Origin of the sequence: Kitasatospora sp. NPDC101447 (assembly GCF_044767225.1) — a bacterium.
Lineage (GTDB): Bacteria > Actinomycetota > Actinomycetes > Streptomycetales > Streptomycetaceae > Kitasatospora.
Map to the genome: position 1 here is coordinate 58,340 of NZ_JBIWNL010000007.1, position 227,698 is coordinate 286,037.

The 227,698-nt window shown below is 73.7% G+C and carries 201 protein-coding genes, 1 other RNA gene and 4 riboswitches (1 of these 206 only partly in view); of the genes, 106 read left to right on the plus strand and 96 right to left on the minus strand.

The window, feature by feature from the left end:
• Window positions 1-148 precede the first annotated feature (148 nt).
• Window positions 149-1,360, minus strand: coding sequence for a peptidoglycan-binding protein (locus ACIRST_RS12750; RefSeq protein ID WP_402802233.1), 1,212 nt, complete (start codon window positions 1,358-1,360; stop codon window positions 149-151).
• Between the two features lie 393 nt (window positions 1,361-1,753).
• On the opposite strand from ACIRST_RS12750, the gene ACIRST_RS12755 reads away from it, so the two are divergent.
• Window positions 1,754-3,826 (plus strand): MFS transporter, encoded by a 2,073-nt coding sequence (locus ACIRST_RS12755; RefSeq protein WP_402802235.1) that lies wholly within the window; start codon window positions 1,754-1,756, stop codon window positions 3,824-3,826.
• Between the two features lie 78 nt (window positions 3,827-3,904).
• Here the strand turns inward: ACIRST_RS12755 and ACIRST_RS12760 are convergent, their stop codons facing one another.
• Entirely contained in the window at window positions 3,905-4,381 is a 477-nt protein-coding gene (locus ACIRST_RS12760) for a MarR family winged helix-turn-helix transcriptional regulator (protein WP_402802237.1), read from the minus strand.
• Window positions 4,382-4,443: 62 nt separating this feature from the next.
• Between ACIRST_RS12760 and ACIRST_RS12765 the strand changes: the two genes are divergently transcribed.
• The gene (locus ACIRST_RS12765) at window positions 4,444-4,854 is read left to right on the plus strand and encodes a cupin domain-containing protein (RefSeq protein ID WP_402802239.1); all 411 of its coding nucleotides are present in this window, start codon (window positions 4,444-4,446) and stop codon (window positions 4,852-4,854) included.
• A 102-nt stretch (window positions 4,855-4,956) separates the two neighbouring features.
• Complete coding sequence (locus ACIRST_RS12770; RefSeq protein WP_350523238.1) at window positions 4,957-5,283, plus strand: antibiotic biosynthesis monooxygenase; 327 nt, start codon at window positions 4,957-4,959, stop codon at window positions 5,281-5,283.
• A 170-nt stretch (window positions 5,284-5,453) separates the two neighbouring features.
• Here the strand turns inward: ACIRST_RS12770 and ACIRST_RS12775 are convergent, their stop codons facing one another.
• Entirely contained in the window at window positions 5,454-5,966 is a 513-nt protein-coding gene (locus tag ACIRST_RS12775) for a PadR family transcriptional regulator (protein ID WP_350523239.1), read from the minus strand.
• 92 nt (window positions 5,967-6,058) lie between these two features.
• Between ACIRST_RS12775 and ACIRST_RS12780 the strand changes: the two genes are divergently transcribed.
• Both ACIRST_RS12780 and ACIRST_RS12785 read left to right on the plus strand, forming a co-directional pair.
• Window positions 6,059-6,613 carry a hypothetical protein gene (locus ACIRST_RS12780; protein WP_402802242.1) on the plus strand — a complete coding sequence of 185 codons (555 nt, stop codon included), beginning with the start codon at window positions 6,059-6,061 and terminating at the stop codon, window positions 6,611-6,613.
• Complete coding sequence (locus ACIRST_RS12785; RefSeq protein ID WP_402802244.1) at window positions 6,610-7,971, plus strand: carotenoid oxygenase family protein; 1,362 nt, start codon at window positions 6,610-6,612, stop codon at window positions 7,969-7,971. The genes ACIRST_RS12780 and ACIRST_RS12785 overlap by 4 nt, the downstream gene beginning before the upstream one ends.
• Window positions 7,972-8,134: 163 nt before the next feature.
• Here ACIRST_RS12785 and ACIRST_RS12790 read toward each other — a convergent pair whose 3' ends face one another.
• Window positions 8,135-9,013, minus strand: a complete 879-nt coding sequence (locus tag ACIRST_RS12790) for a LysR family transcriptional regulator (RefSeq protein ID WP_396550927.1) — start codon at window positions 9,011-9,013, stop codon at window positions 8,135-8,137.
• A gap of 214 nt (window positions 9,014-9,227) precedes the next feature.
• Here ACIRST_RS12790 and ACIRST_RS12795 point away from each other — a divergent pair, with 214 nt between their 5' ends.
• Window positions 9,228-10,661, plus strand: a complete 1,434-nt coding sequence (locus ACIRST_RS12795; RefSeq protein ID WP_402802246.1) for an MFS transporter — start codon at window positions 9,228-9,230, stop codon at window positions 10,659-10,661.
• Between the two features lie 49 nt (window positions 10,662-10,710).
• On the opposite strand, the gene ACIRST_RS12800 is transcribed toward ACIRST_RS12795, so the two are convergent.
• Complete coding sequence (locus tag ACIRST_RS12800) at window positions 10,711-11,613, minus strand: RNA polymerase sigma-70 factor (RefSeq protein ID WP_402802248.1); 903 nt, start codon at window positions 11,611-11,613, stop codon at window positions 10,711-10,713.
• A 183-nt stretch (window positions 11,614-11,796) separates the two neighbouring features.
• Here ACIRST_RS12800 and ACIRST_RS12805 point away from each other — a divergent pair, with 183 nt between their 5' ends.
• Window positions 11,797-12,876: an NAD(P)/FAD-dependent oxidoreductase gene (locus ACIRST_RS12805; RefSeq protein ID WP_402802250.1), complete on the plus strand. Its 1,080-nt coding sequence runs from the start codon at window positions 11,797-11,799 to the stop codon at window positions 12,874-12,876.
• Window positions 12,877-12,893: 17 nt separating this feature from the next.
• Here the strand turns inward: ACIRST_RS12805 and ACIRST_RS12810 are convergent, their stop codons facing one another.
• Window positions 12,894-13,289, minus strand: coding sequence for a VOC family protein (locus ACIRST_RS12810; protein ID WP_402802252.1), 396 nt, complete (start codon window positions 13,287-13,289; stop codon window positions 12,894-12,896).
• Between the two features lie 119 nt (window positions 13,290-13,408).
• Window positions 13,409-14,059, minus strand: coding sequence for a M15 family metallopeptidase (locus ACIRST_RS12815; protein ID WP_402802253.1), 651 nt, complete (start codon window positions 14,057-14,059; stop codon window positions 13,409-13,411).
• 103 nt (window positions 14,060-14,162) lie between these two features.
• Between ACIRST_RS12815 and ACIRST_RS12820 the strand changes: the two genes are divergently transcribed.
• Both ACIRST_RS12820 and ACIRST_RS12825 read left to right on the plus strand, forming a co-directional pair.
• Entirely contained in the window at window positions 14,163-14,468 is a 306-nt protein-coding gene (locus ACIRST_RS12820; protein ID WP_402802254.1) for a putative quinol monooxygenase, read from the plus strand.
• A gap of 1,061 nt (window positions 14,469-15,529) precedes the next feature.
• Complete coding sequence (locus tag ACIRST_RS12825; protein WP_402802255.1) at window positions 15,530-16,462, plus strand: helix-turn-helix domain-containing protein; 933 nt, start codon at window positions 15,530-15,532, stop codon at window positions 16,460-16,462.
• On the opposite strand, the gene ACIRST_RS12830 is transcribed toward ACIRST_RS12825, so the two are convergent.
• From ACIRST_RS12830 to ACIRST_RS12865, 8 genes are all read right to left on the minus strand, one after another.
• Complete coding sequence (locus ACIRST_RS12830; RefSeq protein WP_350523250.1) at window positions 16,403-17,017, minus strand: hypothetical protein; 615 nt, start codon at window positions 17,015-17,017, stop codon at window positions 16,403-16,405. The genes ACIRST_RS12825 and ACIRST_RS12830 overlap by 60 nt on opposite strands.
• 57 nt (window positions 17,018-17,074) lie before the next feature.
• Window positions 17,075-18,061, minus strand: coding sequence for an RICIN domain-containing protein (locus tag ACIRST_RS12835; RefSeq protein WP_350523251.1), 987 nt, complete (start codon window positions 18,059-18,061; stop codon window positions 17,075-17,077).
• Window positions 18,062-18,125: 64 nt separating this feature from the next.
• Window positions 18,126-18,959: an ECF transporter S component gene (locus ACIRST_RS12840; protein ID WP_402802258.1), complete on the minus strand. Its 834-nt coding sequence runs from the start codon at window positions 18,957-18,959 to the stop codon at window positions 18,126-18,128.
• The gene (locus tag ACIRST_RS12845) at window positions 18,956-20,611 is read right to left on the minus strand and encodes an ABC transporter ATP-binding protein (RefSeq protein ID WP_402802260.1); all 1,656 of its coding nucleotides are present in this window, start codon (window positions 20,609-20,611) and stop codon (window positions 18,956-18,958) included. Before ACIRST_RS12845 ends, ACIRST_RS12840 begins: the two co-directional genes overlap by 4 nt.
• Window positions 20,608-21,714 carry a CbiQ family ECF transporter T component gene (locus tag ACIRST_RS12850; RefSeq protein ID WP_402802262.1) on the minus strand — a complete coding sequence of 369 codons (1,107 nt, stop codon included), beginning with the start codon at window positions 21,712-21,714 and terminating at the stop codon, window positions 20,608-20,610. Before ACIRST_RS12850 ends, ACIRST_RS12845 begins: the two co-directional genes overlap by 4 nt.
• 37 nt (window positions 21,715-21,751) lie before the next feature.
• Entirely contained in the window at window positions 21,752-22,486 is a 735-nt protein-coding gene (locus tag ACIRST_RS12855; RefSeq protein WP_402802264.1) for an SCO2322 family protein, read from the minus strand.
• On the minus strand, window positions 22,486-23,742 hold the full coding sequence (locus ACIRST_RS12860; protein WP_350523256.1) for a prenyltransferase/squalene oxidase repeat-containing protein: 1,257 nt from the start codon (window positions 23,740-23,742) through the stop codon (window positions 22,486-22,488). Before ACIRST_RS12860 ends, ACIRST_RS12855 begins: the two co-directional genes overlap by 1 nt.
• 105 nt (window positions 23,743-23,847) lie before the next feature.
• Window positions 23,848-23,927, minus strand: a riboswitch (cobalamin riboswitch).
• Between the two features lie 143 nt (window positions 23,928-24,070).
• Window positions 24,071-24,697, minus strand: a complete 627-nt coding sequence (locus ACIRST_RS12865; RefSeq protein ID WP_350523257.1) for a TetR family transcriptional regulator — start codon at window positions 24,695-24,697, stop codon at window positions 24,071-24,073.
• 218 nt (window positions 24,698-24,915) lie between these two features.
• Between ACIRST_RS12865 and ACIRST_RS12870 the strand changes: the two genes are divergently transcribed.
• The 3 genes from ACIRST_RS12870 (at window position 24,916) to ACIRST_RS12880 (ending at window position 28,157) form a co-directional block, all read left to right on the plus strand.
• Window positions 24,916-26,226 carry a glycosyltransferase family 4 protein gene (locus ACIRST_RS12870; protein WP_350523258.1) on the plus strand — a complete coding sequence of 437 codons (1,311 nt, stop codon included), beginning with the start codon at window positions 24,916-24,918 and terminating at the stop codon, window positions 26,224-26,226.
• 129 nt (window positions 26,227-26,355) lie between these two features.
• Window positions 26,356-27,099 (plus strand): methyltransferase domain-containing protein, encoded by a 744-nt coding sequence (locus ACIRST_RS12875; protein ID WP_350523259.1) that lies wholly within the window; start codon window positions 26,356-26,358, stop codon window positions 27,097-27,099.
• Window positions 27,096-28,157 carry a prenyltransferase gene (locus ACIRST_RS12880; protein WP_402802267.1) on the plus strand — a complete coding sequence of 354 codons (1,062 nt, stop codon included), beginning with the start codon at window positions 27,096-27,098 and terminating at the stop codon, window positions 28,155-28,157. The genes ACIRST_RS12875 and ACIRST_RS12880 overlap by 4 nt, the downstream gene beginning before the upstream one ends.
• Before the next feature lie 166 nt (window positions 28,158-28,323).
• Here ACIRST_RS12880 and ACIRST_RS12885 read toward each other — a convergent pair whose 3' ends face one another.
• From ACIRST_RS12885 to ACIRST_RS12905, 5 genes are all read right to left on the minus strand, one after another.
• Complete coding sequence (locus ACIRST_RS12885; RefSeq protein WP_396550898.1) at window positions 28,324-29,226, minus strand: hypothetical protein; 903 nt, start codon at window positions 29,224-29,226, stop codon at window positions 28,324-28,326.
• Between the two features lie 216 nt (window positions 29,227-29,442).
• Entirely contained in the window at window positions 29,443-30,477 is a 1,035-nt protein-coding gene (locus tag ACIRST_RS12890; protein WP_402802269.1) for an N-acetylmuramoyl-L-alanine amidase, read from the minus strand.
• 7 nt (window positions 30,478-30,484) lie between these two features.
• A complete protein-coding gene (locus ACIRST_RS12895) occupies window positions 30,485-31,720 on the minus strand; it encodes a hypothetical protein (RefSeq protein WP_402802271.1) in 1,236 nt (411 codons plus the stop codon).
• 193 nt (window positions 31,721-31,913) lie between these two features.
• Entirely contained in the window at window positions 31,914-32,567 is a 654-nt protein-coding gene (locus ACIRST_RS12900; protein WP_396550894.1) for a class I SAM-dependent methyltransferase, read from the minus strand.
• A 138-nt stretch (window positions 32,568-32,705) separates the two neighbouring features.
• Window positions 32,706-34,166: a M48 family metalloprotease gene (locus ACIRST_RS12905; RefSeq protein WP_402802274.1), complete on the minus strand. Its 1,461-nt coding sequence runs from the start codon at window positions 34,164-34,166 to the stop codon at window positions 32,706-32,708.
• 153 nt (window positions 34,167-34,319) lie between these two features.
• Between ACIRST_RS12905 and ACIRST_RS12910 the strand changes: the two genes are divergently transcribed.
• Window positions 34,320-35,402: an alcohol dehydrogenase catalytic domain-containing protein gene (locus ACIRST_RS12910; protein WP_350523265.1), complete on the plus strand. Its 1,083-nt coding sequence runs from the start codon at window positions 34,320-34,322 to the stop codon at window positions 35,400-35,402.
• A gap of 130 nt (window positions 35,403-35,532) precedes the next feature.
• Here the strand turns inward: ACIRST_RS12910 and ACIRST_RS12915 are convergent, their stop codons facing one another.
• From ACIRST_RS12915 to lanL, 6 genes are all read right to left on the minus strand, one after another.
• Complete coding sequence (locus tag ACIRST_RS12915) at window positions 35,533-35,706, minus strand: hypothetical protein (protein WP_350523266.1); 174 nt, start codon at window positions 35,704-35,706, stop codon at window positions 35,533-35,535.
• Window positions 35,707-35,873: 167 nt separating this feature from the next.
• The gene (locus ACIRST_RS12920; RefSeq protein ID WP_402802276.1) at window positions 35,874-37,760 is read right to left on the minus strand and encodes an ATP-binding cassette domain-containing protein; all 1,887 of its coding nucleotides are present in this window, start codon (window positions 37,758-37,760) and stop codon (window positions 35,874-35,876) included.
• A gap of 370 nt (window positions 37,761-38,130) precedes the next feature.
• On the minus strand, window positions 38,131-39,789 hold the full coding sequence (locus ACIRST_RS12925) for an ATP-binding cassette domain-containing protein (RefSeq protein WP_402802278.1): 1,659 nt from the start codon (window positions 39,787-39,789) through the stop codon (window positions 38,131-38,133).
• Between the two features lie 206 nt (window positions 39,790-39,995).
• The gene (locus ACIRST_RS12930) at window positions 39,996-40,139 is read right to left on the minus strand and encodes a VenA family class IV lanthipeptide (RefSeq protein ID WP_158835523.1); all 144 of its coding nucleotides are present in this window, start codon (window positions 40,137-40,139) and stop codon (window positions 39,996-39,998) included.
• Window positions 40,140-40,296: 157 nt separating this feature from the next.
• Entirely contained in the window at window positions 40,297-42,291 is a 1,995-nt protein-coding gene (locus ACIRST_RS12935) for an alpha/beta hydrolase family protein (protein WP_402802281.1), read from the minus strand.
• Window positions 42,288-45,419 (minus strand): class IV lanthionine synthetase LanL, encoded by a 3,132-nt coding sequence (gene lanL / locus ACIRST_RS12940; protein ID WP_402802284.1) that lies wholly within the window; start codon window positions 45,417-45,419, stop codon window positions 42,288-42,290. Before lanL ends, ACIRST_RS12935 begins: the two co-directional genes overlap by 4 nt.
• Before the next feature lie 567 nt (window positions 45,420-45,986).
• Here lanL and ACIRST_RS12945 point away from each other — a divergent pair.
• From ACIRST_RS12945 to ACIRST_RS12955, 3 genes are read left to right on the plus strand one after another with little or no spacing between them, the layout of a single operon-like run.
• Window positions 45,987-46,823, plus strand: coding sequence for a Nif3-like dinuclear metal center hexameric protein (locus tag ACIRST_RS12945; RefSeq protein ID WP_402802286.1), 837 nt, complete (start codon window positions 45,987-45,989; stop codon window positions 46,821-46,823).
• A 23-nt stretch (window positions 46,824-46,846) separates the two neighbouring features.
• Window positions 46,847-47,590 (plus strand): C4-type zinc ribbon domain-containing protein, encoded by a 744-nt coding sequence (locus tag ACIRST_RS12950; protein ID WP_350523272.1) that lies wholly within the window; start codon window positions 46,847-46,849, stop codon window positions 47,588-47,590.
• A gap of 4 nt (window positions 47,591-47,594) precedes the next feature.
• Entirely contained in the window at window positions 47,595-48,740 is a 1,146-nt protein-coding gene (locus tag ACIRST_RS12955; protein ID WP_402802288.1) for a bifunctional RNase H/acid phosphatase, read from the plus strand.
• Window positions 48,741-48,810: 70 nt separating this feature from the next.
• Here the strand turns inward: ACIRST_RS12955 and yaaA are convergent, their stop codons facing one another.
• Complete coding sequence (gene yaaA, locus ACIRST_RS12960; protein WP_350523274.1) at window positions 48,811-49,596, minus strand: peroxide stress protein YaaA; 786 nt, start codon at window positions 49,594-49,596, stop codon at window positions 48,811-48,813.
• Window positions 49,597-49,910: 314 nt separating this feature from the next.
• Between yaaA and ACIRST_RS12965 the strand changes: the two genes are divergently transcribed.
• The 5 genes from ACIRST_RS12965 (at window position 49,911) to rnpB (ending at window position 54,260) form a co-directional block, all read left to right on the plus strand.
• A complete protein-coding gene (locus ACIRST_RS12965) occupies window positions 49,911-50,249 on the plus strand; it encodes a hypothetical protein (protein WP_350523275.1) in 339 nt (112 codons plus the stop codon).
• Window positions 50,246-50,626 carry a type II toxin-antitoxin system death-on-curing family toxin gene (locus ACIRST_RS12970; RefSeq protein ID WP_396550875.1) on the plus strand — a complete coding sequence of 127 codons (381 nt, stop codon included), beginning with the start codon at window positions 50,246-50,248 and terminating at the stop codon, window positions 50,624-50,626. The genes ACIRST_RS12965 and ACIRST_RS12970 overlap by 4 nt, the downstream gene beginning before the upstream one ends.
• A gap of 41 nt (window positions 50,627-50,667) precedes the next feature.
• Window positions 50,668-52,155 carry an RNB domain-containing ribonuclease gene (locus ACIRST_RS12975; protein WP_402802292.1) on the plus strand — a complete coding sequence of 496 codons (1,488 nt, stop codon included), beginning with the start codon at window positions 50,668-50,670 and terminating at the stop codon, window positions 52,153-52,155.
• A gap of 179 nt (window positions 52,156-52,334) precedes the next feature.
• A complete protein-coding gene (locus tag ACIRST_RS12980; RefSeq protein ID WP_402802293.1) occupies window positions 52,335-53,849 on the plus strand; it encodes an MFS transporter in 1,515 nt (504 codons plus the stop codon).
• Window positions 53,850-53,862: 13 nt separating this feature from the next.
• Window positions 53,863-54,260: RNase P RNA component class A (rnpB, locus tag ACIRST_RS12985), an RNA gene on the plus strand.
• Window positions 54,261-54,340: 80 nt separating this feature from the next.
• Here the strand turns inward: rnpB and ACIRST_RS12990 are convergent.
• Together ACIRST_RS12990 and ACIRST_RS12995 are read right to left on the minus strand one after the other, a co-directional pair.
• A complete protein-coding gene (locus tag ACIRST_RS12990; RefSeq protein ID WP_030056921.1) occupies window positions 54,341-54,598 on the minus strand; it encodes a hypothetical protein in 258 nt (85 codons plus the stop codon).
• Between the two features lie 109 nt (window positions 54,599-54,707).
• Window positions 54,708-55,118, minus strand: a complete 411-nt coding sequence (locus ACIRST_RS12995; protein WP_350523277.1) for an ACT domain-containing protein — start codon at window positions 55,116-55,118, stop codon at window positions 54,708-54,710.
• Between the two features lie 213 nt (window positions 55,119-55,331).
• Between ACIRST_RS12995 and ACIRST_RS13000 the strand changes: the two genes are divergently transcribed.
• Complete coding sequence (locus ACIRST_RS13000; protein WP_402802294.1) at window positions 55,332-56,009, plus strand: PadR family transcriptional regulator; 678 nt, start codon at window positions 55,332-55,334, stop codon at window positions 56,007-56,009.
• A gap of 45 nt (window positions 56,010-56,054) precedes the next feature.
• On the opposite strand, the gene ACIRST_RS13005 is transcribed toward ACIRST_RS13000, so the two are convergent.
• Both ACIRST_RS13005 and ACIRST_RS13010 read right to left on the minus strand, forming a co-directional pair.
• Complete coding sequence (locus tag ACIRST_RS13005) at window positions 56,055-56,252, minus strand: hypothetical protein (RefSeq protein WP_350523279.1); 198 nt, start codon at window positions 56,250-56,252, stop codon at window positions 56,055-56,057.
• Between the two features lie 57 nt (window positions 56,253-56,309).
• A complete protein-coding gene (locus ACIRST_RS13010; protein WP_350523280.1) occupies window positions 56,310-56,540 on the minus strand; it encodes a hypothetical protein in 231 nt (76 codons plus the stop codon).
• A 473-nt stretch (window positions 56,541-57,013) separates the two neighbouring features.
• Between ACIRST_RS13010 and ACIRST_RS13015 the strand changes: the two genes are divergently transcribed.
• Entirely contained in the window at window positions 57,014-57,715 is a 702-nt protein-coding gene (locus ACIRST_RS13015) for a bifunctional DNA primase/polymerase (RefSeq protein WP_350523281.1), read from the plus strand.
• 35 nt (window positions 57,716-57,750) lie between these two features.
• Here the strand turns inward: ACIRST_RS13015 and map are convergent, their stop codons facing one another.
• A complete protein-coding gene (gene map / locus ACIRST_RS13020) occupies window positions 57,751-58,596 on the minus strand; it encodes a type I methionyl aminopeptidase (RefSeq protein ID WP_402802295.1) in 846 nt (281 codons plus the stop codon).
• A 105-nt stretch (window positions 58,597-58,701) separates the two neighbouring features.
• On the opposite strand from map, the gene ACIRST_RS13025 reads away from it, so the two are divergent.
• Window positions 58,702-58,932 carry a hypothetical protein gene (locus tag ACIRST_RS13025; RefSeq protein WP_350523283.1) on the plus strand — a complete coding sequence of 77 codons (231 nt, stop codon included), beginning with the start codon at window positions 58,702-58,704 and terminating at the stop codon, window positions 58,930-58,932.
• Between the two features lie 70 nt (window positions 58,933-59,002).
• Here ACIRST_RS13025 and ACIRST_RS13030 read toward each other — a convergent pair whose 3' ends face one another.
• Together ACIRST_RS13030 and ACIRST_RS13035 are read right to left on the minus strand one after the other, a co-directional pair.
• A complete protein-coding gene (locus ACIRST_RS13030; protein WP_402802297.1) occupies window positions 59,003-59,770 on the minus strand; it encodes a hypothetical protein in 768 nt (255 codons plus the stop codon).
• Between the two features lie 13 nt (window positions 59,771-59,783).
• Window positions 59,784-61,172: an MFS transporter gene (locus ACIRST_RS13035; protein WP_402802299.1), complete on the minus strand. Its 1,389-nt coding sequence runs from the start codon at window positions 61,170-61,172 to the stop codon at window positions 59,784-59,786.
• A 96-nt stretch (window positions 61,173-61,268) separates the two neighbouring features.
• Between ACIRST_RS13035 and ACIRST_RS13040 the strand changes: the two genes are divergently transcribed.
• Both ACIRST_RS13040 and ACIRST_RS13045 read left to right on the plus strand, forming a co-directional pair.
• Window positions 61,269-61,538, plus strand: coding sequence for a type II toxin-antitoxin system Phd/YefM family antitoxin (locus tag ACIRST_RS13040; protein WP_350523286.1), 270 nt, complete (start codon window positions 61,269-61,271; stop codon window positions 61,536-61,538).
• Window positions 61,531-61,794 carry a type II toxin-antitoxin system RelE/ParE family toxin gene (locus ACIRST_RS13045; protein ID WP_350523287.1) on the plus strand — a complete coding sequence of 88 codons (264 nt, stop codon included), beginning with the start codon at window positions 61,531-61,533 and terminating at the stop codon, window positions 61,792-61,794. The genes ACIRST_RS13040 and ACIRST_RS13045 overlap by 8 nt, the downstream gene beginning before the upstream one ends.
• A 49-nt stretch (window positions 61,795-61,843) precedes the next feature.
• On the opposite strand, the gene ACIRST_RS13050 is transcribed toward ACIRST_RS13045, so the two are convergent.
• Entirely contained in the window at window positions 61,844-62,449 is a 606-nt protein-coding gene (locus tag ACIRST_RS13050; protein WP_402802302.1) for a hypothetical protein, read from the minus strand.
• 47 nt (window positions 62,450-62,496) lie between these two features.
• Here ACIRST_RS13050 and npdG point away from each other — a divergent pair, with 47 nt between their 5' ends.
• Window positions 62,497-63,189: an NADPH-dependent F420 reductase gene (gene npdG / locus ACIRST_RS13055; protein ID WP_402802304.1), complete on the plus strand. Its 693-nt coding sequence runs from the start codon at window positions 62,497-62,499 to the stop codon at window positions 63,187-63,189.
• 112 nt (window positions 63,190-63,301) lie between these two features.
• Window positions 63,302-63,496 carry a hypothetical protein gene (locus ACIRST_RS13060; RefSeq protein ID WP_350523290.1) on the plus strand — a complete coding sequence of 65 codons (195 nt, stop codon included), beginning with the start codon at window positions 63,302-63,304 and terminating at the stop codon, window positions 63,494-63,496.
• Window positions 63,497-63,563: 67 nt separating this feature from the next.
• Here ACIRST_RS13060 and ACIRST_RS13065 read toward each other — a convergent pair whose 3' ends face one another.
• Complete coding sequence (locus ACIRST_RS13065) at window positions 63,564-64,379, minus strand: site-2 protease family protein (RefSeq protein ID WP_396550854.1); 816 nt, start codon at window positions 64,377-64,379, stop codon at window positions 63,564-63,566.
• Window positions 64,380-64,590: 211 nt separating this feature from the next.
• Between ACIRST_RS13065 and ACIRST_RS13070 the strand changes: the two genes are divergently transcribed.
• Complete coding sequence (locus tag ACIRST_RS13070; RefSeq protein ID WP_402802306.1) at window positions 64,591-67,953, plus strand: AfsR/SARP family transcriptional regulator; 3,363 nt, start codon at window positions 64,591-64,593, stop codon at window positions 67,951-67,953.
• A 148-nt stretch (window positions 67,954-68,101) separates the two neighbouring features.
• On the opposite strand, the gene ACIRST_RS13075 is transcribed toward ACIRST_RS13070, so the two are convergent.
• The 3 genes from ACIRST_RS13075 to panB form a co-directional block, all read right to left on the minus strand.
• A complete protein-coding gene (locus ACIRST_RS13075; RefSeq protein WP_350523293.1) occupies window positions 68,102-68,914 on the minus strand; it encodes an ABC transporter permease in 813 nt (270 codons plus the stop codon).
• A complete protein-coding gene (locus tag ACIRST_RS13080; RefSeq protein WP_350523294.1) occupies window positions 68,911-69,933 on the minus strand; it encodes an ATP-binding cassette domain-containing protein in 1,023 nt (340 codons plus the stop codon). Before ACIRST_RS13080 ends, ACIRST_RS13075 begins: the two co-directional genes overlap by 4 nt.
• A 161-nt stretch (window positions 69,934-70,094) precedes the next feature.
• On the minus strand, window positions 70,095-70,964 hold the full coding sequence (gene panB, locus ACIRST_RS13085; RefSeq protein ID WP_350523295.1) for a 3-methyl-2-oxobutanoate hydroxymethyltransferase: 870 nt from the start codon (window positions 70,962-70,964) through the stop codon (window positions 70,095-70,097).
• Between the two features lie 311 nt (window positions 70,965-71,275).
• Here panB and ACIRST_RS13090 point away from each other — a divergent pair, with 311 nt between their 5' ends.
• From ACIRST_RS13090 to ACIRST_RS13100, 3 genes are all read left to right on the plus strand, one after another.
• Window positions 71,276-72,886, plus strand: a complete 1,611-nt coding sequence (locus tag ACIRST_RS13090; protein WP_402802310.1) for an MFS transporter — start codon at window positions 71,276-71,278, stop codon at window positions 72,884-72,886.
• Between the two features lie 183 nt (window positions 72,887-73,069).
• The gene (locus ACIRST_RS13095; protein ID WP_350523297.1) at window positions 73,070-73,723 is read left to right on the plus strand and encodes a TetR/AcrR family transcriptional regulator; all 654 of its coding nucleotides are present in this window, start codon (window positions 73,070-73,072) and stop codon (window positions 73,721-73,723) included.
• 297 nt (window positions 73,724-74,020) lie between these two features.
• Complete coding sequence (locus ACIRST_RS13100; RefSeq protein WP_350523298.1) at window positions 74,021-75,067, plus strand: endonuclease/exonuclease/phosphatase family protein; 1,047 nt, start codon at window positions 74,021-74,023, stop codon at window positions 75,065-75,067.
• Window positions 75,068-75,073: 6 nt separating this feature from the next.
• On the opposite strand, the gene ACIRST_RS13105 is transcribed toward ACIRST_RS13100, so the two are convergent.
• Window positions 75,074-76,828 carry an NAD+ synthase gene (locus ACIRST_RS13105; RefSeq protein ID WP_402802313.1) on the minus strand — a complete coding sequence of 585 codons (1,755 nt, stop codon included), beginning with the start codon at window positions 76,826-76,828 and terminating at the stop codon, window positions 75,074-75,076.
• A gap of 263 nt (window positions 76,829-77,091) precedes the next feature.
• On the opposite strand from ACIRST_RS13105, the gene glnA (ACIRST_RS13110) reads away from it, so the two are divergent.
• Both glnA (ACIRST_RS13110) and ACIRST_RS13115 read left to right on the plus strand, forming a co-directional pair.
• Complete coding sequence (glnA, locus tag ACIRST_RS13110; RefSeq protein ID WP_097238167.1) at window positions 77,092-78,453, plus strand: type I glutamate--ammonia ligase; 1,362 nt, start codon at window positions 77,092-77,094, stop codon at window positions 78,451-78,453.
• A 182-nt stretch (window positions 78,454-78,635) separates the two neighbouring features.
• Window positions 78,636-79,838 carry a hypothetical protein gene (locus ACIRST_RS13115; RefSeq protein ID WP_402802316.1) on the plus strand — a complete coding sequence of 401 codons (1,203 nt, stop codon included), beginning with the start codon at window positions 78,636-78,638 and terminating at the stop codon, window positions 79,836-79,838.
• A gap of 99 nt (window positions 79,839-79,937) precedes the next feature.
• Here ACIRST_RS13115 and ACIRST_RS13120 read toward each other — a convergent pair whose 3' ends face one another.
• Window positions 79,938-80,690, minus strand: coding sequence for a class E sortase (locus ACIRST_RS13120; RefSeq protein WP_350523301.1), 753 nt, complete (start codon window positions 80,688-80,690; stop codon window positions 79,938-79,940).
• A 224-nt stretch (window positions 80,691-80,914) separates the two neighbouring features.
• Here ACIRST_RS13120 and ACIRST_RS13125 point away from each other — a divergent pair, with 224 nt between their 5' ends.
• Complete coding sequence (locus ACIRST_RS13125; RefSeq protein WP_402802319.1) at window positions 80,915-83,953, plus strand: bifunctional [glutamine synthetase] adenylyltransferase/[glutamine synthetase]-adenylyl-L-tyrosine phosphorylase; 3,039 nt, start codon at window positions 80,915-80,917, stop codon at window positions 83,951-83,953.
• Between the two features lie 142 nt (window positions 83,954-84,095).
• Here ACIRST_RS13125 and ACIRST_RS13130 read toward each other — a convergent pair whose 3' ends face one another.
• On the minus strand, window positions 84,096-85,064 hold the full coding sequence (locus tag ACIRST_RS13130) for a phosphatase PAP2 family protein (RefSeq protein ID WP_402802320.1): 969 nt from the start codon (window positions 85,062-85,064) through the stop codon (window positions 84,096-84,098).
• 317 nt (window positions 85,065-85,381) lie between these two features.
• On the opposite strand from ACIRST_RS13130, the gene pulA reads away from it, so the two are divergent.
• The 3 genes from pulA to ACIRST_RS13145 all read left to right on the plus strand — a co-directional run bounded on the left by pulA (window position 85,382) and on the right by ACIRST_RS13145 (window position 95,760).
• Window positions 85,382-90,886 (plus strand): pullulanase-type alpha-1,6-glucosidase, encoded by a 5,505-nt coding sequence (pulA, locus tag ACIRST_RS13135; RefSeq protein WP_402802321.1) that lies wholly within the window; start codon window positions 85,382-85,384, stop codon window positions 90,884-90,886.
• A 554-nt stretch (window positions 90,887-91,440) separates the two neighbouring features.
• A complete protein-coding gene (locus ACIRST_RS13140; RefSeq protein ID WP_402802323.1) occupies window positions 91,441-93,774 on the plus strand; it encodes a M4 family metallopeptidase in 2,334 nt (777 codons plus the stop codon).
• Between the two features lie 249 nt (window positions 93,775-94,023).
• Complete coding sequence (locus tag ACIRST_RS13145) at window positions 94,024-95,760, plus strand: carbohydrate-binding module family 20 domain-containing protein (RefSeq protein WP_402802325.1); 1,737 nt, start codon at window positions 94,024-94,026, stop codon at window positions 95,758-95,760.
• Window positions 95,761-95,879: 119 nt separating this feature from the next.
• Here the strand turns inward: ACIRST_RS13145 and ACIRST_RS13150 are convergent, their stop codons facing one another.
• Entirely contained in the window at window positions 95,880-96,623 is a 744-nt protein-coding gene (locus ACIRST_RS13150) for an SDR family oxidoreductase (protein WP_350526831.1), read from the minus strand.
• A 411-nt stretch (window positions 96,624-97,034) separates the two neighbouring features.
• Here ACIRST_RS13150 and ACIRST_RS13155 point away from each other — a divergent pair, with 411 nt between their 5' ends.
• A complete protein-coding gene (locus ACIRST_RS13155) occupies window positions 97,035-98,087 on the plus strand; it encodes an alpha/beta hydrolase (RefSeq protein ID WP_402802327.1) in 1,053 nt (350 codons plus the stop codon).
• 66 nt (window positions 98,088-98,153) lie between these two features.
• Here ACIRST_RS13155 and ACIRST_RS13160 read toward each other — a convergent pair whose 3' ends face one another.
• A complete protein-coding gene (locus tag ACIRST_RS13160) occupies window positions 98,154-99,155 on the minus strand; it encodes a hypothetical protein (protein ID WP_402802329.1) in 1,002 nt (333 codons plus the stop codon).
• 129 nt (window positions 99,156-99,284) lie between these two features.
• Window positions 99,285-99,803 (minus strand): SigE family RNA polymerase sigma factor, encoded by a 519-nt coding sequence (locus ACIRST_RS13165; RefSeq protein WP_396547744.1) that lies wholly within the window; start codon window positions 99,801-99,803, stop codon window positions 99,285-99,287.
• 222 nt (window positions 99,804-100,025) lie between these two features.
• Between ACIRST_RS13165 and ACIRST_RS13170 the strand changes: the two genes are divergently transcribed.
• The 3 genes from ACIRST_RS13170 (at window position 100,026) to ACIRST_RS13180 (ending at window position 102,553) form a co-directional block, all read left to right on the plus strand.
• Entirely contained in the window at window positions 100,026-100,817 is a 792-nt protein-coding gene (locus ACIRST_RS13170) for a hemerythrin domain-containing protein (protein ID WP_350522597.1), read from the plus strand.
• 227 nt (window positions 100,818-101,044) lie between these two features.
• Complete coding sequence (locus tag ACIRST_RS13175) at window positions 101,045-101,446, plus strand: hypothetical protein (protein ID WP_350522596.1); 402 nt, start codon at window positions 101,045-101,047, stop codon at window positions 101,444-101,446.
• A 144-nt stretch (window positions 101,447-101,590) separates the two neighbouring features.
• A complete protein-coding gene (locus ACIRST_RS13180) occupies window positions 101,591-102,553 on the plus strand; it encodes a DUF1152 domain-containing protein (RefSeq protein ID WP_402802332.1) in 963 nt (320 codons plus the stop codon).
• Window positions 102,554-102,591: 38 nt separating this feature from the next.
• Here ACIRST_RS13180 and ACIRST_RS13185 read toward each other — a convergent pair whose 3' ends face one another.
• Window positions 102,592-103,137: an FHA domain-containing protein gene (locus ACIRST_RS13185; RefSeq protein WP_402802334.1), complete on the minus strand. Its 546-nt coding sequence runs from the start codon at window positions 103,135-103,137 to the stop codon at window positions 102,592-102,594.
• Window positions 103,138-103,273: 136 nt separating this feature from the next.
• On the minus strand, window positions 103,274-103,834 hold the full coding sequence (locus ACIRST_RS13190; protein ID WP_402802336.1) for a DUF1697 domain-containing protein: 561 nt from the start codon (window positions 103,832-103,834) through the stop codon (window positions 103,274-103,276).
• Window positions 103,835-103,993: 159 nt separating this feature from the next.
• On the opposite strand from ACIRST_RS13190, the gene ACIRST_RS13195 reads away from it, so the two are divergent.
• Window positions 103,994-104,464 (plus strand): pyridoxamine 5'-phosphate oxidase family protein, encoded by a 471-nt coding sequence (locus tag ACIRST_RS13195; RefSeq protein ID WP_350522592.1) that lies wholly within the window; start codon window positions 103,994-103,996, stop codon window positions 104,462-104,464.
• Between the two features lie 45 nt (window positions 104,465-104,509).
• Here ACIRST_RS13195 and ACIRST_RS13200 read toward each other — a convergent pair whose 3' ends face one another.
• Window positions 104,510-104,866, minus strand: coding sequence for an arsenate reductase family protein (locus ACIRST_RS13200; protein WP_350522591.1), 357 nt, complete (start codon window positions 104,864-104,866; stop codon window positions 104,510-104,512).
• A gap of 185 nt (window positions 104,867-105,051) precedes the next feature.
• Here ACIRST_RS13200 and ACIRST_RS13205 point away from each other — a divergent pair, with 185 nt between their 5' ends.
• From ACIRST_RS13205 to ACIRST_RS13230, 6 genes are all read left to right on the plus strand, one after another.
• The gene (locus ACIRST_RS13205) at window positions 105,052-106,269 is read left to right on the plus strand and encodes a cytochrome P450 (RefSeq protein WP_402802339.1); all 1,218 of its coding nucleotides are present in this window, start codon (window positions 105,052-105,054) and stop codon (window positions 106,267-106,269) included.
• Between the two features lie 182 nt (window positions 106,270-106,451).
• Window positions 106,452-107,549: a PP2C family protein-serine/threonine phosphatase gene (locus tag ACIRST_RS13210; protein WP_402802342.1), complete on the plus strand. Its 1,098-nt coding sequence runs from the start codon at window positions 106,452-106,454 to the stop codon at window positions 107,547-107,549.
• Between the two features lie 85 nt (window positions 107,550-107,634).
• Window positions 107,635-108,045 carry a hypothetical protein gene (locus ACIRST_RS13215; RefSeq protein ID WP_350522588.1) on the plus strand — a complete coding sequence of 137 codons (411 nt, stop codon included), beginning with the start codon at window positions 107,635-107,637 and terminating at the stop codon, window positions 108,043-108,045.
• A 179-nt stretch (window positions 108,046-108,224) separates the two neighbouring features.
• Window positions 108,225-109,145 (plus strand): lysostaphin resistance A-like protein, encoded by a 921-nt coding sequence (locus tag ACIRST_RS13220; RefSeq protein WP_402802344.1) that lies wholly within the window; start codon window positions 108,225-108,227, stop codon window positions 109,143-109,145.
• A gap of 56 nt (window positions 109,146-109,201) precedes the next feature.
• Window positions 109,202-110,401, plus strand: coding sequence for a sensor histidine kinase (locus tag ACIRST_RS13225; RefSeq protein ID WP_402802346.1), 1,200 nt, complete (start codon window positions 109,202-109,204; stop codon window positions 110,399-110,401).
• A 4-nt stretch (window positions 110,402-110,405) separates the two neighbouring features.
• Window positions 110,406-111,092: a response regulator gene (locus ACIRST_RS13230; RefSeq protein ID WP_402802347.1), complete on the plus strand. Its 687-nt coding sequence runs from the start codon at window positions 110,406-110,408 to the stop codon at window positions 111,090-111,092.
• A 97-nt stretch (window positions 111,093-111,189) separates the two neighbouring features.
• On the opposite strand, the gene glnA (ACIRST_RS13235) is transcribed toward ACIRST_RS13230, so the two are convergent.
• Entirely contained in the window at window positions 111,190-112,602 is a 1,413-nt protein-coding gene (gene glnA, locus ACIRST_RS13235; RefSeq protein ID WP_350522584.1) for a type I glutamate--ammonia ligase, read from the minus strand.
• A gap of 287 nt (window positions 112,603-112,889) precedes the next feature.
• On the opposite strand from glnA (ACIRST_RS13235), the gene ACIRST_RS13240 reads away from it, so the two are divergent.
• Window positions 112,890-113,357, plus strand: coding sequence for an RDD family protein (locus ACIRST_RS13240; protein ID WP_350522583.1), 468 nt, complete (start codon window positions 112,890-112,892; stop codon window positions 113,355-113,357).
• A gap of 167 nt (window positions 113,358-113,524) precedes the next feature.
• On the opposite strand, the gene ACIRST_RS13245 is transcribed toward ACIRST_RS13240, so the two are convergent.
• From ACIRST_RS13245 to ACIRST_RS13275, 7 genes are all read right to left on the minus strand, one after another.
• Window positions 113,525-114,223 (minus strand): DUF4191 domain-containing protein, encoded by a 699-nt coding sequence (locus ACIRST_RS13245; protein ID WP_396547717.1) that lies wholly within the window; start codon window positions 114,221-114,223, stop codon window positions 113,525-113,527.
• A 208-nt stretch (window positions 114,224-114,431) separates the two neighbouring features.
• Complete coding sequence (locus ACIRST_RS13250; protein WP_350522581.1) at window positions 114,432-114,620, minus strand: hypothetical protein; 189 nt, start codon at window positions 114,618-114,620, stop codon at window positions 114,432-114,434.
• A gap of 176 nt (window positions 114,621-114,796) precedes the next feature.
• Window positions 114,797-115,750 (minus strand): lipoyl synthase, encoded by a 954-nt coding sequence (lipA, locus tag ACIRST_RS13255; protein ID WP_350522580.1) that lies wholly within the window; start codon window positions 115,748-115,750, stop codon window positions 114,797-114,799.
• A gap of 177 nt (window positions 115,751-115,927) precedes the next feature.
• Window positions 115,928-116,698, minus strand: a complete 771-nt coding sequence (lipB, locus tag ACIRST_RS13260; protein WP_402802441.1) for a lipoyl(octanoyl) transferase LipB — start codon at window positions 116,696-116,698, stop codon at window positions 115,928-115,930.
• Window positions 116,699-116,943: 245 nt separating this feature from the next.
• On the minus strand, window positions 116,944-118,854 hold the full coding sequence (locus ACIRST_RS13265) for a GAF domain-containing protein (RefSeq protein WP_350522578.1): 1,911 nt from the start codon (window positions 118,852-118,854) through the stop codon (window positions 116,944-116,946).
• Between the two features lie 66 nt (window positions 118,855-118,920).
• Window positions 118,921-120,288: an MFS transporter gene (locus ACIRST_RS13270; protein ID WP_402802349.1), complete on the minus strand. Its 1,368-nt coding sequence runs from the start codon at window positions 120,286-120,288 to the stop codon at window positions 118,921-118,923.
• Between the two features lie 121 nt (window positions 120,289-120,409).
• Window positions 120,410-121,171: a 3-hydroxybutyrate dehydrogenase gene (locus ACIRST_RS13275; protein WP_350522576.1), complete on the minus strand. Its 762-nt coding sequence runs from the start codon at window positions 121,169-121,171 to the stop codon at window positions 120,410-120,412.
• Window positions 121,172-121,480: 309 nt separating this feature from the next.
• On the opposite strand from ACIRST_RS13275, the gene ACIRST_RS13280 reads away from it, so the two are divergent.
• Window positions 121,481-123,349 carry a regulator gene (locus tag ACIRST_RS13280; protein WP_402802351.1) on the plus strand — a complete coding sequence of 623 codons (1,869 nt, stop codon included), beginning with the start codon at window positions 121,481-121,483 and terminating at the stop codon, window positions 123,347-123,349.
• Between the two features lie 211 nt (window positions 123,350-123,560).
• Here ACIRST_RS13280 and ACIRST_RS13285 read toward each other — a convergent pair whose 3' ends face one another.
• Window positions 123,561-124,892, minus strand: coding sequence for an NAD(P)/FAD-dependent oxidoreductase (locus tag ACIRST_RS13285; RefSeq protein WP_402802353.1), 1,332 nt, complete (start codon window positions 124,890-124,892; stop codon window positions 123,561-123,563).
• 357 nt (window positions 124,893-125,249) lie between these two features.
• The gene (locus ACIRST_RS13290) at window positions 125,250-126,155 is read right to left on the minus strand and encodes a TIGR01777 family oxidoreductase (protein WP_350522573.1); all 906 of its coding nucleotides are present in this window, start codon (window positions 126,153-126,155) and stop codon (window positions 125,250-125,252) included.
• A gap of 145 nt (window positions 126,156-126,300) precedes the next feature.
• Here ACIRST_RS13290 and ACIRST_RS13295 point away from each other — a divergent pair, with 145 nt between their 5' ends.
• Both ACIRST_RS13295 and ACIRST_RS13300 read left to right on the plus strand, forming a co-directional pair.
• On the plus strand, window positions 126,301-126,798 hold the full coding sequence (locus ACIRST_RS13295) for a GNAT family N-acetyltransferase (protein ID WP_350522572.1): 498 nt from the start codon (window positions 126,301-126,303) through the stop codon (window positions 126,796-126,798).
• 131 nt (window positions 126,799-126,929) lie between these two features.
• Window positions 126,930-128,042 carry a DUF2510 domain-containing protein gene (locus ACIRST_RS13300; protein ID WP_350522571.1) on the plus strand — a complete coding sequence of 371 codons (1,113 nt, stop codon included), beginning with the start codon at window positions 126,930-126,932 and terminating at the stop codon, window positions 128,040-128,042.
• 88 nt (window positions 128,043-128,130) lie between these two features.
• On the opposite strand, the gene ACIRST_RS13305 is transcribed toward ACIRST_RS13300, so the two are convergent.
• The 7 genes from ACIRST_RS13305 to cobU all read right to left on the minus strand — a co-directional run bounded on the left by ACIRST_RS13305 (window position 128,131) and on the right by cobU (window position 136,881).
• Window positions 128,131-128,646 carry a DUF4240 domain-containing protein gene (locus ACIRST_RS13305; RefSeq protein ID WP_396547762.1) on the minus strand — a complete coding sequence of 172 codons (516 nt, stop codon included), beginning with the start codon at window positions 128,644-128,646 and terminating at the stop codon, window positions 128,131-128,133.
• Window positions 128,647-128,801: 155 nt separating this feature from the next.
• A complete protein-coding gene (gene sucB, locus ACIRST_RS13310; protein WP_402802355.1) occupies window positions 128,802-130,589 on the minus strand; it encodes a 2-oxoglutarate dehydrogenase, E2 component, dihydrolipoamide succinyltransferase in 1,788 nt (595 codons plus the stop codon).
• A gap of 78 nt (window positions 130,590-130,667) precedes the next feature.
• The gene (lpdA, locus tag ACIRST_RS13315; RefSeq protein ID WP_402802357.1) at window positions 130,668-132,056 is read right to left on the minus strand and encodes a dihydrolipoyl dehydrogenase; all 1,389 of its coding nucleotides are present in this window, start codon (window positions 132,054-132,056) and stop codon (window positions 130,668-130,670) included.
• 406 nt (window positions 132,057-132,462) lie between these two features.
• The gene (locus tag ACIRST_RS13320) at window positions 132,463-133,965 is read right to left on the minus strand and encodes a leucyl aminopeptidase (RefSeq protein WP_350522569.1); all 1,503 of its coding nucleotides are present in this window, start codon (window positions 133,963-133,965) and stop codon (window positions 132,463-132,465) included.
• A gap of 258 nt (window positions 133,966-134,223) precedes the next feature.
• Window positions 134,224-135,015 carry an adenosylcobinamide-GDP ribazoletransferase gene (locus ACIRST_RS13325; protein WP_402802359.1) on the minus strand — a complete coding sequence of 264 codons (792 nt, stop codon included), beginning with the start codon at window positions 135,013-135,015 and terminating at the stop codon, window positions 134,224-134,226.
• 140 nt (window positions 135,016-135,155) lie between these two features.
• The gene (locus ACIRST_RS13330; RefSeq protein WP_402802361.1) at window positions 135,156-136,280 is read right to left on the minus strand and encodes a nicotinate-nucleotide--dimethylbenzimidazole phosphoribosyltransferase; all 1,125 of its coding nucleotides are present in this window, start codon (window positions 136,278-136,280) and stop codon (window positions 135,156-135,158) included.
• Window positions 136,281-136,308: 28 nt separating this feature from the next.
• A complete protein-coding gene (gene cobU / locus ACIRST_RS13335; protein WP_402802363.1) occupies window positions 136,309-136,881 on the minus strand; it encodes a bifunctional adenosylcobinamide kinase/adenosylcobinamide-phosphate guanylyltransferase in 573 nt (190 codons plus the stop codon).
• Window positions 136,882-136,990: 109 nt separating this feature from the next.
• Between cobU and ACIRST_RS13340 the strand changes: the two genes are divergently transcribed.
• Window positions 136,991-137,191: a hypothetical protein gene (locus ACIRST_RS13340; RefSeq protein ID WP_350522566.1), complete on the plus strand. Its 201-nt coding sequence runs from the start codon at window positions 136,991-136,993 to the stop codon at window positions 137,189-137,191.
• 13 nt (window positions 137,192-137,204) lie between these two features.
• Here the strand turns inward: ACIRST_RS13340 and ACIRST_RS13345 are convergent, their stop codons facing one another.
• Together ACIRST_RS13345 and ACIRST_RS13350 are read right to left on the minus strand one after the other, a co-directional pair.
• A complete protein-coding gene (locus ACIRST_RS13345) occupies window positions 137,205-137,915 on the minus strand; it encodes a methyltransferase domain-containing protein (RefSeq protein WP_350522565.1) in 711 nt (236 codons plus the stop codon).
• Window positions 137,916-138,103: 188 nt separating this feature from the next.
• On the minus strand, window positions 138,104-138,703 hold the full coding sequence (locus tag ACIRST_RS13350; RefSeq protein ID WP_350522564.1) for a DUF3043 domain-containing protein: 600 nt from the start codon (window positions 138,701-138,703) through the stop codon (window positions 138,104-138,106).
• Window positions 138,704-139,004: 301 nt separating this feature from the next.
• Here ACIRST_RS13350 and ACIRST_RS13355 point away from each other — a divergent pair, with 301 nt between their 5' ends.
• Window positions 139,005-139,808: a PspA/IM30 family protein gene (locus ACIRST_RS13355; protein ID WP_350522563.1), complete on the plus strand. Its 804-nt coding sequence runs from the start codon at window positions 139,005-139,007 to the stop codon at window positions 139,806-139,808.
• 37 nt (window positions 139,809-139,845) lie between these two features.
• Window positions 139,846-140,139, plus strand: a complete 294-nt coding sequence (locus ACIRST_RS13360) for a hypothetical protein (protein WP_350522562.1) — start codon at window positions 139,846-139,848, stop codon at window positions 140,137-140,139.
• A 107-nt stretch (window positions 140,140-140,246) separates the two neighbouring features.
• Here ACIRST_RS13360 and nadA read toward each other — a convergent pair whose 3' ends face one another.
• Window positions 140,247-141,431: a quinolinate synthase NadA gene (gene nadA / locus ACIRST_RS13365; protein ID WP_402802365.1), complete on the minus strand. Its 1,185-nt coding sequence runs from the start codon at window positions 141,429-141,431 to the stop codon at window positions 140,247-140,249.
• A gap of 220 nt (window positions 141,432-141,651) precedes the next feature.
• Here nadA and ACIRST_RS13370 point away from each other — a divergent pair, with 220 nt between their 5' ends.
• From ACIRST_RS13370 to ACIRST_RS13380, 3 genes are all read left to right on the plus strand, one after another.
• On the plus strand, window positions 141,652-142,575 hold the full coding sequence (locus ACIRST_RS13370; protein WP_402802366.1) for an NADP-dependent oxidoreductase: 924 nt from the start codon (window positions 141,652-141,654) through the stop codon (window positions 142,573-142,575).
• A gap of 140 nt (window positions 142,576-142,715) precedes the next feature.
• A complete protein-coding gene (locus ACIRST_RS13375; protein WP_350522559.1) occupies window positions 142,716-143,180 on the plus strand; it encodes an Lrp/AsnC family transcriptional regulator in 465 nt (154 codons plus the stop codon).
• 197 nt (window positions 143,181-143,377) lie between these two features.
• Window positions 143,378-144,745, plus strand: a complete 1,368-nt coding sequence (locus ACIRST_RS13380; RefSeq protein WP_350522558.1) for a pyridoxal-dependent decarboxylase — start codon at window positions 143,378-143,380, stop codon at window positions 144,743-144,745.
• Between the two features lie 71 nt (window positions 144,746-144,816).
• On the opposite strand, the gene ACIRST_RS13385 is transcribed toward ACIRST_RS13380, so the two are convergent.
• Window positions 144,817-145,665, minus strand: coding sequence for a GNAT family N-acetyltransferase (locus ACIRST_RS13385; RefSeq protein WP_402802369.1), 849 nt, complete (start codon window positions 145,663-145,665; stop codon window positions 144,817-144,819).
• Between the two features lie 243 nt (window positions 145,666-145,908).
• On the opposite strand from ACIRST_RS13385, the gene erpA reads away from it, so the two are divergent.
• Window positions 145,909-146,262 (plus strand): iron-sulfur cluster insertion protein ErpA, encoded by a 354-nt coding sequence (gene erpA / locus ACIRST_RS13390; RefSeq protein WP_316520866.1) that lies wholly within the window; start codon window positions 145,909-145,911, stop codon window positions 146,260-146,262.
• A gap of 163 nt (window positions 146,263-146,425) precedes the next feature.
• Here the strand turns inward: erpA and ACIRST_RS13395 are convergent, their stop codons facing one another.
• Both ACIRST_RS13395 and ACIRST_RS13400 read right to left on the minus strand, forming a co-directional pair.
• Window positions 146,426-147,109 (minus strand): hypothetical protein, encoded by a 684-nt coding sequence (locus tag ACIRST_RS13395; protein WP_350522556.1) that lies wholly within the window; start codon window positions 147,107-147,109, stop codon window positions 146,426-146,428.
• A gap of 103 nt (window positions 147,110-147,212) precedes the next feature.
• Window positions 147,213-147,419: a hypothetical protein gene (locus ACIRST_RS13400; protein WP_350522555.1), complete on the minus strand. Its 207-nt coding sequence runs from the start codon at window positions 147,417-147,419 to the stop codon at window positions 147,213-147,215.
• Window positions 147,420-147,699: 280 nt separating this feature from the next.
• Here ACIRST_RS13400 and ACIRST_RS13405 point away from each other — a divergent pair, with 280 nt between their 5' ends.
• Window positions 147,700-148,677 carry a carbohydrate kinase family protein gene (locus tag ACIRST_RS13405; RefSeq protein WP_402802371.1) on the plus strand — a complete coding sequence of 326 codons (978 nt, stop codon included), beginning with the start codon at window positions 147,700-147,702 and terminating at the stop codon, window positions 148,675-148,677.
• On the opposite strand, the gene ACIRST_RS13410 is transcribed toward ACIRST_RS13405, so the two are convergent.
• Window positions 148,670-150,076, minus strand: a complete 1,407-nt coding sequence (locus ACIRST_RS13410; RefSeq protein WP_402802372.1) for a cysteine desulfurase/sulfurtransferase TusA family protein — start codon at window positions 150,074-150,076, stop codon at window positions 148,670-148,672. The genes ACIRST_RS13405 and ACIRST_RS13410 overlap by 8 nt on opposite strands.
• A gap of 369 nt (window positions 150,077-150,445) precedes the next feature.
• On the opposite strand from ACIRST_RS13410, the gene coxB reads away from it, so the two are divergent.
• The 4 genes from coxB to ACIRST_RS13430 all read left to right on the plus strand — a co-directional run bounded on the left by coxB (window position 150,446) and on the right by ACIRST_RS13430 (window position 154,918).
• The gene (coxB, locus tag ACIRST_RS13415) at window positions 150,446-151,300 is read left to right on the plus strand and encodes a cytochrome c oxidase subunit II (RefSeq protein ID WP_402802374.1); all 855 of its coding nucleotides are present in this window, start codon (window positions 150,446-150,448) and stop codon (window positions 151,298-151,300) included.
• Window positions 151,297-153,072 (plus strand): cytochrome c oxidase subunit I, encoded by a 1,776-nt coding sequence (gene ctaD / locus ACIRST_RS13420; protein ID WP_350522551.1) that lies wholly within the window; start codon window positions 151,297-151,299, stop codon window positions 153,070-153,072. Before coxB ends, ctaD begins: the two co-directional genes overlap by 4 nt.
• A complete protein-coding gene (locus ACIRST_RS13425) occupies window positions 153,072-153,491 on the plus strand; it encodes a cytochrome c oxidase subunit 4 (RefSeq protein WP_350522550.1) in 420 nt (139 codons plus the stop codon). Before ctaD ends, ACIRST_RS13425 begins: the two co-directional genes overlap by 1 nt.
• 170 nt (window positions 153,492-153,661) lie before the next feature.
• Window positions 153,662-154,918 (plus strand): Ig-like domain-containing protein, encoded by a 1,257-nt coding sequence (locus ACIRST_RS13430; protein ID WP_402802376.1) that lies wholly within the window; start codon window positions 153,662-153,664, stop codon window positions 154,916-154,918.
• Window positions 154,919-154,978: 60 nt separating this feature from the next.
• Here ACIRST_RS13430 and ACIRST_RS13435 read toward each other — a convergent pair whose 3' ends face one another.
• From ACIRST_RS13435 to ACIRST_RS13455, 5 genes are all read right to left on the minus strand, one after another.
• A complete protein-coding gene (locus tag ACIRST_RS13435; RefSeq protein WP_350522548.1) occupies window positions 154,979-155,350 on the minus strand; it encodes a GntR family transcriptional regulator in 372 nt (123 codons plus the stop codon).
• Window positions 155,351-155,461: 111 nt separating this feature from the next.
• The gene (locus tag ACIRST_RS13440) at window positions 155,462-157,120 is read right to left on the minus strand and encodes a cytochrome bc complex cytochrome b subunit (RefSeq protein ID WP_402802378.1); all 1,659 of its coding nucleotides are present in this window, start codon (window positions 157,118-157,120) and stop codon (window positions 155,462-155,464) included.
• On the minus strand, window positions 157,117-158,166 hold the full coding sequence (locus ACIRST_RS13445) for a Rieske 2Fe-2S domain-containing protein (protein ID WP_350522546.1): 1,050 nt from the start codon (window positions 158,164-158,166) through the stop codon (window positions 157,117-157,119). The genes ACIRST_RS13440 and ACIRST_RS13445 overlap by 4 nt, the downstream gene beginning before the upstream one ends.
• A gap of 8 nt (window positions 158,167-158,174) precedes the next feature.
• A complete protein-coding gene (locus tag ACIRST_RS13450; protein ID WP_350522545.1) occupies window positions 158,175-158,984 on the minus strand; it encodes a c-type cytochrome in 810 nt (269 codons plus the stop codon).
• 187 nt (window positions 158,985-159,171) lie between these two features.
• Window positions 159,172-159,792, minus strand: coding sequence for a heme-copper oxidase subunit III (locus tag ACIRST_RS13455; protein WP_350522544.1), 621 nt, complete (start codon window positions 159,790-159,792; stop codon window positions 159,172-159,174).
• Window positions 159,793-160,188: 396 nt separating this feature from the next.
• Between ACIRST_RS13455 and ACIRST_RS13460 the strand changes: the two genes are divergently transcribed.
• From ACIRST_RS13460 to ACIRST_RS13470, 3 genes are all read left to right on the plus strand, one after another.
• The gene (locus ACIRST_RS13460) at window positions 160,189-160,614 is read left to right on the plus strand and encodes a hypothetical protein (protein ID WP_402802381.1); all 426 of its coding nucleotides are present in this window, start codon (window positions 160,189-160,191) and stop codon (window positions 160,612-160,614) included.
• Window positions 160,615-160,733: 119 nt separating this feature from the next.
• Window positions 160,734-161,810 (plus strand): anthranilate phosphoribosyltransferase, encoded by a 1,077-nt coding sequence (gene trpD, locus ACIRST_RS13465; protein ID WP_402802382.1) that lies wholly within the window; start codon window positions 160,734-160,736, stop codon window positions 161,808-161,810.
• Between the two features lie 109 nt (window positions 161,811-161,919).
• A riboswitch (SAM riboswitch) is annotated at window positions 161,920-162,038 on the plus strand.
• Window positions 162,039-162,089: 51 nt separating this feature from the next.
• Complete coding sequence (locus ACIRST_RS13470; protein ID WP_402802384.1) at window positions 162,090-163,460, plus strand: aminotransferase class V-fold PLP-dependent enzyme; 1,371 nt, start codon at window positions 162,090-162,092, stop codon at window positions 163,458-163,460.
• Window positions 163,461-163,498: 38 nt separating this feature from the next.
• On the opposite strand, the gene ACIRST_RS13475 is transcribed toward ACIRST_RS13470, so the two are convergent.
• A complete protein-coding gene (locus ACIRST_RS13475) occupies window positions 163,499-163,780 on the minus strand; it encodes an Lrp/AsnC family transcriptional regulator (RefSeq protein WP_189915153.1) in 282 nt (93 codons plus the stop codon).
• A gap of 41 nt (window positions 163,781-163,821) precedes the next feature.
• On the minus strand, window positions 163,822-164,604 hold the full coding sequence (locus ACIRST_RS13480) for a rhomboid family intramembrane serine protease (protein WP_396547667.1): 783 nt from the start codon (window positions 164,602-164,604) through the stop codon (window positions 163,822-163,824).
• A 200-nt stretch (window positions 164,605-164,804) separates the two neighbouring features.
• Here ACIRST_RS13480 and ACIRST_RS13485 point away from each other — a divergent pair, with 200 nt between their 5' ends.
• From ACIRST_RS13485 to ACIRST_RS13510, 6 genes are all read left to right on the plus strand, one after another.
• Window positions 164,805-165,068, plus strand: a complete 264-nt coding sequence (locus ACIRST_RS13485; RefSeq protein ID WP_350522539.1) for a hypothetical protein — start codon at window positions 164,805-164,807, stop codon at window positions 165,066-165,068.
• A 393-nt stretch (window positions 165,069-165,461) separates the two neighbouring features.
• Window positions 165,462-166,763: an NYN domain-containing protein gene (locus ACIRST_RS13490; RefSeq protein ID WP_350522607.1), complete on the plus strand. Its 1,302-nt coding sequence runs from the start codon at window positions 165,462-165,464 to the stop codon at window positions 166,761-166,763.
• A 200-nt stretch (window positions 166,764-166,963) separates the two neighbouring features.
• The gene (locus ACIRST_RS13495) at window positions 166,964-168,001 is read left to right on the plus strand and encodes an NlpC/P60 family protein (protein WP_402802386.1); all 1,038 of its coding nucleotides are present in this window, start codon (window positions 166,964-166,966) and stop codon (window positions 167,999-168,001) included.
• Between the two features lie 337 nt (window positions 168,002-168,338).
• Window positions 168,339-168,492, plus strand: a riboswitch (cyclic di-AMP (ydaO/yuaA leader).
• 10 nt (window positions 168,493-168,502) lie between these two features.
• Complete coding sequence (locus ACIRST_RS13500; protein WP_350522537.1) at window positions 168,503-169,624, plus strand: NlpC/P60 family protein; 1,122 nt, start codon at window positions 168,503-168,505, stop codon at window positions 169,622-169,624.
• Window positions 169,625-169,846: 222 nt separating this feature from the next.
• On the plus strand, window positions 169,847-170,893 hold the full coding sequence (locus ACIRST_RS13505) for an NlpC/P60 family protein (protein ID WP_350522536.1): 1,047 nt from the start codon (window positions 169,847-169,849) through the stop codon (window positions 170,891-170,893).
• A 179-nt stretch (window positions 170,894-171,072) separates the two neighbouring features.
• On the plus strand, window positions 171,073-172,095 hold the full coding sequence (locus ACIRST_RS13510; protein ID WP_402802387.1) for a hypothetical protein: 1,023 nt from the start codon (window positions 171,073-171,075) through the stop codon (window positions 172,093-172,095).
• Between the two features lie 21 nt (window positions 172,096-172,116).
• Here the strand turns inward: ACIRST_RS13510 and ACIRST_RS13515 are convergent, their stop codons facing one another.
• Window positions 172,117-173,487, minus strand: a complete 1,371-nt coding sequence (locus ACIRST_RS13515) for a glycosyltransferase 87 family protein (RefSeq protein WP_402802388.1) — start codon at window positions 173,485-173,487, stop codon at window positions 172,117-172,119.
• Window positions 173,488-173,701: 214 nt separating this feature from the next.
• On the opposite strand from ACIRST_RS13515, the gene ACIRST_RS13520 reads away from it, so the two are divergent.
• Window positions 173,702-174,838, plus strand: coding sequence for a glycosyltransferase family 4 protein (locus ACIRST_RS13520; protein WP_350522533.1), 1,137 nt, complete (start codon window positions 173,702-173,704; stop codon window positions 174,836-174,838).
• A 55-nt stretch (window positions 174,839-174,893) separates the two neighbouring features.
• On the opposite strand, the gene ACIRST_RS13525 is transcribed toward ACIRST_RS13520, so the two are convergent.
• Window positions 174,894-176,687, minus strand: coding sequence for an AMP-dependent synthetase/ligase (locus tag ACIRST_RS13525; protein WP_350522532.1), 1,794 nt, complete (start codon window positions 176,685-176,687; stop codon window positions 174,894-174,896).
• A gap of 314 nt (window positions 176,688-177,001) precedes the next feature.
• Here ACIRST_RS13525 and ACIRST_RS13530 point away from each other — a divergent pair, with 314 nt between their 5' ends.
• The 5 genes from ACIRST_RS13530 (at window position 177,002) to ACIRST_RS13550 (ending at window position 181,364) form a co-directional block, all read left to right on the plus strand.
• Window positions 177,002-177,463, plus strand: coding sequence for an SRPBCC family protein (locus ACIRST_RS13530; RefSeq protein ID WP_350522531.1), 462 nt, complete (start codon window positions 177,002-177,004; stop codon window positions 177,461-177,463).
• 24 nt (window positions 177,464-177,487) lie between these two features.
• Window positions 177,488-178,660, plus strand: a complete 1,173-nt coding sequence (locus ACIRST_RS13535) for an ArsA-related P-loop ATPase (RefSeq protein WP_350522530.1) — start codon at window positions 177,488-177,490, stop codon at window positions 178,658-178,660.
• Window positions 178,661-178,753: 93 nt separating this feature from the next.
• A complete protein-coding gene (locus ACIRST_RS13540; RefSeq protein ID WP_402802389.1) occupies window positions 178,754-179,242 on the plus strand; it encodes a DUF5304 family protein in 489 nt (162 codons plus the stop codon).
• Between the two features lie 192 nt (window positions 179,243-179,434).
• Window positions 179,435-180,382 carry an ROK family glucokinase gene (locus tag ACIRST_RS13545; protein WP_350522528.1) on the plus strand — a complete coding sequence of 316 codons (948 nt, stop codon included), beginning with the start codon at window positions 179,435-179,437 and terminating at the stop codon, window positions 180,380-180,382.
• Between the two features lie 178 nt (window positions 180,383-180,560).
• Window positions 180,561-181,364, plus strand: a complete 804-nt coding sequence (locus ACIRST_RS13550) for an endonuclease/exonuclease/phosphatase family protein (RefSeq protein ID WP_402802390.1) — start codon at window positions 180,561-180,563, stop codon at window positions 181,362-181,364.
• Between the two features lie 78 nt (window positions 181,365-181,442).
• Here ACIRST_RS13550 and ACIRST_RS13555 read toward each other — a convergent pair whose 3' ends face one another.
• Window positions 181,443-182,252, minus strand: a complete 810-nt coding sequence (locus tag ACIRST_RS13555) for a hypothetical protein (protein ID WP_402802391.1) — start codon at window positions 182,250-182,252, stop codon at window positions 181,443-181,445.
• Complete coding sequence (locus tag ACIRST_RS13560; protein ID WP_402802392.1) at window positions 182,245-183,039, minus strand: alpha/beta hydrolase; 795 nt, start codon at window positions 183,037-183,039, stop codon at window positions 182,245-182,247. Before ACIRST_RS13560 ends, ACIRST_RS13555 begins: the two co-directional genes overlap by 8 nt.
• Window positions 183,040-183,237: 198 nt before the next feature.
• Here ACIRST_RS13560 and ACIRST_RS13565 point away from each other — a divergent pair, with 198 nt between their 5' ends.
• The 3 genes from ACIRST_RS13565 to ACIRST_RS13575 are packed head-to-tail and all read left to right on the plus strand — an operon-like array spanning window position 183,238 to window position 186,001.
• Window positions 183,238-184,059, plus strand: a complete 822-nt coding sequence (locus ACIRST_RS13565) for a lysophospholipid acyltransferase family protein (RefSeq protein ID WP_350522524.1) — start codon at window positions 183,238-183,240, stop codon at window positions 184,057-184,059.
• A 29-nt stretch (window positions 184,060-184,088) separates the two neighbouring features.
• The gene (macS, locus tag ACIRST_RS13570; protein WP_350522523.1) at window positions 184,089-185,309 is read left to right on the plus strand and encodes a MacS family sensor histidine kinase; all 1,221 of its coding nucleotides are present in this window, start codon (window positions 184,089-184,091) and stop codon (window positions 185,307-185,309) included.
• Window positions 185,306-186,001: a response regulator gene (locus ACIRST_RS13575; RefSeq protein WP_402802395.1), complete on the plus strand. Its 696-nt coding sequence runs from the start codon at window positions 185,306-185,308 to the stop codon at window positions 185,999-186,001. The genes macS and ACIRST_RS13575 overlap by 4 nt, the downstream gene beginning before the upstream one ends.
• A 42-nt stretch (window positions 186,002-186,043) precedes the next feature.
• Here the strand turns inward: ACIRST_RS13575 and ACIRST_RS13580 are convergent, their stop codons facing one another.
• Window positions 186,044-187,981 carry an anthranilate synthase family protein gene (locus ACIRST_RS13580; protein WP_402802396.1) on the minus strand — a complete coding sequence of 646 codons (1,938 nt, stop codon included), beginning with the start codon at window positions 187,979-187,981 and terminating at the stop codon, window positions 186,044-186,046.
• A 299-nt stretch (window positions 187,982-188,280) separates the two neighbouring features.
• Between ACIRST_RS13580 and ACIRST_RS13585 the strand changes: the two genes are divergently transcribed.
• On the plus strand, window positions 188,281-189,630 hold the full coding sequence (locus ACIRST_RS13585) for a class II 3-deoxy-7-phosphoheptulonate synthase (protein ID WP_350522520.1): 1,350 nt from the start codon (window positions 188,281-188,283) through the stop codon (window positions 189,628-189,630).
• Between the two features lie 174 nt (window positions 189,631-189,804).
• Window positions 189,805-190,104, plus strand: a complete 300-nt coding sequence (locus ACIRST_RS13590) for a bacterioferritin-associated ferredoxin (RefSeq protein ID WP_402802397.1) — start codon at window positions 189,805-189,807, stop codon at window positions 190,102-190,104.
• Between the two features lie 4 nt (window positions 190,105-190,108).
• Here ACIRST_RS13590 and bfr read toward each other — a convergent pair whose 3' ends face one another.
• Complete coding sequence (gene bfr / locus ACIRST_RS13595; protein WP_097238253.1) at window positions 190,109-190,588, minus strand: bacterioferritin; 480 nt, start codon at window positions 190,586-190,588, stop codon at window positions 190,109-190,111.
• 244 nt (window positions 190,589-190,832) lie between these two features.
• Between bfr and ACIRST_RS13600 the strand changes: the two genes are divergently transcribed.
• On the plus strand, window positions 190,833-191,462 hold the full coding sequence (locus ACIRST_RS13600) for a sulfite oxidase-like oxidoreductase (protein ID WP_350522518.1): 630 nt from the start codon (window positions 190,833-190,835) through the stop codon (window positions 191,460-191,462).
• Window positions 191,463-191,538: 76 nt separating this feature from the next.
• On the opposite strand, the gene pknB is transcribed toward ACIRST_RS13600, so the two are convergent.
• The 4 genes from pknB to thiO form a co-directional block, all read right to left on the minus strand.
• Window positions 191,539-193,317 carry a Stk1 family PASTA domain-containing Ser/Thr kinase gene (gene pknB / locus ACIRST_RS13605; RefSeq protein WP_350522606.1) on the minus strand — a complete coding sequence of 593 codons (1,779 nt, stop codon included), beginning with the start codon at window positions 193,315-193,317 and terminating at the stop codon, window positions 191,539-191,541.
• Window positions 193,318-193,428: 111 nt separating this feature from the next.
• Window positions 193,429-194,226 (minus strand): thiazole synthase, encoded by a 798-nt coding sequence (locus ACIRST_RS13610; protein WP_350522517.1) that lies wholly within the window; start codon window positions 194,224-194,226, stop codon window positions 193,429-193,431.
• Window position 194,227: 1 nt separating this feature from the next.
• Entirely contained in the window at window positions 194,228-194,554 is a 327-nt protein-coding gene (gene thiS, locus ACIRST_RS13615; protein ID WP_350522516.1) for a sulfur carrier protein ThiS, read from the minus strand.
• Window positions 194,551-195,723, minus strand: coding sequence for a glycine oxidase ThiO (gene thiO / locus ACIRST_RS13620; RefSeq protein ID WP_350522515.1), 1,173 nt, complete (start codon window positions 195,721-195,723; stop codon window positions 194,551-194,553). The genes thiS and thiO overlap by 4 nt, the downstream gene beginning before the upstream one ends.
• Before the next feature lie 3 nt (window positions 195,724-195,726).
• Window positions 195,727-195,839, minus strand: a riboswitch (TPP riboswitch).
• 85 nt (window positions 195,840-195,924) lie between these two features.
• Between thiO and ACIRST_RS13625 the strand changes: the two genes are divergently transcribed.
• The 3 genes from ACIRST_RS13625 to thiE are packed head-to-tail and all read left to right on the plus strand — an operon-like array spanning window position 195,925 to window position 198,191.
• The gene (locus tag ACIRST_RS13625) at window positions 195,925-197,133 is read left to right on the plus strand and encodes an FAD-dependent oxidoreductase (RefSeq protein ID WP_350522514.1); all 1,209 of its coding nucleotides are present in this window, start codon (window positions 195,925-195,927) and stop codon (window positions 197,131-197,133) included.
• 42 nt (window positions 197,134-197,175) lie between these two features.
• Entirely contained in the window at window positions 197,176-197,541 is a 366-nt protein-coding gene (locus ACIRST_RS13630; RefSeq protein WP_350522513.1) for an Rv2175c family DNA-binding protein, read from the plus strand.
• A complete protein-coding gene (thiE, locus tag ACIRST_RS13635) occupies window positions 197,541-198,191 on the plus strand; it encodes a thiamine phosphate synthase (protein WP_402802398.1) in 651 nt (216 codons plus the stop codon). The genes ACIRST_RS13630 and thiE overlap by 1 nt, the downstream gene beginning before the upstream one ends.
• A gap of 19 nt (window positions 198,192-198,210) precedes the next feature.
• On the opposite strand, the gene ACIRST_RS13640 is transcribed toward thiE, so the two are convergent.
• Entirely contained in the window at window positions 198,211-199,326 is a 1,116-nt protein-coding gene (locus ACIRST_RS13640) for a polyprenyl synthetase family protein (RefSeq protein ID WP_402802399.1), read from the minus strand.
• 219 nt (window positions 199,327-199,545) lie between these two features.
• Here ACIRST_RS13640 and metF point away from each other — a divergent pair, with 219 nt between their 5' ends.
• Complete coding sequence (gene metF / locus ACIRST_RS13645) at window positions 199,546-200,460, plus strand: methylenetetrahydrofolate reductase [NAD(P)H] (RefSeq protein WP_350522510.1); 915 nt, start codon at window positions 199,546-199,548, stop codon at window positions 200,458-200,460.
• A 237-nt stretch (window positions 200,461-200,697) separates the two neighbouring features.
• On the plus strand, window positions 200,698-201,579 hold the full coding sequence (locus ACIRST_RS13650; protein ID WP_350522509.1) for a hypothetical protein: 882 nt from the start codon (window positions 200,698-200,700) through the stop codon (window positions 201,577-201,579).
• Window positions 201,580-201,604: 25 nt separating this feature from the next.
• Here ACIRST_RS13650 and ACIRST_RS13655 read toward each other — a convergent pair whose 3' ends face one another.
• Together ACIRST_RS13655 and ACIRST_RS13660 are read right to left on the minus strand one after the other, a co-directional pair.
• Entirely contained in the window at window positions 201,605-203,098 is a 1,494-nt protein-coding gene (locus ACIRST_RS13655) for a phytoene desaturase family protein (protein WP_402802402.1), read from the minus strand.
• A gap of 33 nt (window positions 203,099-203,131) precedes the next feature.
• On the minus strand, window positions 203,132-203,770 hold the full coding sequence (locus tag ACIRST_RS13660) for a DUF4126 domain-containing protein (RefSeq protein WP_402802403.1): 639 nt from the start codon (window positions 203,768-203,770) through the stop codon (window positions 203,132-203,134).
• A gap of 552 nt (window positions 203,771-204,322) precedes the next feature.
• Between ACIRST_RS13660 and ACIRST_RS13665 the strand changes: the two genes are divergently transcribed.
• From ACIRST_RS13665 to ACIRST_RS13675, 3 genes are all read left to right on the plus strand, one after another.
• On the plus strand, window positions 204,323-204,913 hold the full coding sequence (locus tag ACIRST_RS13665) for an SAV_6107 family HEPN domain-containing protein (RefSeq protein ID WP_350522506.1): 591 nt from the start codon (window positions 204,323-204,325) through the stop codon (window positions 204,911-204,913).
• Window positions 204,914-204,942: 29 nt separating this feature from the next.
• Entirely contained in the window at window positions 204,943-205,695 is a 753-nt protein-coding gene (locus ACIRST_RS13670) for a methyltransferase domain-containing protein (protein ID WP_350522505.1), read from the plus strand.
• A 458-nt stretch (window positions 205,696-206,153) separates the two neighbouring features.
• Complete coding sequence (locus ACIRST_RS13675; protein ID WP_350522504.1) at window positions 206,154-206,543, plus strand: DUF3040 domain-containing protein; 390 nt, start codon at window positions 206,154-206,156, stop codon at window positions 206,541-206,543.
• An 89-nt stretch (window positions 206,544-206,632) separates the two neighbouring features.
• Here the strand turns inward: ACIRST_RS13675 and ACIRST_RS13680 are convergent, their stop codons facing one another.
• The 4 genes from ACIRST_RS13680 to ACIRST_RS13695 all read right to left on the minus strand — a co-directional run bounded on the left by ACIRST_RS13680 (window position 206,633) and on the right by ACIRST_RS13695 (window position 212,256).
• On the minus strand, window positions 206,633-209,089 hold the full coding sequence (locus ACIRST_RS13680) for a transglutaminaseTgpA domain-containing protein (RefSeq protein WP_402802404.1): 2,457 nt from the start codon (window positions 209,087-209,089) through the stop codon (window positions 206,633-206,635).
• Entirely contained in the window at window positions 209,086-210,408 is a 1,323-nt protein-coding gene (locus tag ACIRST_RS13685; protein WP_402802405.1) for a DUF58 domain-containing protein, read from the minus strand. The genes ACIRST_RS13680 and ACIRST_RS13685 overlap by 4 nt, the downstream gene beginning before the upstream one ends.
• A 1-nt stretch (window position 210,409) precedes the next feature.
• Window positions 210,410-211,456, minus strand: coding sequence for an AAA family ATPase (locus tag ACIRST_RS13690; protein ID WP_402802406.1), 1,047 nt, complete (start codon window positions 211,454-211,456; stop codon window positions 210,410-210,412).
• Window positions 211,457-211,713: 257 nt separating this feature from the next.
• Window positions 211,714-212,256: a carbonic anhydrase gene (locus tag ACIRST_RS13695; RefSeq protein ID WP_350522501.1), complete on the minus strand. Its 543-nt coding sequence runs from the start codon at window positions 212,254-212,256 to the stop codon at window positions 211,714-211,716.
• Window positions 212,257-212,795: 539 nt separating this feature from the next.
• On the opposite strand from ACIRST_RS13695, the gene rsmH reads away from it, so the two are divergent.
• From rsmH to pgeF, 12 genes are all read left to right on the plus strand, one after another.
• Window positions 212,796-213,770, plus strand: a complete 975-nt coding sequence (gene rsmH, locus ACIRST_RS13700) for a 16S rRNA (cytosine(1402)-N(4))-methyltransferase RsmH (RefSeq protein ID WP_350522500.1) — start codon at window positions 212,796-212,798, stop codon at window positions 213,768-213,770.
• Window positions 213,771-213,928: 158 nt separating this feature from the next.
• Entirely contained in the window at window positions 213,929-214,438 is a 510-nt protein-coding gene (locus tag ACIRST_RS13705) for a hypothetical protein (protein ID WP_402802407.1), read from the plus strand.
• Window positions 214,435-216,651 (plus strand): penicillin-binding transpeptidase domain-containing protein, encoded by a 2,217-nt coding sequence (locus ACIRST_RS13710; RefSeq protein ID WP_402802408.1) that lies wholly within the window; start codon window positions 214,435-214,437, stop codon window positions 216,649-216,651. The genes ACIRST_RS13705 and ACIRST_RS13710 overlap by 4 nt, the downstream gene beginning before the upstream one ends.
• A 93-nt stretch (window positions 216,652-216,744) precedes the next feature.
• Window positions 216,745-218,310: a UDP-N-acetylmuramoyl-L-alanyl-D-glutamate--2,6-diaminopimelate ligase gene (locus ACIRST_RS13715; protein WP_402802409.1), complete on the plus strand. Its 1,566-nt coding sequence runs from the start codon at window positions 216,745-216,747 to the stop codon at window positions 218,308-218,310.
• On the plus strand, window positions 218,307-219,710 hold the full coding sequence (gene murF / locus ACIRST_RS13720; protein ID WP_402802410.1) for a UDP-N-acetylmuramoyl-tripeptide--D-alanyl-D-alanine ligase: 1,404 nt from the start codon (window positions 218,307-218,309) through the stop codon (window positions 219,708-219,710). Before ACIRST_RS13715 ends, murF begins: the two co-directional genes overlap by 4 nt.
• The gene (gene mraY / locus ACIRST_RS13725) at window positions 219,710-220,771 is read left to right on the plus strand and encodes a phospho-N-acetylmuramoyl-pentapeptide-transferase (protein WP_402802443.1); all 1,062 of its coding nucleotides are present in this window, start codon (window positions 219,710-219,712) and stop codon (window positions 220,769-220,771) included. Before murF ends, mraY begins: the two co-directional genes overlap by 1 nt.
• Entirely contained in the window at window positions 220,768-222,207 is a 1,440-nt protein-coding gene (murD, locus tag ACIRST_RS13730; RefSeq protein WP_402802411.1) for a UDP-N-acetylmuramoyl-L-alanine--D-glutamate ligase, read from the plus strand. Before mraY ends, murD begins: the two co-directional genes overlap by 4 nt.
• Window positions 222,208-222,285: 78 nt before the next feature.
• A complete protein-coding gene (ftsW, locus tag ACIRST_RS13735; RefSeq protein ID WP_402802412.1) occupies window positions 222,286-223,626 on the plus strand; it encodes a putative lipid II flippase FtsW in 1,341 nt (446 codons plus the stop codon).
• A gap of 6 nt (window positions 223,627-223,632) precedes the next feature.
• A complete protein-coding gene (murG, locus tag ACIRST_RS13740; protein ID WP_350522495.1) occupies window positions 223,633-224,739 on the plus strand; it encodes an undecaprenyldiphospho-muramoylpentapeptide beta-N-acetylglucosaminyltransferase in 1,107 nt (368 codons plus the stop codon).
• The gene (locus tag ACIRST_RS13745; protein WP_350522494.1) at window positions 224,732-225,508 is read left to right on the plus strand and encodes an FtsQ-type POTRA domain-containing protein; all 777 of its coding nucleotides are present in this window, start codon (window positions 224,732-224,734) and stop codon (window positions 225,506-225,508) included. The genes murG and ACIRST_RS13745 overlap by 8 nt, the downstream gene beginning before the upstream one ends.
• A gap of 365 nt (window positions 225,509-225,873) precedes the next feature.
• Window positions 225,874-227,112 (plus strand): cell division protein FtsZ, encoded by a 1,239-nt coding sequence (gene ftsZ / locus ACIRST_RS13750; protein WP_350522493.1) that lies wholly within the window; start codon window positions 225,874-225,876, stop codon window positions 227,110-227,112.
• On the plus strand, window positions 227,109-227,698 hold the 5' portion of the coding sequence (gene pgeF / locus ACIRST_RS13755) for a peptidoglycan editing factor PgeF (protein WP_350522492.1). 142 nt of this gene lie beyond the right edge of the window; only the first 590 of its 732 coding nucleotides appear in the window; the start codon lies at window positions 227,109-227,111; the stop codon falls past the right edge of the window. Before ftsZ ends, pgeF begins: the two co-directional genes overlap by 4 nt.

Here is a 227,698-nt window from a genome sequence, read left to right on the forward strand (position 1 = left end):
GACGGTGACCTGCGGGGTGGGTGCGGTGATCTGGCGGGTGGGGGGGGCCGTAGGCTTCGTGGGGGCGAGCCCGGGCTGCGGTCCGGGTCGGGGCCCCGGGGGGCCCCCCGCCGTGGGGGGGGCCCCGCCCGTTTCGGGGGTCCGGGGGTCAGCAGCCAGGGTCGGCGGAGAGGACGGCCTGGGTCTTGGGACCGTAGAAGCCGTTCTCGCCCTTGATCCGGTTCTCGCGCTGGTAGCTGCTGAGCACCGATTTGGTCCAGTCGTCGAAGGTGCCGGAGATGATCGACTTGTCGACGAATCCGCATTCGGCGGCGTAGAGGCGCTGCTGCATGTCCCGGACGTCGGGCCCGACCATCCCGACCTGCAGCACCCGCGGGGTGGGCGTCGGGGTCGGGGTGGGCGTCGGCGTCGGGGTGGGGGTCGGCGTGGGAGTCGGGGTGGGCGTCGGCGTCGGAGTGGGGGTCGGCGTCGGAGTGGCCGTCTTCGTCGGCGTCGGCTTGCGGCTGGGCGTCGCCGACGGGCTCGGCGCCTCACTGGTCGGCGCCGGCGTGGTCGCGGTGGGGACCGCCGAGGGGGCCGGGTCCACCGGCGCGGGCGCCAGGGTGGTGGTCGGCAGCGGCTTCGCCTGCTTGGCGTCCGGCTCGGAGGAGGGCGTCACGGCGTACGCGACGCCGATGGTGAGCGCCACCAGCGCGGCGCCGACGCCGACGAGCAGCCCCTTGCGCTCGGTCAGCGGGTTCCTGGCGGCCTGGTCGGCCGCCCGGCGCGCGGCCCGTCCGCCGGTGTCCGGCGCGTCGGGCCCGGCGGGGGCGTTGTCGAAGGGGAACAGGCCGATCTCGTGTCCGGCCCCGTACTCGGCCTCGTGTCCGGCCCCGTACCCGTTGCCGCCGTACCCGTTTTCGTACCCGTTGCCGTGCCCGCCGGCGTGCTGTCCGGGGGCCTGCGGCGGCCCGGCCGCGTACGCGCCCGGCCCGGGGGCCGGCACCGGGGGCAGCACCGTGGTCGCATAGGCGTCGGCGTCCGGGCGGAGCGGGGGCTGCCCGGCGTGGACCGGCGGCAGCACCGTGGTCGCGTAGGCGTCCGCGTCCGGCCCGAGCGGCGCGGTGACCGGCTTGCCCGGAGCGAACGGCTGCCCCGGTGCGGTGGGCGGCAGCACGGTGGTCGCGAACGGGTCCACGGTCGGGGCGTGCGCCGGGGCCTCCTCGGCCACCTGGTCGGCGGTCTGCGGGACGTACGGGCGGACCAGCGGCGGGCCCTCGATGTGGGGGAGGACGGCGGTCTCGGTGAGGCTCGGGTCCGGGACACAGCCGCACCCGGCTGAGCGTGCGGTGCCGCACGTCGGGCAGTGCTGGTCCGGCATCGGCCGGTCCTCCTCGGTTTCGGGTCGTACTCGTGTGCGGTTCCGGTGGCGTCCGGGCGGGGCCCGGGCGCACGATCGCGCCTGATTATGCAGGACTGCCCGGAGGGTGGACAGGGGCGTCCGACCCGCCGCGGGGGTGTTGTGCCGGTTGGTGCCGGTTGGCCCCTCCGAGAACGTCCCGAGACCGCTCCGACACCGCCCCGAGACCGCCCCGGAGATCGCCTCCGGGGAACGCCCCGGGCGCCGTGGACGTCCCCGGTGCTTACGTTCGGCTCAATCCGGAGGAACAAAACGGGGCGAATCTGCCAGCATGGTGAGCTGGGAGTGATCATCCGCACGGGCAGCCAGCCGGGGCCCGCGACCCCACGGAGACGCCATGCCCACGGAGACGCCATGACGGATCCGCCCGCCGCGTCCGACCGGAGCCCGGCGGGCGAGCCCGGCCCGCCGACGGCCGCCGTCCCCAACCTCTGGGTGCCGATCGGCGCGCTGCTGCTGGCGATGCTCCTCGCCGCCCTCGACCAGACCATCGTCTCCACGGCGCTGCCCACCATCGTCAGCGACCTCGGCGGACTCGACCACCTCTCCTGGGTGGTCACCGCCTACATGCTGGCCGCCACCGCCGCGACCCCGCTCTGGGGCAAGCTCGGCGACATGTACGGCCGGAAGCGCTTCTTCCAGGCCTCCATCGTGATCTTCCTGCTCGGTTCGGTCCTGTGCGGGATCGCGCAGGACATGGGCGAGCTGATCGCCTTCCGGGCGCTGCAGGGGCTGGGCGGCGGCGGGCTGATGGTGCTCTCCCAGGCGATCGTCGGCGACCTCGTCCCACCCCGGGACCGCGGCCGCTACCAGGGCCTGTTCGGTGCCGTGTTCGGCGTCACCAGTGTGCTCGGGCCGCTGCTCGGCGGACTGTTCGTGGACCACCTCAGCTGGCGCTGGGTCTTCTACGTCAACCTGCCGATCGGCGTCGTCGCCCTGGTGGTGATCGCCGCGGTGCTGCACGGGCGGGAGGTGCGGCGCGAGCACCGCATCGACTACCTCGGCACCGCCCTGATCGCCGCCGTCGCCACCTGCCTGGTGCTGATGACCTCGCTCGGCGGCACCACCTGGGCCTGGAGCTCCTGGCAGATCGTCGGCCTCGGCGTGCTCGGGCTGGTGCTGCTGGTCGCCTTCGTCGAGGTCGAGCGGACGGCGGTGGAGCCGGTCCTGCCGCTGCGGCTGTTCCGCTCGCGGACCTTCAGCCTGGTCGCGGTGATCTCCTTCGTGGTCGGCTTCGCGATGTTCGGCGCGCTCACCTACCTGCCGACCTACCTGCAGGTGGTCATGCAGGTCTCGCCCACCATGTCCGGCATCCACATGCTGCCGATGGTCCTGGGCATGCTGGTCACCTCGATCGGCTCCGGCCAGGTCGTCGCCCGCACCGGCCACTACCGGGCGTTCCCGATCGCCGGAACGGCCGTCACGACCGTCGGGCTGCTGCTGCTCTCCCGGCTCGACGAGCACAGCAGCACCGCCGAGACGAGCTTCTACTTCCTCGTCTTCGGCCTCGGGCTGGGCCTGGTGATGCAGGTCCTGGTGCTGATCGTGCAGAACTCGGTCGGCTACGAGGACCTCGGCGTGGCCACCGCGGGCGCGACCTTCTTCCGCTCCATCGGGGCCTCCTTCGGCGTCTCCATCTTCGGGACGGTCTTCGCCAGCGGGCTGCGGGACCGCCTCGCCGACGCCCTGGCGGGGGTGCCGCTGCCACCCGGCCTCCAGCCCGAGGCGGTCACCACCGACCCCAGGGTCATCCCCCGGCTGCCCGCCGACGCCCAGGCGGCGGTCTACCACGCGTACGCCGAGTCGATCACCCGCGTCTTCCTGTACGCGGTGCCCGTCGCGGCGGTCGCCTTCGTACTGTCGCTCTTCCTGCGCGAGCAGAAGCTGCGGTCCACCGTCACCGCACCGGACCTGAGCGAGTCCATCGGGCTGAACCCGGTGGAGCGCAGCTCCCTCGACGAGATCGCCCGCGCGCTGTCCGTGCTGAGCACCCGTGAGGCCCGGCGCGACCTCTTCCGGCGGATCACCGCCACCGCCGGGCTGGACCTGCTGCCCGCCTCCAGTTGGCTGCTCCTGCAGATGCACCAGCACGGCTCGGTCGAGCCGGCCGAACTGGCCGAGCGGCGGATCGTGCCGATCGCCGTCGTCGAGGCGGCCGTCCGGGAGGTGGAGGGCCGGGGGCTGGCCGCGCGGTCCGGCGGGCTGCCGCTGCGGCTCACCGAGTCGGGGGAGGAGGTCGCGCTGCGGCTGGTCGCCGCCCGGCGCACCCAACTCGCCGACCTGCTGGAGGACTGGGACGAGCAGCAGTACGCCGACCTCGCCGAGCTGCTGACCAGGCTCAGCTCCGCCCTCTGTGCCGACCTGCGGGACCGGCCCGATCCGGTCGGGCCGCAGCCGCCGTACCAGGGTGAGGGGCGGTCGTTCTGACCGCGGCCGGGTGGGGCCGCGTCCCGGGCCCGCTGTCCAGGTGGACGGTGCGCATCCGGATCCGGCGCTTCCGCAGGCTCACGGCGAGCCGAACCAGCGCGGGGTGTCGAGGCGGAACGGGTCGCCGGGCGCGAGTCGGCGCAGGCCGTCCTCCAGGCGCCGGAGCTCCTCCTCGCCGAGGGTGGCGGACCACTCGGCGCGCAGCTCGTCGAAGATCCGGGCCGAGCGGGCGAGGCAGTCCACACCCCGGTCGGTGAGCCGGACCACCTTGCGGCGGGCGTCGGCCGGGTCGCTGCCGCGCTCGACGTAGCCGAGCTGTTCCAGATTCTCGACGGTCTTGCCCGCCGCCTGCTTGGAGACGCCGAGGCGGCGGCCGAGTTCGACGGCGGTGGTGCCGTGCGGGCCGATCGCCTGGAAGACGAAGCCGTGCATCGGGCGGAGGTCCGGATGTCCCTCGCGGGCGATCCGCTCGTGCAGCTCGTCGATGATCGTCCGGAAGGCGAGGAGCAGGCGCAGCGGCAGCTCGAAGCCGGGCGGGGCGGGTTCACTTGACACGATAGACAACCTCATTGACCATATAGACAACTTCATTGTCCATATTAGGGGGTTCCTTCGTCATGCCCGTCATCCGCCTCTCCGACGCCCGCCGCTCCGAGACCCCGAACGCCGTCATGACCACCTTCGCCTCGCCCACCCAGGGCTCGACGTCGCTGGCGCTGTGGCGGGTCGAGATGCGACCCGGCACCCAGGGCCCGCTGCACGCCATGGACGCCGAGCAGATCTGGACCTTCCTCTCCGGGGCCGCCACGGTGGAACTCGCGGGCGAAACCGGCGTGTTGGCCGCCGGCGACACCCTCGTCCTCCCCGCCGGCGAGGCCCGCCGGATCACCACCGACGAGGGCTTCACCGCCGTCGTCGCCTCCACCTCGCCCTCCCGTGCCTACAACCCCGACGCCGTCACCCCCGACGGCGCCTGCGCCATGGCCCCGCGCGACGCCGAGCGCGTCCTCCCGGCATGGATCGCCTGAGTGGCGGGAGGCGGGCCCGCCCGGTGTGAGGTGTAGGAGACTGCTGGCAGTGACCGAGCCGGCGGCCGCATGCGGGGCCCCGGCGGACCAGTAAGGAGCGGCATGTCCGTCGTCAAGATCAACGTGCTGACGGTGCCGGCCGAGCAGCGCGAGGTGCTGGAGCAGCGCTTCGCCTCGCGGGCCGGCGCGGTGGAGAACTCGGACGGCTTCGAGTGGTTCGAGCTGCTCCGCCCGGTCGAGGGCACCGAGCAGTACCTGGTCTACACCCGCTGGCGCAGCGAGGAGGACTTCAAGGCGTGGATGGAGGGCCCGATGAAGTCGGCCCACCAGGGCGGCGGTGAGGGCGAGGCCCCGAAGCGGCCGGCCGCCTCCGGCTCCACGCTGTGGTCCTTCGAGGTCGTCCAGTCGGCCGGGCCCAAGGGGGCCTGAGTCGGTACCTGCCGGCGGTGGTCGGTAGTCGGTAGTTCGTCCTTCGGGCCCTTCCCCTGGTGGGGGAGGGCCCGAAGTGCTTTCCGACTGCCCGCGGTGGTGGCGGGGTGGGCGGTTGCCGGCTGCCGGGGCCCCGATTCGCCGTAGTGCGGGAAGGGTTGGGGCTGGGGTCACTTGATCTGGGTGGCGGCCCATTCGGCCCAGTCGCGGCGCATGGCGTTGAAGCGCAGGCCGTACTCCAGGGCGATCCGGCCGTGGACGGAGAGGCCGTCCTCGCCCCAGTCGATGGTGTCGGCCAGGGCGGCGAGGTCGGCGTGTTCGCGGGCGGAGAGGTCGGCCAGGCCGGTGAGGTAGTCGCGGGCCTGGCCGGGGGTGAGGACGCCGAGGAAGAAGACCCTGAGCAGGATGTCGCTGCGGGTGTTGCGCTGGGGCGTGGTCTCGGTGAGCCAGTGCCGCAGTTCGGCGAGGCCCTCCGGGGCGAGCGTGTACTCCTTTCGGCCGCGCGGGCCCTCCGCCGCGACGCTGATGAGTCCGGCGTCGGCGAGCTTGGACAGCTCCGTGTAGATCTGGCTCTGGGTGGCGGGCCAGACGGTTGCCAGGGACGTGTCGAAGGTCTTGAGCAGGTCGTATCCACTGGCCTGGCGGTCGGACAGCAGGCCGAGGAGGGCGTGTCGGAGGCTCATGTCGACCATCCTACATTCCACTGTTGACATGTCAGGCATGGAACTTCTACTTTTGACATGTCGAAACTGGAATGTCGAGGGGGACCTCCGCAATGTCGTACGTACGCTCGTTCCTTCCGTGGATCGTGTTCGCCGTCCTGCCGTCCGCGCAGTGGCAGTGGGCCGCACTGGCCGGCCTGGCGGTGGCGGTTGCGCTCATCGCCCAGCAACGCAAGAGCGGGGCGGGGTTCGACGCGCTGATCATCGAACTCGGCTCGGCCGCCTACTTCGCCGCCCTGGCGGCGGTCGCCTTCGCGGACCACGACTCAGCCGTCCACGACTACTCCGCGGCGCTCTCCTCGGGCACCCTGGCGCTGATCGCCGCCGTCTCGCTGCTCATCGGCAAGCCCTTCACCCTGGGCATCGCCAAGCGGACCACGCCCCGTGAGGTGTGGGGCCTCAAGCCCTTCGTCCGCACCAACACCGTGATCACCGCCGTGTGGGCCGCGGCCTTCGTGGCCACCGCCGCCGTCCTCGCGGTCATGGCCCACGCCGGCCAGGGCCACTCGACGGCCGCCACGGTCGTCCAGGCCGCCGGGTTCGCCCTCCCGATGGTGTTCACCACCCGCTACGTCGCCGCGGTGCAGGCCAAGGCCGGTGCCCGGTGAGCACCGCGAGCCTCCCCGGGGCCACGAGCACCCCGCGCCACCTCGCGGGCAACTACGCGCCGGTCACCGAGGAACTGACGGCGTACGACGTGGACGTCACCGGGAGCGTCCCGCCCGAGCTGTCCGGCTGGTACCTGCGCAACGGCCCCAACCCGGCCGACGCCGCCTCCGGTCACTGGTTCTTCGGAGACGGCATGGTCCACGGCGTCCGCCTGGAGGACGGGCGGGCCGTCTCGTACCGCAACCGCTGGGTCCGCACCACCAGCCTCACCGACGGCGCCCGCCCCTACGACGAGTCCGGCCACCGCGACCTCACCGCCGGACCGGCCAACACCCACGTCGTCCGGCACGCCGGCCGCACCCTCGCCCTCGTCGAAACGGCCCTGCCCTACGAACTGACCGGGGGCCTGGACACCGTCGGCCCGTACGACTTCGGCGGACGGCTGCGCACCGCGATGACCGCCCACCCCAAGGCCTGCCCCGACACCGGCGAGCTGCACTTCTTCGGCTGCGCCGCCGTCGAGGAGCCCTACCTCACCTACCACCGGGCCGACGCCGACGGCGAGTTGGTGATCAGCCGGCCGATCGAGGTGCCCGGGCCGACGATGATGCACGACTTCGCCCTCACCACCGGGCACGTCGTCCTGCTGGACCTGCCGGTGGTCCTCGACCTCGGCCTGGTCGGCCGCACCATGCCCTACCGCTGGGACGACGGCTACGGCGCCCGGCTCGGCCTGCTGCGCCGGGACGACCCGTACGGGCCGGTGCGCTGGTTCGACCTCGACCCCTGCTACGTGTTCCACGTCCTCAACGCCCACGACGCGCCCGACGGGACGGTGGTGGTGCACGCCATGCGCTACCCCGAGCTGTGGCGGCGGACCGCGGACGGCGCGGTGGACGGCGCCCGGCAGGCCGTCCTGTGGAAGTGGACGGTCGACCCGCGCACCGGCACGGTCACCGAGGAGCAGTGCGACGACCGGCCGGGGGAGTTCCCCCGGATCGACGACCGGCTCGTCGGCCACCGCGCCGACTTCGGCCACGTGACCTGCGGCGACGCACTGGTCCGCTACGACCTGCGCACCGGCGCCTCGACCGCGCACGAGTTCGGCCCCGGCCGCACCCCGGGCGAGGCCGTGTTCGTCCCGGTGGGGACGGGAACGCCGGTCGGCCCGGGCGCCGGTTCAGCCGGTTCACCCGGATGGCTCATGACGTACGTTCATGACGCCCGCACCGACCGCAGTGACCTCGTCGTCCTGGACGCCGACGACCTCGCCGTCCCGCCGGTCGCCACCGTGCACCTCCCGGCCCGGGTGCCGTTCGGCTTCCACGGCAACTGGCTCGCCGACGCCCCGGCCTGAGGGGGCGGGGACGGGTCAGGCTGAGGTCGCGCTCAGGGCGGGCAGGCTCATGACGCGGGCTCATGCCGCTGCGGGCCCATGAGGCAGGCTCATGGCGACGCGGGCCCATGACACAGGCTCATGGCGTTGCGCGCCCATGAGGCGGGCTCATGGCGCCGGGGGCTCATGCCGAGACTGCGTACAGGACCTCGCGCAGGCCGGGTACGGTCTCGCGGTCGGCCCGCCAGACGAGGCGCAGGTGCAGCGGCGGGGGATCGAGCGGGAGGCGCACCAGGGTGCCGGCGGCGAGCTGGTCGTGGACGGCGAACTCGGGCAGCAGCGCGATGCCGAGGCCCTGTTCGGCGCAGGCGCGGGTGACGGCGACGCCGCCGGTGCGGACGCGGTCGAGGTCGTGGCCGAGCAGTCGCTCGCCGGCCAGGTGGAAGGAGCAGGCGGGGGTGTTGACCAGGAGGCGCCGACCGCGCAGGCTCTCGCGGGTGAGGGCGGTGGCGTCGGCGAGCGGGTCGGTGGGGGCGGCGACCAGGGCCAGCGGGACGTCCTGCAGGTCGACGTGGTCGAGCGGGGCCGGCGGCAGGTAGAAGCCGAGTTCGCCGAGCGGCCCGGCGGTGTCCAGGATCAGTGCCGCCTCCAGCGCCCCGGCCGCGACCCCGCCGAGCAGGCCGTCCCGGGCGGTGTCGGTGTGCAGGGATATCTCCAGGTCGGGCCGGCGCTCGGCGAGCCGGGCCAGGACGGCGGGCACGTGGGTGGCCGCGATGGTCTCCAGCGCGCCGAGCCGCAGCCGGGCGCGGGCGGCGACCACCTCCCGCCGCGCCTGTTCGGCCTGGTCCAGCAGCCTCCGGGACCACGGCAGCAGCCGCTCCCCGGCCGACGTGAGGGTCATGCCGCGCGGTGCCCGTTCGAACAACTCGGTGTCCAGACTCCGCTCCAGCGTGCGGATCTGCTCCGAGACGGAGGACGGGGCGAGCCCGAGCGCCACGGCCGCGCCGGTGACGGTGCGGTGGGCGACGACGGCCTCGAAGACGCGCAACTGACGTAGTTCCACTGGTTTCCCCTGGACTCCCCGGCTTCCGGACGCCTTGCTCCCGGTGCTGCGGGACAGCGTACGGGTGGGTGTGCGGAGTTGTACCGCGGCGTGCGCGGAGTCGCACCGGGGCGTTCGGAAAATCCGAACGCCGCATGCGGTTCCGGCGGTCGAGCGGACGGGGGTGGCGCGGCCAGGGTGGGGGCGCTTCCGCTCGTCGATCAGGAGAACCCCGATGACCTCCCCCGTCCCTCCCGTCGCCCCTGCGACGCCGGCCGCGCGTGCGACGCCGGCCGTGCCCGCGACGCCGGCCGTGCCCGCGACGCCGGCCACGGCGGCCCGCTCGCGCGCCCTGCTCGGCATCGCCCTCGGCTACTTCATGGTGCTGCTCGACACCACCGTGCTCTCCGTCGCAGAACCCGATCTGGCTGCCTCGCTGGGCAGTTCGACCGCCGGACTGCAGTGGGCCGTCACCGGCTACAGCGTCGCCTTCGGGGCACTGCTGCTGTCGGCCGGGGCGGCCGCCGACCGCTACGGCGCCCACCGGGCCTTCCGCTTCGGCATCGCCGCCTTCGGTGCGGGCTCGCTGCTCAGCGCGTGCGCGCCGGACATCCCGACGTTGGTGCTGCTGCGCGCCCTGCTGGGCGTCGCGGCGGCGGCCTGCGTCCCGGCGAGCATGGCGCTGATCACCCGTCTCCACCCGGAGCCGGCGGAGCGGGCGCGCGCCGTCGCCGTGTGGGCGGCGGTCAGCGGCTGCGCGATGGCCTTCGGGCCGATGGTCGGCGGTGCGCTGGTCGACCTCGCCGGGTGGCGGGCGGTGTTCCTGGTGAACGTCCCGCTGGCGGTGCTGGTGCTGGCCCTGGTGGCCGGACGGGCCGTGCACTGCCCGCGCGGCGAACGGCGCATCGACTGGCCGGCCCAGCTGGCCGCCTGCGCGACGCTCGCGCTGTTCACGGACGCGCTGATCGCGCTCGGCGACTCCGGGTGGTCGCACGCGGCGTGGTCCGGGGCGGCTGCGGCAGTGGCCCTGGTGGCCTTCGTACGGCGCGAGCGGCGCAGCCCGGCGCCCGTCCTCCCGACGGACGTGCTGCGGGCCCAAGGCACGGGGGCGGTGCTGCTGGCGGGCGGCGTGGTCAACTTCGCCCTGCTGGGCGTGCTGTTCGTACTGCCGCTGCTGCTGCAGCAGGAGCTGCGGCTGTCCCCGACGCTGGCCGGGGTGGCGTTCCTGCCGATGACGCTGCCCCCGGGCTTCAACCCGCTGCTCACCGGGCGGATCGTCGCCAGGGTCGGCCCGTGGCGGCCGGTGCTGGGCGGGCTGGCACTGCTGACGGCGGGCTGCGCGGTCCTCGCGTTGGCGGTGTCGCTCGGCACGCCGTACCCGCTGCTGGCCGTGGGGCTGCTGCTGGCGGGCTTCGGGGTCTCCTTCGCGCTGCCCGCGCTGGTCACCGCCGTCGTCACGACCGCGCCGGAGGGCCGTGCGGGTGCGGCGGGCGGCCTGCTCAACGCCGTCCGGCAGGTCGGTGCGACGCTGGGCGTGGCGGTGACGGGCGCGTTCGTCGGCGGGGGCGCCGCCGTCGGCGGGGGCGGCGCGGTCGCGGTGGCGATGCTGCTTCCGGCGCTGGCGTGCGGGGCGGCGGCGCTCGCGGTGCTGCGCAGCCGCGCCCGGTGAGTCGGTGGCCCGGGGGCCCGCAGGGCCGGAGTCCCCGAGCCCCCGAGAATCAGAGGCTCACCGCCGTTTCCCGTTCCATGTGCGTCAGCTTCTCCGGGTTCCGCACCGCGTAGATGCCGGTGATCCGCCCCTCGTCGAGCCGCATGGCCACCACCAGGTCGATCTCCCCGTCGACCCGCAGGATCAGCGCCGGGTGCCCGTTGACCTGGGTCGACTCGGCCGTCGCCACCGGGCCCCACAGCGCCACGCCCCTGGCGAGCAGCCGGGCCACCTGCTCGGCCCCGACGGTGGGCCGCGGCATGGCCGTCTTGATGCCGCCGCCGTCGCTCATGTGGACGACGTCCGGTGCGAGGAGGTCGAGGAGGTTCTGGAGGTCGCCCGTCTCGACCGCCCGCTGGAAGGCCGCGATCGCGGCCCGTGCCTGGTCCGCCGAGACGTTGCCGCGCGGACGGCGTGCCGCCACGTGCGCCCGCGCCCGGTGGGCGATCTGGCGGACCGTGGCCGGCGTCTTGCCGACGGCCTCCGCGATCTCGTCGTAGCCGAGGGCGAACACCTCGCGCAGCACGAACACCGCCCGCTCGGTCGGTGTCAGCGTCTCCAGGACCATCATCATCGCCATCGAGATGCTGTCGGCCAGTTCGACCTGGTCGGCCACGTCGGGCGAGGTGAGCAGCGGCTCGGGCAGCCACGGGCCGACGTACGACTCCTTGCGCCGGCCGAGCGTGCGCAGCCGTCCGAGCGCCTGCCGGGTGGTGATCCGGACCAGGTACGCGCGGTGGTCGCGGACGGTGTCGAGGTCGACGCCCGCCCAGCGCAGCCAGGTCTCCTGCAAGACGTCCTCCGCGTCCACCGCCGAGCCGAGCATCTCGTAGGCGACGGTGAACAGCAGGTTGCGGTGGGCGACGAACGCCTCGGTGGCCGGATCGGGACGGCGGCCGTCCTCGCTGTTCATGGTCTCTCCCTCTGGTGCCTCGGTGCCGCTGGTGCTTCTGGTTCGGCTGCGCCTCCCACAGGACGCCGGACCCCGCCGGTCCGTGACACGGCACGCCGTGTGACCTGCGCCACGCCGGCCAGGTGTCACGGCTCCCGGCCCGTCGGCATCTCCATGCCGACGAGCACACGGCAGGAGGCCGAGATGAGGACGATTCCCGAGATGAAGGTCGTCGTGGTGGGCGCCGGGTACGCGGGGATGCTCGCGGCCAACCGGGTCGCCAGGAAGGTGAAAGAAGCCGCCGAGGTGACGGTGGTCAACCCCCGCCCCGACTTCGTGGAACGCGTACGGCTGCACCAGCAGGTCGCCGGGACGGCCGTCGCCGCGACGCCCATCGCGTCGATGCTGCGCAACGGGGCCGTGCTGAAGGTCGGCGCCGTCGACCGGATCGGCGACGGCTGCGTCGTCCTCGACGGCGGCACGCGCCTCGACTTCGACTGGGCGTTCCTCGCCGTCGGCAGCACGGTGCGGCCGCTGCCGGGCACCGTCCCGGTGGGTACCTGGGAGGGCGCGGAGTGGGCCCGTGTCGCGCTCGCCGCGCTGGCGGCCGGCCGCACGGTGACGGTGGTCGGCGGTGGTGCCACGGGGATCGAGACGGCCGCCGAGGTGGCCTGGGCGAGGCCGGACCTGAAGGTGCGGATCGTCGGGCCGGCGGTCGGCGACACCTTCACCGACCGGGCGAACGAGAAGGTCCGGGCCGGGCTGGAGCGGCTGCGGGTCGAGATCGTGGACGACAGTGCGACGGAGGTCGGCGACGGTGCCGTGCACCTGCGGTCGGGCCTGTCGCTGCTCTCCGACCTCACCCTGTGGGCGATCGTGTCCGGCGTCCCCGACCTCGCGACCCGCAGCGGCCTCACCGTCGACGGGGACGGGCGCGCGGTCGTGGAGGCGTCGCTGCGCAGTGTCGACGACGAACGGATCTTCGCCGTCGGCGACTGCGCCGCCGTCCCCGGCGCCCGCTTCGCCTGCGCCCTCGCCGGCCCGCAGGCCGCCCACGCCGTCGACAACGTGGCGCGCCTGATCACCGGCCGTGCCCCCGTGTCGTACACCCCGCGCTACGTCGCCCGGGCCGTCACCCTCGGCCGCGACAACGCCGTCGGCCAGTTCACCCGTCGCGACGACACCCTCCGGCGGGTGCACGTCAGCGGCCGCACCGGGGTCGTGATCAAGGAGCTCGCCTCCCGCGGCGGCAAGTACGGCGCCCGCACGGGGACGGGTGGCTGACTCCTTGCCCTGCCGGCTCAGGCCGACGGCGTGAGGAGGATCCACACGTGCCCGAACGGGTCGCGGAGCATCGACTGCCGGGCGCCGTACGGCATGTCGGCCGGCGGGGAGAGGAGTTCGGCGCCCGCGGCCGCCGCCTGCTCCGTCAGCGCGTCCACGTCGGGGACGTACACGTGCAGGATGACGGACGGCACGCCGGTGCCGGGCGGCGCGAACGGCGCCTCGGCGTCCCCGAGCATGAGCGTCGCGCCGTGCACCTGGATCTCGGCGTGCACGATCCGGCCGCCCTCGCCGTCGAGCCGGAACAGCTCGGAGGCGTCGAACGCGGCACCGTAGAAGTCGATGGCGGCGGCGGCGCCGTCGACGACGATGTGCGGGATGACGGCCTGCCTGTGGTGCTCGGGAATCTCCATGCCGAGCACGGTAGGCCGGTGACGGTCGGTCGGGCATCGGGCGCAGGGCCCTCCGGTCCTACGCTTCGAGGCGGAGGACCGGAGGACCGCAGGGCCTGAGACCTGAAGGCCTGCAAGTTCTACAGGCGTCGGGAGCCGTACAGGGCGGACGGCGCTCCGGTGGCCAGCGCCCAGTAGCGGTCCCCGTACGACCAGTGCCACCACTCGGTGGGGTAGTTGACCAGCCCGGCGCCGGTCAGGACCGCGCTGAGCAGCCGCCGGTTGGCCCGCGCCTCGGCGCCGATGCCGTCGGCGTCGGTGTAGCAGGCCCCGGCGCTCTCCTCCGGACTGGCGTTGACCCTGGTGCCGAGGTCGAGTTCGTGGCCGTCGGCGTCGACGAGGGTGAGGTCGACGGCGGCGCCCGCGCTGTGCGGCGCTATCTCCGGCGGCGACACGTAGCGGCTGGCAGCCGACCTGACCCGGTCGTCCGGCCAGCCGGGGTTCGCGGCCCGCAACTCGTTGGCGTACTCGTCGAAGTAGCGGCTCTGGAGTTCCGGCGGCCGGTAGCCCTCCACGAACAGCAGCCGCAGTCCGTCCGGCAACCGCGACTGGGCGTCGAGCAGCCGGTCGAGGACGGCGGCCCGCAGGTGCGTGAACGCGCCGGTGCCGTCCTGCTTGCGCTCGTCGACGAGCAGGCCGCTGCCGCCCCGCACGTCCAGGAGTCGTTCACCGCACTCCCGGACCGCGACGGCGGACACCTTCGGGTCGGACATGAGGACGATCTCGCTCAACTGTGCCTCCCTGACTGACGATCGGGGTGCTTCCCGCCGTTCGGCCGGACCTCCCGTGGATCACTACCAATAACATGATCATTCGACACCATTGGAGATTCACATGCCCGTTGTCATCGCCACGATCAGGACCAAGCCCGGCCGGCGCGACGAAGTCCTCGCCGCGTTCGAGAAGCACATCCCCGCCGTCCACGCCGAGGACGGCTGCGAGCTCTACGCCGTCCACGCCGGCCCCGACCGCGTCACCGTGGTCGAGAAGTGGGCCGACCAGGCCGCCCTGGACGCCCACAGCGCGGGCGACACCCTGGTCGCTATCGCCGCCGCCATCACCGACGCGCTCGCCGAGCCCCTCGACGTCGCGGTCATGGACCCCTACCCCGCCGGCGACGAGGCCAAGGGCCTGCTCTGACCCTCGCAACGTCCTGTGACCGGTCGATGATGGCCTTCGCGCAGTGGACCGCGTGGTCGGCTGACGGGGTACTCCGGGAGCGCGCCCCGGGCTCGCAGGCCCGGGGCGCGCTGAAGGGCGTGCTCTTGTGCCACCCGAATCGGTGACTTCGGACATTCGGAAACGCGGCATTCAGTGGGTTATGAAGGAGTCGTTCCGCAGACGTAATACGGTGCGGCACTCGGGTACCACGCCGAGGCGCCCGCAGCGTTGTACGCGCGAACCCGGAAGCACTTGTACGTAGCCGGAGTCACGTGCCAGTTGTCCGCTGTCGCGTTTGCGCCGGCAAGGCGGAACGAGATTCCGTCGGTGATCTCGAATCCGGTTTCGTTATTCGAATTGTCCTGCCATGTGAGGAGAAACGTGTTGTTTGCCGTCGGAGTAACCCTGAGGTTCGACGGCGCCGCCGGGACTGACTGTGCCGATGCCGATCCGGCGGAGATCGTGGCAGTCGCAATCGTCACTGCTGCTGCCAGCATGAGATAGATTCTTCCACTGTTCTTCGGACGCATGGCCCTAATCCCTCAGGTGTCTGCCCATGCTGTCGGCTCCATCACGCACAGTGCGTAACGCTCGCCCGGTTCAAGGATTCTGACTCCATGGAGTCACCATGGCTGTGCGTCGGAACTGTTTTGTGTCGAGCCAGGATCTCGGATCTTCCAGAGCCATATTCGACTACTTTCAGGACACCACAGAATTGCGGTTTTGGGCAGGGCCTTGCCCGGACGCCCCGCCGACTCTGAGGCGGCAGCCGCTCGGATGCCCCTTCAGGGCGCCCGGAGTCCTTCGGGGCCTCTCTGGAGCGAAGATGCCGTTCGGCGTGCTGCATGACGCCCCGCTGCCCGTCGAGGCTTCCGGAACTCAGTGTGCCGCAGCCACCTGGGCGTCGTGTTCGGAGGGTGAGCGGGGTGGTGCGCGCGGGGTGGGGTGAGCGTGCGCCCCCCGAACGGGTGATGGGAGTCAAGGTTTGACGTCGCGTCAGGCCGCTAGGGTGAACACTGCGCAATGAGAGAGCCCCGGCGGTGCTGGAACACCCCGGGGAATGGCACCAGGAGCCAGGAGCCTCCCTAATGCAGATTCATCGTATCCCCCGGCATGCCCCCGGGTACACGATCCTCGACAACGGCCACGTCATCCGCAAGCACTCGCTGAGTTGGGCGGCGCGCGGCCTCCTGGGCTACCTGCTCAGCCTGCCGGACGGCGCCCGCGAAGACGTCCGCACCCTCGCGGCGAAGAGTGTGGAGGGTCGGACGACGGTGGCGCGGGCGCTGCGCGAGTTGGAGGCGGCGGGGCACTACGTGCGGCGGACGCACCGCGATCCGGTGACGGGGCAGGTCCGGACGGTGGTGTCCGTTCATGAGGAGCCACTGGTGGGGAAGGCGGTTCACACGATTCCGCCGCCGCTTCCCGCACCTCCGGCCGCCGGGGTGCCCGGAACCGGGGCGGTGGGCGGCGGGAAGGCGGGAAGCCCGTCCAAGGAACCCAAGGTCAAGGAAGCGGAACGACCTTCCGTCCGTCCCCCCGAGAAGGTGACGGCCGGGATGTCGCTGCTGCTCGACCTCGGGCGCCGGGAGCCCCGGATGGCGCTGGCGGGGAAGCCGCTGTCCGATCAGGCCGCGCGGGTGGAGGGGTTGCTCGCGGGTGGCTGGACGCACGAGGCGTTGACCGGGATCCTGTCCGCCCCTTTGCCGGAACGGGTCACCCGCAGCGTGGGGGCGATCCTCGCGGCACGGATCGCGGCGGTGCCGACCGTTCCGGCAGCACGTGTCGCGGCGATGCCGACCGTTCCGGCGCCACGCGTGGCAGCCGACGGGCCGCGCCGGCACGAGTGCCCCGGGCGGGACGGGATGTGCGGGCGGCCGGTCGGGTTCGCCGGGCAGCGGTGCGGCCGGTGCTCACCAGGTGAGGAAGTCGGGCAACTCGTCGGTGGGTGGCAGCGGCGCGTCTGCGGGTAGCGGGCGGATCTGGACGTAGGCGTGCTCGAACTGCGAGTACGAGAAGCCGTCGAGCCCCGGCGCGACGACCAGGACGTTGCCTCCCCGGCGCCAGATCCGGTACCGCCAGCGGTGCCCCTCGTGCGTGACGTCGTGGTCGGGCGGGCCGAGCAGTTCCGTGAAGTGGCCGGCCACGGCGTCCAGTCGGGCGTCGAAGGCCCCGGCCGGCGGGTCGACGACGCTCCGCCAGCCGGGCTGCTCCGCCCAGAAGTCCTCCGTCCACGCCCCGTCGGGGTGGATCCAGTACTCGTACGCGAACGGCATGGCGAGGCGGTCGTCCCCGTACACCAGGTGCCCGGCGGGCGTGTACGCCTTCTCGTTGAGGTCGCCGAGGTAGTCGCCGGTGGAGCGCCAGCCGGCGTCCACCATGGCCTTCTCGGTGATCTCCGGGTCCTCCCAGTCGAGCTCCGCCATCCCGGCGATCCGGGCGGCCAGTTCGGGCGTGACCGGGCACGCCGCGACGATCCAGGGCGACTCGTCCTCGTGCTCGCCCTCGTCCTCGTGCTCGTCGGACACTCGGGGACTCCGTTCTGCTGCGGTGTACGGGGACGTTCACCCTACAAACGGACGGCCTCAGAGCGTGTCGCGGACCTCGATGAAGCCGCGGTCCACCACGAACCGCTGGTTGGGGTTGGTGGCGCCGCAGCCGTAGAGGAACACGGTGTCGCCGTTGGTGCGGTACGAGCCGACGTCCACGCACATCTCCTCGCCGCTGCCGGCGGTCCGCTGCAGGACGAGCGCGCCGCGGCGCAGCAGCCAGGTCTGGTTGGCGCGTGCGGCCTGGGAGTTCTCGCAGGCCCAGATGCGGACGACGTCGCCGTTGGTGCCGGTGTAGTCGGCGTCGAGGCACATCTCCTGCGCCGTGCCGACGGTGTCGGCGACCTTCACCCTCCCGTCGTCCAGGACGAAGCGCTGGTTGGTGTTCTCCAGGCAGTCCCAGACCCGGACGTTGTCGGCGTTGAAGCGGGTGCCGCCGACGTCCAGGCACTTGGCGGTCGACGTCCGGGGCGGGGTGGCGACGTTGAGGGTGCCGTCCGTGATGGTGTACTCGGTGCTGCTCCCCGGGTTGGTGTAGCGGAACGAGCCGTTGCCGCGCGGGAGGGTGGTGCCGGCCGGGGCGTACGGGTCGACGGTGACCTGCGGGGAGAAGCGGAAGTAGCCGTTGGCCGGCCAGCCGCTGTTGCCGCCGTTGCGGCCGTAGCCCTCGCAGGTGAGGGTCCGGTTGCCGTTGCCGAGGGCGCATCCCCGCAGGCCGACGTTGTTGGGGCCCCAGGTCGTGCCGTCGCTGCTGTACTCGGTCGGGACGGTGGACTGCGCGGGGAAGGTGGTGTTGCCCGGGGCGGTGAAGACGGCGGTCATGCCGGAGGGCGGGAGCAGGCCGGCGCCGCCGGTGTTCTGGTACGTCCACGGGACGGCGCCCGTGCGGCCGGGCGCGATGGTGGCGGTGGTGGGGACGTCGCGGCCGATGAAGGTGACGGCGGCGGCGGGGGAGGCGAGGGCCGTGGCGAGGGTGAGGGAGAGTGCGGCCACGGTCGCCGTGCGGGTGAGGGTTCGGATCACGGTGGTGATGATCGTGGACGAACCGGTGCGGCGGAGGTGTACGGCGCGCGCGGGGAAAGGCGGTTCACCCTTCCGGCGGCCGGAAGGCGACGGGTGCGTCGAAGGCGGCCCGGCGGGTGGCGCGGCGCAGGGCGCGCAGCACGGGCGTGCCGAGGGTGAGGCACAGGACGACGGTCAGCGCGGCCCGCGGGAGGTCCCAACCCAGCGACGTGGTCAGGCAGTAGGCGGCGAAGCGGACCAGGTTGGCGCTCACCGGGTCGCCCGGGACGAAGGAGATGGAGCCCGCCAGCCCGCCGACGTACGGCCAGCCCTGCAGGTTCATGACGGTGCCGTACGCCACGGCCGACACCGCGCCGTACCCCGCCAGCAGCAGGAGTTCGCGGCGCCCGCGCAACCGGGAGGCCCCCGGCAGCAGCCCGGCGCCGAGGCAGACCCAGCCCATCGCCAGCATCTGGAACGGCAGCCAGGGGCCGACCCCGCCGGTGAGCAGGGCGGAGGCGAACATCGACAACGAGCCGAGGACGAAGCCGAATCCGGGCCCGAGCACCCGTCCGGACAGCACCATCAGGAAGAACATCGGTTCCAGGCCCGCCGTGCCCGCGCCGAGCGGGCGCAGCGCCGCGCCCGTCGCGGCGAGGACGCCCAGCAGTGCCACGGACTTGGCGTCCAGCCCGGGGGCGCCGCCGCCCGCCGACCGGCCTTCGGAGATCTGTGCGACGACGACGGCGAGCAGGAGCGGGAGGAGGAGGGCGAACAGCCAGGGCGCGTCGGTGGAGTGGCCGACCAGCGCGGACTTGGTGGAGGCGAGCAGCGGCCAGCCGAAGGCGGCGACGCCGACCAGCGAGGTCAGGGCGAGGACCGCGACCGACCGGCGACCGAGGGGGACGGGACGGTTCATGCGCCGAGCGCCTCCGCGACCTGCCGCACGGTGAGCCACGGCCCCGGCGCGAGCACCTTGGCGACCTGCGGGGCGAAGGCGGGGGAGGAGACCACGACCTCCGCCGTCGGCCCGTCCGCGACGATCTCGCCCTCGGCGAGGATCACCGTGCGGTGCGCGAGTTCGGCGGCCAGCTCGACGTCGTGCGTGGCCAGCAGCACGGCGTGCCCCTCGGTGGCGAGGTCGCGCAGGATCTCCACCAGCCGGGCCTTGGCGGCGTAGTCCAGGCCGCGGGTCGGCTCGTCGAGCAGCAGCAGCGGGGGCCGGGCGGTGAGCACGACGGCGAGTGCGAGGGTGAGCCGCTGGCCTTCGGAGAGGTCGCGCGGGTGGGCGGTGTCGGCGATGCCGGGCAGGAGGCGCTCCACCAGGGCGCGGCAGGTGCCCGTGGCGGCGCCGGCGTCGGTGTCCGCCGCCGCGCACTCGGCGGCGACCGACTCGCCGTACAGCAGGTCGCGCGGGTCCTGCGGGACGAGGCCGACCTTGCGGATCAGTTCGGCGGGGCGGGTGCGGTGCGGGGCGCGGCCGCCGACCTCGACCTTGCCGGAGGCGGGGGCGTGCAGGCCGACCAGGCTGCCCAGCAGGGTGGACTTGCCGGCGCCGTTGCGGCCCATCAGGGCGGTGATCTCGCCGGGCCGCAGGGCCAGGTCGACTCCGCGCAGCGCCTGGACGGGGCCGCGCCGGACGGCGAGGCGGTCGGCGACGGCGACGGGCCCGGCGACGGCGACGGGCTCACCGGCGGGGGTGGGCAGGCCGACGGCGACGGGCTCGCCGGCGGGGCCCGGCACGTCGGCGGGTGCGCGGCCGTCCAGCTCGGCGCGCAGCGCCGCCGTCTTGCGCCGCGCGTCGCGCACCGACAGCGGCAGCGGCCGCCAGCCCGCGAGCCGGCCGAGGCCGACGACGGGCGGGTGCACCGGCGAGTGCGCCATCACCTCGGCCGGTTCGCCCAGCACCGGGGGCGCGCCCGGGGTCAGCAGCAGCACCTGGTCGGCGTACTGGACGACCCGCTCCAGCCGGTGCTCGGCCATCAGCACGGTGGTGCCGAGGTCGTGCACCAGCCGCTGCAGGACGGCCAGCACCTCCTCGGCCGCGCCGGGGTCGAGCGCCGAGGTCGGCTCGTCCAGGACCAGCACCCGGGGGTGCACGGTGAGCACCGAGCCGATCGCGACGCGCTGCTGCTGGCCGCCGGAGAGGGAGCCGAGCGCGCGGTCGCGCAGGTCGGCGAGGCCGAGCAGGTCGAGGGTCTCCTCGACCCGGCGGCGCATCACGTCGGCGGGCAGGCCCAGCGACTCCATGCCGTAGGCGAGTTCGTCCTCCACGGTGTCGGCGACGAAGTGCGCGGCCGGGTCCTGCCCCACCGTGCCGACGAGGTCGGCGAGTTCGCGCGGCCGGTGCTCGCGGGTGTCCCGGCCGCCGACGGTGACCCGGCCGTGCAGCACACCGCCGGTGAAGTGCGGGACCAGGCCGCTGACCGTCCCCAGCAGGGTCGACTTGCCGGAGCCCGACGGGCCCACCAGCAGGCAGAGTTCGCCCTCGGGGACGGTGAGGTCGACGCCTTCCAGGACGGGGGCGGCGGACTCCTCGTACCGGACGGAGACCTGCTCGAAGGTGATCACGATGCCCTCCGGGGCGGGGTCGGGGCGGCGAACGCCGGTACCAGGCCGAGCAGCACGGTCAGGACGGCGGCCAGCGGCAGCGCGGGGACGGTCGGCGGGACGACGGTGGGGGCGAAGGCGGCCGGGTCCCGGGTGGCCAGGTAGGCGGTGAGGGCCGCGACGGCGGCGCCGGAGCCGGCGGTCAGCCACTCGGGCAGCACCCAGGGGTCGGGCCGGTAGCGGGTCCTGACGGACCGTCGGCTGCCGAGCAGCAGTCCGGCGAAGGCGGCGGCGGTGCCGAGCGCCAGCACGGGCAGCGCCCAGCCGGCGCCGCCGGCGGTCAGCAGCCCGTACGCGGCCAGGCAGACGCCGAGCAGTCCGGTCAGGGTGAGCGCCGCCGTCGCCCGGGCGAGCCGGCGCGGGACGTCGGCGGTACGGCCGAAGCCCCGGGTGTCCATCGCGGCGGCCAGGGCGACGGACCGCTCCAACGCGCCCTCCAGCACCGGCAGTCCGACGCTGAGCACGGCGGCGACGCCCTTGTCCGTACGGCCGCGCAGCCGTCGTGCGGCGCGCAGCCGGCGGACGTCCGCGACCAGGTTCGGCGCGAAGGTCATCGCCACCACCACCGCCACGCCCGCCTCGTACAGCGCGCCGGGCAGGGTGCGCAGCAGCCGGGCCGGGCTGGCCAGGGAGTTGGCGGCGCCCACGCAGACCAGCAGGGTGGCCAGGCGCAGCCCGTCGTACAGCGCGGCGAGCAGGCCCTCGACGGTCACCCGGCCGCCGATCCGCACGCCCTGCGCCCAGACGGGCAGCGGCACTTCGGGCAGCGTGAACAGCACGTGGGTGCCGGGGATCGGCGAGCCCAGGAAGACGGCGAACACCAGCCGGATGCCGAGCACCAGCAGGCCCAGCCGCAGGAACGCCCCGTACGACCGTGACCAGGGCGCGTCGCCGCGCCGGGCCGCCACCACGTACCCGGCGACGGCGCAGAGCAGCAGCAGGATCGCCGGGTTGGTGGTGCGGGTGGCCGCCGCGCCCAGCCCGAGTGCCCACAACCACCAGGCGCCGGGGTGCAGTTGGCGGGGGCCGGTGGGCGGCCGGGTGCTGCGGGCGGTGCTGCTCACGGAGACGTTCCTGGATCGGGTGCGGCCTGGGCGGGGTTCACGGGTTGCGGCGGCGGCGGGCCTGCAGGACGGCGCCGCCGGCGAGGACGGCGACCAGTGCGCCACCGGCGATCAGCCCGATGTCCGGGCCGCCGCCGTGGGCGGGGGAGGTGCCGCCGGCGGCCGGTGCGGCCGCGCCCGCGGCGCCGACCTGGTCGGCGCAGCCCGCCGTCGGGTACCCGGCGATGGCGCACAGCAGCCCGTTGGTGTCGTACCGCAGCGGTGGCGCGACGGCGGCCAGCACCTCGGCCGAGGTGGCGCGCGGGGCGACGACGGCGCACGCCGTCCGCGGCTCGGGCACCGCCCCGGCGGCCGGTCCGGCGTCGTCGGCGGTCCCGAAGTCCAGGACGACGGCCACCCGCTTGCGGCCGTCCTGCGCGGGGGTCTGCGCACAGATGTCCGCGAAGCTCCCGGCCGTCCGCGGCCTGGCGGCGTCCTGCCCGCCGTCCGGACTCACCGCGAACCGCCACCCGTCCACGGCCCCGTCGGGCGGCACCGCGATCGCCGGGCCCTGCTGCTGGTAGGCCCACCCGCCGTCGGCGCCGCGCCAGAACGACCAGTACCGGTACCCGGCCGCCTCGGCGGGCGCCGCGCCGGCGAGCACCAGGAGCGCCCCGAGCAGCGGCAGGAGCAGCACGGCGAGGCGCCCGCGCGCCCGCCCGCGACGCGGGGTGGCGCCGCCGGTGGCGGCCGCTCCGGGCCGGGCGGGCCGGGGGTGGCGGGTCGGGAGCATCAGAGGTTCGGGTTGCGCTTGCGCTGGAGGCTGAGCAGGAGGCCGCCGCCGATGCCGACGAGGAGGCCGATGCCGATGAGCCAGTACTGGCCGATGCCGTCGTTCTCCTTCTTCGCCGGGGTGGCCTCGTCCGTGGCGGGGGCGGTGGCCTTGGGGGCGGGGCCGAGCGCGGTCAGCTTGCCGGTGAGGTCGGCGGTGGGGCGGTGGTCGGCCTGGGCGACCAGCAGGAGGGTGGCGGTGGCGGCGGCGTCGGTGCCGTTCTTGGTCCAGGTGGCCTCCTGCGCGTCGAGCCAGTCGGCGGCGTCGGTGGCCTGGTCGGGGTGGCCGCTCTGGATGAGGGAGAGGGTGGCCCAGGCGGTGGCGGTGTAGTCGGGGCTCGGGGCGGCGCCCGGGGTGGTGAGGGTGAGGTGGTTGCCGCCGCTCGTGAGCTGGGCGGCGAGGTAGGCGCCGACGGCCTCGCCCGCTTCGGCGTGCGGGACGGTGGTGGGTGCGGAGCCGTCGGCGCAGGCGAGGGGCTTCGGCTCGGCGTCGGCGCGGACCGAGTTGGCGACCGGCAGGTGTCCGCCTGCGGCGGCGAGCGCGGCCTGGCCGCCGGCCAGGGCGTTGGGGGCGAGGGCGCCGGTGGCGGGGTCCGGCTGGTAGGCGAAGGCCCCGCGCTGGTCGGCGGGGGCGGAGCAGCCGAGCTGGAAGCGGGCGAGGCCGTCGAAGGCGTTCTTGCCGGCACCGCCGGGCCCGGCCTTGGCGACGCTCGCCGGGTCGGTCCGGGCGGCGAACAGCGCGTTGACGGCGAGCCCGGTGGAGTTGGCGTCGCCCGGGCTGCCCGGGTTGTAGGCCCAGCTGCCGTCGGCGTTCTGGTTGGCCTTGAGCCAGGCGACGCCCTTGTCGACGGCCGGCTGGTGCCCGCCGAGGGCGACCAGGGCCTGGATGGCGACGGCGGTGGCGTTGCTGTCCTCGGTCTTGGGGTCGCAGGCCGTGCCGGCCGCCCGGTAGGAGGGCCAGCCGCCGTCCTCGCACTGCTGGCCGGTGAGCCAGCCGACCGCCGAGTCGGCGGGGGTGACCTTGGCCGCGGAGAGCGCGGTGAGCGCCAGCGACTGCCGCCACACGCCGTCGTACGTCGGGTCGCTCTTCCCGTACAGGCCGTCGGGGGCGGCGGCCGGGGTCGGCGAGGGGCTGTCGGCCAGGGCCGGTCCGGCGGCGACGCCGGCGAGCAGCGCGGCGGACAGGGCGGCGGCGCCCAGGCGGGCGGCGGTCAGCATGGTGCGGTGGTGCCTTTCGGTGAGCGGTGGTGGCCCGGGCGGGCCGTTCCGTAGTCCTCGACGGTTCCGGGCGCGTGCGTCCGGACCGGCCGCTCGCCCCGCCCCGGGTGCTCCGACTCGTCCGGCGACCAGAAGGGCCGGGCTCACGGTTGCGGGGTCAGTGCCGGATTCCCACCGGCTTCCCCCGGGGGAGGAGCGGGATGGAGTTGTGGTGCCCGTCGACTCTAACCGCCGGAGCGGGCGGACCACCGCGCCGCAGCAGGAACAGGTTCCAGTGGGAGGGCTCTCCGGCGTCGCCGGGGCGACGGTCCGCGGTGCCCCGCCGCGGTCACGGCAGGGTGAGCAGCCGCGCCGCCGTGCGCAGGTCGGCCCGGACCTCGGCGATCGAGGCGCGCCCGGAGAGCCAGGCGACGAGCGCCGAGTGCCAGGTGTGCTCGATCACCCGCACCGCGGCGCGCTGGCTCTCGCTGGGCGGGCCGGACTGGCCGATCGCGTCCAGGATGAGCTGCCCGGTGGCCACGCTGACCTGGTCCACCTCGGCGCCGACCGAGCGGTCCGCGAAGGACAGCGCCCGGACCATCGCCTCGGCCAGCAGCGGCTCGCGCTGCAGCGCGTGGAAGGCCCGGGTGAGGGTGTCGGCGACCCGCAGGGCCGGTTCCGCGTCGGTCGGCGGGTGGCGCCGGATGTGTTCGTGCAGGCCCTGCAGCTGTTCCAGCATCACCGCGACCAGCAGGTGGACCTTGGACGGGAAGTACCGGTACAGCGTGCCGAGCGCGACCTGGGCGCTCTCCGCGACCTCCCGCATCTGCACCGCCTCGTACCCGCCCCGGGCGGCCAGCGCGGTGGCGGCCCGCAGGATCCGACGCCGGCGCTCGGCCTGCCGCGTGGTCAGCGGCGGCTCGCCGGGCCGGGGCGTGACGGGGGTCGGGGTCAGGGGCTCGGTCGACGGCGGCAAAGGTGCTCCCGGGCAGGCGAGAGTGGCGGTGTGCTCACATGGTCGGCAGGGTCGGCGTGGCGGGAATCACCAGCCCTGACACCTGAGGAAAAGCTACGGGCCGGTATCTTCGAGGTCTCTCATTGTTCACGTGGTCGATGACGAGTTCCACATCCACTGAAACCTGATCTACTTTAGCGACCGGCAGCACAGATAGCAGCTAGAGATGAGGGCCCAGGATGACCGCGCAGCCGCTGCGGATTGCCCTGCTGTCGTACCGCGGGGACCCCTTCTGCGGCGGTCAGGGCGTGTACGTACGGCACCTCTCCCGTGAGCTGGCCAGGCTCGGCCACCACGTGGACGTGATCGGCGCCCAGCCCTACCCGGTGCTGGACGAGGTCGAGGGCCCCGGTTCGGTGCGCCTGGTCGAGCTGCCCAGCCTGGACCTCTACCGGGCCGACGACCCCTTCCGCACCCCGGCCCGCGGCGAGTTCCGCGGCCCGGTGGACGCGCTGGAGTTCGCCACCATGCGCACCGGCGGCTTCCCCGAGCCGCTGACCTTCTCGCTGCGCGCCCGCCGCCACCTGGCCGCCCACAAGGGCCGCTACGACGTGGTGCACGACAACCAGACCCTCGGCTACGGCCTGCTGGGCCTGGCCCGGCACGGCTTCCCGCTGGTCACCACGATCCACCACCCGATCACCGTGGACCGGCAGTTGGAGCTGGACGCGGCCACCACCCGGCTCAAGCGCCTCTCGCTGCGCCGCTGGTACGCCTTCACCCGGATGCAGCGCCGGGTCGCCGCCCGCCTGGACCACGTGATCACCGTCTCCGGCACCTCGCAGCGCGAGATCGCCGAGCACCTGGGCGCCGCGCCCGGCGCGATCTCGGTGGTGCCGATCGGCGCCGACACCCGGCTCTGGTCGCCCTCGGACGCGGTCGAGCGGGTGCCCGGACGGATCGTCACCACCTCCAGCGCCGACGTCCCGCTGAAGGGCCTGGTCTTCCTGGTCGAGGCGCTGGCCAAGGTCCGTACCGAGCGGGACGCCCACCTGGTGGTGGTCGGCAAGCCGCAGAAGGAGGACGGGCCGGTGGCCGAGGCGGTGCGCCGCTTCGGGCTGGCCGGGCACATCGAGTTCCGCAGCGGCCTGACCGACCAGGAGCTGGTCGACCTGTACCGCTCGGCCGAGGTGGCCTGCGTCCCGTCGCTGTACGAGGGCTTCTCGCTGCCGGCCGCCGAGGCGATGGCCACCGGCACCCCGCTGGTCGCCACCACCGGCGGGGCGATCCCCGAGGTCGCCGGACCGGACGGGGAGACCTGCCTGGCGGTGCCGCCGGGCGAGGCGGACGCGCTGGCCGCGGCGCTCGGCCGGCTGCTGGACGACCCGCAGCTGCGCGCCGCGCTCGGCGCGGCGGGCCGGGAGCGGGTGCTGGCCCGGTTCACCTGGGAGCGGGCCGCCGAGCTGACCGCCGAGGCCTACCGCGCGGCGATCGCCACCGGCGTCGGCGCCCGGGCCCGTTCCGGGCCGGGCTGGCGGTACGTGGCCTAGCCGCCGGGGTCGGGTCGGCAGCCCGGCCGGGTGTGCCGACGCGGAGCGCCGCCCCGGGGCGCGCGCCGCCCGACGAAGCGTGACGAAGCGTCAAGGACGCTTGGTAGCAATAGGAATGGGAGTCCTGCAGTGCTGACCGTCGATTTCTCGCGCTTCCCGCTCGCCCCCGGCGACCGGGTGCTCGACCTGGGCTGCGGCGGGGGCCGGCACGCGTTCGAGTGCTACCGCCGCGGCGCCAACGTGATCGCCCTCGACCAGAACACCGAGGAGATCGCCGAGGTCAAGAAGTGGTTCGCGGCGATGGAGCAGGCCGGTGAGGCCCCCGAGGGCGCGTCGGCGGTCGCGATGGAGGGCAACGCGCTGGCCCTGCCGTTCGAGGACGAGTACTTCGACAAGATCATCATCTCCGAGGTGATGGAGCACATCCCCGACGACAAGGGCGTGCTCAACGAGATGTTCCGCGTCCTCAAGCCGGGCGGCCTGCTCGCCGTCACCGTGCCGCGCTGGCTGCCCGAGAAGATCTGCTGGGCGCTGTCCGACGAGTACCACGAGGTCGAGGGCGGCCACATCCGGATCTACCGGGGCGACGAGCTGCTCGACAAGCTCAAGGACGCCGGCCTGGAACCGTACGGCACCCACCACGCGCACGCGCTGCACTCGCCGTACTGGTGGATCAAGTGCGCGGTCGGCGTGAACAACGACAAGGCGCTGCCGGTCAAGGCCTACCACCAGCTGCTGGTCTGGGACATCGTCGGCACCCCGGTGATCAGCACCCTCACCAAGGCCGCCGAGCGGGCGCTCAACCCGGTCATCGGCAAGAGCTTCGTCGCGTACGCCTCCAAGCCGAACCGCGCCCCGGGCGGCGCGGCGTGACCGCCGCCGTCCCCGAGGTGCTGCTCCTCGACGGCGTGCTCGACGCCGAGCAGGCCGCCGACACCGTGCGCAGCATCCTCGCCGAGCAGCGCCCCGACGGCGCCATACCCTGGTTCGCCGGCCACCACCTGGACCCCTGGGACCACACCGAGGCCGCGATGGCCCTCGACACGGCCGGCGAGCACGCCGCCGCCGAGGCCGCCTACCGCTGGCTCGCGGCCAACCAGAACCCGGACGGCTCCTGGTACGCCGCCTACACCGACGGCGTCGTCACCGACCGGGCCAAGGAGAGCAACTTCTGCGCCTACGTGGCGGTCGGGGTCTGGCACCACCACCTCAGCACCGGCGACGACGCCTTCCTGGAGTGGATCTGGCCCGTCGTCCGGCGCGCCCTGGACTTCATCGTCTCGCTGCGGCTGCCCGGCGGCCCGATCGCCTGGCGGGTCGCCGAGGACGGCGCCGCCACCGAGGAGGCGCTGCTCACCGGCTCGTCCAGCATCCTGCACGCGCTGCGCTGCGGCCTGGCCGTCGCCGACTACCTGGAGGAGCCGCAGCCCGACTGGGAGCTCGCGGCCGGCCGGCTGCGGCACGCCATCGCCCACCACCCCGAGCGGTTCCTGGACAAGGACCGCTACTCGATGGACTGGTACTACCCGGTGCTCGGCACCGGCCTGCGCGGCGACGCGGCGGTGGCCCGGATCGAGCGGGACTGGGAACGCTTCGTCGTCCCCGGCCTCGGCGTGCGCTGCGTCAGCGACCGCCCGTGGGTGACCGGCGGCGAGAGCGCCGAGCTGGCCCTGGCGCTCTGGGCGATCGGGCAGTCCGACCGCGCGGTGGACGTCCTGCGCTGGATCCAGAAGCACCTGCGGCACGAGGACGGCTCGTACTGGACCGGGTACGTGTTCGAGGACGACGCGATCTGGCCCGAGGAGCGCACCACCTGGACGGCCGGAGCGCTGCTGCTCGCGGTCGCCGCCCTCGGCGGGGACCCGGCGACGGTCGCGGTCTTCGGCGGGGACCAGCTGCCCGCCGGGCTGGTGGTCCAGGACTGCTGCTGAGCGCCCGCCCGTCCGGATGGGCGCCCGCCCGTCCGGAACGGGTGCGGCCCGGGCGCGGGAACCGGGAAGCGCGGGTACGGCGAAGCGCGGATACGAGGAAGCGCGGATACGAGGAAGGGGCGGGACCGGAGAACCGGTCCCGCCCCTTCGCCGTGTGTCCGGGACGTCAGCCGCGCTGGATGCCCGTGGTGTCGGTCAGCACGCCCTGGGTGCCGTCCGCCAGCTGCGCGACCAGCGCGGTGCCGCGCTGCTCGACGGCCAGGTACCAGGTGCCGGGCACGACCTCGCCGATCGGGGCGCCGGCCGGGTTGTCCTTCGGGGCCAGCTGGCGCGGGGCCGGGACGGCGAACCAGTACGGCTGGAAGTCCGCAGCAGCCGGGGCGGCCTGCTGCGCGACCGGGGACGGCTGCGGGGCCGGGACGCCGGCGTCCTGCGGCTGGCCGGGCTGCGGCTGGCCGGCGGCCGGGAAGCCGTAGCCGCCCTGGGTGCCGAACGCCGGGTCGTGGCCCTGGGCCGGGTAGCCGTACTGCTGGCCGGGCTGGCCGGGCGCACCCGGGTGGCCGGGCTGACCGGGGACCGGGTAGCCGCCCTGGTAGGGGACGGCCGGGCGGTCGGAGGTCAGCGGGGCCTTCAGCGCGGGCACCAGCGGGCCGGCCGCGGCCGCACCGGCGAGCACGATCAGCGAGATGAAGCCGAGCCAGGCGCCGAAGCCGTGGCTGACGCCGTTGCCCGACACGCCGCCGCCCAGCGCCCAGATCGAGGTCCACAGCGCGGCGACGGAGAAGGCGATGCCCCACTGGTCCAGGCGCAGACCGAGCACCTGGCGGTTGGCCGCGTTCTGACCCTGGAACCGCTGCGCCAGGATCAGCGCCGCGGCGGCGATGCCCAGCAGGTAGATCGAGGGCAGGATGGGGAACAGCTGGGTGCTCCACGCGTTCTGCGAGGCGTCGGGCGGGCAGTACCGGCCGCTGCAGTCCAGGGTCCAGTAGGGCAGGAAGGAGGCGATGAAGAGCAGGACGGCCGCGCCCGCGACGGCGGCGTCTCCCCTGGTGAGAGCGCGCAGATTCACTAACGTTCCCCTCGTTGACGTGTCGTGGACGGTGCTTCGTGCGGTCGGGCTGACCGGCCGAAACTCCCGAACGGACCAGAAGCCTAGGCCCAACCGTCCTGTCGGCGCACGGCGGGACCGGGAATGGGGCGAAGTCGTTGCAAACCGCGCGGGCCGAACGGAACCCCGTCCACCGCGCTGCGCGGCTCAACTTCCGCCACTGGGCCTTCGGATCTTCTATTGAGTCGTCAGGAACGCGGTGAGCGCGTCGGCGATCCCCTGGGCCGCCTGCTGGCGCCACTGAGGGTCCGTCATCCGCTTCGCGTCCGTCGAGTTGCGCATGTTACCGCACTCGATGAACACCTTGGGGACACCGGACAGGTTGAGCCCGCCCAGGTCGGACCGGGTGTCCAGGCCCTGGTTCGCGATGTAGTCCGCGTACGGCTCGCCGGTCGCGGCGTGGAAGTGGTCGCGCAGCAGCAGGCCGAGCCGGTGCGAGGGTTCGACGATCGCGGAGTTGTCCGCCTTCCCGGCCACCACCTTCGCGGGCATGATCACGTGGAACCCGCTGCCGCTCGCCGGGCCGCCGTCCCCGTGCACCGAGACCGCGACGTCGGCGTGCGCGTCGGCGCCGGCCCGGGCGCGCTCGTCGATGCACGGGCCCCAGGGGCGGTCGCCGTCCTGCACCAGCACCACCGTGGCGCCCCGGGCGGCCAGGAGGGCGCGGGCCCGGCGGGAGACGTCCAGGGTGTACTCGGCCTCGGTGTAACCGGCGTTGGTCTCGGTCCCGGTGGTGTCGCACTCCTTGCGGGCGTTGCCGATGTCCACCTGACGGTTGATCTCGGCGGAGTGCGCGCCGTTGCCGGGGTTGTGACCGGGGTCGAGGAGGACCGTCCTCCCGGCGAGGCTGCCGGCCGCAGCGGCGGCGCTCTGCGCCGGAGCGGCCGGGGCCGGTACGGCCGGGGTCGGCAGCTGGCTCGGGGCCGCGGTGGGCGCCTCGGCCGCCGGGGCAGCGGAGGTCGGCGCCGGTGCGACGGGCGGGGTGAGCGGCGCCGTGCCGTCGGCGGCGTCCGACGGCGTGCCTGCGGCCTGCGCCGTGTCCGGGGCGGCGGCGGGAGCGGACGCGGCGGACGTGGCGCCCGCCGGGCCGGAGTGGTCGAGGGCCTGCCAGCCGAACCACCCCGCCGTGCAGAGCGGAACGGCCGCGGCCACCACCGTGGTGACGCGCAGCAGGGCGGAACGGCGGGGCGGTCGGGGGGCTGTGCCGGTCACGGGTGGGTCAGATCCTGTCCTGGGTGAGCGGGGTCAGGCCGTAGCTCTTCGCGATCGGGTTCCACTTGTTCATGAAATCCGACTTCGCCTGCGTGGCCTGCGGGTTGAGCTCGTCCGCGTGCTTCTTGTCCTGGGTCGTCGGGGCCCGGCCGGAGCAGCCCTGGGCGGCGACGGTGCGCGCCCAGGCCGCGTACGCCTTGTCTATCTCGGCGGACAACTGCCACGCCGACTTCAGCGAGTTCAGCGCGTCCGCCCCGCCCGGCACGTCCGTGAGGCTCAGGTTGGCGAGCTTGGCCAGCAGCGCGGTGCGCTGGGCGGCGCCGTTGTCGAAGGTCTGGGCGGCGCTCGCGATGTCGGCCTTCGACGGGCAGCTGCTCACCTTGGCGACGGCGCTGCCGATCGGGGCCTTCGCGTTCTCGCCCTCGCTGAGCACGCCGTCCAGCGCCTGCGCCTGGGACTGGGCGTTGGGCCCGGCGCCGGTCGCGGTCGGGGACGGCGCGGCGGTGGGCGAGGCCGGGGCGCTCGCGCCGCCGCTCGGCGCGGCGTCCGTGCCGGCGGGCGCGGGGACGGGCTGCGGAGTGCCGCCACCGGTCGCGGGGGCGGAGGCCGGGGCCGGCGACGCCTGGCCGGTCTTGTCGTCGCCCCTGGCGGCGAACAGCAGGCCGCCGCCGATCGCCAGCACCAGGAGCAGCGCGAAGCCGATCAGCAGCGGGGCCTTGCGGTTGGTCGGGCGGTCCCCCTGCTCGTCCTCGTACGAGTAGGCGGTCGGATAGTCGGGCGGAGGGCCGGCCGGGTGGCCGGGCTGGGCGCCGTACGGGGGCTGCGGCGGGGCGGCCGGGGGTCCGGGGTAGCCGTAGCCCGGCGGCGGCTGGTGCTGCGCGGTCGCGTGGGCGGGGAAGGGCGAGGCAGCCGGGGGAGCGGCGGGCGGCTGCGGGGCGGCGGCGCGGGGGATCGGGGCGGTCGGCGGGTCGAAGCCGGGCGCGGTCGCCAGGTACGGGCGGGCGCCCAGCGGCGGGCCGTGGTCCTCGTCCGAGCCGGGCCCGGCGGGCGGGACGACCCGGTCGAGGCGCGGGTCGACGGGGGCCTGCGGGGCGGCCGGGGACTGCGGGCCGACGGGGGCCTGCGGGGCTCCGGGAGCGGGTTCGGCACCGGCCGGGAGCTGCGGGCCGCGCACCCAGCCGCCGGCGCCGCCGCGCGCGGTCGGGTCCCAGACCGCCGGAGCGGTGTTCTGCTGGTCCGTCATGTCGCTGCTGGCCCCCACCGTCCGCCGATGCTCTGCCTGGTGCTGCGCGGCCACCGTACCGTTCGAACCCCCGCCCGACAGCCCCGGCACGACGTTAGAGCATCGGCGCGGGGCCGTGGGGCGGCTCGGGGGATCTGCGGCGGCGGGGCCCGGCGGGGCGGCGGGGGAGGGCCCGCGGGAGGGGCCCGTGAGGTCAGCGGGCGGAGCGGCGCAGGACGCGCAGCGAACCGGTCACCGAGACCTCCTCGAAGCCCTCGGCGAGCGCCCGCAGGTACACCCGGTACGGGGCCTGGCCGCCGTCCGCGGGGTCCGGGAAGACGTCGTGCACCACCAGCAGGCCCTCCGGCGCCAGGTGCGGCACCCAGCCCTCGTAGTCGCCGGTCGCGTGCTCGTCGGTGTGCCCGCCGTCGATGAACACCAGGCCCAGCGGGCGCCCCCAGAGCGCCGCGATCCGCGGCGAGCGGCCGACCAGCGCCACCACGTGCTCCTCCAGCCCGGCGGCGTGCAGGGTGCGGCGGAACCGGGGCAGGGTGTCCATCAGGCCGACCTCCGGGTCGACCAGGGTCGGGTCGTGGTACTCCCAGCCGGGCTGCTGCTCCTCCGAGCCGCGGTGGTGGTCCACGGTCAGCGCGAGCGTCCCGGTCTCGCGGGCCGCGGCCGCCAGCAGGATCGCCGAGCGTCCGCAGTAGGTGCCGATCTCCAGCACGGGCAGGCCGGTGTCGCGGGCCGCGGCCACCGCCGCCGCGTACAGCGCGAGCCCCTCGTCCACCGGCATGAACCCGGTGGCCGCCTCGAACGCCGCCAGCACCTCGGGCGCCGGGCGGGCGCTCTGCAGCAGGTCGGACATGCGGTGCTCCTCGGGTCGGATCAGGGGACGGGCGTGCTGGGACCTTACTCGACGGTAGCGCCGGTGGCGTCGGCGGGCCGTCCGCTCCGGGGCCGGTCCGGGGGCGACGGCCCGGCCCCGGCCCAGCCCCGGACCGGCTCAGCCCGCGAGCAGCTCGGCCGCGATCCGCGCGCGGTGCGGGGCGAGCTCGGCGGCGATCGCCGCGCCCTCGGCGGCGGAGACGCTGACGGCGGCGGGCCGGGCGCCGGCCTGCCGGATCACGGCGATCCGCAGGTGGGTGGGCGGGTGGGAGGAGTCCACCGCGGCGCGGTCGCGCGCGCTCAGCCGGAGCAGACGCTCGTGCTCCGTCGCGGGGACGGAGGCGAGGTGCTCGCGCATCCGCTCCCAGAGCGCCTCGGGACCGCGGGGCGGCTCCGGGACGGCCGGGCTCCGCTGCCCGGGCTGCTCCGAGGCCCGTGCGGACTGCCCGGGCTGCTCCGGGGGTTGCCCGGGCCGTTCGGCGGTCCCGCCCCGGCCGCGGCGGACCGTCCGGGGCCGCCTGCGCTCCTCGGCGCGGATCCGGCTCACCGCGGTGCCCGCCGAACGGCTGAGCAGGAGCGCCGTCAGCATGCCGTGCGCCGCCTCGCTGCCGCCGACCCGGGCGGCGAGGGCGTCCGCGCCGTACTCGGCCTGCTGGCCGGCCCGGGAGGTGAGCCGGTCGAACAGCAACAGGCCCTGGTACATCAGCCAGGCGACGGCCCGCAGCACGGCCGCGCCGAGGATCGCCCCGAGCTTGACCAGCAGCGGAGTGCCGTCGTAGCGCGGCCCGTCCGACTCGCCGACCTCGACCGCGGACCCCCAGCCGCCGTTCCGGCCGCCCCGTGCCAGGTCGTACCAGACCGCGAGCGTCGAGACGGCGCTGTGCAGCCAGAGCGAGCGCCGGTGGTCGCCGTTGACGCGGTGGCCGAACTCGTGCCCGAGCAGGGCGATCCGCTGCCGGTCGTCCAGCGTCTCCCACAGCGGCAGGCCGACGGTGAGGACGGCCCTGCGCCGGAGCCCGACCAGGCCGTACGAGGCGTTGAAGTCGTCGTCGACCACGATGACGTCCGCCGGGGCGGCGCCGACCTCGGCGGCCACCCGGTCCGCCAGCCCGAACAGCGCGGGCGCCCGCGTGCGGTCGAGGACGTCCTCGCCGCGCGGCACCCGGCCCAGCCGCGGCCGCAGGGCGAGGACGATCACCAGGACGACCGCACCCGCGCAGCGCTGCAGGGTGGTGCCGGCGACGACCAGCAAGACCCCCAGGCAGCACAGGGCGAGGGTGACGAGGTGGATCAGACCGGCCGCGACGGAGGCCAGCAGCCAGTCGCGCCGCGCGGTGGGGGACGGCCTGCCTTCGAGCTGGTCCTCGAACAGCCGGTCGGAGCGGGCGGCGGCGGCCCGCTCGCGCCGAGTGGGTTCCGGGGCGGCGTCCTCACCGGGGACCAGGTTCCAGTCACAGCCCGGGCACCAGGCGGTGAAGCGCGGGTCGGAGGTCAGCTCGGCATCGCACCGGGGGCACGGTGCGCCGTGGCCGGTTCGGTCGGACGGTATTCGGGTGGGATTCGGCACGTCGGTGATCATGACGTGCTCCCGTGGTGGACGGGCAGCGAATTTCCACAGTTCTGCCGCACCGTTGTTGTGGAACCCGTCCTCCTGATGTTGCGGAGGTCATGCCACAATCGCCCCGTCCGAGGATCCACTCCGTGTCATCCGATGCATACAGGGAGCAGCACCATGCGCGCAGCCGTCCTGCACAAGACCGGCCAGGACACCCTCGACGTCCGCGAGGACGTGACCGCGGTCGGCTTCAGAAGAGGCAGTGTCCGGGTCCGGATGCGCGCCGCCAGCCTCTGCCACTCCGACCTCTCCGCGATGAGCGGGGTCCTGCCGCAGCCCGCGCCGTTCGTCCCCGGGCACGAGGGTGCGGGTGACGTCGTCGAGGTCGGCGAGGGCGTGACCGGGCTGCGCGTCGGCGACCGCGTGGTGCTCTGCTGGATGGCCCCCTGCGGCAGCTGCGACCACTGCGTGCGGGACCGCGGCCACCTCTGCGTCGCCAGCCTGCGCCGGCTCGGCGCCCCGGGCTTCCGCATCGAGGAGGGCGGCGTCATCGCCTCCGGCTTCTACGGCACGGGCGCCTTCGCCGACGAGGTCGTGGTCTCCGCCAACGCCCTCGTCAAGGTGCCCGCCGACCTCCCGTACGAGGCCGCCGCGCTGATCGGCTGCGGGGTGACCACGGGCATAGGCGCGGCGGTGAACACCGCCGAGGTCGAGCCCGGGGCGTCCGTCGCGGTCATCGGGGCGGGCGGCGTCGGCGTCGCCACCGTGCAGGGCGCCCGGGTCTGCGGCGCCGGCCGGATCACCGTCGTCGACCCGGTCGCCTCCCGCCGTGAGCGCGCCCTCGCCTTCGGCGCGACCGAGGCGATCGCCCCCGAGGACCTGAAGGCGGTGGCGAAGAAGCTGCCCGGCGGCGGCTTCGACTACGTCTTCGAGGCGGTCGGCCGCGCGGCCACCGTCCGGGCCGGCTACGACGCCGCCCGGCGCGGCGGCGCGGTGGTCGTCATCGGCGCGGGCGCCCAGGACGACCTGGCGCAGTTCACCATGGGCGAGCTGTTCTTCAACGAGAAGCGCCTGCTGCCCTCGCTGTACGGCGGCGCGACCGTCGGGCGCACCATCGCGCTGGTCGTGGACCTCTGGCGGGCCGGGCGGATCGACCTCGACGGCATGATCACCCACCGGGTCGGCCTGGCGGACGTCAACGACGCGATCGCGCAGATGCGCAGCGGCGAGGCCCTGCGGACCGTCGTGACGATGGACTGACGTCCCCGCGTTCCGATGTCCTGATGCGTCATGATGCGCTGAGGGGCCGGCGCTCCGGCGCCCGCACGGACGAGGGCCCGCCAGGGGAGCGCTGCTCCCCTGGCGGGCCCTGTCGCGTGGTGCGGGTGGATCAGCCCTGTGCCGCCGCCGCGCGGTGGCGGCCGTGCGGGTCGGACTCCGGGGTGTCGTCTGCGGCGGAACGGCCGCGGTGGCGGCCGTGCGCGGCGGTGTCCTCGGCCGTCTTCTCGTCGGCGTCGGTCCCGTTGGCCGCGGGTCCGGTGGTGTCGGTGAGGGTGTCGGACATGAGAAATCGTCTTTTCCGTGCGGAGGGTGCAGGTCATCGGCGCCCGGCCGGCGCCGCTGGCGCACGGTCGGGGCCCCGATCGGGCGCTCGGTACGCGCCCGTAGCCGGTGATCGCGGCCCGTGCCCCGGCCACCATAACGGCCGGAACGGACGAGATCCTATCGAGATCATGACGCGAGCCCCGGGCTGGTCCGGGGCGCCGAACCGAGCCAGTGACCGACCAGCTCGCGGTAGAGCCGGGACAGCACCTGCAGATCGCCGTGCCGGGCCAGCAGGCCGCGCCCGCCGTCCAGCAGCAGCACCCGGTCCGCGCGCAACGCGGAACTGATGCGGTGTGCGACGACCACCAGCGTCCCCGGGCGGGCGGCGAAGGCCCGCTCGACCCGCTCCTCCGCGACCGGGTCCAGGTGGCAGGTCGCCTCGTCCAGCACGACGACCGGGGCGGGCGACAGGTACGCCCGCACCAGCGCCAGCAACTGGCGCTCACCTGCGGAGAGTTCACTCGGATCGAGTAGCGCGGCGCCCGGCCCGCCGAGGCGCGCCACCAGCCCCTCCGCGCCCAGCAGCGCCACGGCCGCGGCCAGCCGGTCGTCGGTGACGTCCGGAGCGAGCCAGGCCAGGTTCTCCCGCACCGAGCCCGGGAACACGTACGCCTCCTGCGGGACCAGCGCCACCGGCCCGCCCGGCTCCGGCCGCACCCCGCCGACCGCCACCCACCCGGCCGTCGGCACCACCACCCCGGCCAGCAGCGCCGCCAGCGTCGACTTGCCCGCCCCGCTGGGCCCGACCACCGCCACGTGCTCGCCGGCCCGGACGGCGACGTCGATCCCGTCCAGCACCGGCACCGCGCCCTCGCCGTGCCCGAAGCGGACGCCGGCCAGCCGGATGTCGGGGGCACTGCCCGCGGGCCCGGGCCGGTGGGGACGCCCCGGGGTGGTGGCGTCATGCTCGGGCGCGGGCCTGCCCGGTGGTGGTTCGGGAGTCCGGGCCGCGGCTGGCCGGCTCGGCCCGGCTGCGTCCGCGGCTGCCGTGCGGCGGTGCGCTGCGGGTGCCGCGCCGCTCGGGGCCCGGTCGGAGGTGGCGGCGGTGCACCGGACGCCGGTGTACCGGACGTCGGTGTCATCCCGGGGGTTGGGCGAAAGGGGCTGCGCGGTGGCGCGGGCGGCGTCGTGGGGCCGGTCGGCGGTCGTCGTCGTGGCCAGGCGGTCGAGGACCACGGCCAGGTCGAGCAGCCAGCCGCCGACCGTACCGGCGAGGGTCCGGACGGCCGGGTCGAGTTGCTGGACCACGTAGGTGGCGACGCCGAGCAGTTCGCCCGGGGTGAGGGCCCGGTGCGCGAGCAGCCAGGGGGCCGCCGCGAGGACGGCGAGGACCGGCAGCCGCCCGCCGACCGCCACGACGAGCGCGCGCAGTGCCGATGCCCGGCCGAGTGCCCGGGAGGCGGCGGCGCTCGCGTCGGCCGCTCCGAGCAGTGCCCGGGCGACCTCGTTGCCGGTGCCGGTGGCCTGGACGTCGCGCAGCCCGTGCAGCGCGCGTCCGGCCTCGGCGGCGAGCCGTTCCTCGGCCAGCACCACCGCCCGCCTCCGCGCCACCATCGGGCGCAGCAGCCGGACGAAGAGCAGTCCGGAGACGGCCAGCGGCAGCAGGACCAGCGGCAGTACGGCGGGCGCGAGCAGCGTCAGGCCGATCAGTGCGGCGACCAGGGTGACCCCGACGCCGCGCAGGGTGCGGAGCAGGGTGGCGGTCAACTGCCGCGCGGATTCGACCTGTTCGGTGAGCCGGGCGATGTCGGCCGGATCCGCGGTCGGGCGCGCGAGCGCCCGGCGGACCACCCGCTCGACCAGGGCGTCCCGCAGCGGCTCCACCACGGCGGCGAGGTGCGGGAACCCGGCCCGCGTCGCGAACGCCCGGACGGCCATGGCGGCGCCGAACCCGCCCGACCAGGCGAGCCCGACGCCGGGGCGTCCGGCCAGGAACCCCTGGTCGACGGCGGCCGAGACGAACAGTCCGGACACCAGTGGCGGCAGGGCCTCCACCCCGGACCACGCGAGCATCCGCACCAGCGGCCCGCGGGTGGCCGCCAGTTGCCGGAACAGCAGCCCCCAACCGGGCGGGGCGTCGGGCGTGGAACGTCGGCCCCGCCGACTTCCGGCGCGGGCGCGGGCGGGCGCCTTCGGCGCCGGGCTGTCCGTGCGTCCGGACGGACGGCGGTGCGCACGGCGGTGCCGGTGCGGCGCGGTGGCGGGGCCCCGCGGCGTGGAAAGTCGATGTCGCCGACTTCCTGTGGAGGGGAGCGAGGTGGGCTGCATGGCTGGTCGGCTGAACCGGCTTTCTGTGAGAGGGACGGCCCGGCGGGCGCGAACGCGGAGCGGGAACGGCGATCCGACGTGGGAAGTCGGACCCGCCGACTTCCCACGCGGGCCGTCACCCGGCGGCAGCGGCCCGCAGGGCGGTGTCGGCGAGGGTGGCGCGGTAGTCGGGGTGGGTGAGCAGGGTGGTGTGCGGGGCCAGGGCGCGGAGGCGGCCGGCGTCGAGCCAGGCGACGAGGTCGGCACGGGCGGCGACGGCGGCCCGGTGGGCGACCACCAGCCGGGTGCGGCCGCGGGTGGCGCGGTCGAGGGCTTCGGTGACCTCGTACTCGGTGGCGAGGTCGAGGCCCGAGGTCGCGTCGTCCAGGACGATCACCCGGGCGGGCCGGGCCAGCAGCCGGGCGAGCCCGAGGCGCTGCAACTCGCCTCCGGAGAGCCGGAGTTCGTCGAGCGGGGTGTCCCAGCCGGACGGCAGCCGCCGCAGGAAGCCGTCCGCCCGGGCGGCCCCCGCCTCGGTCGGGCCGGCGCCGGCCAGCGCGTCGCGCACGGTGCGGCCGACCAGCGCGGGCCGGGCGAAGGCGTAGCCGACCGCGTGCCGCAGTTCGGTCGGCGCGAGGGTGCCGACCGGGACGCCGTCGATCAGGACGGTGCCCTCGTCGGGGTCGCGCAGTCGTCCGGGGAGCGCGGCCAGCAGCGACTTGCCGGAGCCGGAGCGACCGACCAGGGCAACCGTGCGGCCGCCGGGGACGGTGAGGTCGAGCGGCCCGAGCAGCACCCGGTCGCCGTCGCGCACCACCACGCCCCGCAGTTCGACCTGCCCGGGGCCGCCCGCCGGGAGCGCGCCCGCACCGCAGGGGGCGGGCGCGAGTGCCAGCAACTCGTCGACCCGGGCCTGCCCGGCGCGCGCGTGGGCGACCCCGACCAGCGCCTCGACCTGCTCGAACAGTCCCGCGCCGAGTGCCGCCCAGCCGGCCGCCGCGGCGAGCGCGCCGGGGGCGAGGGCGCCGTCGGCGAGCAGGGCGCCGGCGGTGGTGAGCACCGAGACCTCGACCAGGGCGATCAGCAGGGTCGCCTGCCAGGCGGTGCGTCGCTGGGCCGCCCAGAGCGCGTGCCCGGCCGCCGAGAGCTCCGGAAGCGGCGCCAACACCCGTGTGGCCTCGCGCTGTTGGGCTCCGGCGGCGTGGATGCTGCGCAACCCGCCGAGGGCGTCGCTCAGTCGGGCGGCGAGGACGGCCTGGGCCTCCTGGTAGCGGGCGAACGCCGGCCCGGCCTGCCGCAGGAAGAGCCGGATCAGCACCACGCCGGGCACCACGCCCGCGAAGAAGGCGAGCGCCAGCCACGGTGACAGCACCCCGAGTCCGACGATCGCGCCGACCGAGGTGAGCAGCGCGGTGGCGGCGCCGAGGACGGCGGGCAGGCGTCCGCCCGCGGCGCCGGCCGAGCCCAGCAGGCGGGCGGCGAGGTCGCCGGGCGGTGGTCCGCCGTGCAGCCGGCCGCCGGGCCCGAGGGCGAGCAGGTGGCGGACGAGGCGGCCGCGCAGGGCGGCGGTGACCTCGGCGGAGCAGGCCGGTCCGGCCGCCGCGGCGGTCGCGTCGGCGGCGGCGGCCGTGCCCAGGACGAGGGCGAGCAGCAGGAGGGCACCGGGTCCGGAGCGGCGGCCGAGGGCGGCGTCGACGGCGCCGGCGAGTGCGGCGGGGAGCGCGAGCGTGCCGGCGGCCCCGGTCGGCAGGGCGAGGCCGAGGGCGAGGGTCCAACCGGTGGGGCGGCGGGGCAACCGGGGGCTCCCGTCGGAGAGTCGGAGAGTCGGAGACGGCGTGTCGGAAACGGAACGGCGGAGACGGCGTGTCGGAACGGCGGCAAGCCCGCCGCAGGCAGGCGCGAGGCCGGCCGGAAGAGGGCGGGTGCCGCCCCCGCCTGTCCGGACAGGCAGGAGCGGCACCCGGTGACTACCGCCCGATCAGGGTCGGCCGAGCCGCCGGGTCAGCTGACCGTGAACAGCAGGCAGGTCAGGATGAGACAGGTGTACTGGCAGCCGTTGCCGTGGCCGGTCAGCTCGACGGACTCGGTCTCCGGCAGGTCCTGCAGAGCCGCGAGGTCGGTCTCGAAGTCCACCGTGTTCTCCATGTTCGTTTCCTCCCCTTGAGGTCACGCCCGCCGCGATCTGCACGCGGGCGTCGGGTATCGCCCCCGGACGGCCTCCATCCACCGTGCCGGGGGTGTGCCCCGGGCCTCGACGGGCCCGGGAGTCTGTGGGGTGCGGGGGTGCGAGGTGCGGGGCGGCTCAGCCCGGCCGGCCGGTCCGCAGGAACGCGGCCAGCAGCTCGTGCAGCACGGCGGCGCCCTCCTCGGCGAGCACCTCGTGCCCGGAGCCGGCCGCCTCGACGTACCGGAAGTCCTCGCCCTCGATCCGGCCGATCCGCAGCAACTCGTGCCGCAGCGAACGGGATTGACTGACCGGGACGACCTCGTCCCGGTTGCCGTGCACCACCAGCAGCGGTGCGCTCAGCCGGTGTGCGAGCTGCAGCACGTCGCGCGGGCCGCGGGCGTCGGCGATCGGTTCGCCGCCGCCCAGCCGGGTGGTCAACGCCCGTACGGGGGGCGCCGCTTCGGCCAGCAGTCGGGCGCCGGACAGGAACGGGGCGACCACCGCGCAGCGGGCGACCTGGTCCGCGGGTGCGTGCGCGGCCGCCAGCAGTGCCAGGAACGCGCCGTAGCTGACCCCGAACAGGGCGGGCGGCTCCAGGCCGAGTGCGGCCCGCTGGCCGGCGATGCCGTCCAGCAGGTACAGCACGTCGTCCAGGTCGGGCCCGCCCCAGGCGCCCCGGATGGCCAGCGCGTGCGCCACGCCGTAGCCCGTGGAGCCGCGCTGGTTGGGGGCGACCACCGCCAGGCCCTCGGCGGCCATCCGCTGCAGCGCCGGGTCGAACTCCAGCCGCCAGGCGTCGGCCGGGCCGCCGTGCAGCGCCAGCACCAGGTGCGGGCTGCTCAGCCAGGCGTCGCCGCCGTACACCACGGCCTCCAACGGGCCGGCCGGGCCCGCCAGTTCGAGGCTCTGCGCGGGCTGCCAGCGGCCGCCCTCGCCGGGCGGGGTGCTGCCGTCCAGTCGCCAGCCGGGCGGCGGGGTCCGGACGGTGCGCACCTCGCCGGGCTGCCAGGGCAGTGCGGTGTCCCGCCACGGACCGGGCAATCCCGAGGCCAGCGGCGCGAGTTGCAGCGGCAGCGGCATCGGGCCGGTGCCGTTCGGCACCGGGCCGTGCGCCAGCAGCGCGTCCACGTCCAGGGTGGCCAGAGCCGTCGGGTGGTCGGGCGAGGAGTACGGCAGCCGCAACCCCGCCGCGTCCCAGTGCCCGACCGCGCCGAGCCGCCCGGGCGGCACCGGCACCGGGTCCAGCCGCCCCGTGGCCGGCCGCCACAGGGCGAGCGCGGACCCGGCGCCGTGGTCGATCTGCACCGCGACCCGGGGGCCGTCCGCCGCCTGGTGAAGGGCGACCGGCCGCAGGAACATGCCGGCGACGTGCAGGCACTCGGGGAACCGCAGCGGCTCGCCGCCGCCGAGGACGCCCCAGCCGAGCCGGTCGGTGCCTGGGGCGTCGCTGCGCACCATCGCGAACCGGCTGTCCGGGTCGAACAGCACCAGGCGGTCGTTGCTGCGCTCGCCGATCTCCAGCAGCGGGGTGGTGGTGCCGCTGCGCAGGTCGAGGACCACGCTGCGGACCAGGCCCGCGTTCACCCGGTCCAGGGCGAGCAGTGCGCCGGTGCGGTCCAGCCAGGTGCCGCCGCCGTGCAACCCCGGGATCTGGGCCACCGGTTCGGGCGCGCTGCCGTCCGCCCGCACCAGCCAGGCGGTGGTCGCCGGGCGGGTGTCGGTGCCGAGGGCGACCGCCACCGGGGTCCGGGGGCCGAGGCCCTCGGGGGGCACCGGGAGTGGCAGCAGGCGCAGCCCGGCCATCCGGAGGGAGGCCAACGGCTGTTCCACGGTGGTGGTTTCGCCGTAGTGGAGGCGGACCAGGTCGTGTCGGTCGCCGTCGTGTCGGCAGACCAGCACCGAGCCGTCCGGCAGGGCGACCAGCTGGGAGCGCAGGCTCTCCGAGCGGTTGCCGGACAGCGGCAGCGGTAGCGGCGCGGCCGGGGTGCCGTCCTGTGGCAGCCGCCAGCTCTCCACGTACCAACCGCTGTCGGCGGACGCGGCCAGGCAGGCGGCGTGGCTGCCGTCGGCGGCGAAGGCGTAGCTCAGCCGGCGCAGGGCCTGGGTCACGGTCCGGGTGGCCACGTTCATGCTCCGCTCACCCCGCTTCCACCGGGCGGGAGTCCGGGTGGGAGTCCCGGCGGGGCCGGGTCCAGCCAGAGCCGGGGGCCGCCGTGCCGCAGTCGCAGCAGGAAGGCCAACGGGCCTGCCGTGCCGGTTCCGTAGGCGGGGGCGCAGCCGGTGCCGGTCTCGTCCGGGAGGACCAGGAGGCCGTCGCGCAGGGCTGCCCGGGTGGCCAGGAGGGTGGCCACCTGCTCGGCACCGGTGCGGAACTCGGGATCTCCGGTGGCCTCGGCGAGGTCCAGCAGGTACTCGCCGTCGCCGGCCAGGCCGTGGCAGGCGCTCGCCCCGCCGTGCCAGCGGGCAGCCAGTACGGCGCGGCCGGCGGCGCGGGCCAGGTCGAGCGCCTCGGTGTCGCCGGTGGCGCGCCAGAGCCGCAGCAGGAAGCTGCCCGCGCCGGAGGAGCCGCTGCACCAGTGGGCGAGCCGGATGTGCGCCGGGTCGCCGGCGCTCTGCGGCCACCAGGCGGTCCCGCGGTCGGCAGCAGCCCGTCCGCCGCTCCGCCCGTCCTCGCCGTCCGGGCCCGCTCCCCAGCGGACGGTGGCGGCGAGCGTGCGCCCGGCCTCGGCGGCGCCGGCGAGCAGGGCGTCGTCGCCGGTGGCCCCGGCGGTGGCCAGCAGGAAGGCGCCCACGCCCGCCACGCCGTGGGCGAAGCCGAGGTGGGTGATCCCGGCGAGCGCCGAGTCGAAGTCCGCCGGTACCGGCCAGACCGTTCCGTACGGTTCGCGGCGGGCGGCGGCGAGCAGTGCGTGGGCGCCGCGGGCGGCCCGGTCGAGGAAGCCGGCGGCGTCCGGGCCGGGGGCGTGGGCGCCGGGCGCATCGACGGCGGCAGCGCCGAAGTCGTCCGCGGCGAAGCGCAGTCGGGTGAATCCGGCGCCGGCCGCACCGTGGCAGACGTCGGGGTTGGGCCATTCGACCGCGATCCGGTGGGCGAGCCCGGCGGCGCGGTCGGCCAGTGCGGCGTCGCCCAGCACCCGGGCGGCGTCCAGCAGCGCCCAGGCCGTCCCGGAGCGCCCGAAGTGCAGCCCGGGCAGCACCACCGGCTCGGCGGCGACGCGCCGTTCGATCCAGTCGGCCGCGGTCCGGGCCGTCCGTGCGGCGTCCGTCCGGACGTCCTCCGGCAGCCCGTCGGCCGCGACCGCCCGTGCCAGGACGGCCAGCACTCCGGCGGCGCCGTGCTGGACGTTGCACGGATCGGTCCGCTCGCCGGCGGGCACCACCGGCCAGAGTCGGTCCCGTCGCTCCGGGGTGGCGGTCGCGGCGATGTGCCGCAGGCCGTCGCCGAGGAGGCGGTCACCCAGGAGGCGGTCACCCAGGAGGCGGTCACCCGGCGGACCGTCGCCCAGGAGGTGGTCGCGGCGGGCGGCGTCGCCGCGTGCCGGGCCGGTGCCCGGCCGGGCGGGCGCGTGCCACAGGGGCGTGACCAGGGCGGGCCGGGCGGCGCGGCCGGCGTCGGAGTCCTGCGGCGCCGCGCCCTCGCGCAGCGCCTCCCGCACCCGGGCGATTGCCCACCGCTGCTCCGGATCGTCGGCCCGCAGCCCGAGGACGGCCGGTGCCAGGCGGCGCGCGGTGGTTCCCGTCCGCGCGGCGAGGACGAGCCAGCGGCCGAGGCGTTCGGCGACCGGGCGGGCCTGCGGGAGGTCCTCCGGCAGGAGCGGGTCGTGGCCGGTGGCCAGCAGGAAGAGCAGACCGCCGAGGGCGTACAGGTCGACGGCCGGGTCGGCGACGCAGCTGCCGGCGGGGGCCAGGCGGCCGGGTCCGTGTTCGGGGGCGCGGTAGCCGGGGGTGCCGGCCGATCCGGCGGTCCGGCCGGCCTCGGCGGCGAGTTCGAGGTCGACCAGGCGCAGGGTGCCGTCCGGGCGGACCATGACGTTGCCGGGGGAGAGGTCGCGCAGCACCAGGCCCTGGGCGTGCACCCGCTCGACCAGGTCGAGGAGGGCGTGCGCGACCGGTCCGGCCTCGGCCCAGTCGACGTCGGGGCTGCCGTCGCGGCGCAGCCGGGCGGCGACCCAGCTGCTCAGCGGCTCTCCGGCGATTCGTTCCTGCACCAGGAAGACGGAGTCGTCCTGTTCGATCAGTTCGACGGCGCGCGGCGCCAGGCCCTGCCCGGTCAGGCGGTCGAGCAGCGCGGCCTCGTGCCGCAGCGCGTCGCGGGCGTCGGTGCCCGCGCGGTCGACCTCGATGTGCGCCCGGGCCTGCTTGACCACGACCTCGGCGCCGCTGGACGCCTCCCGCCCGAGGAACACCCCGCCCTTGGCGCCGTGCCGCACGGCGGCGGTCACCGCGTACCGCCCGGCCAGCAGCACGCCGCTCCTCCGCTTCCCGCGCCCGGCGGCTTCGGAGTGCGGCGCCGGCTCGGGCCGCGGAGTCGCTTGGGACTGCGCCGAAGCTTCTGACCGCGCCGCGGCTTGGGACTGCGCCGCCGCTTCGGACCGCGTCGCCGCCTCGCTGCGCAGTGGGTCCCGCACCCAGCCCGGCGCCCGGTACGACCCGCCGCGCACGTCCTCGGCCCGCTCCCCACCGGGCCCGCGCAGCACCGACCGGTACTCCCCGTCGTTGCCGAGCTCCGCCGGCAGCGCGAACGCGCCGTACCGGTAGTGCACCCGGCTCCCGGGCCGGTACGGCCGGTCGGAGAGCACCACCGGCCCCGGCAGCCCGGCGGTGGCCCGGTCGAGCTCGGCCGCCAGCCGCTGGAACTGCGCGTCGTCCGCCGGGTAGACGGTGATGAACTTGCCCGCCGAACCGCGGTCGCTGTTGCGGGAGTTGAGTTCGCTCAGCCGCTCCTGCGCGGCGGCGAACTTGAAGCTGCACGGGTCCGCGGCGAGTATCCGGACGACCGCCGAGAGCACCTCCTCGCCGGCCATCGACGCCGCGCTGACATGGAGCTTCCACCCCTGCTCGGGCGGGGGAGAGGACGCGGACGGCCTGGCCGTGCACCAGAAGCCGCCGACGGTGACGTCCCAGTCGCCGTCGCCTCCCCGGCCTCCGGCGCCGGCCAGCGCCGCCCGCGTCGTCTCGGGCCACGAACCGCCCGCATGCGGTTCGCGGCGCGCCGGTCCCCGGCCCCCAGCAGCACGCAGCGATGTGCCCGCGCTCATTCGCCACCACATCCCTTCGTCGGTTGCTGCCCCTCCAGGGGCGGTGAGGACGACGCCTCGGCGGGGCCAGGGGGCCCGCGCCGGCGGGGTGCCCGCCCCGCAGGCCCGCCGGGGCGACTGGGGCAACTCCCGTTCGCAGGACTGAAGTTAGTTTCGAGAAAACCGGCGGCTCAACGCACAGCCGGTCACTTCACTCGTAAGGGTGATCCAGGGGCGGTTTCGAATTCGTACGAGAGCCCTGGTGTGTGCAGCGGGCGCCGGGCGTGCGGGTGCGCACGGCCCGCGCGGGGCTGTCCGGGCGCCCCCCGTCGCAGGTTGACGCGCATCCGTGCGCCGACGGCACCCGCGTCCGAAGCCCTCCGCGAGCCGTTCGAACACCGCGCCGATCCGACGCCGACACCCGCGCGGCCTCGCCACCGCGCCCGGCCGAGCCCCGCCGGCACCTGCACCGACGCCTGCACCGACACCCGCGTCCGCCGCCGGGGCACCCCGCGACCGCCCTGTTGCCGCCCCGGCACCCGAACGGCCGAGGCCCGATCGCCCCCGCGCGCACGGTAGTCTCGACAGGTGCCGAAACTGTCCGACGTCATCACCGCGCTCGAAGAGGTCTACCCGCCGCAGTGGGCGGAGTCCTGGGACGCCGTCGGCCTGGTCTGCGGAGACCCTCAGGCCGAGGTCAACCGCGTGCTGTTCGCCGTCGACCCCGTCCAGGCGGTCGTCGACGAGGCCGTGGAGTGGGCCGCCGACCTCGTGGTCACCCACCACCCCCTCTACCTGCGCGGCACCACCAGCGTCGCCGCCACCACCTTCAAGGGCCGGGTGGTGCACACGCTGATCACCAACGGCATCGCCCTGCACGTCGCGCACACCAACGCCGACCACGCGGACCCCGGCGTCTCGGACGCGCTCGCCGAGGCGGTGGGCCTGCGGGTGACCGGTCCGCTGGTGCCGGACCCGACCGACCCGCTGGGCCGCCGGGGCTCCGGCCGGATCGGCCTGCTGGAGCCGCCGCTGCCGCTGTCCGCGTTCGCCGCGCGGGTCGCCGAGGGCCTGCCCGCCACCGCCGCCGGCGTCCGCGTCGCGGGCGACCCGAACCGGCTGATCAGCCGGGTCGCGGTGTGCGGCGGCTCGGGCGACGGCTTCCTCGCCGAGGTGCGGGCGGCCGGCGTCGACGCCTACGTGACCGCCGACCTGCGCCACCACCCGGCCTCCGAGGCCGCCGAGGCGGCGCCCGTCGCGCTGGTCGACGCCGCCCACTGGGCCACCGAGTGGCCCTGGCTCGGCCTGGCCGAGCGCGCCCTGCAGTCCGCCGCCGACAAGCACGGCTGGACCGTGGAGACCAAGGTCTCCCACCGGGTCACCGACCCGTGGACCGCGCACGCCCCCATGTCCTTCACCGCCTGACCCGATTCACAGGAGCTCCCCGCTTGAACGCCGCGCCCGCCGACCAGATCCGCCTGCTCGACCTCCAGGCCATCGACTCGAAGCTCGACCAGCTGGCCCACCGGCGCCGGACGCTGCCCGAGCACGCCGAGATCGACAAGGCGACCGCCGACCACACCGCCCTCAAGGACCTCGTCGTCGCCGCCGAGGCCCAGAAGGGCGACACCGCCCGCGAGCTGACCAAGGCCGAGCAGGACGTCGAGCAGGTCCGCGCCCGTGCCGCCCGCAACCAGCAGCGCCTGGACTCCGGCGCGATCACCTCGCCGAGGGACCTGGAGAACCTCCAGCACGAGATCGGCTCGCTCGCCAAGCGCCAGGGCGACCTGGAGGACGTCGTGCTGGAGATCATGGAGCGCCAGGAGAGCGCCAAGAGCCGGGTCGAGGAGCTGTCCGCCCGCCTGGAGCACTCCACCGTCGTCCTCAACGAGGCCGAGGGCCGCCGCGACGCCGCCTTCGCCGAGATCGACGGCGAGGCCGACAAGGTCAAGCGGGACCGCGAGACGGTCGCCGCGGTCATCCCGGCCGACCTGCTGAAGGTCTACACCAAGCTGCGCGAGACCCAGGGCGGCGTCGGCGCGGCCCGGCTCTACCAGCGCCGCTGCGAGGGCTGCCGCACCGAGTTCTCGATCACCGAGGTGAACGCCATCAAGGCCGAGCCGGCCGACAAGGTGGTCCGCTGCGAGAACTGCTCGCGGATCCTGGTCCGCACCGCGGACTCGGGCGTCTGAGCCGGTGGCGGCGCGCTTCATCGTCGAGGCGGACGGCGGGTCCCGGGGCAACCCGGGGCCGGCCGGCTACGGCGCGGTGGTCCGGGACGGGGACACCGGGCAGATCGTCGCGGAGGCCGCCGAGTTCATCGGCCACGCCACCAACAACGTGGCCGAGTACCGGGGTCTGATCGCCGGCCTCAAGGCGGCCCGCGAGCTCGACCCGGACGCCTCGGTGGACGTCCGGATGGACTCCAAGCTCGTCGTCGAGCAGATGTCCGGGCGCTGGAAGATCAAGCACCCCGACATGCAGCCGCTCGCCGCCGAGGCCCGGACGGTCTTCCCGCGCGGCCGCGTCGCGTACACCTGGATCCCGCGCGAGCGGAACAAGGACGCCGACCGGCTGGCCAACGAGGCGATGGACGCGGGCAAGGCCGGGCGCCAGTGGGAGCCCAGGCCGAAGGCCCCGGCCGTCGCCGCGGCCGCCGACGAGCCGCCGCTGGAGACCGCCGCCCCGAAGGCCGGCTGGGCCGCCCCCGCCGACCTCGGCACCCCGACCACCTTCGTCCTGCTGCGCCACGGCGAGACCCCGCTCACCCCGGAGAAGCGGTTCTCGGGCAGCGGCGGCAGTGACCCGGAGCTCTCCGACAAGGGCCGCTGGCAGGCCGAGCGGGCCGCCGAGGCCCTCGCCGCGCGCGGCAGCGTCCAGGCGGTGGTGGCCTCCCCGATGCGCCGCACCCGGCAGACCGCCGAGACCGTCGCCGCCCGGCTGGGCCTGGAGGTCCGGTACGAGGACGGGCTGCGCGAGGTCGACTTCGGCGACTGGGAGGGCCTGACGTTCGCCGAGGTGCAGCAGCGCCACCCGGAGGACCTGTCGGCCTGGCTGGGCTCCGCCAAGGCCAAGCCGACCGGCAGCGCCGAGAGCTTCACCACCCTCACCCACCGGGCCGGCGTCGCCCGGGACAAGATCATCGCCCGGTACGCGGGGAAGACCGTGCTGGTGGTCTCGCACGTCAGCCCGATCAAGACGCTGGTCCGGCTGGCACTCGGCGCCCCGCCGGACTCGATGTACCGGATGGAGCTGAGCGCCGCCTCGATCTGCGCCGTCCAGTACTACTCGGACGGCAACGCCTCGCTGCGGCTGCTCAACGACACCTCGCACCTGCGCTGACCCGCCTCCCGGGACGGTCCCGCCTCCCGGGACGGTCCCGCCTCCCGGGGCGGTCCCGCGCCCCGGGGCGTCAGTGCACCTCGGTGACGACCACGTCCAGCTGCCACGGCTTGCGGGCGGTGCCCTCGGCCGCGAGCTCCACCCGGTGGCCCAGGTCCAGCAGCGCGTCCATCAGCTCGCCGGGCGTCTTCGGCTCGGCCCCGGCGACCAGGAGGTCCCGGACGAGCCGGCCCTTGGTGGCCTTGTTGAAGTGGCTGACCACGGTGCGCTTGCCGCCGCGCTCCTGCAGCACCCGGACGGTCGCGGTCCGGGCGGCCACCTCGCCGGCCGGCTTCCAGGCCGCCGCGTACGCGGAACTGCGCAGGTCCAGCACCAGCCCGTCCGCGACCTCCGGGAGGACGGCGGCCGTCGCGCCCCGCCAGTACGCCCCGAGCGCCCCCGGGCCGGGGAGCTTCACGCCCATCGAGCAGCGGTAGGACGGGATCCGGTCGGAGATCCGCACGGCGCCCCAGAGGCCGGAGAAGACCAGCAGCGAACGCTCGGCCCGGTCGTACGCGGCGGGGTCCAGGGTGGCCAGGCCGAGGTTGTCGAACAGCACCCCGGTGTAGACCTCGCCCGCCGGGCGGGCGCCGGCGGTCGGCAGCCCGGCGTTCTTGGCGATCTCGCCGCGCAGGCCGGGGGACAGGCCCAGCACCTCGGCGGCGGTGTCCTCGTCACCCCGGCAGAGGCCGACCAGCGCGTCCAGCACCGTCGCGCGCGCCGCCGTCAGTCCGGGCAGCGACAGCCGGTCCAGCGCCACCGGCCCGCCGTCCCCGGACCCGGCCTTGCCCTCCGAGGGCGGCAACAGCACCAGCACAGCGGACTCCTCAACAGTTTGTGGCGACGGACCCCGCCACCCTACTGCGACCGCTCCGGCTCCCGACGCCACGCGGAGGGGCGGGAGGTTACGGCGCTCCGGCCGCCGTCCGCACCCCTGCCCGCCGCAAACCGCACCGCGCTGCTCCCGCTTCGCACCGCTCCTCTCCCGCTTCGCACCGCGCTGCTCCCGCTTCGCACCGCGCTGCTCCCGCTCCGCCACCGCTCCGCGCCGGCGGCCCGGGGCGGTGGCGAGAATCCGGTGGGAACATCCCCCACCCGCCGCTACCGTGAGCAGCGAGGAGAGTGATCGAGATGACCCTGCGACCCCTGGACCTGGTGCCCGACGACGGTGACGCCGTGGAGGAGTCCCTGTCCGTGCGACTGCCCGCCGGTCTGCCGGAGGAGACCCGGCAGGCGCTGGAGTTCGCGCTGCGGGCGACGGCGCAGGCGGTGATGGCCGGGCGGGTGCGGGTGACGGAGGCGCCCGGCGGGGCGGACACCGCCGAGCTGGCCTTCGAGGTCCGGCAGTCCGAGGTGCCCGAGGCGCTCACCGAGCAGGCCCGGCCGGACAGGGCCGAGCGCCGGGCGGCCATGGTGGCCCGGATCCGCGCCGCCAACGCGGAGACGCTGGAGAGGCTGAAGGACCTGTGACGACCCTCACCGAGTACCTGGACCTGGAGGACGTCACCTACCTCGCCGGCGGCCCGGAGAACATCCGCGACCTCGGTGGGCTGCTCTCGGCGATCGCCCGCCCGCAGGCGAGCGTGTTCGGCGACGACGCCTACCCGGACCTCTGGTCCAAGGCGGCCGCACTCGGGCAGAGCCTGGCCCGCAACCACCCCCTGGTCGACCGCAACAAGCGCACCGCCTTCGAGGCGATGCTGCTGTTCCTGGACTACAACGGCGAGCCGTACACCGACCCGCACCCGGACGACGCCGTGGCGTTCATGCTGCGGCTGGCCACCGGCGGGTACGACGACGCGGTCGCGCTCGCGGCGAAGGACCTGAAGTCCCTGCTGGGACGCTGAGCCTTCGTCCGGAATCACCTGATTCGCCCTACGCTGCCTCCATGCCTCGCCGAAAACTGCGCGTCAAGGCCGCCGACTCCGCCCGGATCAACACCGAGCTGACCGAACTCCGCTCCCGCCTGGAGATCCACACCGAGTGGCCGGAGCCGGTGCTCGCCGAGGCGGAGGAGGCGGCCGAGCGCCCCCGCCTGCCCGAGGACGACGCCACCGAGCTGCCGCTGTTCACCGTCGACCCGCCCGGCTCCCGCGACCTCGACCAGGCCATGCACCTCACCCACCGCGCCGGCGGCGGCTACCGGGTGTACTACGCGATCGCGGACGTGGCCGCCTTCGTCCGCCCGGGCGGCGCGATCGACGCCGAGGCCCGCCGCCGGGTCGAGACCCTCTACTTCCCGGACCACCGCGTCCCGCTGCACCCCACCCGGATCTCCGAGGACGCCGCCAGCCTGCTGCCGGGCGAGCCCCGGCCCGCCCTGCTCTGGCAGCTGGACCTGGACGCCGACGGCGCCGTCGTCCTCGCCGACCTGCGCCGCGCGCTGGTCCGCTCGCACCGCCGGCTGGACTACGCCGCCGTCGAACGCGCCGTGGAGCTCGGCGGCGCCGACGAACAGCTCGCCCTGCTCGCCACCGTCGGACGGCTGCGCGAGGAGCAGGAGCGCGCCCGGGGCGGGATCAGCCTGCCGGTGCCCGAGCAGGAGGTCGAGGAGACCCTGCACGGCTACGTCCTCGGCTACCGTGCGCCCGGACCGGCCGACGGCTGGAACGCCCAGATCTCGCTGCTCACCGGCATGGCCGCGGCCGAGCTGATGCTGGACGCGGGCGTCGGCCTGCTGCGCACCCTGCCCGCCGCGCCCGCCGCCGCGTACGAGCGGCTGCGCCGGATCGCCGCCGCACTGGACGTGGACTGGCCGCAGGCGCTCCCGTACCCGGAGCTGATCCGCTCGCTGGACCCGGACGTGCCGCTGAACGCCGCCTTCCTGAACGCCTGTACGGGCCTGCTGCGCGGCGCCGGCTACCACGCCTTCGACGAGTCCTGCGGCCTGCCCGCGCCCGCCGAGCCGGGCCACGCCGCGCTCGCCGCCCCGTACGCGCACTGCACCGCGCCGCTGCGCCGGCTCGGCGACCGCTTCGCACTGGAGGTCTGCGCGGCGGTGGCGGCGGGGGAGGACGTGCCGGACTGGGCGCGGGAGGCGCTGCCGTCCGTGCCGGAGCTGATGGCCGGCGGGGACCGCCGCGCGGCCGAGGTCGAACGCCTCTGCGTGGACCTGGTGGAGGCGGAGCTGCTGGCCGGCCGGGAGGGCGAGGACTTCTCCGCGGTGGTCGTCGACGTGGACGAGAAGCGGCCCGGCTCGGGCACCGTGCAGCTGCGCGATCCGGCCGTCCGGGCGCGCTGCGAGTCGCCGGGCGCCGGTGCGGCGGCGGGCGCGACCGGGGGTGCAGCCGGTCCGCTGCCGCTCGGTCGGGTGATCGACGTCCGGCTGACGAAGGCCGACCCGGCCACCCGGACCGTCCGCTTCGCGGCGGTGTGACCGGGGCCCGCCCCCCAGCCTGCTCCGCCCGCCGCCGCGCCCGCCTGCCCCGCGCCGCCGCGCCCCCCGCCGCCGCGCCCGCCCCTGGTGCCCCGCCCGCCACCCGCACGCCGGCCGCCCGCCACCCGGACGGTCCGTCCCGCCGCCCCGCCCCCGGCCCGCGATGGGAGGATCGGTCCGTGCTCGATGCCCAGCCCCCCGCCGTCGCCCCCGCGTCCGCCCCCGATCCCGGCCCCGGTCGGCGCCGCCGCCTGCTCGTCCTGGCGATCTGCTGCCTGAGCCTGTTCATCGTCGGCCTGGACAACACCGTGGTGAACATCGCGCTGCCCGCGATCCAGCGGGACCTGCGCGCCCCGGCCTCCGGGCTGCAGTGGATCATCGACGCCTACACCCTGGTGCTGGCCTCGCTGCTGATGCTGTTCGGCTCGGTGGCCGACCGGTTCGGCCGCCGCCGGGTGTTCCAGACCGGGCTGGTGTGTTTCGCGCTCGGCTCGCTGCTGTGCAGCCTGGCGCCGAGCCTGGGCTGGCTGGTGGCCTTCCGGGCGCTGCAGGCGGTGGGCGGCTCGATGCTCAACCCGGTGGCGATGTCGATCATCACCAACACCTTCACCGATCCCAGGGAGCGGGCCCGGGCGATCGGCGTCTGGGGCGGGGTGGTCGGCATCTCGATGGCGCTCGGCCCGCTGCTCGGCGGCTTCCTGGTGGACGGCGCGGGCTGGCCGTCGATTTTCCTGATCAACGTCCCGGTCGCGCTGCTCGCCATCGCGCTGACGGCCCGCTACGTCCCGGAGTCCCGCTCGCCCCGGCCGCGCCGACTGGACCCGGTGGGGCAGCTGCTGATGATCGTGCTGCTCGGCTGCGGCACCGCCGCGATCATCGAGGGCCCGGGCAACGGCTGGACCTCCCCGCTGATCCTGGCGCTCGGCGCGGCCGCGCTGGCCGCGCTGGTGGCGTTCCCGCTGTGGGAGCGGCGGGTGGCCGAGCCGCTGGTGGACCCCCGGTTCTTCGCCAGCGCGCCGTTCACCGGGGCGACCGTCACCGCGGTCTGCGCCTTCGCCGCACTCGGCGGCTTCCTCTTCCTCAACACCCTCTACCTCCAGGTCGTCCGGCACTACGACCCGGTCGAGGCCGGGCTGTGGACGCTGCCGATGGCCGGGATGATGCTGGTCTGCGCGCCGCTGTCCGGACGGATCGTGGGCAGTCGGGGCCCGCGCCTGCCGCTGGTCGCGGCCGGGCTCGGCCTCGCGGCGAGCGGCCTGCTGCTCACCCGGCTCGCCGCCGACTCCCCGCCGGCGCTGCTGCTGGTCGCGTACGCGCTGTTCGGCTTCGGCTTCGGCATGGTGAACGCGCCGATCACCAACGCCGCCGTCTCCGGCATGCCGCGCGCCCAGGCGGGCGTGGCGGCGGCGGTCGCCTCGACCAGCCGTCAGATCGGCCAGTCGCTGGGCGTCGCGGTGATCGGTACGGTCGTCACCTCGGCGGTGGTCGGCCCGGTCGTGAGCGGTTTCGCCCCGGCCAGCCGCACCGGCTGGTGGATCCTGGTGGGCCTCGGCGGCGCGATCCTCGTCCTGGGCCTGGTCACCACCGGCGCCTGGGCGAGCGGGACGGCCGCCCGGGTCGCCGCCCGCCTCGGCAGCGAGCCGCCGGCGGTGCGGTCCGGTGTACGGGAGGCGCCGCCCGAGCGGCTACGATGACCACTACGGCGGAAGAGCCGGCCGGGCGGTCGCGACGGGTCCCAGACCCGCCGAGGAACGTCCGGGCTCCACAGAGCAGGGTGGTGGGTAACGCCCACCCGGGGTGACCCGCGGGACAGTGCCACAGAAAACAGACCGCCCACCGCTTCCGGCGGTGGGTAAGGGTGAAACGGTGGTGTAAGAGACCACCAGCGACCGGGGTGACCCGGCCGGCTAGGTAAACCCCACCTGGAGCAAGGTCAAGATCGGTGCCCTCGGGCACCGTGCGCGGACGATTGAAGGCTGCTCGCCCGAGTCCGCGGGTGGACCGCACGAGGCTGTCGGCAACGGCAGCCCTAGATGGATGGCCGCCTCCCCGGGCCGCGCGAGCAACCCGGGAGACAGAACCCGGCGTACAGGCCGACTCTTCCGCCCCCTTCCCCGCCCCCGGGCGGGCGCGCGCCGCAGCCACGCGGGATGCGCCCCCCCCGCGACGACGCTGTTCCCCGCGACTACGCGGGATGCGCGCCGACGGCGTCGCGGATCTGCTCGCCGAGCCCGCCGTTGACCCGGGCGCAGTTGGCGCAGCAGAAGAACATCCCGGCCACTTCGACGCCGTGACCCACGATGCGGACGTTGCACTGCTCGCAGCGGGGCGCGAGCTTCTCCATTGCGCACTCGAAGCTGTCGAACGTGTAGGTGTCGCCGGTGACCGTCTTGATCTCGAAGGCCAGCCAGTAGTCGTTGCCGCAGGTGACGCAGATGGCCATGGCGGCCGTCTCCTTCCGGTGGGGCCGCTCCCGGCGGGGCGGCTGTTCCCAGTGTCGAAGGCCCGGTCGGCGGCGGCCACCCGGCGGGACTGTCGGGGCGGACCCGGGCTCAGTCCGAGGACGGGCCCTGGCGTTCGGAGAGCTCCTCCAGGGCACGGACGGCGCGTTCGGCGTCGTCGGCGGCGACGAACAGGTGGTCGTGGTGGAAGCCGGCCACCACGTTGCAGCTGATCCCGTCCTCGGCGAGTCGCGTGGCGACGGCCGCGGTCAGGCCGACGGCCTCCAGCGCCGAGTGGATCTGCAGGGTGATCCAGGCCGCCACGTAGTCGTAGCGCAGCCCGAGGGCGTCCGCCTCCTCCTGGGCGACCACCACCGTGACCCCCTCGGGCTCGGCGACGGTCACCACCGGCCGCATGCCGGCGGGCACCTTCGCGGGGAGCGTGCAGTAGACGTACCGCCCCGGGTTGAGCAGCGGGCGCATTCCGCGCAGCAGCGTCGCAAGATCTCGTTCTCCGGCCATGCCCGCCACCGTAGCGGCTGGGTGGTGGCGGAGTCCGGGCCTGGCGGCCGTGTCGGGCGCGGCCGGGCGGGCCGCCGGGGGAACCATCGGTACGACTGCTGGACGACTGTCGGCGACATATCGGTGAACCGTTGACGAGCGACAGTCACCGATATATCGTCGAACTATCGAGACAGTGACTCGACTGTCTCGGAGAACCAGGAGGTGGGCGCCATGCGCTCAGGAATGCGATTTCGTGGAGAGGGTCCGCGCGGCGGTGGTCGCCGGCGCGGGCCGGGGCCGGACCTCCGGGGAATGCCCGGGGAGGCCTTCGAGGGCCGGGAGGCGTTCGGCGGGTTCGGTCCGCCGTTCGGCGGCGGTGGCCCCGGGCGGCCGATGGGCGGCCCGTTCGGGCACGGCTTCGGTGGCCACGGCGGTCGGCGGGGCGGCCCGCACGGGCGGCGCGGCGGCCGGGCCCGGCGCGGTGACGTGCGGGCCTCGCTGCTGGCGCTGCTCAAGGAGCGGCCGATGCACGGCTACGAGATGATCGCCGAGATCACCGAACGGACCGGCGGGGCCTGGCGGCCCAGCCCGGGTTCGATCTACCCCAACCTCCAGCTGCTGGAGGAGGAGGGCCTGATCACCGCGGAGGAGGTCGGCGGCAAGCGGCTGGTCTCGCTCACCGAGGCGGGCCGGGCCGAGGCCGAGGCCGGACCGGCGGAGCCGTGGGCGGAGGCCGGCCGTGAGGTCGATTGGGAGGCCGTCCAGGAGGTCGGCCAGGCGCTCGCCGCGGTCGACCAGGCGATCCGGCAGGTCATGGCGACCGGGACGGAGACGCAGCGCGCCAAGGGCCTGGCCGTGCTGACCGAGGCCCGCAAGAAGCTGTACCTCATCCTCGCCGAGGATGACTGACCGGCGCGGGGGGAGACGCACCGGCGCGACGGGCGGTGCCGCTGCTCAGGGGTGGACCAGGAACAGGGCCACGCAGACCAGCAGCAGCACCGCCCAGCCGAACCAGAGCCAGCCGTTGGGCCCGATCGTCACCGTGTAGAGGCTCACCGCCAGCAGCAGCACCCCGGTGACCCCGGCGACCTGCCGGTTGTGGTGCGCGACCGCGCGCGAGCTGCTTCGCGGGTGCCGTACCGACCTGGCCATGCCGACCTCCCGGGGAAGGCGATGGGGGAGCGGGCGGCCCGCCGGCCGGAGGCTCCGTCAGCCGGAGGCCTTGGCGGAGGCCGCCTCGTCGTACTCGTAGCGCCAGAACCAGCTCAGGCCCCGAACCTGCTTCGCCCGGACGTACACCAGTGTGCGCGCGGGGACGTCTCCGTGCGCGGGGACCGGGACGGTGTACTTCTTGGGCACGCCCAGCATCGGCCCCAGCGGGATCGGGAGGACCTTCCCGTCCAGGGGGCCGCCTACGAACGCGGTGTCCGTGCTCTTCATCCCTCCAGGGTCTCACCTCCGCGGAGATGCCCGGCCGGCCCCGTCGGGTGACCGGGGGCGCCCTGGTGGGAGGGTGGGCGGGAGGCTTCGTGAGGGCGGAGTGCCGGGAGTGTGCCCGGGGTGCGCGCGGGAGTGTGACCGGAGAGGCACCGCCCCCGGTCATCCGGAGGGTCCGAGCACCCCTATCCTTGCCTGTACGCCCTCGGGGTTCACCCGGGTCAGCGGGCCCCGTACGGGCCGGGCTCGGCGCGGATCCGCGCGCTCTCCGGTCGATCCGGCGCGGACAGCGTGCTGCCGCGACTGCGTACCGTGACCCGGGCGTCGGCCGTCCGGTGACCCCGGGCCGCGGTCGACAGGGCGCGGACGGCAGGGCCGAGCACCCCGGGAAGCATGCGGGGGCATCGTGCGTTGCGTCGGAGTGTACGTCGAACGCTGTGTCGCACCAGGCACGGCAGTTGCGCGGAAGGGGCCCGATGGAAGCCGGCGGCAGGTGGACGACCTGGTGGCAGAAGCGTGATCGTCAGCGGGCCAGGGCAGGGGGCGCGGACGGCCCGGCCGCCGGGCTGGATCAGCTGCTCGGCGCGGTGCGCGCCGGTTTCCCGCTCGCGCCCGCCGCCCATCCGACCGGCTACCGCTGTTCCTGCGACCGGGTGGCCTGTCCGGCCCCGGCCCAGCACCCGGTCTCCTTCGCCTGGCAGACCCAGGCCACCACCGACCCCGAGCAGCTGTCCCGCTGGCTCGCCCGCGACCCGAACGCCAACTTCATCACCGCCACCGGCCGGGTGCACGACGTGCTGGACGTCCCGGCGGAGGCCGGACGGCTGGCGCTGGAGCGGCTGACCGCCCTGGGCGTCGAGGGCCCGGTCGCCGCGGTCGGCGAGGACCGCTACCTCTTCTTCACCGCCACCCGCGGCACCCCGCAGGACGAGGACGAGTGGTGGCCCAGCGCGCTCGACTCCACCCCGGACACCATGTCCGAGCACCCCGGCCTGCGCTGGCACTGCCGCGGCTCGTACACCCTGCTCCCACCGGCCGCGCTGCCGGACGGCTCCCGGGTGCAGTGGCTACGCGGGCCCGAGCAGCCGCTGCCGGACCCGCTGCGCGTGCTGGACGTGCTGACCGACGCCTGCACCGAGGTGGGCGCCGTCGCCGAGGAGCAGTGGCTCATCGGCTAGGCGCCGGCACCCGCTAGGGAAGCGCTACGGAAGCGCTACGGAAGGGTGAGGATCTCCGCGCCGTCCGCGGTGACCACCAGGGTGTGCTCGAACTGGGCCGTGCGCTTGAGGTCCTTGGTGACGACCGTCCAGCCGTCCGGCCAGATCTCGTAGTCGTAGGTGCCCAGGGTCAGCATCGGCTCGATGGTGAAGGTCATGCCCGGCTTGATCACCTCGGTGGCCCGGTCGCTGTCGTAGTGCGGGACGATCAGGCCGGAGTGGAACGACGTGTTGATGCCGTGTCCGGTGAAGTCCCGTACCACGCCGTAGTCGAAGCGCTTGGCGTAGGACTCGATGACCCGTCCGATGACGTTGATCTGACGGCCCGGCTTGACCGCCTTGATCGCCCGGTTGAGGGATTCCCGGGTGCGCTCGACCAGCAGCCGGGACTCCTCGTCCACGTCGCCGACCAGGTAGGTGGCGTTGAGGTCGCCGTGCACCCCGTGGATGTACGCGGTGGCGTCGATGTTGACGATGTCGCCGTCCTGCAGCACGGTCGAGTCCGGGATGCCGTGGCAGATCACCTCGTTGATCGAGGTGCAGACCGACTTGGGGAAGCCCCGGTAACCCAGGTCGGACGGGTAGGCGCCGTGGTCGCACATGTACTCGTGGGCGACGACGTCCAGCTCGTCGGTGGTGACACCGGGGGCGATCAGCTTGGCCGCCTCCTCCATCGCCCGGGCGGCGATCCCGCCCGCGATCCGCATCTTCTCGATCGTCTCGGCGGTCTGCACCTCGGGCCCGGTGTACGGCGTCGGGGCGGGCCGCCCGACGTACTCGGGACGCGCGATGTGCGCCGGGACCTTGCGGGTGGGGGACTGGATGCCGGGTACGAGAGCCATGGCCGCGAGTCTAGTCGCCGGGCCCGGCCGGGACGGGCGGTGTGCGGACCCACCCGGGCCGGGGAATGATCGGTACCGACCCATCCGCCTGAACGGGAGTACGCCATGCCCTTCGGATTCAACCGCAAGCCGACCGGGAAGCCCGGCGAGTGGTTCTACTGCATCAAGCACGGAAAGGTCGAGGAGGGCCCGGAGTGCCCGGCCAAGGACCGCCTGGGGCCGTACGACAGCCCCGAGGAGGCCGCCCACGCGCTGCAGATCGCGGACGAGCGCAACCGGGAGTGGCGCAACGACCCGCGGTGGAGCGACAAGCCCGAGGACGGGACGGCCGAGTAGACGGCGTCGGCGTCGGGCCGCAGCCGGCAGGGCGCGCAGCCGGGAGGGCGTGCGGCGCGCAGTGGGGAGGTCAGTGCGGGTCGGGGGCGGTGAAGTACTCCTCGTCCACGCTCAGCACGACGAGGCGCCGCCCGCCCGCGAGGGCCTGGGCGGCGGCCTGGTCCACGGGCGGCGCGGGCCGGGACTCCCGGTCCGCCCAGGCCTTCGTGGTGGCGTTCGGCGCCGCGAGCTTCCAGGGGAAGCCCGCGCCCGGGGTCGGGGCGCCGCTCGGGTCCTTCCGCTCGTCGAAGGCCAGGCTCACCCCGAGCAGGTCGTGGTCCCCGTCGGTGCGGGGGAAGCCGTACCAGAGCGCCTCGCCGGGCCGGGGCGAGGCGTTGGAGTCGGTGCCCTGGGCGCCCTGGGCGGCCATCGCCTGGTCCCAGCGCGACCGGGCCTGCTGTGGATCGCCGCTCACCGCCAGGTACCTGACCACCTGTCGGCGGCACTTCGGGGCCGGCCAGTGCACCCCGGAGCCGTCGGACCGGCCGGGATCGACGCCGCAGCCGTCCTGCACGCCCTCGCCGATCGGCTGGGCGCCGGAGAGCGCCGGGAGCAGCACGGCCAGCCGCCGGTCGATCTCGGCGGCCAGGGACCGGTCGGCGGCGGCGACCTCGGGGGAGGCGGCCAGGGCGGCGACGTCCGGCGGCTGCGGGGCGAGCGTGCCGCCGACCGCGCGGGGGGCCGGGGCCCGGTCCGCGGCCCGGTCGCCCGGTGACAGCGCCCAGTTGAGCGTGCCGGCCACGGCGGCGGCCACGACGATCCCCACGGCCGCCCACGGCTTCCAGCCCCCGGTTCTCATGCCGGGCAGTCTGTCACAGCGTGGCAGCCGCCCCGGTGGACTTCTCCGGCTCCCGTCCGGCTGCCCGTTCCTGCAGCGTCGTTTCCCGCTCGGCCCGTTCGTGTTCGGCGCGGACGGCGGCGGCGTGCGGGTCGGTGCGGTCGTCGTAGGCGAGCAGCCTCGGCAGCGCGGCGGCGACCGCGAGGACGGCGACGACGCAGGCGACACCGCCGGTCCAGACGGCGGCGCGCACGCCGATCAGCCCGGCCACGGTGCCCGCCCGGACCTGGCCGAGCTGCGGTCCGACCGAGTAACTGAGCAGCTCGACACCGGCCATCCGGCCGCGGACCGCGTCCGGGATGGACTGGTTCCACATGGTCGAGCGGGCCAGCCCGCTGATCTCGTCGGCGCCGCCGGCCAGGGCCAGCCCGAGCAGCACCAGCCAGACGTTCCCGGACAGCCCGGCCAGCGCCATCGCCGCGCCCCAGCCGACGGCGGCGGCCAGCAGCAGCCGCCCGTGCCGGTGCACCCGGGACGTCCAGCCGCTGGTCGCCCCGACCAGCAGGGCGCCGGCGGCGGAGGCCGCGTACATCGGGCCGAGCGCCCAGTCCGCGCCCAACTCCGAGGCCAGGAAGGGGAAGACGGCCACCGGGTAGGCGAACAGCATGGCGCACACGTCGATCGCGTAGGTGCCCAGCAGGTCCTTGCGGCTCCACGCGTACCGGACGCCGGTCAACACCGCCTGCACCGAAGGCCGTTCGGCGCCGGTGGCGGGCGGCACCGCCTTGATCCGGACGAGCAGCAGCAGCGAGGCGCCGAAGGTGAGCACGTCCAGCGCGTACGCCGTCTGCACCCCGGCGAGCGCCACCACGACACCGGCCAGCGCCGGCCCGGCCACCGAAGCGGCGTTGTGGTACAGGGACTTGAGGGCGAACGCGGCGGTCAGGTGCTGGTGCGGGACGATCCGCGGGGTGAGCGAGTCGAGGGCCGGGCGCTGCACGCCGTCGGCGGCCGCGACCAGCGCGGCGACCAGGTAGATCGGCCAGAGCAGCGGGTGCGGCAGCAGGGCGTTGAGCAGCAGCAGCCCGGCCAGTACGCCGAGCGCGGCCTCGGCGCGCAGCACCAGCTTGCGGCGGTCCAGGGCGTCGGCGAGGGCTCCGCCCCACAGGCCGAAGACGATCAGCGGGACGAGTTCGACGGCGCCGATCAGGCCGACCGCGAAGGAGGAGCCGGTGAGCTCCTTGATCTGCATCGGCACGGCGACGAGCGTGAGGAAGCTGCCGAAGCTGGTGACGCAGCCGGACGTCCAGAGGTAGCGGAAGTCGCGCGACGCACGCCACGGCGACAGGTCGGGCGTCAGCGAGCGCAGGGCCGACCGGATCCGCCCGGGCGCGGAGGTATGCGGGGGTTCGTCGACGTTCACGAACCATCATCCTGAGCCGGGCCCCACCCCTCCCGCAAAGGGTTTTCGAGCCGCCCGCCGTTGTGTACACCTGGTACAGAACGTACGCTTGGGCGCATGACGCAGCCGCTGCCCATAGAGTCGATCCGCGATGTCCGCGCGCACTTGGCCGAGGTCGTCGAGCGGGCGGACCGGGACGACGTCCCCACCGTGATCACGCGCAGGGGCAAGCAGGTCGCCGCCGTCGTGTCGATCGAGGTCCTCCGGAAGTACCAGGAGTGGGAAGAGCGCGAGATCAACCGGATCATCGACGCGCGCATGGCCGACCCTTCGCAGGGCGTCCCGATCGAGGACGTCATGAGGGAGACGCTGGCCCGCAGTGAGTGAGTACCGCACCGTCTTCCGGCCGGAGGCCCGGGACGAACTCCGGAAGATCCCCCGCGACACCGCGCTCCGCATCCTGGCCAAGCTGACCGAGCTGGAAAGCGATCCGTTCGGCTTCAACACCACCGCGCTCGTGTCGCAGCCCGACCGCAGACGCCTGCGCGTGGGTGACTACCGGATCATCTACACGATCGACAACGGACAGTTGGTGGTGTGGGTCGTCCACATCGGCCACCGTTCCACGGTCCACCGCACGTGATGCCGCGGCGTTGGTGACCGGGCGTTCGTGACCCGGGCGTTCGGGCGGGCTACCAGCGGCTGAGCCCGGGGGCCGAGGTCAGCCGGCCGGCGAGGTCGGCCAGGCGGTCGAGGGTGGAGCGGCGGCCGGTCGGCCGGCCGGCGGCGGCGCTGACCAGGTGCTGGGCCAGGTCGAAGGGTTCCTCGGCGGCGGTGCCGACGGCCAGCCGTTCGTGCGCCAGCCCGCCGAGGTCGCCCGGCGCGGTGGGGTCGGCGCCGTCCAGCGCGAGCACGGTGGCGCCGTGCCGCCGGGCGTCGTGCACCCGCTCCAGCAGCGGGGCGCCTGCCGCCTCCGGGGCGACCACCAGGACGGTGGCGCCGCGCCCGGCCCCGGTGAGCCGCCGCAGGTCGTGCGCCAGGTGGGCCGGCGCGCCGGCCGGCGGACGGTGCCGCAGCAGGGTGGGCGCCAGCCGGGGGACGGCCGACCACGCGGCCTCGTCCGCCAGGTGGGCGGCCAGGTGCCACGGCTCGTACGCCTCGGTGCCGACCAGCAGCAGGGCGTCCGCCCCGCGCCGCTGCACCGAGCGCCGCAGCGCCCCGGCGAAGCCGCCGACCGCCTCCGGCCAGCCCGTGCCCGCCAGCCGTTCCCGGAGTGCCGAAACTCTCACCGCGTCCATGCGGGCCAGGATGTCGCGCGGGGCCTGGGGTTTGGCAGGATCGGCCCATGACTTCCCTCGATTCAGCGACAAACCCGGCCCACGAGCTGCCGGACGTCTCGCAGCTGGTGGTCGGCGTCCTCGGCGGCACCGGCGACCAGGGGCGGGGCCTGGCCCTGCGGCTGGCCAAGGCGGGCCAGCAGGTGATCATCGGTTCCCGTGACGCGGCCCGGGCCGAGGCCTCGGCCGCCGAGCTGGGCCTCGGCGTGCGCGGCGCCGACAACGCCACCGTCGCCCGGGAGAGCGACGTGGTCATCATCGCGGTCCCGTGGGACGGCCACGCCGCCACGCTGACCGCACTGCGCGAGGACCTGTCCGGCAAGATCGTCGTCGACTGCGTCAACCCGCTCGGCTTCGACAAGCAGGGCGCGTACGCGCTGAAGCCGGAGGAGGGCAGCGCCGCCGAGCAGGCCGCCGTGCTGCTGCCGGACTCCCGGGTCACCGCCGCCTTCCACCACCTCTCGGCGGTGCTGCTGCAGGACGAGTCGGTGGAGGCGATCGACACCGACGTCATGGTGCTCGGCGACGACCGCGCCGCCACCGACGTCGTGCGCGGCCTGGCCGCCCGGATCCCCGGCATGCGCGGCATCTACGCGGGCCGGCTGCGCAACGCCCACCAGGTCGAGGCGCTGGTGGCCAACCTGATCTCGGTCAACCGCCGCTACAAGGCCCACGCGGGCCTGCGGATCACCGACGTCTGACCGGTGGGTGCCGTGTCGACCTCACCCCTGGACCCGTTCCGGAGGTGAGGTCGGCGACAATGGGACGCGGCCGCGCCCCGGTCGGCCGTACCCGTTCTAGGAGCCCTCCACCATGCCCCGCACGTCCGTGCTCGCCCTGACCGTCGTCGTCCTCGCGCTGGCGGCCGCCGTCTTCTCGCTGACCCAGGGCCTGTGGCTGGGCCTGATCTGGCTGCCGCTGGCCGGCGTGGCCAGCAACGTGGTGTGGCTGAACCGCCGCCGGGCGAAGATCGCCGAGGCCACCGCCGCGGCAGCCGAGCAGGGCTGACCGAAGAGGGCCGACCGGGCAGGGCCGGCCGAAGAGGGCCGACCGGCCAGGGCCGGCCGCCCTCGGATCAGTTGTCCCAGAAGCGGAACATCGCGTAGCCGAGGTCGGAGACCCGGCCGTCCACCCCGAACAGCCCCATCAGCCCGTGCACCGCCTCGAAGAAGAGGTGGTTGACCTGGGGCTGCCACAGCAGCGCGAACACCGCCAGCATCCCGTACGGCGCGAACGGCTCGACCGCGCGCCGGGTCTTGGCCGACAGCCACGGCTCGACGATCCCGTAGCCGTCGAGGCCGGGCACCGGGAGCAGGTTCAGCAGTGCGGCGCTCAGCTGGAGCAGGCCGAGGAAGGCCATCGCGCACTCGATCGGCTTGTACGGGTCCACGCCGAAGGCCCAGACGTACACCCCGCCGTCGCCGTGCAGCCACCCCGCGCCGACCGGGATGAGCAGCACCGCCGCGAACAGCACGTTGACCAGCGGCCCGGCCGCCGAGACCAGGCTGTGCTTGAGCCGGCCGTGGATCCGGTGCCGCTCGATCCACACCGAGCCGCCGGGCAGGCCGATGCCGCCGAGGATCACGAAGACGATCGGGAGCACGAAGCTCAACAGCACGTTGGTGTACTTCAGCGGGTTGAGCGTGAGGTAGCCCTTGGCGCCGACGGTGATGTCGCCGCCGTGCAGCGCGGTGCGCGCGTGGGCGTACTCGTGCAGGCAGAGGGAGACCATCCAGCCGGCGACGACGAACAGGAACACGCCGAAGGAGCTGTTCCCGTAGTCGGCGTACACCGCCCAGGCGGAGGTGGCGAGGACGGCGAGGAGCACCCAGAACACCGGGCTGATCCGGCGGTCCTCGCTGCGGGAGCGCGGCGTGGCGGCGAAGGTCATGGTGTGGATGCTCCGTGGGCAGGGGGAGGTCGGGATGCGGGCCGGGGTCGATCATGCCGGGCGGGCCGGTGACCGGACAAGCCGCTCCGGGTGAACGTCCGAACGCCCGGCCGCGTTCCGTCGCGGGTGCGAGCGCTGGCGCTGGCGCGGGTGCGGGGAGTTCCAGCACAATTGTGCGGCCGTACCCGCGACGATCGACCAGAATGGTCCGGTGCACTACGGCATCCTCGGGACGACCACGGCCCACCACGACGACGGAACCCCGGTGCCCCTGGGCGGCGCCCGGCTGAGGGCGCTGCTCACCGCGCTGGCCCTGCGGCAGGGCCGTCCCGTCCCGGCCGACCTGCTGGTGGACGAGGTGTGGGACACCGACCCGCCGCAGGACGCCTCCGCCGCGCTGCAGACCCTGGTCGGCCGGCTGCGCCGCACCATCGGCCGGGACGAGGTCGGCTCCGGCCCGGCCGGCTACTGGCTGACCGGCCCCGGCACCGACCTCGCCGACTTCCAGCGGCTGAGCGCCGAGGGCCGCCGCGCCCTGGACACCGGCGACGACGCGCTCGCCGCCGAGCGGCTGCGCGCCGCCCTGGCGCTGTGGCGCGGCCCCGCCCTCGCCGACCTGCCGGACCGCACCGGCCCGGCCGCCCGGCTGGAGGTCCAGCGCGAGGAGGCCCGCCGCCACCGGATCACCGCGGATCTCGGGCTCGGCCGCGCCGCGGAGCTGGTCGCCGAACTCGCCGAGCTGTGCGAGCGGCAGCCGTTGGACGAACCGCTGCAGCTGCTGATGATCCGGGCGCTGCAGGCGAGCGGCCGCACGGCGGAGGCGCTGCGCCACTACGAGCGGACCAGGCGGGCGCTGGCCGACGAGCTGGGCGTCGACCCGGGCCGCCAACTGCAGTCCCTCTACGCCGAGTTGCTCGCCCCCGTGGCGGAGGTGGAACCGGACCCGGGCCCACTGCCGACGCCGGCCGGGGACGCGCCGGCGCCCCGGCTCCCGCGCGCCGGCGGCAACCTGCGCGGCCGGCTGACCAGCTTCGTCGGCCGCGAGGCCGATCTCACCGCGCTGCGCGGAATGTTGACGGACCGTCGGCTGGTGACCCTCACCGGCCCCGGCGGCTCCGGCAAGACCAGCCTCTCGGTCGAGGCCGGCCGGGCCGAACAGGGCGCGGGCGCCTGGCCGGACGGCGTCTGGGTGGCCGAACTCGCCCCGCTGGAGAGCTCGGAGGCGGTGCCCGCCGCCGTGGTCTCCGCACTGGGCCTGCGCGAGATCGTGCTGCACAGCACCAACATGGTCGCCGAAGTGATCGAGAAGCGCGCCGAGGACCCGCTGCGCCGGCTCGTCGAGCACTGCGGCCACCGCCGGATGCTGCTCGTCCTGGACAACTGCGAGCACCTGATCCAGGCCGCCGCCGACCTCGCCGACGTGCTGCTCGCCGAGTGCCCGGGGCTGACCGTGCTCGCCACCAGCCGCGAGCCGCTCGGCGTGCCCGGTGAGACGGTGCTGCCGGTCGAGCCGCTGCCCGACCCGGTCGCGCTGCGGCTGTTCGCCGAGCGCGCCGCCACCGCCCGTCACGGCTTCGACCCGCAGGGCGACCCGGAGGCCTGCGCCGAGATCTGCCGCCGGCTGGACGGGCTGCCGCTGGCCATCGAACTGGCCGCCGCCCGGCTGCGGGTGATGACGGCCCGCCAGATAGCCGACCGGCTGGACGGCCGGTTCGCGCTGCTCACCGCCGGCAGCCGCACCCTGCTGCCGCGCCAGCAGACCCTGCGCGCGGTGGTCGACTGGAGCTGGGACCTGCTGGGCAAGCGGGAGCGGGCGGTGCTGCGCAGGCTCTCGGTGTTCGTGGGCGGCTGGCAGCTGGAGGACGCCGAGGCGGTCTGCGCCGACGGCCTCGACGTGGCCCCCGGGGAGGTCGCCGACCTGCTGCTGTCGCTGGTCGACAAGTCCCTGCTGGTCGCCGACCTGGACGGCGCCAGCCTGCCGCGCTACCGGATGCTGGAGACCATCCACGAGTACGCCACCGAGCGCCTCGCCGCGTCCGCCGCCGAGCGCGTCGCCGCCGAGGCCCGTCACCTGGCGCACTTCCGCGCGCTGGTCGCCGAGGCCGAGCAGCAGATCCACGGACCCCGGCAGCTGCACTGGCTGGCGGTGCTGGAGCGCGAGCAGGACAACATCCGGGCCGTGCTGCGCCGCGCGATCGACCTCCGGGACGAGGAACAGGCGCTGGTCCTCTGCCTCGGCATGAGCTGGTACTGGTCGCTGCGCGCCTACAGCATGGAGGCCCGCGGCTGGTACGACGCGGTCGCCGCCCTGGGGCCGGACCCGCTCGGTCCCGACGTCCCGCCGCCGCTGCCGCTGGAGCGCGACGTGCTCGCGTACGGCGTGCCGATGCCCGAGGGCGTGCTGGAGGAGTCCCGCCGGCTGCTCGCGATGTACCGGCTGATCGGCCTGTTCGAGGGGAACCTGGACGTGCTCGGCGACCCGGAGGCGGTCGAGGTCTCCCGGCAGCTGCTGGACGCCTACGGCCCGGAACTGCCGCAGTCCTACCGGTTCCCGGCGCTGATGCGGGTGTTCGGCGCCTTCCTGGCCGGCCGGCTGGAGCTGATGAAGGACCTGCTGGACGACGCCGTCCTCGGCTGCGAGCAGTACGGCGGGCCGGGCGACCTGGCCTTCATCCTGCAGGTCCGGGCACGGATGATGAACGACTGGCCGAGCGGCGCCGAGCAGAGCCTGCGCGACGGCGAGCGCTCGCTGGAGCTGTACGAACGGGCCGGCGACCTCTGGGGGGTCTCCCAGGCGCTGGCCGCGCACGGGGAGAGCCTGGCGGGCCAGGGCGAGTCGCAGGCCGCCGCCGCCGCGTACGCGCGGGCGATCGAGCTGGCCGAGGAACTGGGCGCGCCGCAGGAGGTCCCGATCCTGCGGGTGCACCTGGGCACCGCCATGCTGGAGCACGACATGGAGCGCGGCGAGCGGATCGTCCGGGAGGCGCTGGCCTCCGTCGACGCCCCGGGCACCAACCAGTCCACCACCGGCGCCCTGATGTTCGGCCACCTGACGCTGTGCGGCATCCACGCCGTGCGCGACGAGCACGAGGCGGCCCTGGCCGAGCTGGACACCCTCGACGTGGTCAGGGTGGGCGGCTTCGCGCCGGGCATCGTGGACGGGATGCTGCTGAGCGCCCGGGGCTGGATCGTCGCCCGGGCCGGGGACCCGGACCAGGGCTTCGCCCTGCTGCAGGAGGGCCGGCGGCTGCTGCGCGCCACGTCGGCCACCAGCGGGTTCGCCGAGCACGTGGCGGTCATGGTGGTGCCCGCGGTGGCCGCGGTGCTGGTGAGCTTCGCCCAGCGGGACGGGGACCTGGAGCGGGCCGAGGCCGCCGCCGTGCTGCTGGGTGCGCACACCGGACTGCACGGCCCGAAGGGCGGCTACCTGGACCGGGTCGAGCGGGAGCGCTCCGCCGGCGCCCTGCGGGAGCTGCTCGGCGACGCCGCCTTCGAAGCGGCCCGCACCCGTGGCACCGGGATGACCCAGGCCCAGACCCACGCGCTGATGGACGAGTTGATCGGCGAGGGCTGAGGGCCGAGGGCCCGGCGGGTCGGTGCCCGTCCCCTGGTCACCGGCCCGCCGGGCCCTCGCGACGGCCGGTGCCTGTCCCGGGCGGCCGGCCGTCCCGTCCGGCGGCCCTCCCTCACGGGGGGCCGCCGGTGGCTCTTCTCCGTGGAGGTCAGGTCCGCTTGCGGAAGCGGGCGACCGCCAGCGGGGCGAAGACCGCGGTCACGGCGGCGGACCAGACCAGCACGATCATCACCGGGTGGGCCACCGCGCCCTCGCCGTTGAGCAGCGCACGGGAGGCGTCGGCCAGCGCGGACAGCGGGTTGATCTTGGTGAAGGACTGCAGCCAGCCCGGCATGGTGTTGGTCGGGGCGAAGATCGAGCTGCCGAACTGCATCGGCATCAGGACCAGCATGGCCACGCCCTGGACGGCCTGGGCGCTGCGCAGCGCCATGCCCAGCAGCATCGAGATCCAGACGATCGACATGCCGAACACCAGGCCCAGGCCGACCGTGGCCAGCACCTCCAGCGGGCCGGTCTTCACCTCGAAGCCGATGCACATCGCGAAGCCGATCAGGATCGCGAAGGAGAGCAGCCCGCGCAGGGTCTCGGCGGCGATCTTGGAGAGCAGTACGGAGGCCCGGCCGATCGGCAGGGTCCGGAAGCGGTCCATCACACCGGTCTGGAAGTCGCTGTTGAGGCCGGTGCCGACGGCCATCGCGAGGGTGAGGCCGGTCTGCCCGAGCAGGCCGGGGACCAGGTACTGCTTGTAGGTGTCCTGGTCGCCGGCCATCGCACCGCCGAAGACGTAGACGAACAGCACGGTGAAGATGATCGGCATCAGCACGGCGTCGAACATCGACTCCGGGTCGGCCTTGATCCGCATCAGGTTGCGCCGGGTCAGCGCGCCGACGTGGCGCAGCGTCCCGGACAGGCCGATCCGGGAGTCCTCCACCCGGGCGGGGGCGAGTGCGGCGGTGGTCATGCGACGGGCTCCTTGGCGAGGCTGGGGGCGGGCTCCGCGTCGGCGGCGGGCTTGCCGGTGATGGCGAGGAAGACCTCGTCGAGGCTGGGCACCTTGGTGTCGATGCCGGCGATCGCGAAGCCGCGGCCGCCGAGCACGCCGATCACCGCGGTCAGCTGCTCCTCGTCGGTGATCGGCACCGCGAGCAGGCCGGTGTCGGCGGAGAAGGTGGCGCTGGTGATGCCGCTCTCGCGCAGGCAGCGGGCCATCTCGGGCAGGTCGGCCGGGCGGACCGGTCGGACCTGCAGGGTCTGGCCGCCGACCTTGGCCTTGAGATCGGCCACCAGGCCGTTGGCGATGACCTTGCCGCGGTCGATGACGGTCAGCTCGTTCGCGAGCTGCTCCGCCTCCTCCATGTACTGGGTGGTCAGCAGCACGGTGGTGCCCTCGGAGACCATCCGCTGCACCTCGTCCCAGACCTCGTTGCGGGTGCGCGGGTCCAGGCCGGTGGTGGGCTCGTCCAGGTAGAGCACCCGGGGCCGGCCGATCATGCTGGCGGCCAGGTCGAGGCGGCGGCGCATGCCGCCGGAGTAGGTCTTGGCGGTTCGCTTGGCGGCCTCGGTGAGCGAGAAGCGCTCCAGCAGCTCGGTCGCGCGGGCCTTGGCCTCGCGACGGGGCAGGTCGAGCAGTCGGCCGATCAGGTAGAGGTTCTCGTACCCGGACAGGAGTTCGTCGACGGAGGCGTACTGGCCGGTGAGGCCGATCGTGCGGCGCAGCTGCTTGGGCTGGCGCAGGACGTCGTAGCCGCCGACGACGGCGGTGCCGGCGTCCGGCTTGATCAGCGTGGAGAGGACCCGCACCAGGGTGGTCTTGCCCGCGCCGTTGGGGCCGAGCACGCCGAGGACGGTGCCCTCCTTCACGGTGAGGTCGACCCCGTCGAGGGCCTTGGTGGTGCCGTAGTGCTTGACGATGCCGCGGACCTCGACGGCGTTGCCGACGGCGGCTCCCCGGTCGTTCGGGGCGGTGGCGATTCGTGTCATGCCACCAGGTTGTCCGCCCCGGCTGTCAGCCCCCTGTCAGCCGGGCGGCGGCCGTGGCACCCCGCTGCCAGGCGGCTGTCACGCCGCTGTCATCCGCCGGCCGGGCACGGCAGCGCCCCCGCTCCGACGGGCGGAGCGGGGGCGCGGGGTCGTACGGCCCGTCAGTGGAAGGTGTGCTCCTCCGCCGGGAAGGCGCCACCGCGGACGTCCTCGGCGAAGGCCCGGGCGGCGTCGCCCAGGACGGCCCGCAGGTTGGCGTACTGCTTGACGAACTTCGGCACCCGGCCGGCCGTCATGCCGGCCATGTCGGTCCAGACCAGCACCTGGGCGTCGGTGTCGGGGCCGCCGCCGATGCCGACGGTCGGGATCGCGAGCTGCTCGGTGACCTGGGCGGCCAGCTCGGCCGGCACCGCCTCCAGCACCACCGCGAAGGCGCCCGCCTGCTGGACGGCCTTGGCGTCGCGCAGCAGCTGGTGCGCCGCCTCGTCGCCGCGGCCCTGGACCGGGTAGCCGCCGAGGGCGTGCACGGACTGCGGGGTGAGGCCGATGTGGGCCATCACCGGGATGCCGGCCTCGACCAGCAGCTCGATCGAGCGGGCGCTGCGCTCCCCGCCCTCCAGCTTCACCGCGCCGACGCCGGCCTCCTTCATCAGCCGGGCCGCGTTGTGCATGGCCTGCGCGGGGGACTCCTGGTAGGAGCCGAACGGCAGGTCGGCGACGATCATCGACCGCTTGGTGCCGCGGACGACGGCGGCGGAGAGCATCACCATCTGATCCATGGTCACCGGGACGGTGGTCTCGTAGCCGAGGTGGCAGTTGCCCGCCGAGTCGCCGACCAGCAGCACCGGGATGCCGGCCTCGTCGAACACGCCCGCGGTCAGGGCGTCGTAGGCGGTGAGCATCGACCACTTCTCGCCGCGCTGCTTGGCGGAGGCCAGGTCGCGGACGGTGATGCGGCGGTTGGTGACCCCGCCGTAGAGGGTGGCGGTCGACGCCTGGTTCTGGGCAGGCGAAGGCGAAGAAGCGTTCATCGAACGGACTCCTGAAGGGTTGTCGTCTCGTGGCGCCGTGCGGCGTCCCCGGATCCCCTCCATGCTTGCACGCCCCGGCGTGCGCGCAAAGAGGGGTGCGTTCGTCCCGGTGCGATCCGTGACACACCGGGTCCGGTCGTGGTGGCACACCGGGCCCGGTCGTGGTGGGCGGAGGCGGCGGGCTTTGCCTCGTTTTTGCGAAACGGGGTCGTCTCGTATCGTATTCCCGGCTACTCTGGTGCGGGGGGTTACGAGACGTATCCGGCTCGGAATTGCCCGCCAGTGCCACACCACCACGGACGGGAAGACCAATGACCACCGCAGCCGCGCCACCCCGCGTGCCGGAAGCCATCCACCGTCGGCGCTGGGCGATCCTCTGCACCCTGGTGCTCGCCCTGCTCGTCGTCGTACTCGACAACTCGATCCTCAACGTCGCGATGAAGACCATCGCGACCCCCGCTCCGGTCGGCCTCGGCGCCACCCAGAGCGACCTGGAGTGGTCGATCAACTCCTACACCCTGGTGTTCGCCGGGCTGCTCTTCACCTCGGGCCTGCTCGGCGACCGCTTCGGCCGCAAGCTCGCGCTGCTGGCCGGCATGGTGGTCTTCGGCATCGCCTCGCTGCTGTCCTCGATGGCCGCCTCGCCCGGTGAACTCATCGGCTTCCGCGCCCTGATGGGCGTCGGCGCCGCGCTCGCGATGCCCGCCACGCTGGCGATCATCATGAACGTCTTCGAGCGCTCCGAGCAGCCCAAGGCCATCGGCATCTGGGCGGGCGCGGTCGGTCTGGCCATCGCCATCGGCCCGATCACCGGCGGCGTGCTGATCGAGCACTTCTGGTGGGGCTCGGTCTTCCTGATCAACGTCCCGATCGTGATCGTCGCGGTGATCGCGATGGCGGTCCTGGTGCCCGAGTCCAAGGACCCCAACCCGGGCAAGCTCGACCCGGTCGGCGTGCTGCTGTCGATCATCGGCCTGGTCGCGCTGATCTACGGCATCATCAAGGGCGGCGAGCTGGCCGACTTCACGGCCGTCGAGGCCTGGGCGCCGACCCTGATCGGCGTGGTCGCGCTGGTCGCCTTCGTCTGGTTCGAACGCCGCACCGCGTTCCCCGCGCTGGACGTCAGCTGGTTCCGCAACAAGGTGTTCAGCGCCTCCGTGGTCGTCGTCGGCGTGATCTTCTTCGCGCTGATGGGCGTCTCCTTCTTCGGCGTCTTCTACATCCAGAGCGTGCGCGGCTACAGCGCACTGCAGGCCGGCCTGCTGATGCTGCCGCTGGCCGTCGCCCAGCTGCTGTTCGCGCCGCGGGCCCGGCTGGTGGTCGACCGCATCGGCGTCGCCGCCACCGCCGCCGGCGGCATGCTGCTGGTCGCGCTCGGCTTCGTCGGCTACACCGTGCTGACCGCCACCAGCCCGATCTGGGTGCTGATCGTGCTCGGCCTGGTGATGGGCGCCGGCATGGCGCACGTCATGCCGCCGGTCACCGTCGCGATCATGGGCTCGCTGCCCCGCGAGAAGGCCGGCGCGGGCTCGGCCGTCAACAACACCTTCCGCCAGGTCGGCGGCTCGCTGGGCGTCGCCGTGCTCGGCGCGGTGCTCTCCACCGTCTACCGCGACGGGATGTCCGACACGCTGAACCAGCTGCCCGAGAACCTGCGGGACAAGGCCGGCGAGTCGCTGGAGGCCACCCTGGCCATCGCCGACCGGATCCCGGGCGGCAAGGCCCTGATCGGCCCGGCGAACGACTCCTTCATCCACGCCATGCACATCGTGGCCTCCCTCTCGGTGGGCATCTCGGTGCTCGGCGCGCTGGTCGCCTGGTTCCTGCTGCCGCGCCGCTCGGCCGCCCCCGGTGCGCCGGCCGGTCCGGCCCCCGAGCAGCGGGACGAGCCCCTCGTCGAGACCGCGGCCGCGGACGCCTGACCTGCGGTCCGACCGGACGGCGGTGAGGCCTCGAACACGACTGGGTGACAATGGCCCTGTCCCCCCGGGTGCGCCCGAGGGGGCAGGGCCTCGGTCCGACGGCGGGCTCCCGCCCGCCGCACGGACCGTCAACGACACGGACGGCGCCCGCGCGCCCGCGGACAGCGAGGGAGTACAGCGGGGATGAAGACGGACACCCCGACCGCCGACACCGATCAGGACTGCGCCGCCGACAGCGGCCAGGCCTGTGCCGCGGCACGCCGCGGCCGGCCCCGCAGCGAGGCCGCCGAGCAGGCCATCTTCGGCGCGGTGGTGGACCTGATGTCGGGCGGCACCACGATGTCCGAACTCACCATCGAGGGCATCGCCACCGCGGCGGGCGTCGGCAAGGCCACCATCTACCGGCGCTGGCCCAACAAGGAGGCCCTGCTGGTCGACGTGGTCGGCAAGCTGGAGGTCCCGATGCCGGAGCCGACCGGCCGCGGCGCGCGGGCCGACCTGATCGAGATGATCGACTACATGCGCCGGCGCGGCCTCGCCAAGCGCACCCGCTGGGTGCTGAAGGCCGCCCTGGGCCAGATGCACAGCCTTCCCGAGCTGCACAACGCCTACCGCGAACGGGTGGTCAAGCCGCGCCGCGAAGCCGGGCTGAAGCTGATCCGCCGCGCCGTGGACGAGGGCGTGCTCCGCTCCGACCTCGACCTGGACCTGCTCGGCGACCTGCTGATGGGCCCGATCCTCTACCGCAGCATCCTGTGGGACGACTCCGACCTGGAGGACCCGGACCTCGCCCGCAAGATGGTCGATTCGCTGATCGGAGGCCTCGGGCCGCGCTGACCCCGGCACCGGCCCGCCGTGCGGGTCCGCGGCGACCCCGGCACCGGCCCGCCGTCCGGGGCCGCCCGGGCGCCGCACAGGCCTGCTGTTCGGGCCTGCTGTCCGGGCGCCGCACCGGCCGGACGTGGCCTAACTCACCAATCCGGGCCACGCCGGAACCCGCTCCGGGGGCCTGACGTCTGTCCCGGCATAGGCTGAGCCGGGTATCCGATCGAACCGGCACCGGTCCGGTGCTGTGCCCGTCCCGCGGGCCGGACCCCGGACCGGCGGCCGGCACGAGCGAACGGGAGCCACGGCATGACGCAGGCGGACAGGACCGAGCGGATCGCGGCCCCCGGAGGTGCCGACGAGTCGGCCCCGGCGGCGCGGTCCGGCGGCTTCCTCGGCCTGCGGAACTGGGGCCGGGACGCCCGCGGCGCCACCACCTGGCGGCGCGGCCTGGTGATCGCCGCCCTGGCCGGGCTCACCGCCGCGCTGCTCGCCTTCCACGCCGAGGTGCCCAACGGCGCCGGCAACCTCGGCAGCCTGCTGGAGACCTTCCTGCCCTGGCTGGGCCTGGCCGTCCCGGTGCTGCTGGTGCCCGCCCTGCTGCGCCGCTCCGCCACCGCGCTGCTCGCCCTGCTGCTGCCCGTGGTGCTCTGGGCCAACCTGTTCGGCGGCCTGCTGATCGACCGGAGCGGCGGCAAGGGCGAGTGGAAGGTGGTCAGCCACAACGTCGCCGCCGCCAACACCGACGTGCCGGGCACCATCCGCGGGCTGGTCGCCTCCGGCGCCCAGATCGTCGCCCTGCAGGAGCTGGCGGGCCGGGCGCTGCACTCGTACGAGACCGGGCTCGCCGAGGCCTACCCGTACCACACCGTGGAGGGCACGGTCGGGCTCTGGTCGAAGTACCCGATCAGCGGGGTCGCGCCGGTGGACCTCAAGATGGGCTGGACCAGGGCGTTCCGCGCCCAGGTCGGCACCCCGCAGGGTCCGGTCGCGGTGTACGTCGCGCACCTGCCCTCGGTGCGGCTGAAGGCCGAGGGCGGCTTCACGGTCAACCAGCGGGACGCCAGCGCGCAGGCGCTCGGCGACGCGATCGAGGCCGAGCCGATCAAGAAGGTGCTGCTCCTCGGCGACCTCAACGGCACCATGAACGACCGCAGTCTGGCGCCCGTCACCTCGCAGATGCGCTCGGCCCAGGGCGCCGCCGGGGACGGCTTCGGCTTCAGCTGGCCGACGTCCTTCCCGATGGCCCGGATCGACCAGATCATGAGCAAGGGCGGGCTCGAACCGGTCGACTCCCGCACCCTGCCCCGGGACGGCAGCGACCACCTCGCGGTGGTCGCCACCTACCGGTACTGAAGGCTCCTAGCCGCGCCGCCAGCGGTTGGTGATCGGCAGTCGGCGGTCCCGGCCGAAGTTCTTCACCGAGATCTTGGGGCCCGGCGGGTACTGGCGCCGCTTGTACTCGGCGGTGTCGACCAGCCGCACCACCCGGTCCACCACGGCCGGGTCGAAGCCCGCCGCCACGATCGCGTCCCGGCCCTCGTCGCCCTCGATGTAGCGCGCCAGCACGCTGTCCAGCAGGTCGTAGTCCGGGAGCGAGTCGGTGTCCTTCTGGTCCGGCCGCAACTCGGCGGACGGCGGCTTGACGATGGTGTTCTCCGGGATCGGAGCCACCTCGCCGCGCCGCTCGGCCTCCTCGTTGCGCCACCGGGCCAGCCGGAAGATCAGCGACTTGTAGACGTCCTTGATCGGCCCGAACGCGCCCACCGAGTCGCCGTACAGGGTCGAGTAGCCGACCGCCAGCTCGCTCTTGTTGCCGGGCGCGAGCACGATGTGCCCCTCCTGGTTGGAGATCGCCATCAGCAGGGTGCCGCGCAGCCGGGACTGCAGGTTCTCCTCGGCCAGGCCGGTCAGCTCGGTGGCGGCCAGGTAGGCGTCGAACATCGGGGCGATGGAGACGGTCCGGAAGTGCAGCCCGGTGCGGCGGGCCAGCTCGGCCGCGTCGCCCTTGGAGTGCTCGGAGGAGTAGCGGCTGGGCATCGACACGCAGTACACGTTCTCGGCGCCGATCGCGTCCACCGCGATCGAGGCCACCAGCGCGGAGTCGATGCCGCCGGAGAGGCCGATCAGCACCGACCCGAAGCCGTTCTTGGCGACGTACGCCCGGGTGCCGGAGACCAGCGCGGCCCAGATCTCGGCCTCGTCGGACAGCCGCGGCGCGACCCCGGCGTCCCCCCGGTCGGCGGGCGCGGGCACCGGCTCGCCGCCCAGCTCGGTACGGACCAGGTGCAGCCCGTCGCTCAGCAGCAGGCCGTCCGTGTGGTCGCTGCTGGCGGCCGGCAGGTCGAGGTCGAGCAGCAGCAGGTGCTCCTCGAACTGCGGGGAGCGGGCGAGGACTTCGCCGTCCGCGCCGACCACGATCGAGTCGCCGTCGAAGACCAGCTCGTCCTGGCCGCCGACCATGTTGACGTACGCCAGGGTGCAGCCCGCCTCGGCCGCCCGGCGCCGGACCAGCTCCAGCCGCTGGTCGTCCTTGTTCCGCTCGTACGGCGAACCGTTGATCACCAGCAGCAGCCCGGCCTCGGCCTCGCGGGCCGCGGTGACCCGGCCGCCGTCCTGCCAGATGTCCTCGCAGATCGCCAGCGCGACGTCGACCCCGTGCACCCGGACCACCGGCAGCTGGTCGCCCGGGACGAACCAGCGGAACTCGTCGAACACGCCGTAGTTGGGCAGGTGGTGCTTGGCGAAGCGGGTCACCACCTCACCCCGGTGCAGCACGGCGGCGCAGTTCTGCGGGGACCCGGCCGGGCGGTTGAAGCGCGGTGACGCGTGGTCGGAGCGCCCGAGGTAGCCGACCACCACCGGGACCTCGCCCAGCCCGTCGGCCGCCAGCCGGCCGGCCAGCTCGACCAGCGCACCGCGGGAGGCCTCGACGAAGGAGTGCCGCAGGGCGAGGTCCTCGACCGGGTACCCGGTGAGGGCCATCTCGGGGAAGGCGACCAGCTGGGCGCCGGCCTCGACGGCCTGCTTGGTCCAGCGCACCACCTCATCGCTGTTGCGGGCGAGGTCACCGACCCAGGGGTCGATCTGGCTCAGGGCGAGACGGAGATTGGGCATGTCCCCGAGTGTAATCGTCTATCTGACGCAATGTCCCGCGAGGGGGGTCGCTCCGGGGTCCTCCCGGGGTCCTCCCGGGCTCGTCCAGGGGTCCTTCCTTGGTCCTCCCTTGGTCCTCCGGGGAGGTTCCGGAGGTCTTCCCGGGGGTCGGCACTGCCGTGCCGCCCGGTGATCGGCCATGATGGGGGCATTCGCCGGCAGGGGTCTTCCGGTGGCCTCCCGGGCGTAACACGAGCGTAAAGAGCAGAGGTGAGACTGTCCCCATGGGCAAGCAGCAGCAGTTCGTGCTTCGGACGCTCGAAGAGCGTGACATCCGGTTCGTCCGGCTGTGGTTCACCGACGTGCTCGGGTTCCTCAAGTCGGTCGCGGTGGCCCCGGCCGAGCTGGAGCAGGCCTTCGAGGAGGGCATCGGGTTCGACGGCTCCGCGATCGAGGGCTTCGCCCGGGTGTACGAGTCCGACATGATCGCCAAGCCGGATCCGACCACCTTCCAGATCCTGCCGTGGCGCTCGGAGACCCCGGGCACCGCCCGGATGTTCTGCGACATCCTGATGCCGGACGGCTCGCCGTCCTACGCCGATCCCCGGTTCGTGCTCAAGCGCACCCTGGAGAAGGCCTCCGACCTGGGCTTCACCTTCTACACCCACCCGGAGATCGAGTTCTTCCTGCTGAAGAACCTGCCCGGCGACGGCACCGCGCCCATCCCGGCCGACCAGTCCGGCTACTTCGACCACACCCCGCGCGGTGTCGGCCACGACTTCCGCCGCCAGGCGATCACCATGCTGGAGTCGATGGGTATCTCGGTTGAGTTCTCGCACCACGAGGGCGCCCCCGGCCAGCAGGAGATCGACCTGCGCTACGCCGACGCGCTCTCCACCGCCGACAACATCATGACCTTCCGCCTGGTCATGAAGGAGGTCGCGCTGGAGCAGGGCGTGCACGCGAGCTTCATGCCCAAGCCCTTCTCCGAGCACCCCGGCAGCGGCATGCACACCCACGTCTCGCTGTTCGAGGGCGACCGCAACGCGTTCCACGAGTCCGGTGCCGAGTACCAGCTCTCCAAGGTCGGCAGGTCGTTCATCGCCGGCCTGCTGAAGCACGCCGCCGAGACCGCCGCCGTGACCAACCAGTGGGTGAACTCCTACAAGCGGATCTGGGGCGGCTCCCAGCGCACCGCCGGCGCCGGCGGCGAGGCCCCGTCCTACATCTGCTGGGGCCACAACAACCGCTCGGCGCTGATCCGGGTGCCGATGTACAAGCCTGGCAAGCAGGGCTCCACCCGGATCGAGGTCCGCTCCCTCGACACCGGCTGCAACCCCTACCTCGCCTACGCCGTCACCCTCGCGGCCGGCCTGAAGGGCATCGAGGAGGGCTACGAGCTCCCGCCCGGCGCCGACGACGACGTGTGGGCGCTCTCCGACTCCGAGCGCCGCGCCCTCGGCATCCAGCCGATGCCGCAGAACCTCGGCGAGGCCATCGACCTGATGCAGCGCAGCGAACTCGTCGCCGAGACGCTGGGCGAGCACGTCTTCGACTTCTTCCTGCGCAACAAGCGCCAGGAGTGGGAGGAGTACCGCTCCGAGGTCACCCCCTTCGAGCTGCGCAAGAACCTCCAGGTTCTCTGACAGTCCGTCAATCACCAGGCGGGCCCGCTCCGGTCCGAGCGGGCCCGCCTGTTTCGTGCGGCATCCTCCGCGCACGCTAATCCGTTGGGCCAATCCGACGACTCTGCAGCGGTGCGAACCGCGGGCGAGTGACCCAGGGGCGTATTCAGAAGATCCGTTTTACGGATCATCCTGGAGTGTCCATGCGTACTCGAATCACCACCCTGGTCCTGTCCGGACTGGCCTCGGCCACGCTCGTGCTGGGTGCCGGTCACACGGCCTACGCCTCGTCCTCCGTCGACCACGGCACCGCCTCCGAGTCGGCAGGGGCCCAGGGCGAATGGGTCGACAGCCTTCTGCGCCTGGCCGGGGACGGCACCGGCTTCTCCGGCAACACCTGGACCGTCACCAGCCGGAGCATCATGCGGTCGGACACGCCGGAGCCGGCCGACCCGGAGTCGAACGAGGCCACCGAGCCGGGCGCCGCCGCCGAGCCGGGTGACGCCGCAGAGCCGGGCGACTCGGTCCAGGTGGGCGAGGACGGCGCCGAGCGTGGCCGGCCGATGGGCGAGCCGGCGGCGCCCGGGCTCCCCGAAGGAGCCGCGGCCGGCGGCGCGTCCTGCGGGGAGGAGGGCAGCCCCGGCCACCACGAGCTCCCCGAGTGCGTCTGCCCGCCCGGTGAGCACGGCGAGCACGGTGGTCACGAGGGCCATGGCGAGCACGGCGAGCACGGCGGTCACGAGGGTCAGGAAGGCCACGGTGGCCACGAGGGCCATGGTGAGCACGGTGAGCACGGTGAGCACGGCGGCCACGAGGGCCACGGCGGCCACGAGGGCCACGGTGGTCACGAGGGCCACGGCGAGCACGGCGGTCAGGACCAGGGGCAGGGCCAGAACGGCGAGCAGAACCAGGCCCAGGGCCAGGAGCAGGCGCAGGGTCAGGAGCAGGCCCAGGGCCAGGCCCAGAACGCCGAGCAGAAGCAGGACGGTCGGCAGGACCAGAAGGTCGACCTCACCGTCGTCGTCCAGAACGTCGTCACCAACAACCTCGACAACAGCGCGAACAACAGCGCCGCGAGCACGTCGAACAACAGCTCCACCGCCAACTCCAACAACTCCGCGCACCAGTCGGCCGCGCAGAGCAACAACCTGTCCAACCACCAGAGCCAGAGCAATCACCAGGCCGCGCAGAACGTGAACAAGGCCAAGTTCGCCGCGCAGGAGGGGTCGCACAAGCCGGCCCCGCAGGGCGGGCACCACGGCGGGGGCGAGCAGCACGCGGCCGGGCACCACCACCACGGCGAGCTGGCCCACACCGGGAGCCAGACGCCGCTGCTGGCGGCTCTCTCGGCGGCGTTCCTCGTGGCCGGCGCGGCAGCCATGCGGATCAGCCGACGGCGTGCATGACGCGGCAGCGGGTGACCGACGGGCGGTGCGCGGAGAGCGCACCGCCCGTCGGTCTTCCGTCCCGGTTTCCGTTCGCGCTCCCTCCCGGGCCCCGGCCCGTCAGCGCAGCTCGGGGGGCGGCGTACGGCCCGGATCCATCGGCCGTTCGTCGACCAGGCTGCCCCAGACGGCCATCCGGTAGAGCGAGGTGTAGACGGGGGTGCAGGTCGTCAGGGTGATGTAGCGGCCCGGCCCGGTGTACGGGGAGCCGGTGGGCACCGGGGCGATGACACCGGTGTCGTCCGCGGAGGTCTCCGGCAGCGTGGCGTCGACCCGGTAGACGTACCAGCGGTCGCGGGTCTCCACGACCAGCGGGTCGCCCGGCTTCAGCCGGTCCAGGTCGTGGAACTTCGCGCCGTGCCCGTCGCGGTGGGCGGCGAGGGCGAAGTTGCCCTGCGCGTCCCAGGGCATGGCCGAGCGGTACGGCGCCGTGTAGGCGCCGGCGACCCCGTCCGCGAGGGTGTCCTCGTCGGTACCGATCCTGATCAGCACCTCGTAGCCCGCGCCCAGGGCCGGCACGTGGAGGAACCCGATGCCTCCGCCCGCGTCGAACGGGGGCGGCGCGGCGGCCGCGGCGCCGGAGGCCGCGGGTGTCGGGACGGTCGGGGCCGCCGTCGACCAGGACCGGCGGAGCTGTTCTGCCGCGACCCCGGAGTGCCGGTCGGCCGTGAGGTTCGTCCACCACAGCGAGTAGGCGAGCAACAGGGCGAGCAGGACGCCGATCGTGAACAGCACGTCGCCGAGCGCGCCGAACGCGACCCGCAGGGGGTGCCGGCGAGGTGCTCGTCCCTCGGCCGGGTGCTCGATTGCCATGGTTCGTCCCTTCGGCCGCCGCGCCGGCCGCCGCCGGGGGCGTCCGGGCTGGTCATGCGCGTACTCCACCGCGCCCGCGAGCCGGCGGGCAAGCCGACACGCCACGCCGCCGCCCGGGTCCGTGCACCGGGCCGGCCGGTGACCGGGCGGGCCCGGCCCGTGGGCCGTCCGGCGGCGGGCCGCCCGGGCGCGTAACCTGCTGGGGCGGACGGATGGAGGGGCCGATGGCGGTGGACGAGCAGCGGGCCGGGAGCCGGGTCAGCAGGCCGGAGAACCGGCTGGTCCGGCGCGGGTTCGGCGACCCGGCGCGGGCGGTGCGGCTGCTGGAGGGCCCCGGCCTGGAGGGCCTGGCCGACGACCCGGTGCTGCTGGACGCGCTCGGCGCGACCGCCGACCCCGACCTCGCGCTGCTCGGCCTGGCCCGGCTGATGGAGGCCGCCGACGAGGCCGACCGGCACACCCTGCGCGACACGCTCACCACCTCCAAGCCGCTGCGCGACCGGCTGCTCGGCGTGCTCGGCGTCTCGACCGCGCTCGGCGACCACCTGGCCCGGCACCCGCACGACTGGCACGTGCTGGTGACCTTCGAGCTGCGCGACATGCACCCCGGCCCGGAGGACTTCAGCCGCGCGCTGACCGACGGCGTCCGGGACGCGGACGTCCGCGGCGGCGACCGCAGCCCGGCGGACGCGCTGCGGATCGCCTACCGCCGCTGCCTGCTCGCCATCGCCGCCCGCGACCTGACCGGCACCACCGACCTCGCCCGGACCGCCGCCGAACTCGCCGACCTGGCCGGCGCCACCCTGCAGACCGCCCTGGACCTCGCCGCCGAGCAGGACCCGGAGGCCGCCGCGGCCTGCCGGCTCGCGGTGATCGGCATGGGCAAGTGCGGCGGCCGGGAGCTCAACTACGTCTCGGACGTGGACGTCATCTTCGTCGCCGAGCCGCGCGAGGGCGTGCCGGAGCCCGAGGCGGTCAGGGCCGCCACCCGGCTCGCCGCCGCCCTCACCCGGCTCTGCGCGGACACCACCGGCGAGGGCACCATCTGGCCGGTGGACGCCAACCTGCGCCCCGAGGGCCGCAACGGGCCGCTGGTCCGCACCCTGGCCAGCCACCTCGCCTACTACCAGCGCTGGGCCAAGACCTGGGAGTTCCAGGCGCTGCTCAAGGCCCGGCCGGTCGCCGGGGACGCCGACCTCGGCGCCGCGTACGTCGAGGCGCTCGCCCCGCTGGTCTGGCAGGCCGCCGCCCGGGACAACTTCGTCACCGACGTGCAGCAGATGCGCCGCCGGGTGATCGACTCCATCCCGGTCACCGAACTGGACCGCCAGCTCAAGCTGGGCCCGGGCGGCCTGCGCGACGTCGAGTTCTCCGTCCAGCTGCTCCAGCTGGTGCACGGCCGCACCGACCCGGCGCTGCGCAGCGGCAACACCCTGGAGGCGCTGGCCGCGCTCTCCCGGGGCGGGTACGTCGGCCGGGCGGACGCCGCCTCGCTGGACACCGCGTACCGCTTCCTGCGCTCGCTGGAGCACCGGATCCAGCTGTACCGGCTGCGCCGCACCCACCTGATGCCCACCGGGGCCGAGGACCAGCGCCGACTGGCCCGCTCGCTGGCCCCGCTGATCAACGACGACACCCGCGCCGACCCGGTGGCCGCGCTGCACCGGGAGTGGAAGCGGCACGCGGTGGAGGTGCGGCGGCTGCACGAGAAGCTGTTCTACCGGCCGCTGCTCGACGCCGTGGCCGAGCTGCCGCCGGGCGCCGCCGGGCTGACCCCGGACGCCGCGCGGGCCCGGCTGGAGGCGCTCGGCTACGCGGACCCGGCGGCCGCGCTGCGGCACATCAGTGCGCTGGCCTCCGGGGTGAGCCGCAAGGCGGCGATCCAGCGCACCCTGCTGCCGGTGCTGCTCGGCTGGTTCGCCGACTCGGCCGACCCGGACGCCGGGCTGCTCAACTTCCGCCAGGTCTCCGACGCGCTCGGCCGCACCCCCTGGTACCTGCGGCTGCTGCGGGACGAGAGCGCGGCCGCCGAACAGCTGGCCCGGGTGCTGTCGGCCGGCCGGCTCGCCCCCGACCTGCTGCTGCGCGCCCCCGAGGCGGTGGCCATGCTGGGCGATCCGCAAGGCCTGGAACCGCGCGGGCGGGCGGCGCTGCAGTCGGAGATACTGGCCGCCGTCGGCCGGGCCGGGTCCACCACGGCCGCCGTGGCCTCCGCCCGCTCGGTGCGCCGCCGGGAGCTGTTCCGCACGGCCGCCGCGGACGTCCTCGGCCGGCTCGGGGAGGACCCCGCCGAGGCGCTGGACGTCGCGGGGGAGGCGCTCACCGCGCTCAACGCCGCCACCCTGCAGGGTGCGCTGCGGGCCTGCGTCGCCGGCTGGGAGGCCGAGCACGGGGACCTGCCGACCCGGATCTCGGTGGTCGCGATGGGCCGCTTCGGCGGCCACGAGCTGGGCTACGGCTCGGACGCGGACGTGCTCTTCGTCCACGAGCCGCTGCTCGGCTCGCTGGAGGAGGAGGCCGCCCGGGCCGCCCAGGCGGTCTGCCACGAGCTGCGCACCCAGCTGGGCGCGCCGTCCACCGAGCCGCCGCTGCTGGTCGACGCCGACCTGCGGCCGGAGGGGCGCAGCGGTCCGCTGGTGCGCTCCCTCGCCTCGTACGCGGCGTACTACCGGCGGTGGTCGCACGCCTGGGAGAGCCAGGCGCTGCTGCGGGCCGAGCCGGTGGCCGGGGACGAGGAGCTGGGCACGCGGTTCCGGCAGCTGATCGACCCGCTGCGCTACCCGGGCAACGGGGTGCCGGAGCGGGACCTGATGGAGATCCGCCGGATCAAGGCCCGGATCGAGGCCGAGCGGCTGCCGCGCGGGGCCGACCCGACCACCCACACCAAGATCGGGCGGGGCGGGCTGGCGGACGTGGAGTGGACGGTGCAGCTGCTCCAGCTGCAGCACGGGCACGAGCTGCCGGCCCTGCGCACCACCCGGACCAGGGCGGCCCTGGCGGCCGCGGTCGCGGGCGGGCTGGTGGAGCCGGCGGACGCCGAGGTGCTGGAAGCGGCCTGGGTGCTGGCGTCCCGGGTGCGGGCGGCGGTGATGCTGGTGCGGGGCCGTCCCGGGGACAGCTTCCCGGGGGAGGCCAGGGAGCTGGCCGGGGTGGCCCGCTACCTCGGGTACGGTGCCGGGCACAGTGGGGAGCTGCTGGACGACTACCGGCGGACCACCCGGCGGGCCCGGGCGGTGGTGGACCGGCTGTTCTACGGGCTCTGAGCGCCCCCGGGCACGCGGAAGCGTTCCCTGGGCGTGCGGAAGCCATCCCCGGGGCACGCGGAAGCGCCACTCCGGGCCTGCGGAAGAGCCCCCGGGCACGCGAAAGGGGCCCCGTGCGGGGCCCCTTCGTCGTTCGTCGTCGCTACCGGCGGGCGGTGCTGACCGCGGGCTCGCTCCACTGCTCGGGGACGGTGACCGGCTGGTCCTGCGCCGACTCCCGGGCGGGCACCTGCGGCAGCTTGTAGACCCACTCGTGGTAGAGCCAGCGGGCTGCGAGGAAGCCGACGGCCAGGCAGATCTCGCCGCCGACGGCGTCCATCCAGAAGTGGTTGGCGGTCGAGACGATGACCACCAGGGTGGCGGCCGGGTACATCAGGCCGAGTGCCCTGACCCACTTCCGGCGGGCCAGGAAGAAGATCGCCAGGCCGCACCACATCGACCAGCCGATGTGCATCGAGGGCATCGCGGCGTACATGTTGGAGACGTGCGCGGCGGGCCCGGAGGCGAAGGAGCCCCAGGTGCCGTGGGTCTTCACGGTGTCGATGAAGCCGCCGTCGGTCATCAGCCGGGGCGGGGCCAGCGGGAAGGAGTAGAAGCCGACCAGGGCGATCAGGGTGGTGACGAACAGCACCGTGCGGGCGGCGACGTACCGGCCGGGGTGGCTGCGGTAGAGCCAGACCAGGACGCCGATCGTGATGATGAAGTGCAGCGTCGCGTAGTAGTAGTTCATCCCGGTGATGAGCCACCCGACGCCGTCCATCGCGTGGTTGACCGAGCGCTCGACGGCGATGCCGAGGTGCTGCTCCAGCTCCCAGATCCAGCGTGCGTGCTTCTGGGCTATCGCTTCCTGTTCCGGGACGGCGTTGCGGACGATCGAGTAGATCCAGTAGCTGATCCCGATCAGGGCCAGCTCGAACCAGATCCGCGGCCGGGCCGGCGAACGGCGCTGCTCGCGGAAACGATTGCGCAGGGCTGCGGAACGGGACTGGACGGTACGGGTGGCTCCGTCGGGCACGTGACCGGGGACGGTCGTCGCCTCTTCGGAACCGCCACCGTCGGCCGTGTCGGCGCGCCCGGCGTCGCCTCGCTGGATCTCGGTCGGTTCCCCCATGGACGAGAAGTCTGCCAGACCGCTCGTAGCCGTCTGCTCATCCTCTGGAAGTGGATTCTTCACCGGCTGTCCCCCTTGAGGGCTAGGGGCCGGCTCCCACCGGGGTCGGGGGTGCGCGGGGTTCTGGTGCTAACCGGTGGGACGGACATACGTCCCATTGTCACGCCCGTCGCTCCGGGGGAGTAATCGGGGTGGCCGGAGGCGGCCGTGGAGCTGGATTTTCCCGGGACGAAACGGTTTCTGCATCTTGCTGAAACATATTGCAGGCCGCTAGCTTCCTGGAAACTCGATCGCCCCTTCCCCTAAGGGAGCCCTCAGTGGCCGATGCCCCGCTCCGCCCCCGACGGAGCAGATCACCCCGCAGGACGGGCCGCACGGCCGTCCTGCTGGCCGTCGCGCTGACCGCCGCCACCCTCGGCAGCGCCCCCGCGGCCCTCGGTGCCGCCCCGCCCGCCCCGCCCTCGGACGCCGCGCTCGCCGCGACCGCCGGGCGGCACGACCTCACCCGCGAGCAGTTCTACTTCGTCCTGCCCGACCGCTTCGCCGACGGCGACCCGGCGAACGACACCGGCGGCATCACCGGCGGGCGGCTGGACAACGGCTTCGACCCCGCCGACAAGGGCTTCTACCACGGCGGCGACCTGGCCGGCCTGATCCGGAAGCTCGACTACATCCAGGACCTCGGCACCACCGCGATCTGGATGGCGCCGATCTTCAAGAACAAGCCGGTGCAGGGCAGCGGGGCCGAAGCCTCGGCCGGCTACCACGGCTACTGGATCACCGACTTCACCCAGGTCGACCCGCACTTCGGCACCAACGACCAGCTCAAGGAGCTGATAGCCAAGGCGCACGCCCGCGGCATCAAGGTCTTCTTCGACGTCATCACCAACCACACCGCCGACGTCATCGACGACGCCGAGCAGCAGCACGGCTACCGCTCGGCGGGCGCCTACCCGACGCTCGACGCGGACGGGAACCCGGTGGACGAGACCGCCGTCGCCGACGCCGGCACCCCCTGGCCCCGGATCACCAAGGACTCGTTCCCCTACACCCCGGTCTTCCGCAACCCCGCCGACGCGAACGCCAAGACCCCGTCCTGGCTCAACGACCCCTCGCTCTACCACAACCGCGGCGACTCGACCTTCGTCGGCGAGTCCGCCACCGAGGGCGACTTCAGCGGCCTGGACGACCTCGACACCCAGAACCCCCGGGTGGTGAAGGGCTTCGAGAAGGTCTACCAGCAGTGGGTCAAGGACGCCGGCGTGGACGGCTTCCGGATCGACACCGTCAAGCACGTCGACATGGCGTTCTGGCGGCAGTGGGCGCCCGCGCTGAAGGACTTCGCCGCCAAGCAGGGCAACAAGAAGTTCTTCATGTTCGGCGAGGTCTACTCGGGCGACCCGGCGATCACCTCGCCGTACGTCACCCAGGGCAAGCTGCAGGCCACCCTGGACTTCCCGTTCCAGGGCGCGGCCCGCTCGTACGTCTCCCAGGGCGGCTCGGCGAAGGCCCTCGCCGACGTCTACGGCCAGGACTACCGGTACACCGGCGCCGACACCGACGCCTACGAGCTGCCGACCTTCCTCGGCAACCACGACATGGGCCGCTTCGGCTCCTTCCTGCTCGCCGACAACCCGGGCGCCGACGAGGCGACCCTGCTGAAGAAGGACCGGCTCGGCACCGAGCTGCAGTTCCTCACCCGCGGCCAGCCCGTCGTCTACTACGGTGACGAGCAGGGCTTCACCGGCGCGGGCGGCGACAAGGACGCCCGGCAGGACCTGTTCGCCTCGAAGACGCCCTCCTACAACAGCGACCGCGTGCTCGGCGGCGCCTCCGGCCCGGCCGACCGGTACGGGCAGGACGGCGCGCTCTACCAGGGCATCGCGGGCCTGGCGAAGCTGCGCCGCGACAACCCGGCGCTGGCCGACGGCGCCCAGATCGAGCGGTACGCCGCCGACGGCGCGGGCGTCTACGCCTTCTCCCGGATCGACGCCGGGCAGCAGGTCGAGTACCTGGTGGCGGTCAACAACGCCGCCGAGGCGAAGACCGTCACGCTGGACACCTTCTCGGCGGGAACGGGCTTCGACCGGATCTACCCGGCGGCGGGGGAGAAGCTGACCTCCGGCGCCGACCGCAAGGTGACGGTGACCGTACCGGCGCTGTCCTCCGTGGTGTTCAAGGCGGCCGGCAGGCTCGCCGCCGTGAACGCCGCGCCGCAGATCTCGCTGCAGCCGCCCGCGGACGGCGCCACCGGCCTCGTCACGGTCGGCGCGAAGGTCGACGGCGGCGGCTTCGACCGGGTGAGCTTCGCCGCCCAGATCGGCAACGGACCCTGGCAGACCCTGGGCACCGCCGACACCGGGAAGTACGCCGTCACCCAGGACCTGGGCGCCGTCGCCCCCGGCACGGTCGTGCGCTACAAGGCCGTCGTCCAGGACTCCGGCGGCCACCTGCGCTCCGCCACCGCGAGCTTCACCACCGGCGCCCCCGCACCCCAGCCGGTGCCCACCGCGGGCGCCCGCCCGTACGCCGTCGTCCACTACAACCGGCCGGACGGCGACTACGACGGCTGGAACCTCTACGCCTGGGGTGACCTCGCCGACGGCGAGGGCACCCAGTGGCCCGCCGGGCACGCCTTCACCGGCCGGGACGCGTACGGCGCCTTCGCGTACGTGCGGCTGAAGCCGGGCGCCTCGGACGTCGGGTTCATCGTGGAGAAGAACGGCGTCAAGGACGTGGACGCCGACCGCCACATCGACGTCGGCAGCACCGGCGAGGTGTGGCTGAAGCAGGGCGACCCGGCGGTGCGCACCGCGAACCCGGGCCCGACGAGCACGCCGCCGGCGAACACCGCCGTCATCCACTACAACCGGGCCGACGGCGACTACGACGGCTGGGGCCTGCACGACTGGACCGGCGCCGCCACCCCCACCGACTGGGGCAAGCCGCTGACGCCGGCGCGCCGCGACGCCTTCGGCGCCGTCTTCGAGGTGCCGCTGGCCCCCGGCGCGACCAGCCTCAGCTACATCCTGCACCGGGGCAACGACAAGGACCTGCCCGCCGACCAGTCGCTGGACTTCGCGGTCGACGGCAGGGAGGTCTGGATCATCGGCGGCCGCGAGGGCCACCTGCTGCCGCAGAACCCGGCCGCCTCCTCGCAGGTCGACCTCACCGGCGCCAAGGCGCAGTGGATCGACGCGAGGACCGTCGTCGTCCCGGCGAACTACGGCGCGGGCGACGACGCCCTGGCCGGCGGCACCAGCGCCCAGCTGGTCTACGACCCGGCGGGCGGCATCAAGGCCGACAAGGGCGTGCTGACCAAGCCCGGCCAGTGGCTGCGGCTCACCCCGGTCAAGGGCGGGCTGACCGACGCGCAGAAGGCGAAGTACCCGCACCTGGCGGGCTACCGGGCCTTCACCGTGGACGCCCGGGACACCGCCCGCGTCCCGGCCGCGCTGCGCAGCCAGCTGCTGTTCACCGAACACCTGCCCAGCGGCGCCGTGCTGGCCGGAACCGGGGTGCAGACCCCGGGCGTGCTGGACGACCTCTACGCCGGGCGGACCGCCAAGGTCGACTTCGGCCCGGCGTACTACAACGGCAAGGTGGCGCTGTCCCTGTGGGCGCCGACCGCGCAGGAGGTCTCCGTCCAGGTCTTCGACAGCGCCGCCGGGGGCACCCCGAAGACGCTGCCGCTGAAGCTCGACGACGAGACCGGGGTCTGGGAAGTCGTCCGCGACAAGGGCGAGCTGGACGGCAAGTACTACCTGTACCAGGTGAAGGTCTGGGCGCCCTCGGTGCAGCAGGTGGTCACCAACACCGTCACCGACCCGTACTCGGTGGCGCTGTCGACCGACTCCGAGCGGAGCCTGGTCGCCGACCTCGACGCCAAGGAGCTCAAGCCCGCGGGCTGGGACGACCACGCCCGGCCGCAGGCCGTGCCGCCCGCGCAGCAGCAGATCCAGGAACTGCACGTCCGGGACTTCTCGGTGGACGACCCCACCGTCCCGGCCGCCGAGCGCGGCACCTACCTGGCGTTCACCGAGTCGCAGTCGGCCGGCATGCAGCACCTGCGGGACCTGGCCAAGGCCGGGGTGACCACGATCCACCTGCTGCCGACCTTCGACATCGCCACCATCCGGGAGAACCGGGCCGATCAGAAGCTGCCCGCCTGCGACCTCAAGTCCCTCCCGGCGGACGGCCCGAAGCAGCAGGAGTGCGTGGCGGCGGTCGCCGCCGACGACGCCTACAACTGGGGCTACGACCCGCTGCACTACAACGTGCCGGAGGGCTCGTACGCGACCGACCCGGCGGGCACGGCCCGTACCGTGCAGTTCCGGCAGATGGTGCAGGCGATGCACGCGGCCGGGCTGCGGGTGGTGCTCGACGTGGTCTACAACCACACCGCCGCCGCCGGACAGGCCGAGCACTCGGTGCTGGACCGGGTCGTCCCCGGCTACTACCAGCGGCTGGACGCCGACGGCAAGGTGACGACGGACAGTTGCTGCGCCGACACCGCGCCCGAGCACGCCATGATGAACCGGCTGGTGGTCGACTCGGTGACCCTGTGGGCCCGCGAGTACAAGGTCGACGGCTTCCGCTTCGACCTGATGGGCCTGGACCCGAAGTCCACCATGCTGGACGTGCAGGCCGCGCTGCGGAAGATGACGCCGGACTCGGACGGCGTGGACGGGAAGAACGTCTTCCTGTACGGCGAGGGCTGGAACTTCGGCGCCGTCGCGAACAACGCCCGGTTCGAGCAGGCCACCCAGGCCAACATGGCCGGCACCGGCATCGCCACCTTCGACGACCGGATCCGCGACGCCGCGCGGGGCGGCAACTTCATGCTCGACTCGGCGCCCCAGCAGGGCTTCGCCTCGGGCCTGTTCACCGACCCCAACGGCTCGCCCGCGAACGGCAGCCCGGACCAGCAGAAGGCCCGACTGCTGCACCAGATGGACCAGTTGAAGGTGGGGCTGACCGGCAACCTGGCCGGGTACTCCTTCACCGACAGCTCCGGGAAGGCCGTCACCGGCGCCCAGGTCGACTACAACGGTTCCCCGACCGGGTACGCGGCCAAGCCGGGCGAGGCGGTGGAGTACGTGGACGCCCACGACAACACCGACCTCTTCGACGCGCTCGCGTACAAGCTGCCGACCGGCACCGCGCCCGCCGACCGGGCCCGGATGCAGGCGCTCGGCCTGTCGCTCACCGCGCTCACCCAGGGCGCGGGCTTCGCCCAGGCCGGCAGCGACCTGCTGCGCTCCAAGTCGCTCGACTCCAACGCCTACGACTCGGGCGACTGGTTCAACGCGATCCACTGGGACGCCGCGGACGGCAACGGCTGGGGCCGCGGCCTGCCGCCGGCGGCCGACAACAAGGGCATGTGGCCGACCGCGCAGTCCCTGCTGGCGAACCCGAAGCTGACCGTCGGCGCGGCCGACATCCGGGCGACCTCGGCGCAGTACCAGGAGTTCCTGCGGATCAAGCAGTCCTCGCCGCTGTTCTCCCTGCCCACCCTGGCCGCCGTCCAGCAGCGGCTCTCGTACCCGCTCTCCGGCACCGCCGGCGAGACGCCCGGCGTGATCACCCTGCACCTGGACGGCACCGGGCTGGCGGGGGCCGAGAAGGGCATCACGGTGGTCTTCAACGCCACGCCCACCGCACAGGCGCAGACCGTGGCGGCCCTGCGGGGGACGGGCCAGGCGCTGCACCCCGTCCAGGCGGGCGGAGCGGACCAGGTGGTCAAGCAGTCCGGCTTCGACGCGGCGACCGGCACCTTCACCGTGCCGGGCCGCACCGTGGCGGTGTTCGTCCAACACTGATCCGTACACCCGCTGTTCGCCGGGCCCCGCACCGCCGTCGAGGCGGAGCGGGGCCCGGTTCCGTTCCGGCCACAGAATGGCCGGAAAGCTCCACTGGCACGGCCGGAACTGTGACGTGCCGCGCCCGTTCGGCGCTGCGCGGCGCCCGGCGGCACGGCCGCCGCTTCCGACTGCTGGTCAGTGACCGCCGGTAGTGATCGAACTTTGTCCGGGGCATGAAAACCGTGTTCACGAGTTCGCGACGGCGTACCACAACTGACGAACCGCCATGCATACGGTTTCGGTAATGAACCGGCCAATCAGTGGCATGCATCTGTCATTGGCGGCCGGTTTGCTGCCACGATTCCTCCGGCTGCAGACGAGGGGGCCCCACCCCCCGGTGCAGCCGTTCCAGCCATGGTGCAGCGCGTCCCGACCCTGCAACGGGTTGTGTGCACCGCAACCCGCTACCGCACCTCCGTCGCACCCGGCGGGGGCCCCCACTGCGCCGCAACCCCGCGGCCCAGGTTTCTCTCCACCGGCGCGACCCAGCCCCGGTCGGAAAAGGAGTCCGCATGTCCCGTTACGCTCACGCCCGGAAGGCGGCGGTCGTCCTGGCCGCGTCCACCGCGCTGCTGGTCACCGGCATACCGGTCATCGCCCAGGCGGCCACCCCGGACGCGTCGGCCGCCGTCGCCGCCCAGCAGTCCACCCGGGCCGCGCTGATCGCCTCGGCGAACCAGCAGACCGCCTCCCTCGCCCAGGCCCTCGGCCTGAGCGGCCAGGAGAAGCTGGTCACCAAGGACGTCGTCCAGGACGCCAACGGCGGTCGCCACCTGCGCTACGAGCGCACCTACGCCGGACTCCCCGTCCTCGGCGGCGACCTGATCGTCCACCAGGACGCGAACGGTGCCACCAAGAGCGTGACCAAGGCCAGCGAGGCCAACCTCGCCGGCGTCGAGACCACCCCGGCCCTGGCCGCGCCGAAGGCCCAGGCCGCCGCGCTGGCCGTCGAGGCGGGCTCCGTCGACACCGCCCCGCGCCTGGTGGTGTGGGCCGCGGACGGCACCCCGAAGCTCGCCTGGGAGACGGTCATCGCCGGCCAGGAGTCCGACGGCACCCCGAGCAAGCTGCACGTGGTCACCGACGCCAAGACCGGTGACGTGCTCAGCAAGGCCGACGGCATCATGCGCGGCACCGGTACCGGCGTCTTCGTCGGCAACGTGCCGCTGACCACCACCCAGAGCGGCTCGACCTACTCCCTCAAGGACGCCAGCCGCGGCGGCCAGTACACCACGGACATGAAGAACGGCACCTCCGGCAACGGCACCCTGTTCTCCAAGTCCTCGGACACCTGGGGCAACGGCCAGGCCAGCAACCGCGAGTCGGCCGCCGTGGACGCCCAGTTCGGCGCCGCGGCCACCTGGGACTTCTACAAGAACACCTTCGGCCGCAACGGCATCCGCAACGACGGCGTCGGCGCCATGAGCCGCGTGCACTACGACACCGGCTACGTCAACGCGTTCTGGGACGACAGCTGCTTCTGCATGACCTACGGCGACGGGGACGGCGACACCCACCCGCTGACCGAACTCGACGTCGCGGGCCACGAGATGAGCCACGGCGTCACCGCGGCCACCGCCAACCTGAACTACTCGGGCGAGTCCGGCGGCCTCAACGAGGCCACCTCGGACATCTTCGGCAACATGGTGGAGTTCTACGCCAACCTGCCCAAGGACGTGCCGGACTACCTGGTCGGCGAGCTGATCGACATCAACGGCAACGGCACGCCGCTGCGCTACATGGACAAGCCCTCCAAGGACGGCCAGTCGGCCGACTCCTGGTACTCGGGCGTCGGCAACCTGGACGTGCACTACTCGTCCGGCGTCGCCAACCACTTCTTCTACCTGCTGTCCGAGGGCAGCGGCGCCAAGGTGATCAACGGCGTCAGCTACAACAGCCCGACCGTCAACAACATCACCGTCACCGGCATCGGCCACGACAAGGCGCAGCAGGTCTGGTACAAGGCGCTGACCGCCTACATGACCTCCACCACCAACTACGCGGCCGCCCGTACCGCGACCCTGAGCGCGGCCACCGACCTGTACGGCGCGAACAGCGCCGAGTACAACGCGGTCGCCACCGCCTGGGCCGCCGTCAACGTCGGCTCGCTGCCCAACCCGGGCGGCGTCACCGTCACCAACCCGGGCAACCAGTCGACCGCCGTCGGCACCGCGGTCAACCTGGCCATCAAGGCCTCGGGCGGCACCGCTCCGCTGTCGTACTCGGCGACCGGTCTGCCGGCCGGCCTGGCGATCAACGCCTCCACCGGCGCGATCACCGGCACCCCGACCGCGGCGGGCACCTCCAACGTCACCGTGACGGTGAAGGACTCGGCCGGCAAGTCCGGTACCACCAGCTTCACCTGGACCGTCACCACCGGTGGCGGCGGTGGCTGCACCCCGGCGCAGCTGCTGGGCAACGCGGGCTTCGAGACCGGCTCGGCCTCGCCGTGGACGTCGACCTCCGGCGTGGTCGACAACAGCTCCAGCCAGGCCGCGCACGGCGGTTCGTGGAAGGCGTGGATGGACGGCTACGGCTCCACCCACACCGACACGCTGTCGCAGACGGTGAGCATCCCGGCGGGCTGCAAGGCGACGCTGAGCTTCTGGCTGCACATCGACACCGCGGAGTCGGGCACCACCGCGTACGACAAGCTGACCGTGTCGGTCAACGGCACCGCGCTGAAGACCTACTCCAACGTGGACGCCGCGGCCGGCTACCAGCAGCGCACCTTCGACCTCTCGGCCTACGCGGGCCAGACGGTCACCGTGAAGTTCAACGGCGTCGAGGACTCCTCGCTGCAGACGAGCTTCGTGATCGACGACACCTCCGTCCAGACCGGCTGAACCCGGACCGGCTCCTGACGGGCCGGTGAACCAGGACAGGTGAGGGGCCCGGCGGCTACGGCTGCCGGGCCCTTGTCGTGCCCGAACCAGCCTGAACCGTCCGCGGCCTGCAGAAACGTTACTGTCCTACGTCTTGACGGTGTCTCCCGGTCATCCTAGGTTCAGCGCTGCAAGTTTCCGGCAAGTTACAGAAACTTCCTGCAGGCTTCACCTCCGGCTGTCCCACCCCAGCCACCCCCAGGAGACGACGTGGTCACCACCGCCCCCACCCGCAGACCCGCCCGCGCAGCCGTCGCGCTCGCCGCCTCGGCCGCACTCGCGCTCTCGCTGGGCACCGCGCTCGGCGCGCCCGCCGCCCAGGCCTCCCCGCCCGCGAACAACGGCAAGGACGTCACCGCCACCCTCTTCGAGTGGCGCTTCGACTCGGTCGCCCAGGCCTGCACCTCGACGCTCGGCCCGAAGGGCTACGGCTTCGTCGAGGTCTCCCCGCCGCAGGAGCACATCCAGGGCCCGCAGTGGTGGACCTCCTACCAGCCGGTCAGCTACAAGATCGCCGGCCGGCTCGGCGACCGCACCTCCTTCAAGAACATGGTCGACACCTGCCACGCGGCCGGGGTCAAGGTGATCGCCGACGCGGTGGTCAACCACATGTCGGCCGGCTCCGGCACCGGCACCGGCGGCACCGCGTACACCAAGTACACCTACCCCGGCACCTACCAGGACCAGGACTTCCACTCCTGCCGCCAGGCGATCAGCAACTACCAGGACCGCTCCAACGTCCAGAACTGCGAGCTGGTGAACCTCGCGGACCTGGACACCGGCAGCTCCTACGTCCAGACCACCATCGCGCACTACCTGGACGACCTCGGCTCGCTCGGCGTGGACGGCTACCGGATCGACGCCGCCAAGCACATCGCCGCCGGCGACCTCGCCGCGATCAAGGCCAAGACGGCCAACCCCGGCGCCTACTGGGTCCAGGAGGTCATCTACGGCGCGGGCGAGCCGATCCAGCCGACCGAGTACACCGGCAACGGCGACGTGGACGAGTTCCGGGTCGGCACCGACCTCAAGCGCATCTTCACCACCGACAAGCTCGCCAACCTCAGCGGCTGGGGCGCCTCCTGGGGCTACCTGCCGAGCAACCAGGCGCGCAGCTTCCTCGACAACTGGGACACCGAGCGCAACGGCTCGACCCTCAACTACACCTACGGCAACACCTACACGCTGGCCAACGTCTTCCTGCTGGCCTCGACCTACGGCTCGCCCAACATCTACTCCGGCTACGCCTTCACCAACAAGGACGACGGCCCGCCGAACGGCGGCACCGTCAACGCCTGCTACCAGGACGGCTGGAACTGCACCCACGCCTGGCGGCAGGTCGCCAACATGGTCGGCTTCCGCAACGCCGTGGCGGGCACCGGGGTGACCGACTGGTGGTCCAACGGCAACAACGCGATCGCCTTCGGCCGCGGCAACAAGGGTTACGTCGCGATCAACCACGAGAGCGGCGCGATCACCCAGACCTTCCAGACCGGGCTGCCGGCCGGCACCTACTGCGACGTCCAGCACGGCGACCCGCAGCCGGGCGGCGGCTGCACCGGCCCGACCTACCAGGTCGGCGCCAACGGGCAGTTCACCGCGACGGTCGGCGCGGGCGACGCGGTCGCACTGTACGTCCAGCCGGGCGCGACCGCGTCCGGCGCCTCGTTCAACGTCAACGCGACCACCGCGTACGGGCAGAACGTCTACGTGGTCGGCGACGCCGCGGCGCTCGGCGGCTGGGACCCGGCGAAGGCGCTGCCGCTCTCGTCCGCCGGCTACCCGGTCTGGTCGCTCGCGCTCTCGCTGCCGGCCGGCACCTCCGTCCAGTACAAGTACGTCCGCAAGGACGCGAACGGTGCGGTGACCTGGGAGTCCGGCGTCAACCGGACGGCGACCGTGCCCGCCGGCGGGACCGTCACGCTGAACGACACCTGGCGGCCGTAGGACCGCCCCGCCCCTCCTCGGGAACCCCGTCGGCGCCGTCCGACGGGGTTCCCGCCGTGTGGGGGAGCCGCAGCCGGGGGAGCGGGGGTGTGGCCGGGGCCGGGGCTCCGGCGCCGGTCTCAGCCGCGCCCGATGTACGGCATCGCGGTCGCCATCACCGTGGCGAACTGCACATTGGCCTCCAGCGGCAGCGCGGCCATGTGCCGTACGGTCCGTGCGACGTCGGCCACGTCCATGGTCGGCTCGGGGGCGATCCGGCCGTCGGCCTGCCGGACACCCGCGCTCATCGCCGCCGTCATGTCGGTCGCCGCGTTGCCGATGTCGATCTGCCCGCAGGCGATCCGGTGGGGGCGGCCGTCCAGGGACAGCGACTTGGTCAGGCCGGTGACCGCGTGCTTGGTCGCGGTGTAGGCGATCGAGTGCGGGCGCGGGACGTGCGCCGAGATCGAGCCGTTGTTGATGATCCGGCCGCCCAGCGGATCCTGGGCCTTCATCTGCCGGAACGCCGCCCGGGCGCAGAGGAAGGCGCCGGTCAGGTTGAGGTCGACCACCGCCCGCCAGGCCTCGACCTCCAGCTCCTCCACCGGGACGGCCGGGCCGAAGCTGCCGGCGTTGTTGAACAGCAGGTCCACCCGGCCGTGCCGCTCGGCGGTCGTGGCGAACAGCGCGTCCACGGCGGCCGGGTCGGTGACGTCGGTCGGCACCACGTCGGCCGGGGCGCCGCAGAGCCGGGCGGTTCCGTGCAGCGGCTCGGCCCGCCGGCCGGCCAGCACCGGCAGCCAGCCGGCCGCGGCCAGCTCCACGGCCACGGCCCGTCCGACGCCGCTCCCGGCTCCGGTGACGACGGCGATCTGCTGGGGCATGGCGCTCTCCTCGGTGGCGGTGGTGGCGGCGTTCCGACCGGTCCCGGTCGGTCCCCCGGAGCGATCGTTGCGGCTGCCCCGGGTGGCTGTCACTGGTCGAAAGCGCCCAAAAACCGGCGCCAGGACCGGTTGGCGATCGGTGAATCCCGTCGTCCGGCCCCCGTCGTCCGACGGGGGTGGTGAAGGGTTTTACCTGATCGCGAACAAACATTGGATTTCCGGTGGCCGACGCGCAACCGGGCCGCCCCGGGCCACGTCATAAGATCGCAGGAAGACGCGCCCCCGCGAGGGACGGCGCGCCATCACCCGGGGGCCGTACCAGCATGGTGTTCCCGGGTCTGTCCGGCCCCACCGGGGGGCCGCCGCCCGGTCAGACGGACCGGGCGCGACATCGGTCGGAGAGTCCTCACCGTGCTTAGGCAGTCGTCCCGTTCCCGTGCCGTCCTGTCCGGCGCCGCCGTGCTCGCCCTGGCCGCCTCGCTCGCGGCCTGCGGGAGTTCCGGTGGTGGGAAGGGCGACAGCGCCAAGTCGGACGGCACCCCGGCCGCGACCGGCAGCGCCGCGGGCACCCCGACCGGGGGCGGCACCGGCTCGGGCACCCCGGCGCCCGCGGTCGGCAACGGCAAGGTGCTGATGCCGACCGGCCCGAACGCCAGCCTCGCCAAGTCCCGGGACACCGCCGCCGGACCGATCTTCCTGACCACCGTGACCGGCGCGAAGTCCGGTGTCTCCGGCAAGGTCTGGGTCTGGCTGCCGCCCGAGTACAACGACCCCAAGTTCGCCAAGACCGGCTTCCCGGTGCTGACCCTCTTCGCGGGCGGCCAGAGCAACGGCTACAACACCTGGACCGACAACCAGCTGCCGATCCAGGAGGAGAACGAGCGGCTGGTCAAGGCCGGCAAGTCCCACCCGTTCATCATGATCATGCCGGTGCAGAACTTCAACGGCGACGAGAAGAACGCGCTGGACTGCTCCGACATCCCGGGCCAGCCCAAGATGGGCACCTGGATGGCCCAGGACATCCCGGACTTCGTCCGCGCCAACTTCCGCACCGTGCAGGGCCGCGACGGCTGGGGCGTGATGGGCGCCTCCACCGGCGGCTTCTGCAGCGCCAAGCTCGCCCTGCAGCACCCGGACGTCTACAAGGCCGCGGTGCCGATCGACGGCTACTTCATCCCGGACTCGCTCCTGTGGAAGGGCCACGACGCCGAGCGCGCGGCCAACAACCCCGACGTGCTGGTCGCCGAGGGCAAGGCCGACGTGAAGATGCTGGTCACCGCGGGCGGCGCCAACCCGTACGAGACCAAGGTGGTCAAGTCCTGGGTGGCCAAGGCCGCCCCGCCGGTGGGCATCGACTACTACGAGCAGCCCGGGGGCAAGCACCTCACCTCGGACTTCAAGAAGATGATCCCGGACACCCTGGAGTGGCTGACCAAGAACCTGGCGGGGCCGGCGGCCGACTGACGCCGCTCCGTCGCCCACCACGGTTGCCGGGCCCCGGCGTCCCCGGTGTCCGGCGGCCGTGGGCGGTCAGCGTGCCGTCGGCGTCCGGGAGGGCTTGGACGCCGCCGAGGGCGAGGGGGGCCGCGGACTCGTGGACGGCCCGGGGGGCTTGGACCCGAGGGCAGGGTCCGCCCAGCCGTCCCGGACCGCTTCCAGGAACCCCGGCGCCTCGGCCAGTTGCATCAGCTCCAGCAGCGGCACCGTCACGTCCTCGGGCTGCGACCGCGCTTCGGCCCGGGCGAACAGCAGGACGTACACCAGCCCGCTCGTCGTCACGACCCGGACCTCGGCCTCCTGCCCGCGCGGGACGACCGTCAGCGGGTGCAGCAGCCAGACCACCGAGCCGTCCGCCAGCTTCGTGCCGAGGCAGTCCCGGCCCTCCGGGCTCATCGGACCCCAGGCGGTGGTGCGGGACTCGCACGGCGAGCTGGTGCCGCCGCGCTGTTGGGCGGGCCCGTCCAGGCTCCGGCTCATCGTGACCGTGCCGCCGTCCTTCCTGGTCAGCACGAAGGCGTCCGCCGTGGCGCCCCCGGCGACCCCGCCGATGTCCTCGGGCGGGTGGTCGCGCAGCAGGGCGAGCAGGCGCGCGCTGCCGACCGCGGACGCGCCCGGCGAGGCCGTGCCGCCGGTGGCCGTGACCGCCGAGGCGGTGCCCGGCGCGGCCGGGGTGTCCTGGACGGTTCCCGGTGCGGCCGTGCCGTCCGTCCCGGTGGCCGCCGGGGGCTGCGCGTCGGGCCGGCCCGACGCCGTCGACGGCAGGACGGGCCCGCTCGCCGCCGGGGCCAGCCCCCGGCCGGCCCGCTCCACCGGGGTCCTGCCGTGCACCGCCCAGCCCGCCGTGGCCAGCAGTCCCACCGCGAGCGCGGTGGCGACCGTCGCCAGCAGGTGGCGTCGGCGGCGCATCCGCGTGCCCGAGCGGCGGACCTCCGGCAGCAGGCCCTGGGGAACCGCCGGCTCCGGCTGGTCCAGGACCTCTCGGAACAGCGCGCCCATGTCGTCGGCGTCGAACGCCGGTTCGTCCCGGTTCAAAACCGCTCTCCTCTCGTCTCTCGCTCGTCCCGGGCGGCCCGTTCCGCCCGGGTGACCGGTTCCGGCGGCCCGGCCCGCGCGCACGACCGGGGCCGCCCGGCCCGGCCCGGCCCGCGGGCCGGGCCGCGCTCAGCTCGCCGCGATCTCCCGCAGCGAGTCGCCGAGGATCACCCGCAGTTGGGCCAGTCCCCGGCTGGTGTTGGACTTCACGGTGCCGGTGCTCTGCCGCAGGGCCTCCGCCGTCGCCTCGACCGACTGGTCCTCCCAGAACCGCAGCACCAGCGTCGCCCGGTAGGCGGGGGAGACCTGCGCGAGCGCGGCCAGCAGGGCCAGCCGCCGCTCCGGGTCGGCCGGGGCATCGGCCCGCGGTCCGAACGCCGGCTCCGGCAGCTCCGACGCCGGCACCTCGTGCGAGCGGCGCAGCCGCCGGAGGTCGATGTAGGTGCGGACCAGTGTCGTCCGGGCGTACCCGGCCGCGGCCTCCGGGTCGCGCAGCCGGTTCCAGCGCGAGTACAGCTTCACCAGCGTCGTCTGCGCGAGGTCCTCGGCGAGGTGCCAGTCGCCGCAGAGCAGGTAGCCGGTGCGGCGCAGCGCGGCGTAGCGGCTCGCCACGAACTCGTCGAACGACTGCTCCTGCTCCGGTGACATGCGGCCTCGCTGTTCCCCTGGACCCCCCGGCACGCGGTGTGCGCACCCTCACCCGGGTACACGGGTGAGGCGCCGCCGCGCGTTGCGTCCGCCCCCGTAAACGCGCTGACCTGCGCGTCAATCGGACATTGATTCGCTTCTGATCGACTGCGGGCACCTTGGCTGGGGTGGTCCTCACCGGCCGCCACCACCCGTCCTGCCCCAAGCCGTGAAGAGAGTGCCATGCCGATCCACCTGCTGCCCCAGCCCGCCCCCGCCGTGCCCGCGCAGGGTCAGCCCGGCGCCGATCCCCGGGGCGCCGACGCGCGCGGGCGGACCGCGGACGACGACCCGGCCACCGTGCGGTTCGCCGGACTGCGCCTGGTGCACGCCGCGCTGCGCCGGGACCTCGCCCGGCTGCCCAACGCGCTGCGACTGCTCCAGCCCGACGAGGAGGACAAGGGCGAGGCACTGCTGCGGCACTGGACCTTCATGACCGCGATGCTGACCTGCCACCACGAGCAGCAGGACACCCGGCTCTGGCCGATCGTGCGCCGCTTCGCGCCGGAGCTGCGGCTGCTGCTCAACTGGCTGGAGGCCGACCACCACAACCTGGACCACTCGTTCACCCGGGTCACCACCCTGGTCCGGATCGCCAGCCGGGACACCGGCAGCGCCTGGCCGGTGGCGTACGCGATGGAGGACCTGGCGGCCCGGCTGGAGACCCACCTGCGGATCGAGGAGCGCCAGTTGCTGCCCCGGATGGAGCGGGTGGTGGCCGACGGCTCCCGGCTCGGCGGGCTGGGCGAACTGCTGGACCTGCTGCGCGCGGCGGACGGTCCGGGCACGGCGGACGCGCTGGCCTGGCTGCTGGAGGGAGTGGAGCCGGCCGCGGTGGAGCGGCTGCTGGCCGAGTGCGACGACGACGTGGCCCGCAACTGGCCGCACTGGCAGGCCACCTACCAGCGCTGCACCGCGCCGCTGTGGGGGCCGGGCGAAGGGCCGGAGACCGGCCTGGGGATCATTGCCGACTGACCGCCGGCCGTTTTTGCGGGCCGTCGATCTACGCGCGTGGCATGGGCCGGTGGCATATGCTGACGAGGCGTCGGAAACCCCACCGAGTGCGCAACTGCCCCTGACCCCTAGGGGATTCGACCCACCGCTCTCGGGGTTGGGCCGCCCGGCCGATCCGGGCTGCACCAGGGCGGGCCTCCCGCCGACGGCCGATGGCGGACCGTGTCCGGCCCGCTACCGTCGAGGACATGACCACAGCGAGCAGCACCGCCAAGGCCCACCGCACCAGCCTCCGGACCCGCTTCCGGTTCGGTTCGGCGATCCTCGCCGCGGGCGCCGTCCTGACCCTCGGCGCCGGACTGACCGCCTGTGAGGGCGGAGTGGCCCTCTGCCTCGACGACCACAAGTGCACCGTCGGCATCAAGACCGACGGCGCGGACGCCTCCAAGACCGTGAAGGTCTTCGGCGGCGACAACCCGATGAAGATGACGGTCGGCCACATCACCGACAACTCGGCCGAGGTGACGATCGGCGACAACAAGAAGACCGTCGACAAGGACGCCGAGACCGCCGTCGGCACCGTCCGGGTCACCATCCGCAAGGCGGACAAGGGCGACCACTTCGCCGAGGTCCACGTCGAGCGCGACTGACCCCTCCCCGGCGCCCACCCGTCCGCACCAGCCACCCGCCATCCGGTTCCCTGCCGTCGTCGGGGCCGCCGAGGCCGTCGCGACGCCGGAGTCGCCGCCAGGGCCGCCGGGGTCACCGCGCCCGCCCGGTGCTACCTTCCGCCGGTGACCTCTCTGCTGCAACCCCCGCTGATCACCCGGCTGCTGGCCGCCGAACGCATCCTGGTCGCCGGCGCCGGCGGCGGGTTCGACGTGTACGCCGGGCTGCCGATCGCCCTCGCCCTGCGCGCCGCGGGCAAGGAGGTGCACCTGGCCAACCTCTCCTTCACCCACCTCTACGGCCTGCCCCTCGACGTCTGGGCGGAGCCCGACGTGGCCATGATCCGGCCGGATACCCCGGCGCCCGAGGGCTACTTCCCGGAGCGCACGCTGGCCCGCTGGCTGAACCTCCACGGCATGCCCGACACCGTGTGGGCCTTCCCGTCGGTGGGCGTGCAGCCGCTGCGCGACGGCTACCGCGCGCTCGTGGCCCGACTGGGCATCGACGCCGTCCTGCTGGTGGACGGCGGCACCGACATCCTGATGCGCGGCGACGAGGTCGGACTCGGCACCCCCGAGGAGGACATGGCCAGCCTGGCGGCGGTGGCCGGGCTGCGGGAGGTGCCCGAGCGGCTGGTCGCCTGCCTGGGCTTCGGCATCGACGCCCACCACGGCGTCAACCACACGCTGGTGCTGGAGAACCTCGCTGCGCTGGACCGGGCCGGCGGCTACCTCGGCGCCTTCTCCATCCCGCGCGACAGCCGGGAGGCGGTGCTCTACCTGGACGCCGTCGAGCACGCCCGGGCCGCCTTCCCCGAGCACCCCAGCATCGTCAACGGCTCGGTGGCGGCGGCCCTGCGCGGCGAGTTCGGCGACGTCCGGTTCACCGAGCGGACCAAGGGCAGCGAGCTGTTCGTCAATCCGCTGATGGCGATGTACTTCGGCGTCACGGTCGAGGCGCTCGCCGCGGAGAACCGCTACCTGGACCGGCTGGAGCGCACGGTGGTGATGCGTCAGATCGCGACCGTCATCGCGGAGTTCCAGGACGAGCTGCCGCGGCAGCGGCCGCCCCGGCAGTTCCCGCACTGACCGGCCGCCCGCCCCCGGGGCCCGCGCGGGCGGGGTCCTCAGAGCGCGGCGAGCCGGAACTCCAGGTTCCCGAACCGCACCTGGTCGCCCGGCTGGACCCGGACGCCGCCCGCGATCCGGCGCCCGTTGACGTGCGTGCCGTTGGTCGAGCCGAGGTCGTACAGCACCCAGCCGCCGTCCTCGTGCCGGAGTTCGGCGTGGTTCCGGGAGACCGAGGCGTCGTGCAGCCGCAGCCCCGAGCCGGGGATCCGGCCGATGGTCAGCAGCCCGGCGCCGGCCTGCGGCAGGCTCAGCCCGGGCAGCCGCTCGGTGCGCCAGGCCCGGTTGATCCGGTCGCCGAAGCCGGAGACCCGGCCGACCGTGCGCAGCACGAAGCGTTCGACCGGCCCGCCGGTCGGCAGCCCGTCCACCGCCGCGTCCAACTCGCCCCGGCTGGTGGCCTGCAGGACGATGTCCATCCGGCCGAGGAAGGTGTCGTGCGAGAGCCGACCGCTGCCGGCGCCGTCCTTCAGGGCCCCGAGCGCCAGCTCCCGCTCGGCGTCGGAGGGCCGGATCCGGCCGGTGGGGAGCTCAGGAGGCGTCATGGCCGAATTGTCGGCGCGGCCGACTCGGGCTGTCCAGATCGAGCCCTGCCCGGGCACGTGGTTCGTACGTCACGGGAGTCCAGACGCCCCGCCCGGCCACGCGGTTCCGTGCCCTCCGCGCAGGCCGCACGGGCCGTCAGGCCTTGCGGGCGGCCGCCAGGATCTTCTCGGTGGTGTGCAGGAACCGGGAGGTGACCGAGCCCCGGTACGCCTTGCCGAACATCTCCTTGGTGACCCACTTGCCGTTCTGCAGGTGGATCACGATGTACGCGGCCCCCGGGCCGGCGCCGAGCACCTCGAAGTCGCCCTTCGGCGAGCGGTGCGGACGGGCGAGCTCGGCGGGCAGCGGCTCGGAGAGGAAGGCGACCACCAGCCGGACGTCCGGTGTCGCCTCGACGCCCCGGAACGGCTCGGCGGCGAGCAGTTCGGCGACCTCCTCCACCGTTCGCAGCATCACCGGCACCGGGTAGCCGAGCGACTGCTCCAGGTGCTCCTCGATCCGCCCGGTCAGCGCGGCGCGGTCGGACCGGTCGGCGGGGCCTTCGGTGGTGAAGAAGACGTTGCCGCTCTGGATGTACGAGCGGACGTTCCCCAGGCCCAGCTCGGCGAAGAGCGCCCGCAGCCGCTCCATCGTCACCGTCCGGCCGCCGACGTTGATGGCCCGCAGGAACGCGATGTACGTGGTCGTGGTGGTCACCCCGCCAGTGTGGCACCGGCCTGTGACAGCGACCCGTGAGCGACGACGGTCCGTGAGCGGTGGCGCGCCGGGCCCGACGGCGGTCCAGGGCCGGCGGCGGCCCGGGACCGCGGCCCCGTGCGGACGGCGGTTGTCAGTGCCGGGTGCCAGACTGGCGGCATGGCTACCTGGCAGGATTTCGAGGAGCAGGCCCCGGACCTCGCGCCCCTGGTGAGGGCCCGGTTCGAGGCCAACAAGCACCACGTCCTGGCGACGCTGCGCAAGGACGGTTCGCCCCGGGTCAGCGGGACGGAGGTCGACTTCGTCGGCGACGACCTGTGGATCGGGTCGATGTACGGGGCGGTCAAGGCGCGCGACCTCCAGCGCGACGCCCGCTTCGCGCTGCACGCGCACCCGGGGGACGAGACCATGGCCGGCGGGGACTCCAAGGTCTCCGGCCGGGCGGTCGAGATCACCGACGAGACGGAACTCGCCGCGTTCGCCGCCGATCTGCCCGAGCCGCCGCCCACCCCGTTCCACGCCTTCCGGCTGGAGCTCGACCAGGTGGTGCACACCACCGTCGAGGGCGAGCACCTGTTCGTCCGCAACTGGCACCCGGGCCGGCCGGTGGAGACGATCCAGCTCCACTGACCGGCCGCCGTCCGACGGGCCTCAGGGCAGGACGGACTTGAGGCCTCAGGGCAGGACGGACTTGAGGGCCTCGGGGGTGCGGGCCACCACGGCGTGCCCGTCGTCCGCGGTGATGATCGGGCGCTGGATCAGGATCGGGTGCTCGGCCATCGCCGCGATCCAGCGGGCCCGGTCACCCGCCTCCCGGGGCCAGCCCTTCATGCCCAGGTCCTTCGCGGCCTGCTCGTCGGTGCGGGTGATGTCCCACGGCTCCAGGCCCAGGCGCTCCAGCACCTCCTCCAGCTCGGCCACGGTCGGCGGTTCCTCCAGGTAGCGCCGCACCGTGTACTCGACGCCGGCGTCGGACAGCTCGCCGAGCGCCGTCCGGCACTTGCCGCAGCGCGGATTGATCCAGATCTCCATGCCGGCCAGCCTACCGAGCCGCCCCGCCCGGCCCGGGACCCGCCGCAGCACGCCCGCGGGCAGCGGACCGTCCCGGGCGGGAACTCCCGCGTGCCCACCGGCGGTTCACGGACCAGGACGGTTGATCTCGGAGCCCCGGCATCGCGGGAGACCGGGATCCCGGGAGCTCGGGAGGGGACGACCGCATGGACGGTGCGACGATCATCGATCTGCTGGCGGAGACCGGGGTCAAGTCCGACCCGTACCCGCTGTACGCGAGGGCGCGGGAGGTGGGACCGGTGGTCCCGGCCGCGGACGGGCGCTTCGTGGTGACCGGCTACGCGGCGGTCAACAAGGTGCTGCGCACACCCGCCTTCGGCGTCGCCACCGCCGACATGATGGCGGGGGTGGCCCCGGACTTCCTCGCGCACTCCTCGCTCGCCCTCTTCGGCCGTTCGATCCTCCAGCGCAACGCCCCCGACCAGCCCCGGGTCCGCTCGCTGATCGCCTCGGTGTTCACCGCCCGCCGGGTCGCGGCGCTGCGCCCCGCGGTGGAGGCCGCGGTGGCCCGGCTGCTCGACGGGATGGCCGAGCAGGGCGCCGACGGGTCGCCGGTGGACTTCATGGACGCCTTCGCCTTCCGGCTGCCGGTCGGGGTGATCTGCGAGCTGCTCGGCGTCCCGGAGCGGGACCGCTACCGCTTCCGCGCCCTCGCCTCCGACCTCACCGCCGTCCTGGAGCTCAGCGGGGATCTCGGCGAACTGGCCGAGGCCGACCGGGCCGCGGACGAGCTGTCCGGGTACTTCACCGAGCTGGCCGCCGAGCGGCTGGCCCGCCCGCAGGACGACCTGGTCAGCGACCTGGCCCGGATCGCCGCGGAGGACGGCGGGCTGCTCTCCGCCGAGGAACTGCTGGCCAACCTGGTCCTGCTGCTGGTGGCCGGCTTCGAGACCACCACCAACCTGCTCGGCAACGGCCTGTCCCTGCTGTTCCGCCACCCCGGTGCGGCCGCCGGGCTGCGCAGCGGCGCGGTCACCCCGGCCGGCTTCACCGACGAGGTGCTGCGCTTCGACTCCCCGGTGCAGGCCACCGGCCGGGTCGCCCTGGAGGAGGGCCTGAGCATCGAGGGACTGCCCACTCCGGTCGGCAGCGAGGTGACCCTGTTGATCGGCGCCGCCAACCGGGACCCGGCCCGCTACGAGCGCCCCGAGGTGTTCGACCCGACCCGCACCGACAGCCAGCCGCTCAGCTTCGGCGGCGGTCAGCACTTCTGCCTGGGCTCCCTGCTGGCCCGGCTGGAGGCGGAGGTCGCGGTGCCGGCGCTGCTCGACCGCTTCCCGCGGCTCGCCCCGGGCGGCGTCGCCACCCGGCGGGACCGCCTGGTCCTGCGGGGCTACGAGGCCCTGCCGGTGACCGTGCGCTGATCGGGCGGCCGGTGCCCGGCCCGGTTTCGTCCGATCCCGCCCCGCTTCCCCCCGGCCCGGGAGGACGGGACGTTCGGCCGTTCGTGACTGGGCCGTTCGTGGGAGAGCATGGAGGGACGAAACCGGCCATTCCGGACGATCTCCGATCCTCCGGGACTGGCCACCGGCCTGGAGGTCCCGCCGTGCCCACAGCACCCCGCCCGTCGCGCCCTGCCGCGCTGGAGCCCCGGGTGCCGAGGTGGGTGCCGTGGCTCCCGGTCGTCCTGCTGGCGCTGGACCTGATCGCCGAGGCCGTCGTCCCGGACGCCGTCGCGGCCGGCTTCCTGCTGACCGCGCTGCCCGTGGTGGCCGCGTTCAGTTACGGCCCGGTGCTGACCGCCACCGCCACCGTCGGCTCCCTGGCGCTCCAGCTGGTCCTGGCCCTGCGCGCCGGCCACATCAACGAGCAGCACCACGTCTGGGTCTACATCGCCACCCTGCTCTCCGGCGTGATGGGCACCGCCCTGTCGTGGCAGCGCACCCGGCAGAACCGCAACCTGCTGCAGGCCCGTACGGTCGCCGAGACCCTGCAGCGCACCGTGCTGCGGCCGGTGCCCGAGCGGGCCGGCGGGCTGCGGGTCGCCGGTCTCTACCGCCCGGCCCAGGCGGACGTGCTGGTCGGCGGCGACCTGTACGAGGTGTGCGACACCCGCTTCGGGGTCCGGGTGCTGCTCGGCGACGTCCGGGGCAAGGGCCTCGGCGCGGTCCGGACGGTCGCCGACGTCCTGGGCGCCTTCCGGGCGGCGGCGTACGACACCCCGGGGTTGGTCGACCTCGCCGACCAGCTGGACCGCGCCGTCCTGCGTGATGCCGCCGACCGCGGGGACGACGAGCTCTTCGCCACGGCCGTCCTGCTGCAGTACCGTCCGGGCTCGGACTGCGTGGAGATCGTCAACCGCGGCCACACCATCCCGCTGCTGCTCACCGGCGGCCCGATCCGCCCGGTGCCCTGCGCGGACGAGCTCCCGCTGGGCCTCGGCCACCTCGGGCCCGCCGAGGAACGGGGCAAGCCGACCGCGGTCGCCCTGCCCGCGGGCCACACCGTGCTGCTGTACACCGACGGCGTCAGCGAGGCCCGGGACGCCGGCGGCGTCTTCTACCCGCTGGCCCCCCGCCTCGCCGCGCTCGGCACCACCGCGCCCGACCGGGTGGTCTCCTTCCTGGCCGAGGACGTCCACCGGTACGCCGGCCTGCTCGCCGACGACCTCGCCGTCCTCGCTCTCACCCCGGACGGCCCGTAGCCCCGGTGCCCGGCCCTGTGGCGGCCCGACCACCGGGGCCGCAGGATGGTCAACACCCTCGGTGGTCCGGAAGGGAACCAGCGCCATGAACGAGCCGACCGCAGAGTCGAACGGCCGCACCCGACTGGCCTACATCCTCGGCGTCCCGCTCGCCGACGACGTAGAACGGCAGTGGCCGCAGATGGGCGAGGTGGTCCGCACCAGCAGGCTCGTCGGCGAAGTCGAAGGGAACTTCCCCGGACTGACCCTCGCCGTGGGCCGCCGCCTGCGCCTGAGCGAGGACGTGATCGTCGTCGAATGGACCTGCGACTACGGTGACGGCCGGCTCTACCGCAACGTCAGCATCGCGGAGCTGCGGGACGGCGAGGCGGTCCGCGTCACCGACTACTGGGGCGAGCCGACCACCACCCCTCAGTGGCGTCGGCCGTTGACCGACCGGTTGGACATGCCCGCGGACGGAATCTGGCCCGACGGACAACATCTCGGTCACCACTGATCCGAACGGCCCACACCGTTCGGCATGCCTCACTCTGCGTCCTGTACCGCTTCGCCGCATCCCCCGTGCGAGCTACCGGCACCGTCCGCCGACGGGTGATTCGCGGTGCACGCCGTCTTCCTAGCGTTGTCGGTGGCCGCCACGGGTGCGGCCGGGACGACTGGCCAGGGGAGGCCGCCATGAGCTCGACATCCACCGAGGTCCATGACGCAGGGACCGCAGAGACGGCAGAGACGGCAGGGACGGCAGGGACGGCAGGGACCGCCCGGACCGACCGCCGTTCGACCGGCGGGGGCCGGTTCGACCGGATCGCCCGTTCACCGCTCGCCTGGGCGGTCACCGGCTTCGTCGGCGTCACCCTGGTCGCGGGGGCGACCGCGACGGCCCCGGGCCCGCTGCCGGCGGTGGGCGCGGCCTTCGCGCTGGGCGTGTACCGGGTGGTCATGCGCCGCCAGGCCCGCCGTGCGACGCCGGAGATCGCGCGGCGTGGTGCGGTACGGGAGTGGCTGCTGGGCGCGGGGATCGGCCTGGGGTTCCTGCTCTCCTCGATCCTCCTGATCACGCTGTTCGGGGGCTTCTCGTTCTCCTGGGCCGGGAACGGCGTCTCCGTGGTGGTGTCCGCGGTGATCACCATCGCCGGTGGGGCGCTGACCGAGGAGCTGACGTTCCGCGGTCTGGCGCTGCAGGCGCTGGAGCAGAGGTGGGGCGGGCGCGCGGCCGTCGCGATCACCTCGCTGTTCTTCGGCTTCGCCCACTTCTTCAACCCGGGCGCGACCGTCTGGAGCGCCCTGGCGATCGCCCTGGAGGCGGGCGTGCTGCTCGGCGTGGCCTTCCTGTGGCGGCGCAACCTCTGGTTCGTGTTCGGACTGCACTTCGCGTGGAACCTCGTCCAGCAGCTGTTCGGGATCGCGGTGTCCGGGCACGTGGTGCAGGGGCTGCTGGTCACGCACGCGCACGGCCCGGCCTGGCTGACGGGTGGCGTCTTCGGGCTGGAGGCTTCGGTGGTCCCGGTGCTGATCAGTTTCGGCCTCAGCGTCGGGATGCTGACCATGGCCCGCAAGGGCACGGGCCTCGCGCCGGTGGCGGCTGCCGCACACTGAGTGCCGGGCGCGGCGACGGAACGAAGCGGCCGGACGAAGGCGAGGGACGGGTGTCGGTGGGGAAGACCCTCTGGAGGCCGCTGGTGCGGGGGCCGCTCGGCTGGTGGCAGTCGCGCGACGGTGTCGTCGAGGACGCGGTGCTCGCGCTGGTGCTCACCGGGCTGGCGTTCGTGCCGACGCTGTCGAAGATCGGTGCGCAGATCGGCGACCTGCCCGGGCGGCCGGCCGACGCGCTGAGCGCCGTGCTGGCCTCGGCGCAGACCCTGCCGCTCGTGCTGCGCCGCCGGTCGCCGGCCCTGTGTCTCGCGGTCGTCGGCACAGCGTTCGCGGTGGACCAGGCTCTGGGCTACCCGACGACGTTCGGCAGTCTGGGGCTCTATGTCGCCCTGTACTCGGCCGGGGCTGGACGAACCCGCTTCCGCCGGGCGGTGGCGGGCGCGGCCAGTGCGGGTTACGTGGTGCTGGCGGTGGTGCTGCACGGCCGCGGCTCGCCTCAGGGTGTCTCGGACTACCTGGCGTTCTACGCGAGTCTGGTGGCCCTCTGGCTGGTGGGGAACTCGATGAGGAGGCGACGGATGGCGGAGGAGGAGCGGCGGCGACTGGCGGCCGAGGCGGCAACGGCCGCCGAGCGGGCCCGGATCGCCCGCGAGCTGCACGACGTGGTGACCCACCACGTCACCGCGATGGTGGTCCAGGCCGACGCCGCGCAGTTCGTCCTGGCCTCCGCGCCCGAGCGGGTCGCCGAGGGATTGACGGCGGTCAGCGGCACGGGCCGCCGGGCGTTGTCGGAGCTGCGGCAGTTGCTCGGCGTGCTGGAGGCGACCGGCGAGTCCGCGACCGCGGACCGGGGGCCCGCGTTGGGCCGGGTGACGGACCTGGTCGAACAGGCCCGGATGGCGGGGCAGCCCGTCGAGTTCGCCGAGCACGGCGAGCGGCGACCGCAGGCCGTCGACGTGGAGCTGGCCTGTTACCGCGTGGTGCAGGAGGCCCTGACCAACGCGCTGAAGTACGCGTCCGGCCGACGGACGGTCGTCCTGGTCAGGCACGGGGCGGAGGGGGTCGAGATCGAGGTGACCACCGTCGCCCCCGAGCCGTCGGCCCCGGCCACGCCGCCCCCGGTTCCGGCGGGCGGACGCGGACTGGCGGGCCTGCGCGAACGGCTGCGCATGCTCGATGGTGAACTGGTGACCGGCCCCGGACCCGACGGCACCTTCGCGGTCCGTGCCGTGATCCCGTCCAAGCCTGTTCAGGAATGACACCATGAGCGATGCGCCGATCCGGGTGCTGGTCTGCGACGACCAGGCACTCGTCCGTACCGGGTACGTCACCATCTTCTCCGCGCAGCCCGACATGGAGGTCGTCGGCGAGGCCGGGAACGGGCACGAGGCGGTGTCGGCCGCACAGCGCCTGCACCCCGACGTCGTCGTGATGGACATCCGGATGCCCCTGCTCGACGGCATCGAGGCCACCCGGAAGCTGGCCGGCCCCGAGGTGGTCGAACCGCCGAAGGTCCTGGTCGTCACCACCTTCAACGTGGATGCCTACGTCTACGACGCGTTCCGCGCCGGCGCCAGCGGCTTCCTCCTCAAGGACTCGCCGCCCGCCGAACTCGTCGCCGGCATCCGCACCGTCGCCCGCGGCGAGGCCCTCCTCGCCCCCACCGTCACCCGCCACCTCATCGGCCGGTTCGCCGAACGGCTGCGCCCGGCCGACACCGCCCGGCCGGGCCGGGCGGACCTGGTCAGGGCGCTGACCGCCCGTGAACTGGAGGTGCTCGAACTGATCGCGGAGGGCCTGTCGAACGCGGAGATCGCCGCCGCGCTCTTCATCTCCCCCGAGACGGTCAAGACCTACGTCTCGCGGATCCTCACCAAACTCGGCCTGCGCGACCGCGTCCAGGCGGTCGTCCTCGCCTACCGGGTGGGGCTGGTGACCGCCGCCGACTGAAGCGCCCCCGACACGCACGACTGCCCGGCACACCGGAAGTGTGCCGGGCAGTCGTCCATGACGGACCGACCTGCGTTTCCGCAGGTCTGAGGCCTCCCTACAGGTCGTAGTACAGCTCGAACTCGTGCGGGTGCGGCCGGAGCGCGATCGGGGCGATCTCGTTGGTGCGCTTGAAGTCGATCCAGGTCTCGATCAGGTCCGGGGTGAAGACGTTGCCCGCGAGCAGGTACTCGTGGTCGGCCTCCAGCGCCTCCAGGACGGCCGGGAGGGAGGAGGGCACCTGCGGGACGTTGGCGTGCTCCTCGGGGGCCAGCTCGTAGAGGTCCTTGTCGACCGGCTCCAGCGGCTCGATCTTGTTGCGGATGCCGTCGAGGCCGGCCATCAGCATGGCGGAGAAGGCCAGGTACGGGTTGGAGGACGGGTCCGGCGCGCGGAACTCGATGCGCTTGGCCTTGGCGTTGGAGCCGGTGATCGGGATGCGGATCGCGGCCGAGCGGTTGCGCTGCGAGTAGACCAGGTTGACCGGGGCCTCGAAGCCCGGCACCAGGCGATGGTAGGAGTTCACCGAGGGGTTGGTGAACGCCAGCAGCGAGGGGGCGTGCCGGAGCAGGCCGCCGATGTAGTAGCGGGCGGTGTCGGAGAGCCCGGCGTAGCCCTGCTCGTCGTAGAACAGCGGCGTGCCGTCGGTCCACAGCGACTGGTGGACGTGCATGCCCGAGCCGTTGTCGCCGAAGATCGGCTTCGGCATGAAGGTGGCGGTCTTGCCGTTCCGCCAGGCGACGTTCTTGATGATGTACTTGAACAGCATCAGGTCGTCGGCGGCGTGCAGCAGGGTGTTGAACTTGTAGTTGATCTCCGCCTGGCCGGCCGTGCCGACCTCGTGGTGCTGGCGCTCGACCTCCAGTCCGGCCCGGGCCAGTTCCAGCGACATCTCGGCGCGCAGGTCGGCGAAGTGGTCGACCGGCGGGACGGGGAAGTACCCGCCCTTGTACTTGACCTTGTAGCCGCGTGCGTCGCCCTCGGCGGCGCCGCTGTTCCAGGCGCCGGCCTCCGAGTCGATGTGGTAGAAGGACGCGTTGGCGCTGGTCTCGAAGCGGACCGAGTCGAACACGTAGAACTCGGCCTCGGGCCCGAAGAACGCGGTGTCGGCGATGCCGGAGGAGGCGAGGTAGGCCTCGGCCTTCTTGGCGACGTTGCGCGGGTCACGGCTGTAGGCCTCGCCCGTGACCGGGTCCTGGATGAAGAAGTTGATGTTGAGGTGCTTCTCGGCCCGGAAGGGGTCGAGCCGGGCTGTGGCGAGGTCCGGGACCAGGGCCATGTCGGACTCGTGGATGGCCTGGAAGCCGCGGATCGACGAGCCGTCGAACATCAGGATCTCGGACGGATCGAAGGTCGCCGCAGGTACGGAGAAGTGCTGCAAGACGCCCGGCAGGTCGCAGAATCGGACATCGACGAACTTCACGTCGTTGTCCTGGATGAACTGCTTCACTTCGGCGGCGTTGTTGAACATCCATCCTCCTCGGCGTGCGAATTGGGCTCACCCTAGGAATGGGTCGTTTCCAGCCGGTGACCCGCTCGTTTCCTCGATGTTAACCACACCCCCCGGACGGGCGGCAAAGGCGTACGGGGCAGGGCAAATCACCCTGCCGACCTGGGCACCCCTCCAGAAGTGGTCTGGACCACTTGGAAGCCCGTCCGGAAACGCCCCGCGCGCCGGATTCACCCGGTCGGGGGCAGCTCCCCGCCCGGAGGGGTGCCGGTGGCAGTGCGCGCCGTCAGCCCGGTTAGTGTGGATTCGTGGACACCAGAGAAGCGTTGGGATCGTGGATCGACGGCCCCAAGGCGGCCGCCGAGAAGATGGGCGCCGACTTCGGCTACCGCGGCGAGCGCCTCGGGCTGCCGGAGGAGGGCTCCGGCTCGCTCGCCGGCCCCGGTCGGCGCATCGGCGCCCTGTTCGTGGACGCCTGGCTGATCTCCCTGATCTCGTACGGGTTGATCGCCCGAGGCGACCTCACCGAGGCCAACCTGTGGACCAGCCCGCTGTACTTCGTCGTGGTGGCCCTGCTGCTGTCCACCACCGGTACGACGGTCGGCAAGCGGCTGTTCGGCCTCCGGGTGGTCCGCCTGGACGGCGGTCGCGCGACCATCCCGCAGGTCCTGCTGCGCACCCTGCTGCTCTGCCTGGTGGTGCCCCCGCTGGTCTGGGACCGTGACACCCGGGGCCTGCACGACAAGGCGGTCGGCACCGTCGAGGTCCGGATCTAGCGCGGCCCGTCCGCCCGTCTGCCCGTCTGCCCGCCGGAACGATCTGCCCGCCGGAACGATCTGCCCGCCGGAACGGCGGGACGTCGAAAGACGGCGGGACGTCGAAACGGCCCCGCCGCGGAGGTTCCGCGGCGGGGCCGTTCTCGTGTCGTAAGGGAGGGAGGGGGTCAGCGGGCCTGGCCACCCTTGGGCATCCGGGCGCCCTTGGGCATCGGGCCCTTGGGGATCGGCGCCTTGGAGAGCAGGTCGCCCAGCGCGCGCAGCCGGTCGTTGGTCTCGGTGACCTGGGCGGCGGTGATCGCGCGGGGCAGGCGCATGAGGTGCACCTGCAGCTTCTTCAGCGGGATCTCGCCCTCGCCGTTGCCCACCACGATGTCGTGCACCGGCACGTCGCCGACCACACGGGCCATCTTCTTCTTCTCGGAGGCCAGCAGCTGGCGCACCCGGTTCGGGTTGCCCTCACCGATCAGCGCGATGCCGGCCCGGCCCACGGCGCGGTAGACCGCGTCCTGGTTGCGGGTGACCGCGACCGGGGTGGTGCTGGAGCTCCAGCCGCGCCGGATGTTGTTCAGCACCGCAGCGACCGCGCCCGGCTGCCCCTCCATCTGTCCGAACGCGGCGCGCTCGGCCCGGCGCCCGAAGACGATCGCCATGGCCAGCACGGCCACGATGAAGCCCAGGATGCCCAGGTAGACGGGGTGGTCGATCGCGAAGCCGATGGCGAGGAACACGCCGAAGGTCAGCAGGCCGACGCCGGCGATGATCAGGCCGATCTTGGTGTCGACCTTCTTGGTCATGGTGTACGCCAGACGGATCTGCTTCAGCCGCCCGGGGTTCTCGGATGTTTCCCTCGCCATAACGCTCATGGTACGTGGCACCTGTGCGGGATATCCAAGCCCGGGTACCCGTTCGCCCGAACCGTGACCCGAGTGCCTGTACACCGTCGCGCACAGCGACGCCGGAAGCCCCGAACGGCGCCGGGGCGTCACTGCCGCGGGCGCACCGTCGCGGGAGGCGCCGTCGGGGGGGCGTGCCGCCATGGGCGTCACCACCGCGGGCTCACCGCCGCGGGCGTCACCGCCGTGCGGCCCGGGCCCCCGCCGTTTCCACCGCGACCGCGTCGTGGTGGCGGTCCGCCGCGTACCGGCGGTTCTCGCAGACCGCCGCCCAGGCGTTCTGGCGCGCGTGTTGCTGGCCGGGCGCCAGCAGGACGCTCTCGGCGAACCGCAGCGCCGCCCTCACCGACCGGATCCGCATCTCCATGCCGAACAGCTCCTCTCGTGGCTGATCGTGGCTGAGAAGAATCGAACGCTTGCTGAGCGTCCATCGTCCCCACCCCGTGTTACCAGCCCGTGACCAGGCAGTCAAAGCGTGGTGAACCCAGGAAGGGCGGAGCCGCAGCTCCGCCCTTCCAATGGCTCAAACCTGCCGGGAACCGGTCAGACCGCGGCCTGCTCGCGCCGCTCCAGCGCCTGCCGGTACAGCCGGCCGGCCCGGTACGACGACCGCACCAGCGGGCCCGACATGACGCCGGCGAAGCCCAGCTCCTCGGCCTCCTGCTGGAGCTCGACGAACTCGTGCGGCTTCACCCAGCGCTCCACCGGGTGGTGGCGCAGCGAGGGGCGCAGGTACTGGGTGATGGTGATGAGTTCGCAGCCGGCGCCGACCAGGTCGGCGAGCGCCTGGCTGACCTCCTCGCGGGTCTCGCCCATGCCCAGGATCAGGTTGGACTTGGTCACCAGTCCGGCCGCGCGCGCCTGGGTGATGACGTCCAGGGAGCGCTCGTAGCGGAACGCCGGGCGGATCCGCTTGAAGATCCGCGGCACCGTCTCGACGTTGTGCGCGAGCACCTCGGGGCGGGAGGAGAAGACCTCGGCCAGCTGCTCGGGCACCGCGTTGAAGTCGGGGATGAGCAGCTCGACGCCGGTGCGGCCGGCCTCGCGGCCGGCGGTCATCGCGTGCACCTGGCGCACGGTCTCGGCGTACAGCCAGGCGCCGCCGTCCTCCAGGTCGTCGCGGGCGACGCCGGTGATGGTGGCGTAGTTGAGGTCCATGGTGACGATGGACTCGGCGACCCGGCGCGGCTCGTCGCGGTCGAACTCGGCGGGCTTGCCGGTGTCGATCTGGCAGAAGTCGCAGCGGCGGGTGCACTGGTCACCGCCGATGAGGAAGGTCGCCTCGCGGTCCTCCCAGCACTCGAAGATGTTGGGGCAGCCGGCCTCCTGGCAGACCGTGTGCAGCCCCTCCTTCTTCACCAGCGACTGCAGGGCGTTGTACTCCGGGCCCATCTTCGCGCGGGTCTTGATCCACTCGGGCTTCCGCTCGATGGGGGTCTCGCTGTTGCGGACCTCCAGGCGGAGAAGCTTCCTGCCGTCGGGCGCGACAGCGGACACGTGCGACTCCTAGAACTAGACGGGGTACCCCCAGGGTACGCCTGTGGTTGTACGGCCTTCGCCGGGCCTGCCGCCCTGCAATCGCAGGGCAACACGGCTACCGGTGAGTAGATTCCCAGTGCACTCGGCGGTTTTCCGGCCGCCGGGCCCGCGCAGGCCGGTCCGGCCGGGGCCGGGTCAGCGGCTGAGCGCGGGCTCCGGCAGCTCGGCGAAGAGCTCCGTCAGGTGCCGCTCGACCACCGGCGCCGCCTCGGCGACGGTGAGTTCGCGCTTCAGCTCGCCGGTGAGCGAGGCCACACCCGCGTCGCGGATGCCGCACGGCACGATCTTGTCGAACCAGGTCATGTCCGGGGCGCAGTTGAGCGCGAAGCCGTGCATCGTCACCCCGCGGGCGACCCGCACGCCGATGGCGGCGAGCTTGCGGTCGTCACCGCGCTGTCCGGCGTTGGAGGGCGCGTACTCGGGGCCGGCCAGTCGCGGGTCGATGCCCAGCGGCAGGCCCATCCGCAGGGTCAGCTTGCCGAGGTCCACCACCTGGGCCGGGTCGACCACGGCGTCCGGGAGGGACTCGCCCAGCACCCAGACCCCACTGCGGCCCTCGACCCGGGTGGTCCCGACGCCGAAGTCGGCGGCGGCGCGGATCAGCGCCTCCTCCAGCCGGCGGACGTAGGCGATGACGTCGATCGGGTCGGGCAGCTTGACGATCGGGTAGCCGACCAGCTGGCCGGGGCCGTGCCAGGTGATCTCGCCGCCCCGGTTGACCTCGACCACCGGGGTGCCGTCGAGCGGCAGGTCGGCGGGGTTGGTGCGCTTGCCCATGGTGTAGACGGACTGGTGCTCCAGGAGCAGGACGGTGTCGGGGATCTCGTCCGCGACCCGCAGGGCGTGCAGCCGCTGCTGCTCCTCCCACGCTTCCTGGTAGGGCACGGTGCGCTCACCTATGCCCATGTGAACAAAACGCACGTTCTCGCTCACCGCTGCCGCTCCTTGCCAGGCGTTCGAGACCAACCTCGCCACTGTACGCCCAGCCCGTGTACGCCCAGCCCGACCGGGGTCGACCAGCCGCCTTGTCCCGGCCCGGCGCCCCGCCCCGCGCCCGCCCGGTGCCCCGCCCGCCATCGGCCCGGCGTCGCCCGGTGGCCCGCTCAGGCCCCCGCCCGGTCGCCCGCTCCGACCCCCGCCCGGTGGCCCGCTCAGGCCCCCGCGAGCAGCTGCAGGCGCAGCGCGAGCTGGAGTTCCAGCGACCGCTCCGGGTGGTTCCAGTCCCGCCCGAGCAGCGCCTCGACCCGGTCCAGCCGCTGCACCACCGTGTTGACGTGGACGTGCAGCTCGTCCTTGGCCCGGGTGAGGCTGCCGCCGCAGTCGAAGTAGGCGCGCAGGGTGCGGACCAGCTCGGTGCCGCGCCGGGAGTCGTACGCGAGCAGCGGGCCGAGGGTCGCGCCGACGAAGCCGTCCACGTCGTGGCCGTCGCCGAGCAGCACCCCGAGGAAGCCGAGCGCACGGGCCGAGGCGCCCTCCCCGGCGCGGCCGAGCACCCGCAGCGCCCGTACGCAGCGCAGGCCCTCGGCGTACGCGGCCGCCAGCGCGGTCGGACCGGCGGACGGGCGGCCCGCGCCGACGGTGACGGGGAAGCCGGCCAGTCGGGCCAGCCGTTCGGCGGCCTGCCGGGCGGTGTCCTCGGGATCCCCGTCGGTGCCGGCCTCGACCGGGGCCAGCAGCACCACGGCCTCGCCGTGCTCGGCGCTGACGCCCCGGGAGCCGAACAGGTAGCGGCGGGCCGCGCCCGCCAGCCGTCCGCGGTCGGTGCCGGTCGGCTCGGCGGGTTCCGCCACCAGCACCAGGTGCGGCCGGGCGAGGTCGACGCCGAGCCGGCGGCCGCGCGCGGTGAGTCCGGCCGGGTCGCGTTCGGGGGAGGTGAGCAGGTCGGTGAGCAGTTCGCCGCGGACCCGGTTCTCGGTCTCGGCCACCGAGCGGCGCAGCAGCAGGAGCAGCGCGGTCACCACGCTGGCCCGTTCGAAGAGGCGCCGGTCGGCGTCGTCGAGGTCGGGCCGTCCGCGCAGCACCATGGTGCCCAGCGCGTCGTGCCCGGCCAGCACCGCGCAGACCCACTGCTCGCCGTGCCGTACGGACCGTCCCTCGGTACGGGAGGCGGCGGCTGCCGCGGCCAGCTCGGCGGCGGGTGCGGCGCGTCCGGCCAGCGGCTCGCCCTCGGCGTCGAGGACCGCTATCTCCCCGCCCAGCAGGGCCGCGACGGCGGCGGCGACGTCCGGCACCTCGGCGCCGCGCAGCACCAGGTCGGTGAGCCGGTCGTGCGCCTGCTCGGCGCGCTGGACGGCGGCGGAGTGCGCCCGGACCAGCTCGTTGGCGGCGTTCAGCTCGGCGAGCGCGGCCCGGGTGTCGGCCAGCGACTTGGCGGTGTCCAGGGCGATCGCGGCGTGCGCGGCGAGCGTGCAGAGCAGCGCGACCTCGTCGGGGGAGAAGGCGCGGGGCGAGCGGTCGGCGGCGAACAACACCCCGATGACCTGGCCGCCGAGCAGCAGCGGCACCCCGATGATCGCCACCAGGCCCTCGTCCAGGACGCCCGCGTCGATCGTGCCGGTGTGGTGGAAGCGCTCGTCGGTGCGGTAGTCGGGGGTCGCGTACGGGCGGGCGGTCTGTGCGACCAGCCCGCCCAGGCCGTCGCCGAGGCTGAGCCGCAGGGTCTGGAACAGGACGGAGACGGAGCCGTCGGTGACCCTCATGTAGGTGTCACCGGCGGCCTCGTCCGGCAGGGTCAGGTACGCGGTGTCGGTGCCGAGCAGCATCCGGGCCCGGCGGACGATCGCCTGGAGCACGGTGTCCAGCTCCCGGGAGGCGGCGAGGTCCCCGGCGGTGTCGAACAGTGCGGTCAACTCCGCTTCTCGGCGGCGGTGTTGACGCAGGGTGCGGTGGACGCGCAGGGCCTGCCAGGTGGCGTCGTCGATCTCGGCGAGGGTGCCGGCCGACGCCCCGCGGCGGCGGGCGTCGGCCAACACGTCGGCGAAGTCCTCGGTGGCGGCGCCCGAGGCGAGCAGGTCGAGCAGTCGCCGCAGCGCGGGGGCGGCGCTTTCGTGAGGGTGGTTCATGGTGCGTGCCGCCAATCGGCGTCGGTTCGTCGATTCCGGGAAATCGCGATGGTAGCGGCTCGGTCCTCAGGCCACGGCGGGCTTCCCGACCGCACCGGCGTCCGCCGACTGCGCTTCCCGGCCCGCCTGTTCGTCGATCGCGGCGAGGTCCCGCCCCCTGGTCTCCCGCCCGCAGAGCACCGCCAGCACCGTGACTGCCGCCGCGATGGCGACGTACACCGAGATCGGGGTCGAGCTGCCGTAGTCCTTCAGCAGCGCGGTGGCGATCAGCGGCGCCGGGGCGCCGGCCGCCACGGAGGCGAACTGGGCCCCGATAGAGGCGCCCGAGTAGCGCATCCGGGTGGCGAACATTTCGGAGAAGAAGGCCGCCTGGGGCGCGTACATCGCGCTGTGGAAGACCAGCCCGACGGTCACCGCGAGCACCAGCGAGCCGAACGACCGGGTGTCCACCATCCCGAAGAACACGAACGCCCAGATCCCGACCCCGACCGCGCCCACCAGGTACACCGGCTTGCGCCCGACCCGGTCGGACAGCGCGCCGAACAGCGGGATCAGCGCGAACTGGACCGCGGAGCCGATCAGTACGGCGTTCAGCGCGCTCTGCTTGCCGAAGTGCGCGTGGGTGACCGCGTAGGTCAGCACGAACGTCGTCATCACGTAGTACGAGATGTTCTCCGCCATCCGCGCCCCCATGGCCACCAGCACCTCCCGCCAGTGGTTCCTCAACACGCTGACCAGCGGCGGCTGTTCGGCGGTCTCCCGGTTCTGCTGCGCCGCCAGCGCGGCCTTGAACAGCGGCGACTCGTCCACCGCGAGCCGGATCCACATCCCGACCGCGACCAGTACCGCCGACAGCAGGAACGGCACCCGCCAGCCCCACGACAGGAACGCCGCGTCCGACTGCAGCGAGGTCATCAGCGACAGCACCCCCGCCGCCAGCAGGTTCCCGGCCGGCGCCCCGCCCTGCGGCCAGGACGCCCAGAAGCCGCGCCGCCGCTGGTCCCCGTGCTCCGACACCAGCAGCACGGCCCCGCCCCACTCACCGCCGAGCGCGAACCCCTGCACCAGCCGCAACGTCGTCAGCAGCACCGGCGCCGTGACCCCGATCGAGTCGTACGTCGGCAGCAGCCCGATCGCCGTCGTCGCCCCGCCCATCAGCAGCAGGCTCACCACCAGCAGCCGCTTGCGCCCCACCCGGTCCCCGAAGTGCCCGAACACCAGGGCGCCGATCGGCCGCGCCGCGAACCCGATCGCGTACGTGAGGAACGACAGCAGCGTCCCCGTCAGCGGATCGCTGTGCGGGAAGAACACCTTCCCGAACACCAGCGCCGCCGCCGTTCCGTACAAGAAGTAGTCGTACCACTCGATGGTGGTCCCGATCAGACTCGCCGCCACTACCCGAGGGAGTGAGCGGCTGGGGGCTGCTGCGGTCATGGGTCACCACTTCCAGGCCGGGGGAGACGATGTCGCCACAAGGTAGGAACCCCCCGCTCCGGGGACTATGTGCGTGACCCACATAGTCCCGGGGGTTGATACGGGTTCAGGCCCCATGACCTCAGTGGGCCGTCCAGCCGCCGTCGACGGGGAGGCTGGCGCCGGTGATGTAGGAGGCGGTGGGCGAGCAGAGCCAGAGGGCGAGTTGGGCGACCTCGTCGGGTTCGATGAGGCGCTTCACGGCGGTGCGGTCGAGCATGATCCGCTCGACGACCTCGTCCTCGCGGATGCCGTGCGCGAGCGCCTGGGCGGCGATCTGCTTCTCCACCAGGGGGGTCCGGACGTAGCCGGGGTTGATGCAGTTGCTGGTGACGCCGTGCGGGGCGCCCTCCAGGGCGACCGTCTTGCTCAGGCCCTCCAGGGCGTGCTTCGCGGTGACGTACGCGGACTTGAAGGCGCTGGCGCGCAGGCCGTGGACGGAGGAGATGTTGACGACCCGTCCCCACCCGCGCCCGTACATGTGCGGCAGGGTCCGGCGCAGGATGCGGAACGGGGCCTCGACCATCACCCGCTGGATGAGGGTGAAGCGCTCGGGCGGGAACTCGTGCACCGGGGCGACGTGCTGGAGCCCGGCGTTGTTGACCACGATGTCGGCGTCGTCCGGCAGGGCGTCCACGGCCTCGGGGTCGGCGAGGTCGGTGACGATCGCGCGCCCGCCGATCCGCTCGGCGAGCTCCGCGGCCGGACCGGCCGAGAGGTCGACGACGTAGACCCGGGCGCCGGCCCCGGCGAAGGCCTCGGCGCAGGCCCGGCCGATGCCCGAGGCGGCCCCGGTGACCAGGGCCGTACGGCCGTCGAGCGGGCGGGCTGTAGTGGTGTCCATGGCCGAGAACGGTAGGAATCGGTTGCCCCGGCTCCCATGTGGCGGGCCGCCACAGCATCCCGCCGGGCTGTGGCGGCAACCACTACGACCCTCGATCGACGGTTCGACCCCGGAAAGCCAAACCCATGGTGACCCCGCTTCCCCACAATGGGCGCGGTTGCTTCACCCGTTCGGAGGATTGCTCGGTCAGATCCACCCATAGCGCCCGAATGCTCGCTACATTCACGCCGATTCCCGACAGGGGGCGCCGCCCCAGGCCGCCGAAGTGCTGGTAGAGCCCGGTGCGACGTCCGAGAGGTGTTGACAGACATGCCCCAACGGCCTGCAACCGACAGCCCGGCGTACGGACCGCTCGACCCGCTCGGCCACCACCGAGGGCCGGTCGGTCGGAGCCTTCCGGACGCCCCCGACGCCCTGGCCCCGAACGCCCTCACGGGCGACACGCTGACCGCCGACGCCTCGACCGCCGACGAGCTGCGGCTGCCCGCGCAGGCCACACCCGAACGGCACGAGACCCCCGGCACCCCCGCGCGGGGCTCCGGCCACTCCGGCCCGGCCCCGCAGAACGGCCAGCTCGCCGCACTGATCGAGGAGGCCGGCTTCTCGCACGCCGGCCTGGCTCGCCGGGTCGACCAGCTCGGCCTGGAACACGGCCTCGACCTGCGCTACGACAAGACCTCGGTCACCCGCTGGCTGCGCGGGCAGCAACCCCGCGGCGCCACCCCGGCCCTGATCGCCGAGGTCTTCACCCGCCGCCTCGGCCGCCGCCTCACCGCCCAGGACCTCGGTCTGGACGCCTGCGCCCCGGTCTACGCCGGCCTGGAGTTCGCCGAGACGCCGCAGGAGGCGGTGGACATCGTGGCGAGCATGTGGCGCAAGGACAACGGCCCGCAGTCCGAGCTGCGCCGGATCGCCTTCACCCCGGCCGGCCTGGTCGTGCCCAGCCGCGACTGGCTGATCGGCCGCACCGACGAGCGCGTCGCCCGGGACGGCTCCACGCTGGCCCGCCCGGACACCGCCGCCGGACCACCGGCCGCCGGCAGCGCCTCCGCCGCCATCACCGGTGCCCCGCAGAGCGCACCCGGCTCGTCCCCGGTGGGCCCGGCACGCGGCTCCGCCGCCGGGCTCGCCGGTGCGCCCACGGCGCGCAGCACGGCCGGCACGACCGGCACCGCCCCCACCATCGGCCGGGTGCCCACCCAGAGCCGCCGCCCGCCGGTCGCCGTCGAGCCGCCGTACACCGACCCGGCCCGCGAGTCCCGCCCCGCCCTGCGGGTCGGCCGCGGCGACATCGCCGCCATCCGCGCCGTCGGCGACCTCTTCCGCGCGCTCGACCACGCCTACGGGGGCGGGCACGCCCGCCAGGCGCTGGTCCGCTACCTGGAGAGCGAGGCCGAGCCGATGCTGCGCGGCCGCTACGGCGAGCAGATCGGCCGGGCCCTGTTCGGTGCCGTCGCCGACCTGACCCGGCTGGCCGGCTGGACGTCCTTCGACATCGCCGCACACGGCCTGGCCCAGCGCTACTTCGTCCAGGCGCTGCGGCTGTCCCAGGCCGCGGGGGACCGCGCGCTCGGCGGCTACGTGCTGGTGACGATGAGCCAGCAGGCCGTCCACCTCGGCCACGGACGGGAGGCGGTCCAGCTCGCCCGCGTCGCGCAGCAGGGCGTGGGCACCTCCGTCCCGCCGGTGGTCCAGTCGCTGATGCACGCCGCCGAGGCCCGCGGGCACGGCCTGCTGGGCGACGTCCGCTCCTGCACCACCGCCCTGGTGCGCGCCGAGCGGGCCCTCGCAGCGGCCCGTACCGGCGACGAACTGCCCGCTTGGGCACGGTACTTCGACGAAGCGCAGCTCTCCGACGAGTTCGCCCACTGCTACCGCGACCTGCAGCAGTGGCGCACCGCCGCGCAGCACGCCGAGAAGTCACTGCGGCTGCGCTCGCCCGCCTACGCGCGCAGCCGGATCTTCTGCCGACTGGTGCTGGCCACCGCCCGGCTCGGCATGGGGGACCTCGACGAGGCCTGCACCATGGCGACCGACGCGCTGCGGGCGGCGGGGGAGATGCGCTCGGCCCGCTCCCTGGAGTACGTCCGGGACTTCCACCGCCGCCTCACCCCGTACCGCGGCAGCCCGGTCGCCCGCGCCTTCGAGGAGACGGCCCGCCAGGCGGGGGTGATCTGACCGTCCGGGCCGACGAGGGGCCCGGGCCGAAGCCCGGGCCCTCGGCTTCCCGGCACGCCGCCGGTCCGTCCCTCACCCGGCGGACCGCCGACGTGCCCTGCTCACCCCGGGAAGACCACAGCCGTCTGCCGACCGCCGGCAACCGACGCCGCCGAACGGTGACAACAGCCGTCCGCCGACCGCCGCCGGGCCCCGGAACCGAACGGGCTCCTCAGGCCGCCGCCTCCGCCTCCCGCACGTCGGCCGGGACGCCGAGGTCGCGCAGCACCGCCTGCGCCACCCGCCGCCCGGAGACCAGCGCGCCCTGCACGGTGCTGGTGTCCCGGTGGTCCCCCGCGACGTACAGCCCGGCCAGCAGGCGCACCGGGCGCCGGGTGTTGTGCGGCGGCGGCATCGCGGGCAGCGCGTCCGGGACGTGCCGCACGCTGAGGAACTGCCAGCCCGTCGTGGCGGTGCCGTACAGCTCGGCGAGCCGGGCCCGGACGGCCGGTTCCAGTCCGGCCGGGCCGCCCGCGTCGAAGGCGCGCCGCCCGAGCACGGTGGTGGCGACCAGCGCCTGACCGGCCGGGGCGTAGGACGGGTGCAGCTCGCTGAGCACCAGTGAGTGCGAGACCAGCGGCGGGTGTCCGTTCGGCCGGTCGCCGTCGAGCAGCAGCACGGCTTCGCCCACCGGGGCGCGGTCGGCCGCGTGGTAGAAGGTCGTGACGGGGTGGAAGGCCGGCAGCCGCAGACCGGGCAGCAGTTCGGCGGCGCAGCGGGCGTCGGTGGCGACGACGACGGCCTGGGCGCCGATCCGGCCGTGGCCGGCGGTCTCCACGCCGTCCGCGGCGATCGAGGTGACCTGCACCCCGGTGCGGACGGTGCCGGCGGGCAGGGCGGCGGCCAGTTGGGCCGGTACCGCGGCGATCCCGCCGGCGGGCAGACAGAGCCGCCCGCGCGCGTACGAGCGCAGCACCAGGTCGGCGACCCGGCTGCTGGTGCCGAGCGCTGGATCGCTGAGCAGGGCGCTGAGCAGCGGGCGCAGGAAGCCGTCGACGGTGCGCGGGGCGAGCCCGTGGCCGGCCAGCGCGCGGGCGGCGGTGGTCTCCGGCCGGGCCTGCAGCCGGCTGATCGGGGTGGTGGCGAGCCGGCCGAGCCAGCTGCCCAGCCGGGCCTTGTCCAGCGGGCTGCCGAGCGGGCCCCGGGTGGCGGCCTGGCGGGCGGCGGTGAGCTGCGGGTCCCCGGCGCGGTACCGGCGGCCGCCGCTGTGCACGAGTACGCCGGGCGCGAGCGGGCGCAGGTCGAGGCGGTCGAGGTCGAGCGCGCGGCGCAGCTCGGGGAAGGCCGTGTTCAGCAGGTGACTGCCGTCGTCGAGCCGGAATCCGTCCAGCTCGCGGGTGGCCATCCGGCCGCCGATCCGGTCGCTGCTCTCCAGGAGCCGAACGGTGAGGCCGCGGCCGGTGAGTTCGCGGGCGGCGGCCAGGCCAGCGAGGCCGGCGCCGACCACGACGACGTCCGGGTCGGACGGCCGACGGGCGCGGCGGGTGAAGTCGTACGTGGGCACTGGCGTGCTCCCTCCCTGGTCCCGGGGCTCCGGCCGACGCAGGCAGCGGGGTGCCGGGACACGGTCCGAGGAGGGTGATGCCCAGTCAGTGTGAGCATCAGACAAGCGCATCGAGCCGGATTCGAGGGCGGGTCGGGGTTGTGCGGCGCCGGGCGGGGGCGCGGTCACGGACAGTGCGCCGTGGTGGCCGGGTTCAGGGGTCGGCGGGCGCGCACGGTCACCGGGGGCGTGCGACGCGCCCGCCGTGTGCTCCCGTGCGCCCCCTCCCGGAGCCCCGTCCGACCCCCGCTCGGCATATGCCCCTGGCCAGGGTGGATGCCGTAGCCGGGGGTACGCACGGAGCCCGGCGCGCGTACGTCACAGCGCCGCGAGCACCGCCGAGTAGACGTCCGGGTGCGTGAAGCGGAAGCCCGCGTCCGAGAGCCGCCGCGGCACCACCCGGTGGCTGCCGACCACCTCGACCGCCAGCTCGCCCAGCACGACCTTGAGCACCGCCTCCGGCACCGGGAACGGCGTCGGTCGCCGCAGCGCCCGCCCGATCGCGGCGGTCAGCTCGGCGTTGGTCGCCGGGTTCGGTGCCGTCAGGTTGAAGGCGCCGGACAGGTCGTCGTGGTCGATCAGGAAGCGCAGCGCGGCCACCTCGTCGTGCAGCGAGATGAAGCTCCAGTACTGCTGCCCGTCGCCGAGCCGCCCGCCCAGGCCCAGCTTGAACAGCGGGAACAGCCGCCCGCCCGCCCCGCCGGTCGAGGAGAGCACCATTCCGGTGCGCGGGTGGACGACCCGGATCCCGGCCCGCTCGGCGGGCCTGGCGGCGGCCTCCCACTCCAGGCAGACCTCGGCCAGGAAGTCGTCGCCGGCGGGGGAGTCCTCGTCGATCACCCGGTCGCCGGTCTGCCCGTACCAGCCGACCGCGGAGGCACTCACGAGGACCCGGGGCGGTTCCTTCATCCCGGCCAGCGCGGTGGCCAGCGTCTCGGTGCCGTAGACGCGGCTCTCCCGGATCTCCCGCTTGTAGGCGTCGGTCCAGCGGTGGTCGCCGACCCCGGCTCCGGCCAGGTGCACCACCGCCTGGACGCCGTCCAGCCCGTCCTGCTGGACCTCGCCGAGCAGCGGGTTCCAGCCGATGGCCGTGCTGCCGTCGGGCTGCGGGCCCGTCCTGGACCGGTGCCGGACCAGCCGGACCACCTCGTGGCCGTCCGCCAGCAGGGAGCGGACGAGCGCCGAACCGATCAAACCCGTGGAGCCTGTGACAGCGATGCGCATGCGCCCATCCTCGCAGTTCCCGACCGCCCGGACCGCCCGGGCCGCCCCGACGGCCCCGACCGCCCCTGCCGCCCCGACGGGCCCGACCGCCCCCGCCGTCCCGAAGGCCTGTCACGTTCGCATGCGGCTCACTAGCATGACGCGCATGCCCGAAGACGATCTGATCATCCGTCCGGCGCAGCCCGAGGACGAGCGCGAACTCGCCGTTCTCAACCGCGCCGCCTGGTCCACCCTGTCCGACGTCTCCCCGGAACCGCCCGCCGCGGACACGGTGTTCGACGAGCGCCACACCCCCGAGCAGTTCCTGCTGGCCGTCCTGGACGGCCGGATCGTCGGGTACGTCCGCCAGGTCCCGCCGACCCCGCTGGCCGGCAACCGCCACGTCCGCCAGATCCAGGGCCTCGGCGTCGACGGCACGGTCCGCGGCCGGGGCATCGGCCGCCGGCTGGTCGAGGCGGCCTGCGACGCGGCCCGGGCCGCGGGCGCCCGGAAGATGACCCTGAGGGTGCTCGGCTGGAACGCCCCGGCCCGCCGCCTCTACGAGAGCTGCGGCTTCGTCGTCGAGGGCTCGCTGGCCGAGGAGTTCCTGATCGACGGCTCCTACGTGGACGACATCTGGATGGCCCGCCGCCTGGCCGACTGAGCCCGGAACCCCGCAGATCGCCAGGGGCCCGAGCAGACCGCGGAGGCGGCGGCCACACCGTGCGGGCGCGGTGCAGAGTCGTGACACTCCCGCCCTGTCTGGACCGCCGCCACGCCGGGTACCGTACGCCCGTGAGCAACTCGACGCCTCCCGGGTGGTACCCGGTTCCGGGTGCGGACGGCACCCCCGGTCACGAGCGCTGGTGGGACGGCAACGCCTGGACCAGTGAGGTCAGGCCGCTCCAGGGCGGCACCGGACAGCTCGCCGACGCCCCGACGCAGACCTGGCCGCCCTCCGACCGCAAGCCCGGCTACGGCTATCCCGTCGGCGCCCCGGCCCCGGCCTACGGCTACCCGGGCCAGGACGGCGCCCCGACGCCCGGTTACGGCTACCCGGACCACGGCGGCCACCCCGCGGCCCACGGGCAGGACGCCTACGGGGGCCAGGGCGGCTACCCGGGCCAGGCCGGCTACCCCGCCGCCCAGGGCGCGGGCTACGGCTACCCCGGGCCGGGCTACCCGCCACCGGTCAAGAACAAGTCCGGCATGATCATCGGCATCTCGCTCACCGTGCTGGTCGTCGGCGGAATCATCGCCGGGATCATGCTCAGCGGCGGCGACCCGAAGGCGGACCCGACCCCGAACCCCACCGTCACCGTCACCCAGAACAACAGCCCCTCGCCGAGCCCGACGCCGACCCGGCCCACCACCAGCCCCACGGTGCCGGCGCCCAAGCCCGCGCCGGTCCTCAAGACCACCGTGCCGGACCCGCAGCACGCGATCACCGTCCCGGTCTTCGACGGCTGGGACGCGGGGACGAACTCCGCCCACTCGACGGTCTTCCTCGGCAGCGGCCGCTACACCTGCCCGGACGGCAACTCCTGCATCCGCGGTCAGTTCTCGGTCGAGAAGGACACCGTCCAGGGCGCGACCCCCAAGGCCGCCGCCGACGCCACGATGCCCACCTACGCCGGGCAGATCTTCACCGGGATCACCACGCACACCGACGCCGGCTCCGGCTACGTCACCGTGGCCGGCGTGCTCGGCTACGCCACGCGCTGGCACGTCCGCACCTCGGACGGCACCCAGGGCTACGTCCTGCTGGCCGCCGTCCCGGCCAAGGGCGGCGGCTACGTGATCTTCGAGGGCGGCGTGGACGACGACCCGTCCGCGCCGGACCCCTCGGTGCTGGACCGGATCCTCGACGGCGTCAAGCAGGACACCTCCTCCGGCAGCTCCACCTGAGCACCGGGCCGGCCCGGCACAACGTGCTGCCGGGCCGGCCCTGCACAACGTGCACCCGGGCCGGCCCGGCCCCGTCCGCCGGGTCGGCTCAATCCCCGTACCGCTCCCACAACTTGGGGAAGCGCTTCGCCATGACGTCCGGGTCGTCGAAGTCCAGCGCCGCACCGGACGGCCGTCCGGGCTGCCGCCCGCCCACCTCGGGGAGCGGCAGCCCGGTCAGCCGCTCGTACGCCTCGTCGGCGGCGTAGCCGATGTCCTCGGCCTCGCCGTCCTCCTCCTCGTCGAACTCGGGCAGCAGGTCCGCCAGGTCGTCCGGATCGGCCAGGCCGCCCTCGAAGACGTCCCGGCCCTGGGCGATCAGCCAGCAGCGGAAGTAGTCGAAGGTGTCCTCGGAGGCGCCGTCCAGCAGCAGGTAGGCCGCGCCCCACAGGTCGTTCTGGTAGGCGCGCTGGAACCGGGCCTCGAAGAGCCGGGCGAAGTCGATCACGTCGTCCGGGGTCAGGCGGACGAGCCGCTCCACCAGCCGGTCGGCCTGCTCGTCGGGGTCGCCGTCGGCGTCGTCCCGGGTCTCGTCGATGATCTGCCAGAAGTCCGTCTCGTCCATCACCGCTCAAGCATCCCCGTTCGCCCGCTTCCGCGCATGCCACGACCCGGCCCGGCGCGGCTCGGGCCGAACCGGGAACGGCGGATCGGGGCCGGGAACGGCGGAACCCCGCGCCGTCCGGGGACGGGGCGGGGTTCCGTGGGGACCGTGGAAGGTCAGAGGCCGAGCTCGACCTCGAACTCGCCGGCCTCCAGGATCTCCTTGACCGCGACCAGGTAGCGGGCGGCGTCGGCGCCGTCCACCAGGCGGTGGTCGTAGGAGAGCGACAGGTAGGTCATGTCGCGGATGCCGATGGCGGTGCCGCCGTCGGCCTCGATGACCACCGGGCGCTTGACGGTCGCGCCGATGCCCAGGATGGCGGCCTGGTTCGGCGGCACGATCACGGTGTCGAACAGCGCACCGCGCGAGCCGGTGTTGCTGATCGTGAAGGTGGCGCCGGACAGCTCGTCCGGGGTGATCTTGCTGTCGCGGACCTTGGCGGCCAGCTCGGCGGTCTTCTTCGAGATGCCGGCGATGTTGAGGTCGCCCGCACCCTTGATGACCGGGGTCATCAGACCCTTCTCGGAGTCCACCGCGATACCGATGTTCTCGGTGTCGAAGTAGGTGATGGTGCCCTCGGCCTCGTTGATCCGGGCGTTGACGACCGCGTGGGCCTTCAGCGCCTGGGCAGCGGCCTTGACGAAGAACGGCATCGGGGACAGCTTCACGCCCTCGCGGGCGAGGAAGGAGTCCTTGGCCTTGCCGCGCAGCGACATGATCTTGGTGACGTCCACCTCGACCACGCTGGTCAGCTGGGCCTGCTCGTGCAGGGCCTTCATCATGTTGTCGCCGATGACCTTGCGCATGCGGGTCATCTTGACCGTCTGGCCGCGCAGGGCGGACGGCGCGGCGGCGGCCTTCGGCGCGGCGGCCGGGGCGGCAGCGGCGACGGGGGCCGGAGCGGCCTTGGCGGCCTCCGCGGCGGCGATGACGTCCTGCTTGCGGATGCGGCCGCCGACGCCGGTGCCGGCGACGGAGGAGAGCGCGACACCGTGCTCGGCGGCGAGCTTGCGCACCAGCGGGGTGACGTAGGCGTCACCGCTGTCGGCGGCCGGAGCGGCCGGAGCAGCCGGGGCCGGAGCGGCAACCGGAGCCGGAGCGGCCGGAGCGGCGGCCGGGGCAGCGGCGACCGGGGCAGCAGCGACCGGAGCCGGAGCGGCGACCGGGGCCGGAGCAGCGGCGACCGGAGCCGGGGCGACCGGGGCAGCCGGGGCCGGAGCGGCAACCGGGGCCGGAGCCGGGGCAGCCGGGGCCGGAGCGGCGACCGGAGCCGGAGCAGCGGCGACGGCACCCGCGGCACCGATCAGCGCCAGCTGGGCGCCGACCTCGGCGGTCTCGTCCTCGCCGACCAGGATCTTCACCAGGGTGCCGGCGACCGGCGACGGGATCTCGGTGTCGACCTTGTCGGTGGAGACCTCAAGCAGCGGCTCGTCGACCTCGACCGTCTCACCCTCGGCCTTCAGCCAGCGGGTGACGGTGCCCTCGGTGACGGACTCGCCCAGCGCGGGCAGCAGCACCGGGGTGGCGTCGGCGGCCGGAGCGGCCGGAGCGGCGGCCGGGGCAGCCGGGGCCGGAGCGGCGACCGGGGCCGGAGCAGCGGCGACCGGAGCCGGGGCGGCGGGCGCGGCCTCGGCGGCCGGGGCCGGAGCGGCAGCCGGGGCGCCGGAACCGTCGTCGATGATCGCCAGCTCGGCGCCGACCTCGACGGTCTCGTCCTCGCCGACCTTGATCGAGGAGAGGATGCCGGAAGCCGGGGCCGGGATCTCGGTGTCGACCTTGTCGGTGGAGACTTCGAGCAGCGGCTCGTCGACCTCGACACGCTCACCCTCGGCCTTCAGCCAACGGGTGACGGTGCCCTCGGAAACGCTCTCGCCCAGCGCGGGCAGTGTTACTGAGACCGCCATGGTTTCAGCGACTCCTATCAAGTCTTGCGTACGGGAAGTACTTGCGGGCAAGTACCGGAAAAGGGGGGTGGGGCGCGATCAGTCGTGCGCGTGCAGCGGCTTGCCGGCCAGCGCCAGGTGCGCCTCGCCCAGGGCCTCGGACTGGGTCGGGTGCGCGTGGATGAGCTGCGCGACCTCGGCCGGCAGGGCCTCCCAGTTGTAGATCAGCTGGGCTTCGCCGACCTGCTCGCCCATGCGGGCGCCGACCATGTGGACGCCGACCACGGCGCCGTCCTTGACCTGGACGAGCTTGATCTCGCCGGCGGTCTTCAGGATCTTGCTCTTGCCGTTGCCGGCCAGGTTGTACTTGAGGGTGACGACCTTCTCCTTGCCGTACAGCTCGACGGCCTTGGCCTCGGAGATGCCGACGGAGGCCACCTCGGGGTTGGAGTAGGTCACGCGCGGGACGCCGTCGTAGTCGATCGGCACCGGCTTGAGGCCGGCCAGGCGCTCGGCGACCAGGATGCCCTCGGCGAAGCCGACGTGGGCCAGCTGCAGGGTCGGGGCGAGGTCACCGACGGCGGAGATGGTGGGCACGTTGGTGCGCATGTACTCGTCGACCAGGACGTAGCCGCGGTCCATCGCGACGCCGTTCTCCTCGTAGCCGAGGCTGGCCGAGACCGGGCCGCGGCCGATGGCGACGAGCAGCAGGTCGGCGTCGATCTGCTTGCCGTTCTCGGTGGAGACGCGGACACCGGTCTCGGTGTACTCGACGCCCGAGAAGCGGGCCTTCAGCTCGAACTTGATGCCGCGCTTGCGGAAGGCGCGCTCCAGCAGCTTGGAGGAGTTCTCGTCCTCCAGCGGGACGAGGTGCGGCAGCGCCTCGACGATGGTGACCTCGACGCCGAAGGACTTCCAGACGGAGGCGAACTCGACGCCGATCACGCCGCCGCCGAGGATGACGGCCGACTTCGGGATGCGGTCGAGCTTGAGGGCGTGGTCCGAGGAGATCACGCGGTTGCCGTCGATCTCCAGGCCCGGGATCGAGCGCGGCACGGAACCGGTGGCCAGGACGATGTGGCGGCCTTCGATGCGCTGGCCGTTGACGTCAACCGAGGTCTGCGAGGAGAGCTTGCCCTCGCCCTGGATGAAGGTGACCTTGCGGGACGCCACCAGGCCCTGCAGACCCTTGTACAGGCCGGCGATGACGTCGTCCTTGTACTTGTGGACGCCGTTGATGTCGATGCCCTGGAAGGTGGCCAGAACGCCGAACTCGGCGGCCTCCTTCGTCTCGTCCGCGATCTCCGCGGCGTGCAGCAGCGCCTTGGTCGGGATGCAGCCGCGGTGCAGGCAGGTGCCGCCCAGCTCACCCTTCTCGACCAGGGCAACGCTCAGGCCCAGCTGAGCGGCGCGGAGCGCCGCGGCGTAACCGCCGCTTCCGCCTCCGAGAATGACTACGTCGAAAACGGTGCTGGCGTCGTTCGCCACGTCACGTCCTCCATGCAATGGGGTGGGTCGCCGGGCCGGTACGGTCCGGTGGGTCGGAAGCCTTTGTGGGGCGCCCAGTCGTGCCGGAAATACATCTTCGCACTTGTTCGCGGTGGCTGATGTCCGGGTCCGCCCCAGGGGTGTCCCACGGAGTGGTCACCGGGGCGGGAATACCCCCCACGGATGGGCATCATCGCAGCTCAGCGCGGTGTTGACAGCCGTCGGAAGGGCGCCTTCCGCGGTGTTCGCCGCGGTCTCTTCCGCACTGTGGAACAAAGTTTCGCCCGCAGCGAACAGGTGTGCGCCGCGCCGTTCCGGCCTACTCGCAGGTAACCCGGCGGGATCGACCGGAACGCCGACGGGGCCCGGCGCGTGTGCGCCGGGCCCCGTCGGAGCGGGTGCCTGATCAGGCCTTGCCGTTCGCCGTCCGCTCGGCGAAGCGGACCAGGGTGCGCACCGCGCTCGCGGTGCCGCCCTTCGGGGTGTAGCCGAACGGGGCGCCCTCGTGGAACGCCGGGCCGGCGATGTCCAGGTGCGCCCAGTCGATGCCCTCGGCCACGAACTCCTTCAGGAACAGACCGGCCACCAGGCCGCCGCCCATCCGCTCGCCCATGTTGGCCAGGTCGGCGATGGTCGACTCGGTCATGCCCTTGCGCAGGTCGGCGGGCAGCGGCATCGGCCAGGACTGCTCGCCCGCCTCGCCCGCGAGGGCGTGCAGGTCGTCGCGCAGCTCGTCGCTGTTGGACATCACGCCGAAGGTGCGGTTGCCCAGGGCCAGCACCATGGCGCCGGTCAGGGTGGCCACGTCGACGATGACGTCCGGGTTCTCCTCGCCGGCCCGCACGATGGCGTCGGCCAGCACCAGACGGCCCTCGGCGTCGGTGTTCAGCACCTCGACGGTCTTGCCGCCGTACATCCGCAGCACGTCGCCCGGGCGGGTCGCGGTGCCGGACGGCATGTTCTCGGCCAGCGCCAGCCAGGCGGTCACGTTGACGACCAGGCCCAGGCGCTTGGCGGCCACCACGGCGGCGAACACGGCGGCGGCGCCGGCCATGTCGCACTTCATGGTCTCGTTGTGGCCGGCCGGCTTCAGCGAGATGCCGCCCGAGTCGTAGGTGATGCCCTTGCCGACGAACGCCAGGGTGGCCTTGGCCTTCGGGTGGGTGTAGGCCACCTTCACCAGGCGGGGCGGGTTCGCCGAGCCGTTGCCGACGCCCAGCAGGCCGCCGAAGCCGCCCTTGGTCAGCGCCTTCTCGTCCAGCACCTCGACCTTGAGGCCGTGCTCCTTGCCGGCGGCCTGGGCGATCGCGGCGAAGCTCTTCGGGTTCAGGTCGTTCGGCGCGGTGTTGACCAGGTCGCGGGCGCGGTTCATCTCCTCGCCGATCGCGGCGGCGCGCTCCACGGCGGCCTTGGCGTCCTTGCTGCCCTTGCGGGCGGCCAGCACGATCAGCTCGCCGACCGGCTCCTTGCCGTTGCCGTTGCCCTTGTACGTGCCGAAGGCGTACGAGCCGAGCAGGCCGCCCAGCGCGACCGCCTCGACCTCCGCCGGGGACTCGGCCGGCAGGGCCAGCGCGACCTTCTTGGCACCGGCCAGGGTGCGGGCGGCGACACCGGCGGCGCGGCGCAGCGCCTCCAGCTCGTAGCCCTCCTCGACGGCCTCGCCGAGGCCGACCGCGAGCACGAGCGCGGCCTTCAGGCCGGCGGGGGAGGGGACCTTCACGGCCTCGCCCTCGGCGCCGGTCGCGCCCAGGGTGGTGAGGACCTCGGCCAGCTTGCCCTCGAACGCCTCGTTCACGGCCTCGGCACCGGGGGCCGGCACGATGCCCTTCGGGCCCTTGGCGACACCGACCACCAGGGCGTCCGCGCGCAGCGAGGCGGCGGAGGAGGTGCTCACAGACAATGCAGTCACGTAATGCGTCCTGTTCTTTCGCGGTCCACGGCCGGTCACGGCGAGACTGCCGCACCGGCGCAGCCCGCCGTCGCAGGCCGTCCGCCGGCGGGGCCTGCGGGTCCGGGCCCCCTGGCTGCGCGCACCCGCCGGAGCGGCCGCGCACACCAGAGGCCCCGGCTCCTCGGTACGCGCCGGGCGGGCAGGACCTGCCACGGTGCAGGGCTGCGGTGCTCCACGCATGGTAGTCCGCATGGTGGGATCACGCGCCGTCCGGTGTCAGCCGAGCAACGCCAGGGCGAACAGCGTGCCGGTCGCGGCGGTCTCCGCCATCGCCCCGAGCACGTCCCCGGTGATCCCGCCGAACCGCCGCACGCACCGCCCCAGCAGCAGCCGGGCGCAGCCCACCCCGAGCACAAGGGCCAGCGGCAGGCGAAGGGTTGACCATCCGTCGAACAGTCCGAGTGCGGCCAGTACGAGTGCCGCGCCGGCCGTCGCGGCGGCGGCCGCGGCGGGTGTCACCGTGCTCGCCACCATCGCGCCCAGCCCACCCGGCCGGGCGGCCGGCACGGACCGCAGGCAGCCCCAGGCGAGCGCGCACCGGGCGGCCGTCGCCGAGGCGAGCACCGCGAGGGCGCCGCGCAGGGGCGAGTGCCCGAACTCTCCGGCCAGCGCGGCGACCTGGCCCAGCAGCACCAGGACGAGGGTCAGCACGCCGAACGGGCCGATGTCGGACTGCTTCATGATCCGCAGCGCGTCCTCGGCCGGTTTGCCGCTGCCCAGGCCGTCGGCGACGTCCGCGAGACCGTCCAGGTGAAGCCCCCGGGTCAGGGCGGCGAGCACCCCCACCGCCACGACCGCGCCGAGCGGCCCGCCCGCGCGCCAGGCCACCGGCGCTCCGGCCGCGGCCGCCAGGGTCCCCAGCACCAGCCCCACCACCGGGGCCGTCACCATCGCCCGCGCGCCCGCGGCCCGGTCCCACCGCTCGACCCGGACCCGCAGCACGGACAGGGTCCCGAACCCGAACCGCAGTCCGTCCCCCCAGCTGGCCCGACCGGCGCGGTCCGTCATCGCCCGACTCCTTGAACGTGAAGAAAGCCCCCGCTCGAAAACGGGGGCGCCTCCGCGCCCCGAGGGGGTACGGAGGACTTGTTCGAAGCGGAAGGGCCGTCACCCGAGCACTGACGGCCGGCCGCACGTGCTTCCCGTGTCTAGAGCCGCCGCAGCAGGTCCGCCGCCGAGGGCAGCTTCGGCGGCTCCTGGGGCTCCCTCGGCGTCGCCGGCACGTACGGCTTCGGCGCCTCGTCCGCGAGCGCGTCCCCCGCGGCCTGCAGCAGCGGCAGCGCCAGCAGTGCGCCGACGCCCTCGCCCAGGGTGATCCCCTGGTCCTGCAGCGGCGTGAGGGTCAGTCGGTCGTACGCCTTCGCCTGCGCGGGCTCGCCGCTGGACTGTCCGGCCCGCCACCACTCGGGCGCCCGGAAGGCGATCCGCTGTGCGACCAGCGCGCAGGCCGCCGTGACCACACCGTCCAGGACCACGGGCAGCCGTCGCACGGCCGCCTGCAGCAGGAAGCCGGTGATCGCCGCGAAGTCGGCCCCGCCGGTGGCGCCGAGCAGCGCCAGCTGGTCGCCGAGCACCGGCCGGGCCCGCCGCAGCGAGTCCCGGATGGTGGCGCACTTGACCATCCACACCCGGTCGTCGATCCCCGAGCCGCGCCCGGTCACCGCCGCCGCGTCCGTTCCGCACAGCGCGCCGACCAGGACGCCGGCCACCGTGGTGGAACCGACGCCGAGGTCGCCGAGCAGCACCAGGTCGGTGCCGGCGTCGGCCTCCTCGTCGGCGACGGCCATGCCGGCCCGGAAGGCCCGGGCGGTCTCCTCCGGGGTGAGCGCGTCCTCGACGTCGATCCGTCCGGAGCCGCGGCGGATCCGGTGGGCGACCACGTCGTCGGGGAAGTCGGCCGGGTCGGTGTCCACCGCGACGTCGACGACCCGCACCCCGGCGCCGTAGCGCGCGGCCAGCCTGGCCACCGGCGCGGTGCCGTCCAGGACGGCACGCACCCGGGCCGCGGTGCCGCCATCGGCGGGCATCCGGGAGACGCCGAGCGCGGCCACTCCGTGGTCGGCGGCGAACAGCAGCACCTTGGGCGCCGAGACCGGCCGTACCGGGGAGTGTCCCTGGACGGAGGCGAGCCAGCTGCCCAGCTCCTCCAGCTTGCCGAGTCCGCCGCGCGGGCGGTCGGCCGCCTGCCAGCGTTCGTCGGCGGCCCGCCGGGCGCTCTCGTCGGGGCGCTCGACGAGCGAGGAGAACGTATCGAGATCCACGGTCGTGTCCATCGTCCGGAAGGCTACACGCCGCAGATGTTCAGCCCGTGGCTGGCTTGACCGTCAGCACCTGCCCGGCCACGACCAGCAGGACCCGCTCCGAGGCGTCGGCCACGGCCATGTTGAGCCGGCCCAGGGTGTCGCGGAAGCGCCGTCCGGCGGCGGTGGCGGGGACGACGCCCATGCCGACCTCGTTGCTCACCGCGACGACCGTGCGTCCGGTGGTCTCCCAGGCCCGCGCCAGGGCCTCGCAGCGCCGCTGCACCGCGGCCTCGCCCCGGGCCGCCCAGGCCTCGTCGTCCCAGGCGTCGCACTCGTCCATCACGGAGGTCAGCCACAGCGCCAGGCAGTCGATCAGCACCGGCGCCGGGTCCGCGGTGTCGGCGAGCACGGCCTCCAGGTCGCAGGTCTCGGCGGTGCGCCAGCTCGCGGGCCGGCGCTCGCGGTGCAGCGCGACCCGCTGGGCCCACTCGGCGTCGCCGTCCCGGGTGCCGCCGGTGGCCACGTACAGGACGTCCGGCCGGTCGGCGAGCAGCTGCTCGGCGCGGGTGGACTTGCCGGAGCGGGCGCCGCCGAGCAGCAGGGTGCGGGGGAGCGCGGGGAGGGTCGCCATGCCGCCCATCCTGCCGGACGAGGCATACGGAAGATCGGGCCGGGCAGGCTAAGGTGCGCAGCAACACAGCAGCCGGCACGGGCAGTGTCGTCAGTGGGAGGAGCCTGGCATGGCGTGGACGTGGCGGTACGAGAAGGCGGACGGCAGTGCGGTGACGCCCGGCGGTGGCCAGGAGGAGTTCGCCGGCCAGGGGGACGCCGAGACCTGGATCGGGGAGTCCTGGAAGCAGCTGGCGGAGGACGGCGTCGACACCGCGGTGCTCCTGGAGGACGACCGGGTCGTCTACGCGATGAGCCTGCACGCGGAGTGAGCCCCGCGGGGCGCTACTTCGCCCCGATCACGTGCAGCAGCGCGGCGACCTGCCGGTAGGGGTCGGTGCGGCCGGCCCGGTCCTCGGCTTCCAGCAGCTGGGCCAGCTGCCGGCCGTCCACCGGCGGAGCCGCGTCGTCGGGGGCGTTGTCGGTGAAGACCCGCACGCCGTACCAGTGCCGGACGGGTACCGACACCTCGGAGAGGGTGACGGAGAGGTCGGCGAGCCGGTCGGCGCGGGCGGCCAGCCCGAGCCGGTTGTAGTACCGGTCGCTCTCGAAGGCGTGCAGTGCGGCCCGCCAGTCGCCGGCGGCGGCGGGCCGCAGGGCGAGCGCGTCGCGGTTGCGGACCAGCAGTGAGAGCAGTCCGCCGGGCGCGAGCAGCCGGGCCAGCGAGGCGATCATCGGGTCCGGGTCGGGCAGGTACATCAGGACGCCGTGGCAGAGCACGACGTCGAAGCTGCGCGGGCCGAACCAGCGCCCGCACTGGTGGCCGTCACCGCTGAGCAGCTGCATCCGGCCGCGGACCTCGGCGGGCTCCTCGGCGAGCGCCCCCTGGGCGACGCCGAGCGCGACCGGGTCCGAGTCGATCCCGGTGACGTAGTGGCCGGCCCGGGCCAGCCGCAGGGCCTGGGTGCCCTGCCCGCAGCCGATGTCCAGGACGCGCTGTTCGCTGCGGCCGGTCAGCTGCTCGGCGAGCTGGCGGGAGACGAGTTCCTGACGCACGTAGTTGCGCAGTCCGCCGAGCCGCTCCAGCCAGGCGGCGGTGCCGCCGGCGAAGGACCCGCTGCGCGAGGGCAGCCGCCGCTCCTGGGCCAGCCGGTCGTGGCCGCCGTGGCCCTGCCCCGGGAGCGCGTACAGGCCGGGCCCCTCCCAGGAAGGCGGGGCCCAGCCCGAGTCGACCGGCTCGGCGGTCAGGGCTTCTCCCCGCGCCGCACCTGCGGCTTGGGCAGTCGCAGGCGGCGCATCTGCAGGGTGCGCATGATGCCGTAGGTGACCGCGCCGCGGGTGTTCTCGTTCGGGAAGCGCTCGGCGAGCTGCTTGCGCAGGCCGAGGCCGAGGCGGACGAAGTCCAGGATCACGAAGACGAAGAACATCAGGAACAGCAGCGTGGAGAGCAGCTGGATCTGCGAGACCTTGATGATGCTGAGCACCAGGATGACCACGGCGGCCGGGAGGAAGAACTCGGCGAGCGACCAGCGGGCGTCGACGTAGTCGCGGGCGAACTTGCGCCCGGGGAGCTTGTCGCGCTGCGGCAGGTGGCGCTCGTCGCCGTTCATCAGCGCCTGGCGCTGCTTCTCGCGCTCGGTCCGCATGCGGTCGCGGGCCTGGCGGCTGGCCTCCTTGCGGTCCTTGGGCACCGTCACCCGGCCGCGCCGGTAGGCCTCGGCCTCGTTGCGCTTGGGGGTGGGGCGGCCCTTCTTGGCCTCGGGGTGGCGGGCCTGGGCTGTCTCGTCCTGCTTCTCCAGCACGGTGGCGGAGGCGGCGGCATCATCTGAACGGCGTCGGAACACACCACCAGCGTACGGGGTGCGGAGCCGGTTCCACGGGTGCCCTCGGAACCGAACGCATATCGATACCGCGAGGCAGCGGCCCGAACCGGGTTTCCCGGGGACTTCCCGTAGGGGATCAGTCGGATGGACTATGGGGGGGATGAGAGGCGGATCCACCCGGGGGAGGAGGAAACGCCACTGGTCGCTGTAGCAGTCTTGTTGCAGGCAGGTGCACTGCGGCGACGGGCTCGCTGCACATACACTCGTCGTGTCTGGTAACGAGATAGAGACCGCAGGCCGGAGAAGGGGGCACCCGAGGCCCATGAGCGACGGAATCATGAAGCGTATGGGGCTGATCTTCCGCTCCAAGGCGAACAAGGCCTTGGACCGGGCGGAGGATCCGCGTGAGACGCTCGATTATTCGTACCAGAAGCAGCTCGAACTGCTGCAGAAGGTGCGTCGTGGTGTCGCGGACGTCGCGACCTCGCGCAAGCGCCTCGAACTCCAGCTGACCCAGCTCCAGCAGCAGTCGGCCAAGTACGAGGACCAGGGTCGCAAGGCGCTGTCCCTCGGCCGCGAGGACCTTGCCCGCGAGGCGCTGACCCGCAAGGCCAACATGCAGTCGCAGATCACCGATCTGGAGACGCAGTACCAGCAGCTCCAGGCCGAGGAGGAGAAGCTCACCCTCGCCTCCCAGCGGCTGCAGGCCAAGGTGGACGCCTTCCGCACCAAGAAGGAGACCATCAAGGCGACCTACACCGCCGCCCAGGCGCAGACCCGCATCGCCGAGTCCTTCTCCGGGATCTCGGAGGAGATGGGCGACGTCGGCCTGGCGATCCAGCGGGCCGAGGACAAGACCGCCCAGATGCAGGCCCGGGCCGGCGCCATCGACGAGCTGCTCGCCTCCGGCGCGCTCGACGACGCCAGCGGTCTCGGCCGCAAGGACGACATCGAGGCCGAGCTGGAGCGCGTCGCCGGTGGGTCCGACGTCGAGCTGGAGCTGGCCCGGATGAAGGCCGAGCTCACCGGCGGTCCCGCCGCGGGCCCGGCCGCGATCGAGCAGGGCAAGCCGGAGGCCCAGCCGCAGCAGCAGCAGGACACTCCGCGCATCAACTACAACAAGTGATCTGAGCTCGACCCCACGAACCAGGGAGACGCACGGCATGATCATGAGGGTCATGGGTGAGGGGCAGTTCGAGGTGGGCGAGGCTCACCTGAACCTGCTCAACGAGCTCGACGCGGAGCTCGTCACCGCAGTGGACTCGGGGGACGAGGAGCTCTTCCGCCGGGCGTACGGCAAGCTGCTGGACGCGGTGAAGCAGTACGGCACCCCGGTGCCGCTGGATTCGCTGGAGCCGTCCGAGCTGATCCTGCCGAGTGCCGACGCGACGATCAACGAGGTCCGCGAGCTGCTGATGGCCGACGGCGAAGGTGTGATCCCGGGCTTCCCCGAGTAACCCTGCGGCTGCTGCCAGACAGAAGGGCGGGCCCCCTCCGGTGGGAGGGGGCCCGCCCTTCTGCCGTCCGCCCACCCGCCCGGGGCAGGAGGCGGGCGGCGGCCCGGCTACGGCAGCGCCAGCATCCGGTCCAGCGCCGCCTTGGCGTGCTTCTCGGTCTCCGGGTCGACGGTGATCACGTTCGGCACCCGGCCCTCGACCAGCGACTCCAGCGCCCAGACCAGGTGCGGCAGGTCGATCCGGTTCATGGTCGAGCAGAAGCAGACCGTGCGGTCCAGGAAGACGATCTCCTTGTCCGGGTGCGCCTTGGCCAGGCGGCGGACCAGGTTCAGCTCGGTGCCGATGGCCCACTTGGAGCCCGGCTCGGCGGCGTCCAGCGCCTTGATGATGTACTCGGTCGAGCCCACCATGTCGGCGGCCGCGACGACCTCGTGCTTGCACTCCGGGTGCACCAGGACGGTCACGCCGGGGATCCGCTCGCGGACGTCGTTCACCGAGTCCAGGCTGAACCGGCCGTGCACCGAGCAGTGGCCGCGCCAGAGGATCATCTTCGCGTCCCGCAGCTGCTCGGCGGTCAGCCCGCCGTTCGGCTTGTGCGGGTTGTACAGGACGCAGTCGTCCAGCGAGAAGCCCATCTCGCGCACCGCGGTGTTGCGGCCGAGGTGCTGGTCGGGCAGGAAGAGCACCTTCTGGCCCTGCTCGAACGCCCACTCCAGCGCGCGCTTGGCGTTGGAGGAGGTGCAGATGGTGCCGCCGTGCTTGCCGGTGAAGGCCTTGATGTCGGCGGAGGAGTTCATGTACGAGACCGGGACGGTCACGTCGGCTATGCCGGCGTCGGTCAGTACGTCCCAGCACTCGGCGACCTGCTCGGCGGTGGCCATGTCGGCCATCGAACAGCCGGCCGCGAGGTCCGGCAGGACGACCTGCTGGGCCTCGGTGGTGAGGATGTCCGCGGACTCGGCCATGAAGTGCACGCCGCAGAAGACGATGTACTCGGCTTCGGGGCGGGCCGCCGCGTCGCGGGCGAGCTTGAAGGAGTCGCCGGTGACGTCGGCGAACTCGATCACCTCGTCGCGCTGGTAGTGGTGGCCGAGGATGAAGACGCGGTCGCCGAGCGCGGCCTTGGCCGCCCGGGCGCGCTCGACGAGGTTCGGGTCCGAGGCCGGGGGGAGGTCACCGGGGCACTCGACGCCGCGCTCGCTGTTCGGGTCGGCCTCGCGGCCGAGCAGCAGCAGAGCGAGCGGCGTCGGAGTGGGGTCGACGCCGGAGGTCTCGGTGATGGTGATGGTCACGGGCGGGTGCCCTTCTGTGCGGCCGATCAAGCGGTGAAGCCTTTTCGTCTAACTGACGCTATCTATGATAACCGGTTGGTGTCGGAGTGACGATGGCCATCCTGTCGATGTGACGAGAACCGCTCGCCGGATCGGACCCCCGGAGCAGCCGGATGCCCGGTTTGGGGGAGTCCGGGCGTGTCCGAATCGATACTTCGAAGCTCCTGGGTATGGCTGGGCCATGAAAGCTATCGCGATCAACCGCTACGGCGGCCCCGAGGTGGTCGAGTACACCGACCTGCCCGACCCCAAGGTCGGCCCGGACTCGGTCCTGGTGGAGGTCCGGGCGGCCGGAGTGAACCCGGTGGACTGGAAGGTCCGGGACGGCGCCCTGGACGGCCTGCTCGACGCGCACTTCCCGCTGGTCATGGGCTGGGACGCGGCCGGCGTGGTCCGCGCGGTCGGCGGCGGCGTCACCGAGTTCGCCCCCGGCGACGAGGTGTACGGCTACGTCCGCAAGGACACCGTCGAGCACGGCACCTACGCCGAGCTGGTCTCCGCCCCGGTCCGCACCCTGGCCCGCAAACCGGCCGCGCTGGACTGGGCGCAGGCCGGCGGACTGCCGCTGGCCGGGCTCACCGCGCTGCAGAGCCTCAGGGCGCTGCGGCTCGCGGAGGGGGAGACCGTCCTGGTGCACGCCGCGGCGGGCGGGGTCGGCCACCTGGCGGTGCAGCTGGCCCGGGCCAGCGGCGCCCGGGTGATCGGCACCGCGGCCGAGCGCAACCACGACTACCTGCGCGGCCTCGGCGCCGAGCCGGTCGGCTACGGCGAGGGGCTGGCCGACCGGGTGCGCGCACTGGCCCCCGGCGGCGTGGACGCGGCCCTCGACCTGGTCGGCCGCGGTGCCGTCCAGGTCTCCGCAGGCCTGGTCGCCGACCCGGGCCGGATCGCCTCGATCGCCGACTTCGGGGTCAAGGCCCTCGGCGGCCGGTACGTCTGGGTCCGCCCGGACGCCGACGGCCTCGCCGAGCTGGCCGCGCTCGCCGACGACGGCCGGCTCACCGTGACCGTCGCCTCCACCTTCCCGCTGGCCCAGGCCGCCTCCGCCCAGGCGCTCAGTGCGGAGGGCCGCACCCGGGGGAAGATCGTCCTCCTGGTGGACTGACGGTCCGCGGTACCCGTCATTCCTCGGCGGTGAACTCGTTCGGGTCATCCGCCAGAATGGGTGGCGAACCGTTTCGGCAATACCAGCCGCCGCCGCGACGGGCCGCCGAACCCTCGCACGATCCGTGGAGCCCCGCACCGATGACCAGCAGCCGAGCGCACGAGGTGGTCGGGGCCGACCTGGACGAGACCGACCGGCTCCTGCTCGCCCGGCTCGGCAGCGACGGTCGCGCCTCGTACGCCGAGATCGGCGTGCAGGTGAACCTCTCCGCCACCGCCGTGCGCCGCCGGATCGACCGGCTGCGGGCGCGCGGCGTGGTGCGGGGCTTCACCGTGGTGCTCGACCCCGCCGTCCTCGGGTGGCAGACCGAGGCCTTCGTCGAGGTCTACTGCCGCGAACGCACCGCCCCCGAGGAGATCCTCGCCAGCCTCCGCCAGTTCCCCGAGGTCGTCGCCGCCTGGACGGTCACCGGCGACCCGGACGCCCTGGTGCACCTGCGGGCGGCCGACATGCGCCACCTGGAGGCCGTCATCGAACGGATCCGGCGCGAGCCCGGAGTCCAGCGCAGCCGCTCCTCGGTGGTCCTCTCCCAGCTGATCGGCTGACGCCCCGGGGCGGTACGCAGGAATCCTGCGCGGACCGGCCCGAAGACGCTCGAAACCTGCCTGACCAGCCGCGTTCCGACGCGCGGCGGAGCACTCCGGCTGCCTACGCTGATCACGTCCGGTCGTCGCGGTGACGCCCCCCGCCGACCGGGCCGGATCCTCACCCCCCGACACCCCACAGCCGAGAGGGACCCGCCGTGTCCGCAGCCCCCGACCGCATGCACCGGCCCGACAACGAACTGGTCGACCTGGTTTTCGACTACATGCGGGAGCGGCTGCAGTACGACCCCGTCCCGCTCGACCACCCCGGTGACGGCGAGCACCTGCGCGCCCAGCTGGCCGGCCTGCTCAACCAGGACGGCAACAACCCGGCCGACGTGCTCAAGCTCTACGACCACGAGCTGTCCCGCGCGGTCATCTCCGCCGACAGCCCGCGCTACCTGTCCTTCATCCCGTGCGCCCCCACCAAGGCCGCGCTGCTGTTCGACATGGTGGTCTCCTGCGCCTCGCTGCAGGGCATCTCCTGGCTGGAGGCGGCCGGCGCGATCGCCGCCGAGAACCAGGTGCTGCGCCTGATCGCCGACCGCGCGGGCATGCCCGGGACGGCCGGCGGCACCTTCGTCTCCGGCGGCTCGGCGGGCAACCTCTCCGCCCTCGTGGTCGCCCGCGACACCGCCCGCCGCCGCCTGGGCGTCGGCCCGGAGGCGCGGCTGCGGATAGCCGTCGCCGACCAGGTGCACTCCTCGGTCAAGAACACCTTCAACATCATCGGCGTCGAGGCCTTCAAGGTCCCGACCGTGAACCGGCGGTTCACCGGCGAGGCGCTGCGCGCCGCGCTGGCCGCCGACCCGAACCCGGAGACCGTGATCGCGGTCGTCGGCACCGGCGGCACCACCAACGAGGGCATCGTCGACGACCTGGCCGGCCTGGCCGAGGTCGCCCGCGAGCGCGAGATGTGGTTCCACGTGGACGGCGCCTACGGCGGCGCGGGCCTCTTCGCCCCGTCGGTGCGCGAGCGCTACAACGGCATCGAGCACGCCGACTCCTTCGTGGTCGACCCGCACAAGTGGCTGTTCGCCCCCTTCGACTGCGCCGCGCTGATCTACCGCAACCCGCAGCTCGCCCGCGCCGTGCACACCCAGGACGCCTCGTACCTGGACGTCCTGCACACCGAGGGCGACGAGTGGAACCCCACCGACTACGCCTACCACCTGACCCGGCGCGCCCGCGGCCTGCCGCTCTGGTTCTCGCTGGCCGTGCACGGCGTCCAGGCCTACACCGACGCCATCGAGGCCGGCCTCACGCTCGCCCGGGAGACGGCGCAGCTGATCCGCGAGAGCGACCACCTGGAGCTGCTGTTCGACCCGCAGCTCTCGGCGGTCTGCTTCAAGCGCAAGGGCTGGACCAACGACGACTACTACCGCTGGTCGCAGCAGCTGCTCGCGGACCAGATCGGCTTCGTCACCCCCACCGGCTGGGACGGCGAGACGGTCGCCCGCTTCGCCTTCCTGCACCCGGGCACGACCATGGAGATGGTCCGGGAGATCCTGGACACCATGGCCTGATCGAGGCTCCCGTCGTACGGCCCCACCGGCTCCCGGTGGGGCCGTACGCCGTCGCGCCCGGGGGACGGCCGCTACAGGAACGCGCCGCTCGGCAGGTACGGCATCGGCGGCCGCATCCCGCGCACCCCGACGAACCCGCCGGCCCGCGGGGTCAGCCCGACCTCCAGCCCGACGTCCAGCGCCCACTCCTGCTCCGCGGTCAGGGACTCCACCCGCGCCTCGACGCCGTCCGGCACCCGGGCCAGCGCCTCGCGCAGCAGCCGGGCGGCGATCCGCTTGCTGGTGGCGGCCAGCAGCCGCACCGCGCCGCCGTCCCGGTAGCAGTAGCCGCTGCCGGCCAGCGCGTCGGCGATCAGCAGCTCCTCGAAGTGGCCCAGCATCAGCTCGTGGTCGGGCCCGTGCGCGGACCCGCGCAGCCGTCGGTCCACCGAGTCCAGCAGGTGCAGGTGGGTGGCGTTGCCGGGGTGCACCGGGATGTCCCCGGGGTCGATCAGCCCGCTCCGGTCCACCCGCCCGGACAGCCGCATCGTCGGGTGCAGGGTGAACCCGGCCAGCCGGTAGCGCCGCGCCGCCGCGGGGGAGTCCGGGGCGCAGACCATTCCGCGCAGGCAGCCCCTCGCGTGCGTCGCCGCCCGCTCCAGCAGCAGCCGCCCGACGCCCTTGCCCTGCGCGGACGGCCGGACGGCGTACAGGGAGGGCGTCCACAGGCCCTCCCGGCGCATCGACAGCACCGCCCCGACCGGCTCCCCGCCGATCGACGCCAGCCAGCAGCCGCCGGGATCGGTGCGCGCCAGGTGCCTCGCCGCGGCCGTCCCCAGCGGGGAGGCACCGGCCACGGCGGGGTCGTCGAACGCTGCGGCGGCCAGTTCCCGGACGGCCTCCGCGTCCGCGGCGGTGTCCTTGACCGGGCGAAGGATCATGGCACCATCCTGGCGTCCGACGGTCCTCAGCGGGGCCGGTTCACCCGGATCCGGGGCTCGGGCGGTGCCCGGTCCTCCCGGGTTGTGCGAGCATGGGGAGCGTAGGGGACGCGGGTGGCACACCCGGCCCACGGAAATCAGCCGCACATCAGGCCAGCAAATTCGTCGCCGCCCGGGAAATGAAACCGGACGGCCGTTGGTTGGCACTGGCGGTAGACCGTCGTCAAGACCGGGAGAAAGCAGATGACCGTCCAGGACGAGACCACCGTCGAGAGTGGCATCCTCCTCACCGATGCCGCCGCGGCCAAGGTCAAGGCCCTGCTGGAGCAGGAAGGCCGCGAGGACCTCGCGCTGCGCGTCGCCGTCCAGCCCGGTGGCTGCTCCGGCCTGCGTTACCAGCTGTTCTTCGACGAGCGCTCGCTCGACGGCGACGTGATCAAGGACTTCAACGGCGTCAAGGTCGTCACCGACCGGATGAGCGCCCCGTACCTGGGTGGCGCCACCGTCGACTTCGTCGACACCATCGAGAAGCAGGGCTTCACGATCGACAACCCGAACGCCACGGGCTCCTGCGCCTGCGGCGACTCGTTCAGCTAAGCCTGCTGCGAAGAGGCGGCCCCGGGTGCTCCCGGGGCCGCCTTTTTCGTTGCCCGCGTTCCCGCGTTCCCGCGTTCCCGCGTTCCCGCGTTCCCGCGCTGCTCGCGTGCGCCGAGCGCGGCCGGGGCCTGCTGGGGCCCCGGCGGCCGACTCACACCGGCTGCTACTGGCCGGCCACGTCCGGGGTCACCGGGTCCGGCCCGGCGTGCGGGTCGGCGTCCAGCGGCACCTCCTGGCCGCTGGTCTTGTCGACCACCGTCCGCCCGGCCAGCGGCGAGCGCAGATCGGCCGACACCGACTGCCGCTTGGCCAGCGCGTTGCAGACCTGCCCCGGGCCCACGGTGGGCGGTCCCGTCACGACCAGGACGTCCACCCGGCCCGGCTGCGACTCGTCCGCCTTCAGCGCGTACTTCGTGCAGACCCCGCCGAAGAAGTAGACGGTCAGCTTGGTGGTGCCGTCCACCCGGTAGGCCACCGGCGGATGCGCAGGCGAGCCCGAGCCGTTCGGGTTCGGCTCGCCCGGCGCGATCCCGTTCACCGGGGGAGTGCCCGGCGTCGGCTGCCCCGGGGCGGGCGAGGCCAGGGTGGGGGAGAAGTCGGTCGGCGGCGTCTGCGGCTTGCCGGTGTCCGCGGGGCTCCCCGTCGCGGTGGCGGACGCGCCGCCGGAGGGCGTCGGGGCCTGCGGGGAGGCGCTCGCCGAGGCCGAGCCGCCGGCCGTGGCACTCGCCGAGTCCGAGGCGGGCTTGCCGTCCCCGTTGCACCCGGCCACCGTCACCACCGCCGCCAGCGCGAGGGCCGCCAGGGCCGCCGTCCGCCGACCCCGCCGCGGCATCGTCTCCAGATCCATCTGCACATCCTCCCGAGAGCTCAGCGGTGCCGCCTCCTCGGCCGCTCCGCGCGGATGTGACGTGCCCCGGGCGGATCCGGTTCCGCGTCGCTCCGGGAACGGCTCAGAAGCCGTACTCGGCCATCCCGGCGACCACCCGCTGCGCCCCGGACGGGACCCGGAAGCCGACGGGTGAAGGGGCGCTGGTCTCCGGGCCGGGCGTCAGCAGCGGCCAGAACCGGAGCAGCCGCCGGGAGGAGTCCAGCAGGGCGTCGAGGGTCTCGCCGTCCTCGGCCCGCAGGCCGGGCAACGGGGAGTGGTCGGTCATCATCGGGCATCGCTCCGATCGAGTGCCGTGGCCGCGCTGCCACGGTCGACGTCGGGGCCCACCCGCACGGCGGGCCTCCTGAGGCCGACCCTAGGCCGGGCCTCGCACCGCCCACCAGTGCTACCCGGAGGTAGTACACGTTCGACGGCAAGGGGTGCCACCATGGCCGTGCGGGGCGGCAACTTGCGGGACTCTTGCCGGTTCGCGGCCCGGAGCCCGGTACCGTGGGTGGGTTCGTCCGCGCCTGTCCGCTGGCCCTGAAGCCACCCTGAGGAGACCTTCCGTGCGTATCGCCGTCGCCGGCTCGATCGCCACCGACCACCTGATGACGTTCCCCGGCCGGTTCGCCGACCAGCTCGTCGCCGAGCAGCTGCACACGGTGTCGCTGTCCTTCCTGGTCGACACCCTGGACATCCGCCGCGGCGGGGTCGCCCCGAACATCGCCTTCGGCATGGGTGTGCTCGGACTGCGCCCGATCCTGGTCGGCGCCGCCGGCGCGGACTTCGCCGAGTACCGCAGCTGGCTGGAGCGCAACAACGTGGACTGCGAGTCCGTCCACATCTCCGAGACCCGGCACACGGCCCGCTTCATGTGCACCACGGACGAGGACCACAACCAGATCGCCTCGTTCTACACCGGCGCCATGGCCGAGGCCCGCAACATCGAGCTGAAGCCGATCGCCGACCGCGTCGGCGGCCTGGACCTCGTCCTGATCGGCGCCGACGACCCGCAGGGCATGGTCCGCCACACCCAGGAGTGCCGCACCCGCGGCTACGCCTTCGCCGCCGACCCCTCCCAGCAGCTGGCCCGCCTGGAGGGCGACGACATCCGCGAGATCGTCGACGGCGCCGCGTACCTCTTCACCAACGAGTACGAGGCCGCGCTGATCGAGACCAAGACCGGCTGGGACGCCGAGGAGCTGCTCACCCGCGTCGGCACCCGGATCACCACCCTCGGCAGCAAGGGTGTCCGGATCGAGCGCAAGGGTGAGGCGCCGATCGTGGTCGGCTGCGCCCAGGAGGAGGCCAAGGTCGACCCGACCGGCGTCGGCGACGCCTTCCGGGCCGGCTTCCTCACCGGCCTGTCCTGGGACCTCGACCTGGAGCGCTCCGCCCAGCTCGGCTGCATGCTCGCCACCCTGGTCATCGAGACCGTCGGCACCCAGGAGTACGAGCTGCGCCCGGTCGGCTTCCTGAAGCGCTTCGAGGAGAGCTACGGCGCCGAGGCGGCCGCCGAGGTCCGCGCGCACCTGGTCAAGTAGTCCGCCGCACGACGAGGTAGGCCGAGCCCCGGTCGCCGCCGTAGTCGGCGGCCGGGGCCTCGCCCGCGTACTCGTGCCCGCGCATCCCGCACCAGGCCGGGATGTCCAGCCGGGCCGCCTCGTCGTCGGCCAGCACGGCGACCGTGCCGCCCTGCGGCACCTCGCCGATCCGCTTCGCCAGCTCGATCACCGGCAGCGGGCACCGCTTGCCCAGGGCGTCGATGACGAGCAGGGCGGAACCCTCCTGCGCGGCGGCCGCCGCCGGCGCCGGGAGGTCCAGCCCGAGCGGTGCCCGGACACCGGCCACCAGCTCCGGCAGCACCGCGAGGAAGCGCTCCACGTCCGCCTCGGCCGTCCCGTACGGCAGCGAGACCCGGACGTTCCCCTCGGTGAGCACCCCCATCGCCGCCAGCACGTGGCTGGGCGTCAGCGTGGAGGAGGTGCAGGAGGAGCCGGAGGAGACCGCGAAGCCCGCCCGGTCGAGCTCGGTGAGCAGCACCTCGCCGTCCACGTACAGGCAGGAGAAGGTGACGATGTGCGGCAGCCGCCGCACCGGGTCGCCGACCACCTCGACCTCGGGCACCAGCTGCGGCACCCGGGCCCGGATCCGCTCCACCAGTGCGTGCAGCCGGGCGTTCTCCTGCTCGGCCCCGGCCCGGACGGCGCGCAGCGAGGCGGCCGCGGCCACGATCGCCGGGACGTTGACGTAACCGGGCACCCGGCCGCCCTCGCGCTCGTCGGCCGGCAGCGGCGAGGAGTAGCGCACGCCCTTGCGCACCGCCAGCACCCCGACCCCGGGCGGGCCGCCCCACTTGTGCGCGCTCGCGGTCAGCAGCGACCAGCCCGCGGGGACGTCCACCCGGCCGGCGCTCTGCGCGGCGTCCACCAGCAGCGGGACGCCGGCCGCGGCGCACAGTTCCGCGACCTCGCCGACCGGCTGGACCGTTCCCACCTCGTGGTTGGCACTCTGCAGCGCGGCCAGCGCGGTGTCCGGGCGCAGCAGCGCGCCGAAGGCCGCCGGGTCGACCCGGCCGCCCCGGTCCACCGGTACGACCGAGGCCTCGCCCCCGCCCGCCGTGTGGCGCTCGGCGACGTGCAGCACGCTGGAGTGCTCCACCGCGGAGTGCACCAGGTGGCCGCCGCGCCGGCGGTTGCCGGCCAGGGCGCCGAGCAGGCCGAGCTGGACGGCCTGCGTCCCGCTCGCGGTGAAGGCGATCTCGTCGGCCCGCGCGCCCAGGACCTCGGCGACGGTCTCGCGGGCGGCGTCCAGCAGCATCCGGGCCTGTCGGCCGGAGCGGTACAGCCGGGCCGGATCGGCCCAGCCCTCGTCCAGGGCGGCGGTCAGTGCCTGCCGCGCGACGGGGTGCAGGGGGGCCGTCGAGGCCGCGTCGAAGTACACGGTCACATTTAACGACACACCCGACGCGCGTTCCGGCCCGATCGCGCGGCTCACCCGCCGTCAGTCGATCACGCCGAATGTCCGCTTCATCCGTGTCCGACGGGTCGTCACGGACGTTGTCCGAGGTCATCCCCCGATCGGGCGTAAGGACCTCGAATGCCTACGATGACCTGCGGCGCAGCCCTTGCCGGGCCTGATCGGGCGACCGGGCGGCGCGTTACCGGGGGCTGCCCGTCAGGAGCGCATAAGGCTGGAGTAGGGTTTGGCCCGCATAAGCATTCAAACCGTGCCCGTGGACGGGTCGCCGGGGAGGCTCACACTCCTCCCCGGGGCGACGCGAAGGCGGGCGAGACTTCGGGAAGGCGCTACGTGAGTCCCAACGGCTCCGACCGCTCGCCGCGGCGCACGATGCGGCGGAAGCTGCCTCAGGCGCTGGCACTGGGCCTCGTCATCGCGACCGCCACCGGCTGCTCGGCCAACGACCTCCCCAGGCTTGGCCTCCCGAGCCCCGTCACCGAGGAAGGGCCGCTGGTCCTCCGCATGTGGCAGGGGTCCTGGATCGCGGCGCTGGTGGTCGGCGGACTGATGTGGGGTCTGATCATCTGGAGCGTGATCTTCCACCGGCGCAAGCGCACCGGTGTGGAGGTACCTCCGCAGACCCGGTACAACGTGCCCATCGAGGCGCTCTACACCGCGGTCCCCATCATCATCGTCTCGGTGCTCTTCTACTTCGTCGCCCGCGACGAGGCCAAGTTGACCTCCACCTCCGAGAAGCCGCAGCACTACGTCAACGTGGTGGGCTTCCAGTGGAGCTGGGCGTTCAACTACGAGAACACCGAGAACCCCGACCCGGCCAACAAGGACGCCGCGTTCGAGGTCGGTACCCCCGGGAGCGTTCCGACGCTCTGGCTGCCGGTCAACGAGTCGGTGCAGTTCCGGCTCACCTCGCGTGATGTCATCCACGACTTCTGGCCCGTCAACTTCCTGATGAAGATGGACGTCGTGCCGGGCGTGGTGAACAAGTTCGAGGTCACCCCGAACGTCAAGGGTGAGTACATGGGCAAGTGCGCCGAGCTCTGCGGCACCGACCACTCGCGCATGCTGTTCAACGTCAAGGTCGTCGACCGCGCCGACTACGACAAGCACCTGGCCGAGCTTCGCGCCAAGGGCCAGAACGGTGCGGTGCCCTCCGGCGTCATCGGCATGGGAAGTGAAGAGAAGTGACCATCCTCAACGAGCCCGCCGCAGCAGGCGGGGGCGCCGATGCCGTCACGGTCGGGGCGCAGCGGACCCGGAAGCCGGGTTCGACCATCATCAAGTGGCTGACCACCACTGACCACAAGACGATCGGCACGCTGTACCTGGGCACGTCGTTCGCCTTCTTCCTGATCGGTGGCATCCTCGCCCTGGTCATGCGCGCCGAGCTGGCTCGTCCCGGGACCCAGATCCTGTCGAACGAGCAGTTCAACCAGGCGTTCACGATGCACGGCACGATCATGCTGCTGATGTTCGCGACGCCGCTGTTCGCGGGCTTCGCGAACTGGATCATGCCGCTGCAGATCGGCGCCCCGGACGTGGCCTTCCCGCGTCTGAACATGTTCGCGTACTGGCTGTACCTCTTCGGTTCGACCATCGCGGTGGCGGGCTTCGTGACCCCGAACGGCGCCGCCGACTTCGGCTGGTTCGCCTACTCCCCGCTGTCGGACGCGGTGCACTCGCCCGGCGTCGGCGGCGACATGTGGATCATGGGTCTGGCCTTCTCCGGCTTCGGAACGATCCTCGGTGCGGTCAACTTCATCACCACGATCATCTGCATGCGCGCCCCGGGCATGACGATGTTCCGGATGTCGATCTTCGTCTGGAACGTCCTGCTGACCTCGGTGCTGGTCCTGCTGGCCTTCCCGGTCCTGGCCGCCGCGCTGTTCGCCCTGGAGGCCGACCGCAAGTTCGGCGCCCACGTCTTCGACCCGGCCAACGGCGGGGCGCTGCTCTGGCAGCACCTGTTCTGGTTCTTCGGTCACCCCGAGGTGTACATCATCGCGCTGCCGTTCTTCGGCATCGTGTCGGAGATCATCCCGGTCTTCAGCCGCAAGCCGATGTTCGGTTACTCCGGTCTGATCGCGGCCACCATCGCGATCGCCGGTCTGTCCGTGACGGTGTGGGCGCACCACATGTACGTCACCGGGCAGGTACTGCTGCCGTTCTTCTCGTTCATGACCTTCCTGATCGCGGTCCCGACCGGTGTGAAGTTCTTCAACTGGGTCGGCACCATGTGGAAGGGCTCGCTGAGCTTCGAGACCCCGATGCTCTGGACGGTCGGCTTCCTGGTCACCTTCCTCTTCGGTGGTCTGACCGGTGTCCTGCTGGCCTCCCCGCCGATCGACTTCCACGTCTCGGACTCGTACTTCGTCGTCGCCCACTTCCACTACGTGGTCTTCGGCACCGTCGTGTTCGCGATGTTCGCCGGCTTCCACTTCTGGTGGCCGAAGATGACCGGCAAGATGCTGGACGAGCGCCTCGGCAAGATGACCTTCTGGACGCTGTTCTTCGGCTTCCACGCCACCTTCCTGGTGCAGCACTGGCTCGGCGCGGAGGGCATGCCCCGCCGCTACGCCGACTACCTGGCCGCGGACGGCTTCACCACGCTGAACACCGTCTCGACCATCGGCTCCTTCGTGCTCGGCCTGTCGATCCTGCCGTTCCTCTACAACGTCTGGAAGACCGCCAAGTACGGCGAGAAGGTCACCGTGGACGACCCGTGGGGCTTCGGCCGCTCGCTGGAGTGGGCGACCTCCTGCCCGCCGCCGCGGCACAACTTCCTCACCCTGCCGCGGATCCGCTCCGAATCCCCGGCCTTCGACCTCCACCACCCGGAGATCGCCGCGCTGGACTACCTGGAGAACCACGGTGAGCCGGCCAAGCACCTCGCCGGTGTGACCCCGGCGAAGTACGACGCCCCGAAGCTGGGCAAGGGCAAGCAGGAGGGTGACGCCTGATGAAGGAACAGGGAAAGATCTTCCTGGGCCTGTCGGTCTTCGTGCTGGCGATGGCCATCACGTACGGCCTGTGGACCAACAACGCCGAGGGCCCGGGTCTGGAGGCCGCCGGTACCACCGCGCTGTTCCTGGCCTTCGCGCTCTGCGCCTTCATCGGGTACTACCTCGCCTTCACCGCCCGCCGGGTGGACAGCGGCGCGGGTGACAACCCCGAGGCCGAGGTCGCGGACGACGCCGGCGAGCTGGGCTTCTTCGCCCCGCACAGCTGGCAGCCGCTCTCGCTGGCGCTCGGTGGCGCGCTCGCCTTCCTGGGCGTGATCTTCGGCTGGTGGCTGATGTTCTGGGCCGCTCCGATCATCCTGATCGGCATCTTCGGATGGGTCTTCGAGTTCTACCGGGGCGAGAACCAGAACCAGTAGGGTTCCGCATCCGACACCAGGGCCGGTCCTCCCGCACGGGAGGACCGGCCCTGGTGCGTCTCCGGGGTGACGGCCTCACTCAGCCGGGTGAACGAGGGGTCCCTCGGATGTCGCTCTGCCAGCAGGCGTTCCTACGATCTGATCAATCGTGCGAACCCCCGGAGGCGGTCATGGCCGACAGGCACGGAATCGCAGGCATAGGCAGCATCTCGCTCGCCCTCGCAGTACTGGCCCCGCTGGCCGCCTGCTCGTCCGGTGACGACGAGTCCGCGGGGCCGCACCGGATCGACGCGGCCCCGCTGGTCCACCTCTCGGCGGACGGCCAGGTCGATCCCTCCCAGCCGATCACCGTGACGGCCGTGCAGGGCAGCCGGCTCACCGACGTCACCGTGGTCGGCCCGGACGGCCGGGTGGTCGCCGGCAAGCTCGCCGACGACCAGCGCAGCTGGCAGACCACCGGCCGGCTGAAGGCCGCCACCACGTACTCCGTCCGCATCTCCGCCGACGACGGCAAGGGCGGCCGCGGCGACACCACCGCCGGCTTCAGCACCGTCGCGGCCCAGCGCCTGCTCACCGCCAAGCTCGGCCCGGACTCCTCCGGCAGCGGCGTCTACGGGGTCGGCCAGCCGCTCACCGTGCAGCTCTCCGAGGCGGTGAAGGACCCGCAGGCCCGCCAGGAGGTCGAGCAGAGCCTGACCGTGACCTCCCAGCCCGCCGTCACGGGCGCCTGGTACTGGGTGGACGACAAGGACCTGCACTTCCGGCCGGAGGACTACTGGCCGGCCGGCACGACCGTCGCGCTGGCCTTCGACGCCACCGGCAGCCGGATCTCGGACGGCCTCTACGGCGGCGACCGCAGCGCGCTGAAGCTGCGGATCGGGGCGCGGGTCGAGTCGGTGGTCGACGCGGCCGCCCACGAGCTCACCCTGAAGCGTGACGGCGAGGTCGTGCGGACCATCCCGGTCACCACCGGCAAGCCCGGCTTCGACACCCGCAACGGCATCAAGGTGGTGCTCGGCCAGGAGCAGTCCGTCCGGATGAGCGGCGAGACCATCGGCATAGCCGCCGGCAGCTCGGAGTCGTACGACCTCGACGTGAAGTGGGCCACCCGGGTGACCTGGAGCGGCGAGTACGTGCACGCGGCGCCCTGGTCGGTCGGCTCGCAGGGCGTCGCGAACGTCAGCCACGGCTGTACCGGCATGAGCACCGACAACGCCAAGTGGTTCTACGAGAACACCCGGGTGGGGGACCTGGTGACGGTGGTGAACAGCCAGGGCGCCGCGATGGAGCCGTTCGGCAACGGCTTCGGGGACTGGAACGTGGCCTGGACGGACTGGGTCAAGCACAGCGCCGTCGGACAGCCCCTCAGCACCACGGTTCCGGCCGGTCAGGCCCCCGCCGCGGGGATGATCCGCCCCGAGGTCTGACCGGGGCAGTGCCGGGCCCGTGCGGACCCGTGCGGGGCCGTCCTGGCCCCGCACGGGCCGTCAGGCCTCCGGGTAGGCCAGCCCCAGCGCGGTGACCACCGCGGCCACGGCGTCCGCGTGGGAGAGCCCGAGGCGGCTCGCGCGCTCGGCGTACTCGGCGGCGGCCGCGGCGGCCAGCCGGTGCGCGCTGTCCCCGGTGGCGGCGATCAGGGTGCCGCGCCGGCCGTGGGTCTCCACCACGCCGTCCGTCTCCAGCTCCCGGTACGCCCGGGCGACGGTGCCGGCGGCCAGCCCCAGCTCCTCGGCCAGGGCCCGTACGGTGGGCAGCTTCAGCCCGGTGGGCAGCTCCCCGGTGCGGGCCCGCTCCGCGATCTGGGCGCGGATCTGCTCGTACGGCGGCGTGGCGGAGGCGGTGTCGACGGAGAGCTGCACGGGAGGCTCCTGGAGACGCGGTCGGGGACGGGCCGGCGGATGCGGAAAGGCCGAGGGCCGCCGACCAGACGAACTCTGGTCAGCGGCCCTCGGGGTGACGCGGGTACGGGATCAGTGGTGGCCGTGGCCGCTGGTGATCTCGTGGTGCTCCTCGGCGGTCGGCTTGGGGATCTGGCTGCCCTCGCCGTAGTAGCCGCGGGACAGCTTGGCCCGGGTGCGGGTGAGGACGCCGGCCTTGCGGGCCACGCCGTTCTCGTCCGCCTGGGCCGGCAGCTCGACCGGCTGGTTCTGCTCGTGCGCGGTGAGCTTGAACAGGTCCTTCTGCGGCAGCTGCGCGTGCACCTCGACGAACTCGCCGTGCGGCAGGCGCTTGATGACGCCCGTCTCGCGGCCGTGCAGCACCTTCTCCTTGTCACGGCGCTGGAGGCCGAGGCACCAGCGCTTGGTGACGATGAAGGTGATGACCGGGACGACGAAGAAGCCGACGCGGACGAAGTAGGTGATCGAGTTGATCGACAGGTGCAGGTGGGTGGCGAACAGGTCGTTGCCACCACCGATCAGCAGCACCAGGTACAGGCTGATCCAGGCGGCACCCAGGGCGGTGCGGACCGGGGCGTTGCGCGGGCGGTCCAGGATGTGGTGCTCGCGCTTGTCGCCGGTGATCCAGCCCTCGATGAACGGGTAGACCGCGATCGCGACCAGGACCAGCGGGAAGATCATCAGCGGGACGAAGACACCCAGGTTCAGGGTGTGGCCCCACAGGCTGATCTCCCAGCCCGGCATGACGCGGATCAGACCCTCGGAGAAGCCCATGTACCAGTCGGGCTGGGCGTCCGTGGACACCTGGTCCGGGCGGTACGGGCCGTAGGCCCAGATCGGGTTGATCGAGGCGATCGCCGAGATGGCGGCGATCAGACCGAACACCAGGAAGAAGAAGCCACCGGCCTTGGCCATGTAGACCGGCATCAGCGGCATGCCGACGACGTTCTTCTCGGTCTTGCCCGGGCCCGCCCACTGGGTGTGCTTGTGGTAGAAGACCAGGATCAGGTGCGCCACCAGCAGGCCGAGCATGATGCCCGGGATCAGCAGCACGTGGATGGTGAAGAACCGCGGGATGATGTCGTGCCCGGGGAACTCGCCGCCGTACAGGAACATCTGCAGGTAGGTGCCGACCAGCGGGACGGCGAGGATCGCGCCTTCCATGAAGCGGATACCGGTACCCGACAGCAGGTCGTCCGGCAGCGAGTAGCCGAAGAAGCCGTCGAACATGCCCAGGACCAGCAGCAGGAAGCCGAAGACCCAGTTGATCTCGCGGGGCTTGCGGAACGCGCCGGTGAAGAACACGCGCATCATGTGCACGAGCATCGCGGCCACGAAGACCAGCGCGGCCCAGTGGTGGATCTGACGGATCAGCAGGCCACCGCGGACCTCGAAGCTGATGTCGAGCGTCGACGCGTAGGCCTCGGACATGCCGATGCCCTTGAGCGGGACGTACGACCCGTTGTAGATCACCTCGCCCATGGAGGGCTTGAAGAACAGCGTCAGGTAGACACCGGTCAGGATGATGATGACGAACGAGTAGAGGCAGATCTCGCCCAGCATGAAGGACCAGTGGTCCGGGAAGATCTTCCGCAGGTTGGCCTTGGCGAGGGAGTAGATCCCCAGCCGGCCGTCCGTCCAGTCAGCCGCGGCCTCCCACTTGTTGGCGGGCTTGGCACGCGTGCTGGACGGCTTGGCGGCACCGGTCGTGGTGCTGCTCGCGCTACTCATCGAGCACGCTCCCAGAAGCTCGGGCCGACGGGCTCCGCGAAGTCGCCGGTGGCGACCAGGTTGCCCTTGTCGTCAGTGGTGATCTTCAGCTGCGGCAGCGGGTGGCCGGCCGGGCCGAAGATGACGCGCGCGCCGTCCGCCAGGTCGAAGGTCGACTGGTGGCAGGGGCAGAGCGCGTGGTGGGTCTGCTGCTCGTACAGGCTGATCGGGCAGCCGACGTGGGTGCAGATCTTCGAGTAGGCCAGGATGCCCTCGAAGCCCAGCTCCTTGGAGTTGTCGTCCTTGATGTCCTCCGGTGCGATGCGCACCAGCATCAGGGCGTCCTTGGCGATCCGCTGCTGGAAGTCCTCGTCGTGGGTGCTCAGGCCCTCGGGCATGGCGAAGGTCAGCGAGCCGATGGCGACGTCCTGCGGCTTCAGCGGCAGCATGGTGTTCATGTTGACCAGCTGCAGCGGCTTGGCCGGAGTCGCCTCCTTCCAGCCGGTCTCCTGGAGCTTCTTCTCCGGGAGCGGGCCGAGGTCGCGGAGCAGGACCACGCCGGAGAGCGGGACCAGCGCCATCGAACCGATGAGGGTGTTGCGGATCATCTTGCGGCGGCCGAAGCCGGACTCGGCGGCGCCGGTCTTGAACTGCTCGATGACGTCCGCGCGGACCTCGTCGTCGGCCTCGATCGGGTGACGCTCGGCCGGCAGCTCGACGTCCGACATCAGGGTGCGGGCCCAGTGGACCGCGCCCGCGCCGATCATGAAGAGCGCGACGCCCAGGGTCAGACCCAGCGCGAAGTTCAGCGCGCTGACGTGACCCAGCGGGAAGATGTAGACGATCTTGTCCGGGTCGATGGCCACGTACGAGGCGATGAAGCCGACGGTGGCGAGCATCGAGATCACGAACATCAGCGAGACCTGGCGCTCGGCGCGCCGGGCGGCCTTCTCGTCGATGTCGGTGCGACGGGGCTCGTGGGCCGGCAGGCCCGGGTCGGCGAACGGGTTGCCGTGCTCGGCGACCTCGCCGGCGGAGCCGTGCGACTCCGGGAGGTTCTCTGACATGTCGTGGCTCATGACTTCTTGGCCTTGGTGGTGTGGGCGGCGACCCAGATCGCGACCGCGATGAGCGTGCCAAGACCGAAGATCCAGCCGAACAGGCCCTCGGTCACCGGACCGAGGCTGCCGAGCGTGAGACCCCCGGGGTTGGGCTCGTCGCTGGTGGTGTGGCGGACGAAGGCCACGATCTGCTTCTTCTGCTCCTCGGGCATGGTGGTGTCCGGGAACGACGGCATGTTCTGCGGGCCGGTCTGCATGGCCTCGTAGATGTGCTTGGGATCCACGCCCTCCAGCGACGGGGCGTACTTGCCCTTGGTCAGGGCACCACCCTGGCCGGCGAAGTTGTGGCACTGGGCGCAGTTGGTGCGGAACAGCTCGCCACCCTTGGAGATGTCCTCCGGGTTGGTCGAGGTGTACTGCTCCTCCGTCGGGGTCACCGGGCCGGGACCGAGGGAGGCGACGAAGGCGGCGAGCTGGTCGATCTCGGCCTGGGTGTAGATGGCCTTCTTGCGCGGCACCTGGGCGCCGGGCTGCTGGGCCGGCATGCGGCCGGTGCCGACCTGGAAGTCGACGGCGGCGGAACCGACGCCGACCAGGCTCGGACCGTCACTGCTGCCCTGGCCGTTCAGGCCGTGGCAGGAGGAGCAACCGACGGCGAAGAGCTTCTTGCCCTCATCGATCGCGAGCGACTGCGCGGCGACGTCGGCCTGCGCCTTGTCGGCGGGCGCGAACGCGGCGTACAGCCCCCCGGTTGCCGCCAGGGCGAGAAGTAGGACGACCAGCGCCGCCAATGGGTGGCGCCGTCGTGCGGAGAGCTTTTTCACGGAATAACCCCGGTGTCAGGATCTGGTCGACTGGTGGGTGCACCCGGCGGCCGGTCTGGCCGGCACGAGGCTGCCTGTCTAGGGCTGCGCGCGCGGTCGGTCGGTGGGAGCGTCGGCACCGGCAGAAGCGGCCCGTCGCCGGTGAGGGCGGGGGCCGCAGCCGGTGGCCAGCGACCTGATCAGCTGGTTACTTGATCAGGTAGATGGTCGCGAACAGGCCGATCCACACGACGTCGACGAAGTGCCAGTAGTACGACACGACGATCGCGGCGGTGGCCTGCTCGTGCGTGAAGCGCTTGGCTGCGTACGTCCGTCCCAGGACCAGCAGGAAGGCGATCAGACCACCCGTCACGTGCAGGCCGTGGAAGCCGGTGGTCAGGTAGAACACCGTGCCGTACGGGTCGGAGGACAGCGACAGACCATCCTTCTTGACCAGCTCGGTGTACTCGTAGACCTGGCCGCCGATGAAGACCGCGCCCATGACGAACGTGATGATGAACCACATGCGGAGCTTCTTCACGTCACCGCGCTCGGCGGCGAACACGCCGAGCTGGCAGGTGAGCGAGGAGAGCACCAGGACCGTGGTGTTGACCGAGGAGAACGCCACGTTGAGGGCGTGGGCCTTCTCGGTCCAGAACTCGGCTCCCTTGACGGAGCGGAGCGTGAAGTACATCGCGAAGAGGGCCGCGAAGAACATCAACTCGGAACTGAGCCAGACGATCGTTCCGACGCTGACCATGTTCGGCCGGTTGACCGATCCGTGCGCGTGCCCGGTTTCTACTGCTGTTGCTGTCGCCACGACGGACATTATGTCGGTCCCTTATTCCGTCTTCACGCCGGGGGGTGTCCCTCGGAGTGTCCGGTGCGTGCGGTATGCCCGCTTGGGGGCCGACGGGGTGGGTGTACGGGGGCTGAGCAGCGGCGTGTCCCTTTTCTGACGGTTCCTCGGGGCACTCTACGACCCCGTTGCCCGGCGCGTCGATGCACGGTCGGAGCAGCGGCCGGAGGTAGGGGAGCGGGCCGGGGGTCGGCCGTACGGGTGGACCGGGCGGGTCCGGGTGACGGGCAGTCCTCCAGGAGGGTGAGACCGGGGCGCGGCGGCTTGAGGAGGAACGTGCGCGAGGGGCACTCGGCGGAGGGTGATCGGGAGTAGCATCCGGATCAGGCGAACGTGGTCCGGATCACACTTGAGGGAGCAGGGTCCATGGCGTACACGACCGATGAGACGCTCACCGTCCTCGTCTACAGCGACGACCGCAACACCCGCGAGCAGGTGCTGACGGCACTCGGCCGTCGGCCCGCCGAGGATCTTCCGGAGCTGTCCTACCTGGAGTGCGCGACCACCCCGGCGGTGCTCAAGGCGCTGGAGAAGGGCGGCGTGGACCTCTGCGTGCTGGACGGCGAGGCGGTCCCGGCCGGCGGGCTGGGGCTCGGGCGCCAGCTGAAGGACGAGATCTACGGCTGCCCGCCGGTGCTGGTGCTGATCGGCCGGCCGCAGGACTCCTGGCTCGCCGCCTGGAGCCGGGCCGACGCCGCGATCTCCCACCCGGTGGACCCGGTGGCGCTGGCCGGGGCGGTCGCCACCCTGCTGCGGGCCCGGCTGGCCAAGCGGGCGCCGGCCGCCCGCTGAGCGGCGGCGTCTCAGTACTAGAGAAGACGGGGCCCTGGGGGCCCTGCCGCTCGATAGGCTGGCTCCATCCGTACGGACGCCCCCCGGAGCGGGGGGACAGACGACAGCTGGAGTCAGCCATGGTGAACGTGAACCCTGCGAACGGCGGTAGCGACCCCGCGCAGGTGGTCCGCTCCTGGCCGGATCTCCTGACGGCCCTGTTGAAGGGGGAGGACCTCGACCGCTCGTCCACCGCGTGGGCGATGGACCGGATCATGAGCGGCGAGGCCTCCCCCGCCCAGGTGGCCGGCTTCATGATCGCGCTGCGGTCCAAGGGCGAGACGGTCGACGAGGTCACCGGTCTGGTCGACGCGATGTACGCGCACGCCGAGCCGCTGGACATCGCCGGCCCGGCGGTGGACATCGTCGGCACCGGCGGCGACCGGGCGAAGACCGTCAACATCTCCACGATGTCGGCGATCGTCGCGGCGGCGGCCGGTGCCAAGGTGGTCAAGCACGGCAACCGGGCCGCCTCCTCCTCCACCGGGTCCTCGGACGTGCTGGAGAAGCTCGGGGTGGCGCTGGACCTCTCCGCCCGGCGGGTCGCCGAGGTGGCCGAGGAGGTCGGCCTCACCTTCTGCTTCGCGGCGAAGTTCCACCCCTCGATGCGGCACGCCGCCACCGCGCGGCGCGACCTCGGGGTGCCGACCGCCTTCAACATCCTCGGCCCGCTGACCAACCCGGCCAAGGTCACCTCCCACGCCATCGGCTGCTTCGACACCCGGCTGTCCGGGCTGATCGCCGGGGTGCTCGCCCGGCGCGGCTCGACGGCGCTGGTCTTCCGCGGCGACGACGGGCTGGACGAACTGACCATCACCACGACCTCGCGGGTGTGGGTGGTGCGCGACGGGGTGGTCACCGAGACCTCCTTCGACCCGCGGGAGGTCGGCATCGAGCTGGTCGGCATCGAGTCGCTGCGCGGCGGGGACCCGGCGTACAACGCGGAGGTCGCGCGCCGTCTGCTGGCGGGCGAGCGCGGGCCGGTGCGGGACGCCGTCCTGCTGAACACGGCGGCGGCGCTGGTCGCGCTCGACCTGGGCGACGCGCCGCTGGCCGAGCAGCTCGCGGCGGGCATGGCGCGGGCGGCGGAGGCCATCGACTCCGGCGTCGCACAGGAGCTGCTGCGGCGCTGGTCGGAGGCCACCAGCCGTAACTGAAGCGGTGGTTGGGAGCCCGTGTCGGAAACTCCGGCGCGGGCTCCCCGGCTGTCCGGATGGTGGATGCCCGTTTGACCGCCCGCCGGACGCGACCCTAGAGTCGGCGCCAGGTCATGAGTGACAGCGTCAAGCCCCAGCTTGCTGTCCGGCAACCCTCCGTCCGTGGCGGGGTGCCCTGGGTGAGGACCGGGTCGCCACGGCAAACCGTCCGTGCGACAAGCGCGGACACCCGACGAGTGGCACTCCCGGGGTCCCAGGCCCCTGAAGGAGTGCATCCTCATGTCCTCTCTCGCCACCGAGACCACCGCCCCGCTCGCCGTGCTCGGCTCCGACGTCCAGGTCCCGCTCGCCAGCGGTGAGAAGGTCGGCTACGCGGCGCTCGACTACGCGGCCAGCGCGCCGGCACTGCAGCGGGTCTGGGACGACGTCGCGGCCTACGCGCCGTACTACGGCAGCGTGCACCGCGGCGCCGGGTACCTCTCGCAGCTGTCCACCGACCTCTTCGAGCAGAGCCGCCGCACCGTCGCCGAGTTCCTCGACCTGCGCGAGGGCGACCAGGTCGTTTTCACCCGGGCCACCACCGACTCGCTCAACCTGCTGGCCGCCGCCGTTCCGGCCGGCACCCGGGTGTTCGCCTTCGAGACCGAGCACCACGCCTCGCTGCTGCCCTGGGCGCACGCCGGACTGGACGTGACCTACCTGCGCGCGCCGCGCTCCCGGGCCGAGGCGGTGGCCGCCCTGGACGCCGCGCTCGCCGAGGCGCCCGAGGGCCCCAAGCTGCTCTGCGTCACCGGCGCCTCCAACGTGACCGGCGAGCTGTGGCCAGTCGCCGAGCTGACCGGGACGGCGCACCGGCACGGCGCCCGGGTGGTGCTGGACGCGGCCCAGCTGGCCCCGCACCACCGGGTCTCGGTGCGCGAGCTGGACGTCGACTGGATCGCCTTCTCCGGCCACAAGATCTACGCGCCGTTCGGCGCCGGGGTGCTGGCCGGCCGGGCGGACTGGCTGGACGCGGCCGAGCCGTACCTGGCCGGCGGCGGGGCGACCCGCACGGTGGCCCGGGAGACGGACGGCTCGGTGGCCGTGCAGTGGCAGACCGGCCCGGCCCGGCACGAGGCCGGCTCGCCGAACGTCATCGGCGCCTACGCGATCGCCTCGGCCTGCCGCGCCCTGGGCGAGGCCGGCTTCGACGCCCTGGAGGCCCGTGAGCGGCAGCTGGTCGACCGGCTGACCGCCGGGCTGGCGGAGGTCCCGCAGGTCAAGGTGCTGAACCTGTTCGGCGCCGGCTCGGCCCGGGTGGGCGTGCTGTCCTTCGTCGTCCGGGGCTGGAACAGCTCGCACTTCTCGGCCGCGCTGTCCGCCGAGTACGGCATCGGGGTGCGCGACGGCCTCTTCTGCGCCCACCCGCTGGTGCGGACCCTGCTGGACGACGAGGCCACCGCCGTCGAGTCCAGCTGCGGCGCTCCGGACCCCTCGCTGCCGGGCGAGCGCAGCCTGAACGCCATCCGGGTCAGCTTCGGCGCCGGGACCCCGGACGAGCACATCGACCGCTTCCTCACCGCCGTCCGCGAGCTGGTCACGGACGGCGCGGCGTGGAACTACCGCAACGAGGGCGGGCGTTGCGTCGCGGACACCCGCCGGGAGGGCTGAGCCCGCGCGCGTCGGGAGGGCTGAGCCCGGGGGCCCCGCTACTCGTCCAGGCCGAGGGCGAAGGCCGCCTCCAGGTCGTGCTGGGAGTAGGTGCGGAAGGCGATCTGGGTCTCGGTGTGGGCCACGCCGGGGACCTTGTTGAGCCGGCCCGGGATGACCTCGGCCAGGTCGTCGTGGCGGCGCACCCGGACCATCGCCACCAGGTCGTATCCACCGGTCACCGAGTACACCTCGCTGACGCCCTCGATGGAAGCGATGGCCTCGGCGATCTCCGGGATGCGGTCGACACTGGTCTTGATCAGGACGATGGCGGTGATCACTGTTCGCGCTCCTTTGTGGGGTGCCGCCAGCGTATCGGGCGTCAGCCGGGCCGTCTCGGGGGGTGGCGGACCACCGTGCAGGTGTAGAGGAAGCCGGCCGAGAAACCGATCACGTGGACCAGGTAGGCCACCCCCGGGCCCGCCGAGTGCACCGACCACCACTGCAGCGCGAACCAGAGGCCGAGCACCAGCCAGGCCGGGAAGCGCAGCGGCAGGAAGAACAGCAGCGGGACGAGGGTGGTCACCCGGGCGCGCGGGTGGAAGCGCAGGTAGGCGCCCAGGACGGCGGAGATCGCGCCGGAGGCTCCGATGAGCACCCGCGTGCAGTCCGGCGAGTGCGCCTCCGCGAGCGCGAAGCCGTACGTGGCCAGGCTGCCGGCGGCCAGGTAGAAGACGGCGTACCGGGCCCGGCCCAGCCGCCGCTCGACGGTGGGGCCGAAGACGTGCAGGAAGAGCAGGTTGCCCAGCAGGTGCAGCCAGCCGGCGTGCAGGAAGAGGCCGGTGAGGGCGGACAGGGCCGGGTGCTTGCCCGGGGTCGGGGCGGCCGGGCAGCCGGGGACCGGGTCGGGGGCCTCGGTCAGCTGTTCGGCGGTGAGCGGCCGCCCGGTCAGCAGTTCGGCCGGCACGGCGCCCCAGCGCTGCTCGTACCGCTGCTCCGCGCAGACCCGGGCCGGGCCGGTGCCGTACAGCGGATTGAGCCCGGCGGCCGGGCCGAGGAGGAAGACCAGGGTGTTGACCGCGATCAGCGCGTAGGTGACCGCCGGGGCGGCCACCTCCGGCCGGCCGCCCCGCGCGGCGGTGTGGTCGGGGGCCGCGAGCGCCATGCGGCCAGCATCCCTCCGGGCGCCGCAGGTGACACGGCGGTTTACGGCAGGTGGACTAGCCCCGCTATTCCGCTGACCGGTGGTCGCGATGGTTGCCCCAGGCAATAGGCTTGGGGCGGGCATTCCCGCCTCCCGCCGCCGACGCCGGGGCTCCGGGGGGAGCGCCTAGCCCACGCAGGGACCACCCGAGAGGACCCCCGATGACCGTCCCCGCCCTGACTGCCGAGACGCGCTGGCGCTGCACCCTGTGCGGAAACCTCACCCGGTTCGACGTGACCCGCACCGCGCGGGTGACCGAGTTCCTGCACTTCGACCTGGCCGGCGACTCCAAGGTCGAGGAGACCGAGGTGCTGAGCGAGACCGTCGAGTCGGTGCGCTGCCGCTGGTGCAACGCCGTCGACCAGGTCGAGCTGGTGGCCCGTCCGGGTGCCGAGGGCGCGGAGGCCCCGGCCGAGCAGGGCTGATGCCCGCGGGTGTGGGGGGGGGGGGGGGGGGGGGGGCGGGGCCCCCCCCCCCCCCCCCCCCCCACACCGGACAATACGGAACAAGACGCACGGGGCGTGACGACGGGGGGTCGCGGCCGTACCCCGCCGGAGAACAGGATCGGAGCCGAGGACGTGGTGGACGCAGCGAAGGAGCCCGGCGAAGCGCAGGGGCTTCGGCCCGCTGCGCAGGCGCAGGTGCCGGACGCCGGGACGGGACCGGCGGAGGGCGCTGCGTCCGGAGCCGTCGACGCGGCGGCCGGCGGACCCGATGCCGTCGGGGCGCAGACCGCTTCGTCCGACCCGGCAGACCCGGCAGACCCGGCCGAGTCCTCCGACGCCTCCGGGGCCGCGTCGGAGCGCGGCGCCGAGAAGCTGGACCGGCCGCTGCCCGAGGGAGTGCGCCGACGGGTGGTCGGGCTGGCCTCGGACGCGCTGGGCGGACTGCCGCCGGGCGAACTCCCGCAGAGCCTGCGTCAGTACGTGAAGTTCACCCCCGCGCGGCGCGCCAAGTACGCGGCCACCGCGCTGGCGGCCGCGCTGGAGGCGGAGCCGGCCTTCCGGGTGCGGATAGCGGAGCGGCTGCGGCTGGGACAGCCGGACCTGGTGAGGGCGCTGGAGTCGGGCAGCGTCCCCGGCGCCGCCGATCCGATGGACGTCGCGGCCGCCGCCTACCTGGTGCGCTCGGCGGGCTGGAGCCGGCTGGTCGCCGAGGCCGGCGAGGAGGCCGAGCGGGCCGGCGCCGAGGACGCGGCCGCGGAGGCGACCCGGCTGGTGGAGAAGCTGCAGGCCGAGCTGGCCGAGGTGCGGGCCACCGCGCGGGCGGACCTGGACCGGCAGCGCGTGGAGTTCGAGGGCGTCCGGCGGGAGGCCGAGTCGCTGCGCAAGAAGGTGCGGTCGCTGGAGAGCGACACCCGCCGGGCGCAGGCCGAGACGCGTCGGGTGGCCGGGGAACTGGAGGCGGTGAGGGCCCAGGGCGCTGCCGAGCGCAGCGCGGCCGAGACCGAGGCGCGGCGGCTCAAGCACCGGCTCTCGGAGCTGGAGAACGCCGCCGAGCAGGGCCGCCGGTCGGCCCGCGAGGGGCGCAGCGTCGAGGACATGCGGCTGCGGCTGCTGCTGGACACCGTGCTGCAGTCGGCCCAGGGTCTGCAGCGGGAGCTGGCGCTGCCGGTCGCCCAGATCCGCCCGGCGGACCTGGTGGAGGCGGTGGTGCCGGGCGCGGCCTCGCCGCACGACGTGGCGCGGCGCGGGCTGGCCGAGGACGACCCGGCGCTGCTGGACCAGCTGCTGGCGATTCCGCAGGTGCACCTGGTGGTGGACGGCTACAACGTGACCAAGACCGGCTATCCGACGCTGCCGCTGGAGCAGCAGCGGATCCGGCTGCTGGGCGGGCTGGCGATGCTGGCCCAGCGCACCCAGGCGGAGGTCACCTGTGTGTTCGACGGCCAGGATCTGGACGTTCCGGTGATCATGGCGCCGCCGCGCGGGGTCCGGGTGCGGTTCAGCCGGACCGGAGAGACCGCGGACGAGCTGATCCGCCGTCTGGTGCGGGCCGAGCCGCAGGGCCGTCCGGTGGTGGTGGTCTCCGCCGACCGGGAGGTCGCGGAGGGCGTGCGGAAGGCGGGCGCGCGCCCGGTGGCGTCGGTGCTGCTGCTGAACCGGCTGGCGCGGCCCTGAGCGTCGGCCCGCTAGGATGACACCTGGTCAGCGCCGCGTCCACGACCGTGTGCGGGTGCGGTGAAGCCGGTGTGGTGAACGGGGTTCACGCCTTCGGGGGAGTGGCAAAGCGGATAGATCCGCACTAGGGTCTGGCGTCAAACCTATTTTCCGGTTCCTCATCCGATCGGGTGAGTCCGTTGGAAGAAGGAGCCGGTCCCTTGGCCTCCCACCGCCGTCCCAAGCAGCCGAGCCGCGCGCGGATCTCCGTGCTCACCGCTGCCGCTGCGACCGCGGTCGCCCTCTCCGCCCAGGTGGCCGCGCACGCCGCGCCGCAGCCGAACAAAACGGACGTCAAGGCGCAGATCGACCAGCTCCAGGAGGAGCAGGAGCAGGCGGCCGAGAAGTACAACGGCGCCAAGGAGCGGGCCGACCAACTGCGCAAGCAGGCCGACCAGCTGCAGGACCAGGTGGCCCGCGGCCAGGAGCAGATGACCCAGCTGCAGGGCGGCCTGGCCGAGGTGGCCGGCGACCAGTACCGCAGCGGCGGCATCGACCCGTCCGTCCAGCTGATGCTCTCCTCCGACCCGTCGGGCTACCTGGAGAAGGCCTCGACGGTCCAGCAGGCCAGCACCACCCAGGCCGAGGCGCTCAAGTCGCTGCTGGACGAGCAGCGCCGGCTGGACCAGGAGAAGACCGAGGCGGCCGCCGTGCTGGCCTCGCTGGACAGCACCACCAAGGACCTGAACCAGGCCAAGGCGGACGTCAACACCAAGCTGCAGGCCGCCCAGGACCTGCTGAACTCGCTCAGCGCCGCCGAGCGCACCGCGCTGAAGGCCCAGCAGGCGCAGGACGACCGGGCCTCGCGCGGCAGCGACCGGGTCGACCTGAGCAACCTGCCGCCGGCCAGCGGGTACGCCGCGGTGGCCGTCGCCAAGGCGATGAGCAAGCAGGGCTCGCCGTACGTGTGGGGCGCCACCGGTCCGAGCACCTTCGACTGCTCCGGCCTGATGCTCTGGGCGTACGGCCAGGCCGGCGTCTCGCTGCCGCGCACCTCGCAGGAGCAGGGCCACTACGGCACCGCGGTGCCCGGACTGGCCGCGGCCCAGCCCGGCGACCTGGTCATCTACGGCGGCGACATGCACCACGTCGGGATGTACATCGGCAACGGCATGGTGGTCCACGCGCCGCACACCGGTGACGTGGTGAAGGTGATGAAGGCCGACGCGATGCCGATCAACACCATCCGCCGGGTCTGACGGCCCGACACCCTCCGGGGGCCCCGTCCGGGCCCCTGTGATCCGCGCCACCTCCGACGGGGTGGCGTTCGGGTTTTCGACCGTTTCGCGAGCGGCGGGTGAGACCTGATCAGCCTTGCGTACGGTCGTGATCACCATCGGTCATTTTCACAAAAGAACTTGGGTAATCTTCCGTCTTTTTTCTGACAAGGATTTGAACCGATCACGGTTCAGTTACTAGGGTCGTGCTTCGAACCACCGCACTGTCGATCACCCAGCCAGGGTGGCGGCGGTGGTTACCGCCGAGTTCGCGAGGCAGCGGGGCAGGTCGAAGCGACTGCCCGACAGGGGAGCCCAGTGGTCGGGGGCGCTGCGGAGCGGAGCCGGGGAACCACGTTCCTCCGGGGTGAATCGGCGCCAGGTCGGCCGCTGGAACGGCCGTGAGGCGTCGTAGGGCATGCTTCCGGCCCGAACCCGTCAGCTCACCCGGTAGGCGGACGTAGGAAGAAGGAGCCCGCCTTCGTGGCGTCCCATCGTCGTCCCAAGCCAGCAAGTCGCGCCCGGGTCTCGATCCTGACCGGTGTCGCCGCCGCTGCCGTCGCCCTCTCCGCGCAGTCCGGCGCCCACGCCGACCCGCAGCCGACCAAGGACCAGGTCAAGGAGCAGGTCGACCAGCTCAACGAGCAGGCCGAGGTGGCGACCGAGCAGTACAACGCCGCCCAGGAGAAGCAGCAGACCCTGGAGAAGCAGGTCTCCGGCCTGCAGGACCAGGTGGCCCGTCAGCAGGCCCAGGTGACCGAGCTGCAGGGCGGACTCGCCGAGATCGCCGGGGAGCAGTACCGCAACGGCGGCATATCCCCGACCGTCCAGCTGATGTTCTCGTCCAGCCCGGACAACTTCCTCAACCAGGCCGGTGCGCTGAACCAGGCCGGTGACACCCAGAAGAACCAGCTGAAGCAGCTCCAGGAGCAGCAGCGCAAGCTCGACCAGGACCGCACCGAGGCCCAGGGCAAGCTCGCCGAACTGGAGTCGACCACCCAGCAGCTGAAGGCCTCCAAGGACGAGGTCCAGGCCAAGCTGAAGGCCGCCCAGGACCTGCTCAACACCCTGACCGAGCAGGAGCGCCAGGCGCTGCGCGCGGCCGAGGAGAAGGCCGCCGCCGACGCCAAGGCCCAGGCCGACGCCGCCGCGAAGGCGCAGCAGAACGCCGACCGCGCCTCGCGCGACAACAGCCGCACCGACCTCTCCACGCCGTCGTCCACGCCGGCCGGCAAGCTCCCGGCCCCGGGCAGCTCGCGCGGTGCCGCCGCGCTCTCCGCCGCCGCCTCCAAGGTCGGCAGCCCGTACGTGTGGGGCGCCACCGGCCCGAGCTCCTTCGACTGCTCCGGCCTGATGGTCTGGGCGTTCAACCAGGTCGGCGTGTCGCTGCCGCGCACCTCGCAGGAGCAGGCCCACGCCGGCACCCGGATCGGCACCGACCTGTCCCAGGCCCAGCCCGGCGACCTGCTGATCTTCTACGGGGACGCCCACCATGTCGGCATCTACGCCGGCAACGGCCAGGTGCTGCACGCCCCCAAGCCGGGTGCGTCGGTCCGCTACGAGGCCGTCACCAACATGCCGCTGAGCGGCATCGTGCGGGTCTGACCCCGTTCGGCTCCTCGCAGGCCCGGTCTTCCACCACGGAAGGCCGGGCCTGCGGCGTTGGCGGCTGCTCGGGCTGATGTCCGATTGAAGGTCAAATATTCGGGTCCGTAGGGGTTTGGACTCGCTTGCCCGGACTCGCTAACGTCTGCCACCGGACTCCCGCTCGACGGCCGCCCGCCACGGGCGGCCGCGGGGCCGCGCCGCAGGATTGGAGCCGCTGCCGTGCTTGTGCACCGCCGTTCCCAACTGCTCGCCCGTGCACTGGTGCTGACGGCGGCCGCCACCACCGCGCTGGGCGTGGCGACCGGCGGCGGCGCCCACGCCGCCCCCGGCAGCCCGGACCCGGCCGACCGCAAGGACGTCCAGGCGCAGGTCGAGCAGCTCTACGACGAGGCCGAGCAGGCGTCAGAGCAGTACAACGCCGCACAGGAGGCCCAGCGCCGGCTCCAGGGGGAGACCACGATCCTGCAGGGCGAGATCGCCGTCGCCCAGGACCAGCTCAACGAGCTGCGCGGCGACCTGGCGACCGTCGCCGGGGCCGAGTACCGCGGCGGCGGGATGACCCAGACCGCCCAGCTGATGCTGTCCCCCGACCCGGAGGGCTACCTCGCCCGCGCCCGCACCATGGGCCAGGCGTCGCAGCGGCAGCAGGAGACGCTGCACGAGCTGGTCACCCGCCAGCGCCGGCTCGACCAGCGGCGGACGGAGGCCACCGGAAAGCTCGCCGAGCTCGACCAGGCCCGTCGCTCGCTCGCCGACGGCAAGCAGCAGATCCAGCAGCGGCTGGCCAGGGCGCAGAAGCTGCTCAACGGCCTCGACGCCGCCGAGCGGGCCAGGATGACCGCCCAGGACGCCCGGGACGCCGAGCAGCGCGCCACCCGCGGCACCGACCGGCTGGACCTCGGCACCGCCCCGCCCGCCTCCGAGCGCGGGGCGGCCGCGCTGGCCGCCGCGGTGCGCATGATCGGCTCGCCGTACGTCTACGGAGCCACCGGGCCCCGCGCGTTCGACTGCTCCGGTCTGATGTACTACAGCTGGCGGCAGGCCGGAGTGACCCTGCCGCGCACCTCGCAGGCCCAGGCGTACGCCGGCCGGCGGATCGACCTATCCGAGGCGCGACCGGGAGACCTGGTGATCTTCTACCGGGACATGCACCACGTCGGCATGTACGCCGGCGGCGGTGTGATCGTGCACGCCCCCTACCCGGGCGCCAAGGTCCGCTACGAGAGCGTCAACGCCATGCCGGTCTCGGGGGTGGTCCGGCTCTGAGCACGTCCCCTTCGCACCCCGCCGGACCCGATCCGGCGCACGTACCCCGCCGCGCGCTGTCCCGGCGGGGTGCGCTGCTGCTCGCGGTCGGCGGGCTGGCCCAGCTGTCGCTGCCGCCGCTCGCCCCGGCGGCGGCACCGGTCGGGGCGGTCGCCGACCGGCGCGCCGCGGTGGCGGCGGTGCTGGCGGAGCGGGCGCGCACGCTGGAGGCCCGGTCGGGGCTGCCGGTGGCCGAGGCGGCGTACCGCAACCTGGTGCTCGCCGCGGGCGGCGGGCCCGACCGGCTGACCGCCGCGGCCGACCTGGCGGTGCGGATCGCCGGGTACGACGACCACCCCGTGGTGTACCCGCGCCGGATCGAACTGGCCGCGGCCGCGGACGGCTGGCGGGTCGAGCGCGAGGAGAGCGCCGACGGGCCGCCGGCGCTCTGGGACTTCGGCGCCGTCCGGCCGGCGCCGGGCACGCACAGCCTGGTGCTCGCTTCGGCCGACGGCCCTGACCCGGCCGGGCTGGTCGTGGTGGGCGACCGCGCGGTGCCCGCCGTCGAGGAGGTCTGGGGCGACGCCTGGCCCGGCCGGCTGCTGCTCGAACTGCCCGCCACCGAGGAGCAGTTCGCCCGGCTGCTGGAGGGCGACCCGGCGGGCTGGGCGGACATGGCGGCGGTCACCGTGGCCGCCCCCGGCGCACCCCGGAACACCCCGGCGGACCGGGTGCTGGTCAACCCCGAGGCGTACGGCCGGCTCAGCGGCTTCGGCCGCCAGGTGGTCGTCACGCACGAGGCCACCCATGTCGCGACCAGGGCCGACACCCGGGCCTGGACCCCGATGTGGCTCTCCGAGGGCGTCGCCGACTGGACCGCCTACCGCGACAGCGGCCGCAGCCCGCAGCAGATCGCCCCCGAACTGGCCCGGGACGTCGCCGCCGGGAGGCTGCCCGCCGAACTGCCCGCCGACCGGGACTTCGCCGCCGGCGCCACCGGCATCGCCCAGGCCTACGAGCAGTCCTGGCTCGCCTGCGAGCTGATCGCCCGCCGCAACGGGCCGCAGCGGCTGGTCGCCTTCTACCGGGCGGTCGGCGCGGACGACGGGCAGGGCGAGGACCGCGAGCGCCGTACGGACCGGCTGATGCGCGCCGAACTGGGCGTGGGCCTGGCCGACTTCACCCGGCTCTGGCTGGACGAGGTGGCGGCGCTGAAGGACTGAGGCCGGCGGGCCGCAGCAGCGTCAGCGCCGCGGCTCGGCCGGCGTGCCCAGGTGGTCGATGCCGTCCAGCAGGTCCTGCTCGTACGCGATGCCCGGGCGCACCGGGTACCCGGCGGCCGGCAGCGCGGCCGGCTCGCGGTCCAGCACCACGGTCGCGGGCAGCGGCGCCTCGCCCCGGGTGGAGCGCCAGAGCCGGACGCAGGAGAGCACGGTGGCGGCCACCAGCAGCAGGTTGCGCAGCGCCAGCACCGTGATGGCGCCCGGGTCGCTGGCCAGGATCTGGGTGAACATCGTCGGGAACTCGACCAGCGTGAGCGGGCAGGCGAGCAGGATCAGCAGCGCCACCGGCCGCTGGCTGGTGCCGCGCACCGTCAGGCAGACCGCCGCGACGCCGACCAGCCAGACCAGGTACTGCGGGCTGATCACCCGGCTGGTCACCACGAAGACCAGCAGCGCGCACAGCGCCGCGTCGTACATGGTGGCCGCGTTGCGGCGCTTGGAGGTGAAGCGCCACAGCAGCAGCCAGAGGAAGCCCAGCACGGTGCCGGCCATCATGACCTTGCTGATCACGCCGACCCACGGCCCGAGCATCTCGGGGGAGCCGTAGTTCATGGTGACCCGGCCGTCCCAGCCCCCGGCGATCCGGGCGAAGTGCAGCGGCAGCGCGCCGACCGACTCGACCTCGATGCCGCGGTCCTTCTGGAAGGCCAGGAAGTCGAAGGCGCCGTTCATGCCGGCCGCGAGCAGGAAGCCGATGGAGACGGCGGTGGCCCCCGCCAGCGTCCAGGAGCGGCGGGTCCGGCGGCCGGAGGGGGTGCCGATCAGGCCGAGCAGCGGCCAGACCTTCACGATGCCGCCCAGGCCCAGCAGCAGCCCGCCGACCGCCGGGCGACGGATCAGCGCCAGCAGGCCGGCCAGGGCGACCGCGGTGACGATCATGTCGAAGCGGTTGTAGATCATCGGGCCGAGCAGCGGGACGCCCACCACCCACATCCAGGCGCCGGTCAGCGCCCGGCCGCGGCGCAGGCCGGTACGGATCAGCAGCGCGGCCGCGGCGGCGTCGGCGATCCCGCAGATCACCCAGAACGAGACCAGGTACGACCAGGGCAGCAGACCCGGCAGCAGGATCACCAGGGCGGCGCCCGGCGGGTACTGCCAGGTCACGTCGTCGAACGGGAAGGTGCCGGTCTGCAGCACGCCGTACCAGGCGTGGTAGATCATCCACACGTCGGCGGTGACGTCGCCGCCCGGCGACTTCAGCACGCCGGTGATCAGCAGCACCAGCAGGGTGCGGGTGGCCACCCAGGTCGCGCCGAGCGCGGCCAGCGCCCCGAGCGGGCGGCCGAGGCGGCCGCGCGAAGAACCGGGCTCGGTGGCCGGGGCCAATTCCACTGCGCTCCCTCGTTCGTCTCGGACGTCCTCACCGGAGGCGTCGTACTGACGGACGCCCGGGCCGCGTCGCACAGCGGCCTAGGTACTAGGACTGACCCGGGGGTCAAACGGTTGCCGTGCGCGGTTCCGTTCCCGGCGGGTCATGGTGTTGACCTATCGTACGGATCACCCAGCGGTACACCGAGCACCCCCCGACCGAGCGAGCCGTGGCCTGATGCACAGAACCTTGATCGTCACCAATGACTTCCCGCCCCGACCGGGGGGCATCCAGGCCTTCGTGCACAACATGGCCGTCCGTCAGCCCGCAGGAAGCATCGTGGTCTACGCCTCGACCTGGCGCGACGGCAGCGAGGTGCGGCGCTTCGACGCCGAGCAGCCGTTCCCGGTGATCCGGGACCGGACGAAGGTGATGGTTCCCACACCCCGGGTCACCCGGCGGGCCGCCGAGATCCTGCGCGCCGAGCGGTGCGACTCGGTCTGGTTCGGCGCCGCCGCCCCGCTCGGCCTGATGGCGCCCACGCTGCGCCGGGCCGGGGCCGGACGGCTGCTCGGCATGACGCACGGGCACGAGGCCGCCTGGGCCCAGCTGCCGGTCTCCCGGCAGTTGCTGCGCCGGATCGGCGCGGGCACCGACGTGCTGACCTACCTGGGCGAGTACACCCGCTCCCGGATCGCCGCCGCGGTCGGGCCGCAGGCCGCGGCCCGGATGGTGCAGTTGCCGCCGGGCGTGGACGAGTCCACCTTCCACCCGGGCTCCGGGGGCGCCGAGGTCCGCCGCCGGCTCGGGCTGGCGGACCGGCCGGTCGTGGTCTGCGTCTCCCGGCTGGTGCCGCGCAAGGGCCAGGACACCCTGATCGAGGCGATGCCGCAGATCCTGGCCGACGTGCCGGACGCGGTGCTGCTGATCGTCGGCGGCGGCCCGTACCGGGCGGACCTGGAGAAGCTGGCCGACGCCACGGGCGTCCGTGACTCGGTGCGCTTCACCGGCTCGGTGCCGTGGGAGGAGCTGCCCGCCCACTACGGGGCCGGGGACGTCTTCGCGATGCCCTGCCGGACCAGGCGCGGGGGGCTGGACGTCGAGGGCCTGGGCATCGTCTACCTGGAGGCCTCGGCGACCGGCCTGCCGGTGGTCGCGGGGGACTCCGGGGGCGCCCCGGACGCGGTGCTGGAGGGCGAGACCGGGTACGTCGTCCCGGGCGGCTCGGCCTCGGCGTCGGCCGAGCGGATCGTGCGGCTGCTGCGTGACGAGGAGCTGCGCCGGCGGATGGGCGAGGCCGGGCGGCGGTGGGTGGAGCGCTCCTGGCGCTGGGACCTGCTGGCCGGGCGGCTGACCTCGCTGCTGGCGGCCTGACACGACGACGGGCCCCGCCTCCTTCTCGGGAGGCGGGGCCCGTCGTGCTACCCGGTCACTTCCGGTAGATGGCCTCGATGTCGGCCGCGAAATCCTTGAGGACGACGTTGCGCTTCAGCTTCAGCGAGGGCGTCAGGTAGCCGCTCTCCTCGGAGAACTCGGTGTCCAGCACGCGGAACTTCTTGACCGCCTCGGCGTGCGAGACCGCCGCGTTGCCGTCGTCCACCGCGGCCTGCAGGGCGGCCAGCAGCTCGGGGTCCTGGGCGAGGTCGGCGGCGGTGGCGTCGGCGGGCTTGCCGTTGAGCTCCTTCCACTTCGGGAAGAAGTCCTGGTCGATGGTGATCAGGCAGGCGATGAAGGGCTTCCGGTCGCCGACCACCATGACCTCGCCGACCAGGGCGTGGGCCCGGATCCGGTCCTCGATCACGGCGGGGGCGACGTTCTTGCCGCCGGCCGTGACGATGATCTCCTTCTTGCGGCCGGTGATGGTCAGGTAGCCCTCGGAGTCCAGCGAGCCGATGTCGCCGGTGGCGATCCAGCCGTCCTTGAGGGTGTCGGCGGTGGCCTGCGGGTTGTTCCAGTAGCCGGTGAAGACGTGCGGGCCCTTGAAGAACACCTCGCCGTCCTCGGCGATCCTGACCGAGGCGCCGGGCACCGGCTGGCCGACCGTACCGATCTTCGGCTTGTCCCACGGGTTGAAGGTGGTGGCCGCGCAGGTCTCCGTCAGGCCGTAGCCCTCCAGGACGGTGAAGCCGATGCCCCGGTAGAAGTGGCCCAGGCGCTCGCCGAGCGGGGCGCCGCCGGAGATGGCGTGGGTGGCCCGGCCGCCGAGGGCGGCGCGCAGCTTGCTGTAGACCAGCTTGTCGAAGACCGCGTGCTTGAGCCGCAGGACCAGGCCCGCGCCGCCGGCGTCCAGCGCCCGGCTGTAGGCGATCGCGGTCTCGGCGGCCTTGTCGAAGATCTTGCCCTTGCCGTCGGCCTGGGCCTTGGCGCGGGCGGTGTTGTAGACCTTCTCGAAGACTCTGGGCACGCCCAGGATCAGGGTCGGCTTGAAGGCGGCCAGCTCGGCGGTGACGTCCTTGATGTCGGAGACGTGTCCGAGCTTCATCGGGGCCATCGCCGGGCAGATCTCGGCGATCCGGCCGAGCACGTGGGCCAGCGGCAGGAAGAGCAGGACGGAGCTCTCGCCGGTGGTGAACAGCGGGGCCAGGCGCTCGACGACGTTGCCGCACTCGGCCATGAAGTTGCCGTGCGTCAGCTGACAGCCCTTCGGGCGGCCGGTGGTGCCCGAGGTGTAGACGATGGTCGCGATCGAGTCGGAGGTGGCGGTCGAGCGGTACTCGGCGACGGTCCCGTCGGAGACCTCGCGACCGGCCTCGGCCAGCGCGGCGATCGCGCCCTGCTCGATCTGCCAGGTGTGCTTCAGCTCCGGGAGGCGGTCGCGGACCTCTTCGACCACCGCGTGGTGATGGTCGGTCTCGGTGAGCACGGCGACCGCGCCGGAGTCGCCGAGGATCCACTCCACCTGCTCGGCGGAGGAGGTCTCGTACACCGGCACGGTGATGGCACCGGCCGACCAGATCGCGAAGTCCAGCAGCGTCCACTCGTACCGGGTCCGGGACATGATGCCCACGCGGTCGCCCGGGCGGATGCCGGCGGCGATCAGGCCCTTCGCGGCGGCGTGCACCTCGACCAGGAACTGCGCGGCGGTCAACTCCTGCCACTGGCCGTCCACCTTGCGGCTGAGGACCGCGACGTCCGGGTGCCGCTCGGCGTTCTGGTGCACGAGGTCGGAGAGGTTACCGCCGCTCGGTACCTGGTAGAGGGCCGGAAGGCTGAAGTCGAGCAAGACTGCTCCTCGTTCGCGACGCTGCGGGACGGCAGGACGTTACTGCCCGGTAGGCAGCTTCGACCAGGGGGGTCGGGCCCGGTGTTCGAAGTGTCACACCCGGCCGGGTCCGACCAGGCCGTGACCGGGTCGTTCGAATGGCACCCTACGGTAGCCATGCGGTGACCGGCCGGTAGCATGCCCCGCCGCCGCCCGCAGGGCACCGCCCGCGCGGCCGAGGGGATCCCCGGTCGCGATAGCCTGCTCCGGGCGGACCGGGCCGAGCGCGTCCCGGACGGACCGGCAGGCAGAGGGACGACGCGGAGGGCCATTCCATGGCGGAGCACACCAGGTCGAGCATCACCATCGACGCGACCCCGGCCACGGTCATGGCCGTGATCGCCGACTTCGCCGCCTACCCGGCCTGGACCGGCGAGGTCAAGGAGATCGAGGTCCTGGAGACCGGCGAGGGCGGCCGCGCCAGCCAGGTCCGGCTGCTCCTCGACGCCGGCGCGATCCGCGACGAGCACGTCCTCGCCTACACCTGGGACGGCGACCGCGAGGTCAGCTGGACCCTCGTCCGCAGCCAGATGCTCCGCTCGCTGGACGGCTCCTACACCCTCGCCCCGCTGGCCGGGAACCGCACCGAGGTGACCTACCAGCTCGCCGTGGACGTCAAGATCCCGATGCTGGGCATGATCAAGCGCAAGGCCGAGAAGGTCATCATCGACCGCGCCCTGGCCGGACTGAAGAAGCGCGTCGGGGACACCTCCGGCACGACGCCCTCCGAGGGCTGACACCGCGGAACGGGGGCCGACGGCATGACGGCGACACGCACCATCCTGGTCAGCGGCGACGCGGGCGCGCCCGCGGTGGCCGCCGCCACCGCCCTGCACGCCGCCCGGCGCGGCCACCGCACCTGGCTGCTGGCGGCCGACGACCCGCACCGCACGCTGGACGCCGTCCTCGGCACCCGGCTGGAGCCCGAACCGCTCGAATACGCGCCGGGCCTGGCCGTCTCCCGGATCGACGAGCAGGCCGCCTTCCGCTACGCGGTCGGCGAGCTCACCGGCCGGCTCAAGCCCGCCCTCGACCTGCTCGGCGCCGAACAGCTCGACCCCGAGGAACTCACCGCCCTCCCCGGCATCGCCCGGCTCGCCCTGCTGCGCGCCCTGCCCGCCGCCGACCAGGACGTCCTGGTGGTGCTCGCCCCGCCGCCCGCCGAACTGATCGCCACCCTCGCCCTGCCCGAGCAGCTGGCGCGCTACCTGGACCGGCTCGTCCCCGAGCAGCGGCAGGCCGCCCGGGCACTGCGACCGCTGCTGGCCGGACTGGCCGGGGTCCCGATGCCGGCCGAGTGGCTGTACGAGGGGCGCGGCAAGGCCGCCGCGGCGCTCGCCGAGTCCCGCGCCGCGATCACCGACCCCGGTACCAGCGTCCGCCTGGTCGTCCCGGCCGACGGCCACCCGTACGAGGAACTGCGCCGGATCCGGGCCGGGCTCGCGCTGCACGGGCACCGGCCGGACGCCGTGGTCGTGCACGGCGCCCTGCCCGAGGCCGCCGTCTCCTCGCCCGACCCCTGGCTCGCCGCGCTGGCCCGCCGCCGGCAGGAGGAGCTGGCCGGGCTCGCCGCCGGGACCGACGCCCCCGTCCTGGTCACCGACCTGGCCGACGCCACCCTGGAGGGCGTCGCCGACCGCCTGTACGGGGACGGCCCCGGGCCCGAGCGGCTCGACCCGGCGCCCTGGACCGTCGAGGACCGGCTCGCCGCGGACGGCCTGCTGGTCTGGCACCTCGACCTGCCCGGCGCCGACCGGGCCGAGCTGGACCTGGTCCGCCGGGGCGACGACCTGGTGGTCGGCCTCGGCGCGCACCGCCGGGTGCTCGCCCTGCCCTCCGCGCTGCGCCGCTGCACGGTGGCCGGGGCCGGGCTGCTGGACGGCGTGCTCTCGGTGCGGTTCGCGCCCGACCCCGCGCTCTGGCCGCAGGGCTGACGGGCCGTGCGACCTTTCCGGGGCGTACGGCCGGTCGGGTAGCGTCGGGCCGGAGGGCCGCGGGGTGCGGCCACGGCTGAGGAGGCGCCCGCGATGACCAGCACCGACGACCGCACCGAACCCGTCGGCGACCGCGCCGGGTCGGCTCGTGAGCACGCCGAGCACGCCGAGGCCGCGGGCGGAGGCGCCGGGGCGGGCGACGGGCGGTCCGGGCCGCAGGCCGACGGTCAGGCTCACCCGTTCGGGCCGGAGCTCGGCCCGCTGGTGGACGAGGTGCGCAGGTTCGCCACCGCGCTCGGGGAGAAGGCCCAGGAGACCAGCGCCACCACCCTGATCACCCTCTCCGGCCTCGCCGACCGCCTGCGCACCCAGCAGCCGGAGGTCTACGGCCACCTCGCCGCCGCCGGCTCCGGGATCGCCGCCGCGGGCGCCGAGCTGCTGGCCGCCTACCGTGCGGCCGTGGTCGGGCACGAGAACCGCTGGACCGCCGGCCGTGGCGCGGCCGCCGAGAAGATCGACCTCGACGGGCCCGGCGGGCCGGACGGGTCCGACGGGACTGACGCACCGTCCGCCAAGCAGTGAAACCGTAACTTCCGGAGGGTGATCGCGTTGCTCTCGTGCGTCACGAGGACGGAGCCTAGATACGACTTTTGAAGAGTCGCGGCCCGGTTGCCCCAGAATTGTCTTCGAATAATGTATGCGAGGCTGTGTACGGGAGCGGACTTGGGCGGTACCGTTCCGTCCAGCGGGAACGAGTGAATAGCTGAGGGACACATGGCTCTGACCATCGGCGTCGATGTCGGCGGGACCAAGATCGCGGCAGGCGTGGTCGACGAGGCGGGCGCGATCCTGGCCCGGACCAGGGTGCCCACCCCGGCCGACCCGCAGTGGGCGGTCGATGCCATCGCGCAGGCCGTGCGCGAGCTCAAGGAGCAGCACCCCGGCGTCGCCGCGGTCGGCGTCGGCGCCCCCGGCTTCGTCGACAGCAACCGCTCCACGGTGATCTTCGCGCCCAACATCGACTGGGAGAACGAGCCGCTGCGCGGCCGCGTCGAGGAGCTCACCGGTCTCGACACGGTGGTCGAGAACGACGCCAACTGCGCCGCCTGGGCCGAGTTCCGCTTCGGTGCGGCCGTCGACCACCAGGACATGGTGCTGATCACCGTCGGCACCGGCATCGGCGGCGGCATCGTCCTGGACGGCCGGCTGCACCGCGGCCGCTTCGGCGTGGCCGGCGAGATCGGCCACCTCAACATGGTCCCGGACGGCCTGCAGTGCGGCTGCGGCGGCAAGGGCTGCTGGGAGCAGTACGGCTCCGGCCGGGCGCTGCGCCGCTACGGCCGGGAGAAGGCGGCGGCCGACCCGGTGCGCGGCCGACGGATGCTGGAGCTCAACGACGGCGTGGCCGAGACCATCCGCGGCATCCACATCACCGAGGCAGCCGAGGACGGCGACCCGCTCGCCCTGGAGTGCTACGCCGAGCTGGCCGACTGGCTGGGCCGCGGCATGGCCGACCTCGCCGCGCTGTTCGACCCGGGCGTCTTCGTGCTCGGCGGTGGCGTCTCCGACTCCGGCCGTCTGCTGCTCGACCCGGTCGCCAAGGCCTTCGAGCACTACCTGACCGGCGGCGTGCACCGCCCGCGTGCCGAGGTCGTGCTGGCCTCGATGGGTTCCGCCGCCGGCATCGTCGGCGCGGCGGACCTCGCCCGCATTCCCGCGTAGCCGCTTCCTCCCTTTTCACCCTCCCCGGGGCGCACCCCGCCCCCTCCCAGCCCGCCGGCGGCGGTGCGACCGGGCCCCGACCGATCCCGGACGCGCCGCCGCCGTCGCACGTCCGGCCCCCGCCGCGTACGGTCGGAGCCGGTGACGACGCACCCGGTGACGACGTACAGGGAGGGCCATGACCGCCACGACCACGACCGCCGTGACCGCGACCGAGGCGACCGCGACCGAGGCGAGCGCCGCGACGGCCGAACCGTTGCCGCCGGGCGGCCCGCGGCGGCTGCGCCTGCTCAGCTACAACGTCCGCTCGCTGCGGGACGACCGGCGGGCGCTGGCCCGGGTGATCCGGGCCTGCGCGCCGGACCTGGTCTGCATCCAGGAGTCACCGCGCTACTGGCGCCCCGAGGGCCAGGCGGCCGGGCTGGCCCGCAGCACCGGGACGGTCGTCCTGGCCGGCGGCGGCCGCACCGCCGCCGGGCCGCTGCTGCTCGGCCGACCCGGAGCGGCGGAGGTGCTGGGCGTGCACGACCGGCTGCTGCCCAAGACCCGCGGCCTGCACGCCCGGGGCTTCGCCACCGCGCTGCTGCGGCTGCCTGGCGCGGCGCCGTTCACCCTGACCAGCTGCCACCTGAGCCTCGACGCCGAGGAGCGGTACGGGCAGTTCGAGCTGCTGCTCGACCAGCTCGGTATCACCGAACACGGCGTCGTGGCAGGGGACTTCAACGAGCACCCGGACGGGCCGGGCTGGCGGCTGCTGGCCTCCCGGCTGCAGGACGGGTACCCGACCGCGCCCTGGGGCGGGGAGTACACCTCGGTGCCCGAGCGCCCTTACCAGCGGATCGACGGCGTCTTCGCCACGCCGGGGATCACCGTCCTGGGCTGCGGGGTGCCGCACGGACTGCCCGGTGTCACCGAGGCCGACCTGCGGGCCGCGACCGACCACCTGCCGGTGCTCGCGGTGCTCGAACTTCCCGAGGCCTGAGGGTCCGTCGTCGGACCCTCGGCCTGCGGGCCGAACCCGCCCTTGATCCTCCGGCCGGGAGGTGGCGGACGACGGACGCTAGACGACCGCGCCGTGGTCCGGATCCTCCGGCTCGTCCTCGTCGCGGTCCCGCATCCGGGCCACCAGGGTGACGAAGCCGCCGAGGAAGGAGGTGATCCCGACCCAGGCGGGCCAGCCGGAGATCTCGCGCCAGACCACCGCGTCGACCAGCAGCAGGGCGGGGCCGCCGAGCACGGCGAGCCAGGCGAACTTGGCGGTCACGTCGGCGGCGGGCAGCGGCGGGGGCTCCGGCGGGACGTAGTGGTCCTCGTCGGTCTCCTCGTCCAGCTCGAAGTCGCGCGGGCCGGCGCCGGAGGCCGGCATCACCGGTCGGCCGGAGCGGGGGCGGGGCTGCGGGGCGAGGTCGGACAGGTCCTCCCGGCCGGCGCTGCCGTCCTTGTAGCCGCCCTTGAGCTCGTTCTGCGCGCGGAGGTTCTCGACCTCGGGCCAGTTGGGGTTGTTGAGGTCGACCGGGTCGTCGAACTGGGCGATCAGGGCGGCGAAGATCTCGTCCTGCTCGGCCTGGCTGCGCTCGGGCGCACGGCGCGGCCGGGGCTCGGCGGGGGCCTCCGCCCCCGCGGTGTCCTCGGCGGCGTCCTTCCCGGCTGCGGACGCCGACGCGGAAGCGGGCGTCACGGCCCCGTCCGCGCCGGTGTGCTCCGCCGGCGCACCGCCCAGGGTGCCGTCGTCGGTGCCGCCGTCGCCGGTGGCGCCGTCCCTCGTGCCGCTGTCCCTCGTGCCGCCGTCCTTCGTCGCGCCGTCCTCGCGGGGAGCCTCGTCCCCGCCGCCCGCCGTGCTGCTCTCGTGCACTTCCGGCCCTTCAGCCATGGTGATCATCCGATTCGACCCGGGTTGCGCCCGCCGCGTGCGCGGGGGCCAGCCGTCGGATGAAGTCCTGGCTGGCCGCGAATATTTCCGCCGCGTCGTGGTCCAGCGTCGCGACGTGGAAGCTGCGCTCGCACAGCCGCTCCGTCACGTCGGTCGAGGATATCCGGGCCAGCACCAGTTCCGAGTTGGCCGGAGAGACCACGTGGTCCTGCGGGCTGTGGAAGAGCAGCACCGGCTGGGTCACCTCCGGCAGCCGGCGCTGGACCTCCTGCCACAGCCGGCTCAGCGACCAGGCGGCGTGCAGCGGGGTCCGGTCGTAGCCGAACTCGGTCACGCCGTCCTTGGCGATGTCGTCGGCGATCCCGGGCAGGCTCGGCACCAGGTGGCGCAGCACCGGAAGCAGCACACTCGCGGGGGTGTCCGAGCGCACCGACGGGTTGACCAGCACCAGGCCGGACACCGTCGGACCGTGCAGCGCGGCGAGCCGCAGCGACAGCGCCCCGCCCATCGACAGCCCGAAGACGAAGACCCGCTCGCACTCGTCGGCCAGCGTCAGCAGCTCGCGCTCGACCTCGGCGTACCAGTCCTCCCAGCGGGTGAGCTGCATGTCCTGCCAGCGGGTGCCGTGGCCGGGCAGCAGCGGCAGCGAGACGGTGAACCCGGCCGCGGCCAGCTCCTCGGCCCACGGTCGCAGCGACTGCGGCGACCCGGTGAAGCCGTGACAGAGCAGGACCCCCACCGGTCCGCCGTGGTGGCGGTACGGTTCGGCACCGGGCAGCAACGACATGGCGGACTCCTTCGCGGGCGGGTGGCGCTGGGGGAGGGACGCTGGACGGGAAGCTGCTGGAATCCGCATCGTCCCACGCCCCGCGCCGGGTCGTACACCCCCGCCGGAGGCCGGGCGCAGGCCACTTCGGCGGGGCCGGGCACAGCGGGGGGTCGCGGGGCATTAGGATCGACCGGTCCGCATAACAGGAGGCCCGGGTTGTTCTACCGACTGATGAAGATGATCGTCGCGCCACTGCTTCGGATCTTCTTCCGGCCGTGGATCGAGGGTGAGGAGAACATCCCCACCGAGGGTGCGGCGATCATTGCGAGCAACCACCTGTCCTTCTCGGACTCGTTCTTCTTCCCCGCGCTGATCAAGCGCCGGGTCACCTTCATTGCGAAGGCCGAGTACTTCAACACCCCGGGCCTCAAGGGCCGGCTGACCGCCGCCTTCTTCAAGGGCGTCGGCCAGCTGCCGGTGGACCGCTCGGGCGTGCGCGGCGCCGGCGAGGCCGCGATCCGCAGCGCCATCGCGGTGCTGGACCGCGGCGAGCTGTTCGGCGTCTACCCCGAGGGCACCCGCTCGCCCGACGGCAAGCTGTACCGCGGCAAGGTCGGCGGTCTGGCCCGCGTCGCGCTGGCCACCGGTGCCCCGGTGATCCCGGTCGCCATGATCGACACCGAGAAGGTGCAGCCGCCCGGCCAGGTGGTCCCGAACTTCGGCATCCGCCCCGGCATCCGGATCGGCCGCCCGCTGGACTTCTCCCGCTACCACGGCATGGAGAACGACCGCTTCATCCTCCGTTCGGTGACGGACGAGGTGATGTACGAGATCATGCGGCTCTCCGGCCAGGAGTACGTGGACATCTACGCGACCGCTGCCAAGCGGCAGATCGCCGACGACAAGAAGAAGGCCGACGCCGAGCGCCGCGCCGCCGCCAAGGCGGAGAAGGCGGAGGCCGCCGAGGCCGAGAAGGCGGAGAAGGCCGCGGAGGCCGAGAAGGCCGCCGAGGCGGACAAGGACACCGGCTCGGCCTGACGGCCCGGCCGGGCCCGGGGGAGGGGCGGATGACGGACGGCGGCAGAGCCGGCGAGGTGGGCGGCACGGTGGCGGCCGGCGGCATGTCCGTCGAACTCCCGCTGTGGCGGGCCATCTCCTACTTCCGGGTGCTGGCCCTGTGCTACGCGCTGCTGCGGTACTTCAACTCGTACCTGCACTTCCTGCACCCCGTCGCCGGCTGGATCTTCCTCGGCGCGCTCACCCTCTGGACCCTCGCCACCACCCGGGCCTTCGCCAATCCGCAGCGCTGCACCTGGTACGTCCTGGGCGTCGACCTCGTCCTCGCCGTGACCGGCATCGTGATGAGCGGCCTGACCGACGCCCCGGCCCGGATCAGCCACGGCGCGCCCACCCTGCCCACCATCTGGGCCGCCGGTACGGTACTCGGCTGCGCCGCGAAGGGCGGCTGGCGCCCGGCCGCGGCCGCGGGCTCGGTGATCGGGGTCGCCAACATCCTGGGCCACGGCGGGCCGACCGGCGACAACATCCACAACATCGTGCTGCTGATGGTCGCCGGGTGCGCGATCGGCTACGTGATCGAGCTGGCCCGGGCCAGCGAGGCCACGCTCACCCGCGCGCTCCAGGTCGAGGCGGCCACCCGGGAGCGCGAGCGGCTCTCCCGGGACATCCACGACGGCGTGCTGCAGGTGCTGGCGCTGGTCCAGCGGCGCGGCGCCGAGCTGGGCGGGGGGACGGACGGCGGCACCGGCGGCGGCGCGGACTTCGCGGAGCTGGGCCGCCTGGCCGGCGAGCAGGAACGCGCGCTGCGGACGCTGATGACCGGCGGCCCGATCCCGGCCCAGCGCGGGCCGCAGCAGCCCGACGCCGCCGAGCCGCGCGACCTCACCGCGCTGCTGCGCCCGTACGCCGACGAGCGGATCACGCTCTCCGCCCCCGGCACCCCGGTGCTGCTGCCCGCCCCGGCGGCGGGCGAGCTCGCCGCGGCGGTCGGTGCGGCCGTCGACAACGTCCGCCGGCACGCCGGCGAGGAGGCCCGGGCCTGGATCCTGGTCGAGGACGAGCCGGAGGCGGTCACGGTCAGCATCCGCGACGACGGCCCCGGGTTCGCCCCCGGCCGGCTCGGCGAGGCGGAGCGGGCCGGGCGGCTCGGGGTCTCCCAGTCCATCCGCGGCCGGCTGCTGGACCTCGGCGGCTCGGCCGAGCTGTACTCGGCGCCCGGGGAGGGCGTCGAGGTCGAACTGCGCGTCCCGAGGAAGGCCACTCCATGACCGACCAGCTGATGACGGATCAGCCGACCACCGACCGGCCGGTGCGGGTGATGGTGGTGGACGATCACCCGATGTGGCGGGACGCCGTCTCGCGCGACCTCGCCGAGGCCGGGCTGGACGTGGTGGCCACGGCCGGCGACGGCGAGGAGGCCGTCCGCCGCGCCCGCGCCTGCTCGCCGCAGGTCGTCGTGCTGGACCTCAACCTGCCCGGGCTGCCCGGCGCCGAGGTGTGCCGCCAGGTGGTCGCGCAGGACCCGGCGGTGCGGGTGCTGGTGCTGTCGGCCAGCGGGGAGCACCAGGACGTGCTGGAGGCGGTGAAGTCCGGCGCGACCGGGTACCTGGTGAAGTCCGCCGGGCGTGACGAGCTGCTGGAGGCGGTGCGCCGCACGGCGGTCGGCGACGCGGTGTTCACCCCGGGCTTGGCCGGCCTGGTGCTCGGCGAGTTCCGCCGGCTGGCGGCCGAGCCGGCCCCGGCGTCGTCGCCGGCCGCCCCGCGGCTGACCACCCGGGAGACCGAGGTGCTGCGGCTGGTGGCCAAGGGCCTGTCGTACCGCCAGATCGCCGACCGGCTGGTGCTGTCGCACCGCACGGTGCAGAACCACGTGCAGAACACGCTGGGGAAGCTGCAGTTGCACAACCGGGTGGAGCTGGTCCGGTACGCGATCGAGCAGGGCCTGGACGACGAGATCTGACCGGCCCCGGGCGGGTGCGCCCGCCCGGGACCGGTCGACTCCTCAGCGCTGCGCGACCGCGGCCTCGCGCAGCAGGCCCGCCACGATGTCCACGCCCTCGCGGGTGAGCACCGACTCGGGGTGGAACTGGAGGCCGGCGAAGCCGGGCCCGCGCAGGGCGTGGACGTCGCCGGTGGTGGCGTCCCGGGAGACCTCGATGCCCTCGGCGGCGAGCCCGGCCGCGTCGGCCTCCGTGCAGCGCGCGGTGAAGGTGTTGTAGAACCCGACCGTCCGCTTGGTGCCGAACAGGTCGATGCTCTCCTGCGCCCCCTGGTACGGGACGGCCTTGCGGCCGAGCGCCAGTCCGAGCTCGGCGGAGAGCAGCTGGTGGCTGAGGCAGACCGCGAGCAGCGGCGCCGGCCGGGTGCCGGCGCGGGCGGCGGCCAGCGCGTCCGCGACGATCGGCCGCAGCACCGCCATCTTGGGGTCGTCGGCGAGGGCCGGGTCGCCGGGGCCGGGGCCGAGGACCAGCGGGCCGCGGTGCGCCGCGACCAGTGCGCGCAGCTCCGGCGTGTCGTAGCGGACGACCGTCACCCGGTGGCCGAGCGAGCCGAGCAGGTGGGAGAGCATCGAGGTGAAGGTGTCCTCGCCGTCCACGACCAGGGTCTGCTCGGTCTCGGTGACCTGGGCCGGCGTCTGCATCCGCAGCCAGAACGGCGCGAGGCCGGCCCGGCGGGCGCCCAGCGCGGCCTGCACCCGGTGGTCGTCGGCGAGCCGGGGGCCGGTGGGGTGGGGCAGCCGGGCGGGTGCCGGCCGGGCGCCGATCGCGGTGAGCACCCCGGCGGCCTTGGCGTGGGTCTCGGCGACCTCGGACTCCGGGACGGAGTGGCGCACCAGGGTGGCGCCGACCCGGACGACCAGCCGGCCGGTGGCCGGGTCGATGTCGGCGGTGCGGATGCAGATCGGCGAGTCCAGCAGCTGCCCGCCGCTGGCGGAACGTCCGATCAGGGCGAGCGCACCGGAGTAGTAGCCGCGCCCGGAGGGCTCGTAGCGCCGGATGACCCGGGTGGCGTTCTCGACCGGGCTGCCGGTGACGGTGGCGGCGAACATCGTCTCGCGGAGCACCTCGCGGACGTCCAGCGAGGTGCGCCCGCGCAGCTCGTACTCGGTGTGGGCGAGGTGGGCCATCTCCTTGAGCCGGGGCCCGAGCACCTGGCCGCCGAGGTCGCCGACCGTGCACATCATCTTGAGCTCCTCGTCCACGACCATGGTGAGCTCCTCCAACTCCTTCGGGTCGTGCAGGAACTGGAGCAGCGAGTCGATGTCGGAGCCGCCCGCCGGATAGCGGTAGGTGCCGGAGATCGGATTCATCACGACGGTGCCGCCGCTCTGCCGGACGTGCACCTCGGGGGAGGCGCCGACCAGGACGCGGTCGCCGGTGTGCACCAGGAAGGTCCAGTAGGCGCCGCGCTCCTGCTCCAGCAGCCGCCGGAACAGTGTGAGCGCGAGCTCCGGCCCGAAGTCCTCCAGGACGGCGTGGAAGTCGCGCCGGATCACGAAGTTGGCGCCCTCGCCGTTGCCGATCTCCTCCTCGATCACCCGGCGGACGATCGAGGCGTACGAATCGTCGTCCACGTCGAACGCGCCACCGGCAAGTGTCACCGGCAACTGCGGTAGGGCGGAGGTGAATTCGGCCAACGGGAGAACGTGCTGCTCGGTGACCGCGAGGGCCTGCAAGGGGGTGCCGTCGTCGTGCGCCTCGAAACCGCGCTCGCGGATCTGCCGGTACGGGACGAGCGCGAGCAGGTCGTGCACCGGGGAGCCGCCGGCCGGGACGCCGTCGGGCACCGGGAGGTCGGCGAGGTGCTCGTAGCTGCCGACGGTGCCCAGCAGCACCTCGACGGTGTCCGGGGCGAGGCGGGGGGTGCGGCGGTGCAGCACGGCGAAGGCGGGGGCGCCGGGGGCGGTGAGACGGGTGAGCAGGTCGGTGGCGGTGGTCACGGTACGGCTTCCTTCCGGGTGGATGGCGAGGGCGGTGCTGGTTCCGCTCCCGGAGGGCCGTCTGCTCAGACGCCGACGGCCGCCCCGAGGGGCGGCCGTCGTGTTCGTCTAGGAACGCGCGATCGGTGGGCCACCCTTGGGGGAGGCCCACCACCAGGAGTGGTTGTGCGGCGCGTGCATGGGTCGAGCGTAGCGGATTCGGCAGGACGGGTGAGCGAGCTCACGCCTTTGTCCGAGATGTGTCTCACCCCTCGGGCAATGGTCACGAATCGCTCGTGTCACCCCGTAGCCTTGGCCGTGTGACCGCTACGACTGACACTTCGAGGGCTGCCCACTCCTGGCAGTCCCTGCCCGCGGCGCAGCAGCCTGAATGGCCGGACCAAGAGGCTCTGCGCAAGACCCTTGCCGAGCTCGCCGCCTATCCGCCGCTCGTCTTCGCCGGCGAGTGCGACCAGCTGCGCGCCCGGCTCGGAGCCGTGGCGCGCGGGGAGGCCTTCCTCCTCCAGGGTGGTGACTGCGCCGAGGCCTTCGACGGTGTCTCGGCGGAGCACATCCGCAACAAGCTGAAGACGCTGCTGCAGATGGCCGCCGTGCTGACGTACGCGGCCTCGGTGCCGGTGGTGAAGGTCGGCCGGATCGCGGGCCAGTACTCCAAGCCGCGTTCCAAGTCGACCGAGACCCGCGACGGCGTGACCCTGCCGGTCTACCGGGGCGACTCGGTGAACGGCTTCGAGTTCACCCCCGAGTCCCGCATCCCGGACCCGGAGCGCCTGAAGCGGATGTACAACGCGTCCGCCGCGACGCTCAACCTGGTGCGCGCGTTCACCACCGGTGGGTACGCCGACCTGCGCCAGGTGCACGCCTGGAACCAGGACTTCGTCCGCAACTCGCCGGCCGGCCAGCGCTACGAGCAGCTGGCCCGGGAGATCGACAACGCCCTGGCGTTCATGAACGCCTGCGGTGTCGCGCCGGAGGAGTTCAAGACCGTCGAGTTCTTCTCCTCGCACGAGGCGCTCGTCCTCGACTACGAGACCGCGCTGACCCGCGTGGACTCGCGCACCGGCGAGCTGTACGACGTCTCCGGCCACATGGTGTGGGTCGGCGAGCGCACCCGGCAGCTGGACCACGCGCACATCGAGTTCGCCTCGAAGATCCGCAACCCGATCGGCGTGAAGCTCGGCCCGACCACCTCGGTGGACGAGGCGCTCGCCCTGATCGAGAAGCTGGACCCGGAGCGCGAGCCCGGCCGCCTGACCTTCATCACCCGGATGGGCGCGGGCAAGATCCGCGAGCACCTGCCCACCCTGGTCGAGAAGGTCACCGCCTCCGGCGCCAAGCCGGTGTGGATCTGCGACCCGATGCACGGCAACACCTTCGAGGCCTCCAGCGGCCACAAGACCCGCAGCTTCGACGACGTCCTGGACGAGGTCAAGGGCTTCTTCGAGGTGCACCGCGCGCTCGGCACCCACCCGGGCGGCATCCACGTGGAGCTGACCGGCGACGACGTCACCGAGTGCGTCGGCGGCGGCGACGAGGTCATGGTGGACGACCTGCACCAGCGCTACGAGACGGCCTGCGACCCGCGGCTCAACCGCAGCCAGTCGCTGGACCTGGCGTTCCTGGTGGCGGAGATGTACCGGGGGCAGTGATCCCCGCGCACGGCCGGCCCCCGGGCCGGATGTGACGAAAGCCCCTCCGGTTTCGGGGTTCCCGAGCCCGGAGGGGCTTTTTCGTACCCGGATCGCCGGGTAAGGTGAGGCTTAGTGAGCTAAGGCAAGCCTTAGTCAAGATCCACTCGACGCTTCACCCCGGGAGAGACCGCGATGTACGTGTGCATGTGCCATGCGGTCACCGAGGACCAGGTGAAGAAGGCGATCGACGGGGGTGCCAGCTCCCCCCGCCAGATAGCGAAGGGCTGCAAGGCCGGCACCGACTGCGGATCCTGCGTGCGCCGGATCCAGGCGCTGCTCGGCGAGCACGGCGCCCGGCCCTGCCCGACCGCCCGGCTGGCCGCCAAGCTCGGCCTCGCCGACCCGCAGTCCGCGCAGCCGCAGCCCGCGCCCGCCGCGCCGGCGCCCGCCTCCGGCCCGATCGCCCCGGTGCTCCCGCTGCGCGCGGCCTGAGGCCTCAGGATTCCGGCTGCTCGATCAGCTGGGCGAGGTAGAGCGGCTCGCCGAGCTTCGCCAGCAGTTCCAGCTGGGTGTCGAGGTAGTCGATGTGGTGCTCCTCGTCCGCCAGGATGTCCTCGAAGATGTTCGCCGAGGTGACGTCGTTCTTGGCCCGCATCACCACGATCCCGCGCTTGAGCCGGTCGATCGCCTCGACCTCGACCTGGCGGTCGGCCTCGAACATCTCCTGGACCGTCTGGCCGATCCGGACGTGGAACAGCCGCTGGTAGTTGGGCAGCCCCTCCAGGAACAGGATCCGGTCGGTGAGCGTCTCGGCGTGCTTCATCTCGTCGAAGGACTCGTGCCGGGTGTACTTGGCGAGCTTCGTCCAGCCGAAGTTCTCCTGCATCTTGGCGTGCAGGAAGTACTGGTTGATCGCGGTCAGCTCGGCGGTGAGCTGCTCGTTGAGGAACTCGATGACCTCGGGATCGCCCTGCATGGCGGTGCCTCCTGCGCTGGTCCTGGGGTGGGTCCCGTCCTGGGGTGGGTCCTGCGCTGGGAATCCTGGCACCGTGGCGGGAGGAAATTCCAGTAAGTTCACACTCACTAGGACATGTGTCGGAATATCCGATTTGGGCGAAGTGGGTGGGCGGGCGGCCGACCGTTGGCCCGTACGGGCGGGGCGTGAATCCTCACAAAGGGGCGCGCGCCGGGGCTCGTCCGCCGTCTGTCACCATGGATCCATGGGTCAGTCCAAACACGAACCGCTGCAGCCGTCTGACCCGAGGCTCCCCCCGGGCCAGCGCGTGCAACGCGGCTGGCCCGCCCTGCACTACGGCCCGGTACCCCGCTTCAAGCCGCTGACCTGGGACCTCCAGGTGTTCGGCGCCACCGCGTCGGCGGAGAAGCACAGCTGGGACTTCGAGGCCTTCAACGCCCTGCCGCGCACCACCGTCGTCGCGGACCTGCACTGCGTGACCAAGTTCTCGGTGCTCGGCAACGAGTGGACCGGCGTGTCGGCGGCCGCGGTGCTCGACCTGGTGCCCCCGGCCCCCGGCGTCACCCACGTGATGGTCTGGGCGGAGTACGGCTACAGCGCCAACCTCCGGCTGGCCGACTTCGCCGACCCGCGCACCCTGCTCGCCACCCACCGCAACGGCGAGGCGCTGACCGCCGAGCACGGCTTCCCGGTCCGGCTGGTCGTCCCGCAGCTGTACGCCTGGAAGGGCCCCAAGTGGGTCCGCGCGGTGGAGTACATGCGGGCCGACCGGCGCGGCTTCTGGGAGGAGCGCGGCTACCACAACCTCGCCGACCCCTGGCGCGAGCAGCGGTACTCCTACCAGGAGGAGCCGGGCGAGGGCCCGCTGCGCTGAGCCCGTCCGGCGGGGCCGCGGCGAGCCGCCCGGAGGCCGCGGCGGACCGCCGGGAGCCGGAAGCGGCCGGGGGCGGCTAGAAGAGCGAGAACCTGACCGTCACCGGGCTGTGCTGCGGGCGCCGCTCGCCGGCCGCCGGGGACTGGCCGTTGACCTTGACCGCGCCGAACACGTCCCAGCCGGTGGTCTGCATCGTGAAGCCCGCCGCCTGCAGCGCCTTCTGCGCCTCGTCCTTGGTCAGCCCGGTGACGTTCGGGACCGGCACCATGCCCTTGCTGACCACCAGCGAGACGGCGGCGTTCTCCTGCAGCTGCTGCCCGGCCGCCGGCGAGCTGCTGATCACCGAGCCCTCCGGCACGGTGTCGTCGTACGTCTCGGTCACACTGCCCCTGGACAGCTGGGCGCCGGCCAGGGCCGCCGCGGCGTCGGCGGCGCTCCTGCCGACGACGTCCGGCACCGCGATCCGCTTGGGGCCCTTGGAGACGGTGACGGTGATGCTGTCGCTGCGGCGGGCGCGCGCCCCCACCCCAGGGTCGGTGGAGATCACCTGCCCGGAGGGGACGGACTCGCTGAACGCCTCGACGAACCTGCCGTGCAGGCCCTCCTTGTCCAGGATCCGCTGCGCCTCGGCCCGGTCCTTGCCGAGCACTCCGGGCACCGCGCCGTACAAGCCCTCGGACAGCCCGTAGGTGGCGCCGCCGACCGCCAGCACCAGCGCGGTCAGCGCGGCGGCCCAGATCACCGCCTTGCGGGGGATCCGGCGCAGCACGCCGGGCCGGCGCTCGCGCACCGGGGCGGGCTCGTCGTACGGGCGCGGCTCGGTGAGCAGCTGGTCCATCAGCTCCGGCGGCACGTCCAGCACGCTGGTGCGTTCCGTCGGCGGGGCGTCGGCGGGCTGCGGCAGCGGCTCGATCACCGAGGTCGGCTCGCTGGTCGGGTAGCGCGGACTGGGCCGGGTGGAGGCCGGCGGCTCGGCGTCCAGCTCGGCCGGGGTGAGGGTGCGGCGGGCCCGCTGGAGCGCGGCGAGCAGCTCGACCGCGTCGTACGGGCGGCCGTCGGCGGCCCGGGCGCAGGCGGCGGCCACTATGGCGTCCAGCTCGGGGCCGACCGCGGGGGCGACCAGGGACGGGGCGGGGACGTCCTCGTGCAGGTGCTTGTACATGACCTGGACGGGGTTGTCGCCGGTGTGCGGGCGGCGGCCGGTCAGCATCTCGTACAGCAGGATGCCGGCCGCGTAGACGTCGACCCGCTGGTCGGTGGGGGCGTCCGGGAGGATCTGCTCGGGGGCCAGGTAGGAGACGGTGCCCAGGACCGTGCCGCCGGTGGCGGTGTCGGCCGAGGTGGGCGCGCCGTCGGCGGTGCCGAGCACCCGGACCAGGCCGAAGTCGGCGACCTTGACCAGGCCGCCCTCGGTGATCAGCACGTTCTCCGGCTTGACGTCGCGGTGGACCAGTCCGGCCCGGTGGGCGGCGCCCAGGGCGGCGAGCACCGGCTCCAGGACGTCCAGGGCGGCCCGGACGGAGAGCGCGCCGCGGTCGCGCAGCAGGTCGCGCAGGGTGCGGCCGGGGACGTACTCCATGGCGAGGAAAACGTTTCCGCCGTCCGCGCCCTGGTCGAAGACGTTGACCACGTTGGGGTGGGTGAGCTTGGCGACCGCCTTGGCCTCGCGGATGAAGCGGGCGGTGAAGCCCTCGTCGCCGGCGAGCGCCGGGTGCATCACCTTGAGGGCGACCACCCGGTCCAGCCGGGTGTCGGTGCCCTTGTAGACGGTGGACATCCCGCCGGTGGCGATGCGCTGCTCGACCCGGTACCGGTTGTCGAGCAGGGTGCCGATCAGGGGGTCGTGCAGTGCCATGTCCACCCGGCGAGTCTAGTGCCGGGCCGGGCGGCCGGACCCTGGGGACACCGCCTCAGGGCCCGGCTGTGCCCGGCTTGTGACACGCCGCCCGCCCGGGGCGCCGGCCGTTCAGAACGCCGGCCGTTCCCGGGTGTCCAGGTCGGCGCGGCCGGCCATCGCGGAGGAGGCCTCGGCGTGGAAGCGGCGCGGGATGCGGCCGGCGCGGTGGGCGAGCCGGCCCGCCTCGGCGGCGTGCCGCATCGCCTCGGCCATCAGCACCGGCTCCTGAGCCCTGGTCACCGCGGAGGCCAGCATCACCGCGGCGCAGCCCAGTTCCATGGCCAGCGCGACGTCGGAGGCGGTGCCGGCGCCCGCGTCCAGGATCACCGGGACACCCGCGCTCTCCACGATCAGCTGGAAGTTGTGCGGGTTGCGGATGCCGAGGCCGGAGCCGATCGGCGAGCCCAGCGGCATGATGGCGGCGCAGCCCACGTCCTCCAACTTGCGGGCCAGCACCGGGTCGTCGTTGGTGTACGGCAGCACCGTGAAGCCGTCGTCGACGAGGGTCTCGGCGGCGTCCAGCAGCTCGATCGGGTCCGGCAGGAGGGTCCGCTCGTCGGCGATCACCTCCAGCTTCACCCAGTCGGTGCCGAGCGCCTCGCGGGCCAGCCGGGCCGTCAGCACGGCCTCACCGGCGGTGAAGCAGCCGGCCGTGTTGGGCAGCACGCGGATGCCGTTGCGGGTCAGCACGTCCAGGACGGAGCCCTGGGTGGAGGCGTCGACCCGGCGCATCGCGACGGTGGTCAGCTCGGTGCCGGAGGCGAGCAGCGCGCGCTCCAGGACCTCCAGGCTCGGCGCGCCGCCGGTGCCCATGATCAGCCGGGAGGAGAAGGTCGTCCCGGCGATGGTGAGCAGGTCGTCGGCCATCTCAGCCTCCCTGCACGGCGGTGAGGATCTCGATCCGGTCGCCCGCGCTCAGCGGCGTCTCGGACCACGAACTGCGGGGCACCACGGCCTCGTTGAGGGCGGCGGCGACGCCGGTGTTGGCCCGGCTCACGGTGGCCACCAGCTCGGCGAGGGTGGTCGTGGCGGGCAGCTCGCGGGGCGTGCCGTTGACGGTCAGGACGATCCCGGTCGGCGCCGTCCCGGCGGGCGCGGATCCGCGCGGCGCGGGCTCGGTGGGTGCGGTCGCGGTCGCGGTCGTCGCGGGTGCGGTCTCGGCCGGTGCGGATCCGGTCGGTGCGGTCTCGGTCATGCCTGGGCCTTCGTGGTGGAGCGGTCGGGGGAGAACCGGGTGGGGGTGAACGGCCTTGCCGACTCCGGGAGTTCGCCGGTGGCCAGGTACTCGGAGAGCAGGTCGGCGGTCACCGGGGTGAGCAGCACGCCGTTGCGGTAGTGGCCGGTGGCGGCGATCAGCCCGGGAAGGGCGGTCGGGCCGAGCAGCGGTGCGTTGTCGGGCGAGCCGGGACGCAGCCCGGCCGAGGTCTCCGCCAGCGGGAGTTCGGTGATCCCCGGGACCAACTCGTGCGCGTCGCGCAGGAGTTCGTACACCCCTCCGGCGGTGACGGTGGTGTCGTAGCCCTGCTCCTCGGTGGTCGCCCCGATCACCAGCTCGCCGTTCTCCCGCGGCACCAGGTAGACGTGCCGGCCGCGCACCACGGCGCGGACGTTGCGGGAGAGGAACGGCCGGAAGGCGTCGGGGACGCGCAGGCGCAGCACCTGCCCCTTCACCGGGCGGATCGCGGGCAGCACGCCCTCGGGCAGACCGGCCAGCCGGTGGCTGTGCGGGCCGGCGGCGAGGACGACCTGGTCGGCGGTCACGGTCTCGTCGGTGCTCAGCCGGGCGCCGACCGCGCGGCCGCCCTCGACCAGCAGCTCCACCGCTGCGGCGGGCCGGACGACGACGCCCGCCCGCTCCCCGGCCAGCAGCAGGGCGGCGAGCATCCGCCGGCCGTCCACCTGGTGGTCGTCCGCGACGTGCAGGCCGCCGCGCACACCGGGGGCGAGCATCGGCTCCAGCCTGCGGGCCTCCCGGCCGGTCAGCCACGTCGAGTCCAGGCCGAGCCGCTGGTGGAAGGCGTGCAGTTCGCGCAGCTCCTCGCGGTCGTCGGAGTCCAGCGCCACGGCGATCGTGCCGCAGCGCCGGTAGCCGGTGTCCTGGCCGCCGCTCGCCTCGGTGAGCTCGGCGGCGAAGGCCGCGTACCGCTCGTTGGAGGCCATGCCGAGCCGCAGCAACGGCTCCTCGCCGTACTGGAGCTCGGTGACCGGGGCGAGCATCCCGGCCGCGACCAGGCCCGCCCCGCCGCCGGGGGAGGGGTCGACCACGACGGTCCGCAGCCCGCGCTGCGCCGCCCGCCAGGCGACGGCGAGGCCGATGATGCCCCCGCCGATCACCAGGACGTCGGCGCGGACGTCCGATGGCATGCGTGTCAAAGCTGCTCTTCTCCCTTCGCCGGTATGACCCGGATCAGGTTCGGACGGTCGCAGGCCGTGCCAGCCCGCCTCTCAGCCCGGTTCGCCGGGCTCCCGTGATGGTGCCCCCACCATAACGCCGGGGCCGGGGGCGGCCGAAGGGCCGTACGAAGGGTGGGACGGCCCCCGGGCCGCCGCGTGGTGCTGAGTACAGTGACGGGCGTGGCAGAGCTGAGCGGAACGGATCAGGTGGTCGTCGTCGGAGCCGGGCTGGCCGGGGCGCAGTGCGCCCTGAAGCTGCGGCAGGGCGGGTGGCGGGGGCGGATCACGCTGGTCGGCGAGGAGCCGCACGCGCCGTACGACCGGCCGCCGCTCTCCAAGGACGTGCTGCTCGGCAAGAGCGACAGCACCGCCCTGGACATCGACTACGCGCACCTCGGCATCGAGGTCCGCACCGGCGTCCGGGCCACCGGCCTCACCCCCGGCGTGCTGCACACGGACGGCGGCGACCTCCCGTACGGCTCGCTGGTGATCGCCACCGGCGCCGTCCCGCGGGCCCTGCCCGGTGCCGAGCGGGCGCACCTGCTGCACACCCTGGACGACGCGCTGGCGCTGCGCGCGCTGCTGCGCCCCGGTCTGCGGCTGGTGCTGGTCGGCGCGGGCTGGATCGGCGCCGAGGTGTCCACCGCGGCCCGTGCGGCGGGCTGCGAGGTGACCGTGGTCGAGGCGGGCCCGGCGCCGCTGCCCGGCGCGCTGCCGACCGTGATCGGCTCGGCGATGGCCGCCTGGTACACCGAGGCCGGCGTCGACCTGCGCTGCGGGGTCGGCGTGGCCGCCGTCGAGCCCGGCGCGGTGCTGCTGGCGGACGGCTCGCACCTGCCCGCCGACGAGGTGGTGGTCGGCATCGGGGCCCGGCCCGCGACGGAGTGGCTGGCCGGCTCCGGCGTCGAGCTGGACGGCTCCGGCGCCGTCGTGGTGGACGCACGGCTGCGCACCGGCCTGCCCGGGGTCTTCGCGGCCGGCGACTGCGTCAGCTACCCCTCGGCCCGGGCCGGGGCCCGGTTGGCCGTCCAGCACTGGGACCACGCGCTGCAGTCCGGCGAGGCGGTGGCCGCCGCCGTCCTCGGCGCGGACGCACCGCCGTACGACCCGGTGCCGTACTTCTGGTCGGAGCAGTTCGGGCGGATGGTCCAGTACGCGGGCCGGCACGCCGAGGGCGACGAGGTGCTGTGGCGCGGCGGCCCGCAGGACGACTCCTGGGCGGTGCTGTGGCTGCGGGGCGGCGTGCCGAGCGCGCTGCTGACCGTGGACCGGCCGCGCGACCTCACCCAGGGGCGGAAGCTGATCGAGCGCGGCACGGCGCTGGACCCGGCCCGCGCGGCGGACCCGGCGGTGCCCCTGAAGTCGGCGGTCGCCGGGTAGCGGCTGGTGCGCGACGGGCCGCCGAGGTGGCAGTCTGGTGACGTGAGCGAGATCGAAAGCAAGATTGAAGACCTGGTCCCCGAGTGGATGTACCTCCCCGACATCTCGGAGCAGTGGGGGGTGCGGGTCACCGAGGTGCGTGACCTGGTCCGCAGCGGCGGGCTGATCGCCGTCCGCCGGGGCCCGAACAAGTCGCTGCAGGTCCCTGCGGCGTTCATCGACGGCCCCGGGCTGGTCAAGCACCTGTCCGGCACCCTGACCGTGCTGCGCGACTGCGGGTACGACGACCTGGAGATCCTGGAGTGGCTCTTCACCGAGGACCCGTCGCTGCCCGGCAGCCCGATCCAGGCACTGAGGGAGAACCGCGGCACCGAGGTCAAGCGCCGTGCCCAGGCGATGCTGATCTGATGGCCGCGGACACGCTGCGCGCCCGCCTCTCGGACGCGCGCCTCTACCTGTGCACCGACGCCCGCCGGGAGCAGGGCGACCTCGCCGAGTTCCTCGACGCGGCGCTCGCGGGCGGGGTGGACATCGTCCAGCTGCGCGACAAGGGCCTGGAGGCCAAGCAGGAGCTGGAGGCCCTGGAGGTCTTCGCCGACGCCTGCCGCCGCCACGGCAAGCTGCTGGCCGTCAACGACCGCGCCGACGTCGCGCACGCGGCCCGGCCGGACGTGCTGCACCTCGGCCAGGACGACCTGCCGGTGCCGGCCGCCCGGGCGATCCTCGGCGAGGACGTGCTGATCGGCCGGTCCTGCCACGCCGAGTCCGAGGTGGACGCGGCGATCGCCGAGCCCGGGGTGGACTACTTCTGCACCGGCCCGGTCTGGCCGACCCCGACCAAGCCGGGCCGCCCGGCACCGGGCCTCGGCCTGGTCTCGTACGCGGCGAAGCAGGCCACCGACCGGCCGTGGTTCGCCATCGGCGGGATCGACCTCGGCAACCTGGACGAGGTGCTGGCCGCCGGTGCCCGCCGGATCGTCGTGGTCCGGGCCATCACCGCCGCGGAGGATCCGCGGGCGGCCGCCGCCGAGCTGTCCCGCCGCGTGCGGTCCAGCTGATCCCTGGCCGCCGCCGTCCTCAGTACTTGCGGACGGTGGCGGCCTCGGCCAGCGCCAGCAGGACCCCGCGGGCCCGCTCGTCCACCAGCGGGGCCGCCGCCAGGGCGGCCAGCGACTGCCGCATCAGCTCCTCGATCCGGCCCTCCACCAGCTCGGGCGCGCCGCTGCGGGCGACCAGCTCGCGCAGCCCGGCGACCTCCTCGGGCGCCAGGTCCGGCGCGCCGAGCCGCTCGTCCAGGTGCCGGGCGTCCGCGGCGGGCAGGCCGCGCATCGCGTGCGCGACCAGCAGCGTCCGCTTGCCCTCGCGCAGGTCGTCCCCGGCCGGCTTGCCGGTGACCGCGGGGTCCCCGAACACGCCGAGCAGGTCGTCCCGCAGCTGGAAGGCCTCGCCCAGCGGCAGCCCGAACGCCCCGAGGGCGTCCACCAGCTCCGGTCCGGCCCCGGCCAGCAGCGCGCCGACCTGCAGCGGGCGCTCGATGGTGTACTTCGCGGACTTGTAGTGCAGCACCGTCCGGGCGCGGTCCAGCGCGCCGTCGTCCGTCGAGTCGCCGGCCACCGGCTCCAGCACGTCCAGGTACTGGCCGAGCATGACCTCGGTGCGCATCAGGTCGAACACCGGCTTGGCGGCCAGGACGGCGGCCGGCTCCAGGCCCGAGCGCAGGAACAGCTCGTCGCACCAGATCAGCAGCAGGTCGCCGAGCAGCACCGCGGCCGAGGCGCCGTACTGCTCGCGGTCGCCGCGCCAGCCGCTGTCGCGGTGCAGCGCCTCGAAGCGGCGGTGGATCGAGGGCAGGCCGCGGCGGGTGTCGCTGCGGTCCATCAGGTCGTCGTGCACCAGGGCACTCGCCTGGAGCAGTTCCAGGGCGGCGGCCGCGTTGGCGATCCCGTCGCCCCCGGGGGGCGTGGCCGGGCCGCCGGCGGCGCGCCAGCCCCAGTAGCAGAAGGCCGGGCGCAGCCGCTTGCCGCCGTCCAGCAGGAAGTCGCGCAGCGCGTCGGAGGCGGGCACCAGCTGGGGCGAGATCTTGCCGAGCAGCGCGGACTGGCCGTCCATGAACGCGGCGAGCGCGGCGTTGACGCGTGTGCGGACGTTCTCCACGTCAATGGGGTTGGCCGGCCGGGTGCTGGACGAGGTCACGATGGGGCTCCGCTGGTTCTCTGGGGTGCAGCAAGCGTAGCGGGGCGGCCGGGAACGGGCGTGCGAGCGGGCCCGCGGGGGTGGTGCGACGGGGTCGGCGGACGCGGTGCGAGCGGCCCGGAAGGGACGGCGGGGGCCAACCGGAATGCCGTCCATCAGTTGTCTCAATCCGTGGAACCGAGTTGTCCGGCCTCCTCGAAGGCCGGATAGCCTGCCAGCATGGCACTCGGAATCGCTTCCACGAGAGCGGATCGCGCACTGACCGTCCGCGAGCTCCTGGCGGCCGGCAAGCGCTCCTTCTCCTTCGAGTTCATGCCGCCGCGCACCGAGGTCGGCGAGCAGAAGCTCTGGGACGCCATCCGTCGACTCGAACCGCTCGACCCGAACTTCGTCTGCATGACGTACGGCGCGGGCGGCTCCTCGCGCGAGCGCACGGTCAACATGGTCGGCCGGATCGCCACCGAGACCACGCTCACGCCGGTCGCGCACCTGACCGCCGTCGACCACTCGATCGCGGAGCTGCGCAACATCATCGGCCAGTACGCGGACCAGGGCGTGCGCAACGTCCTCGCGGTCCGGGGCGACCCGCCCGGCGACCCGATGGGCGAGTGGGTCAGTCACCCCGACGGCGTCACCTACGCGTACGAGCTGGTGGAGCTGATCAAGGGCATCGGCGACTTCTGCGTCGGCGTCGCGGCCTCGCCGAACATGCACCCGCGCTCGACGAACTGGGACGACGACATCCGGCACTTCGTGGCGAAGATCCGCTCCGGGGCCGACTACGCGATCACCCAGATGTTCTTCGAGGTGGACGACTACCTGCGGCTGCGCGACCGGGTGATCGCCGCGGGCTGCGAGACGCCGATCATCCCGGAGATCATGCCGGTCACCAACGCCAAACAGCTGGAGCGCTTCCCGCAGCTCAGCGGCTCGGCCTTCCCGGCCGACCTGGAGGCCCGCCTGCGGGCGGCCATCGACGACCCGGCGGCGCTGCGGGCCGTCGGCATGGAGCACGCCACCGCGATGGCCGAACGGCTCCTCGCCGAGGGCGCGCCCGGTCTGCACTTCATCACGCTGAACCACTCGACGGCGACGCTGGAGATCTACCAGAACCTCGGGCTGCACCAGCGCTGAGGTCCCGCGGCCGGCCCGAGCAGGCCGGGTCCGGTCGTCCGGGTGGTCCTTGCGACCGGCGTGCTGACGCTGGGCGTTCACGGGCCCGTCACCGTCCCGACGGTGGCGGGCTCGGTCGTGTGCGGTCGGTACCGGGTGCGCCGGGAACGCGATGCGGTACCCCGGCCGTTGAACCGGTACAGTCGCCGCACACCCGCGGCGGACACGTGCGGGCACGCGACTGGAGGTAGCGGGCGGATGGGCATCGGATACCTGCTGCTGTACGCCGCGTTGGCGGTGGTGGCGCTCTGGCTGGTCGCCGAGGTGCTGCTGCAGAACCGGGCGCCGGTGCACTGGCGGGTCCTGGCCCTGGTCGGCTTCCTGGGCGTGGCCGGCGGGATGGGCGCCGGGTCGGTCGTGGTGATCGGGGCCGGTGCGGCGCTGTTCGCGGTCGGCCAGACCTTCGTCACGCTGTCGGTCAAGCGCGGCTACCGCGACGGCTGGTCCCTGCGGAAGGCCGACGGCAGCCTGCCGGGCCCGCTCGCCAAGGTGCCGCTGCTCGGCGCCCTCACCGGCGGCGGGGCCGCGGTGGCGGCGGCCGTGGTCGCCGCGGAGCGGATCGGCGAGGTCAGCGCGGTCGAGGAGCCCCCGGCCTTCGAGCCGACGCCGACGCCGATGCCCGAGGACGAGCCGCAGGTCGAGCAGACCGCCGCGTTCGAGATGCAGGAACTCGCCCAGGACGGCATCTACGCCCCCGCCTACTACGAGCAGCAGCAGCCGCAGCAGCAGGTCCAGGACCCGTACGCCGCCACGGCCTACCAGGGCGGCTACGACCAGCAGCAGTGGCAGACCCAGCAGCAGCCCGCCTTCGCCTACGACCAGTCCTACGGCGGCTACCCGCAGCAGGACCTGCAGCAGGACCCGTACGGCGCCTACCAGCAGCAGGGCCAGCAGCCGGGCCAGCAGCAGGACCCGTACGCGGGCTACCAGCAGCAACAGCAGACCTGGGACCCGAACGCCCACCAGCACCAGCAGCAGTGGCAGCCCCAGCCCGACCCGCAGGCCCAGGGCATCCCGCAGCAGCAGGCGTACGACCAGAACTACGGCTACCAGCAGCAGAACACCTGGCACCAGGGCTGACGACCCGGGGTGGTCGGGCGGGCCCTTAGGCCGGCCCCACCAGGTTGGCGGCGATGCAGGCCGACATGCCGACGCGGGCCAGCCCGCCGCCGGGGTGGGCGGTGCCGCCGATCAGGTAGAGGCCGGGGACCGGGGACTCGTTGGCGGTCCTCAGCCAGCCCCCGTCCGCTCCGGCCAGCACCGGCAGGGCGACCGAGCCGCCCGGGGCGCCGGTCTCCCGGCGGGTGTCCTCCGGGGTGCGCACGACCCGCCACAGCACCCGCTCGCGCAGGCCCGGCACGGCCGCGTCGACGTGGGCGAGCAGCCGGTCGGCGTAGCGCTCGGCGACACCGGGGGCGGTCCAGTCGACGACGCCCTGCGCCGGGACGGTCGCGGTCAGCACCACGCTCTCGTGCGCGTCGTCGGGGCGCAGCGCGGGGTCGTCCGGGCGCAGCACCTGCACCGTGGGGCGCTCGCACAGCGGGCCGGCGCCGGTCAGGGCCCGCTCCTCGGCGGCGAGGTCGGGGGTGTGCACCACGGTGCGGTGGGCGGTGCCCTCCGGCCGGGCGCCGCGCAGGGCGAGCAGCACGCAGAATCGGCCGGGCGCCCCGGACGGCCGCCACGCCCCGGCCGGCTTCCCGGGCCACTCGGCCAGGCCGCGGCCGAACAGCGCGTCGGCGTCCATCGCCGAGAGCACCAGATCGGCCTCGATCCGGCCGTCCGGCGTCTCGACGCCGCGGGCGCGGCCGTCCTCGACGACGACCCGGGTGACGGGCGTGTCGAAGCGGAAGTCGACCTTGCGCAGCTCGCAGCGCCGGTACACCGCCTCCGCGAGGGCGCGCAGGCCGCCCCGGACGTACCAGACGCCGAAGGACTGCTCCATGTACGGCAGCACGGTGGCCCCGGCCGGGGCCAGGCCCGGGACGAAGCCGTAGCGGACCGCGGACTCGAACAGCAGGGCGGTCAGGCCGGGGTGCCCGTCCAGTTGCCGCGCCGCCACGTCGTGGAGGGTCCACGGGGCGGCGCGGCGCAGCCGGGCCAGGCCGGTGCGCGGCGGGACGGGGTACGGGTCGGTGCCCAGGAAGCCGGTGTCGGCGGGGAGCGGCTCTTCGAGCAGCGGGCGGCGGGTGGCCTCCCAGACCGTCCGGCCGTCGTTCATCACCGCGCTCCAGCGGGCGCCGGAGCCGGCCCCGAAGGCCGCGTCCAGGGCCTGGCTGACCCCGCCGCGGGAGGCGTTGGGCAGGGTGACGGCGGTGCCGTCGGGGAACAGGTGCCGGCTCTCCGGATCGACCGGGGCCAGCTCGACCAACTGCTCCAGCGGCTCCTTGCCGGTCTTCAGCGCGAGGTCGCGGTAGACCGCGGGGAGGGCGAGCAGCCCCGGTCCGGTGTCGAAGGCGAAGCCGTCGCGCTCGTGGCGGCCGACCATGCCCCCGTACGTACCGCTCGCCTCGCAGACCGTCACCCGGTGGCCGAGGGTCGCCAGCCGGGAGGCCGCCGCGAGCCCGCTCATTCCTGCGCCGATGATGACGATCCGTGCCATGGCACCCGATCCTAGGGGCCCCGGGGGCCCGGCTCAGACCCCCGGCTGCCGGGCGTACGCGCCCTGCACGCCCTGCGCGGCCTGCGCGGCCTTGGCGGCCCGGCGCTCGCGACGGCGGGCCCGGAAGGCGCGGATCCTGCCGATCACCAGGCGGACCAGCAGCAGCCCGGCCACCAGGACCACGGCGGCGATCGAGGCGGCCAGCCACGGGTGGAAGATCGCCAGGGTGACCAGGCCGGCCACCGAGAGGTCCTCCGCCATGCTGACCACGATGTTGCTGGCCGGCTCGGGGGAGGTGTTGACGGCCATCCGCAGCGAGGCCTTCACCAGGTGGCTGACCAGCGCCGTCGTCCCGCCCATCGCACTGGCCACGACCTCGCTCAGCGAGCCGGGGTCGTTGCTCGCGATCAGGACGCCCACGGTGGCGCCGGCGATCGGCCGGATCACGGTGTGCACGAGGTCCCAGACGCTGTCCACGTACGGGATCTTGTCGGCCACCGCCTCCAGCGCGAACAGCACGGCGGCCACGACCAGCACGTCCGTGCGCTCCAGCGCGTGCGGCACCGACTGCGCGTCGGCGAACCGGCCCAGCAGGCCGAGCAGCAGCACCACCGCGTAGGCGTTGATGCCGCTGGCCAGTCCGCTGGTGAAGATCAGCGGCAGGATCGTCATGGCCTCCCCCTTCTCGTGAACCGGGCCGGTTCCGCCCGGCCCCGCCGTACCGTACCGGGAGCCGGGACGCCGTACGGCCCGGGGCCGGTTCCGCGCGGGGTCTGAGTACGGATACTCAGATCCGCGGTTGAGTACGTCAGCGGATGGCCTCCGACCTGCGGAGACGGGAGAGTGGTGGCATCCGGGAGGAGCGGCGCGTCGGGCGCCGCCCCGCCCGGGTGGCGGATCCGTCCGTCCCTCCGGCCGTGAGTGCCGGGGGACGGCGGCGGAGATCCGCGAAACGGGGCTGGTCACGGTCCCCGCACCGCCGACACGGGGCGGCGGAGCGGGCCGGGGGGAGACCGGCCACGGGGGAAGTTCGTCACCGCCGCCCGTGGGGGGACGGCGGAGCGACGGCACACGGCGGCGGCGCGGACCGGGGGAGGGCCCGCGCCCGCCGCCGATCGCGTTTCCCGGGCTCCGTCCCGGAACGGACGGATTGTCAGTGGTGCCGTTCACGATGGAGGGGCACGGACCATCCGGTCCGCGCACTGCCTCGGAACGGGGGAGACCATGACCATCAGCCGTCCTGAGCCCGTCACCGCCCGCCTCCACTCCGCCGCCCACCCGTACACCCCGGACCAGCCGGGCGGACGCCCCGGCGGTGGGGACGTCCACCCCGTGGTCCGCCGGATCGCCGCGCCGCCGGCCGCCCTCGACCTGCTCGCCGACGCCCACCGCACCCTCGCCCGCGCCCGCGCGCTGGAGGACCCGCTGGAGCGCTACGCCACCGCGCACCTGGCCGCGCTGCGCACGGTGGCGGCCGTCCTGGCGGTGCGCGGGCGCCCGGAGAAGAACCCGCGCCGGCGCAAGGCCATCCGCAGTGCCTGGGAGGTGCTGCCCGAGGTGGCTCCGGAACTCGCCGAGTGGGCGCTCTACTACGGCGCCGGCGCCCGCCGCCGGGCCGCCGCCGAGGCCGGGATCCGGGGTGCCGCGTCGGCCCGCGACGCCGACGACCTGATCCGCAACTCCGCCCTGTTCCTGCGCCTGGTCGAGCGGCTGCTGGGCCTGCGGGCGGTCCCGCCCGCGCCCCGGCTGCCGCTGGACGGCGACGAGCCGCCGGGCGCCGCCGGACCGGCCACCCGTAAGGTGGAGGCAACCTGATCGAACTGCACGTGCCAAGGAGCCGCACCTTGTACCCGACGCGTCCCCGCAGTGCCCTGCGTACCGCCGTGGTGTGGGAGGTGGTGCGGGCAGCCCTGGAGAAGCGGGCGGCCGAGCTGGAGCAGCCGGTGCTCGACGTGGTCGACACCGGCGGCGGCACCGGCAACTTCGCCGTGCCGGTGGCCAAGCTCGGCCACCGGGTCACCGTCGTCGACCCGAGCCCGGACGCGCTGTTCGCGCTGGAGCGCCGGGCGGCCGAGGCCGGCGTGACGGACCTGGTGCGCGCCGTCCAGGGCGACACCCAGACGCTGCCCGAGCTGGTCGCCCCCGGCACCGTGGACGCGGTGCTCTGCCACGGCGTGCTGGAGGTCGTGGACGACCCGGCCGAGGCGCTCGGCAGCCTGGCGGGCACCCTGCGCAAGGGCGGTCTGGTCAGCCTGCTGGCCGCCAACCGCAACGGCGCCGTGCTGGCCCGCGCGCTGGCCGGCCACTTCAACGAGGCCCGCACGGTGCTCTCCGCCACCGACGGCCGCTGGGGCGAGAACGACCCGATGCCGCGTCGCTTCACCGGTGAGGAGCTGTCCGGCCTGGCCGAGGCCGCCGGTCTGCGGGTGGAGTCGGTGCACGGCGTCCGGGTCTTCGCCGACCTCGTCCCCGGGGTGCTGGTGGACACCGAGCCGGGCGCGCTGGAGGCGCTGCTGAAGCTGGAGGAGGCCGCCGCCGAGCAGCCCGCCTTCCACGCCGTGGCGACCCAGCTGCACCTGCTGGCCACCCTGGCCTGAGCCGCCCCCGCCGGGCCTCCGCGAGACCTCCGCGAGACCTTCGCCGCCGCACGGTTCGCACACCGTACGGCGGCGGTTCGCGTGCCCGTCGCCCGCCGGTTCCCCGGCCCGGCCGACCGGCCGGTTTCCGCTCTCCTGCGGCGAAGCTGCCCAGGTCCGGACCGATTCCAACGGATCGGGCACTTGTCCGGGGTGTGGCCCGTTGACACCGGTGCGGCCGGGCCCGGTCGAAGTGGCCCGTCCCACGCGGCGCAGACCACTCCGTAACAGGCTCACGGACCGTATGATCTGGGTAAAGCCGGAAAGCATGACAGCCGGATGCGTGGGGCATATGGACGACACGGGCCGGGCCCCCCGCACAGGCGTCCGACCGTGTTGCCCCAAGGCTGATTGGACTTGCCTCCCCGACCGGGGTGGGCGGACCGGTCGCACCCGCGACCGACGAGTAGGAGGACTCCGTGCCGCTCTCGGAGCACGAGCAGCGACTGCTCGACCAGATGGAGCGAGCGCTGTATGCCGAAGATCCCAAATTCGCGTCGGCGCTTGAGGGAACCGGGCTGCGCACCTACACCCGTCGGCGGGTCTACCTGGCCATTGCCGGATTCGTGGTGGGGATCGGGCTCTTGATGGGCGGCATGGTCGTTCCGGACCAGATCTGGGTCAGCGTCGTGGGCTTCCTGGTGATGCTCGGGTGCGCGGTGTTCGCCGTGACCGGCTGGCGCCGCGGGCCCGCGGCCCAGGGCTCCGGGCCCCGCCAGGCCGCCGCCCCGCGCCGCAAGGCCGGGATGATGGACCGGGTCGAGCAGCGCTGGCAGCGCCGCAGGGACGAGCAGACCGGCGGCTTCTAGCCACCGGGCCGTACGGCGCATCAGGACCGAAGACGCCGGGGGCGGGCAGTCGACCGACTGCCCGCCCCCGGCGTCTGCCGTGTCCGGGGCTAGGACTCCCGGGTGTCCGACCCGGGAGCGTCCGGCCCGGGGGTGTCCTGCCCGGGCCGCCGGGTGAGGACCCGCCGGACCGGGGCGGAGACCGCCTCGACCGCTCCGGCCACCCTGGTACCGACGGCCGTCCGGGCCGCCCGCAGCGCGTCGGAGATCCGCCACCACAGCTGCGCCGAGGACGGCGGCAGCAGCAGCGCCCGGGCGCGCCCGGCCCGGCCGACGCCCGCCCGCAGGCCGCGCCGGGCGGTGTGCACGTCGGCGGCCAGCGGCGCCTCGGTGACCTGTCCGGGCGGGGCGTACAGCACCCGCTCGGTGGCCAGCGCCAGCCGCCCGGTGGCGGCCGCGGCGTCCGCGTCCAGGTCCGCCTTCTCGGTGATCCGCCGGGCGGCCGACCGCGGCGTGCGTGACTCGTCCGGGGGAATTCCGATGTCCCAGGCGGAGTCGACCAGTTCGTCCCAGGCGGCCAGCACCTGGGCGTCGGTCAGCTCCGCGGGACCGCTCCCGCCGGGCCGGCGCCGCCCGCCGCCGCCGAGCCGACGACGGCGTACGGCCGTGCGCCAGAGCATCGGCGAGAGCAGCAGCGCGATCACCGCCAGCACCGCGGCGAAGGTGCCGAGCACCTGCCCGGACAGCAGCCAGGACTCCTCGGTGGGCTTGGCGGCGGTCTTGCCCTTGGGCCCGCAGTCGCCCAGCTGACGCTGCTTGGCGGTGCAGTCCGAGCTGCTGGACGGCGCCGGAGCGGCCGACGCGCTCTGCGGGGCCGCGGTCGCGTGCTGGGTCGGCGCGGTGGTCGGCGCGCTGGACGCCTCGGTGTAGTGGGTCGGAACGCCCCGGCTCGGGGTCGGCTCGAAGCGCAGCCAGCCGTAGCCCGCGAAGTACAGCTCGGGCCAGGCGTGGTACATCCGGCCGTTCACCGAGTAGACGTTGCCGCCCTTGGTGTCGCCGGGGGTGAAGCCCACGGCGACCCGGGCCGGGATCTTCAGCACGCGGGCCATCGCCGCCATGGTGGAGGCGAAGTGCACGCAGAAGCCCCGGCGGTCGCGCAGGAAGACCGTGATGGCGTTGCTGCCGGTGCCGGCCGCGACCGTGGTGTCGTACTTGAAGTCCGGCCCGGTGAACCAGTTCACCAGGGCCACCGCCCGGTCGTAGTCGTTCTGCGCGCCGCCGGTGACCGTCCTGGCCTGCTCGGCGACCACGCTCGGCAGGTCGGCCGGGACGGCGGTGTAGCGGTCCCGGATGTCCTGCGGTGCGGCGGCGGCCTGGCGCAGCTCGTTCGCGGTGGGCCGCAGGTCCAGGGCGCTCACGTGGTAGCGCAGGCCGTGCATCGCCTTGTCGTTGGCCGGCACGACGGTGCGGGTCAGCGGGTCGAGCTTCCACTCCCCGCGGTTGGGCAGCTGGACGGAGGCGGCCGGGTAGGGCATCGGCAGCCAGCTGTTCTGCAGCCGGTCGCTGACCTGGAAGTCACCCTCGATCCGGGGGACGTTGGCGTTGCGCAGGCCCTCGGGGTTCGGCATCGACACCGGGAGGTCGTTGACCGTGGTGCTGCTCAGCCGCCAGCTGGTGCCGTCGAACTGGTCCAGCGAGCCCGTCCGGAGGTAGGTCTGGTCGGCCACGTCGCTGTCCATGGTGTAGGTGAGCAGCTCGGCGTCGGTGGGCCGGGTGATCGCGGCCTCCAGGGTGACCAGCGGGTCGAGGGTGCTCGCCACGCCCCCGCCGGCGCCCTTGCCGGAGCTTCCGCCGGAGCCGGAGTGCAGCAGCCCGAGGTCCCAGTGCGGCAGGACGACGGGGAGCAGCATCGCCACGGCGAGCGCCAGGATGCCGACCTGCTGGCCGCCCGGGCTGACCCGGCCGGAGCTCACGGTGCCGCGCGGGGTGCCGCGGAAGACCCGGCCCCAGCGGGAGACCCGGTCCTGGCCCTCGGCGAAGAGCAGCACCAGGTAGCCGGCCGCGGCGAGCGCGAACCAGAACCAGCTGCCGTGGTCCCCGGCCAGGCCGTTGCCGATCGAGTAGAGCGCCAGCAGCGGCAGCCCGGCCAGCGCCGAGCGGCGGTAGGTCACCGCGACGGTGTCCACCGCGACGGCGATCAGGCCGACCGCGGAGACCAGGATCAGCCGCAGGCCGGGCGTGGGCGGTGCCGGGATCGCGTACTGCTGTATGTCGTCCAGACCGGAGGCGAAGACCTGGTCCAGGACCCGCAGCGCGGACGGACCGGGCAGCGCGGTGCCGGAGAAACCGACGATCATCAGCAGGAGCAGCACCAGCAGCTGCCCGACCGGCACCGTCCAGCGGTACAGCGGGGAGCGTCGCAGGCCGGCGCCGACCGCGGCGAGGACGGCGATCACCAGGACGGCGTGGGTCAGCCAGCTGCGCGAGGTCAGCAGCGGGAGCATGCAGAGCGAGGCGAGCACGGTGGCCAGCGCCGCGTAGACGGTCAGTTTGGCCCGGGTGGTCACGCGCCGGCCTCTTCTCGGTTGGGGGCGGTCGTCTTGGCGCCTTCGGCGGCCCGCCACAGGTCCGGAACGGAGTCCCCGGCGCGCACCGGGATGACCGTCCAGCCGGCCTCGCGCAGCTTCCGGACCCGGGCGCGGAACTCGTCGCCCCCCGTGTCCGGGGCGAGCATCCGCAGGCCGGCCCAGGTGCCGGTGTCCAGCAGGAAGGCGATCGCCCCGCCGGTGCGGCTGCGCAGCCGGCCCAGCCGGGCGGTCTGCGTGTCGTCCAGCTCGCCGAGGACGGCGACCAGCAGGCCCTCGCCGCCGGTGCGCAGCGGCTCCTCGGCGCGGGAGAGCGTGCCGCCGTCGGACAGGTCGGCGACCGCGAGGGCGTCCAGGATCAGCCCGGAGGTGTCGGCGGCGTTGTTGTGGCCGCCCGCGCCGGGACCGGGCACCGCGAGGCCGGTGTCGGTGAGCAGCTGGGTCTGGTAGCCGCGCTCCAGCAGGTGCGTGGCGACGGAGGCGACGCAGCTGACCGCCCACTCGAAGGAGGAGGCGGGGCCGCTGCCCCGGTGGCCGATCTCCCGGGTGTCCAGCAGGACGGTGGCCCGGGCCTTCTGCGGCTGCTCCTCACGGCGCACCATCAGTTCGCCGTACTTGGCGGTGGAACGCCAGTGCACCCGGCGCAGGTCGTCGCCGGGCCGGTACTCGCGCAGGATCACGTCGTCGTCGCCGGCCAGGGCCAGCGTGCGGCTGTGGCTCTCGCCCTGGCCGAGCCACTCGCCGCTGAGCCGGACGTAGGGCAGGGCCTGGACCAGGGGGACGACGGTGAGCACGTCGGAGGCGGTGAAGGCCCGGGTCACCTCGCACATCCCGAACGGGTCGGCCAGCCGCAGCTGCAGGGGCCCGAGCGGGTAGCGGCCGCGCAGGTCGGAGCGGACCCGGTAGGAGACCTCGCGGTAGCCGCGCGGCTCGACCCGGTCCAGCACGAAGCGCGGGCGCGGCCCGAGCACGTACGGGACCTTGTCCTCCAGGAGCAGCAGGCCGGTGGGAACCCGGGAGACGTTGTCGAGCCGCAGGTGGACCCGGGCCTCCTGGCCCGCGATCGCCCGGCGCGGGCTGAGCCGGCGGCCGCTGGCCACCCGGTAGCGGGTGTTGGCGACCACCACCACGGCGACCAGCGGGAGCGCGGCGAGCAGCACGCCCACCCGCAGCAGGGCGTCCTGGTCGAGCAGGTAGGCGCAGACCACCGCGGTGATCCCGGCGGCGAGGAAGGACCGGCCGCGCGTGGTGAGGCCGCGGAACCCGGCCCGCAGCCCTGACGCGGCGTCGGACTGGGCCACCTCAGCCCCTCCGGACGGCCGGGCCGCCCTGCGGGCGCGGCAGCGGCAGCCGGGCGACCAGGTCGGCCACGATCTGCTCGGAGGTGCGGCGGCTGAGCTGGGTCTCGGCGGTCGGCATCAGGCGGTGCGCGAGGACCGGGACGGCGAGGCGCTGGATGTCGTCCGGGGTGACGTAGTCGCGGCCGTCCAGCGCGGCGGCGGCGCGGGCGGCCCGGACCAGGTGCAGGGTGGCGCGCGGCGAGGCGCCCAGGCGCAGCTCGTGGCTGTTTCGGGTGGCGCCGACCAGGTCGACGGCGTAGCGGCGGACCGGGTCGGCGACGTGCACGGTGCGGACCAGGTCGACCAGCTTGAGGATGTCGGAGGCGTGCGCGACCGGCTGGAGGTCCTCCAGCGGGCTGGCGCCGGCGTGCACGTCCAGCATCGCGAGCTCGGCCTCGGGGCTGGGGTAGCCGATCGAGATGCGGGCCATGAAGCGGTCGCGCTGGGCCTCCGGGAGGGGGTAGGTGCCCTCCATCTCGACCGGGTTCTGGGTCGCCACGACCATGAACGGCGAGGGCAGCTCGTAGCTGGTGCCGTCGATGGTGACCTGGCGCTCCTCCATGGACTCCAGCAGCGCGGACTGGGTCTTGGGCGAGGCGCGGTTGATCTCGTCGCCGACCACGATCTGCGCGAAGATCGCGCCCGGGCGGAACTCGAAGTCGTGCCGCTGCTGGTCGTAGATGTTGGTGCCGGTGACGTCCGAGGGCAGCAGGTCGGGCGTGAACTGGATGCGGCGCACGGTGCAGTCGACCGAGCGGGCGAGCGCCTTGGCCAGCATGGTCTTGCCGACGCCGGGCACGTCCTCCAGCAGCAGGTGGCCCTCGGCGAGCAGGACGGTCAGGGCGATCCGGACGGCCTCCGGCTTGCCCTCGATCACGCTCTCGACGTTGGCGCGGACCCGGTCCACGACCGCGGCGAGTTCGGGGAGCCCGACCCGCTGGTGCCCGTCCGTCCTCTGCTCGCCCCCCGCAGGCCCGCCGAGACCGGCCTGATCGTTGTAGCTCGTCACCCGTTTACGCTCCCTGGCACCCTGTGCCCGCCCCGTCCCGAGGCCGGACCCCACCCCATGCTTGACGCGGCCGTCCCGGGGTCGGTTCCGATGGCGGATCCGGCGTCGGGGAGGCGGCCTGCGGCCCGGCCGCCCCAGGTGGTTCGGGGTCCGACCGGCAGGCGCATTCTCCCCCGCGCGGTGGCCAGAAGTCACCATTCGGCCGACCCCGAATGCCCGGGCACGGCTCGACCGCCCCCGGGCCCTCGCAGGCTGCCCTAGTCGATTTCGCGCAGCAGGCCGGTGTGGACGTCGAAGACGAAGCCGCGCACGTCGTCGGTGTGCGGCAGGAAGGGGGAGGTGCGGACGCGCTGCATGGACTGGCGGACGTCGCCGTCGAGGTCCACGAAGGACTCCACGGCCCACTGCGGGCGCTGGCCGACCTCCAGCTCCAGCTCGCGGCGGAAGTCCTCGGTGAGCCCGAGCAGACCGCAGCCGGTGTGGTGGATGAGCGCGATCGAGCGGGTGCCGAGGGCGCGCTGGCTGATGGTCAGGGACCGGATGGTGTCGTCGGTGACGACCCCGCCGGCGTTGCGGATGACGTGCGCGTCGCCCAGTTCGAGGCCGAGCGCCGCGAACAGGTCGAGGCGGGCGTCCATGCAGGCCACCACGGCGATCTTCTGCACCGGGCGGGCGTCCATGCCGCCGTCCTGGAAGGTCACCGCGTACTCGCGGTTGGACGAGACGAAGCGGTCGATGATCGTGGGGTGGGCAGGGGCGGCAGCGGCGTTCGGCGCGGGCCGGTCGGGGGTCACTGTCATGTCGGCGACGTTAGTGCCGATCCGGTGTCCGCGGTGGGGTGGAGAGCTACAGAACAGGCGGCTGTGATCGAGTGCATAGCCACAACCGGAGGGTTTGTCCGAGCTGGTCCCGGATGGGTCGTACGCGGTCGCGGGGCGGGGGGCGCGCGGCGGTCGTCGAGGGCCCCCGGGTCGGGCGGCCCGGGGGCCACCCCAACGGCCGCGACCTGCAGTGATCCGTACCGCCGCCCGGGTGGTGCGCCGGAGCGGACCATTGACTGGCAGGGCCCGGGCGATAGAGTTTGCGGCGCAGTGGAGCACACCCGTCGGGGCCCGTCAACCGGGCTTTCCCAGCCGGTGCGGCCCGGTCGACGCGGTCCGTGGCCTCCACCCGCTCCGTGCCCACCTGGCGCACCTTCCCCGGCGCCGGGCGGTCACGACCTTCCCCTTGAGCGGGCGGGGACCACGGGCCGCTTCGTCGTGCCGGGACACGGTGGGCGAGAATGGTCGCAGCTCCCGGACGTCGGGCTGCTCCGCACCGAGGAAGGGCGCCACCGCGCATGACCACCAACGAACCGGGCCCCAAGCACGTTCCGGTGATGCTGCAGCGGTGCATGGACGCACTGGCGCCGGCGATCTCCCGTCCCGGCGCCGTGGTGGTGGACGCCACCCTCGGCCTCGGCGGGCACAGCGAGGCGCTGCTCACCCAGTTCCCGGAGGTCCGGCTCGTCGCGGTGGACCGTGACCCGCAGGCGCTGAAGCTCTCCGGCGAGCGGCTGGCCCCGTTCGGCGACCGGGCGACCCTGGTGCACGCCGTCTACGACGAGATCCCCGAGGTGCTGGAGCGGCTCGGCATCGACCGCGTGGACGGCGTCCTGTTCGACCTCGGCGTCTCCTCGATGCAGCTGGACGAGGCGGACCGCGGTTTCGCGTACGCCCAGGACGCTCCGCTGGACATGCGGATGGACCAGACCCGGGGGATCAGCGCGGCGGAGGTGCTGAACACCTACAGCCACGGCGACCTGGCCCGGATCCTCAAGGTCTACGGGGAGGAGCGGTTCGCCGGGAAGATCGCCTCGGTGATCCTGCGGGAGCGGGAGAAGGAACCGTTCACCAACAGCGCGCGTCTGGTCGAGTTGGTGCGCAACGCCATTCCGGCGGCGACCCGCCGCACCGGTGGGAACCCGGCGAAGCGGACGTTCCAGGCGCTGCGGATCGAGGTCAACGGCGAGCTGGAGGTCCTGGACCGGGCGATCCCCGGGGCGCTGGACGCCCTCGCGATCGGCGGTCGGATCGTGGTGATGTCCTACCAGTCCCTGGAGGACCGCCTGGTGAAGCAGTACCTCGCCGCCGGGGCGACGAACACCGCCCCGCCGGGGCTGCCGTTCATCCCGGAGGAGCACCAGCCCTGGCTCAAACTGATCACCCGCGGTGCCGAGCAGGCCACCGAGGAGGAGATCGAGGAGAACCGGCGCGCCGCGCCCGTGCGGCTGCGGGTGGCGGAGAGGATCAGGGACCGACGCAAGCGGGGCTGACGAACCGGCCCGGCGGGGTCCGAAGGGCGGAGGGAAGGCAAGTGGGGCCGGTGGCCGGTGTGGTCCGGGCGGGGCGGGGAGGACTCCCCGGACAGGGCAGGGCACGCATCACGGTCCGGCCGGGTAAACGCCCGGTCCGGGGGCGCACGCCGTTCGCGGTGCTCGTCGTGGTGCTGCTGGCGGCGGGCCTGCTCGGGCTGCTGGCGCTGAACACCGCGCTCAACGAGGGCTCCTTCGAGCTGTCCCGACTGCAGAAGCAGACCACCGTGGCGACCGACGAGCAGCAGAGCCTGCAGCACCAGATCGACCAGAGCTCGGCCCCGGACGCGCTGGCCAGGCGCGCCGCCGAGCTGGGCATGGTCCCGGCCGGGGGGATGGCCTTCCTGGACGTCCCGAACGGCGGCAAGGTGGTCGGCACGCCCGGCCCGGCGCAGGACAGCCCGCCGGTCAAGCGTTCGACGGCCGAGCCCTGGCCGACGAAGCCCGTACCGGGCGGCGCCCAGCCGAGCGCCGGGCAGTCACCGGCCGCCCAGCCGCCGGCTCCGGCGGCCGCGCCGACCGCTCCGCCCGTCCCCGCCACTCCGACGACGGCGGCCTCGGCCGGTGACTCGGTGATCCAGCTCAATCCGGCCCCGACCGCGCAGCCGAGCGGGGGTGCCGGTCGATGACGACGCCCCGTCAGCCCTCCGGAGGCTCCGGCTCCGGCAACGGCCGCCGCCCGGTGCCCCGGGGCGCCGCGCCGCGCGGCCAGTCCGCCGCCGGCCGCACCCCGTCCGCCAAGGGCCAGCCCGCGAAGGGTCAGCCCGCCAGGGGCCAGTCCGCGAAGGGGCAGCCGGTGCGCGGCCAGTCGGCGAAGGCCCAGCCCGGCAAGGCCGCGGCCGGTCGGACGACCCCGCGCACGCCGCAGCCGCGAAGCCCCGAGGGCCGTCCGCCGGCCCGCAGTCAGGCAGCGGTGCGGCCGCGCCCCAAGAGCCGGCTGCCACAGCGCGCCAAGGCCCTGAAGCTGGCCGAGCCGAAGCGCCGGCTCCGGGTGATCACCGTGGTGATGTCGCTGGTGTTCTCCGTCTTCGCGGGCCGCCTGGTCCAGCTCCAGCTGGTCGACGCGGACGCGCTGGCCGCCGACGCCAACACCAACCGCTACCTGAACATCCCGATCACCGCCGAGCGCGGCTCGATAACGTCGGCCGACGGGGTGGCCCTGGCCGCCACCGTCGACGCGTACGACATCACCGCCGACCCGGCGATGTTCACCCCGGCCGCGACCGGCATCCCGGACGCGCCGGAGCAGGCGGCCGCCCTGCTGTCGCCGATCCTCGGCGTGCCCAAGGAGCGGATCGCCGCCGACCTGCACACCCCGAAGACCCGCTACAAGCGGCTCGCCGCCCAGCAGACCCCGGCCGCCAAGAACCAGATCAGCGACCTCAAGTCGAGCCTGGAGAAGCAGGCCGGCTCACGGGCCTGCCAGCTCCAGAAGAAGCAGCTCGGCAAGCCCGCCGACCAGGGCGGGCGCACCCGGGTGGACAACGAGTGCGCCAACCCGCTGGCCGGGGTGTTCAACCGGGAGACCCAGAAGCGCGTCTACCCCGCCGACGGGCTGGCCGCCAACCTGGTCGGTTTCGTCAACGGCGAGGGCGCGGGCGCCGGGGGCCTGGAGCTGCAGTACCAGCAGCAGCTGGCCGGCAAGGACGGCCACAGCAGCTATGCCCAGGCGGGCGGACGGCTGGTGCCCACCGCCGGGGGCTCGATGGACCCGGCCGTGCCCGGCAGCGATGTGAAGCTGACCGTCAACCGGGACATCCAGTGGGCCGCCCAGCGGGCGATCACCGACCAGGTGGCCAACTCCGGTGCGGAGAAGGGCTACGTGGTGGTCCAGGACGTGAAGACCGGCCAGGTCCTCGCGATGGCCACCGCGCCCGGCTTCAACCCGAACGACCTGAGCCTGTCCAAGCCGGCCCAGCTGGGCAACCCGGCCCTGGTCGACGCGTACGAACCGGGCAGCACCGCCAAGCTGATGAGCCTGGCCGCCGTCCTGGACTCCGGCAAGGCCACCTGGGACACCAAGGTCACCGTCCCCAACCGGCTGGTCCGGGCCGGCCAGCAGTTCAAGGACGACGTCAACCACGACCCCTGGTACCTGACCCTGGCCGGGGTGCTGGCCAAGTCCTCCAACATCGGCACCATCGAGGCGATCGAGACCCTCGGCGGCGGCGACCAGCTCCAGGCCAACAAGGTGCTGGACGCCTACATGCGCAAGTTCGGCGTCGCCCAGCCGACCGGCCTGAACTTCCCCGGGGAGGCCTCCGGGATGCTCAAGAAGCCGGAGGACCTGGTCGCCTCGGAGAAGTACAACATCTCCTTCGGCCAGGGGCCGCTGCAGATGAACGCGCTGCAGGCCACCTCGGTCTACTCGACCATCGCCAACGGCGGGGTGCGGGTCGCGCCCAGCATCGTGCAGGGCATCACCGGCCCGGACGGCAAGTACAGCCCGACGCCGGCGGGTGAGCAGACCCGGGTGGTCAGCGAGCAGACCGCCAAGACCCTCACCTCGATGCTGGAGTCCGTCGTCGACGACGAGCAGGGCACCGGCGGCAAGGCCGCCATCCCCGGCTACCGCGTCGCCGGCAAGACCGGCACCGCCGACCGGGGGGCCGCCAACGGCGTCGGCTACGACGGCTACACCGCCTCGTTCATCGGCTTCGCCCCGGCCGACGCCCCCCGGGTCACCGTCTCCTGCACCCTCCAGGGCCCGGTCAACGGCCACTTCGGCGGGCAGCTGTGCGGGCCGGTGTTCAAACAGGTGATGGAGTTCACCCTGAAGACCCTGCAGGTCCCGCCGAGCGGCAGCCAGGCGCCCAACCTGCCAGTCGAGTGGAAGCCGTGAGCGAGCATGAGCAACGAGCGGGCCGGGCTGGACGACGGCGCGGCGCAGGGCCGGTTTGGCCCTGGGCACCCTTCGGCGGATAGCCTTCGCGCCGTGCCGAAACCCGATCAAACCACCGTGAGTCCGCCCCGCCCGACCGGGACCGCCGCTCTGCCGCTCGCCGAGCTGGCCGTCCGGCTCGGTCTCGCGCCCGTCGAGGGCGGTGCCGTCACCGGCGTCACCCACGACTCCCGCGCGGTCCGCCCCGGCGATGTGTACGTGGCCTTCCCTGGCGCCAACCACCACGGCGCGGCCTTCGCCGCCAAGGCCGCCGAGTCCGGTGCGGTGGCCGTGCTCACCGACCGGGCCGGTGCCGACCTGGCGGCCGGTACGGGCCTTCCGCTGCTGGTCGTGGAGCGGCCGCGGGCCGTCATGGGCGAGCTCGCCGCGATCGTCTACGGCAGCCCCTCCGAGCGGCTGCTGATGATCGGGCTGACCGGCACCAACGGCAAGACCACCACCTCGTACCTGGTCGAGGGCGGTCTGCGCGGCGCCGGGCGCCACCCCGGTGTGATCGGTACCGTCGAGATGCGGGTCGGCGACGAGCGGATCAAGAGCGAGCGCACCACCCCCGAGGCCACCGACCTGCACGCGATCCTCGGCGTGATGGCCGAGCGCGGCGCCGACGCGGTGACCATGGAGGTCTCCAGCCACGCCCTGGTCTTCGGCCGCACCGACGGCGTCGCGTACGACGTCGCGCTGTTCAACAACCTCACGCCCGAGCACCTCGACTTCCACCCGGACATGGAGGACTACTTCCAGGCGAAGGCCCGGCTCTTCCAGCCCGGCAAGTCCCGCCGCGGTGTGGTCAACGTGGACGACGAGTACGGCCGCCGGCTCGCCGCCGAGGCCAAGATCCCGGTGACGACCTTCTCCGCGGCCGGCGACCCGCAGGCCGACTGGCGGGCCGTGGACGTCGTGCTCGGCCCGGTCGGCTCCACCTTCCGGGTGCTCGGCCCGGACGGCGCCGAGGCCGATGCCGCCGTCCCGCTGCCCGGCCCGTTCAACGTCTCCAACGGGCTCGCCGCGATCACCCTGCTGGTCGCCGCCGGGCTGCCGCTGGAGCAGGCCGTGGCCGGCGTCGCCGCCGTCCCCGGCGTGCCCGGCCGGCTGGAGCGGGTCGACGCCGGCCAGCCGTTCGTCGCCGTCGTGGACTACGCGCACAAGCCGGACGCCCTGCAGGCCGTCCTCGCCTCGCTGCGCGAGGTCACCAAGGGCCGGCTGCACGTCGTCGTCGGCTGCGGCGGCGACCGCGACCCGCACAAGCGCGGCCCGATGGGCGCCATCGCCGCCCGCCTCGCCGACACCGCCCTGCTGACCAGCGACAACCCGCGCAGCGAGGACCCGCTGGCGATCCTCGCCACTATGCTGACCGGCGCCGCCGGGGTGCCCGAGGCCGAGCGCGGGGACGTCCTGGTCGTCCCCGACCGGGCTGAGGCGATCCGGCTGGCCGTCACCCGCGCCCACGCGGGGGACACCGTGCTGGTGGCCGGCAAGGGCCACGAGCTCGGCCAGTACGTACGAGACGAGATCCGCCCCTTCGACGACCGGGAGGTGCTGCGCGAGTCCATCGCGCGGACCACCGCCGTGCGGGGCGACCGAGGAGTAGAGCAGCAGTGATCGCACTGACCCTCGCCGAGGTGGCCGCCGCAGTCGGGGGCACCCTGGACGGCGCCGATCCGGACACCCTGGTCACCGGCCCGGTCGAGGTCGACTCGCGCAGGGTGAGCCCCGGCGGCCTGTTCGCGGCCTTCGTCGGCGAGAACGTGGACGGCCACGACTACGCGGCCACGGCGATCGACGCCGGCGCCGTCGCGGTGCTGGCCTCCCGCCCCGTCGGCGTGCCCGCCGTCCTGGTCGACAGCGTGGTGGAGGCGCTCGGCAGGCTGGCCCGTACCGTGGTCGCCCGCGCCGAGGGCACCGCCGTGGTCGCGCTGACCGGCTCGGCCGGCAAGACCAGCACCAAGGACCTGATCGCGCAGGTGCTCCAGCGCCACGGTGCGACCGTCTACCCGCCGGGCTCGCTCAACAACGAGATCGGCCACCCGATGACCGCCCTGCGGGTCGAGGCCGGCACCCGGCACCTGGTCATGGAGATGGGCGCCCGGCACAAGGGCGACATCGAGTACCTCACCTCGATCACCCCGCCCCGGGTCGGCGTGGTGCTGAACGTCGGCACCGCCCACGTCGGCGAGTTCGGCTCCAAGGAGGCGATCGCCGAGGCCAAGGGCGAACTCGTCGAGGCACTGCCCGCCGACGGGGCGGCGATCCTCAACGCGGACGACCGGCTGGTGCGTGCGATGGCCTCCCGCACCAAGGCGAAGGTGGTCCTCTTCGGGGAGTCCCCCGACGCCCACGTGCGGGCGACGGACGTTCGCCTGGACGCCACCGGACGGCCATCGTTCACGCTCACCACCCCAGCCGGTTCCGCGCCCGTGCAGCTGCGCCTGTACGGTGAGCACCACGTCTCGAACGCCCTCGCCGCCGCCGCGGTGGCGGTGGAGCTCGGGATGTCCGTCGACGACACCGCCGCCGCCCTGGGCGAGGCGGGTGCGCTGTCCCGCTGGCGCATGGAGGTCGTCGACCGGGCCGATGGTGTCACCGTCGTCAACGACGCCTACAACGCGAACCCCGACTCGATGCGGGCCGCGCTGCGGGCGCTGGTCTCGATGGGGGGACGCGGTCCGGAGCGCCGCCGTACCTGGGCGGTGCTCGGCGAGATGCGGGAGCTCGGCGAGGAGAGCCTGGCCGAGCACGATGCCATCGGGCGGCTCGCCGTCCGGCTCGACGTCACCAAGCTGGTGGCGGTCGGCGGACGCGAGGCGGCCTGCATGGAACTCGGCGCGAGGAACGAAGGTTCGTGGGGTGAGGAGTCGGTGCTGGTGTCCGACGCGGACGCGGCGGTCGAGTTGCTGCGCAGTCAGCTGCGACCGGGGGATGTGGTCCTGGTGAAGGCGTCCCGTTCGGTGGGGCTGGAGAAGGTGGCCGAGGCCCTCCTGGCGGACGGTGCTGCCCGATGATGAAGCAGATCCTCTTCTCCGGGATGATCGGCCTGATCCTCTCGCTGGCCGGCACGCCCGCCCTGATCAAGCTGCTGGCCCGGCAGGGCTACGGCCAGTACATCCGCGACGACGGCCCCAAGGCGCACCACAGCAAGAAGGGCACGCCCACCATGGGCGGCATCGCCTTCATCCTGGCGACCCTGATCGCGTACTTCGCCACCAAGGCGATAACGGGCGAGTCCCCGACCGCCTCGGGGCTGCTGGTGCTCTTCCTGACCGCGGGCCTCGGCCTGGTCGGCTTCCTGGACGACTACATCAAGGTGGTCAAGCGCCGCTCGCTCGGTCTGCGGGCCAAGGCGAAGCTGGCCGGCCAGTCCATCGTCGGCCTGGCCTTCGCGGTCCTGGCGCTGCAGTTCCACGACGACCGGGGGCTCAGCCCGGCCTCGCAGTCGCTGTCCTTCGTGCGCGACTTCAAGTGGTCGATCGGCCCGGTGCTGTTCGTCATCTTCGCGTACTTCATGATCGCGGCGACCTCGAACGGCGTGAACCTGACGGACGGTCTGGACGGCCTGGCCACCGGCGCCTCGGTGATGGCCTTCGGCGCCTACACCTTCATCGGGGTCTGGGAGTACACGCAGAGCTGCGCCTACGTCTACACCGCCACCGGAGCCTGCTACGACGTCCGCGACCCGCTGGACCTCGCGGTGGTCGCGGCCGCCCTGATGGGCTCCTGCTTCGGCTTCCTGTGGTGGAACACCTCGCCCGCCAAGATCTTCATGGGTGACACCGGCTCGCTCGCCCTCGGCGGCGCCCTGGCCGGTCTGGCGATCTGCTCCCGCACCGAGCTGCTGCTCATCATGCTCGGCGGCCTCTTCATGATCATCACCCTGTCGGTGATCATCCAGGTCGGCTCCTTCCGGATGACCGGCAAGCGCGTCTTCAAGATGGCACCGCTGCAGCACCACTTCGAACTCAAGGGCTGGGGCGAGGTCCTGGTCGTGGTCCGCTTCTGGATCATCCAGGGCCTCTGCGTGGCCGTCGGCCTCGGCCTCTTCTACGCGGGATACCGGACCGGATGATCAATCCTGACTTCACTGAGCTGCCCGTCGTCGTCGCCGGACTCGGCGTCTCGGGCATCAGCGCCGCGCGCGTCCTGCACGGCCTCGGCGCCCGCGTCACCGTCGTGGACGGCGGCAGCGGGCCGGGCCTGGTCGCCCGGGCCGCCGAGCTGGAGGCGCAGGGCGTCGCCGTGCGCCTCGGCGACGGCGCGAGCCTGCCCGAGGGCACCGAGCTGATCGTCACCTCGCCCGGCTGGGCGCCGGACAGCCCGCTGTTCGCCGCCGCCGGGGCGGCCGGGGTGCCGGTCTGGGGCGACGTCGAGCTCGCCTGGCGGCTGCGCAAGCCGCTGCCGGGCACCGGCGAGCCCGCCCCCTGGCTGGCCGTCACCGGCACCAACGGCAAGACCACCACCGTCCAGATGCTCGCCTCGATCCTCACCGCCGCCGGCAGGCGCACCGCCGCCGTCGGCAACGTCGGGGTCTCGGTGCTGGACGCGGTGCTCGCCGAGGAGCCGTACGACGTGCTCGCCGTCGAACTCTCCAGCTACCAGCTGCACTGGGCGCCCTCGCTGCGCCCGTACTCGGCCGCGGTGCTCAACCTGGCGCCCGACCACCTCGACTGGCACGGCTCGATGGAGGCGTACGCCGCCGACAAGGGCCGGATCTACGAGGGCAACGTCGTCGCCTGCGTGTACAACCTGGCCGACCCGGCCACCGAGGCGCTGGTCATGGAGGCCGACGTCGAGGAGGGCTGCCGGGCGATCGGCTTCGGCCTCGGCGCGCCCGGCCCGTCGAACTTCGGCGTGGTGGACGGGCTGCTGGTGGACCGGGCCTTCGTCGAGGACCGGGCCAAGAACGCCGCCGAGCTCGGGGCCGTCGAGGACGTGAACCCGCCGGCGCCGCACAACATCGCCAACGCGCTCGCCGCGGCGGCGCTGGCCCGGGCGTACGGCGTCGAGCCGAAGGCCGTCCGGGAGGGCCTGCGGGCCTTCCGCCCGGACGCCCACCGGATCGCCGAGGTCGGCGTGGTCCGCGAGGTCACGTACATCGACGACTCCAAGGCCACCAACACCCACGCCGCGGCCGCCTCGCTGGCGGCCTACCGGCCGATCGTCTGGATCGCCGGCGGCCTCGCCAAGGGCGCGACCTTCGACGACCTGGTGCAGGGCGCGGCCGAGCGGCTGCGCGCGGTGGTGCTGATCGGGCAGGACCGGGCGCTGATCCGCGAGGCGCTGGAACGACACGCTCCGGATGTGCCCGTGATCGAGGCGGCCGAGGGCCAGACTGGCGCGGTGGCGATGGCCGAGGTCGTCCGCACGGCCGCGTCGCTCGCCCGATCGGGTGACACGGTGCTGCTGGCCCCGGCCTGCGCCTCGATGGACATGTTCACCAACTACGGCGAGCGCGGCGACATGTTCGCGGCGGCCGTCCGGGAGCTGGCGGACGCCGGGGAGTAGGGCTGCGGCACCGGCGGAGGAGCCGCAGCGGACGGAGAGCGGGGAGTGGTGGCGGGGCAGGGCAGGGCGGAATCCGGCGTGCGCGAGCAGGACGCCGCCGAGCCGTGGCGAGTGATCTCCGCCACCACGACCAAGTACAAGTCGGCCGGTCCGCTGGCCCGTGTCCAGGCCTTCCGGGCCCGGCTCGGGTACTGGCTGGACCGGCCGCTCACGCCGTACCTGCTGATCATCGGAAGCACCCTGCTGCTGGTCGTGCTCGGCCTGATGATGGTCTTCTCGGCCTCGCAGATCCTCGCCCTGAACCAGCACCACTCGGCCCAGTACTACTTCCTCAAGCAGCTGATCGCGGCCATCCTCGGCCTGGTCCTGCTGATCTGCTTCGCCTCCGTCCCCGTGGCGGTGCTGCGGGTGATCACCTACCCGGTGATGATCGGGGTGATCGGCGCGCTCACGCTGGTCGCCGTACCGGGCATCGGGGTGCGGATCAACGGCAACCAGAACTGGCTGGATTTCGGCTTCTTCCAGTTCCAGCCGTCCGAGTTCGCCAAGCTCGCGCTGGTGCTCTGGGGTGCCGACCTGCTCGCCCGCAAGCAGAAGGCCGGCACCCTGAACTCCTGGAAGCACCTGCTGGTGCCACTGGTGCCCGGGGCCCTGCTGCTGCTCGCGCTGATCATGTTCGGCGGCGACATGGGCACCTCGATGATCCTGGTCGCCATGGTGTTCGCGCTGCTCTGGATGGTCGGAGCGCCGCTGCGGCTGTTCGTGGCGACCGTCGGCGTGGCGGTGGTGGTCTGCACCGCCCTCGTCGTCACCGTCCCGCACCGGGCGGAGCGGCTGGGCTGCATCGGCGTGACCAAGCTCGATCCCGAGGGCGCCTGCTTCCAGGCCCTGCACGGGGTCTTCGCGTTCGCGAACGGCGGCGGCTTCGGCACCGGCCTCGGCGCCGGCGTCGAGAAATGGGGCCAGCTGCCCGAGGCGCACACCGACTTCATCTTCGCCGCGACCGGCGAGGAACTGGGCCTGGTGGGGACGCTGTCGGTGATCGGTCTCTTCGCGGCACTAGGCTACGCGGGTATCCGTGTGGCCATCGGCACGAAGGACTCGTTCGTCAGGTACGCCGCGGGAGCCGCCACCACCTGGATCATGGCGCAGGCCATGATCAACCTGGGGTCGGCGCTGGGACTGCTGCCCATTGCGGGCGTCCCGCTCCCGCTGTTCTCCTACGGCGGTTCCGCCATGCTGTCGGCCATGTCCGCGATCGGTGTGCTGCTGTGCCTGGCACGCAGCACCTCGGGCGCGAAGGCGGCCCTGGCCGCCCGGAGCAAGAACTCCCGGATCAGGAAGCGACTGGCCCGGGTGCTGCCACGACGACGAACCACAGCGCGCCCGGCCCCAGGGCCGGCACGCAGGGAGCGGTGAATTTCGGTGCATGTCGTACTCGCCGGCGGGGGGACCGCCGGTCACATCGAGCCGGCCATGGCCCTCGCGGACGCCCTCCGCAGGCACGACCCGTCCATCGGGATCACCGCCCTGGGCACCGAGCGCGGTCTGGAGACCCGACTGGTACCCGAGCGCGGCTACCAGCTGGAGCTCATCCCGGCCGTCCCGCTGCCCCGCAAGCCCACCCCGGAGCTGATCACCGTCCCCGGCCGGCTGCGCGGCACCGTCCGGGCCGCCCAGGAGATCATCGAGCGGGTCAACGCGGACGCCGTGGTCGGCTTCGGCGGCTACGTCGCGATGCCCGCCTACCTGGCGGCCAAGCGGGCCGGCGTGCCGATCGTGGTGCACGAGGCGAACGCCCGCCCGGGCCTGGCCAACAAGATCGGCGCCCGCTACAGCGACTTCGTGGCCGTCTCCACGCCCGACAGCAAGCTGCGCGACTCCCGGTACATCGGCATCCCGCTGCGCCGGACCATCGCGACCCTGGACCGCAACGCGGCCCGTCCGGAGGCCCGGCACTACTTCGGCCTCGACCAGCGGCTGCCCACCCTGCTGGTCTCCGGCGGCTCCCAGGGCGCCCGCCGGCTCAACGAGACGGTCACCGCGATCGCCCCGCGGCTGCAGCAGTACGGCGTGCAGATCCTGCACGCGGTCGGCCCGAAGAACGAGCTGCCGCAGGTCGCGGACGTCCCCGGGATGCCGCCGTACCGCCCGGTGCCGTACCTGGACCGGATGGACCTCGCCTACGCGGCGGCCGACATGATGCTCTGCCGGGCCGGCGCCATGACGGTGGCCGAGCTGGCGGCCGTCGGCCTGCCCGCCGCCTTCGTCCCGCTGCCGATCGGCAACGGCGAGCAGCGGCTGAACGCCCAGCCGATGGTCAAGGCCGGCGGCGGCCTGCTGGTGGACGACGCCGAGCTGACCCCGGACTGGGTGCTGCAGAACGTGCTGCCGGTGCTCACCGACCCGCAGCGGCTGTGGGACATGAGCCGGGCCGCCGCCGAGTTCGGCCGCCGGGACGCCGACGACCTGCTGGTCGGCATGGTCTACGAGGCGATCCAGGCCCACCGCGGCGGCCGCCGCCGTGGCTGACGGCCGGCCCGCCGACCCGCTCGAAGCGGAGCTGGAGGACGAGGAGTCCGCTCCTCGCCTCCGGCTCTCCCGGCGGGGCATCGTGGTGCTGGGGGCGCTCGGCGCCGCGGTGCTGGGCGGGCTGGCCTGGCTGGTGTTCTACTCGTCGGTGCTGGACGTGCGCAGTGTCGCCGTCCAGGGCGCGACCGACGACAAGCTGACGGCGGCCCAGGTCCGCGACGCGGTCGGCGGGCTCGGCGACGGCCCGCTGGCCCGGGTGGACCTGGACGACGTCCGGCGCCGGGTGGAGGCGATCCCCCGGGTGGCGAAGGCCGAGGTGTGGCGGGGTTGGCCGCACACCCTGCAGGTGAAGGTCGCCGAGCGCAAGGCGGTGGCCGCCGTCAAGGGGGAGGACGGCCGGTTCACCCAGGTGGATGCCGCGGGCGTGAGCTTCGCCACCGAGGCGGCTCCGCCGGACGGCGTGCCGGTGGTGGAGCTGCGACTCAGTCAGCAGGCGAACGACGTGGACGGGGTGATCTCCCGTTCGCAGCTGGTCCAGGGCGCGGTCTCGGTGGCCGCCGGGCTGCCGCCGGAGGTCGCCAAGCGGGCCGGCGCGGTGCTGGTGCACTCGTACGACGACATCGAACTGCAGCTCAGCGGGGGTGCGACGGTGCGCTGGGGGAGCCCGGAACAAATCGACCGGAAAGCCCGGGTGCTGGTGGCACTGATGAGTCAGAAGGGTACGAACTTCGACGTGACGGCGCCTGAGGCGCCGGCGGTGTCGGGATGATCCGGTAGGTTCTGTGCCAGAGGGAGGGGTTGACGCCTCGAAGTGTCGGCCCGACCCTTGGTGGTCACCCCGGTTTCCTAAGCCGGCTGATGATCACATAGGCTCAAAAGAAAAAGGGAAGCTCGGCGTGTGTCGTTGAAACACGTGCCCGGGGCCACCTAGTGTCCTGTGTCACCAGACTGTGTCCCTTGGTGATGTGACGGAGGCACAGTACTAACCCTAAAGGTCAAGTTTAGGGTTGGGGTCGGCGGTCGGCATTTCGGACATTCAGTCAGGAACCAGGCCTCCCTACCCATCGACATCCGTCGGAACGGACCCTCGCCGGGCCGGGCCGACCCGGAAATTCGAGGCGAGAGGCCTTCGACGTGGCAGCACCGCAGAACTACCTCGCAGTCATCAAGGTCGTCGGTATCGGCGGCGGTGGTGTCAACGCCATCAACCGGATGATCGAGGTCGGTCTCAAGGGCGTCGAGTTCATCGCGATCAACACCGATGCGCAGGCCCTCCTCATGAGCGACGCCGACGTCAAGCTCGATGTGGGCCGTGAACTCACCCGGGGCCTCGGCGCCGGCGCCAACCCCGAGGTCGGCCGCAAGGCGGCCGAGGACCACCGCGAGGAGATCGAGGAGGTCCTCAAGGGGGCCGACATGGTCTTCGTGACCGCCGGCGAAGGCGGTGGCACGGGCACGGGCGGCGCGCCCGTCGTCGCCAACATCGCGCGCTCCCTGGGCGCCCTGACCATCGGCGTGGTCACCCGCCCGTTCACCTTCGAGGGCCGGCGCCGGGCCAACCAGGCCGAGGACGGCATCGCCGCCCTGCGCGAAGAGGTCGACACCCTCATCGTGATCCCCAACGACCGGCTGCTGTCCATCTCGGACCGCCAGGTCAGCGTGCTCGACGCGTTCCGCTCGGCCGACCAGGTCCTGCTCTCCGGTGTCCAGGGCATCACCGACCTGATCACCACCCCGGGCCTGATCAACCTCGACTTCGCGGACGTCAAGTCCGTCATGTCGGACGCCGGTTCGGCGCTCATGGGCATCGGCTCGGCCCGCGGTGAGGACCGCGCCAAGGCCGCCGCCGTGATGGCCATCTCCTCGCCGCTGCTGGAGGCCTCCATCGACGGCGCCCGCGGCGTGCTGCTCTCCATCTCGGGCGGCTCCGACCTCGGCCTGTTCGAGATCAACGAGTCGGCCCAGCTGGTCAGCGAGGCCGCCCACCCCGAGGCCAACATCATCTTCGGTGCGGTCATCGACGACGCGCTCGGCGACGAGGTCCGGGTCACCGTCATCGCGGCCGGCTTCGACGGCGGGCAGCCGCCGGCGATCGTCCGCGAGCCGGTGGTCAAGTCCACCGCCGCGCCGGAGCGCCCGGCCACGCCGCCGGCCGCCCCGGAGCGCCCGGCCGGCCGCCCGTCGTACGGGAGCATCGGCTCGGTGACGTCCCGCTCCGAGGGCGAGTCCCCGGCCGCCTCGCCGAGCCGGTCGGCCGAGACTCCGGCCGCCACGACCGCGTCCGCCCCGGTGCCGCCGCAGGTCCAGCCGGTCCGGCAGCCGTACGTGGAGAGCCCGGCGGAGGAGCTCGACGTCCCGGACTTCCTTAAGTGATCGATCACGCAGTACACGCGGGTGCTCACTTCGCCTTCACCGACCGGTGGGGCGGGGTGAGCACTTCGCCGTACGGGGAGCTCAACCTCGGCGGCGCGGTGGGGGACGACCCGCAGGCCGTCCGGGAGAACCGGGCGCTCGCCGCCCGCGAGCTGGGGCTCGAACCGGCCGACGTGGTGTGGATGAACCAGGTGCACGGCGCCGAGGTCGCGGTGGTGACGGAGCGCCAGCCGCTCGGGGAGGCCCCGACGGTGGACGCGGTGGTCACCGACCGGCCGCTCGCGCTGGCGGTGCTGACCGCCGACTGCACGCCGGTCCTGCTGGCCGACCCCGTGGCGGGCGTCGTGGGCGCGGCCCACGCAGGCCGGCCCGGGCTGGCCGCCGGGGTGGTGCCCGCGGTGGTCCGGGCGATGGTCGAACTGGGGGCCGAGCCCGGGCGGATCACCGCCGCCACCGGCCCCGCGGTCTGCGGCCGCTGCTACGAGGTCCCGGCCGGGCTGCGCGACGAGGTCGCGGCCGTGGTGCCGCAGGCCTTCGCCGAGACCTCCTGGGGGACCCCGGCCCTGGACGTGCCGGAGGGAGTCGC

Bases quoted from the DNA above. Each gene is read 5' to 3' on its own strand.
- ACIRST_RS13520 (WP_350522533.1), top strand. From the start codon at position 173,702: ATGCACAGAACCTTGATCGTCACCAATGACTTCCCGCCCCGACCGGGG.
- metF (WP_350522510.1), top strand. From the start codon at position 199,546: ATGGCACTCGGAATCGCTTCCACGAGAGCGGATCGCGCACTGACCGTC.
- ACIRST_RS13305 (WP_396547762.1), bottom strand. From the start codon at position 128,646: ATGGACGAGACGGACTTCTGGCAGATCATCGACGAGACCCGGGACGAC.
- ACIRST_RS13295 (WP_350522572.1), top strand. From the start codon at position 126,301: ATGCCCGAAGACGATCTGATCATCCGTCCGGCGCAGCCCGAGGACGAG.
- ACIRST_RS13175 (WP_350522596.1), top strand. From the start codon at position 101,045: ATGACCACAGCGAGCAGCACCGCCAAGGCCCACCGCACCAGCCTCCGG.
- ACIRST_RS12770 (WP_350523238.1), top strand. From the start codon at position 4,957: ATGTCCGTCGTCAAGATCAACGTGCTGACGGTGCCGGCCGAGCAGCGC.
- ACIRST_RS12775 (WP_350523239.1), bottom strand. From the start codon at position 5,966: ATGAGCCTCCGACACGCCCTCCTCGGCCTGCTGTCCGACCGCCAGGCC.
- ACIRST_RS12750 (WP_402802233.1), bottom strand. From the start codon at position 1,360: ATGCCGGACCAGCACTGCCCGACGTGCGGCACCGCACGCTCAGCCGGG.
- ACIRST_RS13005 (WP_350523279.1), bottom strand. From the start codon at position 56,252: ATGGCCAGGTCGGTACGGCACCCGCGAAGCAGCTCGCGCGCGGTCGCG.
- erpA (WP_316520866.1), top strand. From the start codon at position 145,909: ATGACCGTCCAGGACGAGACCACCGTCGAGAGTGGCATCCTCCTCACC.
- ACIRST_RS13165 (WP_396547744.1), bottom strand. From the start codon at position 99,803: ATGTCACCGGAGCAGGAGCAGTCGTTCGACGAGTTCGTGGCGAGCCGC.
- ACIRST_RS13430 (WP_402802376.1), top strand. From the start codon at position 153,662: ATGGCCGACAGGCACGGAATCGCAGGCATAGGCAGCATCTCGCTCGCC.
- ACIRST_RS13455 (WP_350522544.1), bottom strand. From the start codon at position 159,792: ATGTCCGTCGTGGCGACAGCAACAGCAGTAGAAACCGGGCACGCGCAC.
- ACIRST_RS12780 (WP_402802242.1), top strand. From the start codon at position 6,059: ATGTCGTACGTACGCTCGTTCCTTCCGTGGATCGTGTTCGCCGTCCTG.
- rsmH (WP_350522500.1), top strand. From the start codon at position 212,796: ATGACCACCAACGAACCGGGCCCCAAGCACGTTCCGGTGATGCTGCAG.
- macS (WP_350522523.1), top strand. From the start codon at position 184,089: ATGACGGACGGCGGCAGAGCCGGCGAGGTGGGCGGCACGGTGGCGGCC.
- ACIRST_RS12905 (WP_402802274.1), bottom strand. From the start codon at position 34,166: ATGATCACCGACGTGCCGAATCCCACCCGAATACCGTCCGACCGAACC.
- ACIRST_RS13650 (WP_350522509.1), top strand. From the start codon at position 200,698: ATGGGCATCGGATACCTGCTGCTGTACGCCGCGTTGGCGGTGGTGGCG.
- ACIRST_RS13195 (WP_350522592.1), top strand. From the start codon at position 103,994: ATGGCTACCTGGCAGGATTTCGAGGAGCAGGCCCCGGACCTCGCGCCC.
- ACIRST_RS13230 (WP_402802347.1), top strand. From the start codon at position 110,406: ATGAGCGATGCGCCGATCCGGGTGCTGGTCTGCGACGACCAGGCACTC.
- ACIRST_RS12800 (WP_402802248.1), bottom strand. From the start codon at position 11,613: ATGAACAGCGAGGACGGCCGCCGTCCCGATCCGGCCACCGAGGCGTTC.
- ACIRST_RS13575 (WP_402802395.1), top strand. From the start codon at position 185,306: ATGACCGACCAGCTGATGACGGATCAGCCGACCACCGACCGGCCGGTG.
- ACIRST_RS13545 (WP_350522528.1), top strand. From the start codon at position 179,435: ATGGCTCTGACCATCGGCGTCGATGTCGGCGGGACCAAGATCGCGGCA.
- murD (WP_402802411.1), top strand. From the start codon at position 220,768: ATGATCAATCCTGACTTCACTGAGCTGCCCGTCGTCGTCGCCGGACTC.
- ACIRST_RS13075 (WP_350523293.1), bottom strand. From the start codon at position 68,914: ATGACCACCGCCGCACTCGCCCCCGCCCGGGTGGAGGACTCCCGGATC.
- ACIRST_RS13555 (WP_402802391.1), bottom strand. From the start codon at position 182,252: ATGGCTGAAGGGCCGGAAGTGCACGAGAGCAGCACGGCGGGCGGCGGG.
- ACIRST_RS13170 (WP_350522597.1), top strand. From the start codon at position 100,026: ATGCCGATCCACCTGCTGCCCCAGCCCGCCCCCGCCGTGCCCGCGCAG.
- ACIRST_RS13065 (WP_396550854.1), bottom strand. From the start codon at position 64,379: ATGACCTTCGCCGCCACGCCGCGCTCCCGCAGCGAGGACCGCCGGATC.
- ACIRST_RS12995 (WP_350523277.1), bottom strand. From the start codon at position 55,118: ATGGCCGGAGAACGAGATCTTGCGACGCTGCTGCGCGGAATGCGCCCG.
- sucB (WP_402802355.1), bottom strand. From the start codon at position 130,589: ATGGCGGTCTCAGTAACACTGCCCGCGCTGGGCGAGAGCGTTTCCGAG.
- ACIRST_RS13115 (WP_402802316.1), top strand. From the start codon at position 78,636: ATGCGTACTCGAATCACCACCCTGGTCCTGTCCGGACTGGCCTCGGCC.
- ACIRST_RS12870 (WP_350523258.1), top strand. From the start codon at position 24,916: ATGACCGCGCAGCCGCTGCGGATTGCCCTGCTGTCGTACCGCGGGGAC.
- ACIRST_RS13290 (WP_350522573.1), bottom strand. From the start codon at position 126,155: ATGCGCATCGCTGTCACAGGCTCCACGGGTTTGATCGGTTCGGCGCTC.
- ACIRST_RS13460 (WP_402802381.1), top strand. From the start codon at position 160,189: ATGGCGTACACGACCGATGAGACGCTCACCGTCCTCGTCTACAGCGAC.
- ACIRST_RS13090 (WP_402802310.1), top strand. From the start codon at position 71,276: ATGACCACCGCAGCCGCGCCACCCCGCGTGCCGGAAGCCATCCACCGT.
- ACIRST_RS13665 (WP_350522506.1), top strand. From the start codon at position 204,323: ATGACCATCAGCCGTCCTGAGCCCGTCACCGCCCGCCTCCACTCCGCC.
- ACIRST_RS12990 (WP_030056921.1), bottom strand. From the start codon at position 54,598: ATGGCCATCTGCGTCACCTGCGGCAACGACTACTGGCTGGCCTTCGAG.
- ACIRST_RS12910 (WP_350523265.1), top strand. From the start codon at position 34,320: ATGCGCGCAGCCGTCCTGCACAAGACCGGCCAGGACACCCTCGACGTC.
- ACIRST_RS13185 (WP_402802334.1), bottom strand. From the start codon at position 103,137: ATGACGCCTCCTGAGCTCCCCACCGGCCGGATCCGGCCCTCCGACGCC.
- ACIRST_RS13535 (WP_350522530.1), top strand. From the start codon at position 177,488: ATGACGGCGACACGCACCATCCTGGTCAGCGGCGACGCGGGCGCGCCC.
- ACIRST_RS13440 (WP_402802378.1), bottom strand. From the start codon at position 157,120: ATGAGTAGCGCGAGCAGCACCACGACCGGTGCCGCCAAGCCGTCCAGC.
- ACIRST_RS13395 (WP_350522556.1), bottom strand. From the start codon at position 147,109: ATGGATCTGGAGACGATGCCGCGGCGGGGTCGGCGGACGGCGGCCCTG.
- ACIRST_RS12820 (WP_402802254.1), top strand. From the start codon at position 14,163: ATGCCCGTTGTCATCGCCACGATCAGGACCAAGCCCGGCCGGCGCGAC.
- ACIRST_RS12855 (WP_402802264.1), bottom strand. From the start codon at position 22,486: ATGCTCCCGACCCGCCACCCCCGGCCCGCCCGGCCCGGAGCGGCCGCC.
- ACIRST_RS12810 (WP_402802252.1), bottom strand. From the start codon at position 13,289: ATGGAGATTCCCGAGCACCACAGGCAGGCCGTCATCCCGCACATCGTC.
- ACIRST_RS13375 (WP_350522559.1), top strand. From the start codon at position 142,716: ATGACCAGCAGCCGAGCGCACGAGGTGGTCGGGGCCGACCTGGACGAG.
- ACIRST_RS13530 (WP_350522531.1), top strand. From the start codon at position 177,002: ATGGCGGAGCACACCAGGTCGAGCATCACCATCGACGCGACCCCGGCC.
- npdG (WP_402802304.1), top strand. From the start codon at position 62,497: ATGACTTCCCTCGATTCAGCGACAAACCCGGCCCACGAGCTGCCGGAC.
- ACIRST_RS13550 (WP_402802390.1), top strand. From the start codon at position 180,561: ATGACCGCCACGACCACGACCGCCGTGACCGCGACCGAGGCGACCGCG.
- ACIRST_RS13095 (WP_350523297.1), top strand. From the start codon at position 73,070: ATGAAGACGGACACCCCGACCGCCGACACCGATCAGGACTGCGCCGCC.
- ACIRST_RS13150 (WP_350526831.1), bottom strand. From the start codon at position 96,623: ATGCCCCAGCAGATCGCCGTCGTCACCGGAGCCGGGAGCGGCGTCGGA.
- ACIRST_RS12795 (WP_402802246.1), top strand. From the start codon at position 9,228: ATGACCTCCCCCGTCCCTCCCGTCGCCCCTGCGACGCCGGCCGCGCGT.
- ACIRST_RS13610 (WP_350522517.1), bottom strand. From the start codon at position 194,226: ATGGCCGACGACCTGCTCACCATCGCCGGGACGACCTTCTCCTCCCGG.
- ACIRST_RS12895 (WP_402802271.1), bottom strand. From the start codon at position 31,720: ATGACGGACCAGCAGAACACCGCTCCGGCGGTCTGGGACCCGACCGCG.
- ACIRST_RS13660 (WP_402802403.1), bottom strand. From the start codon at position 203,770: ATGACGATCCTGCCGCTGATCTTCACCAGCGGACTGGCCAGCGGCATC.
- ACIRST_RS12920 (WP_402802276.1), bottom strand. From the start codon at position 37,760: ATGCTCGCGTGGTCCGGGGTGGAGGCCCTGCCGCCACTGGTGTCCGGA.
- ACIRST_RS12765 (WP_402802239.1), top strand. From the start codon at position 4,444: ATGCCCGTCATCCGCCTCTCCGACGCCCGCCGCTCCGAGACCCCGAAC.
- ACIRST_RS13275 (WP_350522576.1), bottom strand. From the start codon at position 121,171: ATGGACACCACTACAGCCCGCCCGCTCGACGGCCGTACGGCCCTGGTC.
- ACIRST_RS13105 (WP_402802313.1), bottom strand. From the start codon at position 76,828: ATGCCCAATCTCCGTCTCGCCCTGAGCCAGATCGACCCCTGGGTCGGT.
- trpD (WP_402802382.1), top strand. From the start codon at position 160,734: ATGGTGAACGTGAACCCTGCGAACGGCGGTAGCGACCCCGCGCAGGTG.
- ACIRST_RS13215 (WP_350522588.1), top strand. From the start codon at position 107,635: ATGAACGAGCCGACCGCAGAGTCGAACGGCCGCACCCGACTGGCCTAC.
- ACIRST_RS13250 (WP_350522581.1), bottom strand. From the start codon at position 114,620: ATGGAGATGCGGATCCGGTCGGTGAGGGCGGCGCTGCGGTTCGCCGAG.
- ACIRST_RS13100 (WP_350523298.1), top strand. From the start codon at position 74,021: ATGACGCAGGCGGACAGGACCGAGCGGATCGCGGCCCCCGGAGGTGCC.
- bfr (WP_097238253.1), bottom strand. From the start codon at position 190,588: ATGCAGGGCGATCCCGAGGTCATCGAGTTCCTCAACGAGCAGCTCACC.
- ACIRST_RS13560 (WP_402802392.1), bottom strand. From the start codon at position 183,039: ATGTCGTTGCTGCCCGGTGCCGAACCGTACCGCCACCACGGCGGACCG.
- ACIRST_RS13445 (WP_350522546.1), bottom strand. From the start codon at position 158,166: ATGTCAGAGAACCTCCCGGAGTCGCACGGCTCCGCCGGCGAGGTCGCC.
- ACIRST_RS13695 (WP_350522501.1), bottom strand. From the start codon at position 212,256: ATGACAGTGACCCCCGACCGGCCCGCGCCGAACGCCGCTGCCGCCCCT.
- ACIRST_RS13385 (WP_402802369.1), bottom strand. From the start codon at position 145,665: ATGATCCTTCGCCCGGTCAAGGACACCGCCGCGGACGCGGAGGCCGTC.
- panB (WP_350523295.1), bottom strand. From the start codon at position 70,964: ATGAACGCTTCTTCGCCTTCGCCTGCCCAGAACCAGGCGTCGACCGCC.
- ACIRST_RS12805 (WP_402802250.1), top strand. From the start codon at position 11,797: ATGAGGACGATTCCCGAGATGAAGGTCGTCGTGGTGGGCGCCGGGTAC.
- ACIRST_RS12900 (WP_396550894.1), bottom strand. From the start codon at position 32,567: ATGTCCGACCTGCTGCAGAGCGCCCGCCCGGCGCCCGAGGTGCTGGCG.
- ACIRST_RS13400 (WP_350522555.1), bottom strand. From the start codon at position 147,419: ATGATGACCGACCACTCCCCGTTGCCCGGCCTGCGGGCCGAGGACGGC.
- ACIRST_RS13655 (WP_402802402.1), bottom strand. From the start codon at position 203,098: ATGGCACGGATCGTCATCATCGGCGCAGGAATGAGCGGGCTCGCGGCG.
- ACIRST_RS13080 (WP_350523294.1), bottom strand. From the start codon at position 69,933: ATGACACGAATCGCCACCGCCCCGAACGACCGGGGAGCCGCCGTCGGC.
- ACIRST_RS12935 (WP_402802281.1), bottom strand. From the start codon at position 42,291: ATGAACGTGGCCACCCGGACCGTGACCCAGGCCCTGCGCCGGCTGAGC.
- ACIRST_RS13370 (WP_402802366.1), top strand. From the start codon at position 141,652: ATGAAAGCTATCGCGATCAACCGCTACGGCGGCCCCGAGGTGGTCGAG.
- ACIRST_RS13265 (WP_350522578.1), bottom strand. From the start codon at position 118,854: ATGAACCACCCTCACGAAAGCGCCGCCCCCGCGCTGCGGCGACTGCTC.
- ACIRST_RS13485 (WP_350522539.1), top strand. From the start codon at position 164,805: ATGACCGTCCCCGCCCTGACTGCCGAGACGCGCTGGCGCTGCACCCTG.
- thiO (WP_350522515.1), bottom strand. From the start codon at position 195,723: ATGCCATCGGACGTCCGCGCCGACGTCCTGGTGATCGGCGGGGGCATC.
- ACIRST_RS13025 (WP_350523283.1), top strand. From the start codon at position 58,702: ATGCCCTTCGGATTCAACCGCAAGCCGACCGGGAAGCCCGGCGAGTGG.
- ACIRST_RS13270 (WP_402802349.1), bottom strand. From the start codon at position 120,288: ATGACCGCAGCAGCCCCCAGCCGCTCACTCCCTCGGGTAGTGGCGGCG.
- ACIRST_RS13000 (WP_402802294.1), top strand. From the start codon at position 55,332: ATGCGCTCAGGAATGCGATTTCGTGGAGAGGGTCCGCGCGGCGGTGGT.
- ACIRST_RS12860 (WP_350523256.1), bottom strand. From the start codon at position 23,742: ATGCTGACCGCCGCCCGCCTGGGCGCCGCCGCCCTGTCCGCCGCGCTG.
- ACIRST_RS13540 (WP_402802389.1), top strand. From the start codon at position 178,754: ATGACCAGCACCGACGACCGCACCGAACCCGTCGGCGACCGCGCCGGG.
- ACIRST_RS13245 (WP_396547717.1), bottom strand. From the start codon at position 114,223: ATGAGCGTTATGGCGAGGGAAACATCCGAGAACCCCGGGCGGCTGAAG.
- ACIRST_RS13340 (WP_350522566.1), top strand. From the start codon at position 136,991: ATGGCGTGGACGTGGCGGTACGAGAAGGCGGACGGCAGTGCGGTGACG.
- ACIRST_RS13480 (WP_396547667.1), bottom strand. From the start codon at position 164,604: ATGGCGCTCGCGGCCCCCGACCACACCGCCGCGCGGGGCGGCCGGCCG.
- ACIRST_RS13325 (WP_402802359.1), bottom strand. From the start codon at position 135,015: ATGACGGACCGCGCCGGTCGGGCCAGCTGGGGGGACGGACTGCGGTTC.
- thiS (WP_350522516.1), bottom strand. From the start codon at position 194,554: ATGACCGAGACCGCACCGACCGGATCCGCACCGGCCGAGACCGCACCC.
- ACIRST_RS13220 (WP_402802344.1), top strand. From the start codon at position 108,225: ATGAGCTCGACATCCACCGAGGTCCATGACGCAGGGACCGCAGAGACG.
- ACIRST_RS13600 (WP_350522518.1), top strand. From the start codon at position 190,833: ATGGGTCAGTCCAAACACGAACCGCTGCAGCCGTCTGACCCGAGGCTC.
- ACIRST_RS13040 (WP_350523286.1), top strand. From the start codon at position 61,269: ATGACGCAGCCGCTGCCCATAGAGTCGATCCGCGATGTCCGCGCGCAC.
- ACIRST_RS13425 (WP_350522550.1), top strand. From the start codon at position 153,072: ATGAAGGAACAGGGAAAGATCTTCCTGGGCCTGTCGGTCTTCGTGCTG.
- map (WP_402802295.1), bottom strand. From the start codon at position 58,596: ATGGCTCTCGTACCCGGCATCCAGTCCCCCACCCGCAAGGTCCCGGCG.
- lanL (WP_402802284.1), bottom strand. From the start codon at position 45,419: ATGAGCGCGGGCACATCGCTGCGTGCTGCTGGGGGCCGGGGACCGGCG.
- cobU (WP_402802363.1), bottom strand. From the start codon at position 136,881: ATGGCGACCCTCCCCGCGCTCCCCCGCACCCTGCTGCTCGGCGGCGCC.
- ACIRST_RS13330 (WP_402802361.1), bottom strand. From the start codon at position 136,280: ATGGACACGACCGTGGATCTCGATACGTTCTCCTCGCTCGTCGAGCGC.
- ACIRST_RS13360 (WP_350522562.1), top strand. From the start codon at position 139,846: ATGATCATGAGGGTCATGGGTGAGGGGCAGTTCGAGGTGGGCGAGGCT.
- ACIRST_RS12965 (WP_350523275.1), top strand. From the start codon at position 49,911: ATGACCCTGCGACCCCTGGACCTGGTGCCCGACGACGGTGACGCCGTG.
- ACIRST_RS13125 (WP_402802319.1), top strand. From the start codon at position 80,915: ATGGCGGTGGACGAGCAGCGGGCCGGGAGCCGGGTCAGCAGGCCGGAG.
- pknB (WP_350522606.1), bottom strand. From the start codon at position 193,317: ATGGCACTGCACGACCCCCTGATCGGCACCCTGCTCGACAACCGGTAC.
- ACIRST_RS13470 (WP_402802384.1), top strand. From the start codon at position 162,090: ATGTCCTCTCTCGCCACCGAGACCACCGCCCCGCTCGCCGTGCTCGGC.
- ACIRST_RS13060 (WP_350523290.1), top strand. From the start codon at position 63,302: ATGCCCCGCACGTCCGTGCTCGCCCTGACCGTCGTCGTCCTCGCGCTG.
- ACIRST_RS13590 (WP_402802397.1), top strand. From the start codon at position 189,805: ATGTACGTGTGCATGTGCCATGCGGTCACCGAGGACCAGGTGAAGAAG.
- ACIRST_RS12915 (WP_350523266.1), bottom strand. From the start codon at position 35,706: ATGTCCGACACCCTCACCGACACCACCGGACCCGCGGCCAACGGGACC.
- ACIRST_RS12930 (WP_158835523.1), bottom strand. From the start codon at position 40,139: ATGGAGAACACGGTGGACTTCGAGACCGACCTCGCGGCTCTGCAGGAC.
- lipB (WP_402802441.1), bottom strand. From the start codon at position 116,698: ATGGGCATAGGTGAGCGCACCGTGCCCTACCAGGAAGCGTGGGAGGAG.
- ACIRST_RS12840 (WP_402802258.1), bottom strand. From the start codon at position 18,959: ATGAACCGTCCCGTCCCCCTCGGTCGCCGGTCGGTCGCGGTCCTCGCC.
- ACIRST_RS13050 (WP_402802302.1), bottom strand. From the start codon at position 62,449: ATGGACGCGGTGAGAGTTTCGGCACTCCGGGAACGGCTGGCGGGCACG.
- ACIRST_RS13355 (WP_350522563.1), top strand. From the start codon at position 139,005: ATGAGCGACGGAATCATGAAGCGTATGGGGCTGATCTTCCGCTCCAAG.
- ACIRST_RS12975 (WP_402802292.1), top strand. From the start codon at position 50,668: ATGCCTCGCCGAAAACTGCGCGTCAAGGCCGCCGACTCCGCCCGGATC.
- ACIRST_RS13030 (WP_402802297.1), bottom strand. From the start codon at position 59,770: ATGAGAACCGGGGGCTGGAAGCCGTGGGCGGCCGTGGGGATCGTCGTG.
- ACIRST_RS13130 (WP_402802320.1), bottom strand. From the start codon at position 85,064: ATGGGGGAACCGACCGAGATCCAGCGAGGCGACGCCGGGCGCGCCGAC.
- glnA (WP_350522584.1), bottom strand. From the start codon at position 112,602: ATGTTCAACAACGCCGCCGAAGTGAAGCAGTTCATCCAGGACAACGAC.
- ACIRST_RS13120 (WP_350523301.1), bottom strand. From the start codon at position 80,690: ATGGCAATCGAGCACCCGGCCGAGGGACGAGCACCTCGCCGGCACCCC.
- ACIRST_RS13280 (WP_402802351.1), top strand. From the start codon at position 121,481: ATGCCCCAACGGCCTGCAACCGACAGCCCGGCGTACGGACCGCTCGAC.
- mraY (WP_402802443.1), top strand. From the start codon at position 219,710: ATGAAGCAGATCCTCTTCTCCGGGATGATCGGCCTGATCCTCTCGCTG.
- glnA (WP_097238167.1), top strand. From the start codon at position 77,092: ATGGGCAAGCAGCAGCAGTTCGTGCTTCGGACGCTCGAAGAGCGTGAC.
- ACIRST_RS13710 (WP_402802408.1), top strand. From the start codon at position 214,435: ATGACGACGCCCCGTCAGCCCTCCGGAGGCTCCGGCTCCGGCAACGGC.
- ACIRST_RS13200 (WP_350522591.1), bottom strand. From the start codon at position 104,866: ATGGAGATCTGGATCAATCCGCGCTGCGGCAAGTGCCGGACGGCGCTC.
- ACIRST_RS13015 (WP_350523281.1), top strand. From the start codon at position 57,014: ATGGAAGCCGGCGGCAGGTGGACGACCTGGTGGCAGAAGCGTGATCGT.
- ACIRST_RS13140 (WP_402802323.1), top strand. From the start codon at position 91,441: ATGTCCCGTTACGCTCACGCCCGGAAGGCGGCGGTCGTCCTGGCCGCG.
- ACIRST_RS13010 (WP_350523280.1), bottom strand. From the start codon at position 56,540: ATGAAGAGCACGGACACCGCGTTCGTAGGCGGCCCCCTGGACGGGAAG.
- ACIRST_RS13205 (WP_402802339.1), top strand. From the start codon at position 105,052: ATGGACGGTGCGACGATCATCGATCTGCTGGCGGAGACCGGGGTCAAG.
- thiE (WP_402802398.1), top strand. From the start codon at position 197,541: ATGGCCGCGGACACGCTGCGCGCCCGCCTCTCGGACGCGCGCCTCTAC.
- ACIRST_RS12755 (WP_402802235.1), top strand. From the start codon at position 1,754: ATGACGGATCCGCCCGCCGCGTCCGACCGGAGCCCGGCGGGCGAGCCC.